Source organism: Flavicella marina (genome assembly GCF_009193215.1).
GTDB classification, from domain to species: Bacteria; Bacteroidota; Bacteroidia; order Flavobacteriales; family Flavobacteriaceae; genus Flavicella; species Flavicella marina.
Genome location: NZ_VYVA01000003.1, coordinates 1 through 230,686 on the forward strand (window position 1 = coordinate 1; position 230,686 = coordinate 230,686).

The following is a 230,686-nucleotide window of genomic DNA, read 5'->3' on the forward strand; positions in this document are numbered from 1 at the left end:
AATCCAGCGTGAGAAGCACAAATTTTTACGTTTTTATCTGAGTAGGCAACAGATTGACGAATTTGATCGTAAACTCTACCTGTAGAAAAGTTGGCAAAAGTACCCGTAAAAGGAATATTACCTCCGATGGTAAGTCCAGCCGCAATACCAATCATATTTGCTTCTGCAATACCAATTTGAAAAAAACGATTTGGATTTTCTTCAATAAACTTGTCCATTTTTAAAGAACCAATCAAATCGGCACAAAGTGCCACAACATTAGGGTTTGTTCTTCCTAATTCTGCTAAACCAGCTCCGAATCCAGAACGTGTATCTTTCGATTCTGTATATGTATATTTTTTCATCATCAAATTTTAATAGTCACCTATAGTTTCTGTGTTTTGAGAGAGTCCGATTGCCAATTGTTCGTCATTTGGTGCTTTTCCATGCCAAGCATGTGTATGCATCATAAAATCAACTCCATTTCCCATAACCGTATGTAATAATATACAAATAGGTTTTCCTTTACCTGTTCTAGATTTAGCTTCTTTCAAACCGTTGATAATTGCAGGAAGATCATTTCCTTTTTCAATAGAAATAACATCCCAACCAAAAGCGGTGAATTTTGCACCTAAGTCTCCCATGTTCAAAACATGATCTGTAGATCCATCAATTTGTTGACCGTTAAAATCTATGGTTGCGATTAAATTGTCTACATTTTTTGCTGCAGCGTACATAATTGCTTCCCAGTTTTGACCTTCTTGTAATTCTCCATCACCATGTAAAGTATACACAAGCTGTTTGTCGTTGTTCAGTTTTTTAGCTTGTGCAGCACCAATCCCAACAGACAAACCTTGTCCGAGTGAACCGGAAGCTATTCTTACACCAGGTAATTCTTCATGGGTAGTAGGATGACCTTGTAAGCGAGAGTTTAACAATCTAAAAGTGTTTAATTCAGCTACGGGGAAATAACCACGATGTGCTAAGACACTATAGAATACAGGAGAGATATGGCCGTTAGATAAGAAAAATAAATCTTCGTTCGCACCGTTCATATCAAAAGCACCCTCTTTCAATTCCATTATTTCGTTGTACAATGCAACTAGAAACTCGGTACATCCTAAAGATCCTCCTGGGTGACCAGAATTCACTTTATGTACCATTCGCAAAATATCTCTTCGCGTTTGAAATACTAAGTTATTTAATTCTTGAATCTCCATATTAGTTTCCTTTGGCGTAATCTTCCAAAAATTTAGCCAAGCCACTGTCTGTTAAAGGGTGTTTCAACAATCCTTCGATAGATGATAAAGGACCTGTCATAACATCAGCACCTACTTTTGCACAATTAATAACATGCATAGTATGTCTAACAGATGCTGCTAATATTTCAGTTTCAAATCCATAGTTGTCATAGATCAATCTGATTTCTTCAATTAAATTGATTCCGTCTGTTGAAATGTCGTCCAAACGTCCTAAAAATGGTGATACATATGTTGCACCAGCTTTTGCTGCCAATAATGCTTGTCCAGCAGAGAAAACCAATGTTACGTTTGTTCTAATTCCTTTAGAAGAAAAATATTTACATGCTTTTACTCCGTCTTTGATCATCGGTAATTTTACAACGATTTGAGGATGTAATGCAGCCAATGCTTCACCTTCTTTTACCATTCCTTCAAAATCTGTAGAAATAACTTCAGCAGAAACATCTCCGTCTACTGCTTCACAGATATCTAAATAATGTTGTAATTGGTTTTTTTCACCAGTAATACCTTCTTTGGCCATCAATGATGGATTTGTAGTTACTCCGTCTAAAACTCCTAAATCTTGTGCTTCTTTAATTTGTTCAAGATTTGCTGTATCGATAAAAAATTTCATTCTAATTTATAGTTTTGGTTTGTTTCCAAACCGATTTAATTTATTGTTTTTTGTCCCAAAGGTTCTCCATTTCTTCTAGAGTTTTACCTTTAGTTTCAGGTACATATTTCAAAATAAATAGTGCTGCTAAAATGCTCATAATTCCATATATCCAATAGGCAAACCCATGATTGAATTGCTCCGTTAAGTATGAATTGTCATTCATCATTGGGAAAGTTAGCGATACTAGGTAGTTAGAAATCCACTGCGCAGCAACGGCAACAGCCAAGGCTCTTCCTCTAATTTTGTTTGGAAAAATTTCAGCCAATAAAACCCAGGCAACTGGTCCCCAACTTACAGCGAAACTAGCTACATACAACATCATACAGAAAAGTGCGATATAACCTGAACCTTCTGCAAAGAATACAAATCCTAACGAAAGCATAGCTACAGCCATTCCAGCTGCACCGATAATCATTAAAGGCTTTCTACCATATTTGTCTACTGTTTTTACAGCAATAATGGTAAATAAGAAGTTTACAATTCCAACAATTATAGTCATCAGTAAAGCACTATCTGTTCCTGATGAAATGGTTTTAAATATCTCTGGAGCGTAATATAGAACCACATTGATACCAACAAATTGTTGAAATACTGAAATCAATACTCCAATGATAATAACCAACCAACCAAATGATAAAATATGTCCAGAAGTTTTTTCGTTCATCGAAGCTTTTATTTCTTCTAGAATTGAGTTTCCTTCTTTTTCTCCGTTTACTTTGATCAAAACATCTAACGCTTCTTTTGGTTTGTTTTGCAGCATTAAAGATCTTGGCGTGTCTGGAACTAAAAATAGTAGTCCAAGAAACAGTCCAGCAGGGATAACTTCTGATGCAAACATCCATCTCCAACCAATTGCATTTAGCCATTCATCAGAACCACCTGCTCTAGAAATAAAATAGTTTACAAAATAAACAACCATAAAACCACCTACGATAGCAAGCTGGTTAAATGACACTAATTTTCCTCTGCTATCAGCGGGTGCAATTTCTGCAATGTACAAGGGAGAAAGCATTGATGCTAGTCCTACACCAACTCCTCCAATGATTCTGTAAATGATAAAAACTGTAGATAAAGTATGGTCACCTTCTCCAATTGGAGAAATCAGCATTTCTGGCATTGCAGAACCTAATGCAGAAATTAAAAATAATACTGCAGCCAGTATCAATCCTTTTTTTCTTCCTAATTTTTTACTGATGATTCCACCAAAAACACCGCCAATTACACAACCGATCAATGCGCTTGATACGAGAAATCCTTTAAAGGCACTTGCGGCTGTTTCGCTTAATCCCTTTGGTATAACAAAAAAGTGATCTAGAGAACCTACGGTTCCTGAGATTACACCTGTGTCATACCCGAATAATAAGCCCCCTAATGTGGCTACTAAGGTTAGTTTTAAAAGGTAGCTAGAATTTGCTTTATCCATGTTTTTGACGTTTAAGTTAGTTAGTTTATTTCAAAACAACAGGGTGTATAATTGCTCATACACCCTGTTGTTTCTTGGTTATATATTTTCGTTTACAATATTTTCAAATAGTTCTTGTTTACCACTGATGTTTGGTAATTCACCATTTTCTTTTGCAATAGCATAAAGATCTTCGAAAGATAATTTTCCTTCTTCGAATTCTTTTCCTTTTCCAGAGTCAAAAGAGCTGTAACGATTTTCTCTCAATTCGTTGTATTTAGATTCTTTCATGATTTTATCTGCAATGATTAATCCTCTTGCAAAAGTATCAGCACCACCAATATGAGCTAAGAAAACATCTTCTAAGTCAGTTGAGTTTCTTCTGATTTTTGCATCAAAATTCACTCCTCCACCTTGCAATCCACCAGCTTTTAAAAACACCAACATTGCTTCAGCAGTTTCTTGAATATTGTTTGGAAATTGATCTGTATCCCATCCGTTTTGGTAATCTCCTCTGTTCGCATCAATACTACCTAACATACCTGCTTGCGCAGCAACATCCATTTCGTGTTGCATGGTATGGCTTGCTAAAGTAGCATGGTTTACTTCTAAGTTGATTTTGAAATCGTCTTGTAAGTTGTGCTTGTTTAAGAATCCAACCACGGTTGCTGCATCAAAATCATATTGGTGTTTTGTTGGTTCCATTGGTTTTGGCTCGATAAAGAAATTTCCTTTAAAACCTTTACCTCTAGCATAATCTTTTGCCAATCCTAAAAATTGTCCCATATGGTTTAATTCACGTCCCATATCTGTGTTTAATAAAGACATATAACCTTCACGTCCACCCCAGAATACGTAGTTTTCACCGCCTAATTCCATAGTAGCGTCTAAAGCTAGTTTTATTTGACCACCAGCTCTGGCAACTACGTCAAAGTTTGGATTTGTAGAGGCTCCATTCATGTATCTTGGATTAGAAAAACAGTTTGCAGTACCCCATAATAATTTCACACCAGAAGCTGCTTGTTTTTCTTTTAAGTAAGCAACAATTTCTTTTAAACGTGCTTCAGATTCTTCAAAAGTAGCCCCTTCTTGAATTAAATCAAAATCGTGGAAACAGTAGTAGTCAAATCCCATCTTCGTAATAAATTCAAAAGCTGCATCGGCTTTGTCTTTTGCGGCCTGAACAGGGTCAGTATTTTGGTCCCATTCAAAATTTTGTGTACCAGGTCCAAAAGGGTCAGAACCTTGTCCACAGAATGTATGCCAGTAAGCGATAGAAAACTTAAAATGTTCTCTCATCGTTTTTCCAGCAATCACTTGATCTGGGTTGTAATACTTATAAGCTAATGGGTTTTTTGAATCTTTCCCTTCAAACTTAATCTCTCCAATTCCTTTGAAGTACTCTTTACTTCCGATTGTTAACTTAGACATATGATATAATTTATTTTGTTATTTGATTAGATTTTCTAATGTGGCTTTCCATGCATTGTAGGCCTCTACATAAGGCGCTTTATTTTGCAAAGGCTTATAAGTCATTACATGGTCGTTTTGTGTGATGTTGTCTCCGAATTTTTTGAAGTCTCCATCTGTCAATCCTGCTGCTCTTGCCGCTCCAACAGACCCTGTTGTGTTGTATATTTCTATTTCATGACCAATTAGAGTGGCTACTGTATTTGAGAATATTTCAGAACGGAAAAGATTGTCGTTTCCTGCTCTAATTACATTGATAACAGCGTTATCATTTTTCAATATATCCATTCCATAAACGAACGAAAATGCAATACCTTCAAGCGCCGCACGATACATGTGTGCATCTGAATGTTTGTTGAAGTTTAAATTGCAGTATTGAGAACCTACATTTTTATTGTTTAAAATTCTTTCAGCTCCATTTCCGAATGGTATCACAATCAATCCCTCAGAGCCAACAGGTACTTCTCCTGCTTTATTGTTCATCTCTTCATACGAATCAGCTGCTAAATTGTCTTTCATCCAACGGTATTGTATTCCAGAACCATTGATGCACATTAGTTTTCCTAAAATTTGATTGTCTTTAGAGTAATTTACATGTGCGAAATTGTTTATTCTAGAAGATTCTTTTGACTTTTTCGAATTCGTTACTGCATAAATAACTCCAGAAGTACCTCCCGTTGCTGCGACTTCTCCATGATTGAATACATTTAAAGAAAGCGCGTTGTTGGGTTGATCCCCTGCACGATAATTTACGGTAGCACCAACAGGAATACCAGATTCCTCGGCTCCTTTTTGATTAACAGTTCCTTGATTGCTAAAATTTTCTACAATATCAGGTGTCAATGAAGGATCAATACCATAGTTTTCTAAAAGAAAATCAGCCACAGAATCCGCCTCGTAATCCCACAAAATTCCTTCGGATAATCCATTTTTAGTAGTGTTAAAAATACCTGTTAATTTGTAGGCGATATAATCACCTGGTAGCATGTACTTGTAGATTTTGTCATAGGTTTCTTTTTCGTTGTCAAGAACCCACTTTAACTTAGAAGCAGTAAAATTCCCTGGTGAGTTTAAAAGTTTTGCAGCGCAAACATCCTCTCCAATAGTTTCAAAAGCTTTATTTCCAATTTCTATAGCCCTACTATCACACCAAATGATTGAATCTCTTAAAGGAGTTCCGTTTTTGTCTACAACAACCAAACCATGCATTTGGTAAGAAATTCCGATACCTGTAATTTTTGTTGCATCAATTCTAGATTCCTTGATTGCTCTTTTAGAAGCAATGCAAGCATATTTCCACCAAGTATCGGGATTTTGTTCAGCCCAATCTGCATGAATAGCATTAATTTCCATTTCACTTTTTGGCTCATGAACTGCCGCTAGATTTTCTCCTGTACTTGCGTTTACAACGGCTACCTTAACGGAAGAACTTCCTATGTCAAATCCTATATAATACAATGCTGCTATTTTTTAAGTTAGTGAGTCAAAATTATAGGATACCATAGATTAAATCATGCAAGGAAGTATGATTTGTTTAGATTGATCGTTTTTAGATAGGGCAGTTTTTCTTCTTAAAGCTATACTTTTACTGGTGTTTTGTGTTTTAACCATGTCCACTTAAACGATTAAGTAAAATTTGTGTTCCTGTTTTTTAAGTTTGTAATGGGGGACTGTAATAATTGTCGATTAATTTGAATAGATTTGTTTTAGTAAGTATTGAGTTTTTATGATAACGATTAAGGAAATAGCCGAATTGGCTCAAGTATCTACGGGTACTGTAGATAGGGTGATTCATAACAGGTCTGGAGTGTCTGAAAAAACGGCGAAGAGAATCCGATTATTACTAGATCAACATAAGTTTAAACTCAACGATGTTGCTAGTAAGTTGGCAAATCGAAAAAAATATACATTAGCCACATTGCTTCCTGCTTTTGATAATCAAAATTCGTTTTGGAAATCTCCCTATTTAGGAGTTCTGAAAGCGAAGGAAGAGGTGGGTTTTTATGGAGTTCAAACCCTAAGTTTTGCATTCAATCAATTCGATGCTAGTACCTATCTTGCTCAATTTGATTTGATGATGAAGTCGAAGCCAGATGCTGTGGTTTTGGTGCCTACTTTTAAAGCAGAAACTAAAATAATAGTAGCAGCTTTAGACAAAGAAGAGATTCCGTATTTGTTTTTAAATACAGATATAGAAGGGTGTAAAAATTTGTCTTATGTAGGTCAAGATGCTTATAGGAGTGGAAAACTAGTCGGTAAATTGTTGCATGTTAGCATGTCAATTTCAGCGGAATTCTTGGTAGTGAATTATCGAGAAAATATAGACAATTATCGTGCTATCTCAGATAGAATGGAAGGTGTTGCATCTTATTTTGAAGATAAAAATATAGCGATAGATGTTCATAATCTTACGTTGAATACGCTAGATAATTTAAAAACAATACGTGACCAACTTAGAGGTTGTCTAGATAAAAATCCAACCATAAAGGGATTGTATGTTCCGTCTAGTCAGGTATCAAAAGTTGTTGCTGCATTAAGTAAGGATTGTCTGAAAGAGTTAGTTGTGATAGGGCATGATACAACTGATGAAAATTTAAAATTTTTAAAGAAGGATTTAATTACCTATCTGATATCTCAAAAGTCATTTGAGCAAGGGTATGATGCAATTCAGTGTATGTCAGATTATTTATTGCAAAATAAGCAGCCCGAACAAAGAATTTTGTCGCCCTTAGAAATTGTTACAGCTGAAAACTATTATTCTTAATGAATAGAGAAAAATAAAAAAGGTCAATAAATTAATGATTGACCTTTTTTGTTTTATAAAATTAACTTTTTTACACAGCTGTTTTTTCGAATTGAGTTTTAGCTCCCTCACATACATTACATACATAGTCATCTGGAAGTTCTTCGAATTCTGTATGGGGTGGTATGTTGGCTTTTTCATCACCATATGTGCTATCGTATATTGTCATACAATCTGAACATTGATATACTTCAACCTTTTCATTAACTTCTTTTTTTACCTTTTTGTCTTGTATTTCTTGTGGCGTATCTCCCAATTGATCGAAATACATTTTACTCAATTCCATGAGTAATCCCGGTAGTTCAATTTTATCAACATCTTGAGCATAGACAATATAATCTTGCGTGTTTGGGTCGAAATTCTTAGAGTACAAAACGTTAAATGTAGGTCTTACTTGAAAGTTTTTGACAATGTCTGGTGTTTTGTTTTTTTCAACCATAGCTGTCGTGAAATACGAATTGTTTTGACCGAAATTACTGATTCCAAAAGTCATTCCGTATGTGCTGATGTCATTTTGGTCAAAGCTTTTAACGATAAATTCTTTTAGGCTTAAGGCTTCTGGATCTGCAACAGGTATGTGCCAATTCATTTCTAGTGATGAATGTCTTACATTGATTCCTCTTTTTCCTAAGAATTTTTCTAAAGTAAGTTTGTCTTCTTGGTAAATACCTTTTACGATAAAAGATTTCCAAGATGTCAGACATATTTTACCAACTTTATGGTCTAAACAAAATTCTGAAAAGTCTTTTAGAAAGGTTAAATCGTATTTGTTGTTTCTCCAATACAAACCTAACCAATATCGATTGATTCCCATTTTGTTCATTCCTTCATAATAAGGAAAGGGTTCGAAAGGAATTACCAAGTCTTTTTCTATAGTGCGATTGTTTGTTTCTAAATTGGCATTCACTAAATCAAACAACTCTTCAACATCATCAGCATCAGTATATATTTCTTCGATCTCTTTTGAGATTTTATGAATGTCATAGCTAAAGATAAGTACTGGATAAAATACAGATTCTTCCCAGTGTGGGAGTTTTAAATTCAAATACCAATAGTCTTCATGTTCAGAGGCTATAAAATTTAATTCTCCACTAAATATTGGAACCAATTGTTGTTTTGGGTCAGTTATGTTGATTTTAAGCTTAGGAGAGTATCTGAAATTCTCGAGTATGTACAAATATTTTACACCATTTAACCAAGGTGTGTTTTTAAAGATGTCGGTAGAAACATAAGAACATACGATATTTTGAAAAGATGCTTCCGATACCGTGTCCATTGTTAAATCCGGAAATTGCTCTAGAATTTCTTTGTCTGATTCGTTAATTGGCAGATTGATATCTTGTCTTGATCCAAAAGAAATTTCTTTCAAACCCAAGGCTTCAGCTAATTCAATGACTCTTTTCAATTCACTAGGCGACAATACACCTCCTTTTATGAATATTCTTTGTAATTCGTTTGTCATATCGATGTCTTTTTATGGACTTACGCCAATTGTTTTTTTGTTTCTTCTAATAAAATATCTCTGACTTCAGGTTTGCAACTACCACAACCTAGACCAGCACCTGTAGATTTACATAATTCGGTAAATTCTGTACAGCCACTATTGATAGTTTCGATCAGGTTTCCTTCTCCTACTTGACTACAAGAACAGATTAATTTTCCGATTACAGGGGTTGCGTTGCTTTGTCCTCTCAGCAGCTCTTCTCGTTTGTCTGAAAGTTCTGTTTTATCTTCAATTAAGCTTTTAAATTCAGCGAATTCACTTTTATCACCCATCATAACAGCTCCAACCAAACGATCGTCTTTGACAATACATTTTTTGTAGAAACTCTTGCTTACATCCATTAACAAGATTTCTTGATAAGATGAATCGCTCTCTGGGTACTCAATGTTTCCAATACTACATAAATCAAGATCTTCAAACTTTAAAATATTCATTAGTACTGAACCTTTGTATGTACTATTTAAGTCACCTAGAATAAACTTTGCCGCGATATCTGCTTGTTGTTCTGCTGCAGAAGTAATACCGAAAAGGTTGTTGTTAAACTGGGCAATTTCACCCATGGCAAAAATTTCTGGATCACTAGTTTGCAAGTATTGATTTACAACAACACCACGTTGTGAGGAAAGTTTTGCAGATCGAGCCAATTCAATATTTGGGATTGTACCAATAGCATATACAATTGCATTAGCCGTAAGTGTTTTACCTGTTTTTAGGTTGATAGAAAGTGAGTTGATTTCGTCATCTTCAAACACAGTACTTACCTCATTGTCAAAATAGGTTTGAATCCCTCTTTCCTGAACATCTTGAGCTAAGAGTCTACTAGCAACTAAATCTAATTGACGCTCCATCAAACGAGATGCTCTCTGAACAATGGTGATGTTTATATTTCTTTTGTTTAAAGCAGCCGCTAATTCAAGCCCTAACAAACCACCACCAACAATTACCACGTGTTGTTCGTTTAATGGCAAGCCAGTTTGGTCAAGATAGTTCTTTAAACCATCGGCATCAGCTTTGTTTCTCATGGTGAATCTACCCGGAAGATCTAATTGTGCGTCTTTAGGTACAAAAGCACGACTTCCTGTTGCCATAATCAACAAATCATAAGAATGAATGTTACCGTGACTGTCTGTTATTTGTTTGTTTTCGCGATCAATATTGGTGATAGATGTACTCGCATGTAATTTTACATTTAGTTTGTCAAGTTCACCTTTTTTGATTTTTTGCAGTTCTTCCCAAGTCATCTCTTCACTTACATATTCGGGTAACAAAACTCGATTGTAAAAAGGTGTTGGTTCCATAGAAAAGACTTCCAAAGTATCACTTTGATTATTTTCTCTATACGTTTGAACAAATCTATAGGCGGCAGCACCACCTCCAATGATACAAATTTTCTGCTTTTCTTTTTCGTATTTCTCTACCTCTACTGCACAATATTTAAAGTCTGGTTCTTTGGAAATAGGATCAATAAGATTGTTGGTTAGGTTGTTTGCTCTACCGTGATCGCTGTTTAATATTTTTCCGAAGTGCATAGGCATAAATACCATACCAGAACGGATGTCGTAATTGATGGTAACGGTAACTCGAACAGTACCTCTTGGGTTGCTCACTACCACAATATCTCCTTCTTTAAGGTTTCTATTGTGTGCATCGACCCCATTCATTTCTAGGTAAGGTTTTTCTATATGTGTAAGCAAACGTTGAACTTTCCCAGTTTTTGTTCTTGTATGCCACTGATCTCTAATTCTACCTGTATTTAAGATTAACGGATATTGAGAGCTAGTTTTTTCAGATTGATTTTCTGTACTTGATGGTATATTGAACGAAGCTTTTTCATTGGCTGTGTCAAATTTAAAATCAGTGTACAGACGAGTGGTTCCTTTGTGTTTGTTGTTCGGTACAGGCCACTGCATGGTTCCTTCTTCTATCAATCTTGCGTGTGATAGGCCAGAAACGTCAATTTTTGTTCCCTTTGTAAGTAAACAGTGTTCGTCATATACTTCACTACTGTTTTTATAGTTGAAACCAGGGAAATCCATTTTTTGTGCAAATTTCCATAAGATTTCTGCATCGGGCAATGCTTCTCCTGGAGCATCGATTCCTTTTGGTAGGTAACTGACTCTTCGTTCAGAGTTCGTCATGGTTCCTTCTTTCTCTAACCAACCAGCGGCAGGTAATAATAAATCAGCAAACTCAGCAGTTTCTGAATTGTGAGAGATGTCCTGTACTACAACGAAATTTGCTTTTTTAAGAGCTCTTTCGATTTTGTTTGAGTCGGGAAGGCTTACCACAGGGTTTGTACAGATAACCCAAATAGCTTTCAGTTTTCCGCTATCTAATGCGTCGAACATTTCGGTCGCAGTCAAACCAGGTTTTTCTGATATAGGGTTTGAGCCCCAGAATTCTGCAACTTCTTTTCTGTCTTTTGGGTTTGCTAAATTTTTGTGTGCTGCTAATAAGTTTGCCATTCCACCAACTTCGCGACCTCCCATGGCATTTGGTTGTCCAGTTAATGAAAATGGTCCTGATCCAGGTTTTCCTATGTGTCCAGTTAGCAACGATATATTTAACAATGAAACGTTTTTATCTACTCCGATTACACTTTGATTTAATCCCATGGTCCACATAGAAATAAAACCTTTTGCGTTTCCGATATATTGAGCTGCAAGTTTGATATCTCCAACTGAGATACCACAAATTTTAGCTGCTTCGGTTAACGAAGTTTCAGATACAACTTGTTTTAAAGCTTCGTAATTGTTTGTATGTTCTTTAATAAACTTGCTGTCAACCCTTTTTTTGTCAATCAGTCTTTTTGCAATTGCATTGTTTAAAACTACATCTGTCCCTGGTAAGATTTGAATGTGTAAATCTGCTATGGCACAAGTTTGTGTTTTTCTAGGGTCAACAACTATGATTTTGGTGTTCGGATTGTCTTCTTTGTGTTTTTCAAGTCTTCTAAAAAGTATTGGGTGGCACCAAGCAGGATTTGCACCAGTAATTAGAAAAGTATCGGCGAGTTCTATATCTTCATAGGCAATGGGTACATTGTCATCTCCGATAGTTTTTTTGTATCCAACAACTGCAGAACTCATGCATAAACGTGAGTTTGTGTCGATGTTGTTGGTTCCTAAAAATCCTTTTGTTAATTTATTAACCAGGTAATATTCTTCCGTTAAACATTGACCAGAAACGTAAAAACCTACGCTATCTGGACCGTGTTTTTTAATGATGCTTTTGAATACAGCTGAAGCTCTATCTAAAGCGGTGTCCCAAGAAACTCTTTTCATAGGATGGTTTTTACTCCATCTCATTTCTGGATACAATATTCTGTCAGTGGTATCTTGAGCTACATAATGTAAGTTCATTCCTTTAGAACAAAGCATTCCTTTGTTTGTTGGATGATCTGGATCTCCTTTTACTTTTAAGGTACCATCATGGCTTTTATCTACGATGATTCCACACCCCACTCCGCAATAAGAACAAGTAGTTTTATAGGATTTTGCTAATGACATAAATATGTGTTTTTCTCAGTTTTATTTATACCTAAGTTTTTAGATATTTTCAGTTAAAAATTAACAGAGCTGATGTTTGTCTCAGTAATTCTTAGAACAAAGTTACGAAATTACGTAGTAATACGTAGCTTAATACGTAATTTTTATGTAAAAACTAAAATCTGACTATTTCCTTGTTATATTTATGATAAATAGCAGGTTTATTAAGAAAAGCCCAATTCTTTCGCTTTTGAAGATAGTTCGATTAGGTTTTTTACGTTCAATTTTTTCATCAAGTTGAAGCGGTGAGTTTCAATTGTACGCTTGCTTTTACCAAGACTTTCAGAGATCTCAGTATTGGTTCTACCCGATAGAATTAATTGTAAAATTTCAACTTCTTTTTTCGTCAATCCGTGAGTGTTGATTGGCGAAGTCGATTTTTTTGGTGCTGTGTTGGTACTTTGTAAAAAGTTTGAAACAATGACATTAGAAATGTCTCCGCTAAAGTATTTATCGCCTTTAGAGATTGTTTTGATTGCTTTGATAAACTCTGGCTTACCAGTGTCTTTTAATAGGTATCCAGATGCACCTGCTTTAATCGATTTTAAAATGTATTCTTCAGAATCATGCATTGAAAGCACGATAGCCTTTGTTTCCGGAGCGTATTTGTGTAGGTGTCCTACAGCTTCAATACCATCCATAATAGGCATACGAACATCAATAATAAGTAGATCGGGCTGAAGTTCTTTTGATAATTCAAGGGCTTCTTGACCGTTTGAAGCTTCTCCTATTACCTCAAGACAAGCCTCTTCTTCTAGAAGAGATTTTATCCCGTTTCTTACTAATAGGTGATCATCCGCTAAAAGGATTTTAATTGTTTGCTCCACTGTAAATACAATTTTTATTATGGAGCAAATATAAGTGAAGTTCTTAGTTATATAAAATTTTATACGTATAATTTTAAGTAGTCGAGGTGGTTTTAATAAATTATTAAGTTTTAAAACCTGTTGTTTTGTACGTATACAATACGATTTATGTTCCCTTTATTTATCAAATATTTTTCTAAGTTTCCATTAATCTTACTGTTAAGCAAAAATTAATGAGAGTGTTTCATGCTGTTTATTTGAAGCTACGTATTAATACGTAGTTTTAATTGAGGTATTTAGCTATCCATTCTTTTTCTGATAAGGCTGTGAACTTTTTTTGAGAACTAAACGGATCTTTTCCACCATTAAAATATGTTTTTAGTGTGCTTAGAGGAATGGTGTCTTTCATTTTATGTGGTACTTTGTATTCATGGTTCCCATGGAAGTCATGACACTGTAAACAAGTTACCCAAGCTTCATTTTTGATTAGTTCTGCGTGTGATGTATCTAAAGGGTCGTTTTTTACGGTAAGATCTTCATGACAATGCATACAATAGTCTGCTTTTTTTAATGTAACTCTTTTACCATGATGTTCTGAATGACAGGTGTTGCAATTAGCCGTGTTGATTTTTTCAACGGCTTTTCTGAATTTTGGCTCTAGAAATCTGTGGGTGGGATGACGATCGTTATCTCGTTCATGACAAGCCAAACATTTTTTAGTTTCTACATCAATGGTTCCGAACTCTACTGAATTCTCTCTCAATCCCATTCCATATTGTATGTTGGATTGTACTTGTTGCCACAAATTTCCTTCAGCATCTGAATGACAGGTGTTGCATGAAAAATCTTCATGTCCAGTATTCATGGTTCCGAGGCTTAAATATTCTTCGTTGCTTTCACTTGATAGTGTGAATAGCAAAATAGTACCTAGAACAATACCGAGTATGATTCCAATAAATTGTCTTTGTCTAAGTGGATTTATTTGAAATTTGAGCATTTGTTAACTAAGAATTTCGATGGTTACTTCTTCACTATCGGGATAAGCAACACAGGTTAGTATTTTTCCTTCTTTTACTTCGTTTTCAGGTAAAAGATGTCCTTTCATTAGTGTAATTTTTCCTGAAGAGCATTCGGCCTTACAAGAACTGCACATACCAGATCTACAAGAGTAGGGGAGTACAATGTTATCTAACATTGCTTGTTGTAATATGGTTTTGTTACCAGGAACCTTCAGCGAGTGTTCTTTACCTTTGTGTTTGATTGTAACTTGACTCACTAAATTTTTCCTGTCGATTTTTAATTTTGCTGGTTTGAAAGCTTCGACAGCAATTTTATTTAAGGGGATTCCTTTGTTTTTTAAAATTTCTTTCGTGTTTTTCATAAATCCAGCTGGGCCACAAATCATATAAGTGTGGTCTTCCACAAAATTTATTTCATTTTTCTCGAAAATCTTTTCAACAATACTATTGGTAATAAATCCAGAATAATAATTAGGATTCGTATTGTGACTTAAGATATGTACCAGTTGAAATCTGTCATTGTATTGTTTTTCTAAAGCTTTTAACTCCTCTAAGAAAATGATGTTATTTTGATCGTGATTGGCATAAACCATCACCACTTTTGAGTTGGGTTCTTCAGAAAGAACAGATTTTAAAATCGAAAATACGGGTGTGATTCCACTTCCAGCGGCGAATAAAACATATTGCTTTTTGTTTGCTTTATTTGGCTCTATAAAAAAACTACCCATCGGTTTTTCGATAGCTATTTTTTGACCTTTTTTAACTACGTTATTTACATAATTTGAAACCAAACCATTTTCAACCTTTTTTACCGTGATTTTTAAATCTTTATCGGTAAACGGATTCGAACTAAAAGAATATGCACGATTTTCTACACGACCATTGATGGGAATTTTTAAAGTTAAAAATTGTCCGGGTTTGTATTTTATTCTGTTGATGAAACGATTGTTTTTGAAGCAGAGGGTAACAGCTTGTTCTGTTTCTTGAATAATATTTGTTACAGTTAATTTCATGAGAATCGATTATTTATAATAAAACACTACACCTACGTGTAAGATGAGTAAAAGGGTAATACACATCGAAATAGATACATGCGTGATCATCCATCCCTTAAAAATCCAATCTTTTGATGATTTAATTACGTCTAAGTTTACAGTTCCTAGCAGTACGTTCGCCAAAAATAAATAGCTAAAAAGCGCTAAGTAGCCATAGCCTATTTGTGTACTGTGTATATAAAGAACAATCGGACTCAAGACACCAATCCACTTATGGATTTCATTTATAGTACCCGAATTTTTTCTGAATTTTGGGATGATCCTACTGAATGTCAATAGCCATTGCGCAAGAATTATCAAACCTAGTGCTAATCCACTCCATCTTTTGTAATTTTCTCTTTGTTGCAAGGTTTCTAGGGCTTCAAATTTTAGTTGAAACAATTCTTGCAATAGGTATAAAGAAAATAGCACTAGGCCTGTAATTGTAATTTGTTTGGTGTATTTCAAAAGAGTAATATATTATTTTAACAAAACGGTCATAGTTTCATATGAAGCCAATTCTCTAACACTGTCTAAGAATACTTCTGGACTTGGTAAATACAATCCACCAGCTGATGGCCACTTGTCTCCGATTTCAGGTTTTTTACTTGATTTAAAGGCAGCTATTTCATCAAGATAGTCTTTGTAGATTGCTTTTGTTCCGTTTCTATACGCTTTCAATACCGCTATTGTAGCATCGTAACTCAAAGAATCTGTCGGGTATTGCCAAGTTGTTGCACCCATTACGTCGCCTAATTTCCAATCGTCTTTTGTTGTTTGTTCGTGCTTGTTGTGGCATGATACACAGGCAGGAGCACCAGCAACATCTGCGAACATTGCAGTGTATACTTTTTGATCCTCATCGTAAAAGTGTTGCGGGATTCTGTCTTCTTTTATTTTTTTGAAAAGCTCACCTTGTTTTCCTTCAAATTTGTTGGCTTTGTTGATAGGGAAATCCGATCCCAAATACAATCCTAATGGAACATCACTTTTGCGAATGTCATTGGCAATACCTCTTAAAAATAATGCGGGTAGTGGACCGGCTTCTACATCTTCTTTTTGCCAATCTTCATCGAATTTCATTCCTTGTTTTTTTCCTGCTCCAACAATTGCTTTTGTGTACAAAGTTCTGGTAACGTCGTTTTCTTTAGAAACCATTTCTAAAACTTCGGCAACTGAAAATTCTAACTTTTCTTTTTTGGTGTCTTTTGATTTTTCTGGAACACCTCCACAAGAAATTAAGAATGTTGTCGAAAGTGTTGCTAATATGTAAGTGAATTTTTTCATGTTTGTGTTTTTTGAGTTGCTATTTTTATTCGTATGCTGCTTCTATCATAACAGTTGCCATTACTGTATAAACTTTGGTCCAAGCTTCTTTTACTTCTGCTGTAAATGCTTCTCCCAATCCAGCATCTAAAGTGTCTAATAATGCTGCACCCACAGTGTCGTAATGTGATTTTTCAACTTTGTATGCGACATGTCTTTTTCCTAAGTCTTGAAGTACCGGAACAAGTTTGTCTAGCGCTGATAATCCTGCAACTGCGCTTGCCAACATGGTCATTAATTTATTTCCTTGTTCTGCCATTGCACCTTTTTTCTTCGTAGGAAACAACGGTTTTAAATTTGGATCTAATTCAAATAATTTGGTATAGAAAATTTCCGCAGCAGCTGGTGCTATGGGTTTTACCAGTTCAAAAGAATCTTGAACTAATTTTACGGTTTTTGCATCGACAGGAGCTTCTTCTGTCATAGTGTCTTCTTTCTTTTTGAATAGTGTTTTGAAAATGTTTAACATGATATGAATTTTAGGTTATTTATTAATAGGTTGCTGATTTCATTGTCGTTGCAATGGTGTTGTAAAAGTTGCACCATGCCAATTCTACTTCTAAAGTAAATTCGTCTTGAAGTCCGTTTGCGATACTTGCGATGAGTGCCGTACCTACAACATCGTAATGTGTGGGTTTTACGTTGTAGTCAACGTGACGTTTTCCTAAATCGGTGAGTATCGGTTTTAGAATTTCAAACTGATGTAAGTTGGTTACAGCACTCGATAGCATTCTCATAAACTTATCTCCTTGTTGTGTCATTTTTTCTTTGTCATCAATAGGGAATAAGGACTTAAGATCTGGGTCGAATTCAAATAACTTCTTGTAAAAATAATCTGCCGTAGTCGATGCTACTGGAATTACCTTTTTAAAAGAATTTTGAACGATATGTATCATTTCTGTTTTCATTTCGAGTCTGTAATTACTGTGTTGTTTATGTAGTATTACGGATGTAAAAATAAATCGAATCAATGATGAATTTCATGAGAAGTAACAACAGAAAACACCTTTTTTATCAAGGTTATCTAGGTGGATTGAGGGTTAAAAAACTGATTTTTATCAGCTTTTACAACCCCTGTTTTTTGAGCAAAAAAAAACTGCCCAATTTGGGCAGTTTTTCTTAGTTTGATTTCTTAGTTTTTTATAAAAACTTAGGTTTGATAGTTAACATTAACCAAGCCCAGTTTTGTGTGCTTTTTGCAGGTGGATTTCCAACAGGATTTGGAAAATCATCGCTTTCAAAGAATTGAGAATACCCTCCTGCCAAAGAAAATTCTTTGAATTTTTTAGAGAATACCAAGTCAATTTCTTGTCCTAATGAGTTTTTAGTTTGAGACTGCTCAGAGAACATATGTCCTTTGATTTTTAATCCGTAAGTTTTGAAGATTTTTGTTGCAGCTGTTATATTTAAGTCTACTAAACCGTTTGCATTAGCATGGTTTCCTACGTAGAATCTATCCATCAAACCATTGAATTTGTGGTTCGTACCGTATAATGGGAAGAATCCAACAGAAGTATCTGTTTTACCAGAGATTACCTCAGCTCCAATTCCAAAAACTGTTTTTTCCGTTGCTTTAAAGTTTACATCCAAACTAGCTAAGTAAGCAGCTTCAACTGCAACTTCTCCAATTCTTTCTCCGTCTTGTATAAACGCGTTACCACTGAATGAAAGTGCTCCAGGTTTGTAGTCGAAGTGTATACCTCCTGTAAATAAACCAGATTTTGCATTTCCATATCCTTTACTAGCAGGATCTCCATCTTGGAAAACATTGTATAAAGCCAAAACACTCATATTTAAAGTATTGTACTTTTTATTAACTCTTAAGAAAGAGATAGATTTGTAAGAGAATAAAGCTGCAGTATTGTATACGTTATCAGTACCATCACCATTATATCCAGCTCCAAAATCTAAAGAATACCCGTTGTTAGCATATTTCACGATACCTACATCGTGCGTTCTTGCTTGCTGAGCCCAACCTAGACCACCTAAAATTCTTTGATCATCATACGAAAGAGGTTGTCTACCTAATTTAAATGAAGTTAATTTAGAGAATTTAATATCTGCCCATGCTTCTTGCATTCTGATCTTTCCGTTTCCAGTAGCAGAAATTTGAGGTCGATCACCAAAAGTAAATACTTCTTGTACTTTAATGTGTGCAGTGTATGTTTCAGCAGCATATGTAGCTCCTAATGCAACTCTGGCATCAGTGTGAATGTAAGCAGGAGTTCCTTCTCTACCTGCGGTGTTTACACTTCCTTTAGTTAGATCGGTAGCATCTTTAGGTTGGTATTTGTAGTTGAAACCGTCTCTGTATTCAGATCTAGGTCTAAATTCTCCACTAAAAGAAAATTGTGCCATAACTGAGCTGGTAGCCAACAACAATAAGGCGATAAGGGTAAATTTAATTTTCATTTTTTTCTAATTTTAATAGTTGATTAATATCGTTTTTGTTTCTTTGATTATATAGGCAAATCTATGAGATTGCTATTAGTTAAAATATGACTTTTTGCAGGTTTTTAACACTTTTTTAACTTCTCTAAGGTAGTAAAATCTTAGTGCTCTAAGAAGTCAATCATATGTTTTCTATACTTGTAATAATCGTCGTGCGCAAGTACTGCCTTTCTAGATCTAGGTCTTTCAAATTCTATAGGCAGTATGTCTCCAATTTTGGCTCTAGGACCACTTGTCATCATAACTACTCTGTCTGATAAGAAAATTGCCTCATCTACATCGTGTGTAATCATTACTGCTGTAATTTTTTCTTTGTTCCAGATTTCGATCAGTACATCTTGTAGTTCACCGCGGGTTAAAGAATCCAACATTCCGAAAGGTTCGTCTAACAATAAAACTTTTGGTTTGATTGCAAAGGCTCTTGCAATACCTACACGCTGTTGCATTCCTTGAGATAATTCTGATGCTCTTTTGTGAAAAGAACCATCCAAACCAACTTTACTCAAATAGTATTTACAGATGTCTTCTTTTTCCTTTTTGCTTCCATGTGGAAATACTTGCTTTACTCCAAGCATTACATTTTCCATGGCTGTCATCCATGGCATCAAGCTCGGTGCTTGAAAAATTACACCTCTGTCAGGTCCAGGTCCTTTTATTGAAGAACCCAAAACAGAAATTTTTCCACCAGATATTTCGTTCAATCCTGCTATCATTGATAGCATAGTTGTTTTTCCGCAACCTGAATGTCCAATAATTGTTATAAATTCTTCTTTTTTTACTTGAAGATTTAGGTCTTCTAATACAACATAATCGCCTTTAGGAGTTGGGTATACTTTTTTTAAATCTACTAAATCGAGCATTACATCTTTCGACGGAAATTTCTCTTTTAATATTGCTTTTGTTTCCATTGTCTTGTCTCTTTTAGTTTATTTTGAAGCTCTAAATTCCCATCTTAAATCTTTTGGTTCTAGGTCTGGTAACTCGTAGTTGAATTCTGAGTTGCTAGATCTTTCGCTTCCAATATCCATTAAGTACTCGATAATTGCGTTTCTTGTTTTCTTGTATTCTGGATTGTCGTTTAAGGCAGTTTTGTCTCTAGGTCTTTCAATGTCAATTTTAAATTCAGGTCCTAGTGTTGCATTGGGTCCTGGTCTTAAAGGAATAATTCTATCAGCCATATAAATTCCCTCGTCTACGTCGTTGGTAATTAATAGTGCGGTTCTTTTGTTTTTATTCCAGATGTTTAAAATTTCATCTTGAAGATTTCCTCTAGTTAAAGCATCTAAAGCTCCAAGTGGCTCATCCATGATAATCATTTCTGGATCCATTGATAGGGCTCTAGCTACAGAAACACGCTGACGCATACCACCTGACAATTCTTTTGGTCTTTTGTTGATGGCGTGACTTAAGCTTACCATTTCAACATATTCTTTGATGCGTTTGTCGATAAATCCTTTACTTTCTTTAGGGAAAGCTTCTTTAACTGCCATTTCAATATTTTGATAAACAGTTAACCAAGGCAGAAGTGAATAGTTTTGAAAAATTACTCCTCTTTCATGACTTGTGTCTTCAACGGGTTTTCCTTTGAATAATACTTCACCAGAAGTTGGTTTTTGAAGTCCGTTGATTAAATTTACTAGCGTAGTTTTTCCACTTCCAGTAAAACCAACGATGGCAACAAATTCTCCTTCTTCTATATGAAGATTGATATTGTCAAGTACCTCGGTAACATTATTTCCGCTACCGTAGGTTTTTGTTACATTGTTTAGTTCTAAATATGCCATTTTGAATGTGTTTTAATTGTGAATACTTATTCTTTTTGACGTATTTATATTCCTTCGTTTTTATCAAAAGAGATGAACTTTTGTATGGTCAACATGATTCTGTCTAATAAGAAACCGATGATACCTATAACAAACATGGCAACAATAATTTTTGAGTTAGAATCCATGGCTCCGTTTTGAAATTCTTCCCATACAAAAGAACCTAAACCAGGACTTTGAGCTAACAATTCGATAGCAATTAATACCATCCAAGCAACAGAAAGTGTGATTCTTAATCCCGTAAAAATTAAAGGAAGTGACGCTGGTAAAATTACTTTGAATATTTTTTGAAAAGTTCCTAGTTTCAATACTTTGGCAACATTCAAATAGTCTTTGTCTACTGTAGATACTCCCATGGCAGTATTTACTAAGGTAGCCCACATTGAACACAGTCCAACACTAATAAATGAAATTACAAAAGAGGTGTCTCCTGTAGAATCTTTCGTCAAGGTTTTCACAATCATAAAAACTAAAAGCAACCAAACTACAGGTGATACAGGTTTTAATATTTGTATCAACCAGTTGAAAGAAGTTCTTAGGGTATCGCTTAAACCAATGATGATTCCGATAGGTGTAGCAATTAACAAGGCTAACAAGAAACCAGCAAAAACGGTTTTGATACTTGTTTTTATTTGATCGACGAAAGAAGGTCTTCCGGTATAAACGATAGGTTCTTTTCCTTGAGCGATTCTCTTTTCATTTAAAGCAGCCGTTTTTTCTTTAAAGGCTTTTTTGTCTTCACTAATTTTTTGGTGGTCTTCTAATAGTAATTTGTAAGAATCCCAGACTTGAGAAGGTGAAGGTAGTGTGTTTGGTTGGCATGAAGCATCACCAGATTCAATACAAGCTTTTACTTTGTCTGCTTCCGCTTGTCCTTGATCTTTTAATGTTTTTTCAATTTTGTAATTAGCTTCGGTATTGTAAAGAGATTTAGATCCTGTATACCAAACTCCAATAAATAATAAAACAGATGCAATAGGTGCAATGATTCGTTTTAAGATTTCTATAGTGTTTTTTTTGGTGTCTTCTCCACTTGCCAATCGAACTACTGGTTCGAAAAAACCAAGTCCAATAAATCGTAGCGCTTTAATGATAGAATCTTTCATTTTGTTGTTGTTTAGAGTATTGAAAGGCTATTTTCAATAAGTGTTTGAAAAATTACCCTTGAGAAGTTATTCACTTCTCAAGGGTGAATATTTACAATAGTTTATTATTTGTCTTTGTTTCCAATTTTAAAGCTGTTGATGTAACCGATTGGGTCTTTAGCATCGTACACTTTTCCGTCGATAAAATCTTTAGTTGCTGGTTTGTATCCATCTGTACTTGGGATATCAGTAGCAGGAATCTTTCCTTCTTCAGCTAATAATTTTGCTGCTTTTAACCAGATATCAGGACGATAGATTTCTTTCGCTTTGTTTGCGTACCATTCAGCAGGTTTAGCAGTTGGGATTTGTCCCCATCTTCTCATTTGAGTTAAGAACCATACTGCATCAGAATAGAATGGGTACGTTGCATTGTAACGGTAGAATACGTTAAAGTCAGGCATTTCACGCTTGTCACCTTTTTCGAATTCAAATGTACCAGTCATAGAGTTTGCCAATACAGCTTCATCAGCTCCAACATATTGAGACATAGATAAGATTTTCACAGCCTCTTTTCTGTTTCCTGGAGTATCTAACCATTTACCTGCTCTGATCAATGCTTTCGTCACAGCTGTAGCAGTGTTAGGGTATTTTTCAACGAATTGCTTTGTCATAACAAATACTTTTTCTGGGTTGTTTTTCCAGATGTCGTAGTTTGTAGTTACCGGTACTCCGATACCTTTAAATACGGCTTGTTGATTCCATGGCTCTCCTACACAGTATCCATAGATAGTTCCTGCTTCTAAAGTAGCTGGCATTTGTGGCGGTGGCGTTACAGAAAGTAAAACTTCTGCGTCAATTTGTCCTTGAATGTTGCTAGCAGAATACATACCTGGGTGGATTCCAGCTGCAGCTAACCAATATCTGATTTCGTAGTTGTGAGTTGATACAGGGAATACCATACCCATTTTAAATGCCTTACCGTTGTTTTTGTATTCAGTAATTACTGGTTTTAATGCATCAGCACTAATCGGATGTACTGGTTTTCCATCAGCATCTTTTTTAACATGTGGTTTCATTCCTTCCCAAACGTTGTTAGAAACTGTAATACCATTTCCATTTAAATCCATTGAAAATGGAGTAACTAATTCAGCTTGACGACCAAAACCTGCTCCTGCAGCAATTGGTTGCCCTGCTAACATGTGTGAACCATCTAATTGACCGTCAATTACACGATCTAATATGTTCTTCCAGTTTGATTGAGCTTCAACTGAAACGAATAATCCTTCGTCTTCAAAAAATCCTTTTTCCTTTGCAATTGCCAAAGGAGCCATGTCAGTTAACTTGATAAAACCAAACGTCAATTGTGGTTTTTCGATTTCTAGTGTGCTTGTTTTTGCAGCTGGTTGTGTTGCTGCTTCAGTTTTCTTTTTACTGTCTTTACCTCCGCAAGAAATAGCAAGTAAGATTGTTGCTAGTGCAGTAATTTTGATTGCTGTTTTTTTCATGTTTTCTATTTAATAGTTGTGTTAATTTTCATGTTTGAATACATGACAAAGATAGATGCGTGTATTGATTCAAACGGTGCATATTCACAGAGACAAACAATCTTTTACACGTGTATAAACGAGTAGTAAAACAATAATAAAACTGCTATATAACAGTTTTTTGTTGCAAATGGTTGATGCTATAAAACAAAAAACTGCGCTATCTAAGTATGAGAAAGCGCAGTTTAATATGGGGTTAGAAGTGTTTTTTAAGTATACATGTTTAAGGTGTGTTTGGAGATTTCTTCTTTTAAGGCTTCGAAGTTTTTGATACCCAGTTTACGTCCTTTAGCATTGATAAGGTTTTGCTTTTTTAGTGTTGATAGAATGCGAATTACTTGTTCTTCTGTAGTTCCTGAATATTCAGCATAATCTTTTCTGCTAAGTGAAACGTTGAACAGTCCATCTGTAGAACCAAATTTTTTGTCAATGTATAGTAGCGAGTCAATTACTCTTTCTTTTACGGTCATTTGAGCAAGTTTTCTTACTCTAGTTTCACTTTCACTTAATTCGTCTGCGTAGAATAACATAAAATCAAATGTTAAACTCGGGATATTCAATAGTATGTTTTTTAAGTCTTCTTTTGAAAAATAGCACAAAGAAGAGTCTTCTAAGGCCTGAGCTGAAATAGAATAATATTTAGACGATCCGAATCCACCACGATGACCAATGATGTCTCCGTCTTTTGCAAAACGTACAATTTGTTCGCGCTCATCTGCACCAGTTTTAGCGACTTTTACTTTTCCTTTATAGGTAAAGAATAATCCATGAGCAGGAGTTCCTTCCATGATGAATTGTTGCGATTTTTTACATTTTATGGTATGCTTGTTTTTTAAAAAATCTTTTATTTTTTCGTCTAAACTATGTTTTTTAATCAAACAGTTTAGGTTTTCACATTCCGTACATTCAGCCATTTTACTAAAATTTTATGGTTTGGTTTTACAAAGTTATCGAGTTTGTTCGTTTTAAAAGATGTTGTTGGTCAGTGTATTCAATTCTTTTTTTACATAAGTGAAACTGTGTTTTCGTAGGTTATGGTTATCAATATAAAAAAAGTCCTTTGAAATGAATCAAAGGACTTTTTTAAAACCAATTTTATTTTTTATAACTATGCTGCCTTTGAAAGCGATTCTAGTCTGTTTTGTTCGTCTTTTGCTGCTTTTTCATCTTCTGCAGAGAATTTGATCAACAGTCCTAAGAAACCAACTGAAGATACGATAAATCCAAATGTGAAGAATGCGTCTTGAAGTGATGCTCCACTTCTCAATAAATATTGAGCATACAATACAGCACCAACATTACCACCTGCTCCAACAATACCCGATACTGCTCCTAGTGCTTTTCTGTTAATGAAAGGAACTACTGAGTAGGTTGCTCCTTCTGCCATTTGAACAAATAAAGAGAAGAATACCATACTTGCAATTGCGAAACCTAATGTGTTCATTTGTGAGAATAATAAAAGTGCAATACCTTCTGCAACTACCACATAAACTAATATTTTTACCCTTCCGTTTAATCCAGAGTTTTTACCAAATTTGTCTGCGATCCAACCTCCAGTCGATCTAGCGAATAAATTCATAGCTCCAAAGAATAGTACAACAAATCCTGCTGCTTCTTGACTTAAGCTAAATTTTTCTTGGTAGTATGTTGAAGCTTTTCCGGTAACAAATAATTCCATTCCAAAACAACCAGCGTACATAGCAAATAAAATCCATACTCTTCTATCAGATGCTGCAGTTAAGAACAAACCTTTTTCACCTTTTTTAGATTGTGGTCTTTCAGTAGGTAAATCTGTGTAGTTTCCTTTTGGACAATCTGTGGTGTATTTCCAATATAAAAATGCAACTACTAACATAATAGCTGCTGGTATGTACATTGCAATTCTCCATGACTCTGTAGCTTCTGCCAATCCGAAAGCAGCTACCCCAGATGCGATTAATGGCATCGTAGCGTTTGTTACACCTCCACCAAGGTTACCCCAACCTGCAGTTGTTGCATTTGCAATTCCAATAACATTTGGTGCAAACATAACAGATGTATGGTATTGTGTGATAACAAATGAAGCTCCAATAACTCCAATAGCCAAACGAGAAAGTAAATAGGTTTCCCAAGTGTATGCAAAAGCAGAACCTGCAACCGCAATGGCTCCAAAGACTAATAAGTATACATAACTTTTTCTAGGTCCGATTTTGTCACAAAGATTCCCTATTCCTAAACGAGCGAAAATAGTTACTCCTACAGATGCAATAAATGCAATCGTTGTTTGTGCACTCGTTAAGTTTAAATCTACTGCAATTGTTGATTTCATAAGAGGTGCATGTGAGAACCAACCGAAAAAACATAAAAAGAATGCAATCCAACTTAAATGGAATGTTCTCATTTGAACTGACTTAAAGTCAAGTAGGTTAATTTTAGTGGCTTTTTCGTTTTGTAATTGTACTGTTTTCATCTTCGTTAGTTTTGTGAAAAATATTTGACACAAAGATATTGTGGTTTCAAAGTTTGTTTTGTGGTGTACGACCATTATAAAACAAGTTTTTAAACCGTAAAACTAATGCAATAAAAAGGTAAAAAAACTGACATATAGCAGTTAATTTCTATAAAGTTCTGATTGTGTTGTTTTTATAGTTTTTTAGAATTCGGTTTTTTCTAAGGTCTTTTCAGAAGAACTAGTCAAAACAGCTTGTATTTTATTAATGTGTTCGCAGAAATAAAAATGAAAAAAGGAATGTTTATTTATTGAACTCCCATCCAAACCCACTAGAGAAAATATAATCATATTGATTTCCTTCGATGGCAGGTTCGTTATCGTAGTTGAGTGTAAAGGCTGTCTTTATATAAAAGTCATACGGTAAATCGTATTTGAGGGTAAGGTTGTAATCGGTTCTGATCCTTCCTAATGTTGAAATCGTCGGACTTATTTTCAAATCAGTAACTAAGCTTATATCCTTAAAATTATACATGTTAAGGCTTGCGTTTAAAAATGTCTCAGTCGATTGCTTATCTAGCGTTGGATCTACGTAGGTTTCGAAGTTGAATGCAATACCTGTTGATAAACCTAAATATAATTTTGGAGTGCTCACAAGTAATTTCCCAGCACCAATATTTGGAGTAAAACGACCGTTTAAGGCTTGTTCGGTATTTGACAGAAAAGTTAACTCACCTATCAAATACCAAGTTTTAGATATCAGTCTTCTCAAATCTGCTTTGGCATCTGTTCTTTTTATATCTGCGACACTATCTTGTTTAGAGTCTAAAAGGTTGATACTGGAGTTGGTGACCCATAATTCACCCACATAGGCAAATGTACCATTGACACTAGTTTGTCTTTTGTTCTGAGCTTTGGTAAAGTCGTAACCTAAGTCGATGCTACCAGAAAAACGTTTTCTTCTGTCTTCACTTACCTCTTGAAAAGCAACAATTTCTGATAATTTAAAAGTTTCAACTAAATCTTTATTTGTTTGGATTGTTACGATTCCTGGTTTTACAGTTTTTACCAATCCAAAGCGTCTTCTACTTTTGGTTAAGGTTACAATACATTTTTTATGAATGTATATTTCGGTGATTTTATCAAATTCGATTTGAAAATCTTTATCACTGTAGCTGGTACTAAAGACTAAAACGCCAACGTCGTAACTTTCTACACGACCTACTAAAAGATCGTTGTTTTTTAAACGTAGGGTATCTTTTTGACTAAAAGTCACCAATGAAAAAAGTAAAAAAAAGAAAGTAATACGCTTCATAAAATATTGATTAACGTCTTCTTCTTGCCGAAGGTTGCGGTCTTGTTGATCGGTAATTTTTGTAATTGTTGTTTCCTCTATTTCGATTGTTGTAGTGGTTTTCTAAGTTTTGTCGATTTTGAGGTGCAGGCTGTGTTTTATTCGGTCTTTGAGTATTGTTATTATTTCTTTTTTGTTGCCAGTTACCATTTTTATCACGTTGGTGTACATTACCATTTTTGTCGGAATACAGATTGTTTTTTCTGTTGTTCGTAGGTCTTGGTTTGCTTATTTGATTTGTACTTGGTCTTGTTCTTGAACTAATACCAGGACGATTTTTTCCTTGTTGTGTTCTGTAGATGTTGTTTGAATTACGTTTTCCGTGCGCATAACCGGCAGCATAACCTCTATGATATCCGTGACGATACCCATGACGGTAACCATATCGATAGCCACAAGGTCCCCAATAAGCGCGAGAATGAAATGAAACAGTCATCCATCCGTAGCTAACTCCAACCGAAAAGCCCCAACCGGTATAAGGATTGTAGTGAACACCAAAACCATAGGTTACGGGTCTCGGGTAGTAATACATTCCATACCAAGGGTAATAGTAATATCCAGAACCGTAAACAACCACTCCGCCATACACATAAGAATGATAGTAGCCTGGTGTATAACCTACATATACAACATCTGGAGTACTGTCGTAGATATATACATATTTCACGTTGTTGACTGGAGAACTAGGAGGTATGTCTTTTACTTCTTCTGGGCGCTCTGTAGCAACTGTCCAAGGTCCGTTTGCATTATTTGATTCGAACCAAACCCCATTGTCTACCACATAATATTTTTTCTGAATTAATAATACAGTACTTTCTGTGTTTACAGCATAAGACATGTTGGTATCTTCAATTTTCTCAAATTTCGGGTCACCATCATACGTTACATTGGTTGTTGCTTTTTTTCTGTCAACAACAGCTGTTTGAGGAATTTGTTGTTCGTATAAGGCATCTTTAGCTTCTTGAGTGCCAGGAATACTGATGCGCAAACCTGATACTTTTTCATTATCAGAAGGAATGTCTAAAAAAGTTTTAGGAAGATTTTTAGGTTCAACAAATTGCCATTCTTCTTTTTTGATGGCTTTTGTAGCATACCATCTTCCATTTAATAATAAATAGTGTGTTTGGCTTTCTATTTCTAGCAACAAATCACTTTCAGTATTTGTAACATATAGCAAAGTGGTGTTGTTGATTGGTTCGTAAGCTAAATCTCCTTTGGTTACAACGAGTTCTGAAGGTTCTGTGACTAAAATAAGGTTTGGTGGCGTATTTTCTCCCTCTTCAATATCAGGGTTTTGTTGCGATTCAAAATTTTTATCTGCTAGGTTTTCTATATCTGTAGGTACTGAACTGGTTACTTCCCAGTTGTTTGCAAATAAGTCTTTGGCTTTATACCAGAAATTCGCTCCCTTTAAATAAAACACATTTTTTCGTTTTACGATAAAAAAGGGTGTATTTACTACGTAGTCTATTTTTTCTCCTTCAACAGTTTTAAATTTTGGTTCGCCATCAATGGTTACTAAAACTGTCGATTCTTGTCTGAAGAATATTTTTGGGGGTTTGTTGTTGAGGTTTTCTGATAAAGCTTGTTCTTCTGCGACATTTTCTAAGCTTGCGATAAGCTTGTCAATTGAAATATCAATATTTATTTTTTTAAAGTCTTCAAGCAATACACTTTTTAAGACTTCAATATTTTCATCGTTTTGAATGTCTGGGAAGATAATTTTTTCAATCTGAATAGATTCAAGATTTGCAATTCTGGTTTCAAGGTCTGTTGCAAGTCTTGCTTCAAACCAAAGAGAACCAAAAATCATTTTATCTTCTTTGGTTTTGATAGATAATGCCAATCTACCTTTTAGATTATTTTCAATTAAAGTTTCGTACTGAGGCTGATAAAGTGTGATTAAGTAATTACCTGCTTCAATTTCTCTAGGCCAAATTAATTGTTCTTCTTGTGAAGTAGCTAAAAAAGAAATAAAAATAAAAAGTAGATTCGCTAATTTTTTCATAAGATCTAGTTTATACGGTATACAAGTCCACCACTAAATCCACCAATCAATGTTGTACTAGATCCTGAAAGACCTGCACCACCGGTTCCGATATAAACTCCTCCCCATTGAATAGGGAACATTAAATTTCCTTGAACGTTTAATCCCCAAGTATCGTTAAACATATAGTTTGCACCTGCTTTGATTGCTACTGCTAGGTAAAATTTAGTATCAATTTTTCCTACTTCTGGGTGTTCATTATTTGAGTTGAATATTCCCATACCGAATCCACCACCGAAGAAAGGGCGTAGTTTTTCCATTTCTAAATATTTAGAAGCTCCTACTAAAATCCAATCTGCATTTAGGTCAGTAACTTTTCGGTAATCTCCCGGCTCGCTTTGTATGATTTCGGTTGAATGATGTATGTACGTTACTTCAGTCATAGCTCCCTTAAACATATCTACCCCAATTGTGAAACTATATTGGTCGCTTTCGTTTAATTTGATGTAGCTGTTCAATCCATAATTTACCTTAGAACCGAATTGGTATCCATAACCAGCAGTTAATTCTACTGTTTGTGCTTGCGTGTTTGAACTTAAAAAACAGAAAGCTGCTATGGTAAGTACAAGTTTATAAATGTTCTTTTTTTTCATCGTTAGGTTTTTGAGTGTTAAAATTTAAAACAGTCTTTCTGGTATTGAAAGACTGTTTTAACTATGTTTTACTTTGAGTTTAAAAGCAGGTAATAATGCATAATATACTCAGTTGGTAAAAATAATGAAATCTTTAGAGTTATTGTAACCCTTGCCTAGATTCTAAAACTGTGTTTATTGTACTTTGTCAAGCTCTCCTATAAATGGAACGCTTTCGTATACTGCAACTTGAGAAAGACTTAAGAAATAATTTTCAACTTGTAAAAACTGAGCAGCCGCTTTTGCTCCACCTGCTTTTTTAAGTTTTTTAAAGTACTTCTCGATGTTCTTTGCATTCTTTTTCTTTTGTTTGATGCTTCTTTTGCAAAGATCTTCTAATTGGTCTTCAGTAAAGTTTCCGTAATCTTCAGCATATTCAGAAATGATTGTAATACGTGCTTCACGTAAATTTTTTCTGTCTACTTCATACGCTTTGTATATAGACCAAAAATCAGCTTCTTTCTCTGCATCAACAGTGATGAACTCTTTTACGATGGTAAGTTTTTCAACTCCGAATATTGACTTAAAGAAGTCTGCATCGTTGAAGTTGTTTTGCGCAAAGATTGCTAATGGACTTAACATGCATAAGATGATGAACGAATAAAATTTTTTCATTTTTTTTTATTTTAAATTTAATTATTAGGGTGTTTTTTTTTGTCGAAAAACAATTTGATTAGTGCTCCTTTTTCCATCGAGTCTTTAATGGCAATGATTACATTGTAACTCAATAATGAGAAAAATGAGGCTATTAAAATTAGCCAAAATTGGTTTGGATCTCGATGTTGTAAAATGTATCGTATAGCTTCGAGAAACACCTTGCCTTCTAAAAGGTTGTGAATTAGATTTTCTATAAACAATACAAAAGTTAAAACGAGTGTGTAGATGATAGATTTGAACAAAACATTTTTGTACAAAGCTTGTCTTAGGTAAATTTTTCCTAATGGGGTTTTGTCTAAGATAATTACCACTTTGCTCATTACTAATGCTCCGACTAGTGCAGCCGAAATACCATAAAATTGAACTTCAACTTGTGCCAAGCATAATTTTTTAATTAGGATTAATATGCCAAAACATATTAAAAAATAGGCGGTAACTAAAAGAACTTCTATGAGTTCTTTTTTTAGTTTTTGAATAAAACTCATTTCGTGTCACTGATTAATTCAAATGGGTAGACTACTTTCCAATCCTTTTTCATATCGGCGATGGTCCATTCATTTTTTATTGCTTGATCCATTCCTTTGTCTAGTTTAGAAAACGGATCTTTTCTACCATATAGGTATTCTCTTGTGTCATCAGTATGCGATACATATACTTGAAGGTTTCTCTTTTTGTTAGAAGCACTCCATTGTAGCATTTGCAAATCTCCATCTGAATTACCGAAAGCGGCTATGGGTTTTCTACCGATGTATCTGTGAATCGCTACAGGTTTTGCTGCTTTGTCGTCAAAGAAGTTTAATTCTGGTAATCTATTCAATACTGTTTTTTCATCAGAGTGTTCGAAAGAAACTTTGATACTACTACCAATGATTTGGTTTTTTGGTATACCATAGGTTTTTTCAGCCCAAGGACGCATGAAATCCATTCCACCACCAGAGACTATAAAAACTTTAAAGTCGTTTTCTTTAAGGTAATCGATTACTTCTAGCATGGGTTGATAAATCAATTCGTTGTATGATTTATTTTTTTCATGATGTTTTGCTGTTGCAATCCAGTTAGAAACAGTTTCGTCGAATTCATCTGTTGTCATCCCGCTATGAGATAACATCATGACTTTTGCAAGCCCTTCTTTTCCAAAATGAAGTAATTCATTTAAGTCGTTGTTCAATACTGCTTTTATTATTGGGTCGTTTTGCCACTCTGGATGCGTTTTCGAAAGTTCTTGAACTCTATCAAATGCAAATTGAATTTGTACAATTGGTTTTTCTGTCCAAAGTGTTCCATCATTATCAAAAGTGGCAACTCTATCTGCAGCAGCTACAAAATCAGCATGATTTTTATCAGTGACAGCAGTTACAAAATCAATAATTTGATGTTTCGATGTAGTCTCATTCCAAGAAGGAAGTGGGTCTACTTTGAGTGTTTTTTCTGAATGACAACTCGTAATTACAGTCAGTAAACAAATAGCAATGAATTGAAATGATTTCATAATAAGTTTTTATTATTTTTCTTCAATTTTTTCTAAAGAAATAGCTATCGCCTCGGCATAAGTCAAGATTAATTCTTGACCAATATGTACTTGTTTGAATATTGCTGCATCTTTTATTGGGATGCTTATGTAATTTCCAGCCGGCCCTCTAACAGTAGCCAACATAAAAGGTCTGTTTAGTACTTCTATCGTTACAACGGCTTTTGCCATTGCTCCAACAACACCTCCTGGTGCTACATCTTCCGGAGCTTTACCCGCTTCTGCAATGATTTGCAAAGGTTCTGCTCTTTCAGTAAGTGTAGGTTCTCTAAATTCAGCTTTGATATAAGTAATAAATTCAAATTTAATACGATCGTCTTTTTGTATCTCGTCAAAACGTTTCACGTTATCTCCAGCTTTAATGGTGTTGAGGTTTCCTTCGGGTCCCATCAAAGTGATTTCGCGAGTTTCTTTGTTGATTTCGGTTACAGTACCTTCACTAGATACCTTGTTCCAACGCTCTCTGCTTGGCATAGAATCTTGTATTACTTGAGCAAAAGAAAATTGCACAAATAATACAAGTAACAAGGCCAAGATGTTTGTCTTTTTCATATAATTGATTGTGTTACCATTCCCAGTAAATACCAAGACCGATATTTAAGTTAACAAGTTTATCGATGTTAAATGATTGGTTAGAATTTGTCGAATAATTGTAAGATACATAACTCGCAATTCCGAATGAGGAGTTCATTTCAAGTTGTAATCCTAGTTCTGGTTTTACTAAAAATCCCCAGTTAGAATCTTGGATTCCATAAATATTGAAATATGAAGTTTGCTCAGAATACATCGTACCCAATCCTAAACCAACATAAGGTTTTAGGTTTCTTTTTGCAAAAAAGTAGTAACCGTTGATAGCGATAGGCAAGTTGTAAACGTGTCTTACCATGTCTGTATAAATGGCACCGCTTCCGTCTTCTCTTTCGTACAATTGGCGTTCTACATAATCGTTAAAGGTGTTCCATCCTAAAGATACTCCAACTGCAAGATTGTCGCCATCGATAAAGTGCTTGTAATCAATTCGTCCTCCACTGTAACTAGTTTCGTCTAAAAAAGTACCGTTAAAAGGAATGCTCATTTCCCAATTCAAAACGAATTGGTCGTCGCTTGTTCTTGAATAGGTATAGATTTCTCTGTCTGGTTCTGGTGCATCAGAAGGCCAAGGTGAGGTTACGGTTGAAGTTGTTTGTGCTTGCATGAAGCTCCCCATACTAAGCAAACAAAGTAATAATAATTTTCTCATGTCAGTATGTTTTATTTTTGAATGTATGGAGATTGAATAAATGCTTGTTCGATTGCATCAACGGCTCTGTTGATATTTGTTGTTTCGTAAGTGCTTAACACACCAAAACTTACAGCATTCCAAATGGTGTTTATTCTCATTCCAGGAGCGCTGTTTTTAAAATCTCCAAATTCGATTAACAAATCACCTGTGTTGTAATTGTATGTTGAACAATATGGATAGTAGTATCCTCCTCCAGGGTACCAACCCCAAGGTGGGTAATATCCTGGGTAACCACCCCACCAACCCCAACAGTTAGTTCCTGTATTTTTGGCTTTGATAATGGTAGTTGCGATTGCGATATCAGCATCAGAAAGTGTTGGGTCTACAGTTCTTGTGTACCCTCGATTGTTCATGTTTGCTACTATTTCATTGATAATAGGGTCTGAAGCTGGTGGTACAATAATACTGTCATCTTTTATGGTATTTGAAAAAAGGAAAATAGTATCTGATAGGTAGTATTTATCATAATCTGTGAAGTCTGCTTCTAGATCTACATCTGTTGCGACAACAAAATCATATGAAAGTTGGCTAAGATCTGGTGACCTGTAGCATGAGTTTAGTATTGCCAAGGCAAAGACCAAACCTACTAATTGCATGGTTTTTTTCATTTGTGTTTATTTTGGGTATTCTATAATTTTAATTAAAACGGTAGTTCAAAGATACTAAAACAGATTTTCTGTCACCAATAAAACCTACTTCAGATCGTAACATCCAATTTTTGTTGTGTTGGTATTGCGCACCAATCAGTCCATTCCAAGCTTGTTTGACTTCTTTATCGATTCCATATTTTACGATTCCTTCTCCATCGGCTTCGTCGATAGCATCAATAATAGGGCCTATAGTCTTGTCTGCAATTATTTTTTGAGGCGGCGTTGCTTCGTTGTCGTACCAGTCTCTATAATTAGCTACAATTTCATCAGCTTTTTCCCAAGTTTCAGGCGGCAATGCTTCGTTTAATTTTAACTGTCCACTCGTTTCTGAGCTTAATTCAACACGCATGGCACCTACCCATAAACCAACATTTCTGTAAGGTTTAGATGAGTGTACAAAATTATGTCCGAATCTAAAACCAAGAGTCGACACCTTAACCGATTTGTCGAGTAATTCGGGTTTTGTCCATGATAAGTTTCCATCAACGGCAATCCAAACAGGTCCTACTCCTCCTGCAGCTGTAGCTCCAAAACCTGCTGTTTTTACACCTTGTTCTACCACCGATTTTAGACCTAAGGGCTTGTTTCCGATTTTGTCTAGATTTACTTCAGTAATAGAATTACCTACACCAAAAATACCGTATACATTTAAAAATGGGAAAACCCATAAATCGGGGCGTACCATTAGCGTTTGCGCTGTACTGTAGTTGTCTCCAAAACCTACAAAATCGATTTCAGTTAACGGGAAATCTTGATTGTCGTTTTGAAAACCAAGTTGCAAGTTGTCAATAATTAGTCCTTGTTTTACCCAGAAATAATTAGCCATTAGCCCTACAGGATAGGGGATGTCAAAACCTTCTGAATAGGCAGCTTGCCCCCAAATAGGAAAAACTTTCTTGTAATCTATCTGTTTGATACTATCTGTATATGCCTTATGAATTGGCATTATTTTTTTAGAAGAGTATTGTGCGTTGGTTTTCTGAATTGAAAATAAGAACGCGCAAATGAATAATAGAGGATAGGTTGCTTTAATTTTCATACTATTCTTGTTTTGATTTTGCTTCACGTTTCTTTTTTGCGTCACCTGCACCGATGGGTACATTTAGTTTTAAAAAGAGTGAATTGTTTTTTGTGCCAGGGCTGTTTTTATAAACGTCTACCATACCAATATAGTATTTGACACCTAGAGTCATTCCGTCGTTTTTCATTAAACGATAGCCTGTTCCTATGGTGATTCCAGCGTCAATTTTGTTTATTTGATCTTCGTTAAAGGTTTTTATTTTTATCGACTCATTATCGCTTTTGTAATTGAATTCTACATGCGCTTTGTGCATCCATCCAAGTTGTGGGCCACCTTCAAAGTAAATTCTGTTTTTTAGACTGTATTTTAAAAGGATAGGTACTATGAAATAGCTTAATTCTTGACTGTATGATCCGGCTTCTGGCTCGATAGGTATGTTTAAAAGGTTCAATTCGTCAGTAGATAAATTGTTAGTACCTAGCGTTGATTTTACCAATACTCCCGTGTCTAAATGTAGTCGTTCTTTTAAAGTGATGTCAAAATAAAAACCAAGATTGTAATTTCGAATACTACCGTCTCCAAAATCTGAGATGTTGGCCCAGTTTACTCCTCCTTCTAATCCGAACTCTAATCCAGGTGAATTTAGTTTGTCACCAAACAATAAACTTAATAATACTTGAGAATTTGCTGTAGAGCAAACAAAAACGAAGACGATTAAACTTACTAGTTTTTTCAAATTATTTCTCGATATCTAGCCAGTTTACAACAAGTGGCTCGGTTAATTGAAATGTGCCTTCGGTTCCTTTAGGGAAGTAGATTACTGTACCAGGTTGCAACATACCTACTGCTGCACCTACAGCAGCACCTTTACCGGCTCCTTCGCCACCATCAAATGCAGCACCGACCCCGGCACCGATTGCAGCTTTTCTTAGGGTGTTTCTTCCGTTTCCTTGAGTTTCAACTTGTTTTCCTTCTGTCTTACAAGTTTGTACAAAGTTGTCTATAATGAATCCTCCTACGGTTATGGCGAATTTGCTTCCTCTTCTTTTGGTGTGTTCTGATACCAACACTTCCATCTGGACGAGTGTTCCTTTTGGGATCAATACTTTGCCTTTTGAGGTTACATCTCTATCTAAGTCGACAAAAAAGTGATCACCGACTTTAAAGTTTTTTGCGTAGACATCTTTCGATACTTTTAAGAATAAGATGGTTCCGACTGGTAGCGTTGGGTAGTCTTTCGAAGCCTCTGTGTTATTTGCTTCTTGCGCGGTTGACACAGTTGATGTGAAAGTAAAACACAACGTTAAGAATAAAAATAAAAGAGATTTTTTCATTTTTTAAAAGATTTAATGATGAATTATTTTAAGCTTTTTGCAATTTTTTCTACATATTCTTCTGCAGCGGTATATACTGTTTCAGGGTCTTTTACAGCTGAAGTGACAACAGCGACAAGTTGTTCTGTTGATGAAAGATCTAAATTAAATATTACAGTTTCTAATACGTATGCAACTCTAACTTCTGTACTTGTTGTTGAAGGCACGTAACTTTCGTAGGTTGGGTGTGAATATGGGTGGTTGTAGTAGCCATAAAATCCTCCGTAGTATTGAGGGTATAAACTGCTGTAACTACCACCGGTGTAATAACCTCCATGTTGCGTGGTAACGGTTTTTTCAGAACGTCTTTTGACACTTGTTAAGATAATGGCGTGGTATCCCATCTCTTTAATATTGTTGACAAACTCAATTTTTTCTTCATCAGAAAGTTGTCTTTGGTCATTAAAGATGGGTATTTTCATATAGCTGGTACTAGCTTTCAAACCTTTCTTTTTTAAATGACTCACCATTTGTTCTTCGAAAGCTCCTCTTTTTTTGTTGTCTTCAGTTCTAGTGATTACTAATATGTTTTGATCCTTTAGGGTATCTATTTTATCAGATTTCCAAGCGTTAATTACTTCAACACTTGACACACAAGAAGTAAAAATTGTTGTAAAAATGATGAAAGCTAAGTATAGGGTGTTTTTTTTCATGTATAGGTTGTTGTAGGTGGTATTTTTTATGGCAAATGTAACCTTTAATAATATCTTTCTATTTCTAAATTAATGAGTTTTTTCGAGAAATGAAAAAAATGTGAGTACAATGTGTAGTTCTGACGTTGAATTTGAAGTAGTCTTACAGGTTTTAGGATATAAAAAGACCCCTTTTTAAATGTAGTATTTAAAAAGGGGTCGGTGTATTTGTGTTGCTTTTGTTTAACTATCTAGAAAATAATTATGTTCTGAGATTTCTTTTTTCAACAAGTCAACGTTTAATATTCCTAGTTTTTTTCCTTTAGAAACAAGCAGTTTCTCTTTTTTTAAGCTAGAAATGATACGAATTACTTGCTCTTCGGTTGTTCCTGCAAAATCTGCAAAATCTTTACGTGGCAATTGTATGTTGAAAAAACCATCTTCGCTTTGACCAAACTTTCGATTGATGTATAAGAAAGAATCGATTACTTTTTCACGAACTGTCATTTGAGCAAATTTTCTAACTTTAGTTTCAGATCTGTTGAGTTCTTCAGAATAAAAAAGCATCAAATCAAAAGTAAGATCTGGTATGTCGTGTAGCATTTTCATCATGATGTCATTTGTGAAATTACACAGATGTGTTTCTTTAATTGCCAATGCACCGATAGGGTAGTTTTTACCCGAACCAAAACCTCTATGCCCGATAATTTCTCCATCATGTGCAAATCGAACAATTTGCTCTCTTCCGTAAATCCCGGTTTTTACTACCTTAACTTGGCCTTTTCTTACAAAAAATAGTCCATGAGCAGGAGCTCCTTCCATAATAAATTGCTGAGATTTTTTGCATTTGATGTTGTGTTTTTCGTCTAAGTATTTTTCAATACTCGGATTCTTAATGTTTTTTTTAATCAAGCAGTCGGCGTTCTCACATGTAATACAATCAGACATAACATTCGTTTTAGTGGTATTGTGTTGACAAAATTACGTATTTTTTTTAACACTACGTATTAATACTTAAAAATAAACTATTTTTTTACATTCGAAAGTATGTTTTATACACGTAATATTATGTTAGTGACCGTGTTTGAGTATGATGAGTTGTTTTGGGTATACTGCGTTTTGAACAGTTGGTAAAATGATAAATCGCAGGTATTAAATACGAGTATTGTAATATTTAGGTATATATACTGTTGAATTATTAGAATACTGAGATTTTTTTAAGAAAGAGTTAATAATTCGTTTAAATACCTAAAAAACAAATCCGAAAGTACGTATGTTTACGTAAAATTACGTAGTTTTGCATTGTTAATAATAAACACAAAGAGTATGAAAACGATTTTAGTTATAGGAAACGGTATGGTAGGTTATAAATTTTGCGAGAAATTTGTAGCAAAAGCAAATCTTGCTGAGTTCAAACTAATAGTATTCGGTGAAGAGCCTAGACCAGCTTATGATAGAGTTCATTTGAGTGAGTATTTTGCAGATCAAAATGCAGAGCGTTTGAGTATGGCTCCAAGGTCTTGGTATGAGGAAAACGGAATAGAGTTAATTACAAATGAACGTGTAACAGATATTCATAGAGCGAATAAAACAATTACTACGATAAGTGATAAAGAATATTCGTATGATTATATCATATTAGCAACAGGTTCTTCTGCTTTTGTTCCACCAATTCCGGGTGTTGAAAAAGATGGAGTTTTTGTATACAGAACTATTGAAGATTTGGATGCAACGATGGCATATGTGGAAGAGATAAAAAAGCAAAAGCCTGATGGTAAAGCTGCTATTTTAGGGGGAGGTCTTTTAGGGTTAGAAGCCGGGAAAGCAATTATTGACATGGGACTTGATGTGTCTGTTGTTGAATTTGCACCGCGTTTGATGCCGAGACAGTTAGATAACGATGCCAGTAAAGTACTTCAAGGAAAATTAGAAGATTTAGGAATTGATATTCTTTTGAATAAAGGAACTCAAAACATTGAAGGAGAAGGAGCTATCACAGGAATGAAGTTCTCTAAAGATGAAACTTTACCTGTAGATATGTTGTTAGTTTCTGCTGGTATTCGTCCGAGAGATGAACTAGCAAAAACTTGTGGATTGGAAGTTGGAACAAGAGGAGGTATTCTTGTTACAAATGATATGAAAACTTCGGATGAGAACATTTATGCTATCGGAGAATGTGCTTTGTTAAACCAAATGATTTATGGTTTAGTTGCTCCAGGGTACGATATGGCAGCTGTTGCTGTTGATCAAATTTTAGGAGAATCAGAAGCTGCAATGCCAACTTCAATTGATATGTCAACAAAATTAAAGTTGAGCGGTATTGATGTAGCTAGTTTTGGTGATGCTTTGAATGAAAGTAAAGAAGGAGTTAGTATTGTTTATGAAAATAAATTTCAAGGAATTTATAAAACCATCAACGTTTCTAAAGACGGTAAGTCGTTATTAGGAGGTATTTTGGTTGGTGATGCAAGTGATTACAATATGTTGCATCAAATATTTTTAAATGGATTGCCAATTCCAGAAAACCCTGAAGATCTGATTTTAGGTTCTAGAGGAGGTGAAGGAGCAAGTATGGGGTCTGTTTTAGATTTACCAGATGAAGCAGTAGTATGTTCATGTGAGTCTGTTACAAAAGGAGCAATTTGTTGTAAAATTGAAGAAGGAGTTGATACCTTAAAAGGATTGGCTGCTGACACAAAAGTAACTACGGGTTGTGGTGGATGTAAACCAATGGTTCAAGATATTTTGGATGAAACTTTAAAAGCTTCAGGTAAAGCGGTGAAACAAAATATTTGCGAGCATTTTGATTATTCAAGACAAGAATTGTTTGATATCATTTCGACAAAGGGTATCAAATCATATGATGAGATTTTAGATTCTCATGGTAAAGGAAATGGTTGTGAAATATGTAAGCCTGCATTGGCTTCGTTGTTTGCGAGTATTTATAATGAAACAGCAAACGAACAAGAAACTATTCAAGATTCAAACGATAGGTTCTTGGCAAATATTCAAAGAAATGGTACTTATTCCGTTGTTCCTCGTGTAGCTGGTGGAGAAATTACACCACAACAGTTAATCGTATTAGGGGAAATTGCTAAGAAATATGACTTGTATACAAAAATTACAGGGGGGCAACGTATTGATATGTTTGGAGCTCGATTAGATGAGTTGCCAAAAATATGGAAAGACTTAATTGATGAAGGTTTTGAAAGTGGACATGCTTACGGTAAATCTTTAAGAACTGTAAAAAGTTGTGTGGGTTCTACTTGGTGTCGTTACGGAATGGACGAAAGTGTAAGTTTTGCTATTGAAGTAGAAAATAGATACAAAGGAATCCGTTCTCCGCATAAATTTAAAGGAGGAGTTTCGGGATGTATACGTGAATGTGCAGAAGCAAGATGTAAAGATTTTGGAATGATTGCTGTTGAAGGTGGATGGAACTTATATGTTGCCGGAAACGGAGGAGCAAATCCGAAACATGCTGAGTTATTGGCAGAAAAAATTGACAATGAAACGGTGGTAAAGTACATCGACAGATTCTTGATGTTTTATATAAAAACAGCATTGCCTTTACAAAGAACAGCAGCTTGGTTGGATAAATTAGAAGGTGGAATTGAGTATCTGAAAGATGTCGTAATTAACGATACATTGGGTATCTGTGAAGATCTAGATAAAGAAATGGCAGGATTGATTGATACTTATAAATGTGAGTGGAAACAGGCCATTGAAAATATTGAAATACAAAATAGGTATAGTCATTTTGTAAACTCAGATGCGATCGACGAAAATTTAAATTTCGTTCCGTTAAGAGAGCAAAAAATGCCTGAATTGTGGGAAGCATAAAGATAGTTTGATTTCTATGAAAAGAGGACCACGAAAATTCAAAGTCGATTCTTTGATAATTTAGGGTTGGTTTTGAATTGTGTTCCTCTGTAGAAATAATCATTAAAGAATTAAAAAAAAGAAGAGTATGTCAGCATTATTAGAAAAGTATTTTACAACTGATGTAGATGAGGTAAAGGTGTGGTATAAAGCAGCACCAGTATCAAAATTTCCAGAAAATGGAGGAGCTTGTGTGAAATACAACGACAAACAAATTGCGGTATTTAATTTTACGCGAGAAGGAAAATGGTATGCTTGTCAAAATTTATGTCCACATAAAATGGAGATGGTTTTGTCTAGAGGTATGATAGGTGATGATTGTGGTACTCCTAAAGTAGCATGCCCGTTGCATAAAAAAACATTCTCTTTAGAAAACGGAGAGAATTTGAATGGTGATTTAGATGCGATTGCCGTGTATCCAGTAAAAATTGAAGATGGTTTTGTGTATTTAGGATTTTCTGAATAAGATTCTAATAATACAACCAACAAGTACAACTCGTTTTGAGGTACTTATAAATTATTATACTTAGAAAAGATTCAATACTTTTGGTGTTGAATCTTTTCAATTTTATTAGGTATGGCAACAGAACAATTTCAACAGGCAATTCAGTTATTCGATCAGGCAAATGCATTAGATCCTAACAAAGAAATATTTGAAGAAAAAGAATTTCCGAAAGAGCTTTTGTATGGTCAACGTATGACAGAAATGTTAAGTTCGTTTGAGCCTGAAGCTTCAGAAGCGGTGCAGTTGGCAGCACGTTGTCAACATATTTGTCGTTGGGAGATTCCAAGAGATTCTTATGAAATGAACCGAACAGGATATTTATTGTGGAGAACCGAATTGAAAAAATTTCACGCTCAAAAAGCTGGAGAAATTTTGAGTTCTGTTGGGTACGATCAAGAAACTATCGAGAAGGTTTCATTTTTATTGCAAAAAAAACAATTGAAAAGAAACGAAGAAACTCAATTGGTTGAAGATGTTATTTGTTTGGTGTTTTTGCAATTCTATTACGATCCATTTATAGAAAAACATTCTGAAGAAAAAATTGTTGATATTGTTCAGAAGACTTGGAAAAAAATGTCTGAAAAGGGACACGATGCAGCCTTGCAATTGTCGTACTCAGAAAAAGGATTGGCTTTAGTAAAAAAAGCATTGGGCTTATAAGAGGCATTTTTTTACTGATAACAAGAGAAAAATAGATATCAAATTAGTTCTATAGTTTTTTATACTTTTGCAGAATGCAAGAGAATAAAGAATATACTAATATTCCTTTACTATTAAAAAGGTTGTTGATTCGATCTTTTTTGTTACTGGCTGGTTTGCCAGTGTTTTTATATATCCTATTGAATTTCTTTCAGGTAGACTTTTCCTTGTCGTTGCTTGCAGTGATTTTCTTTGTGTTTTTTATACTGATTTTTATCAAGCAGTATTTTAAAAAATTGATCAATGTATTGGTCAAATCAAACATATACAACAAAGCACAGATTGCCGAATTAAAAGAGCAATACGAGTTGAAAGAAATTGCTTATCAAGAATTAGAGAGTTTGAATTTTGTTGTGGACAATGCAGCGCTTTTTGCAAGTACTAAATTGGATGGTACACTCGTATACATGAGTAAAAAGTTTTCAAACTTGTTGGGATTGGATCAAAAAGACTTGCGAGGTTCGATAGAACAAATTTTAACGCAAAAAGAAGGGCAGCAACAAAAACTAAAGGATGTTTTTTTAACAACACGCCAAAATAGTTGGATTGGTGAGGTTGAGTTAACGACGCAGAAAGGAGAGAGTCTGTGGTTAGAGATATCTGTGATTCCAATGAACAAGGCTTATGGAAAGCAGAGTTTGTTTATTATCGGTAATAATATCACTGAACGAAAATTGAAGCAAGATGAAATTGATCGTATCAAACAAGAAGAATACGAATATAAAGTTCAGTTGCAAAAAGATCAAGCAAGTCAAATTGTAGAGGCTCAAGAAGGAGAGAGAAAACGTATTGCGAAAGATATTCATGATGGGATTGGTCAAATTCTCACAGCATTAAAGTTTAGTGTAGAATCTATCAATCTAGACAATCCAGACAAGGCCAAAGAAAAAATTAAAGATTTAAAAGAAGTATTCGGGCAGTTGATCAAAGATGTTCGAGCAGTTACTTTTAGTTTGACACCACCTGAATTGATTGATCATGGTATTTCGCCTGCTTTGAAAAAAATGACGGAAGAAATATCAAAACTTTCAGGTAAAAACATCCTATTTGATAACAAAACCAATTTTAACGAACGTTTTGATTCTTTGACTGAAACAAACCTGTATCGAGTTGCTCAAGAAGCGATTAACAATGCATTAAAATATGCAGAATCTACCTATGTTCTAGTTTCTGTTACACATACCAAGAATTTGTTGAGTATCATGATCGACGATAACGGAAATGGTTTTGATATCAACGAAATGAAAAGTTCAGAAAAAGGGTTAGGGATGGGGCTCTTTTTTATGCGTGAGCGCGTGAATTATGTCAATGGTCGTTTGTTTATAAATTCAGCTAAAGGGGAGGGAACACGAATCACAATTAATATTCCACTTGAAGAATAATTGTTATATTTACATTTAAATATTTGTATTTGGCAAAATACCATATATTATAGATAAATGAATACTTAAACCAAAATTGTAATGAAAAAAATTAGTGCTTATGGAGCAATGCTTGTTGTATTGCTAATGGGAATTTCATGTTCTGATTCCTCTGAACTTAAGGAGGTTGTTGAAACAATAGATCCAATAGTATTTAACAGTATTGAGGTTTCGAAAGAAATGGCTTATACGGATGAATTCATCGAATTAGAAATTGATGCAACCGGATACAAAGAGGTCGAATTAACTTCTACAAAACCAGATTTCTTTGAGTATACTAAGATTTCCAATGGAGTTTATCATATTACTTCTGAGAGAGCTGTTTCAGGAACAGTTTACGTTTCGCTAGTAGATGAAAAAGGAGACTATTCCAATAAAAAAGTTGTATTAAGTTTTTTTGTGCATGGTGTAATCAATAACAATATTGTAGATGGTATAGAAGTGGATGTTGATCGATTTGAAAAGCTTGAAGAATTGTTTGGGGAGCCTTTAAGAAAATCCTTTTCTAGTGATAATAACTTTTCATATTGGTCATACCCTGATAGAGGACTTTCATTTACTGTAAGTGAAGTGTCAAAAAAAATTGACAATGTAACAATTTATAGCTCAAATTATTATTTGATAACAGATAACGGAAATGTTACTTACACTGATTATCCATATACTCTTCCGAATGGATGGATTATGAATCGGACTACCATGACGACATTAATAAACCATTTAGGTGCTCCAAATGCAAAATATAGTTCTGAAGGATCCACCTTGAGATCATATCGTTTTGATAGTTTGCGTTCTTGGATAAGGTTTTATAGTGATTCAGAGGATGATTACTTCGGGAAAGTCATCAAATCTTGGACGATACATTGATTGAATGATAAAAAAGGACTATTTAATAGTCCTTTTTTTATTTGATTTTTTCTAATTCTTGTATTACCGAATTGCCTAATTTTGTTTTTCTTTTAATGTGATTTAAAATTTCTATAACGGTTCCGTTGCTTTTAAAATCACCACGAACACTAGCAAAATCTTTAGCACGCTCTTTTAGGTTTCCGTCGACTCCAAATCCTACTTGAGTAGAAAGAGAAAACTCTTTTTTGGCATCATCATAGAGCATATTATCCAATTCAACAACAGACTTTTTCCATTGCTCTACGATTGAGATAACTTCGCTTGGTGTAATTGATTCTAAGTTTATTTTATAGTGTTTTTCAAGTAAAGAACATGCCCAATTCCATTCGTATTCGTAATAGTTGTCATGAATTTCTTGCAATGACGATTGCACATTTTCTAAACTATTTATTTCTTTGGTTTCTATATTGCAAAGAAAATCATCCAATGATTCTATGGGGCAAATCAATCCGCTTACATCAATCCATTTTCCTTTTCCGATTTCAGAGTTTGGTTTTAAAACTGTTTGTAAATCATTAATGTTTGATATGTTTTTTTGGTGCATTCTACTGATGATTGAATTCCCTAAAAATTTATCAATTACCATTTTATAAATGTTAATTCCTTTTTTAAGAGAGCTCGCTTTAATTTTCATACCAGCATACGTGTATTCTTTGGCATGAGTTCCAGAAAGCCATTGTAGGTCTTTCAAGATTTTCAACCCTCCATTGATTTTATGAATCGTAAACGGACTTAATAAGTTGAAGTTAATGATATCGGTTCTATGATTAGTATTTCGTGTATCACGTTTGGGCCATTTTTGGGCATCTCTTACGGTACCAACACTTCTAAGATTGATACCAGGAATTAAAATACTATCATCTTTGGATTCAATCAAATAAGAAAAAGGTAAGCTAGAGGAATCAACATTTTTATAATGTCTACCTGAAACTAGCGTAAACGCTCCTACTTTTGACGGCCATAAGATATAAGAGTTACTAGTCGTTTTGGCTCCTCTTTCTAGGATTCCCTGATGAATAGGGCCTAGTTTGTACATATGGTTACTCTGATTTGATCCACTACCTGCATTCATAAAAGAAAACATACCTGCTATCAGTAAGGTTGATTTGTGGTGAGTAACGGTATAAGGACCGGCGAATATTGAACAAGCTTCTCCATTGAACCCTTGACTGTTGGCAAAAAATAAAGAATGTTCTGCAGAATAATGTTTGTCGAGTTGGCACCCTTGTCCAACAAAACAATTCGAAATAATACTTGCATTGTCTACTGTTGAATCACTAGAAATGATAAAGTTTTCGGCCATTACTTCTGAACCTACATAAACAGGTGCATCTTCATAAGAATTGATGCTTCCGTTTTTTAAACTGGCGACACCTTCAATTTTTGCATTCGATCCAATTTTCACATTTTTAATCGATTTACTATTCAGAATTTTTACATTATCTCCAATCGTACCCATGTTCGATTTTATAGATGCAGTGTATGCAGAAATCATTTCTTTCAAGTTGTCAATCAACAACTCTCTATGACGATACAAAGCCAAGATATAGGCAACTTGAGCAGAGAGGTTGTCGTAGATAGGAATTTCTCTACCTCCACCTTCGTTGATGGTTTCTACAATCGTACCATTACCAAAAGTAGATGTTCCATTTACTGCAATATGATCAACATTTTCTATAATTACATAATCACCAATATGGTAGTTGGCGATATAGTTCTCGATATTATATATAAAAGGGTTGTTTCCAATAGTACAGTTGTGAAGATGTACGCTAAATAGACCATTTTCTCTAACAACACCACCAAAAGAAGTGTTCTCACCTTCAATCTTTGCAAGTTTTACGGTTTCACTGAAAGTTACATTTTGAATTTTTGAAAGATCTGTTTCTTTGGTGATCCAAACTTTGTTCCAGTCGGTAGACTTACATCCTTGCGATTTTAGAACTTCAATTTCACTTTCGGTAATTAATATATGGTCTTGCTTTAGTGTCATGTTAGTTTGGTTGAGGTATAATACGCAAAGTAGTATACTTTATCATCCGACAAAACTACAATTTTATGATTAATAATTTTGAGATATTTAATCGTTGGATATATTCAGACAACCAATGCAGCAAATAATTCATTCTCAATTTTTGTTTTTCATAACTTAAATCAGGTCCGGTTTAAAAAATGAATTAAGTTTGTCTGATATTTGTCATGTTTCAAAAAACAGAACAAACCTAATTTTGCAGAATAAATTTTGTTATGAGTAACGACCTAATTAGAAAATACAATATTCCTGGACCCAGATATACGAGTTATCCTACAGTCCCTTTTTGGAATAAAGAAGGAATTGCATTGGAGGATTGGAAAAAAACGGCCAAGTTGTCGTTTCAAGAGTCGAATGATTCTGAAGGAATTAGTTTGTATGTTCATTTGCCGTTTTGTGAGAGTTTATGCACCTTTTGTGCGTGTCATAAACGTATTACCAAACGTCATGAGGTAGAGAATCCTTACATTGAAGCAGTCTTGAAAGAATGGCAGCTGTATGTCGATTTGTTTGGAGAAAAACCAGTGATAAGAGAATTGCATTTAGGAGGAGGGACTCCTACCTTTTTTAGTCCAGCAAATTTAAACAGACTTTTATCAGGTATTTTGGATAGTGCTACAAAACATGAAAATCATGAGTTTAGTTTTGAAGGGCATCCGAATAATACGTCAAAAGAACACCTGCAAACTTTGTATGATTTAGGTTTTACACGTGTGAGTTTTGGTGTGCAGGATTATAATAAGAAAGTGCAACAAGCCATTCATCGTCTACAGCCAGTTGAAAATGTAGAAAACGTGACAAAGTGGGCGAGAGAAATTGGCTATACTTCCATTAGTCATGATTTGGTCTTTGGCCTACCTTTTCAAACTCTAGAAGATGTGTTGTTAACTATCAATAAAACAAATGAATTTAGACCCGACAGAATTGCCTTTTATAGTTATGCACATGTGCCTTGGGTGAAAGGAGTAGGACAACGAGGGTTTGATGAAAACGATTTGCCTGACAACGAAGAAAAGCGATTGTTGTATGAGTCGGGTAAAAAGCTTTTAGAAGACTGTGGTTATATTGAAGTAGGAATGGATCATTTTGCATTAGCATCTGACTCTTTGTATCAATCAGTTGTCGATAAGAAATTGCACAGAAATTTTATGGGGTATTCTGCGAACAAGACACAATTGATGGTTGGTTTGGGGATGTCATCTATCGCTGATTCTTGGTACAGTTTTGCTCAAAATGTAAAAACAGTAAAAGAATATGAGGCCTTGGTGAATGCAGGTGAGTTTCCTGTTTTTAAAGGGCATTTATTATCAGATGAAGATTTGATAATCCGTAAGCATATTTTAAATATTATGTGTCATTTTGAAACTTCTTGGGAAGAAGACACTATGAAATTCTTAGAACTACCTGAGTCTATTGATAGACTGGCTGAAATGGAAAAAGACGATTTGGTACATGTCTTTAAAAATGGATTGCGTGTTCCTGAAAAAGCACGTCCTTTTGTTCGAAATATTTGTATGGCATTTGATTTACGACTTCAACGTAGCGGATCAAAGAAAAATTTATTTTCAAAAACGATTTAGAGTGATCCTTTATTTAGAATACGCTGTTTTAGAATAAAGCATATTCAAACTTTAGTTTGCGTATCTTTGCAACATGCAAGAATTACGATTGTCAAGTTGGTTGCCAACAACTAATAAGGAAGTTAAGTTAAGAGGATGGGAAGAATTAGATGTCATTCTTTTTAGTGGAGATGCCTATGTAGATCATCCTTCCTTTGGGCCTGCGGTAATTGGTCGTTTGTTAGAGAGTTATGGTCTAAAAGTAGCCATAGTCCCTCAGCCATCAGTTCATGATAACTTACAAGATTTTACAAAGTTAGGTGCACCCAAACTTTTTTTTGGCGTTACTTCTGGGGTTATGGACTCTATGGTGAGTAACTATACAGCAAGTAAAAGACAACGTGATAAAGACGCATATACACCTAATGGTGATAAAGGTTTTCGACCGGATTATGCCGCAACGGTGTATAGTAAAATATTAAAAGAGAAATTTCCTGAAGTTCCTGTATTGGTTGGTGGTATTGAAGCATCATTGCGACGCGTTACACATTATGATTATTGGACAGACCAACTAAAGCCATCAATGCTAGTAGAGTCTGGGGCAGATATGTTGGTTTATGGAATGGGAGAACAACCTTTGAAAGAAGTTGTTACCTTGATGCAAAAGGGAGTGCCTTTTGAGTCTTTAACTACGGTCAAGCAAACTTCTATTGTTCGCAAAAAAGGAGCTTTGCCAGTAAATAAAAATTGGAAAGACAAAATATTAAGTTCGCATGAAGCCTGTGTGAAAGATAAAAAGACATTTGCTGCGAATTTTAAAACGATAGAACAAGAGTCTAACAAAACCTTTGGTGCAAGAATTTTGCAAGATTATGGTGATAGTACCATCATTATCAATCCACCCTATCCAACGATGGTAGAAAAAGAAATTGATGCTTCTTTTGATTTGCCTTATACGCGTTTGCCTCATCCAAAATATAATAAGAGAGGTCCTATACCTGCGTTTGAAATGATCAAGTTTTCGATCAATACACATAGAGGTTGTTTTGGGGGTTGTAGCTTTTGTACCATTTCTGCGCATCAAGGAAAATTTATTGCCAGTAGAAGTAAAGAATCTATTCTAAAAGAAGTAGATCATGTAGCAAACATGCCTGACTTTAAAGGGTATTTATCTGATATTGGTGGTCCGTCTGCAAATATGTATCAGATGAAAGGTAAGGTACAAGAAATTTGTGACAAGTGTGTGGCTCCTTCTTGTATCAATCCTGTAATTTGTTCTAATTTAGATACTTCGCATGCTGCCATGACTGATTTGTATCAGTCTGTGGATAAGCATCCTAAAGTGAAAAAATCATTTATTGGTTCTGGAATTAGGTACGATATGTTAGTGCCTGAATTTAATAAAAATGCAGACCCGAAAGAATTAGAAGATTATACTGAAGAAGTGATTACAAACCATGTTTCTGGAAGGTTAAAAGTAGCACCAGAACATACATCTGATCCTGTATTAAAGTTGATGCGTAAGCCTTCATTTTCAAATTTTCACCAGTTTAAAAATATATTTGACAGAATCAATTTGCGTAAAAAATTGAATTTGCAGTTGATACCTTATTTTATTTCAAGTCATCCAGCAAGTGAGCTTGAAGATATGGCGAATTTAGCCGCCGAGACAAAAGATATGGGGTTCAAATTAGAGCAAGTACAAGGGTTTACTCCAACTCCAATGACAGTTGCTACTGTAATTTATTATAGTGGTTATCATCCTTATACCTTGGAGAAAATGAAAACTCCGAAAACCAAAAGAGAAAAAGACGAACAACACCGTTTTTTCTTTTGGTATAAAAAAGAAAATCAAGATTGGATTCGAAAAACGTTGTCAAAAGTAGGACGAAAAGATTTAGCGGATCGTTTGCTGCCGGATAATCCTAAATTTTATAAAAACAAAAAAGATTTCAAGGTTAAAAATACCTTCGATGATGCTGTAGATACTCCTAAAGGAAAAAGGCGTGGGAAAAAAGGCAAAAGAAATCAAGGGAAACAAGAATTTGTAAGTGTTTTAGATAAAGGCAAGAGGAAAAATAATTCTGATAAATCGAACTCGAAAAGAAGAAAGCCTAAGAGAAGGTAATAGAATAGTAAAAAGGTTGTTTATGAGAAAATTTGCAATATTATTTTTTGTTTTGAGCTTTACTTTGACTGCTCAACAAAAAGAAATTAAGGTTGATTTAAGTAGCCCTAGAGCAACGGTGTACTCACATCTCTATTTTTTACAAGAAGATAGTTATGATGCTGAAAAGGCGGCTCAAACTATTTACGGACTTTCAGGTGCTGATGCTAGAGAATGTGCTATCAAATTAAAACAGATTCTCGATGGTAAGGGCTTGCGAGTTAATATGAGTATTTTGCCTAGCAATGCCAATTACCTAGATACGATAAACGGTTTTGAATTGAAAAGTAGGTATGTACTTTTTCCCAATCAAATGCCTCAGGTTTATGTTGAGAAAATTAATGATAGTTGGTATTATAGTGTTGAAACGGTTTCGCATGTAGATGATTTGTACCGACAAGTGTATCCATTAGGTACCGAACTATTAAAACGTACGATTCCGAAAATTGGACACAAAAAATATTTTTCAATCGAGTTATGGCAGTATTTGGGAATTATTGTACTACTCGTTTTGTCAGTATTGTTTTTTTATGTGTTGAATAAAATCGTTTTTGGGGTTTTAAAATTACTTGAGAAATCTTTAATCCACTTTGCGCATAATTCTTTGAATGAATCCTTAGATGGTTTGTCTAGACCTATTGCTTTGTTGATTGTTTTTTATCTGTTAGAAACTTATGTGCCGATTTTACAATTTTCATTAGATGTCAATTTATTTGTGTTGAGAGGTGTTCACATTGCTCAAACAGTATTTTGGATTTATGTGTTTTTGCAGTTTATAAATCTGATAATGGATATTTATAGCTCTTATGCATTAAAAACGGAAAGTAAATTAGACGATCAGTTGTCACCGATTTTAAAAAGAATCTTAAGAGGGTTGACCATTTTTATTGGTGTGCTAAAAATGTTAACAATTTTTGGGGTTGATACCACAACGGTAATTGCAGGAGCTTCTATTGGTGGTTTGGCAGTTGCTTTGGCTTCTCAAGATACGGTAAAGAATTTGATTGGTACGTTTATGATTTTCTTAGACAAGCCTTTTCAAATTGGAGATTGGATTGAAGGTGGAGGGGTAGAAGGTACTGTGGAAGAGGTTGGCTTTAGATCGAGTAGGATTAGAGCAGCAGATACTTCTATTTTTACAATTCCAAATAGTAAACTTTCAGAGATTGTGATCAATAATAAAGGTTTGCGTTTGTATAGAAGGTACAATACAACTTTAGGAATACGTTACGACACACCACCCGATTTAATTCAGATTTTTGTTGATGGAGTTCGAAAAATTGTAGATGCGCATCCTGATACTCGTTCTGATTCTTATAATGTAGAATTTGTAGGTTTTGGAGATTCAGCATTGCAAATCATGTTGAATGTTTATTTCAAACATCCAGGTTGGGCTGTTGAGCAATCTTCGAAGCATAGATTGCATATGGCAATTGTAAAATTTGCGAACGAAATAGGTGTTGGTTTTGCCTTCCCTTCACAAACAGTGATGATTGAGGAATTCCCTGAGAAGAAATCACTTGATTTGCAATACAAGCCAGATGCTGAAAAGGCAGATCAAGTACTCGATACAATACTAAAAGAATTTCCGAAAGAGGAATCTTAATGTATAGGTAATTTTGAATATTGAAAACCTCATAAAACAAAGTTTTATGAGGTTTTTGACGTTTATGGAACTCATTTAGATTTTCGTGAAACCTTTAAAATAGGGTTTTGTCATAGTTTTGAGCTAATCAAACCCAATTGCCCAATGCAAAAATATTTGAAGCAACTTTTGTTGAGTGTTTTTTTATTTTCAATAAATAGTATTTCACAGGTTACAACAGCCACATCTCCCAATATCATATTTATTTTGATAGACGATTTGGGTTATATGGATACCGCATGTTATGGATCTACTTTTTATGAAACACCCAATATTGATCAACTGGCATCAGATGGAATTCGTTTTACCCATGGGTACGAAGCAGCTCCTAGATGCGCCGCTTCCAGAACTTCCATCATGACTGGAAAATTTGAGGCAAGACCTTCTGTTTCTTCGGGTATGTATTTACCAAGTGATAATCATGAAAAAGGCTACGCTGAAACAACTTGGGCACAAGCTTTGAAAGATCAAGGATATAAAACATTTTTTATTGGAAAATGGCATTTAGGTCATGATACGGATCATTACCCAGATAGTTTTGGCTTTGATATAAATATTGCGGGTTGCGACATGGGGTCGCCACCAAGTTATTGGTATCCCTATTCTGATGGTGATGATGTATTGCCCGATTTATCTACAGGAGGTGAGAATGGTGAATATTTAACAGATCGTATAACCAAAGAGGTCGAGGATTTTATTGATGACCATGTGTTAAATTCTCCTACAGTGCCTTTTGTAACAATGGTTTCGCACTATGCTGTGCATACTCCTTTGGAAGCGAAAGCTGCGGATGAGAGTTATTTTCAAACAAAGGCTGACAATCAAAATTATACGGGGCCAGAAACGGAAAATCAATTAACGGCTCAGGCAAAATTAAATCAAGACAATGCAGCGTACGGAGCTATGATAAAAAGTATGGATGAAAGTGTTGCGGCGATTAGACAAAACTTGATTGACAATGAAATTGAAGACAATACTATTATTGTTTTTACCTCAGATAATGGAGGCTTGTCTACCACAGAAATTGGTGGTTCAAGAGAACTTTCAACTTCTAGCAAACCTTTGCGAGGTGGTAAAACTTGGTTGTATGAAGGAGGAATTCGTTTGCCTTTGATAATTTATGGACCCGATTATCGTTCTGGAGTTGTAGAAGATACGCCTGTAGTTGGAACAGATTTTTATCCTACTTTTTTAGATATGGCTGGAGTACCTTTATTGCCAAGTCAACACTTAGATGGTGAGAGTTTTGAAGAATTATTACTGACAAACGCTAATGGAGGATATGCTAATTGGACCCGAAATAAATCCATAGTATGGAATTTTGACTATTCTAGTAAAGGAACTGCAAATGTTAGTATGGCTGCAGTGAGAAGTGGAAATTACAAATTAATTGAGCATAAATACAACAATGAATTTGAATTATTCGATGTAGTCAATGATATCGGCGAGAATACTGATTTGAGCGCCACAAATACAACAACGTTAAATGCTTTAAAGGATTCTTTGTTCAATTTTCGATCTGAATCTGGGATTACTCATAGAGTTACGAATGCCAATTTTAAAGAGACGAATACCTATTTGTATGAAAATATGAATTCAGAAACTGGTAGTAGTATCGTGGAAGATTTTGGGTGTGCTGCTCCTTCCGAATCCGACAAAATTATTTTTAATAAGGGGTTTGAGTGTTGGTATGATTTGGATTGGAGTTTGGTTGTTGATGCCTCACAAGCAGCGACATTTACAGATGCAGAATCGGCTTCAAAATCTGGAGATTCAGGAGCTCAAATTGATGTTACAACAGGAGGTTCTCTAGGGAAGGTAAAATTAACGAACACCCCAAATTACAATAATTTTAATGGAGCAACCGTAACAGTAGGAGCGTATATAAAATCTGCAGATGCGGCACGGTTTAAGTTTCAAATAAAAGTAAGTTATAGCGATAATACCACAGAAACATTTATCTCTTCAACTAAATATACTGGTACCGATGACTATGAGTTTTACTCTGATGATTTTGTGATGCCCTCAAAAGACACCGAATCTATAGAGGTTCGACTCCAGTGTGGGCAAACAGTTGGGGTAATTTTTGTTGATGATTGGTATAGCAAAGTAGATGGTGGAAGTTTAAGTACTCCCTTGATAGATGAAGAATTGATAGTTGTAAGTCCAAATCCTACCCGAAATTTTTTACACATTAAAGGTCCTTTGATTACGCAAAAGGTATTGTTACTTGATAGTACTGGGAAATTGTTGCTAAAGAAAAATGGAGACGTAGAGTCGATAAATATCGAAGAACTTTCTACAGGTATGTATTATTTAAAAATATTCTTTGAGAGTGGTTCACACGTAACCAAACGAATTATAAAAAATTAATCGTATTTATTTAGGTTTATTTAGTTTCGTAAGTGCCGGGGTGTTTTGCTTCGGCATTTATGTTTTATTTGATAAGTTTTTCTAAAATAAAATCAACACCTCGTTCTTCGTTGCTAAGTGTCTCGTAGTTGGCGATTTCTTTTACATTCGGATGTGCGTTTTTCATGGCATAGCTAAACGTTGCTTTTTCAAGCATTTTTAAATCATTGTTGTAGTCGCCAAAGGCCAAAGTTTCATCAGGGGTAATGCCAAGTTTTTCTTGAAGTTTGCTCAAAGCGATTCCTTTGTTGGCATCTTGGTTAGAAATATCAAGCCAGTTTTTGCCTGAAACCAGTACTTGCATATCGTCTGAAAGGTGTGCTACTTTTGGTAAGATGTATTTTTCTGAACATTCTGGGTGAAAAATTGCTGCTTTAAAAAATGTATCATTCTTAACTTCTGTGAAATTTTCTACAATTTTATAGCTCGAATAAAATTGAGTGATAGTGGCAACAAATTCAGGATTAGAATTTTCAATGTATGCATATTTCTTTCCGCAAAGAATAATGCCAATTCCTTCGATGTCTTTAACGTATTTCAAACAATTGATTAGTTTTTCTTTGGGCAAGTCAAATGAAAACAATTCGGTTTCATTTTGTTTGGCAAAGGCTCCGTTTTCAGAGATAATGGTAATGTCTTTTTTTAAGGGCAATAACTTGCTAATAATGCTGTGGTATTGTCTTCCGCTTGCTGCAGCAAAATGGATGTTTTTTTCTTTTAAGCTTTTGTGTATTTCGAAAAAACGGTCACTTACTTCGTGTTTTGAGTTCAATAAAGTACCGTCCATATCGGTAACTACAAGTTTTACTTTTGAAAAATCCATTCGAGTTGTTTTTGCAAAAGTACGTGTCTTTAATCATTTTAGTTGTGTGCTTTACGTTAATAAATCGCAAAAAATCAAGTAAACTAAATCTAGAAATCAGATTTGTTGTATATTTGCAGTCGATGGAATACAAAGAGTTAAATATCAAGATTGAAAGGACACGCACTATTGCGCGCTGTCGCATTGTGCGTATAGCATAATTAGCTTCAAGAAGAAGTTTTTAGGTGACTTTATACCTAGGTTTTTAATTATTTTTAGCTCATTTTATCAAATTCCAAATGCAATCACATTTACGTTTTTTTAACAACAAATTTCAGAGTATCTTTGCGCTGCTTTTAGCACGTTGTTATTCTTTAAATTTCCGACGCCCATTAGGGCGTTAAATTATTAGAAGATAGGTGAGTCCATCTTTAAGAAAGAGAGTAAAAGTGTTAAACAAATTTATAAGACAAGGAGTAAAGAGTGAAAATTGTAACAACAAATAGTTCCCATAACAAATATGCTGAGGTTATCTGCGATACGATTGCAGAGTCTGCTAAAGTAAGAGGTACTGGTATTGCCAAAAGATCACCAGAGTATATTGTTAAGAAAATTGAGAGCGGAAATGCAGTGATTGCCTTAGATGGTGATAAATTTGCTGGCTTTTGTTATATCGAAACTTGGAGTAATAAAACTTATGTAGTACACTCAGGTTTGATTGTACATCCAGATTTTAGAAATCTTGGTTTGGCGAAAAAAATCAAAAAGAAAGTGTTTGAGCATTCTAAGAAAATGTATCCAGATGCGAAGATTTTTGGAATCACTACAGGTTTAGCTGTGATGAAAATAAATGCTGAGTTGGGGTACAAACCTGTTACATTTTCTGAACTTACTGATGATGATGCTTTTTGGAATGGATGTAAAGCTTGTAGAAATTACGACATTTTAATGAGAAACGATCGTAAAATGTGTTTGTGTACAGGTATGTTACACGATCCAAAAGCTGAAAAAGAAGATAAAACATTCAATAAAAAAGTATTGTCTCGTTTGAAAAAAATCAAACAAGCTTTGTTTTTAAAAAAATAATAAGCGTTTTCAGTGAAAACTGAAACAAAAAGAATATATCATGGATAAAGTAGTATTAGCTTACAGTGGAGGATTAGATACATCATACTGTGTGAAGTATTTGATCAACGAATTGAATTTAGAGGTACACGGTATTTTAGTAAACACCGGAGGTTTTAGTGAAGAAGAGTTAGAGGTAGTTGAGAAAAAAGCCTACGATATGGGGGTAACTTCTCATACGAATAAAAATATTTTGGAAGATTATTACGCCAAAGCAATCAAATACATGGTGTATGGAAATGTTTTAAAAAATAATACTTATCCTTTATCAGTAAGTGCAGAACGTGTTTTTCAATCTATTGAGGTAGTGAAATATGCCAAAAGCATTGGTGCAAAATATATCGCTCATGGTAGTACAGGAGCAGGGAATGATCAAGTTCGTTTTGATATGATCTTTCAAACAATTGCGCCAGAAATCGAAATTTTAACTCCTATTCGTGATTTGAAATTATCTCGTCAAGTAGAAATTGATTACTTGGTGAAACACGGAGTGGATATGAACTGGGAGAAATCTAAATATTCTATCAATAAAGGTATTTGGGGTACTTCTGTAGGTGGAGTTGAAACTTTAAAATCTAAAGAAGCATTGCCAGAATCAGCATATCCAAGTCAACTGAAAAGAAATGATGAAGAGGCGGTTACTTTAACCTTTGAAAAAGGACAGTTTGTTGGATTTAATGGAGTAAAAGATACACCTGTAAATAATATTTTAAAATTAGAGGCTATCGCTTCTGAGTTTGCAATTGGTAGAGATACACACGTTGGAGATACCATTGTGGGTATTAAAGGACGTGTAGGTTTTGAAGCTGCAGCAGCTACTGTAATTATCAAAGCTCACCATTTGTTAGAGAAACATACCTTGTCTAAGGCACAACAGTTAACAAAAGAGCCTTTGGCAAATACGTATGGAACCTATTTTCATGATGGTCAATATTTAGAGCCGTTGATGCGTAATATTGAGAAATTCTTAGAAGATTCTCAAAAAACAGTTACTGGTGATGTGTTTGTAACATTACGTCCATACCATTTTATGGTAACAGGTATTGATTCTGAGTTTGATTTAATGTCTTCAGGATTTGCGGATTATGGTGAAGAAAATAATGCTTGGAGCTCTGATGATGCAAAAGGATTTATTAAAATTTACGGAATGCAAAACAAGATTTTCTATCACGTAAATAAAGATTTATTAGACGCATAAATTAAGAACCCTGAGCTTGTCGAAGGGTTTTTCTATAATTGTCAAAAACGAAAAAAATGATAAAAGCAGGAATAGTTGGAGGAGCTGGTTATACAGCTGGTGAGTTGATTAGATTGATAAATAATCACTCTAAAGTTACATTAGATTTTGTTTACAGTACTTCAAATGCTGGTAACAAATTGTATGCGGTACATGCTGATTTGCTAGGTGATACAGAGCAAAGCTTTACAGATACTATCAATGCTGATGTAGATGTGTTGTTTTTGTGTTTGGGACATGGTAACTCTACTGCTTTCTTGCAAAATAATACGTTTTCTGATGCAACAAGAATCATTGATTTATCTAATGATTTTCGTTTGAATGCAGATGCTAATTTTGAAGGAAAAGATTTTGTCTACGGTTTGCCTGAAGTAAGTAAGGAAGAAATTAAAAAAGCAAATTATATTGCGAATCCTGGTTGTTTTGCGACTTGTATTCAATTTGGTTTGTTGCCTTTAGCAGCAGCTAAAAAATTAGGAAATGATATTCATATCAATGCTACTACAGGAGCAACTGGAGCTGGAGTTTCTCCTTCTGCGACATCTCATTTTCCATGGAGAGATAATAATTTCTCAGTATACAAACCTTTTACACATCAGCATTTAGGTGAAATAGGTGAAACATTAGAGGCTTTGCAAGGAGCAAAAACTGGTGAGCTATTGTTTATTCCGAATCGTGGTAACTTTAGTCGTGGAATTTTTGCTTCTATTTATACAAAATTTGAGGGTACTTTGGAAGAAGCGAAAGCATTGTATTCTGAATTTTACAAGGATGCACCTTTTGTACATATAACGGATGCTCCCGTAAATATGAAGCAGGTGGTAAATACAAACAAATGTGCTATTTCTTTGATCAAGCATGGAGATAATTTGTTGATTTACTCTGCTATAGATAATTTATTGAAAGGTGCTTCTGGACAGGCAATTCAAAATATGAACTTGATTTTTGGATACGAAGAAACGGAAGGATTGAATTTAAAAGGAACAGCGTTTTAATAGTGTCAAGTACAAAGTATCGAGTATCAAGATTTTGAGATACCTGATACCAAATACCTGATATCAAATACTAAAAAAAATGAAATTATTTGATGTATACCCATTATACGATGTAACCCCTGTGAAAGCTGAAGGTTGTTATGTTTGGGATGATAAAAACGAAAAATATTTAGATTTATACGGAGGGCATGGTGTAATTTCTATTGGTCATACCAATCCTCATTATAAAGGAATGATCGAAAAGCAATTGAGCAATATTGCTTTTTATTCGAACGCCATTCAAAACCCATTGCAACAAGAATTATCCAATAAATTAGGAGAGTTGTCTGGTTGTGGTGAGGAGTATGAATTGTTTTTGTGTTCAACAGGAGCTGAAGCAAATGAGAATGCAATTAAAGTAGCATCGTTTTATAATAAAAAATCGAGAGTAATTGCTTTTAAAAATGGGTTCCATGGTAGAACTTCTGCTGCGGTATCTGTAACGGATAATAAAAAAATTATTGCTCCAGTAAATGCTCATAATCCCGTAACAATTTTGCCGTTAAATGATATTGAAGCGGTAAAGAATGAGATTGAAAAAGGAGATGTAACGGCTGTTATTGTAGAGCCTATTCAAGGAGTTGGTGGTTTAGATGAGCCAACAACAGCATTTTTAAAAGCGGTTAGAAAAGTAACAGAAGAAAATAATGTTTGCTTGATTTTAGATGAAGTTCAATCTGGTTACGGAAGATCAGGTAAATTTTTCGCACACCAATTACATGACGTAAAAGCAGATATTATTCCTATGGCAAAAGGAATGGGGAACGGTTTTCCTATTGGTGGAGTATTGATTGCAAAACATATCGAATCTTGGTATGGAATGCTAGGAACTACTTTTGGAGGTTCTCATTTAGCATGTGCAGCTGGGATTGCAGTTTTAGATGTGATTAAAAAAGACAACCTTATAGAGAATGTAAAAGAAATCAATGCATATTTCAAAGAACAAGTAAAATCATTAAAAGGCGTAAAGCAAGTCAAAGGTCAAGGATTGATGTTAGGTCTAGAATTTGATTTTGAAGTAGGTGAATTACGCAAAAAATTAATTTACGACGAAAACATATTTACAGGAGGTGCGATGAATAAAAATTTATTGAGAATATTACCTCCTTTAAATGTTACAAAGGAAGATATAGACGTGTTTATAAGCGCTCTCAAGAAACTTTTGTAGTTGGTGAAATTTACAAAAAAAAAGCCTCATTCATTTTTTGAATGGGGCTTTTTCGCTTTATATATGCGTAAGTACTCATTAGTATTACTCGATTGCACTTGATTTATAGAGTTATAAACTGAGTCGTATAAATCATGAACTGAGAGCAACAAAAATCTCTTTGAAAATGATGTTCTTCGTAGAGAACACAATTATTAAATAGAAACTAATGATACGTAAAAAACTTTTTTTGAAACGCATAGTATTGGCACTAACAGTCATAATTGGCTTTTCAATGCATGCCCAAAATTTAGAAAAAGAAGCCAAAGCTGAAATAAAAGCACTTGAGAAATTAATCAAAAAAGCAGAAAAAAAAGGTATTGATGTTCTTAAAGAAAAAACAACTATTCGAACAGCCGAGGTATTTTTAGAATTTGCCAATTGGGATGAAAAAAATGTAGCAATCAATGAAGAAGCATTTTCAAAAGTAGCTTCGTACAAAAAGGATGCTCATAAAATGAGTTTGGAATTGCCAGATTTTGAGAGGCAAGATGTAATATTGATGCTTAAAGAAGCTAATTCTTATTTAAAATTACTTTTAAAGAAAGAAGTGTTTAGAAAAGATAGTCCAAAAGTTGATTGGAAAAAAGCAAAAGTAGAAGAAGATCAAATAACCTATAATGGGAGACCTGTTTTTCTAGCGGATTATACATGGAAACCTAAAACTAAAAAATTAACCGAATATCATGGAGATCAAGATGGGTTTTTTCTTACACCCTCTTATGTGATTAACGAAAAAGGTGATTTTTCTCCTCGAAAAAAAACAGAATTAGAAAGCAAAGGAGAGGGATCTTTAGGATTTATTTTTATGAATCATAAAGGGGTGCCAAACTGGGCAGAACAAAAGTATGGACCAGGATTTTCGATGAGAGAAGATACCTATACTGCATATGATATTGATAATCCAGGTGCTCGAGAAATACAAGAAAAATTATTGGCAGCAGTGGTGCCTTATACAGCAGGAAAACAATATTCTGGACTGGGGTATATGTTGTGTAACGAACCTCATTTTTATACATACAATGATAAGAAAAAAGGAAAATTACCATGGGCTTCAGGTGGAGTATCTCATTATACAATCGAGAAGTTTAAGGTTTGGTTGAGCGAAAAACATACTTCAATCGAAGATCTAAATAAGGCTTGGGGAACGAGTTTTAAAAGTTTTGATTCAGTTCGAATCGAGATACCTATTGATATTAGTCTTAAAGGATCTGCTATGTGGTATGATTGGTCTGTGTTTAATATGAATAGAGTTACAGAGTGGTATAAGTTTTTGAAAGAAGAAATTCAAAAGTATGATGCGGAGGCAAAGGTGCATTTAAAAATAATGCCAAATTTATGGACTGAAAATCAAAGAGTTCATGGAATAGATTTAGAGGCTTTGACGGATTTAAGCGGAATTATAGGAAATGATTCAGGGGCAGAACACAAAAGAATATGGCAAAAGCAACCTTATGAATGGGAAGCACATTATAGCTTTGGTTGGAGAGAATTGTGTATGGGCTACGATTTTATGAAATCTGTAAGTCCAAATAAAATCAACTTTAATTCAGAATTGCATTATCTGTCTACGAATCGATCAAGAGATTTGTATCAAGACCCCAAATATGCAAGAGCTGCTTTTTGGTTGGCGCATAGTTATGGAATGACAGCGAGTCAGATTTGGTATTGGCCAAGAAAAGAAGATGGTTCTATTAATGCGAAAAAAGACTTGAAAGGGTATGCTGGGTCTAACAATCAACAGCCACGACTTACTAATGAAGTTGCAATGACATTGATTGATTTGAACGCATATGGAGAAGAGATAATGGCAATGCAACGTCAAAGAAAACCAATTCGTCTGTTCTATTCTAAAACATCCGCAATTAATAAAACACATCATATGGACGACTTATTTGAGTTGTATGAAACATTGCATTTTGAAGGAACTCCACTTGGATTTGTAACAGAGAATATTCTGAAAACTCAGAAAAAGTCAAATTGGGATATTGTGATGGTGTACGATACTGAATTTGTTACAAAAGATGAGTTGAGTGCATTGCAGAATTACTTAGATAATGGTGGTGTTGTTTATGTAGATTCTAAAAGTTTAAAAAAGGATGAGTATGGAAATTCCTTGCCAAAATTATCACAGAGCAAAGGACAGTTGTTGGTTTTAGAAACACCAGAAATTTACAGAAAAGAAGGACTGGAGTTGTTAGAGAGATTAGGTAGTTTATCGAAACTAGAATTGCGTGAAAAAAAATCATTAGGAACAAAAACTTGTATTTGGAAAGTTGTCGAAAATGCAAAAGGTAATCAAGTTTTATCTGTTGTAAATGTCGGAAAAGAAAATGCAACAATAAGTGTTGCAATGAAGGATGGTCAAGAAGTAGTATGTAAAGATTTATTGAAAGGCATTCAAGTGACTTCTAATCCTACTTTAAAACCAAACGAAGTGTATTTCGTTGAGGTATTGGTGAAAAAATAATTTGTTATGAAAAATATTGTTTTTTTATGTTTGAGTCTGTTCAGTTTTTGGCACAATTCACAAGCTCAAAATTTTGATAAAGATGTTCAAATTGTTTTGTTAGCTGGCCAATCTAATATGGCGGGAGGAGGAAATTACGAGAATCTTACCGATGAAGATTATCAAAGAATTGAAAATGTGCAAGACAGGGTTTCAGTGATTTTTAATGGTTCGAAACCTTATCCATTGTCTTATTACAAAAACAAACCAGGAAAGAAATACAATTTCACAAAACGATTCGGTCCAGAGTTGTTTATTGGCGTGACTCTAGCAGAAAAGTATCCGGATAAAAATTTTTTGTTGATCAAACGATCTCAGGGGGGTACAGCTTTGTATGGAGCTTGGAATCCGAATTGGAGTTCAGAGAAAGCAAAGGAAGTAGAAAAAGGAGATTACAAACAAAACTTGAAATTGTATGAACTGCATATTGCTGATATTCTTAAGGGAATTCAGCAGTTAGAACAAGAAAATAAAAGTTGTCAAATCATTGGTTTTGGTTGGATGCAAGGTGAAAACGATGCAGCCTATGAAGTTTCTGCCAAGAGTTATAGAAAAAATCTTAAAAATTTAAAGGCAAGTTACCAACGCGATTTAAATCTAAACGAATTGCCTGCTGTGTATGGTCAAATAAATTCGAGATATGGAGAATTCGACGGTGGACCAGATATGGTAAGAATGGCTATTGCGAAAACTGCAAACTCCGATTATAGTTCGTCTTATATTCCAACAACGAAAGACCTTTCTTGGTCTGATTACCCGAAACATAGTGATAATGTGCATTACAATGCAGAAGGACAAAAACGATTAGGAGTTGTATTTGCAGAGAAACTAATTCGTTTGAACGAGAAGCTTTATGGTGATTTTTTTAAAGATGTATCTCAGCTTATCCCAGGTGAAACGGTGAAATTTCGAGCAGAAGGTACAACGAATATGGTGTATCATGTTTATGTACCAAAAAAAGTGAAGCCCACTAAAAGAAAGGCGATGATTATTGCCTTTAGTCCTGCCGGTGATGGTGAAAGATTTCTTGAGTCTTTAAAAAAGGTTGCTGATGAAAATAAGGTGTTGTTGGTCGGATGTGATAAATTAAAAAATGGTATGATAGACCAAGAATTGGAACGCCTAATGGAAGATGAAGTTTTGGCAGCGATTTTCAAAAATATTCCTCACAAAGCATCGAAAGTTTATTTGGCTGGTTTTTCAGGAGGAGCTATGCGCTCTTATCAATTGACAACCCGAATTGATCAAAATATTGCAGGGATAATCGCCTATGGAGGTTGGCTTGGTGGGGATGCGTATCAAGATAAAACATACCAAAAAGACTTAAAAGTTGCAATGGTCAATGGAATTGATGATACAGGAGCGAACAAATGGAAAGATAAAGATGCCGAAACGTTGATAAAATTTAATGCAGAAATAAAAGAATTTAGTTTTTCTGGCGGTCATCAAGTGGCTCCAGAAGAAGTAAACGCAAAGGTTTTTAAATGGATATTAAAAAAATAATGATGAAAAAAAATGTATTCGTTGTTGCTTCGTTGTTTTTGCTTCTAACAAAAATACATGCACAAGACACCATACATGTTGTGTTGTTGGCAGGGCAGTCAAATATGGCGGGGCATGGAGATTACGACCAACTTGATGAAAAAACCAAAAAAAGATTTGAGACCATAAAAGGGAGAGTTGTTCTGAGTGTTTCTGAAAATCCGAAAATTAAAGCACAACCTATCGCACCAAAAAATGGCAAGCCATCAGAGAAGTATAATTTTACAAAGCATTTTGGTCCTGAAATATTTATTGCCTTGACATTAGCTGAGGCACATCCTACTCAAAAATATTTATTTATAAAAAAAGCAGTTGGAGGCACTTCTTTGTATGGTGCTTGGAGTGCTGATTATTCCAAAGAAAAAGCAGTGTTTTCCGAACGAGGAAAAGAAAGGCAAACGATGCAACTGTATGCTGCCCATCAAAATCAGATTCATCAAGAACTAAAGAAATTAGATGACAAAGGAATTCCCTATAAAATAATAGGAATGGCATGGATGCAAGGAGAAGCAGATACAAATAAACCAGAAACGGCAAATGCTTATCAAGAAAATTTGGAGTTGTTGATTCAAGGATATCGAAAAGAATTTAAAACCTTAGATATGCCTTTTGTGTTCGGGCAAGTAAATCCTTTGCCAAGAAAATTTAAAGAAGGACCAATGTTAGTTCGAAAAGCTATGGAAAAAGTTGCTCAAAATGACAGTCGATGCGAATTGGTAAAAACAAAACCTAAAGATCCCTGGTTAGATTATCCGAAACATTCAGATAACTTGCATTATAATCATATTGGTCAAGAGCGGCTAGGTACAGATTTAGGTGAAGTTTTGTTACGCTTACAGTAGAATTACTCTTCTTTAAGCACGGTAATAGGTACACCTTCTGTGCCAGCATATACCACAATAATTTCTGCCGCAATCGTACCATTGTTTATTCCGTAATGGTAAGCGTTCACCAGTTCTATCAAAGCATCACCGGCTTTCATTTCAAGGGTGTTTCCTAATTCATCATGAACAGTCAATTCACCCGTTAGTAGCACTCCTGCATTAATTACTAGATGTTTGTGTACATGTAATTTGGTTTTTGGTGGAATGGTGATTTTTAAAATCGTCACTTTAGGGGTGCCTTCAGCATAAGCAGGCAAAGCAGCTCCATTCCAACTTACGTTAGATTCTGCCAATTTTTCTACTTTTATCTCTGTGTCATAGCTTTTACCACAAGACAAACAAAACAATAGGGCACTAAAATAAAGAAGAGATTTCATGTCGATTTTTTTACAAATGTAAAAATACTTAATGGATTACTGATAGTGAAATTCATTTCTAAATTCCGTATTTTTGGGCCTTATAATAATTTAGAAGTCCATGAAACATTACATGTCTATTCACGATTTACCTAGTATCAAGGATACGGTAATAGAAGCAATCGAATTAAAGAAAAATCCTTTACAATTTCAAGATTTAGGTAAAAACAAAACAATTGGTTTGTTGTTCTTTAATAACAGTTTGCGTACCCGTTTGAGTACTCAAAAAGCTGCGCTGAATTTAGGGATGGAACCTATCGTAATGAATTTTGGTGCTGAAGGTTGGCAGTTGGAATACGAAGATGGTACTATAATGGATCAAGGGAAGTCTGAACATATCAAAGAAGCGGCTCAAGTGATTTCTCAATATTGTGATGTAATTGCGATCCGTGCTTTTGCAGGATTAGAAGACAAAGAAAAAGATGAAGCTGAAGAAGTGTTAGAAAGTTTTAAAAAATATGCTACTGTGCCTATTTTAAATATGGAGTCGTCTGTTGGACATCCTTTACAGGCGTTGGCAGATGCGATTACCATTGAGGAGCACAAGCCAGAAAAAAAGAAATTAAAAGTAGTGCTTTCTTGGGCACCACATCCTCGAGCTTTGCCACATGCCGTAGGTAATTCTTTTGCAGAAATGGCTTTGGCGCACGAAGATGATTTTGAGGTGGTAATTACGCATCCGAAAGGGTATGAGTTAAATCTTGAGAAAACGAAAGGAGCAACGATTGAATATGATCAGAAAAAAGCATTCGAAGGAGCCGATTTTATTTATACAAAAAACTGGTCATCATACAACGATTATGGAAAGGTAGCTTGTACAGATGTATCTTGGATGATATCTGCCGATAAAATGGAAGTTACAGACAATGCAAAATTTATGCACTGTTTACCCGTGAGAAGAAATGTAGTTGTAGCCGACGAGGTAATCGATTCAGAAAATTCTATCGTGATCAAGCAAGCGAATAATAGAACCTATTCTGCACAAATTGTTTTGAAAAAAATCTTAGAAAATCTTTAGATTATTGAATGTATGCGGATGTGAGCTTGTCAAAGTATCGTAATCCGGTTTACTCTAGAATGAAAACAAATGGAAAAATTAACAATAGTAAAAGTTGGTGGTAACGTTATAAACAACCCAGAAGCTTTAGAAAGTTTTTTAACAGATTTTTCAGCACTTGAAGGGAACAAAATCTTGGTACATGGTGGTGGAAAACGAGCTACGCAGTTGGCTGCTGATTTAGGTCTTGAAGCTACGATGATCAATGGTCGAAGAGTAACAGATAAAACAACCTTAGAAATAGTAACTATGGTCTATGCTGGTTTGCTCAATAAAAATATCGCTGCTACATTGCAAGCCAAAGGGTGTAACGCACTTGGTTTGTCTGGAGCAGATGGAAATTCAATTCAAGCGCATAAACGTAAAGTTGTTGATGTTGATTATGGTTTTGCAGGGGATGTTGATGGCATCAACGCAAAAAATATAGCTACATTTATCGAAGGAGGAATGACACCTGTTTTCTGTGCGATTACGCACGATGGGAATGGTCAATTGTTAAATACAAACGCAGATACTATCGCTAGTACGATTGCTGTTGGAATGTCTGAATTGTATGAGGTATCCTTAATTTATACCTTCGAAAAAAATGGGGTGTTGACTTCTGTTGATGATGATGATTCTGTAATTACGGCAATCGATTCTGAAAAATATGCTGAGCTAAAAGAGAACGGAATTATTGCAGACGGAATGTTGCCTAAAATGGAAAACTGTTTCAACGCCTTATCAAAAGGAGTAAAAGAAGTAGTTATAGGAAACCCTACGGTAGTAGTAAACAAAGAACAATTATTTACAACACTTACCTTGTAAACAAATTTGTACACGGAGCTTGTTGAAGTGAACGCAATAACATAGCATCTCATTTCTAGTGCCGAAATAGGCGCAGAAATATATTGCAATAATAGAAATATAATTATGCTAGAAAAATTACAAAACGAAGCCCTGGAGCTTTTGCAATTGTTAATTCAAACACAATCTTTTTCGAAAGAAGAGGATAGCACTGCTATCATTTTGTTAGATTGGCTTGAAGAAAGAGGTGTGGCTGTGAAGAGAGATTTAAATAATATATGGGCAGTCAACAAACATTTTGATGAATCAAAACCAACTGTTTTGTTGAACTCTCATCATGATACTGTAAAACCAAATGCTGCGTATACGAGAGATCCGTTTGAAGCAAAAATTGAAGATGGAAAACTATTTGGTTTGGGTTCTAATGATGCCGGTGGGTGTTTGGTAGGTTTGATTGCTGCATTTCTATATTTCTACGAAAAAGAAAATTTAAAATACAATTTCATTTTAGCGGCAACTGCTGAAGAAGAAATTTCAGGTGAAAACGGAATTGCATATATGCAACCACTTTTACCAAAAATTGATTTTGCGATTGTAGGTGAACCTACTTTATTAGATTTGGCGATTGCCGAGAAAGGACTGGTAGTTTTTGATGGAAAAGTTACAGGTACTCCTGGTCATGCAGCACATATTCCAAACGACCAAAATCCGATTTATAAAGCATTGAAAGATTTGAGTTGGTTCAATTCATTTGAATTTCCAAAAATATCTGAATCTTTAGGAAAGGTAAAGATGACGGTTTCTCAAATAAACTCAGGGAAACAACACAATGTGGTTCCATCAGAATTAAATTTTGTTGTGGATTGTAGAGTTACAGATGCGTATTCTAATCAAGAAATAGCTGAGATCATCAAAGAAAATACAGCATGTGAAGTGACTCCAAGATCGTTGCGATTAAATTCTTCTCGTATCGATCCGAACCACGAATTTGTAAAAGCGGGTATTGCCTTAGGGAAAAAAACATATGGTTCTCCAACGCTTTCAGATCAATGTAGGTTGACCTGCCAGTCGGTTAAATTAGGTCCTGGAGATTCTTTACGTTCACATTCTGCAGATGAGTTTATTTATGTGCAAGAGGTAAAGGATGGTGTGGCGTTTTATATCTCGATTTTGTCAGAAATCGTATGATGCACGTTCTTAATTGATAATTATTTTTTTGGTTTCATCGAAATCTGGACCGTTCACTTTCAAGATGTAAATTCCGGGTTCGATATTAGAAATGTCGATAGAGGTTTTATCAATTAATAAAGTGTTTTTTTGTAGAATCAATTGACCTGAAAGTTGATAGATTGAAATTTGAACTTTTTTTTTAACAGGGAGTGTTGTTGTTAAATAGAGTAGTTCTGAGCTTGGAATGGGCTCTACTGTAAATGTGTTGGTTAAATTCACTTCTTTAAAAAAGATACCTTGGCAGTCATTTTCAGTTTTTACCTCAAGTTTGTTTTTTCCTTGAACTAGCTCTAGGGTTATTTCATTAGTTGTGCTCTGTAGTTGTGTGTCGTTGAAATAGATATTGTACAAATCACTTCCCGAGAGTTCCAATTTGATAGATTTGTTGTCATTCAACATGATAGAGTTCACAATTAATGGACTACCACCTCCAATATTGATAATGAATTTTTGTTTAAAACCAATAGTTTCGGGTTGTGTAATGATTAGTTCATATACACCAGAATTCAAGTTTTCAATCAATAACGTTTCTGTAAAAGAAATTGTTTGTTCATAGGCTGTACCTAAGATACGAATATCAAAGTTTTGATTCGATTTTGAAGTAATACTAAGACGTCCATTCTGCTCTCCAGGGCAGCTAACGTCAATTGTTTTTATAGTGAAATTGTCATTTTTAACTGGCATGTTTTTGAATACCGCAATGCTGTAATCAGTAAATCGCCCCTCTGCAACTGAAGCCCAAATCTTGGTTGTTCCTTTGCTTATTTGTTTTACATTTCCATATTGATCTACAGTGGCAACACTTGGATTTTCGGAATGCCATGAAATGGTTTCATTCGTATATGCATCATTAATTATTTCTGCTCTGAGCTGAGTGTTACTAGTGATTTTTGTTTCGGATAGTTTTACGACTTGTATCTTTTTTCCATCATTTATAGTTCCCTTATAAAAACCTGTTCCAATAGTTCCAATCCAAATTTTACTTGCATCATGAATGTCAAATTTTAAGTCTTCAATATGTTGAGGAATCACAATATTTGTATTGCTTTTATTCCATGTTTTACCTCTATCTCGGCTGATATAAACACCAGGGTTTTTTGATAAATAGCGCAAGGTAATTGCGATCAAATTATGGTCAAAAGGTGAGATATCTATGTGTTCGACTCGAGGATACGAAAATACTTGTGTCCAATTTTCTCCAAAATCATCTGTATACCAAACGCCATTTCCTCCACCTCTAAATCCTGTAGTGATATACATTCGATTCGTTGGGTCGATTCTAATTTTACGTATTCCTTCAACCGAAGTAGGAGTATTTATTTTTTTCCAATGCAAACCTCTATCTTTAGAATGGTACAAACCTCCTTCGGTAAGTGGTGAGTGGTAGTTAAAACTATATTTTTCTGCAGCGGCGAATAATGACGCACGAGTAATGTCTCTAGGGTCAAATTGTATGTCTATAATTCTACAGGGGCTTGGCAAACCATCATTACTTTGATGAAATGTTTTTCCTCCATCTGTAGACCTAAAAAAACCTCCCTCATTAGCTCTTTCTTTTTTGCCAATCTGTGTAATTCCATGATACATATAATTGTTATCTATTGGGTCAATAGTTAATGCATTCGTGTAAAAATCATCAGCCCAAGTATCTGTACCTGGAGTTGCAACACCATGTTTGAACCAGTTTTCACCTGCATCATCACTTCTATAGATGTATTGTTTTTCGGCTTGTCTAGAAGAGGTAGTGTAAACGATGTTTTCGTTGTAAGGGTCAAAAGCTATTGTTGAAATCGTTTCTACCGAATTCATAATGTTTTTTATGGCTTGTCTTTCATCAAGGCTATCGTCAGTCGTTATCCAAAGGCGGTGTTCACCTGAGCCTAAATAGGTTTGTGGTAGTCTCTTGTCTTGTGCAATTACGTGCGCAGGTAAATCACTATTTCCTCTGCCTAAAAAGGCACCAGAGGGTGTGAAGTCTGAATCGGCTTGTTCCCATGTTTTACCATAATCTTTGCTAAGTGAAGTGGTATGCTCAGATAACATCATAACGCTTCCATCAACTCCTACATCTAATCCTCGCGTTCCTCGAAGTGCATAATTGTCCCCCCATTGTACATGGTGAGACTCTATTCCAATTTCCATGTTTTGTTTCCATGGGTTTCCTCTTTCTTCCCAATAATCTTTGTCAATTTCCCAAACATGCGTGTTCAATCTCGCTGTATTTGTCCAATTGATACCACCATCATTTGTCGTCCATAACCTACCAGGAATAATAGAGTTATTTGTGTGTGTTGAAGGGAGTCCTACATATAATGCACCTTCTCGAGTAGGATCGGATGCGAGTTGATCCATGGGCTGCAAAGCTTTTGTAGGCAGTTTAGGGTACGTGTTTTTTGCTTGTGCTTCAGTAATGCCAAACCATTTTGCGATATATCGGTAATAATAGTTGGGAACACTTCCTTTCAATCGATTCAAATCTAGGTATATATTTCCGTTGCTATTACTCCATGTAAGTCCTTCGTCTTTAGATTGAAATATTCCACCGGTACATTTGGTTGTTTGACCATCTGCTACGTATTGAACCTGATCGATAATGTATAAAATAAATGTTTCACTTGCAGAATCATAGTAATAATCTAAGTCCATGATAATATTGTTGTCTATTTTTCCTGAACTAATATTGATCCAATTATCACCTCCGTTTGTAGATTTGTATACACCATGTGTAGTTGCTGCGAAAACAATATTTGAATTCTTAGGATGTATTTTGATAGGACCTATTTGAGCTTCAGCATTTATGTCAGAACCGACATCTATCCAACTTTGACCTCCGTTTTTTGTTCTCCATAGTTTTCCTTTATTCCTCACGTTTGTTTCGAAAGGTTGGGTAAGTGTGGGATTTTTGAAGCATGAGAATGAAACATCTCCTCTTACAAATTTTCCTCCTCCCACAAACCAAATATTTTTATTGCTAGGGTCGATACCTAAACCACCGACTTTACTATGCCATGAGGATCTATCAAGACCATCAGCTTGTGGTTCATACCATGGACAGTTTTTTACTGGTTGCCATGATTTTCCGGTATCTTCAGATTTAAACATTAGTGACCCGCAGATGGATATTCCAAAATCTGGATCATCGGTGGCATAGACCAAATCACGTTGACGTTCAAAATTTCCATTACCATCGTGGTCGGTAATACTTGTCCATCTTTTTCCATTGTCTGTTGAAAGGTAAGAACACCACATGTCTCCCATAAACGTAACATGTCCTGGTATTGTTGGGTGGTAACGCAAAGTGTTCGACATTCCTCCATTTCCTGGAGAAACCATTTGCCAAATAATAGAGTCGTCAGACTCTACCCTTTCACTGTACAAATCATTGATGTTTATTTGTCCATGAGAATGGATCGTAAAAAAGATACATACTTGTAGGAAGAATAGTTTTGATAAGTTATAACTTTTAAACATGTGATTTTTTTTTTTGAAAAAATGATTGATAATTTATTCCGTATAAAATCTGCTTATTTTTTTTTAGAAAACAGCAGCCAGTCTATTTCTAAATCATTTTCTTTTTCAGATTTAAAGACGCAAACAATATTTACAACACCTTTAGGTTTGTGTTTTATTTTAGTTTGAATATTTTTCCATTTACCTCCGGTATTGTCAATTTTTACATTGGCAATTAGTTTGCCTTTTATAGTATTTTCCCATACTTCAATAGTTCCTGTGCGGCCAGAGTTTGCTATTTGAAGTTTGATAAATTTGATTTTTGTATCAAAGTTGACAGAATTGAATTGTACCCAACTGTCTGGTTTTGTTTTTGTCACTTTCCATTCAGGAACTCCAACCCCTTTAATAAAATCAACTTTCGCATCGTGGATTCTAGAATAGCGATCGATCTGAATCGTATCGGTTGCAGATAGCAAACCTACACCTCTTAATGTGGGTGTAACTTTTTGAATGGATCCGTCAGTATTGAAAAATAGACTGTCTACGCATACCGACCTTAGGTTACCAGCTTTTGAAATGTCATTATGATGGTAAAACATATACCATTGTTTTTTGTATTGAACGATGGAGTGATGATTGGTCCAACAATCTTTAAAACGATCCATTAGTGTTCCTTTGTATTCAAATGGTCCAAGGGGTGATTTAGAAATTGCATAACCGATTTCTTCAGTACTTTTTTTAGTATCAAGATTGTGCGGGAATGTTAGGTAATAGACTTCATTTCTTTTAAATACAAATGGTCCTTCTTTATATTCTTGAGGTAAGTCTTTGATACTAACAATTTCTCCTTGGATAGATTTCATGTCTGCTGAAAGCTTTACAACTTTCAAAGAGTTTCCTTTTCCTCCTCCCCAATACATGTAGGCTTGACCATCGTCATCTATAAATGGATTTGGGTCAATTCCTTTTAGTCCTTTTATATAATTAGGTTCAATTGAAAAAGGTCCTTCGGGTTGTGTGGCTGTGGCAAGACCTATTTGACGAAATCCACTTTTATCTTCAGGAGTATTAGGGAAATAATAATAATACATGCCGTTTTTATAGGTGATGCAGGGTGCCCACATTCCATAACCAACTTTATTTCCCCAAGGCACATCTTTTTGCGCAACGATAACTCCGTGATCTGTGAAATTCACAAGGTCGCTAGTTGAAAAAGCATGATAATCAGTCATTACATGACCATGCCCTTCTTTTACAGCTCCTAATTTTTCCCATTCTTTATCCCAAGGCACATCATGAGAAGGGTAAATGAATAGTTTTCCATTGTATACGCGGGCAGTTGGATCTGCAGTGTATATATGTTTGATAATAGGATTTTGGGATATTGCTTTAATTGATAGGCTTATGCATATTAAAATAATCAAGCTTGATTTTTTCATGATGAAAGTTTTTAATAAAATTAGTAGGATAGTTTGATAGCAGCAGCAACAAATGTTTTTTTTAGGATAACAGACATTTGAAATAAATTTAACTTTCGGATTGGTATTTATAAAAATAATCATGTGTTGTACCGATGCCTCCATCACCATTTCCAAGCCACTCACAAAAACCTCTTTCCATTGGTCTATATGGATAATTTACCCTAAGGCGCCATTTTCCAAATAGAGCAGTATGATACCCTACTTTCTTAAAAATATCAGCAATGGTAGTCTCAGATTTTCTTAAGTAATTTCCTCGTCAGAGGTACGCCATACACCTACATGATGGGGATATTTTCCGGTCATGAGTGCAGAACGAGTTGGTGCACAAGTCGGATCTACATGAAAATCAGTAAATCGAACAGATTCAGTATGTAGTTTGTCAATATTGGTAGTTTGAATATAAGGGTTTCCATGACAGCTTATATCTCCATAACCGTGTTCATTGTAAGTGTTAAAATCACGTTCGACTTTGTTTTATTTTGAGATGTTGCATCAAAGAAAGAAACGATCGTCAAAACCATTAGGAATAGTTTTGATGATCGTTTTATGAAAATATGAAATATGAGATTTAGATAAAACATCGCATTATTTAGTGATTTTAAATACCCAAGCACTAGGTAGTTCAATGCCTTTTGGCAATATAATGGTTGTTCCGTCTTCTGATTGTTCGAATGTAATATTTACATCAGAACCTAATAGTTGAATTGTTTTTATTTTGATTTTCGAGTCGGTAAGATATTTTATTTGAATGTCTTCTGTAGGTGTTTTTAGCACGGTTGCATACAAAGCATTGTTATTTGTTGTAAATCGAATATCTTTTTGAGTAAAGCCTTTGTTTTTGCCTTCAGATAGGTGACCTGTTTCTGTTTTTGTAGGACCTTCTCCGTAAATATCATAGTATTTAGAACCATAAACAGCCTCTGCATTGATTTTTAGCCAAGCACCAATATCTAATAAAGTTTTCTTTTGATCATCAGGAATGATTCCATCTTTTCTAGGTCCAATGTTTAATAGTAAACATCCGTTTTTACTAACGATGTCTACTAAATCGGCAACAATACTTTCAGCAGATTTAGGTTGCCAATCTTTTACGTAATACCAAGAGTTTTTTCCAATAGAAGTGTCTGTTTGCCAGTAAGAAGGTCTCAAAGAATCCATTTTACTACGCTCTAGATCTAGCATATGAGTTCCGGGTTTGTACGATTCGTAACCTAGGTTTTTCGTTTGCAATACCACGTTTTTATTTCGTTTTAGCCCTGAGTTATAATAATAAGCAGCTAATTTTTTATGATAAGGAGCGAACTCCGGTCTGTCTAAATAAAAATCAAACCAAAATACATCTGGTTGGTATTGGTCAATAATTTCTTTGGTTCTTGGCCACCAAGTATTAGCCAACCATTCCTTACTTGCAGGTGTGTATGCTTCATGTTGAGGAGCGTAAAGAGCGGCATATTTTGAATCTCCTGTGTCAAAGTAGTCTTGCTGATTGTAGAAATTCCAATTAAATGCCAAATGTGAACTTGCTCCAAAAATCAATCCTTGTTTTTTTATTTCCAAAGCGAGTTCTTTAAATACATCACGTTTTGGTCCCATGTCAACAGCGTTGTAGGGTGTGATTGACGACTCATAAATAGCATAACCATCATGGTGCTCTGCAACAGGGATTACATATTGGGCACCTGCCTCTTTAAATAAGCTTACCCATTCTTGAGGGTTGAAATTTTCCATAGTCCACATTGGAATAATATCCTTATATCCAACTTTATTGTGGTCTCCAAATTTTTTAATGTGATGTGTAAATGCTGGATGCGGATCAGAACCAACAACCTTGCCTGTGATATGATCTATTTGACCTTTGTCCTGGTACATCCATCTAGCGTACCAATCAGAATGCAACTCGGCAACCGAATGTGGTCCCCAGTGAATAAAAATTCCAAATTTTGCATCTTTCATCCATTGCGGGATTTCATAATGCTGTAGACTTTTCCAGTTTTCTTGGTATTCAAAATCGTCTTTCTGTTTTTCTTCTTTTTTTGTATTACAGGATACTAGGGTTGCTATAAAAAGGATTGTAAATAACCTTGTAATGTTTTTTGTTGTTTCTTGTATATTATGCATGATAGAAAAATTCTTATTTTCAGGATGTTTTTTATGGTTGTCTTTGTAATTAGATGGAAAACAGGTCTTTCCATTTTTCTTGAATAGAACTATTGGGATCTGTTTTCTGAAATTTAGCTACATATTTTTGCCATTCTTCTTCTCTAGGAAGACTTTGCCATTTGGGACCTATTTCATCTAAATTAAAATCAGGTTTGGTGTCCATGATCAAAATAGCTCTGTTTTGATGCAGGTATATTTCCATATCTTTTACCCCAATAGATTTCATGTTAGCGGTAATTTCTGGCCATGCCATACCAATGGAGTGAACTCTTTTGTATTCTTCAATTAATGAAGGTTCCAGTAAAAGTGTCCACACAAAACGTTTGAATGGAAGAACTGTTTCTTTTAATTGTCCCTCACAAGGAGAAAATAGGTCTTTTTGATCTAATTCATAGATTCTTTCTAAAGCCTCATCAGGATTTGGGAAAACATTGTCAACCTCATGAAATCCCTCTGTTTTGCAAATAATATTGAAAATATTTTTAGAGTTGAAATCAACAGGAGCATCAATGATTAAAAAGTAATTGCTTTCTATTTGGAAGCTTTGAAACTCAAGATTGTTGTTGTCCTTTTTCAAATTTTGAAAAAAAGGAATCAGTCCGGAGTTTTTGGCTGTGAAATAGTAAGTAAACCTTTTATTTTTTTTTTGTTCCATAAAGCAATAATTATTTAAAGTTACCCGCTTTTATTGGGATTTGTACATTCCATGAATGCAAAACACCTTTAGTGTCTGTTGTGTCTGCGGCGCAAAATAGAGCGACGGGCTTGCCATTTTCAGAATATATTTGTGGTCGTTCTAAGTGCTTTAATTTTAGTAGACTTCCATCTTTCCATTGAATTTCTAATTTAGAAACCAATGGGTTTTTAGATAAATTCCAATCAAATCCATCGTGGGATTCAAACAAAACCAAAGCTTGACCTGCATCTGTAAAAGCGCCATGCATATCTTTAACAATGGCTCTGTATTTTCCATCCTGATACCAAATGTAGGGGTCTTCTGCAGGGAAATCTGTTCCTTTGGCTTGAAAAACTTGAATATTATGTTTTTTAAATGGACCCGTTGGACTGTCGGATGTAGCAACACAATGCACAACAGGACCTCCATATATTTTCTTTACTTTTTTTCCAACAGCCTTATAAACCATTAAATAGCCACCATCAGGTCTTTTGGTGATAGAAGGATTGTTAGCCAACATCGCATCAAGTGCATCTTCATCCTCACTTGCATCAATCAATGGAGTATCTAAACGCTTCCAAGGACCATTGGGATCATCAGCAACTGCAACTCCAATTCTTTGATTGTTTCTATGTGTCCAATTGTATTTAATTTTTCCAGGTACGCATGGATTTACACCATCTCCAGTGTTTCCCATATAGTATAAGTAATATTTACCATCAAATTTATGTACTGTTGGATTGTGCGTACATAACCCATCCCAATAATGAGCACCACGAACTGGAAAAACCACATTTTTGTAGGTAAAAGGACCAAAAGGAGAATTCGAAACAGCATGCGCAATTTCAGAATGTGTTACCCAGGCCCAACCTAAATCTTTTTTCCAACGTGAATAAAACATGTGATAGAGTCCATCTTCACCTTTTATTGCAGAACCTCCCCAAACCGTGATGTCATCCTTGTCTGTGAATATTGATTGTTCTGAAACTTGACCTAGTATAATTTTAAAATTTTCAACCGCTTTGTTTTGTTTTTTGGGAGCACAAGAATTTAGAATTATCAAAAAGCCTACAAGGGGTAGCTGTATGAATCGAGTTGATTGAATTTTCATATAATTAAGCTTTAATAGTAACTCTATGACCTTTAATTGCAAAAAATAGAAGGTATACATAGCAGATTAATGGAATGATAAAAGAGAATTTAATTCCGACTTCATCAGAAATATATCCCATTAAAGGAGGGATGATTGCACCACCAACAATTCCTAATAAGAATACCGAAGATCCTGTTTTAGTATATTCTTTTAAGTCTTTCATGCTCAAACTAAATATAATCGGGTAAACGATAGAAGTAAAAAGACCGACTAATGACAAACATGCTAACGAGAAATAACCATTACTTCCAATAGCGATAGAGACCATGACAAATGCGCCGATGCTACAGAAAGCTAAAACATGCTGCGGTTTAAATCTGTTTAAAATATATACTCCAACCAATCTTCCTAGCAAAACAAGTCCCATAAAGGCAGTTATGAATTGTGCAGACTTTTGTTCTGTTAGTTCAGGTATTTCAAACCATTTAGCATATCTTATAATGAAACTTACAATTCCAACTTCAGCTCCCACATAAAAAAATTCAGCTCCTACACCGTATAAGGTATGTTTGAATTTTAAAATATCAAGTAGGCGTTTTTTATCACCGCCCTCTTCTTCTTTAATTTTTGGAAGTTTTATAAAAACAACTACCAATGCGATGACCACTAATATTCCAGAAAGAATTAAATAAGGAGATTTAACCAATGCAGCTTCATCTGTTAAAAAAACTTCTAGTTCACTAGGAGAAAACGCATCAATTGTTTCTTGTGGAATGTCTACTTCATGTAAAAAAAGCACAGATGCTAGTACCGGAGCAATGGTTGCACCAACAGAGCCAATTGCAGCTGCCATACTTAATCGACTTGAGGCTCCTTCTGGGTTTCCGAGTTTCGTAATATATGGAGAGGCAGTAACTTCTAGTACGGCAAAACCGGCTGCCATAATGAACAATGCGAGCAAGAAAAATGAATAAATTCTTGTTTCAGCAGCGGGAAAAAATAAAAACGCCCCAATGGCCGATATCAATAAACCGGCAATCATTCCTTTTCTATATCCTTGTTTTTGTATGTACCAACCAGCTGGTAAAGCCATTACAAAATATGCACCAAAAAATGCTGACTGAACTAAAGAAGATTGAAAATCTGTTAATTGACATGCTCTTTTTAAATGAGGTATTAATACGTCATTAATATTTCGGCTTAGATTCCAAAAAAACATCAATGTCATTACAATGATTAAAGGAACTATAAACTGTGCGTTGTTATTTTTTGTTGTGCTCATAAAGGGGGTTATAATTCAATAATGGCTTTTATTAAGTTTTTTTTATCGTATAATTTTACAAATTCAGTGGTCACAGTATCAAAACTCATTCTATGAGTGATAAAAGAAGAAGCGTCAATTTTACCAGCTTCTATCAGTCGAATAATTCTTCCAAAATCAGAACCCATAGCTGCCCTACTAGCTTTAAGCGTCAATTCTTTTTTATGAAATGCAGGGTCGTTAAAAGTTACATCCCCCATAAAAAGACCAATAAATACAATCGTTCCTCCAGCTGCTGCATATTTGAATGTATTCATCATAGAGGTTGGGTTGCCTGTAGCATCCAAAATAACAGTTGGCAAATCACCATTTAGTAGCGTGCTTAATTCTTTTTCTACATCTCCTAAGGCATTAATAGTATCTTTTACCTTAGTGATTTTTTTACATTGTTCTAGTTTTGAATCATCAATATCCATTGCAATTACTCTAGCTCCTTTCAATTGTGTAAATTGAATGGTTCCAAGTCCAATAGGACCTGCGCCGATAACTAACACGATATCGTTTTCATTTATATCAGCTCTATCCACTGCATGACAACCAATAGCAAGCGGTTCTATCATGGCTAATTGATCGTCACTTAACGAGTTTGTTGGATGTAGAAATTTTTCAGGATACACAAAATATTCTTGCATCCCGCCGTCAACATGCACACCTAAAACTTGTAAATTTTCACCACAATTGGTTTTACCTCTTTTTACTGCTTGTCCGATGATATCATTATAATAGGGTTCAACAGAACATCTATCGCCTACTTTTACTTTGGTAACATCAGATGCGATTGCAACAACTTCTACGGCTAATTCGTGACCTAAAATTCTAGGGTAATTAAAAAAAGGCTGTTGTCCTTTATAGGCATGTAAATCTGTTCCACAGACTCCAATTTTATTTACTTTTAACAATACCTGACCATTTTCCAATTGAGAATTAGGTTGTTCTTTTTCTAGCATATGCCATTCACCAGGCTTCTTTAAACTAATTGCTTTCATGGACTTTGCTTTTTATATGATGGCGTTTGTTATTCTGTCAAAAATTTCTTCGCTCAATTTTCCTTGCTTCCAATCGGCTATAGTTGCCTTTATTTGAGCAGGCGTTCTAGCTCCCATCACAACACGGTCCGCCTCTTTTATTGAAAAAAGATAACGTTGCGCTAAGGTAGCCAAAGGCATGTTTATTTCTGTTGCAATGTTGTTCACAGCAGTTGCGTTTTTTACATCATTTTCTGTAATCCATTCTCCATCGACACCTTCATCTAGGTATTTTTGAAATCGATTTCCTAACAACGAAAAATGCAAAGCAGATGCCGCATAATAGGCTATCCCTTCTTTAGAAAATTGTTGAATATCTCCGTTAAAGACACTTAAATTGCAAGCGTTCATTTTTAGAAAACCAGAAACGACATCAAAATTTTCTTTGGTTATATAGGGTTTGAAATCTTCGGATGGATTTCCGCCTACTCCAATTCGATCAATCAAACCTTGTGCTTTAAAACTTTTTAAAGTATTTAAGACTTCATCAATTTTATCTAAAGGTACCAATTGTGGTTCGTGTAAAAACAGAAGATCAATTTTAGAAATATTTAGAGTGTTTAAACTATTCTCTAAACTCCTTTGCATTCCATCAGGACTGTAATCAAGTTTGGTGTCAAAAGCATCTGCACCTTTCAAGCGCCCTATTTTAGTGCTTACAAAAGGTTTCGCTCCAGTCCATTGATTTAAAGCTTTGCCAAGATAATTTTCCGCTTCCCCGTAAGATGGAGCAGTGTCAAATACGCTGATCCCATTTTCTAAAGCATAGAGTAAAGCTTCAATAGAATCTGATTCTTTTACAGCTCCCCATACGCCTCCTAGTCCTGAGGTTCCGTAAACCAATCGACTTTTATTATTAAAATAAGGACTGATGCTTGAATCCCCTTGGATATAGGTTGGTTTTGTATCGATTTTCATTGTCAAATAATTCTTTGTTAGAAATTTACGGTTGCTCCTCCATCAACAGGTAGTATTACTCCGGTGATGTACTTGGCTGCTTCCGAACTTAAAAAAACTGCTGCATTACCAATGTCTTCTGTAGTTCCAAAATGATCCATTGCGATACGATTGGTGATTTGTAATTTTCTCTCAGGGTCTTTGTTTACTGCGTTTAAGAACATGTTAGAGGTGATCCATCCAGGTGCAATTGCGTTTACGCGCACATTGCTTTTTGCATACTCAGTAGTCAAGCTATTTACCAATCCTGTTAGTGCCGTTTTAGACACACTGTATGCTATAACTCTGTCGATACCAAATAAACCGGCCATCGATCCAATCATAATAATGGCTCCTTTTTTTCTTTCCAACATCCCTTTGGCACATTCTCTTGTTAAAGAAAAAACACTCAATAAGTTGGTTTGGATAACTCTTTCAAAATCGGCATCAGAAGTGTCTTGGGCCCATGCTTTATGATGAATTCCTGCATTGTTTACCAAAATATCAATAGCCCCTTCTTTAGATTCAATGTCAGTAACTAAAGCCGAGATATTTGATTTATCTGTGATATCGTTAACACGATAAGATGCTTGGTCACCAAGTGTGGCAACGGCTTCTTTTAACACCTCTTTTCGACGTCCAGTAATAACAACTTTTGCGCCGGCCTCCACCAAGGCTTTTGATATTCCTAGACCAATTCCGGTTCCACCACCAGTAACAAGAGCTAGTTGCCCTTTCAAAGAAAATACTTGTAAACTCATTAAAATTTAATTTCTGTTAATGCTTCGTCAATAAAACTGAATCCCCATCCTGGTTTATTATGTGGTTTTGCAAAACCATCTTGAATGACCATTGGATTGTCAATCAACGGATCAACCCAATCAAAAGATTCAGCACCTACACCATTTGGTATGGTACATAATAAAGGTACATCATAATCTTTGTAATAATGTGGGAGTACAGGTAAATTAAAACTATTCGCTAAGGCTGCGCTCTCTCTCCATTTTTCTACACCACCGATTCTTAAAATATCAGGTTGCCAAATGTCTAAAGCATTTCTAGAAACCAATTCTCTTAATGGAAGCGTGTCGTATTCTCTTTCTCCCATGGCCAATGATATTCCGGCTTGGTTTTTTAAGATTTCAAAAGCTTGGAAATTTTGATGATTTACAGGCTCTTCAAACCAATTGATATTGATTTCTTTTGCAGCTCTTGATAATTTCATTGCAGAAGGCAAATCCATTCCTTGGTTTGCATCCATCATGATGTCTACTTTATCTCCAACGGCTTCACGCACTAATTTCAAACGTTCTATATCAGTGCTAACCTTTGGAGATCCAACTTTAATTTTCACTGCTTTAAAGCCGCGGTCAGCATATCCTGTAACTTCTTCTATCAATTCATCAATAGAATAAGAAATCCATCCACCGCTACCATAAATAGAAACTTTTTCATGACAAACACCTAAGATTTCGTGTACCGGTTTGTTTAAAGTTTTTCCCCAGGCATCCCACATGGCTATGTTTACAGCAGCTTGTGCCCATCTGTTGATTCCTTGGTTTCCAAAATATTCACCTAAATGATCAAGCTTGTCATATACGATACCCATTTCGTTTACTTTATGACCTTTGATATGGTCAATAGCATCTTTTAATGCGCCAGCAATAGCATTCGGAGAATACTGGAATGATAATAAATATGATTCTCCAATAACACCATTTTCTAGTTGAATTCTCAAGACTAAAAAAGAGATTTCTGTTAGTGTATGAGTAGCATCTGAAATTGGTTTTTTTAACGGAGCAACAGCTTTGAATACTTTTGCATTTCTAATTTGGATGTCTTTAGACATAATGTGAATTTTATATTGTAAATAAAAAGTTATTTAGTTTGCTACAAAAATAGCTATCGATCGGTTGCGATATAAACACGATTGTATTACATTTATACACTATATTGGTTTTATTAATATTTAACCTATGTGAATATCCACGGAATAAAGTATTTTTGATGCAATGAAAGCTAGAATCCATAACATACCTACTTCACCAGGAAGTTCATTTAGAGCAACGCTGTTTGAAGATAAAGAATTTCCAGCAGCTTGGCATTTTCATGAAGAATATGAACTTACTTATATTATTAAAAGTACAGGGGTGCGATATGTAGGGAATCATATGGACACTTTTGATAATGATGACTTGGTAATGGTAGGAGCAAATTTGCCGCATTGTTGGAAGACCATTGGGGAGCAGACTGAAGATGTGGAATGTGTTGTGATTCAATGGCGAGAGGAAGTTTTAAGTGATTGGTTAAATAAAGAGGAGTTACAGCATATTAAAGATTTATTAAAACGAGCGCAAAGGGGATTGAAATTTCATAAAGAGATTTCTGAAGAGGTGAAGCCTATGTTGCTCAGTTTGCTAAAGAAAGAATCTTTTGATCGATTGATTGTTTTTTTACAGGTGCTTCAAAAGTTGGCATTGAGTGATGGATTTGATTTTTTAGCAGGTCCAAATTTTTCCAGTAGTTTGTCTTTTAATGAAAGTAATCGAATTAAGTTTATTTATGATTATTTAAAAGAAAACCATTTGGGGAAAGTGGCTTTGCAAGACGTGGCTAGTGAAATGAATATGAGTGCAGATACTTTTTCTCGATTCTTTAGAAAAACCTTTAATGCATCTTTTTTTTCATTTTTGAATGAATATAAAATAAGTATAGGATGTAAGTTGCTAATTGATACGGATCTTTCAGTTTCGGAGATAGGGTATAAAACGGGCTATAATAACTTGACTTTTTTTCATCGTCAGTTTCAAAAACATATAGGAATGTCTCCTTCAAAGTACCGCAAAGCTTATCAAAGAATATCTTTGGTGAAAGAAACGTCGTAATTTTTTTATAAATAGTTACTTATTTGAATCTCTATTTTTCTCTTTCTTATTGAAACAGTATCTTTGCCGCTATACAAAAAGTAGATATATGAAACTTTGGGATAAAGGATACGCTACAGATAAAAAAATTGACATTTTTACTGTAGGAAACGATAGAGAATTGGATTTGCAATTAGCGAAGTACGATGTTTTAGGAAATATTGCACAAACTAGGATGTTAAACTCAATTGGTACTATTACTGATGAAGAGTTAGAAGGTTTGGTTGCAGAACTAAATGCTATTATGAAAACTGTGGAAGATGGAACTTTTACCATTGAAGATTCTTTTGAAGATGTACATTCTAAAGTGGAGTGGTTACTTACTGAAAAACTAGGAGATGCTGGAAAGAAAATTCATACAGCAAGATCTAGAAATGACCAAGTTTTATTGGATGTTCATTTGTATTCTAAAGAGGCAATATTAGAATTAAAAGAATGGGCGAAAAAATTATTTGATTTGTTGATCGAATTGGCTGAAAAATATAAAAATCATTTATTACCGGGGTATACGCATTTGCAAGTAGCAATGCCGTCTTCTTTCGGAATGTGGTTTTCTGCCTATGCAGAGAGTTTGATAGATGATGTTCATTTTTTAGATGCTGCTTATAAAGTAGCTGATCAAAACCCATTGGGTTCTGCTGCTGGATATGGATCTTCATTTCCTATTGATAGAGAAATGACAACAAAAGAATTAGGTTTTGAAGCTTTAAAAGTGAATTCTGTCGCTGCTCAAATGGGTCGTGGGAAATTAGAAAAATCTATTTCTTTTGCAATAGCTAGTATTTCTGCTACGTTGTCTAAAATGAGTATGGATATTTGCTTGTATATGAGTCAGAATTTTGGTTTTGTAACTTTTCCTGATGAATTAACAACGGGTTCTAGCATCATGCCCCATAAAAAAAATCCAGATGTTTTTGAATTGATTCGTGGTAAGTGTAATAAGTTACAAGCATTACCATATGAATTAACTTTGATTACAAATAACTTGCCAAGTGGATACCACAGAGATTTACAATTGGTAAAAGAAGGGTTGATTCCTTCTGTATCTACCCTGAAATCATGTTTGGATATGATGGTGTTTTCTTTAGAAAATATCATTATCACAGAAAATATTGTTGCCGATGATAAATACAAATACATCTTTAGCGTTGAAGAAGTAAATGCTTTGGTTCAAGCAGGTACTCCGTTTAGAGATGCCTATAAAATTGTTGGTGAGAAAATTCAAAAAGGAGAATTTAAGCCAGATCTAAATGTAAATCATACCCATATAGGTAGTGTCGGAAATTTAAGATTAGACTTGATACAAGAAAAAATGGAAGCCCTTTATTAGAGAAAAAATGGCCTGAGCTTGACGAAGGTTGACTTAAGCAATAGTATCAGTATAAAAAAAGCACCCTGAGCTTGTCTAAGGGTGCTTTTTATTTTATCCGTTGTGCGAACCATCGCAATAGGGTTTGTTTTGGCTTTTTCCACATCCGCAAAGAGCGCTTTCTCCAGATTTTTCTGCTTTAAATCTTAGTGGAGGTCCTCCTCCATTTTCTTTGTGTGTACCATCGCAAAACGGCATAGTTTCCGATTGACCACAGGTACAGTAAGAATAATTTCTTCCCTCTTTCAATTCTACTACAGGCATAAATAAGTGTTTTAGTTTGCCTAAAAATAGCTAAAAAAGGTTTTAGAGAGTTTCTAAATTAGTGAGATCCGTCGCAGTATGGTTTGTTCTGACTATGTCCACAAGTACATAAAAAAGTTTTTGTGTTTTCGGGGACTTTAAAAAGTAATGGTTTTTTGTCTGTTCCTTTATGACTTCCATCACAATGAGGGTACTCACTTGATTTTTCGCAAGTGCAATACGCATACGCTTTGTCTTTAATAAGGTAAGCGGCAATGGGAGTAGGGATGGGTTTTTTCATATTGAAATTATAATCTATAACTTAAATTTAGACCAATGTTTATACTGGATAAGTTCATTCGATTTTCTCTATCTAAATTAATTTTTTCAGTTGTCTGACCGTCACTTACAGTTAATTTAGAGATGCTTCCTGTGAATATTCCTGCATTAATTCCGATAGCAAATTGTTCGTCTATCACTCTTTCATATCCTGTATAAAAATCAAAGCCAAGGTTGCCAGACGTTACAGTAAAAATTGTTTCAATGCCTGAAACTTCTTTGTAAGTAAAGTAGCCAACAGAGCCATCCAAAGTAAATCTATTCTTTTTGTTTCCAAATGGATATTCGTCATAAAATTTGAGGGCATAATAGTTTACCTGTGTCTCGATATTAAAAACTCCAAATTCGGTTGGTTTGTTGGGGTCGTTAAATTCAATTAATACATCGTTAACGTTGCCACCCCTATAAGTATAACTGTACTTCAGCCCAATCGCTTCTGTATTATTAATTTTGTACAAACCGTTGAATGAAAACTGAGTTCCAACTTTTAATATATCATGGATGGCTCTTGTGAACTCGCTACTATTGTCTTTTTTACCAATTGCGAAAGAAGGACCAATATTAAAGCTAAACAAAAAAGGGTGTGTTATTTCTTCTTTTAAGTTGTCAAAAGTGTTGTCTTGAATTGTGTCTGTTTTTGAATTGATACTAAGTGAATTATTCTGTTTAGAATGCTGTCTTAAAATATCTCCTTCAAATTGATGACACGATGAGCCAAATAATGAAGGCTTTCTGTGTTTTTTTAAACCGATGATATTTCCACCATTGATTCGTGCACTATCCTTAATTATTTGTAGCATTTTATCATAAGAACAATTTGTTGTAAACCCGCCATCATAGACGGATACAGAACCGATGAGTTCATCATGATTATTTTCTCGTTTCGCGTATGTCTCAGGTTTGTAAATTTTTATTTTTTCTGATTGAGATAAGCTGGGATATCTTTTAGTGAAGTTACTTTTGATTTTTGGACTACAAGAAACAAGTAGAACTGTTACACTTAGTGTAAGACAAATTTTTGAGAGCATTTTTTTTGTTTGCGAAAATAAAAAAGGTCTATGAATATCATAGACCTTTTTTAATATTTGTTGTAATTAATTATACATGCAATGCTCTGTCGTCTGTTGCAGCCAAACAAGCTTCCTTAATTGCTTCTGTATAAGTAGGATGTGCATGTGACATTCTAGATACATCTTCAGCTGATGCTCTAAATTCCATGGCAACCACTGCTTCAGCAATCATATCTGCTGCTCTAGCTCCAATCATATGCACTCCTAAGATTTCATCGGTTGTAGCATCGGCCAATACTTTTACTTGTCCGTCAATGTCCATACTTGCTCTAGCTCTACCTAAAGCACGCATCGGGAAACTACCCACTTTGTATGTTACACCTGCTTCTTTTAATTGCTCCTCTGTTTTACCTACAGCGGCAACTTCTGGCCAAGTATATACGACACCGGGAATTAAGTTGTAATTGATGTGTGGTTTTTCTCCAGCAATCAATTCAGCTACCATGGTCCCTTCCTCTTCTGCTTTATGAGCTAACATCGCACCTTTTACAACATCACCGATCGCGTAAATATTTGGAATGTTTGTTTGTAAATGTTCATTCGTTTCAATTTGACCTCTTTCAGTGGTTACAATACCGACATTGTTCAATCCTAATCCATCAGTATAAGGTCTACGTCCAACAGAGATCAATGAATAATCTCCTTTAAATTCTACAGGATTTCCTTTTTTGTCATCTGCAGTTACCACAACTTCGTCACCTGTGTTAGTTACAGAAGTTACTTTGTGACCTACAAAGAATTTGATTCCTTGTTTTTTTAATGACTTTTGCAATTCTTTAGAAAGCATTCCGTCCATTCCAGGAATAATTTTTGGCATAAACTCAATTACAGAAACTTCCGCTCCTAATCGTGCATATACTTGTCCTAATTCCAATCCGATTACACCACCACCAATAACGATAAGGTGTTTAGGTACTTCTTTTAATTTTAATGCCTCTGTAGAAGTAATTACACGTTTTTTATCCAAAGAAATAAACGGTAATGTAGATGGCTTAGAACCTGTTGCAATAATTGTTTTTGCAGATTCTATTTTTTCTACCGATCCATCAGGTTTCGCAATGTTTATATGTGTAGTATCGAAGAAAGATCCAACACCTTCATAGCGATCAATATTATTTTTACTCATCAAATAATCAATCCCTCCAGTAGTTTGGTCAACAACTTCTCCTTTACGAGCGATCATTTGTTCGAAATCTAAACTTAAGCCTTCGACACCAATACCATGTTTTTCGAAATGTTTTTTTGCATCGTGGTAATGATGAGAAGAATCTAATAAAGCTTTAGAAGGAATACATCCAACATTCAAACAAGTACCTCCTAAAGTAGAGTACTTTTCAATAATTGCAGTTTTCAATCCTAATTGAGCGCAACGAATTGCAGCTACATATCCACCAGGTCCAGCACCAATAACGGTTACATCGTATTTAGTCATAATGTCTTGTCTTAAATTTACCCGACAAATTTAAATAAAACGTTTTAAGGGACTTGTGTAAAAATTGTAATAATTGTATATAAATTATACAAATCTGTTAGAAATAAAACTCGGTTTTATGGGATATACAAATCAATCTTGATAATTTTTAGAAGTACAGAGTACTTGTTTTTGTAGTTTTGTCTACTTTTAGTATTTTAAAGATTCAAATGATAGCACTATATGAGACAGAAATTTTCAACCGTATGTTTACTGACTTTTCTTATTGTTTTTTGTGGTTTCGCTCAGAACTCTTATGATTTTGAAAAGTTAGATGCTGAGAATGGAATTTCGCAAAGTATCATATACAACTTGCAACAAGATAAAACCGGAAATATTTGGATGGCAACCGAAGAAGGTGTTGTAAAATACAATTCGGTATTTTCAGATTCATATACGAGACGTAAGGGATTGCCCAAAGAAGTTGGAAATCGAGTGAATACGTTATTTATTGATTCTGAAGACAGAATTTGGCTCGGTATTGATAAAGGTATTTGTTTGTATGACGCACAATTTGACACGTTCAAATATATAGTTGCAAATAGTGCTAAAAAGCCATTAGGGGTAAGAAGTATCTGTGAAGACATTAACGGGAAAATTTGGATTGGTGCTTACAACGGTTTGTGGTCGTATGAACCTGAATCGACAGAGTTTGTTAACAAAACAGAACAAAGTAAAGATAAAGTAAGCATACAAACACTGTTTTCGAGTATCAATGAAACGTTGCTACTTGGAACTTCGAACGGATTGTATGTCTATGAAATTCAAAAAGAGGTTTTGCGTAAAGTAACAGAGAAACCATTAAACATATTGTCGATAATCCGCAACAAGAGTGATTATTTATTAGGGACGAAAGGTAGTGGTTTGTTTAAAATCGACAATCGATTTAATCAATTAAATAAAGTACAAAACATACAAGCAAACCATCCGATTCGTGTAATTAGCAAAGATGTTTCTGGAGAATTTCTAGTAGGTACAGATGGTGCAGGTGTTTTTGCGTTGAATAGTGATTACCAATTAGTGAAGCATTATTCACATGACGAAGATAGAGTGAATTCATTATCTAGTGATGGGGTTTATGATATCATTGTTGATAGACAAGGTATATTATGGGTAGCAACTTATGGCGGAGGGGTGAATTATATCGATAAGTCGAAGGCGATATTCAAAAAAATAAAACATGAGCCTAATGAGCTGAACAGTATTAAAAATAGTTTTACACGATCTATTGAAGAAGACATCTATGGAAGGTTGTGGTTCGGAACTAAAAAAGGAGTGAGCATTCTGAATCCAAAGACCAATAATTGGATTCATATAGAAAATCTTAATGACATCGTTTTAACAATCGAAAGCGATGGAAAGACCATGTGGTTAGGAACGTTTAACAATGGCGTGTTTAAAATTCATGTAGATACCTTAAAGATTTCTTCGGTAGATTTAGAACTTCGAAAAGTATATGTGATATACAAAGATTCTGAAGAAAATATGTGGATCGGTGGTATAGAAGGCGATTTGATAAAACTAGATAAAAATGGTGAAGTAGTTAGTTTTCCGATTAGAGATGTACGATCTGTATTAGAATTTAAAAAATCGATTATCATTGCAGGTAGGGTTGGTGTTACTGTGATAAAAGAAGATAAAATTGTGAATCAGAACATCATTAAAAAAATTAGTGATGATTTAAGTCTTGCTACAATAAACGCAATCGTTCCTCATTCTAAAAACGAAGTGTTAATTGCCACAAATGGAGGCGGATTGTTGATTTACAATAATGACAAAAAATCTTTCCATCGGTTGGCCAGAGAAGCAGGTATGCCATCAGATATTATTCAAGGCGTGATATCGTACAAGGATAATGAAATATGGGCAAGTACAACAAAAGGTTTGGCTCGAATCAGAACGTTTGAAAAAGATACTGTGGTACATGTGTTTGACAAAAATGATGGATTGTCGAGTACAGAATTTAACTACGGAAGTTATAAAGAAGTCCATGGTGGGTTATTGGCTTTTGGTGGAATTGACGGCGTTACAATTTTTGATCCGAGTAAAATAAAAAGAAAAGAGGCCAGTCTGCCAAATATAGTTTTCGACGAGTTTAGTGTGTTCAACAAGGTAATAGCTCCAACGGACTCAATTTTAAAAGGACATATCAACACTGTAAAACAAATCGATCTTAAATACCGTCAAAACTCAATTACATTAAAATACTTAGGGGTGTCAAATATGGGGGCTTCCAAAATTAAATATTCATGGAAACTCGATGGGTTTTCAGAAGAATGGTCTGCTCCGGAAACCAACCGACAAGTAAATTTTACCAATTTGAGTTTTGGAGATTATATTTTTCGAGTGAAAGCTTCAAATGGTTTTGGTGAATGGGGTCTTGAACGCAATATTCGTATCAAAGTAAAACGACCATGGTGGGCAACTACTACCGCATATTTCATCTATTTCTTTTTGGTGATAGTGATTTTTGTAGTGACTATTTATTTTACTCAATTTATAGTTAGCAAGCGCAACGCTGATGAACAAATAGAATTTTTTAACAATCTTACCCATGAAATAAGAACCCCGTTAACAATTCTTTTATCATCACTAGATTCAGTATCAGATAATACAGAGCAAGAAGCCAATAATCAAGTGAAAAAAACCATTACTCGTTTGAATGCATTATTTGAGCAAATGTTGAATTTTAGAAAATCTACTTCTGTCAACCCTATTAAAAATGTCGCTAAAATCCCACTTGAAAAGCATATCAAAGAATTAGTATTAAATTTTAAACCACTATTAGAAGAATACAATATTGAATTAAAAATCAATAACAAATGGAAGAAAGATATCTTTTATTTTGATAAAGAAACCTTAAACAAAATAGTTTTTAATTTAATTTCAAATGCAGTAAAGTATTCAAAAAAAGGAGGTTCGATAGATGTTTTGGTAAAGCCAACTGGAACCAAACAACTGCTTATTCAAGTTAAGGATACGGGTATTGGGATTCCAAAAGACCAACAAAAATTTATTTTAAAACGTTTTTACCGAGCGAGAAATGTTGTGAATAGCCAAAAACCAGGTACAGGTTTAGGTTTGATGATGGTAAAAAATTTAGTTGAGAAATTAAATGGAAGTATTTCATTTGATAGTGAAGAAAATGTAGGAACTACTTTTAAGGTTGTTATTCCGAATCTTGAGAATTTGTATCAAGATTCTGCAGTTTTACCCGAAAGTTTTCAAAAAGAATTCACGATTAACGAGCAAACAGATATTGAAGAATTTAGTGATCGAACTATATTAATTGTTGAAGATAACAATGAACTAAGATCTTTGTTGGCAAAAAGTTTGGGTACGTATTTTCAAGTGCATGAAGCTTCAAATGGTAAAGAAGGACTCGAGTTGGCAGGTCAAGTATTTCCTGATATTATTTTGACAGATTTAATCATGCCAGAGATGGATGGTATGCAAATGGCTAAAGAATTGCTCAATGATATCAATCTAAATCATATTCCTGTTTTTATGATGACCGTGTTGAATAATTCTGAATTGAAGATCGAAAGTATTGAAAGCGGAATTTCGGAGTACATAGAAAAGCCATTAGACATCAACTTATTACTTGCAAAAATTACAAATACCCTTAGTTGGCAAAATAAATTGCGTAAAAAATATGTACACCAATCAGAAAAAGATACGGCAACCCAATATAGAAATTCTAAAGATGAAAGTTTCATAACTAATTTAGAGAGTATTTTATTGACAAATATTTCTGATACAACTTTTTCTGTACATGAATTATGTGACCGAGTAGGAATGAGTAGAACTTCTCTTTACATGAAGTTGAAGAACTTAATTGATCTTTCGCCACAAGACTTTATCATTCATACCAAACTGAAATATGGAAAGAGTTTATTGATCAGAGGAGGAATGAGTGTAAAAGAAATTGCGTACCAATCTGGTTTTTCAAACCCCAAGTACTTTAGTACTTCATTTAAGAAGTTTTATGGCGAATCACCCACTTCTTTTTTGAGTAGATTGAAGGATGAAGATTCTTAAAGAATCCTTTTTTTTCAAATTTTTCAGTTATATTTAGTAGGTTAATCCTACGTAAAATAAGGGTTTGACGATTAGTATACCTATTCAGATGTTTAGCGTACCTCGTTGCTGTCTTTGTAGTGTACTTTAGTAAACTAAACCAAATCAATATTTTGACAATGAAAAATTTTACAAGTGTTTTTCTCGTGTTTTTTCTTTCAATTTCGATGTATGCTCAAGTGAATGTGCATGGTGTTGTAAAAGACAATAACGGGGAACCTTTGCCAGGAGCAACTGTTTTAGAAAAAGGGGCGCCAAATGGAACTACTACCGATTTTGACGGAAATTTTGAAATAACCACTCGAAATGAAACTGCAAAATTATTAATCAGTTTTGTTGGGTTCGAAACAAAGGAAATTTCGGTAACTACAAAAGAAACTATCGAAATACAGTTAGCGTTGAGTTCAGAATCGTTAGAAGAGGTTGTGGTAATTGGGTATGGTACATCTACAAAATCTGATGTAACTGCTTCAATAACTACTGTAAAACCAATAACAGATGACAAAGCTGGAGTTGCAGCTGTAGAATCTTTACTTCGAGGAACTTCTGGAATGAATGTAGTATCGAATGGTGAACCAGGAGCTGCTGTTTCTATTAATATTAGAGGGGTTTCAAGTTTAACCGGTTCCAATCAACCTTTGTATGTGATTGATGGAATTGTAATGGATAGCTCACAAGAATTTTTAACAGATCCTACCAACTTTCAAGGTGCTAGTAAAAGTGGTATTGGAGGTGTTGCTCCAGAAGATATCGAGTCTATTCAAATTTTGAAAGATGCATCAGCTACTGCGATTTATGGTTCTTTAGGTGCGAATGGGGTAATATTAATTTCTACCAAGCAAGGAAAACTTGGAGCACCAAAATTCAATTTTTCTACGAGTACTACAGTAGGACAACCAATTCTACCGTATAAAATTTTAGATACAGAGCAGTTTGTAGCACATGCAAATGATAAATATCGTTTGAACCCAGATTCAAACGCTGGGCCTGAGTACCAATATCCAGATGGAAGATTCCCTTTTGAGATTAGAGAAGATGGATTGTACAATTTTATCGCGAATAGAGATGACGATAATGATGGAGAGTTAGATTTGATTGGTATTTATGAACCAATGGATTGGACGAGTTTGTACAGAACAACGTATTCTACGAATACTAGATTTACAGCATCTGGAGGTACTGAGAATACGAAGTACTATAGTTCTGTGGGATACTTGTCTCAAGAAGGAGTGTTGGCAAATGCATATTTGAATAAATTAGATTTGAATATCAATGGAACACATAGAATAAACAAAAACCTGAAATTAGGGGCGAAAGTAGCCTACAGTCACACGGTCAATTCACTGCCTGGAGGAAGTGGGTCGAACGCTGGTGAAATAAATTCAGTTTACCGTCATATCAATGATAATTTTCCACTAGAATTAAGAGAAGACTTAGCACCATTGGGTGATGAAAGATTTCGATTGACTCCTAGAGGTTGGGTCGAAGACTATGACAATATCTCAACAGAAAACCGTGTAATTGGAAATTTTTCAGTTGACTATAAGTTGAGAAACGACTTGGTGTACAATTTTAAGTTTGGTGGAGATTATAGAGATGCTGTTGGACATATTTGGCAAGGAATTTCAACAAATGCAGGGAATAATAGAGACGGTAGATATGCAATTTCTAAGTTGAATAGATTTTCATACAATATTGATCAAACCTTGACTTATAGACCTAAGGCCATTGGAAATCACCGCTATTCGATTTTAGGAGGTATTGTTTACAATCATACCAATTCAGAAAAAAATTATACACGAGCATCTAATTATTCCCCAGAAGGGCAAGCGAATAGAGGGAGAGATTTTTTTGGAGCTTCAATTATTGAAGATACAGTATACAATTTTGGACCCGAAAGAATGTTGTCTTTTTTAGGAAGAGCAACGTATGGATATAAAAACAGGTATAAACTTTCTGCATCACTTAGATACGATGGTTCTAGTAAATTTATAGGAAAGAATAGATACGGTTTATTCCCTGCAATTAGTGCGGCTTGGGAAATCCATAAAGAATCGTTTATCAGTAACTCAGATACACCAATTAATGAGTTGAAGTTGAGAGTAGGTTATGGTGAAACCGGAAATCAAAGAGTAGGAAATAATTTGACTTTTGTAAACTATAGAATCTCTCCTGAAGGTTATGCTGCTGCTAATAAAGATTTAGAATTAGCGTACGAAAAAACAAATATTGCAAGTAAAGACCTTACTTGGGAAACGCAAAAACAATTCAACACAGGTTTAGATTTAGGAATGTTTAATGGACGATTGAATGTTACAGTAGATGCATATGATAAAACTTCGGATGACTTGTTAAATACCTTAAGTATCGGTGGAAGTGCTGGTGATGATGCCATCGTAATTAACCAAGGAGGATTGAACAATAGAGGGGTTGAAGTTGCTATTAACGGAGACGTACTTAGAACAGAAGATTTTACATGGAATCTTTTTGGTACATATTCTATCAACAAAATTGAAATTCAAAACTTAGGTTTAGAGAAAGCTCATTTTGGTTCTGCAGGTGAATTTGTTGGGTACTATGGAAGACCAATCCAAGTGTCGAACACCAATACAGTACCAATGAACCTTTATTTAGAAGGTGAGGCTCCAGGTTTGTTATTTGGATTTGAAACAGACGGTGTAGTAACTGCTGATGATATCGCTGCAGGAACTCCTACCATCTTTGGTAATCCTGCGGAAGAGGGATTCTATAAGATAGCCGATAAAAATGGCGATGGTAATATTACCAACGAAGATAAAGTGATTATAGGTGATCCGAATCCAGATTTTATTTATTCTTTCGGAACTAATATTAATTTTAAAAGATGGTCATTGAGTGCGAATTTCTACGGAGTAGTAGGGAATGATATTTACAATGCCAATTATCTGACTGAAAATTACAGTGCAGAAAATAGGTGGAACAATACACGTCTGGACTATGAACTAAATCGATATAGTAGTTCTAATACTTCAGGAACGTTGCCAGATGTTAATTTGCAAAAAGCAACATTGGATCAGGCGGGTGTATTAGATGTCGCTGTTTCCGATGGTAGTTATTTACGATTGCAAAATTTGAATGTAGGGTATACTTTCCCAATGAATAGAAGTGGAATTACGAGTATCAAAGTTTTTGGATCTATGAGTAATGTGTTTACCATTACCAATTACAATGGTGTAGAACCAGAAATTTCATCGTTACGATTTACTCCAGGAGTAGCAGGGGTTGATATCGCAACACCTCCAAATCAAAGATCAGTAACAATTGGTGGAGCATTAACATTTTAAAAATTGAAAATTATGAAGTATTTATATATAATAGTATTCGTATGTACACAGTTTCTAGTTTCATGTGATGAAATTTTAGATGTAAGTGACGATCTAGCTGAATTGGGAGCTTTAAACAAAGAGTTGTTGTATTCTTCAGAAGAAAATATTGAATCTGTAGTAAACGGAGTATATGCAAAATATGCCTCTGAATTTTACAACGGTGGAAATTTCTATCAAATGACAAGCGCGCACACACCTTATTTTTCAAGTTCGGGTGCAAAAGGTTTGGAATATGGAAAATTTGATATTTCCTCTTCATCAAAATCTTTAAATGATACTTGGGTAGAAATTTATAGTTGTGTCGATCATACAAATCACTTGATTGAAAATTTAAATCTGTTGGCACCGAATTTTTCTACAACACCTAGAAATTTAGGGCAAGCATATTTTATTAGAGCAATTACCTATTTCGACTTGGTTAGAGTATGGGGAGAGGTTCCTTTAAGAACGGTTCCAGCGGAGCAAGCTACTTTGTTTTTACCAAAATCATCAAAACAAGAGATTTACGACCAAATCATAGCAGATTTAACAAAGGCAACAGAATTGTTACCTGAACAAGAATATATTGTAGGTAGGCCACTTTCGTATGCGGCTTATGGTTATTTAGCAAAAGTATATATGCAAATGGCAACTGAAACGACGTTGTCAGGAACTGCTGAGCAATATTGGGATTTGGCATATCAAAACGCAAAAGAAGTATTTGATAATGGGCCTTATAGTCTTGTTCCTTCTTATGAAGATTTGTTTGCCGAAGGAAACGAAAACACATCGGAAAGTATTTTTGAAATTCAATATACTGCTACGGGAACTTCAACAAAAAGTGGACAACATTCTACAACTACAGCTCCTGCAAAGTCAATTTATAACAGAAGAGCAAATGGAGGTAATTTAAGAGTGAATAGGTTGGCATTGCACGATCATTATTTAGATTATAATATTGGTATCACAGATACACATCCCGATCCAAGAAGAACAGTTTCTTACGTTTCTGAAGAATATACTGAGATCATTGCTCCTTTCAAAAAAAGAAAAATTTATCCAGTTCAATTTTCGGGAGGTTTTGCTGTGAACTGGTTGAAAAAATACCAAGAGGTAGAAAATACGAATATCAATTCGAGTAGAAATCGAATGATCTTTAGGTATGCAGATTTATTATTGATGTTGGCAGAAATTGAAAACGAACGTGGAAATTACCAACCTGCAAAAGATTATGTAAAACTTGTGTTAGACAGAGCAAATACAACTTTGTATGATTTGTCTGGTATTCAAAGTTTGGTAGGTGGTGATGATTTACGTCAAAGAATTTTAGTGGAAAGAGTATATGAGCTATTGGGAGAAGGACACGAATGGTTCGATATGAGAAGGCAAACTGTAGGAGGTGTTTCTTTACTTGAAAATAGAATTTTAAGAAGACAAGCTTTGATGACAGGTGACGATTTGTTCGATACTAAAAACAAAACAAATTTTCACGAAACATGGAATCCTGATTTGTCACACGTGACTGGAGATAACCTGATTAAAAATATGAGGTTTCCGATTCCAGATAATGAGATTGTCGGAAACAATGCACTTACCAATAGTGATCAAAACGAAGGGTATTAATAATTGACCGATATAGGGTTAGATACTGTCATTACTCATAAAGTTGACGATTTCTATACCAATTCAGATACTCTGTGCACCTCAAAACAAGTACAAGAAAGTAATTTAGTGGTCTAGACCAAATAAATATTTTAATCGAGTAGTATTTATCGAATATTTAGAAGTCTGAAAAAATAGAGAGAAGATTTTATCACAGAAAAAACACGAAAGAATGAAAATTATAGGAAAAACTATTCAGATTATGTTACTGATGGCTGTAGTCGTTTTTACGTCTTGCAATACAGAAAACAAGAAAGCAAATTTAGACTATACATCTACAGAATTAAGTGCTGAAGAAAGAGTGAAGGATTTGATGTCGAGAATGACATTGGAAGAAAAAGTAGCTCAAATGTGTCAGTATGTAGGTTTAGAGCATATCAAAGCTGCACAGCATGATTTGTCTGAAGAAGATTTAGATGTAAATGACGCTAGAGGTTTTTACCCTGATTTAAGTATCAATGATTTGGTTGAAATGACCAAAGCAGGTAAAATCGGATCGTATTTACATATTGTAACTGTAGAAGAGGCAAACTATTTGCAATCTTTGGCAATGCAATCTAAATTTAAAATTCCATTGTTGATTGGTATTGATGCTATTCATGGAGACGGTTTGTTCTCTGGAGCAACAATATATCCTTCTCCAATAACACAAGCTGCTACTTGGGATGACGAATTGTTGTACAAAGTTAGTGCTCAAACAGCAAAAGAAATGAGAGCCACAGGTACTCACTGGGCTTTTACACCAAATATTGATGTGTTGAGAGATCCAAGATGGGGTCGAACAGGTGAGACTTTTGGAGAAGATCCGTACTTAGTTGGAAATATGGGAGTAGCTACAATTAAAGGATTGCAATCAGATAATTTTTCTGGATCTGAAAATGTAATTGCATGTGCAAAACATTTAGTTGCAGGTAGTCAGTCTTTAAATGGATTGAATGCCTCGCCTACAGATGTGTCTTATAGAACTTTGATGGGAATCTTTTTACCTCCTTTTAAAAGAGCGGTACAAGAGGCAAATTTATTTTCTATCATGACAGCACATAACGAGGTTAATGGTATCCCGGCTCATATGGATAAGCATATGATGACAGATTTAATGCGTGATCGTTGGGGGTTTGATGGTTTTTATGTGAGTGATTGGAATGATGTTTCGAGAATTCATACTTGGCATCATGTTGCTGATAGCTTCAAGCAAGCAACAGAATTTTCTGTTGGAGCTGGTTTAGATATGCATATGCACGGACCTCATTTTGCTGAATATGTAATTGAATTGGTAAATGAAGGGAAGCTACCTGAATCAAGAGTAGATCTAGCATGTTCAAAAATTTTAGAAGTAAAATTTAGATTAGGGTTGTTTGAAAATCCATTTATCGAAGAAGGATCGTATAAAGAAGTATTGTTCAATAAAGAGCATCAAGAATCTTCTTTAGAACAAGCAAGAAAAGGTATTGTGTTGCAAAAAAATTCTGGGATATTGCCTTTGAAATCTTCAACTAAAAAAACAATTTTTGTAACAGGGCCAAATGCCAACAATCAAACTACATTAGGAGATTGGGTTTCTCCTCAACCAGAGGAAAACATCATTACGATGTATGAAGGAATCAAAAAGTTAGGAGAAGAGAAAGGTTATAAAGTAAGTTATTTTGACTCAGGGGATAGATCTCGAAAAATGAAAGATGCTGATATCAATAAAGCAGCTGCCTTGGCAAAAAAAGCAGATATCACGGTGTTGGTTTTGGGTGAAAATTCATTCCGTCATGATTGGCCGAATAAAACAACTGGAGAAAATATTGATAGAGCGACCTTAAAACTATCTGGAAGACAAATGGAGCTTGCAAATAAAGTTTTGGCAAATGGGAAACCCGTAATCGTTGTTTATGTGAGTGGAAGTCCGATTGCAGAGCCTACACTTGAAAAAAGAGCAAAAGCTGTTATCAATACTTGGGAGCCAGGTGCATTTGGTGGTCAAGCCACTGCAGAAATTATATTTGGAGAAGTGAACCCAAGTGCTAAGTTGCCATTGACAATTCCTAGATCTGTAGGACAGTTGCAAATGGTATACAACCATAAGCCTACGATGTATATCCATAAATACAATACAGAGAAAAAGACACCTTTACACCCATTTGGTTTTGGATTGAGTTATACCCAATTTGATATTTCTACACCGGTGGTGTCGTCTAACGTAGTGAGTAAAGATGCTCCAATCGAAGTTTCTGTTGAGGTGAAAAATACAGGTAAAATGGCTGGTGAAGAAGTGGTGCAATTGTACATTAGAGATAATGTAAGTTCAGTAACTCGACCAGTGAAAGAATTGAAAAAATATCAAAGAGTAGCTTTGGAACCAGGTGAATCAAAAACAGTAACCATGACCTTAGATGCTGAGAGTTTGGCGTTTTATGATATCAATATGGAATACTGCGTAGAACCTGGAAGTTTTAAGGTGATGGTTGGAAATTCATCTGCTGATAAAGATCTAAAAGAAACTTCAATTGAAGTGAAAGAAAGAATTATTTTAAAAGATTAATTATGAAAAATCTTAAGAGAATTGTATCGTCAAGTTTGTTTGTCGTAGCTACTGCATTGCTATTCGTAGCATGTGGAACTTCGAAAACAGAGAAAAAAGAAAAGAAGCCGAATGTGATTTACATCATGGCCGATGATTTAACAACACAGGCAATTAGTGCATATAGTGGAATTTACAAAGATATTGCGCCTACCCCAAATATTGATAGAATCGCTACTCAAGGTATGCTGTTTCAAGATGTATTGTGTACCAATGCGATTTGTGGACCTAGTAGATCGGCTATTTTAACTGGAGATTACAGCAATGTAAACGGTTATTATAAAAATGAAAGTGGAGGCCGTTTCGATGCTAACAAATGGACTTTTCCACAAGAGTTTCAGACGAATGGTTACAATACTAGTTTATTCGGTAAATGGCACTTAGGTTCTGAGCCAAAAGGTTTTAATTCATATAAATACCATGCTGCTGCTGGGCAACAAGGACATTATTGGGATCCTGTTTATAATGAAAATGGGAAAGAAGTGAAAGAAAAAGGGTATGCGACTAACATCAGTACAGAATTCGCATTGGAGTGGTTAGAAGAAAATAAAACTTCAGAGAAACCTTTTATGATGCTTTTACAATACAAGGCACCGCACAGGCCTTGGGAACCAGATCATAAATACGAAACTTTATGGGACGATATTGATATGCCTTACCCCGTAACCTACAACGATACCTATGAAGGAAGAGAATTAACAGCTGGTGATTCTGAAATGACAATGGAGTATTTCAGTAGAAGAGATATGAAGTTAAAAAGACCGGAAGGCTTGAAAGGTAAAGAAAAGGTGAAATGGGATTTTTATGGGGCAAAACCTGGAGAAATTGTAACACCCGAAGGAATGTCTTTTGAAGAAGGTAGAAATTGGAGATATCAAACGTATATCAAAGACTATTTAGCTTGTGTAAAGTCAGTTGATGATAATATTGGTAGAGTTTTAGATTATTTGAAAGCGAATAACTTAGAAGAAAATACCATTATCGTATTGACTTCGGATCAAGGGTTTTATTTAGGTGACCACGGTTTCTTCGACAAACGTTTCATTTATGAAGAATCATTAAGAATGCCATTCATGGTACGATACCCGAAAAAGGTAAAAGCAGGTAGTGTGAATGAAGATATTATTACGAATGTTGATTTTGCTCCAACACTATTGGAGTTAGCAGGAATTAAAAACGAGCAAAAAATGCATGGGAAAAGTTTTGCGACTGCGTTAGAAGGGAAAACTCCCAAAGATTGGAAAGATGCGATGTATTACCACTACTATGAGTTCCCGTTTTGGCACCATGTACAACCACATTATGGTATTAGAACACAGAAATATACTTTGGCGCATTTTTACTATAGCATAGATGTGTGGGAACTGTATGATTTAGAAAAAGATCCGAACCAGATGAACAATATCATCAACGATCCAGCATATCAAGATGTGATAGTTTCTTTAAAAGAAAAATTAAAATCGTTAATGGCAGAAGTTGACAATGACAAAACTTTGCCTGAATTTAGAAAAATAACAGACACTGATTTCGGAAGTATCATTGATCATAATGGTGAAGAATCAGTACAAGATTTATTAACTAAAAAATAAAAAAATGAAAATAAGAAACCTGTTTTTATTTGTTGGGGCATTGTTTTTTGCTTCATGTACAGCTCAAAAAAAGAACCATACTACGGCAAGCAACCAGAAAAATATATTGTTCATTGCTGTAGATGATTTGAAACCTTTGATTTCTGCTTATGGAGAAAAACAAATGCACACACCAAACTTTGATCGTTTGGCTAAAATGGGTGTTATTTTCAAAAATGCGAATGTACAACAAGCTGTTTGCGGACCGTCTCGTGCAAGTATAATGACTGCGATGTATCCAGACAATACTAAAGTTTGGGATTTACATACAAACTTTAGAGAATCTAGTCCGAGTTTGATTTCTATGCCTGAATATTTGATTTCTCAGGGATACGAAACAACTGCTGTAGGTAAGATTTATCATAAAGGTTCATCTTCGAAAGGACATGATGGGAAAAGTTGGTCGATACCTCATACATTGCCTGAAAACTATCCTAAAGAATTTGGAAAACCGATGTATGCATTTTATCAGAATCCTGAAACTAAAAAAGAAATGCTGGTTTTAAAAGAAAAGGCTTTGGCTAAGGGATTGAAAAAATATGGCAAACAGAGCAAGTTTGTTTTCAAAACATTAAAGCCTAGTTCAGAATGTATCGAAGGACCGGATGAAATGTATCAAGATGGTTTGTATACCCTAGACGCAATTCATAAGTTATCAAATTTAGTGAAGGGTGAAAAGCCATTTTTCTTAGGCGTAGGTTATCAAAAACCTCACTTGCCGTTTGTCGCACCTAAAAAATATTGGGATTTATACAATCGAGATGAAATTCAATTAGAGCCATTTCAAGAATTAGCAGAAGGTACTCCAAAAATAGCATATCATTCGTTTGGAGAGTTAAGAGCTTTTTCTGATATCGATAGTAAATTGAACATAGGAGATAAAATTCCTGAAGAAAAACAAAGAGAGTTGGTTCATGGTTATATGGCCTGTATCTCATATATAGATGCACAGATAGGAAAATTACTAGATGCACTCGAGGCACAAAATATTTTAGAGAATACAGTTATCGTTCTTTGGGGTGATCATGGGTATCATTTGGGTGATCATACCGAATGGTGTAAACACTCAAATTTTGAACAGGCAACGAGAATTCCATTGATGTTTGCGGGGCCAGGAGTATCTAAAAATAAAGAAGTAGATACACCTGTAGAATTAGTCGATGTATTTCCAACTTTGTTTGAGCTTTCTGGAGTGAAAGCAACAGATGTTGATGGAAAATCATTGGTACCCTTGTTAGATGAAGATGCTAGTACTACCATTGCTGTAGATTATGCGGTAAGTCAATACCCTAGAGGAAAAGATAAAATGGGATATTCGATTCGTTCAGAAAGATATCGCTATACAGAATGGCATAAAGGAGCATATAAAAGCTATAAAAAATATAGTGATTCGAATATAGTAGGAAGAGAGTTGTACGACTATAAAAAAGATCCAAAAGAAACGAAGAATTGGGTCAAAGAAAAAGAATATAAAGAAGTTGTTGCTGATTTAAAAGCAAAATTAAAAGCACATTTAACGTCTATTGAGAAGCGATGAAAAAGTTTAGTTATTTTTTGATACTTAGTGTTTTTGTCTTACAAACTATTGTAGCGCAAGACAAACCTAATATTGTAATGATAATTGTTGATGATTTTGGTTACCATGATATTGGATACCACGGATCTAAAATCCATCAAACACCTGCCATAGATAATTTGGCCAAAACCGGGGTTGTTTTTCAAAATGGATACAGTAGTTATCCAAGATGTACACCTTCTCGATATGGAATGTTTACAGGTACCTATCCGGTGAATGAAAGTAAAGGTTATTTAGGTGGAATTCCATCTGAAAAGAATTTTATTCATCAGTTCAATGCGGCAGGGTATAAAACTTCTTACACAGGTAAATGGCACATAGGAGGGGAAGAAAGTAGTCCAACAGGATTCGGATTTCACCAGTCTTACGCTGCAGGTCATGCCGGAGGTGTAGATACACGTCACTATCCTTTTAATACAAAAACTTTAGAAAAAGCAAAAGCTAATGAAGGGAAGAAGAAAAAAGGTCACGGTGAAAAATATCCTGTATTGAATGTTACAGAAGATGGAAAAAAAGGAGATTATTTGTCTGATGTATTGACTGATGCTACCATTGGATTTATAGAAAATAGAGATAAAAAGAAACCATTTTTTACGGTTCTGGCTTATTATGCAGTGCATACGCCTATTGAAGCAAAGAAAGAAGATGAAAAAAGAAATCAAAAAGAAATTGATGCTTTTGATTATGGCGATGGTCCAGAATATATAAAAGAAGGTGCAGGAAGAAGAAAAATGCGTCAAGACAATGCTGCCTACGCAGGGATGGTTGAAAATGTTGACGAAAATATTGCAAGGGTTGTTGCAACTTTAAAAAAAGAAGGTTTGGATAAAAATACCATCATCGTGGTGACTTCTGATCATGGAGGTTTGTCAAATGGAGGTCATAAAGGGCAACGACTGTTAGCTACTACAAATTTACCTTTCAAAGCAGGAAAAGGTTGGTTGTATGAAGGTGGAATTAGAGTTCCTTATATCGTAAACTGGCCAGAAAAAATAGAACCAAGATTTGATACTGAATCGATCGTTTTAGGAATGGATATTATTCCGACTTTGTTGGATTTGTCTATAAATAAAAAAGTAGATGGCATTGACGGGAAAAGTTTTAAATCAGTGCTAGAGGGTACGGAAAAATGGAACGATAGAACGGTTTATTGGAGATCTGTTAAAGCAAGACCCCATAGTACAGGAGACGGAAAAACTGAGGTCGTTAGATCTGGTGATTATAAATTGCTTTATTTTAAAGATACCGATAAAGTTGAATTGTATAATGTGGTAAAAGATGAAGGAGAATTGAATGATCTAGCAGCTTCTGAACCAAAAAAGAAAAAGGAATTGTTAGAATTGTTAAAAGGATGGAAAAAAGAATATTTAATTCCATCAAAAGTAAAGATTTTTCCACCTAAAAAATAAGTAATGTATCGACTCATAAAAGTATTTGGTGTTGCAGTTTTTCTAGCTTTAGTTGCTTGTAAAGGGACTCAAAAAGTAGTTTCAGAAAAAAAGAATCTAACTCAAAAAGTGTTTTTCTTTGCAGGTCAATCAAATATGGAAGGAAGAGCCGATGCAGATAAAATTTCATCAGAAGATTTTCAAAGGTTGGAAGCTGTAAAAAATAGAATACAGTTTTACTACAATGATCAGAAGGTAAGTCCATTAAAAATTACCTTAGGAAATAGTTACGTTCAAAAAAAATTTAAGGTAACCCATGTTTTTGGACCAGAAATATTTTTTGGAATTGAGCTTGCTGAGGCTTATCCTGAAGAAGAATTTATTTTTATAAAAAGATCACAAGGAGGGACTTCTTTGTATGGAGCATGGAATCCTTATTGGACCGAAGAAAAAGCTGCACTAACCAACGAATTAAAGACACCGAAACTATATAGTGAGTTTATTTCTTTAGCGCACTTAGTTCTAGATCCTTTGAAGAAATCTGATTACCAGATATGTGGTATGCTATGGGTGCAAGGAGAAGCGGATAGCAATACGAAAAGAGGAATGCAACCAAGCGAAAGTTATGGCCAAAATTTATCAAATTTAATTCATTCAGTTCGCGATGAATTTGGAGTGCCTGAAATGCCATTTATGATGTTTCAAGTTGGGAATGGTAAAGTGGTTGAAGGAATGAAAAAAGTTTCTAAGGAGGATGTTCTAGTGGGTTTAATTCCGCAATCAAATAATAAAAATTCTAAAGACTTTTATCCAAAAAATCCTCCACCGATTGGCCATTACGTAACCAAATCGATGAAAAGAATTGGTGCGGAGTTTTACAAGCTGTATCAAGCAGAATTTGCCAAAGAATATTTTGTAAAAGAATAATGATGTTCTTAAAACCTACTTTTATTTATTTGACTTTTGTTCTCTTTTTTGGGGTTTCTTGTACGTCACAAAATAGAGTTGAGTTAGAAAATGTGACAGACAATGAGATTGGGTCAGATTTATTGGTTGGAGCAACTTTGAATTATCATGAGTTAGGTACGCAAAAAGAAGTTTTATTTTCTAAACATTTTACCTACTTAACTCCGGCTAATGCAGCTAAACAGTCAGCAGTGTTATCAACACCGGATAATTGGAAATGGACAAAAATTGATACTTTCTTAGCCTTAGCTAAAGCAAATAATTTACAAGTTAGAATTCATGGTCCGATCAGTCCGCAAGCTTCCAAATGGGCAAAAGATGATACTAGAACACCGCAAGAATTACTAGAAAACATGATACAGTTTATGACTGCATCAGCAAAAAAATACAACGAAATTCCAGAAGTAAAGTGGATGGATGTGGTAAATGAAACTATTTTAAAAGATGGTTCTTGGTTTGGCCCAAAAGCGGGCGTTGACAAGTGGGAAAATCCTTGGCTTCACATCGGTCTAGACGATGCCGGTTTTCCAATTTATATTTTAAAAGCTTTTGAACTAGCAACTGAACATGCTCCAAATGTGAAATTGGTATACAATCAAAATTCAGGAATGGAAGAGGTGATGTGGGATAAAGTAAAAGAAACCATCTTATACATTCGTTCGAAGGGGTATCGGGTAGATGGAATTGGTTGGCAAGCTCATTTATTGTTAGGTGCCAAAAGAGAAGACTTTGTTGATAACACAGCAGCAACCATGAAAAAGTTGGCCGATTTGATCGACTGGGCACATGCCAATGATTTAGCCTTTCATGTAACAGAGTTGGATTATTTGATCAAAGAAGGAGAAGATAAAACTGCAGAAAGATTAATTCAAAAAAGGGTATACCAAGCTTTAGTAACTGTTCTACTTGAAAAAAGTAAAAACGGAGAAGTAACTTTAAATCTATGGGATTTAGGAGAGCGCTATAAATCGGGAACAGGACATTTTCAATCTATTTATGATGAGAATTTTGAGCCTACTCCGGCATACGATGTAATTATGCCATTGGTCTCGAAAGAAAGAGAAAAAGACGTTAAGTAGACCTTTTTTGATATTTATGAATACCTATTTATTATAGGTATTGTTAACTTGTCATCAATAAAAACCAAATTAGATGATGAAACAGATTGCTCTATTCGTTTTATGCTGCTCAGTTTTTTTGACAAGTTGTTTTAGTAAAAAGAAGGATGTAAGAATAGCACAAAAAGCACCAAATATTATAGTTATTCATGTCGATGACTTAGGATATCATGATTTGAGTACACATGGGTCTGAAATATATCAAACTCCTCATATAGATAATTTAGCTAAAGAATCATTTGAGTTTACCAATGCCTATGCAAATTATCCGAGATGTGTACCTTCAAGGTTTGCCATGATGACGGGTAAATATCCGATTCAAAATGGTGATGTTCCAGATGATGGTTTTGAAATGACCGACGTCTCAGCTGATGAAAATTTTATCAATCAATTTAATACAGCAGGTTACCAAACTGCTTATTTTGGTAAATGGCAATTAGGACATGATACTCATAGTCCAAAAGGTTTTGGCTATAATTATTCCTTTGCTGCAGGAGCGGCAGGTTCTCCTATTAGTTTTTTATACCCTTTTAATACACCAAAAGGACATAATAGAAATGTAAAAAAGAAACCCATTGTTGACATAGAAGAGCTCAGTAAAGAAGGTGATTACTTGACAGATAATTTAACAACTGAATTTATTTCCTATCTAAAAAATGCCGACAAAAACAAACCTGTAATGGCAGTGTTGGCTTATTATGCCGTGCACCAACCTTTAGAGGCGAAAGACGCAGATGTGAAACGGAATCGAAAAGAAATCTCTCAATTTGATTTTGGAGAAGGACTAGAATATATTTCGGAAGGAACAGGACGAACAAAAATGAGACAAGACAATGCAACCTATGCAGCAATGGTCGAAAATTTGGATGTGAATATTGGTCGAATTATGACTACCTTAAAGCAATTAGGTATGGATGAAAATACAATTGTTGTGTTTTCATCAGACCATGGTGGACTGTCTAATGATGGTTATAACAAACGTGGCTTGGCTACGAGTAATGCTCCCTTACGTGCAGGAAAAGGGTGGTTGTATGAAGGAGGAATAAAAGTTCCTTTATTTGTTCGATGGAAAAATCATATTCAACCTCAAAAAGAAACTACTTCAATAGCTATGTTGATGGACGTATTTCCTACCTTGTTAGATTACGGAACAGGTAAAATTGTTTCAACCGTAGATGGAAAGAGTTTGAAACCCATTATAGAAACTAAAAAATCAAACAAAAATCGTGTTGTTTATTGGCATTCGTCAAAAGCAAGACCGAAAAATACAGGTGATGCAAAGTCTTCAGCTATTCGTGAAGGAAACATGAAGTTGATCCATTTTTATGAAACCAATACCGTTGAATTATATGATTTGTCTTCAGATCTTTCTGAAGAATACAATATCGCAACACAACAACCGGAAGTAGCAGATAAATTATTGAAAAAACTAAACCAATGGAAAGAAAATTTTTAAGAAAGATATGTTTGATGGCTCTTTTTGTGATGGTGGGTAGCAGTATAACTGTATGCGCACAAGAAATCTTGAAAAAAGGAAAGGATATCACAAACACTAAAAATTTAAAATATACCCGAACGAATAAGGAATACGGAGAGGTCACATTTATAAAAAAAATGGAAGATTTCGAAGATGTATTGGCAATAGAAACTAAAGTGCGTCCAAAGTTTATTTACAAAGCTTCAACTTCGATTCCTGTAAAAAAAACGGAGTTAGAAAAAGGACAGAAAGTTTTGGTGTCCTTCAAAGCAAAAACGGTTTTTTCTGGATTAGAGACGGGGGAAGCTAGATTTTTATGGGTGCTAAATCAAACCGGAAATTATAAAGGAAATATCAATTCTACTATAAGTTTAGCAAAAGAATGGAAGCAGTATTATATTCCATTTGAGGTCAATCAAAAAGTAAAAAAAGACGACTTAAGGATGGCCGTTCAGTTTGGGTATCAACCTCAAAAAGCTTTGTTTGCGGACATTCATGTATTGGTTTTCGATAGATCTGTTCCCTTGGAAGCATTGCCAAAGACCAAAATTAAGTATGTCGGTATGGAAGACGATGCTGTTTGGAGAAAAAAAGCATTCGAACGAATAGAGAAAATTAGAAAAGGAGATGTGCTATTGAGTTTTAGCAAATCAGGAGAACCATTGAAAAATAAAAAAATTGAAATCAAGCAAATTGAACATGAATTTTCATGGGGAGCAACTGTGAATGCGGCAGATATTTTGAATGATCAGAATCAATTAAAGTATTTGTCAAGAGATTTCAATGAGATTGTTTTTGCCAATGATTTAAAAATTAAAAGTTGGCATCGTGAAAAAAATAGAGCTAGAACTTTAGCTGCTATAGAAAAGGTTTCTGAAACCGATTTAAACATAAAAGGACATGTTTTGATTTGGCCAGGTTTTCAGTATCAGAACAAAGAGGTTCGAGAAATGGAAGATCAACCTGAAGCCTTGAGACAACTAATAAGAGATCATGTGGTGAATATTACTGAGACTACAAAAGGGAAAATCTCACATTGGGATGTGGTGAATGAGGCTTATACGAATAAAGATTTTCAAAGAATAACTGGTTCAGAAGAAGTGTTATATGATGGCTTTCGGATTTTAAAAGAATTGCAGCCAAATGTTGGGAGGTTTACCAATGAATACGGAATTATCAGCAAAGGAGGAATCGATTTTGAAAAACAACAATGGTATTATAATTACATCAAACGCATAGATAAATATACCGGTGGATTAGTGGATGGTATTGGAATCCAATGTCATATTGGGTCTGATTTAACTCCTCCAGAAAAGGTGGTTTCTATCCTTAACTATTATGGTACACTCAATAAAAAAATCAGTATTTCTGAGTTTACTATGGAAATTAACGATGCAGAGATACGGAAACAATACACCTCTGATTTTATCATAGCAGCCTTTAGTCAGCCAAATGTAAGTGAGTTTTTATTTTGGGGTTTTCATTCAGAAGGAAATCCAAAGGCAATTTTATATAACAAAGATTGGTCTTTCGCCCCAATGGGAGAGGCTTTTTACGAATTGGTACACCAAAAATGGCAAACAAACATTGCAAGTAAAACTTCAAAAACAGGAGAATTACTCGTAAATGGTTTTTATGGAACTTATGAGTATTCATACAAAGAAAACGGAAAAGTGAAAAAGGGAACGTTTGTTTTGAAAAAGGGAGGTGCGACAGAAATAAATATTGAATTGTAATGAAAAAATTGATTTTAATAATAGTTGCGTGTATTAGTATCGCATCACATGCTCAGGTACAACAACCAAATATCCTATGGATTGTATGTGAAGATATCAGTCCAACGCTATCTATGTACGGCGATGCTGCGGCCAAAACGCCTCATTTAGATGCTTTTGCTAAAGAAGCCATGGTTTTTGATAATGCTTTTGCAACAGTTGGAGTTTGTGCTCCTTCTCGCTCATCCATTATCACAGGTATGTATGCCACGAGTATTGGAACCATGCATATGAGAACTGGGATGGATATTCAATCTTGGGGGAAAAGAACCTATAAAACAGGGATACCAATTACAGATATTAACGGTGATTCTATCATTCAGTATGCTGCAGTAGTTCCGGCTGAGGTTAAATGTTTTCCAGAGTATTTGAGAGCAGCGGGTTATTTTTGTACGAATAATCAGAAAACTGATTATCAATTTGCAGCTCCGGTAACTGCTTGGGATCAAAATAATAATAAAGCACATTGGAGAAATGCTCCAAAAGGCAAACCATTTTTCTCGGTTTTCAATATAGATCTCACCCATGAGAGTAAGTTGTGGAAACACGATAAGTTACCTTTAACCGTAGATCCAGCACAGGTAAAAGTTCCGCCTTATCTTCAGGATACCGAAACTTCTAGAAAAACCATTGCTAGAAATTATAGTAATATTGAGTTAATGGATAAAAAGTTCGGTGCTATCGTTGCGGAGCTTAAAAAAGATGGACTGTATGACAATACCATTATTTTCTTTTATAGTGATCATGGAGGACCCTTACCTCGACAAAAAAGAGAAATTTTAGATTCTGGTTTGAAAGTTCCTTTTATGGTCAAAAGCCTCAATTCAGAAATAAGTGGTAGAACAGATCAAATGATTTCTTTCGTGGATTTAGCCCCAACTATTTTGAGTTTGGCGCATCTAAAAAGCCCTAAATACATGGATGGTCAAGCCTTTTTAGGAGCATATAATGCTAAAGAGAGAGTGTATGTTTACGGAAGTTCAGATAGATTTGACGAGTTTACAGATAGGATTCGTTCTGTTAGAGATAAGCAGTATTTGTATTTGAAAAACTATTATCCTGACTTGAAAAAGTACAAGGATGTTGGCTATCGAAAACAAGTACCGTTGATGGTTGATTTGCTGTCACTAGCTTCTAAAGATGAGTTGAATAATTTACAGATGATTTGGTTTGGTGATAAAACAACCGAAGAGCTTTATGATTGTAAAGAAGATCCCTTTAACTTAAATAATCTAGCGGAAGATCCTGCTTATACGACTCAATTAAAAAGGATGCGCAAAGCACTGAAAGCTCAAAAAAACAAAGATTATGCAGATATTTCAGAGTCAGAAATGATTGCAGAAATGTGGCCTGGCAATAAGCAACCTCAGACCAGTGCTGTCACCGTGAAGCAGAAAAAGAAAACGATACAACTTTGCACAGAGACCAAAGGAGCATCGATTGTTTATTATATAGCCAAAAAGAATAATTTAAAATTAGATTTTAATAGTGGGTGGCAATTATATTCGAAACCTTTAACATTAGAAAAGGGTGTTTATCTATATACAATGGCAGAAAGAATAGGGTTTAAGGAAAGTGAAATTTTAATAACTAAAATCAATTAATCATGAGGTTTATCAGAATTGTAATTATTGTATCGTTAGTTTTTATGTCTTTTCAGTTTGTTCAAGGTCAAGATAAAAAGCCAAATATATTGATGATTTGCGTAGATGATCTTAGGAATAATATTGGCGTCTATGGAGATGAACAAGCAATAACTCCGAATATTGATCGGTTAGCCAAACGAGGGGTGGTTTTTAGAAATCATCAAGTTCAATATGCCGTATGTGGTCCTTCAAGAGCAGCGTTAACAACAAGTTTAATGCCTGAAGAAACTGGAGTGATTGGTTTTAAACCAATCCGAACTAAATTAAACAATGTGATTTTTTTACCTCAATATTTTAAAGAGAACGGATATATTACTGCGGCAGCCGGAAAAATTCATGATCCGAGAACAGTAGGTGTTAAAGGACAAAAATCAAAAGATGGCGATGATATTGCTTCCTGGTCTATCCCGTATTATGCCCCTAAAAACGGACATCATCCAAAAAACGTGGCCATAGATGCAGCGGATTTACCTGATGAGAAGTATACCGATGCGATGATTCGGATTGAAGGATTGAAATTGTTAGAAAAAGTTGCCAAAAAAGACGATCCATTCTTTTTAGCAATCGGATTTAAAAAACCACATGAACCCTTTATTGCTCCAAAAAAATATTGGGATTTGTATGACAACACAAAATTCAAAATAGCAGTCAATCAAGCGGCTCCAATTGGAAGAGAAGATTTAAAAAAATATGCGCCTCATGGTAAAGATGTCCAAAACAATATGGATAAGAAAACCGGTTTGGTCAATGAAAAATTTCAGTTAGAGTTGAAAAAAGGCTACTATGCCTGCACTTCGTTTGTAGATGCTCAAATTGGATTGGTGTTAGATGAGCTGGAAAAATTAGGGCTTTCAGAGAATACCATCATCGTGCTTTGGGGGGATCATGGTTTGTTTTTAGGAGAACATGGTCGTTGGAATAAACACTCAAATTTAGAGGTGGCTTCATCATCTCCATTGATTATTGTAGATCCTAGAAATTCTGAAGCTAGAGGGGAGACTTTTTCTGCAGTTTCAACCGTTGATTTGTATCCTACTTTATGCGAGTTATCTGGGTTGAAAACTCCGGAACAGCCTAAAAATAATTCCAAATCAACAGGAAGAGCTTTAAAGGGTAGAAGTTTAGTGCCGATTTTGAATGATAGAAATGCACAAGTAAAAATAGGTGCAGTTACCGTGTATAGAGGACAACGTGGAATAGGATACGGGTACCGAGTAAAGGGAAAATATCGTTATATCGAATGGGTGAAAAAAGGAAAAGAAAATTTCTATGAATTGTATGATTATCAACTGGACCCTAATGAAACGATGAATTTAGCCGTGGTTTCTAAAGATACCTACGAACCGTTGCTTCATAAATTTTCAAGAGATATTAGAGCGCATCGAGAAGGCGCTGGTTGTATGGCTTTATTGAAAACGGCACCGTATAAGATTTCTGCCAAAAACGAAAAAAATATTTTAGTTAGAGATGCTGATAATGATGGAACTCCAGATGATGAGGAAGAAACCATAGACAGCAACAACAACGGAATTATGGATTATTTAGATAGTGCTGTGCATTAATTAAACTGACTTTAATGAAAAAAATGTTTTTTTTAGGGCTGCTGATTTTTACTGCCTGTAATACTCCTGTTTCTGAAAACACCTTTTCCAAAGAAAATTTAATTCCATGGTCGATTGTTGGTTTTGATGTAAACGAACGGACTCCTGAAGAGCGAATTGAAATGATTCAGAATTTAGGATATAAACAATACGGCTACGGTCATAGAGTTAGACATATACCAACCATGGCGGAAGAATGGAAACTTGCTCAAGAAAAAGGAGTTGAAATCCATAATGTTTGGTTGTATATAAATTTATCAAAAGATATTCCAGATGCGCTAAGAGCACAGAGCGAAGCAGTATTTGAAAATTTAGAAAAAACAGGTTTGCACACTCAGGTTTGGGTGGGTATGGATCCAAATTTTTTCACGAATGTCTCGGATAAAGTTGCATTTGAAAAAGCGAAAGCTATGATCGTTTATCTTTCTAAAAGAGCTAAATCTTTAGGGTGTAAAATAGCATTATACAATCATGGTGGATGGTATGGGAATCCTAAAAATCAGCTTGAAATTATTTCTCAATTTCCAAAAGGTGAAATAGGAATTATTTATAATTTCCATCATGCTCACGAAGATTTAGAAAATTTCAAAGAAAACATTCAGTTGATGTTTCCTTATTTGTGGTGTGTGAATTTGAATGGAATGAAAAAAGAAGGACCTAAAATAATTACAATTGGTGAAGGGGATTTAGAAAAAAACATGATACAAGAATTGATAGATCTTGGCTATAAAGGGCCTTGGGGTATTTTAGGGCATGTAAAAGGTGGGGACCCAGAAATTATTTTGGAAAAAAATTATAAAGGTCTTCAAAAAATGTTTTTGAATTAAAACTTATAAAATAAAGCTATAACTGCTTTGTTTGCTTTTATGGCTTCGTTTTTTGTTAAGTCTTGAATATATTTTGCATTCATGAAAAAGTGTTTTCCCAACGGAATTCCGGCATCTATACCAATTCCGGAAACAGAAGATTTGTCGTTGAAAATAGGTTCTGAGTTCACGTATTCTGGACTGATATTCGCATTGTAGTATCCAAGTAATCCTAAGGTTTTTCCTTTGGTGAAATGTCTAGAGAAATTTGCTTCTACAATAAATGCATCGCCAAACTCTTTTTCGCTAGTTCCTTTTTTGTGTCTGTATTCATAAATAATTCCTCCGTTTAAAGAATACTTGTTTTCATTAAAATATCTGGTTGCTTTTAAAGAAAACAAATGTCCATTCAGAGGTAGATCTTGTCCATACATAAATGAATAACTTCCTTGGAGTTTTAAGTTGTCTAGATCCCATGACAACTGAATTGGGGTAAAAGCGGTAACAGGTAAAAAATTCGATGAAAAGTTGTCATTGAAAATTACAGGTTGTGCAATTCCTACTGTATATTTCCCTCCAAGCACTGAATATCCGGTGTTCCAAGAAAGGGCTGTAACTGTAGGATTGATTTTGCTAGAAAATAGAGCGATCGCACCAACACTAACACCATCTCCTGAATAGGTTGCCGCATTGGCATTGGTTGCTCCTCCAAGTCCTGGAAGTGTTAAGGATCCAAACATTTGAGCATTGGTAGTTTGAATTCCGAATAATAAGATTGCTAGATAGATTAGTTTTTTCATGGTATAGATTTAAAATAGGTTCTCTATTTATAGTAGCTTAATAGTTTGTGAAAAACCCTAATTTTTAATTGAAAAAAGTCCGTATAAAATATATGGACTTTTTTTTTAGTTAATTATGCATTATTCTCTCGTGATTGGTTGGTAACTACATCTCAATCCACCACCAAAGTAATTTGCTTTTTTGTAAGGGATTTCATGTACTTCAATTCCCATTTCTCTTACTTTTTTTGCGATATGCGGAAAAGCATCTGACATAAGAATGGTTTTATTGTTTACCACAATTCCATTGGTAGCCATAATTTGAGCTTCTTCAGGTTTTGCTATTACCCATTCTCTGTTTTTCAATTTTGCAGGCAATGCATCAAAGTCGATAAAATCTTCTTTACAGATAATTCCTTGGTTTTCGTTGATCAACATCATCGCACAGTCTAAATGTAAAACGTTTTTATGCAAAGCGATTGTGTGTACTCTATAACTATTTCCTAAAGTTTCTTGCAACCATGCAATACCTTTTTCGTTAGAAGCATTTCCACTTATTCCAACATAAATATCTTTTCCGTCTACAAAAACATCTCCACCTTCGATATATATATTGTCTTCATGGTAGCCTAATTTGTTTGCAGGCATGCTAATCACTTCACCTTGGTAGTTTTTTGCAAGATCTAAAGCAATTCTTCTATAGTTTGCAGATTCTTGTCTTCTTTGTTCTGTATACATATTGGTAATGATAAATTTATTTCCAATGGTGATAATAGGGTCTCTAGAGTATACTTGAGCAGTTCCTGTTTCTTGAAACTCCATTTCGTCTGGTCGTCTAACCTTAACTCCTAGTTCCTCCAATTTTTTAACAAGATTCTCGGTTTCGATATGGTACTCTTGATCATCTTCTGGATAGACGTCAGCAAGTGATTGTTCTTGAGATTTTTCCATGTATTTAAATGCAGCATCCGTTATATAAGGAAAATGAGCTCTTACATCGTTGCTAATTTTAGGAGTGTTAAAAGTATTAGCTTCCCATCTACCAACAACAACTTCTTTAAGTTGATTCCATTCTGTATTGTTTTGTATCAATTTGCTAGATTTCTTTTCGTTTAATGGGCTGTTAAATGCCGTTAGTACTCCTGCTCCGATTACGGTTGCGATTGCAATATTTTTTAGCGTTTTCATAATGTATAGTTTTTAATTAATTATTGTCTTCATAAATAATAGCGTGAGAAGCAGTAAAAAACCCTAAAAATATTTGTGTTTTTTTTAGTTTTCATCCGTAATACCTCTGTTTTTGTGTTTGTTAGATGTTTTCTGAACTTATTTTGACAAATATGAAACCTTGATTTTAAGCATGTTTTGCAACTTTGTATCAACCAAACCAACCAATATGTTTTTTAGTTTTTGCAGCCATAAAAAAAGAATTATCCTACCTCTATATATATGTGTTTGCTCATTATTAGGTTGTTCTAATGTTAGTGCACTAGAAGAAACATATCCTACCCCAAAAAAACATATTGGTTTTAATATGCGTTGGGGAGATACTCCCGTAATCACAGAAAAGTTGGTGTCAACTATCTCTAAAATGGAGCCCACTATGTTGCGATATCCTGGGGGAACTATGGCGCATAATTTTAATTGGGAAACCGGATTGCCAAGTGAGCCTACCGTTAAAGATATTGAACATAAAATTGAAGATGTGAAGTTGTTGGCAGATGGTACGAATACCCAAATTATTTTTGTGGTTGATATTGTAAAAAGTACCATGGAAAATCAATTGAAAATGTTGGAAGCTGCTAAGGTTCCTGTCAGGTTTGTGGAGATTGGAAATGAATTGTATTTCGATCATTATGAGGATGTTTTTCCTAGTGGAAAAGCTTATGCTGATACGATTAATAAGTGGGTACCGCGAATCAGAAAAAAGTTTCCCTTAGCAAAGTTTGGAGTTTCTATGATAGGAAGGCAGGCAGGGAATGAAAGAAAACAAAATTGGAATCAAGATGTGTATTCCAATATCAAAGTAGCTATTGATGCACTTGTTTATCATTTGTATGTGCATGCAGATGAAACTGTACAGCATAGAATAGACCGATTTTTACCCCATTATATAAAGGATGAGAATAAAGAATTGTGGGTGACCGAATATGGAGCTCAAAGTCACTCGATTGAACAAACTGAGGAATTAGCGGATTATGTGGAGTCTATTGCAACTATTTCATTAAGTCATGTTTTGATTTCACGTTCCGGGAGGTACAGCAAAATCGATGATGAATCTGAATTGACAGAAGAAGGAGCCTTTTTTGTGAAAAGGCGAAATAAAAACAACCAATATTAATTTTAAACCATAATCATTATGAAATCAATTAAAACAATTTTAGTAATCGCAGTAATTCTATTATCATTAACGAATGTAACTGCACAGAAGAAGACGTTAGAAGATAAAGCAAATGAAAAAATAGTTCAAATAGATAAATTTATTATTTCTGAAAATGAGAACTTGGGCTTAGAGGAAGAACAAAAGGAAAAAATGCTTGCCTATCAAGTAGGGATGCTTAAGGAAGTGAAAGAAATTAAGTCACAAGGACTGTCAGAAGAAGAGACAAAAGTTAAATTGAAAGCTTTATATAAAAAAGCATACAAAGAAATGATTGTTGGAGTTTTAAGTAAAGAACAACAAATAGCTTTAAAAACGGCCAAAAAGAAAAGTAAAAACTCTTAAATGCCCCTAGTAGATTTTATGAAAAGCGTTTCGCAAACTATTGCAAAACGCTTTTTTTTTTGAAATTAATTTTTTAACTTAAGTGTCGGTATAGTAGAATGTTAATTGAATAATGGCTTATGAAAAAAATTACCTTTTTTATTGTTTTGTTGGTTTCCTTTGGCGTAGCAGCGCAAGGTACTTATACATTTGATTTTGAGAATTCTGATCCCCCAAATGATGTATGGACTGTAAACTCAGGATTGACAACTACGATAAGTGGTGGAGATCTAAATTTGGCTTTGACAGAAGCTGCTTCGAATCCCGTTTTTGGGACTACCACGGCAAATATCAATGCTGAGTTGTATCGATATGTAGCTATTTCTTTGAAGAACCCTTCTGCTGCCGGACCCACTTATTTACGAATGTCTTTTCCGAAAGAAGGTGGAGGTAGAAAATACATTAGTTTCGATATTCCCAATTTCCACTCAGATTACAAAACACATGTTTTTGATTTGAGTAGCGAATCGGATTGGGAGTATACGATGAATGATATCAAATTTCATTTTAAAAGCGCTGGAAATACAGATTATAATGCGGGTGCAGGAGTAGAAATAAATGTCAGTGAAATTGTATTTCATGAAGTAAGTTATAGCGGATATGTACAAAACCCTGCCTTTGAAAATGAGTTAACGTCTTGGAGTTTAGATACGGCAACAGCAACTGAATTCTATATTGCAGAAGGAGAAGGTGTTGGCGGAAGTAAGGCTGCTGAAATTGCTTTTGATGGAATACTTTCAAGTGGTGATATCAAATTAGAAAATAACTTTACCTATGAATTCGAAACCGATATTCCTGAAACATATACATTAGCCTTAGATTACAATCATAAAGCAACGGGTACAGCTGCAGAGGTACAAGTTTGCTTTAAGTTAAATTATAGCGACGGTATAGGAGGAACAAAAACCTTTTATCAAGGATGGGTTAGTCCAGGTGCTACTTACGCAGTTTCATCTTCTAACAGATTACTTGATGATGGCGATATAGCAGATAATACCTATAAAAGTGTTACCGTGTTTTTTAGGGCAAAGGGTGGAGATAATACTACCATAGCGTATTTAGATGATATTGTTACAAATATTAAAGATGAAAATGGCGATGAAATTCTATCGATTCCTTTTAAGATTATAGAAAAACCTGAGGTAACCCTATATCCGAATCCGGTAAACAACGTTTTGAATTTTACAGAAAACATTGAGAAAGTAGAATTGTATAATGTGTTAGGACAAAAGGTAATTTCAAAAACAAATACGAATTCTATTGATGTGTCTTACATAGAAAAAGGAGCATATATTGTGAGGATTATTGATCAAAATGGTGCAAGTATTTCACAAAGAATACTAAAAAAATAAAAAAAACATACAAATAATACCCGCTTTTTACCTATGTAGAAAGCGGGTATTTTACGTTTTGACAATTTTTAGACTTTATTAGATGCTCTCTAAACCTTCTTAACAGACCTGTATCCTAATTTTGTAATAGATAACAAAATAACTAACCATTAATACATATCATTATGAAAAAAATTACTTTAATATTTACGTTAATATCAGCTTTGGGTTTTGCCCAAGTTACGAACGGAACATTTGATTCTGATATTTCAGGATGGACTACACAAGGTAGCCCAACATCACTAGTACATGAATCAGCTGAAGGAGACGGTCTTCCATTAGGAGCAATGAAGCTTATAGCTTCAGGAACTTCGTCTGGAGCAAAAACATCGCCAAATACTGCTCCAGGAAATACAGGAGTTTATATATTGAAATTTAGAGTAAAAGGTGAAATAGGTACAAAAATTCAAGGAGCTGTCTATCAAGGTTCGTTGATCTCTGGAGAAAATTATACTTTGGAAACAGCCGATTGGGAAGACTATTCATATACATTTCATAATATAGATGGTGCAACCAATCTTAATGTAAGAATTATTGGTAAAACAGATACAAAAACATTTTACATAGATAATGTAACCTTTGAAGAAGCAACTCTTTATGATAACTATGTTTTAAATGGTGATTTTGAAACAGGTGGAGGTAGCACAACAAACTGGACACACACGAATGACTCTCAATCTTCTATGGGTACAATAACTGGTACTGATGGAGCAGGTGCTGATACAGGAACTGCAGCTGCCCTTACTTTTAGTGCAGACCAAACAGGTACTTCTGACGCAACATATTTTGACAATGATATTTATGATCTTGGAGAAGATAGAACTACAGAGTTGTTTACAATTACATTTGATGCCAAAACAACAGGTGCAGGTGCTGAATACCAGGCCGTATTCAAATTATACGATGCTGCAGATGGAGTTATTGGTTCGTTGTCTACTGGTATTACAACTATTGCTGCAGATGGAGCGTGGCATCCGATTGAGTTTAATAAAGCGAATAATTTAGGGGCGTTTAGAAAGATTCAAGTGAGAATAAAAATTAGAGATGGAGCAAACAGTTCAGAGGTAGTGGCAATTGATAATGTGGTTTCTAGTTTTGTAGATCCTGTAGCTGGTATTTTTAACAAACCGAAACAAGATTTACAAGTAAGTGTATATCCAAACCCAGTTAATGATGTATTGCGTATTTCAAAAGATGTTGCTACCGTTGAGGTGTTTAATATATTAGGGCAAAGAATTATTTCTGTGTCAAATGTAAATTCGATTGATACTTCATCTTTAGAGAATGGATCTTACATCGTTAAGTTGACTTCTGATGAAGGATTGACAGCTTCAAAAAGGATATTTAAGAAGTAAGCACATAAAAAATAGTTGAAAAAACACTGTCATTATTGACGGTGTTTTTTTGTTTTGACAAATATCAAACCTTATATGACAATCGTTAGACTAGCAAGGTTTAAGTTGTTGGTAAATTTGAATACAACATAAACCAATACATATTTAATCAAAATGAAAAAAATCACACTTTGTTTATTGCTACTGTTCTCTTTTGTAACAATGGCACAAATTAAATTTCCAACCATCGTACCAGAAGTGGTAGCGTATAAAAAAATAGATACCATTGGATTGAACCTTTATATATACAAGCCACAAAACTTTGATAAAAAAAAGACCTATAACTGCATGGTGTTTTTTCATGGAGGAGGATGGAACGGTGGGAATTACAAAGCCTTTAAAAGACAAGCGTCTTATTTGGCCTCAAGAGGAATGATTGCAATATCCGTAGAATATAGAATTTTTAATGTACATAAAACATCTCCATTTGAAGCTGTAGAAGACGCAAAATCTGCGATTCGTTATGTTAGGTCACATGCAAAGGAATTACATGTCAATCCAGATATGATTGCAGCTGGAGGAGGGTCTGCCGGTGGTCATTTGGCGGCCGTTTGTGGAAATATACCTGGTTTAGAAGGAAAGAATGAAGATCTATCGATAAGCTCGAAACCAAAAGTTTTGGTGTTGTTTAATCCAGTTTATGACAATAGTAAAAACGGATACGGTTATGGTAAAATGCAGGGAAGATACCTTGAAATTTCACCACTGCATAACATTTCTAAAGGAGCGCCCCCAACTATTGTGTTTTTCGGTACTAAAGATAAAACAACCCCTGTTAGTTCTTCATTGGAGTATGAAAAGAAAATGAAAGCAGTAGGTAGTAGATGTGATTTAATCTTGTACGAAGGGCAACCTCATTCGTTTTTTAACAAAAGTCCGTTCCTGGAAAAAACAGTCTTAGCAATGGATGATTTTTTAGTTTCTGAAGGATTTTTAGAAAAAAAATAACTCCAATTTTTACCAAATCAACCAACCAAACCACGATTCATTTTTATGAAATTATATATATACATAGCAACATTATTTCTCTCTTTGTTTTTTAGTGAAACGATAGCAGCAAGTTCTATAGCAGATTTAATTCCTGATGGTACAGAAACTCACAAAGCAGTCAACGATGGCTCATGGTTTACTCCAGCAACATGGAATACAAATACGGTACCGAGTGCAGGAGCAATTGTGTTGATACCGGCAGATAAAGAAATAACATATGAAGGAAGTTCAGAAGCACATATTTTTGCGATAAAAGTAATAGGGAAACTTACCTTTACGCAAACCAATAGTGCAAGTATCACGAAGTTGATTGTTGATACTTTTGTAGGAACGATGTCTTCAAAAATTTACTTTCATGCTTCTGATGCGAGTGATGGTAAGATAGATGTGATTTTCAAGCCTTTTGATATTGAGCAGCATAAAGATGCAGGAACTAGAATTTATCCATTGGTCTGGAATAGTGCTGCGGAAACTCATTTTAAGGATGGTATCAATCATTATAAAGTAACCTATAAATTAACAACGACTGACGATAAAGAACGATTTGATACGGCAGCTGAAGGAAATGCCAATACAACGCTTACAGAATATTCTAATGAATTGATTGATGACGGTCCGGGAGTGTATGGAAGATCTTCTTGGGATGCAGAGCAACTTTCTTTAGGTTTGGCAACCATGGGGCAAATACAGGTATTAGGAAAAGTGAAAACGACCAAACTGAAATTGAGTGCTGATGCTGCAAAAGGGCAGAAGACACTTCAATTGGTAGAAGCTCCTTCCGGTTGGTTAGCAGGTGATGAACTGGTCATCAACAGTGGTGGAAATATTGATACGAACTCAAGAGGAGTTGACGAAAGAGAAATAGGTTCTGTTTCAGGGACGTCAGTTCAAGTTACCTCGAATTTAAGTTTCAATCATGAAGGAAAGGGAGCAGAAAGTTTGCATTGTTATGTGGGTAATTTATCAAGAAATATTACATTTTCTTCAGCAGACATTTCAATGACCTCACGAAGAGGACATATAATGGCGATGCACAATCCTATGGATGTCCAATTCAGATATGCACGATTTAAAAACTTAGGGAGAACAGATAAAAGCAGAGTTGCTGATGATTTTATTTACGATCAGTGGATTGAACCTGTTGTTTTTACATCAAAACTATCTGCTTTAGGTTTAGAGTGTATGCAGTTAAAAAAAGCAGATGCAACCAAAATAACAAACTCCAGAGGTCGTTATTCAATTCATTTGCATAGAACGGGTGCAGCGAATGGTACACAGGCGGCGTATGTCGAAGGAAATGTTGTATGGGGAAATCCGGGTTGGGGAATTACACACCACGATTCACATGCCGAAATAACGAACAATATCGTATACGAAGTAGCTGGTGCAGGTATCGTGTCTGAGGCAGGAAATGAAACAGGCTTCTGGGATGATAATTTTTTGGTGAAAATAACAAAAGCGAGATCTGGTATAGGGGATGCTTTTACTCCTGTTGAAGGTGAAAATTATTTCGATCCAGATTTTTATCATTCTGCATTATTTTACGACGATTATTTGTTTCGAGGAGAAGCATTGGCGTTGAGAGGTAGAGCTGTAGTATGTAGGAATAATATTATTTCAGATTCTAATTTTGGCGTAGGAGTAACCAATATTAATCCGGTAAAAACGAATTTGCTAAGAGTCGATCCAGAGGCTTTAAAAGCTCTACGACCTACACATCAGGTAGACCATTTTCCTTTAGATGTTGAAGGGTATAGCAAGGAAGGTGATGGCGTGATGCCGATTGAAGTGGCGTTGATTGTTGAAAATACAGTTGTTGTAAATAGTTATAATGCGTTAAACTCTATTGAAAGAGATATGGGATTAAATCACGAGTCTAGGTCTGTTTTTGATGGGTTTAAGTCTTGGGGCTGTAACATAGGTTTGCAGCTTACATATCAAGCAGATTATTCGTTTAAGGATGTCTATATTTCTGGGAAAAACTCGAATTCTAGAGGAATGGATATGTGGAAACACTCATCTAATCATAGTTTTGAAAATATAAAAATTGAAGACTGTGCTACTGCAATACGCGTGTCAAAAGTGGTAGGTTTGGGTACTGATTATACCCAGTTAAAGACGAGAAATAATGGTTTTACCCAATGGTCATTTATAAACTATTCCGAATCAAATGTAACAGAACATTACGAATTAGAGCTAGATACAGATGGAGCAACTTATTCTTATGATGAACATACAGATAACATTGTCTATTTGTCAACCGCTGATGTGATGGATGATAGAGACATAGCATTTACCTTAACAGATGAAGCAGATTTAGAGGTTGATGTTGCAGCCAATGATTTTAGATTTGAAGTTGATGGGTATATTTCAGATTGCATTGGGTCTTATAACTATGGAGTAAAATCAGCTTGGGCCCAAGGAAACCTGCGTTTTGATTATCCGCAAAGAATTTATGAATTTGCTTCAAAAGCCAAATTCGAAGCGTATTTGGTAGAGAATAACGTTTATAAAGATGCAGCAAATGGTAATCAGTTGTATTTTATTGTGAACGAATCAGTACCTGATCGTTTGTCTTTTGAATACAAATCATTTCCGATAAGAATAAATATATTGAATGCACCTGCTACTGCTCCCTATTCAAATGCAATTTATGAAACTGAAATGGAGTTGGCTCCAAAAGCTCAGTTAGTAAGTTTGAAAGGTGTAGCAACACAAAGTACTACTTCAACTGCTGAATCTTATAAGGGATTAACGATAGAAACTCCTGCTTCTAGGGCAATCGATGGGAATACAAATGGTAGATTGCATGCTCAGTATTTTCAAAAAGGATTGGTTCCTGTGGGATCATCATCTTACACGGAAGAAGAATCTGAGCCATGGTGGGATCTAGATTTAGGTAAAGACTATAATATTGAGTCTATAGAGGTTTGGGGTACACAAAACTTAAATGGTAGTGCCATTGCAACGGTAGATTCAAAATTTAAAAATTTTTATGTCTTGATCGACGATGAGCCATTTGGAGATGTAGATTTGGCAACCGCAAAAACGAATGCATTGGTATATTTTTATCGAGGAGAGACAGGTTCTAGATTGTATTCAAAAACAGGAATTACTGCTAAAGGGAGGTATGTTCGGATTCAGGCAGAAGGAACTACACAATTGGCTTTGGCAGAAGTGAGTGTTTTAGGACGTGAAGATGGAAAAAGATATTGTGATTTTATTGAAGAAAACGGTACGGTAATCAATGGAGATTTTGAATGTGGACATAATACAAATTGGGAGTTTGTTACTGGGGGGAATGCAGTAGCAAGTTTTACTGATGGTACAACAGAGTCATTTGATGGAAGTGTATCGGCAAAGATTGACGTAACTACTGGAGATGCCTATAATAAGGCAGTTTTAAAAAATAAAGTTTATGGTGGAAATTTAAAAGATAAAGATGTAAAGTTTACTGTACAAGCGAAATCTCCTGATGCTGGTACTTCTTTTCGATTTCAGATTCAAGTGATGAATGGAGAAGGTGTTACCACAAATTTAACGTCACCAGTAATGAATTTGACAGCTAACTATCAAGAATTTGAATATCCAGTTTCATTTGCAGAAGATACGCAACAGGTTGTTGTAAAAATCAATGCAGGAAAAACGGTTGGGACATATTATTTCGACGATGTTTCAGGGATTATAGAAGATAGTCTTTCGGTGGATGAGGTGCATAACGAACCTTTTGTCTTTTATCCAAATCCTTCTAATGGGATGATTACACTTAAGAATTATAAAAGTATTTCCCAAATTACCGTAGTCTCTGTCTCCGGACAACTTTTGAAAAGAATTTCCGTGAACTCTGAAAAAATCGATCTAACCGATCTTCAATCTGGGATGTATGTACTTATGGTTACAAACATTGAGGGTCACCAATCTACAAGTAAAATTATCATTAACAATTAACTAGAAAAAGCCTCCGTATTTGGAGGCTTTTTTTTATTTTCCTTTAATATTTGTGGTGAAATTATTGTGGAGTAATTTACTGAGTTCACGAATTGTTTTTTTGTGTTTTGGATCGTTGCTTATGTTTGTATTTTCATCTGCATCAGAATGATGATCGAAAAGTGTTGAAGTGATTGTGTTTCCTGTTGTTGGATTGATGTATTCTGTATAACTGTATTTTTCTGTTTTGATTGTAAAACCGTTCCCTTTTTTGGTGAAAACATATTCTTTAAAAGGCTTTCTAGGGTTTTTGAAAAGTTGTACAAAACTCTTTCCCTCGAGTTGGTTTTTGGGTACGTCCAGATGACATAATTCAGCTAGGGTAGGGTAAATGTCAACGAGTTCGACTAAAGAATGGCTTTGGCTATCATTTACTTCAATTAGCGGAGATGAAATAATCAATGGAACTTGCGAAGTGAGTTTATGATTCGTGAATTTTGCCCATTCGGCATGTTCTTCCAAAAGATATCCATGGTCTGCCACCAATATTACAATTGTGTTTTTCTCGAGGTCTAATTCTTTTAGGGTTTGGCTTATTTTTCCAATAAGGGCATCGACGTAACTTACGGTAGCATAGTATCCTTGGATTAACTTTTTACTCGTGTATGAGTCCAAGCTACCTTTATTTGGAATGTTATCATAAGCTCTTAATTCGTAATAGCGGCCAATTGCAATTTTTGGAATGTTTGTTTGAGGGTAATTATTGTATGGATGTTGAATAGAAGACTCAGGGTATAGATTCCAGTATTTTGTAGGAGCATTAAAAGGCAAGTGATTCGAGATAAATCCGGCAGTAAGAAAGAACGGTTTGTCTGATTTTTTTAATTTTTTTAAATCTCGGATTACTTTTTGTGTCATCAATCCATCTATATACGTAGTGTCGTTTACATTCGAATGTTCGTAAGCTGGTCCGTTGCCAGTGTTGAGATATGTTTTTTTGTTTTTTGGATCGTGGTAATCTTTCCATATAGATTGCCAGTAATCTGTAGGAGTAAGATTTTTATTGTTTTTATTAAATGCATAGGGTCTATAAATCTCATCCCAATCATCTGTATTGTCGTCAAGGTGGTGGTAAACTTTTCCATTAGAAATGGTAGTGTAACCGTTATTTTTAAAGAGCTTGGGTAAGCTAATTGCAGTAGGAACTTCTTTAGAAGCAAAAGTGTTGTAATTGATGAATCTTTCTTTTGTAGGATACATTCCTGTAAGCATACTTGCTCTTGAAGCTCCACAAACAGGAACATTACAATAGGCATTGTTAAATTGAATTCCGCTTTTGGCAAGATGATCTATATTAGGTGAATGAATATAGTTTTTTCCATAGCAGTTTAACTCTGGTCGTAAGTCATCCATATATAAAAGTAGAACATTTGGCTTTTTGTCTGATTGACAGAAGACTTGTTGAGATGAAATCGAAAAAAGAATTAGGAGCAAAGAATAATAGCGCATATCAAAAATTTAATGTATCTCAAATGTACTTCTCAAAAATGAATTTGAAGTTTCATAATTGTCTTTACTTGTCAAAATTTTGTCTAATTTATGGAACAGGAAAGCCTAAGAGCTCTCCAAAACCAACAGTGTATAACCAGCATCCATAGATCGCATGTTCGATTGAAACCAAAAGTAAAGATTTTGTGTTTGTATAGGTATACGCAAAAACCCAACCACCCACAAAAGTAATCCCAAGTACTAGAGGAGACATGAAGAAAATATGACCTAAAGAAAATACAATAGCATTCATAAAAAGCAACAAGTGCTTGTTGTTTATAAGTTTTTGGTAGCGGTTGAAATAAAAACTTCGATAAATGAGTTCTTGTGGAATGACAGAAAGAAACGTATATACTCCAATAAATGTAATCCACATTTTTGGTTTTTTTCGGACAACATTGAATAAAGAATCGGGATCAGTACTATAGAGATATAGCAAACTTACAATGCCCAAAACGATAAAATTAAATAAGAATTGCAATCCAACTCTATTTGTATAGTGTGTAAAACATTTTTTGAAAAAAGAATACTTGTTTTGCCATAACACCCGAATGATATATAGAAACCCCAATATTCCAACTGCTAACTTTAGAAATATAGGGTATGAAAAAGTAAATGAAATGGGGCTAACTACGAAAATGAGGAGAAACTCAAGTAATAATTTCGATTTTTGAGAGATTTTCATGCTTTTTTCTTTCTTTAAATGTAAGAATTTTGATTGATTATGTAGCAGAATCTATCTGTTGAATGTCAATACTGTGTTTTGATAGTTTTAAACATATTAAAACCAATAAAAATGTTTGATATTACCTCAATAATTATATGTTTTTATAGTTAATGTTAATATAGAACATTTTTATGGCAAAACGCATGATTTAGTTTTTTATGGATGCTTGTATCTTTGAAGTGTAATTAAAATTCATATCATTATGAAAACAGCAATGAAAAGAACAATCAGAATGTGCATCTTATTAGTGGGACTAATGACATATGCCGAGAATGGAGATCCGAAACCAGCAATGGAAGTAACATCAGTGAATGAAGATAGTTTTTTACTGGTTATGAGTCAAGTTGAGAAAGAAATGTCACTTGTGATAAAAGATCAATATGGTTTTGTACTGTACTTAGATCAAATAGAGGCAGGTGGTAAATATAAAAAGACATATAATATTTCAAGTTTGCCTGATGGGACTTATTATATTCAAGTGTTAGATGATGATTTTTCTACAACGTATGCTATGGCGAAAGAAGCTGATAGTATGGTAATTAAAGTAGATTTCTCTACACCTCTTATAGAAGAAACGATGTTGGCAATATTAATGAATTAAAAATACGTTTAGTTTAAGTTTAGTTTAGTTTGGAAAATTGGGAAACCTTCTACGGTTTCCCTTTTTTGTTTGTCCTTTTTCGTAATTATTCGGTTGTAATTTCGACTTTGATTAAAACAGTCGAATCAAATGAAATTTACAGGAACAACAAATGAGTATCTCCATCTCGAAGAGATTACTTCAAATAATTGCAAGATTTTAAAGGAGGTTGTTGAAAGTAGTTTGACAGTTTTGTGGTTTCAATCTAATCAAAATGAGTTGAAAATTGATGGAATCAAATATTCTTTTGACAAAAATCAAATTCTATATTTAACCGAGTTTCATAAAATCGAAGTATTGTCTATTGGTGAAATTCGTTTTCTCAGATTTAACCGTCCTTTTTATTGTATCCTAGATCATGATGTAGAAGTAAGTTGTAAAGGCGCTTTGTTTTTTGGTGCCTCAAGATTGCCTTTAATTACTTTAGATACGAAAGAACTTGAAAAATTTGAAACTTTATGGAGGATGTTTGAAATTGAAATGGATGCAAATGATAGCTTGCAGATTGATATGTTACAAATGATGTTAAAGCGATATTTAATTCTGGGGACTCGAATTTATAAGCAGCAAGAAAAATATCCAAAAGATGAAAGCCTGTCTGATTTGGTTAGAGAATTTAATTTTTTGGTTGAGGCACATTTCAAAGAAAAACACACCGTTGCAGAATATGCAGAGTTATTGCATAAATCTCCGAAAACGCTAGCGAATATTTTTTCTAAAATGGGAGCGAAGTCCCCCTTGCGATTTATTCATGATAGAAAGTTGTTAGAAGCTAGAAGATTGTTAATCTATACCGATTATTCTATTAAAGAGATAACTTTCGAATTGGGGTTTTCTGATATTCAATCATTTAGTCGTTTTTTTAAAAAATACGAAACGGTTTCACCTTCAGAATTCAAAGAAAAACATCTATTGGGAAAAATTGCCAACTCCTAAGGAATTCTTACCAACTTGAAACACATTTCATCGTCGCATCTTTGCAGTGTAACAAATTAATAACAATTTAAAACACGAATATTATGTCACAATTTAATGTACCAACAAGAGAAGAAGTATCAGATAACAATCAAGAGATTTTTGATTCCCTAAAAAGTAAATTAGGTTTTGTACCAAATCTTTATGCTTACTACGCAAAAAGTGAAACAGCTTTGGCAGATTATTTAGCTTTACAAAACAGGAAATCCTCATTGAAAGCGAAAGAGAGAGAGGTGGTAAACTTAGTGGTGAGTCAGATTAATAATTGTAAATATTGTTTATCTGCACATACTGTAATTGGAAAAATGAATGGATTTTCTGAAGCTCAAATTTTAGAAATAAGAAGAGGCACAGCTTCATTCGATTCTAAATTAGATGTTTTAGCAAAAACAACAAAGGCAATTGCAGAGAATAAAGGAAAAATTGAAGCAGCAAAAAAACAAGCATTTTTTGATGCAGGTTATTCAGAAGAAAATTTAATTGATTTAGTAATTGTAATTGGTGATAAAACAATCAGTAATTACATCCATAATTTGGCAGATTTCGCAATAGATTTCCCTCAAGCGCAAGAATTGGCAACAGAAGAATTGGTTTAAATAGTAATAAATTATAAAAAAGAAACATCATGAAAAAAGTAATTATTTTAAGTATCATCACAGTTATAGCCTTGTTTTCAGTAAGTACGAATGCGCAAAGTGCGAAAACAATTAAATTAGAACAAACCACAGGTGATTTTTCTGTTCATGGGTTGGTGCTCTCAGAAGGAGATTATGTTTTCGAAATTGCCAACAACGGAGTTGATCATGAGGTTGGTTTTGTGATTGCACCGAAAGGTCATACAGATCAAGCACATCATATCAAAGAAGGCTATGTAAAAGAAGTGGTAAAAGATGGAAAATCATCTTTGACCAATGTGGTGAAATTGAAAAAAGGAACCTATGTTTATTTCTGTCCTTTAAATCCAACACCTCAATATGAGATAGTTGTGCAGTAACAGGTTTAAATTATTTGATATAAAAAAACTCTTCACAGCTATGTGAAGAGTTTTTTTGTACTCGAGATGGGACTTGAACCCATACGGACCTTACAGTCCACTGGATTTTAAGTCCAGCGTGTCTACCAATTCCACCACTCGAGCGAAAGAATGATATTCGGCTGCAAATATACTATAAATACCAAGTAATATTGAGTTTTTATAAAATATTTTCATTTGATTCTATTTGTGTAATTTTGTGATTCTCAATGATAGGTTATGAAAACATTTCTTAAGAAAAACATTTGTCTGATTGCGTTGGTTTTGTTCGCCAATTTATCTTTTGCATATCCAAGTCCAAAATTGATGTTCAAGGATGAAAAACCCAATACTTTGGTGTTAAAAGTTACTGCTTTGGAAAATGCAATACAGGTTGTAATGCAAAATGAAAAGGGAGATCTTTTGTTTACAGAAACCTTGAGCAAAGGCTACGTGTATAAAAAAACATACGATATTGCCGATTTAGAAAATGGTGTTTATTATACCAAAGTCGTTGAAGGAAGTAATGTGATGTTTTTTAAAGTTGAAAAAGGAGAAAAAAATACGATTGTAGAGGTTGAAAAACTACCTTTTGAATAAATTGCGTTAGGCTGTCATATCTAGCAGCTCAACACTTTTTCTTTTTGCTCTGTTGTTTTTCCAATCAATCCATTTTTTACCGGCCGTTTTTCTCATCAAGTTTTCAATAGGAATCATTACAACCAAGTTGTAAACGGCTTGCGCTAGGTGTTTTGGTGTTTTCGGAATACTTCTTAAACTCATAGAAAACCCAGGAGTAATGTATTTCATATAGTGCCAATAGCCTTCAGGGATATAAAGCATATCTCCGTGTTCTAAATTGGCTATAAATCCTTTAGCGTGCTTCAGAGCGGGCCATTTTTCAAAATCAGGATTAGAAAAATCGATATCTCGATGAGCAATTAAAGAATTTGGAATTTTATACAAGTATTTAGATTGTTGTTGATCGAATAGCATGCATTGTTTTTTTCCTTCAAAATGAAAATGGAAGATGTTAGCCAAATCTAAGTCATAGTGCATAAAAGTAAAAGAATCAAACCCTCCAAAAAAGAGTGTTGGTAAGCTTTTCAAAAACTTAATTCCCATATCAGGATATTTGAAATCCTTTTGAAGTTTTGGAACTTCTTTTAAAATATTCCAAAGAAAAATACGGTATTTGGTAGGCTCTTTTTTAATAAGATCGACATATTCTGTCATCTTCATATGCGCATGTGGACTGTTGAAATTATCTTTGTGAGTGATAGGTCTATCGTCATATAAAGGAACCTGTTTGTCTCCGACTACCTCTTTCATATAGTCAAAATTCCATTTCTCATATGCAGGCCATTGTTTAGAGATACTCTTTACAACAACAGGGATTTGAGGTTTTAAGTAGTTTTTGATAAACGCTTCTTTGGTGATATCCTCAACAACATCTACATGTTTCAATTGAAATTTCATAGTCGTCAACTTTGCGCACGAAAATTAATATAAAATTAGTCAAAAACTGTGTTTTCACAACTTTTTTTATCCACATAAAAAAAGTCTGCTAACTTTAAGTTAACAGACTTTGTACTCGAGATGGGACTTGAACCCATACGGACCTTACAGTCCACTGGATTTTAAGTCCAGCGTGTCTACCAATTCCACCACTCGAGCGTGGTATTGAGCGAAAGACGGGATTTGAACCCGCGACCCTCACCTTGGCAAGGTGATGCTCTACCCCTGAGCTACTTTCGCGTTTTTTTATTGCGAGTGCAAATATAAAACTTATTTAAAATAAATAAATAAATTTTATGTCATTTTTTTTGAAAAAAAATAATTCAGTTAGACGGGTACTATTTTGAAAACTACAAAACAATTAACATAAAAAAACCTCTCAACATTGCTGTTAAGAGGTTTAGTACTCGAGATGGGACTTGAACCCATACGGACCTTACAGTCCACTGGATTTTAAGTCCAGCGTGTCTACCAATTCCACCACTCGAGCGTGGTATTTTGATTGCTCAAATTCGGATGCAAATATAGCTTATATTTATAGAAAACAATGAGATTTTTTGTGTTTTTTTTAAAGTGCTGTTTTGTAGTTGATTAGTGTTGTTTTTTTCTTTATTGCTACTGAATGTAATCCTTAGATTGTACTTGATTTTTAAAATAATGGATCAAGTACATCAATTTTATAAATAATGATTGTCAATACGTAAGAAAGAAATATCTTTGCCAAAAATTAAAAGTATACATGAGCACTGTAGTTGATGAGGTAGATAACGGTAGAAAAACATCTACATGGATTAGTGATTTTAAGCAGCTTACCAAAATAGGCTTGTCTATGAGTGTGGTTTTCTCTTCTGTTGCTGGGTATTTATTGGCAGTTGAACCAGAAGCAATTTCTATCTATACTATTTTTTTGTTGGCAATTGGAGGATACTTTATGGTGGGAGCATCAAATGCTTTCAATCAAATTGTTGAAAGGAATACAGATGCTTTAATGAAAAGAACTAAAAACAGACCAATTCCTGCTGGTCGTATGTCCGTGCGTACGGCGATGGCGATTGCAGTAGCGTTTACGGTTTTTGGTATCTTTATTCTGTATTCTATTAATCCGAAGAGTGCTTTTTTCGGAGCAATATCTATTTTTTTGTATACGAGTGTTTATACACCACTAAAGCCAGTAACACCACTTTGTGTTTTTGTAGGGGCATTTCCAGGTGCCATACCTTTTATGTTAGGGTGGGTCGCTGCAACTAATAATTTTGGGATGGAAGCTGGTTTCTTATTTTTGATTCAGTTTTTTTGGCAATTCCCACATTTTTGGGCGATTGGATGGTTGCAAGATGAAGAATACAAAAAGGCGGGTTTTAACATGCTACCTATGGGTAAGAAAGATAACGGAGCTGTGCGACAGATTATTTTATATACCATTCTAATGATATTGGTTTCTGTTTCGCCAGTGCTAAAACTAACGGGGTCTTTTTGTATTCATCCAGTTACTGCTGTGTTGATACTATTTCTTGGGTTGAGTATGTTGTATTACGCAGTAAAAATGCTAAAAGACCATAGTCGAGAAATGGCGAGAAAGTTGATGCTGTCTAGTGTATTGTATATTACAGTAGTTCAGGTCATATATGTTATAGATAAATTTTTACATTAAATAATCAAAGAAGATACATGGAAAATTCTTTAGATCTAGAGTTAAAAACGGCAAGAAGAAAAGGAGCGAAACCAATGATGTGGGTAGCTATGGTAAGTATGACAATGATGTTTGCAGGTTTGACCAGCGCTTATGTTATCAGTAGCAATCGCGAAGACTGGGTAAGTTTTGATTTGCCAGTTGCATTCGGTTTTAGCACTTTGAGTATTGTGCTAAGTAGTATTACTTTTTTCATCGCAAAGTTGACTGCTAAAAAAGGGAATAAAACAATGACAACAGTCATGTTGTTGCTTACTTTGGCGCTTGGATTAGGCTTTGTGTATGGTCAATTTCAAGGTTTTCATGAGTTTCAAGACATGGGATTGTACTTTACGGGTCCAGAAAGTAAGGTGTCTTCGTCGATGTTAATGGTGATTGTTTTTGCACATGTTTTACATGTTGTGGCAGGGTTAATTTCTTTGTTAGTAGTGTGTTATAAGCAAATTGCTGGACTGTACCCTAAAGACGATGTTTTAGGTTTAGAGCTGGGTGAAATCTTCTGGCACTTTCTAGATTTATTATGGATTGGCTTATTTTGCTTTTTCTATTTTAATACTTAAAAAAATTGGTTATTTTTGCCAACTAATTAGAATATTACATTAATTAAACAAAATTTATGGGAGCAAATATTGCTGATCAATCTGAAGGTAAAGCATGGGACGGAGGTTCTGCACAACCTATGGGAGCTAGTTATGGAAAAATGATGATGTGGTTTTTCATCGTTTCTGATGCATTGACATTTTCTGGTTTTCTTGCCGCTTACGGTTTAACTAGATTTAAATTTATAGATGTTTGGCCAATTGCTGACGAAGTGTTTACTCACTTTCCGTTCATGCATGGTGCGCATGCTCCAATGTATTATGTTGCATTGATGACATTTATTTTGATTTTCTCTTCTGTTACAATGGTGTTGGCAGTAGATGCAGGTCATAACATGAATAAGAAAAAAGTAACATTTTACATGTTCTTAACGATTATCGGTGGTATTATTTTCGTTGGTTCTCAAGCTTGGGAATGGAAAAACTTTATCCAAGGTTCTTACGGAGCTGTTCAATTAAAAGATGGTAAGATTGTTCAATTTGCAGAAAATGGTCATCAAATAGCCTTGGCAGATTTCGTTCAAGCACAACCTAAAGAAGAGGTTACACATACAAGACACAATGGTCTGTGGTTTGAGTCTGGTGATGAAGTACCTTCATTTACAGTTGAAGAAGTTGTAGCTTCTTTCAAAGCAAATCCACATGTAGATTTAAGAATCGAAAAAATAGATCCTGTAACAAAAAAGAAAATTATTGTTTCTAGAGAAGAAGGGTTGAAATTTTTAGAGCAAGCAGCTAGAGTTGTAGAAGGTGCGAATTTAGAAGTAAATGAATATGGAAGCAGTCAATTTGCAGATTTCTTTTTCTTCATTACTGGTTTTCATGGTTTCCACGTATTCTCAGGTATTGTGTTAAATATCATTATCTTCTTTAATGTGATTATTGGTACTTACGAGAAAAGAGGACACTACGAAATGGTTGAGAAAGTTGGTCTTTACTGGCACTTTGTCGATCTAGTATGGGTGTTTGTATTTACATTCTTCTACTTAGTATAATTATTAAATAACATTGTAAGATTTCTATTTCGAAATCGAAAAAATATATAAAATGGGACACGCAGCAAATCATAAAGCATTAATTTGGAAAGTATTCGGAATTCTTTCTGTAATTACAATTGTAGAAGTAGCATTGGGAATCGTAAAACCTGATTTCTTATTTACAACTCAGTTTTTAGGAACTTCATTATTGAACCTATTGTTCTTAATTTTAACAATCGTAAAAGCATATTACATCGTTTGGTATTTTATGCATATTGCGGATGAAAAGAAAAATTTCAAATACTCAATTGTAATTCCTTTGTTGATTTTGATTCCTTATTTAGCAACATTGCTAATTATCGAAGGAGGATATGTTCACGAAGTTTTAGCGCCATACATTAACTGGAACTATTAATTCGATTGAAATATAAAAAATAATTAAGGTGGTTTATCCACCTTTTTTTGGATTCAAAAACTAATGAAAATGGATAAAAACCCGAATCAAATAAAAAAGATTGTTATTCTTTTTTGCACCTTTATCGTACCGTTGTTGTTCTTTTTGTTTCTTGCTTCAGGTAAGGTGAACTTTAATAAATTACCTGTAATAACAGAAAATGTTTCTAACCTTAAAGGAGCAATTCCTTTTCGTAATAAGGTAACGGTTCTTTCGATTTTAGGGACTGAGGCAAATGTTAGAACGCATCAAAATATTTTAAATCTTTACCAAGTCATTTATAAAAGTACGGAGAAGTATAAAAATTTTCAAGTAGTGACGATTGCACCAGATGATTCTAATTCGAATACGATACAGGAGTTGCAAGCTGAATTGGTAAAAGTTGGAGGTGTTGATTTGCCAAAATGGAAATTTATTTCACTTTCAGAAGAAAGTATTCAAGAGTTGGTTACTAGTTTCGGTATTCCTGCAGTGCAGTATGATATTAAAAATGGAATCGATAAGGTATTTATTATCGATGAAGAGATGTGTCTAAGAGGAAGAACAGATGATGAAGATTCGAAATCTGGAATTCTGTATAACTACGACACAAACTCAGTGTCTGTGTTGAAAAACAAATTAAAAGAAGACTTGCAAGTTGTCTTCTACGAGTCTAAATTTGCAGTAAAAGAACCTAAATTAAATTAAGTGAAAAATAATTATTCATACGCAGGGATTGCTTTCATAATCTTGATTTTTGGAATTTGGGGAGTGAACGAGTTAGATACCAGAACTGAAAAGAAGCAATTAGTTACGTTTGAAAAAGTTCCTGATTTTAATTTTATAAATCAGTTTGGTAAAGAGGTTTCAAATAATGATTATGCAGGTAAAGTGTATGTAGTAGAATTCTTTTTTACTACTTGTCCTACCATATGTCCTATAATGACTCAGAATACTGTATTGCTTCAGAATAAATATTATGGAAATCCTCATTTTGGAATCGCTTCAATAAGCATCAACCCAAAACACGATACTCCAGAAGTAATGAAATCTTATGCTGATGAAAAAGGAGCTACAATGGAGAGTTGGAACTTTCTAACCGGTGATGAAGCTGCAATTTTTAAATTTTCGAACGAAGGATTTAAATTATATGCAGGTAAAAATGAAAATGTAGAAGGAGGATTTGAGCATTCAGGCTTGTTTGCTTTGGTTGATAAAAACGGATTTATTCGTTCTAGAACTGTGACTACAGGTGGAAGTGAGAATCCAATTAAATTTTACGATGGACTAGATGTAAAGGCGATTGAAATGTTAAAAGAAGATATCCAAATATTATTAGAAGAATAGAAATATGAGTTCAGAAAAAAAATACAATAAATTAATCGTTGTTTTATCTGTGGCAATTCCTGTTGCAGTTGCAGTACTTTTTAGAGTGAAAATTGATGTTCAATTGCCTGTTTTTTTACCTCCAATTTATGCGAGTATCAATGCAGTAACTGCGATATTGTTAGTTTTCGCTGTGGCAGCTGTGAAAAAAGGGAATCTTAAGTCACACGAAAAATTAATGAAGGCTGCAATCGTTTGCTCTGTAGTGTTTTTGGTTTTATATGTATTGTATCATATGACATCTGATTCTACTGCTTATTTAGGTGAAGGAGCAATTCGTTATGTGTATTATTTTGTATTAATCAGTCATATAGTTTTGTCGATAGCAGTAATTCCGTTTGTGTTGATTACATATGTACGAGGAATAACAAATCAGGTTGCTTTGCATAAGAAAATTGCAAAATATACATTTCCTTTATGGTTGTATGTTGCAGTTACTGGGGTGATTGTGTATGTTATGATTTCGCCATATTATACTGCGGTGCTTCCTTAAAATTATATTATGAAAATATTCATCAGCTTATTTCTATTTATGTTTACACTAGTTGGATACAGTCAATGTGCCATGTGTAAGGCCGTGGTCGAAAGTGGTGATGTAGGTATGGCTGAGGGAGTCAATGATGGAATCATGTATTTGATGATTTTTCCATACATATTAGTAGGTCTTTTGGCGTATGCATTGTTTAGGTTTAGAAAAAAGCAACGAAATAATTCGGGTTCATGAGTGAAATAGGAATTGGTATGGCGGCTCTTGGTCGACCAGAGTATATCAACATTAGACAAGATAAAAATATAGATAAGTCAGAAACAGCCTTTAAAGAAAATGCGTTAAAGGTTTTGGATCTTGCATATGCGCGAGGGATCCGCTTTTTTGATACAGCACCTTCATACGGTAAAGGCGAAGCGTTTTTAAAAGACTGGGACTATCTAAGGAATCACTCAGATGCTGTTTTGTCAACGAAATGGGGATATACTTATGTTGCAAATTGGCAACTTGGGTATAATGGTTCTCATGAGATTAAAGAACACTCAATCGAGAAATTGCTTGAGCAGTGGGAGGTCTCAAAAGTGTTAATTTCTAAATTAAAAGTTTATCAAATTCATTCTGCAACACTTGAAAGTGGGGTTTTAGAGAACGATGATGTTTTGAATGCTTTGGCTAAAATAAAAAAGGATACCGGTGTAAAAATTGGTTTGACTGTTAGTGGTGCGAATCAATCTAGTATCATAGAAAGGGCAATCAATTGTGAGGTTGAAGGTGTTCATTTGTTTGATAGTTTTCAAGTTACATTTAATGTTTTCGAACAAAGCACTTTCGAACTATTAGTTGCTTTAAAAAAGATGGGTAAATTTGTTATTATCAAAGAAGGATTGGCAAACGGACGTGTGTTTTTGTCTGAGAGTAATGTTTTGAAAATGCTTTCTGAAAAGTACAATGTAGGTGTTGATGCGATTGCTTTGCGTTTTTGTATGGACGCTGTTTTACCTGATGTTGTTTTAAGTGGTGCTGCAAATGAAGCGCAACTAGAGCAGAACTTAAAAGTCAATACGTTTCAGTTGGCAATTGATGAAATTGATGCTCTTAAGGCTTTGAAAGTTTCTTCAAGTGATTATTGGAGTGAGCGAAGTGAATTGAATTGGGATTGATGTTTTTCTCTTTCTGATTTTTAGAAAAATATATTGAAAAAATAAAGCCGTACCTAATTGGTACGGCTTATTGTTTTATAGAAGCCCTGCTCTTTTTAGCAAAGCATCAGAATTTGGTTTTTTACCTCTGAACGCTATGTATAAGTCCATTGGTTTTAGTGTGCCACCTTGAGACAAAACAGTATTCTTAAATTTTTCTCCAATTTCTTTGTTGAAAATCCCATTTTCTTTGAAGTATTCGAAGGCATCGGCATCCAAGACTTCTGCCCATTTGTACGAATAGTATCCCGCAGAATATCCTCCTTGAAAAATATGAGAAAAAGAGGTGCTCATACAGTTTTCTTGAACTTCTGGGTATAGTTGGGTATCAGAAAAAGCGTCTGATTCAAATTTTTTAACATCTAGTTGCTCAAAATTAATTTCGCTTTGCGAATGCCAAGACATATCTAATAAACCAAAACTCAATTGGCGAAGTGTTTGCATTCCCTCTAAGAAACTAGAGGCTTCTTTTATTTTTTGAATTAATTCCATCGGAATTACTTCATTAGTTTGATAATGTTTTGCGAATAATTTCAATACATCTTCCTCATAACACCAGTTTTCGAATATTTGACTTGGCAATTCGACAAAATCCCATGATACACTTGTTCCAGATAGGCTAGCGTAAGTTGTGTTTGCAAGCATTCCGTGTAGCCCATGACCAAATTCATGAAACAAGGTGGTTACCTCGTTAAATGTTAGTAAAGAAGGTTTGGTTTCTGTGGGTTTTGTAAAATTACAAACATTCGAAATGTGAGGTCTGCTATTTATTCCATCTTCTATATATTGCCCTTTGTATGAAGTCATCCAAGCTCCGTTTCTCTTTCCTGCTCTCGGAAAAAAGTCAGCATAAAAAATGGCGATATAATTATCGTTTGCATCTGTGACTTTGTAGGTGCTTACATCTTCGTGGTAGGTGTCAATGTCAAAAATTTCTTCAAATTGCAAGCCGAACAGTTTAGTTGCTACGGTAAATGCTCCGTTCAATACATTTTCTAATTTGAAATATGGTTTTATGGCTTCCTCGTCAAAATCAAATAATTCTTTTTTGAGTTTTTCAGAATAGTAAGCACCATCCCATTTTTGCAATTGATCGATTCCGTCTTTTTTTGCAAAAATAGAAAGTTTGTCAAATTCTTTTTGTGCTGCTGGTTTGGCTTTTTTCAATAGTTCGTTTGAAAAATTCAATACCGTTTCTGGGGTTTCAGCCATGCGTTCTTCAAGTACAAAATGAGCGTGCGTATCATAACCTAATAATTCAGCTCTTTGTTGTCTGAGTTTTACAATTTCAAGTACGATGTTTTGGTTGTCAAATTCGTTTCCTTGAAATGCTTTCTTGCCAAATGCAATGGCCATTTCTTTTCGTAACTCTCGATTTTCGAGATACGTCATAAAAGGTATGTAGCTCGGGTAATCAAGTGTGAATAGCCATCCATCTTTTTCTTTTAACTTGGCGGTTTGTTTGGCAGCTTCCAGTGCACCCTCAGGTAATCCTTTTAATGTCTCTGCGTCAGTAATATGCAATTCATATGCATTGGTTTCGGCAAGTGCGTTTTCTCCAAATTGCAATGAAAGTTTAGAGAGTTGCATGTCTATTGTTCTCAAAGTATCGCGGTCAGCACCTTTTAAATTTGCTCCGTTTCTCGAAAAACCTTTGTATTGTTTTTCTAATAACATCAATTGCTCGTTGGTGAGTGTCAACGCATCTCTTTGTTCGTATACCGATTTTACTCTCTTGAACAAATCTTCATTCAAACGGATGTCGTTTGAGAATTCTGACAATAAAGGAGAGACTTCTTGGGCGATTTTTTGAATTTCGTCGTTTGTTTCAGCCGAGTTTAAATTGAAAAAAATACTTGAAATACGGTCAAGTAATCTGCCTGATTTTTCAAGCGCTTCAGTTGTGTTGCTGAATGAAGGTTTCTCTTTAGAGTCAACAATCGATGAAATTTCTTCTTTGGCAATTTCAATCGCTTTTTCAAAAGCAGGTTTGTAATGTTCGTTCTTTATCTTTGAAAAAGGGGCTGTATCGTAAGGGGTGTTGAATGCTTCTAATAATGGATTCATATGCGGTAATTCTTATTTTTGTTGTTCTTTTTTCCAGGCGTCAATTCCACCATGTAAGCTTTTTATATTTTTGTCTGGGTAGGCTTCTGCAATTATTTTAGCCGCAAGTAAACTTCGTTGTCCGACTTGGCAATACAATACGATGTTGTCTTTATGCTCTAACGCTGTTAATTTTTGTTGGATTTGATGTAGGGGTATATGTTCGCCTCCTATATTAAAATGTTCACGCTCCATAAGTTTTCTAACATCGATAAGTGTAATGTTGTCTGATTGTATCATACGAGCGAGTTGTTTGCTGTCGATTTCTAATGGGTTTTCTTTCTCGATACCACAGAAGATATCGTAGTCTATCAATTCGCTGATTTGAATATCGTTGTTCTTTTGAAACTTTAAGATGTTTTGTTGTAAAGTCAGGGCGTTCATAGAAAGTAATTTCCCGGTCAAGGGTTCTCCTATCTCACAAATAATTTTTAAAGTTTCGTTAGCTTGTAAACATCCTATGATTCCTGGCAATACTCCAAGAACTCCAACATCAGAACAATTGGGTATACTGTTTGCGCTCGGTGGTGTTGGAAATAAGCAGCGATAGGTTGGTCCGTTTTTATAATTGAATACACTTACTTGTCCTTCGAATTTAAAAATAGCACCAAAAACTAACGGTTTATTCGTTAAAACAGCAGCGTCGTTTGTTAGATAACGCGTCTGAAAATTATCTGATCCGTCTACAATTATGTCGTATTCAGGAAAAATGTCTAACGCGTTTTCAGAAAATAGAAATGCAACATAGGTTTTGAATTCAATGAAAGGATTTAATTTTGAAAGTCTTTTTGCAGCGCAAAGAGCTTTGGGTTTTCCTATATCTTCGGTAGTAAAGAGTATTTGTCTTTGTAGGTTGCTTTGGTCAACAGTATCGTTGTCAATTATACCAATAGTTCCAACTCCAGCAGCTGTAAGATACTGTAAAATTGGACAGCCAAGTCCACCTGCACCAATAACTAAGACTTTGCTTTTTTTAAGTTTTTTCTGGCCTTCTAGTCCAATAGAATCCAGTATGAAATGTCTATTGTATTGCTTTTTTTCTTCGTTTGAAAACATAAATTGTAATAAGAGTACTTGGTATAGCTTTCAAAAGTAGTTTTTTGTGAGCAAATACTTTATCAACAACAGTTAATATTTTTCTAATATTTTTCTATTTCATTGTAGAATTTTTCGTAAATTGCGAGTGTAAAAAACTGGTTAAGAAGCTTGTGCAAAATAACAAGTGTTGTTTTGCTTCTGGATTAATTAACCAAGGCCACTACCCCGTGTAAGATTTAGATGAATACCTAAATAAAGACCAACTTAATTACGACTACCATGGGGACAGAAAATCATTCAATTAATTCAGACAAACATGTAGTTTCTCATTCCGGGATTCTTACAAGTATTCAAGAGTATTTTCAAGACAAAGCAGAAGGCTTGAATCTTTTTGAAAAAGTAATGCTAATACTCTATAGTTCTATGACATTATTCTTTTTGTTTGCTGCCTTGTATTTGGTGCTTACAAAAGGTTTTAAATTTTAATAAATATTAGTTTCAATTTTTGTAAATTGATATGTAAAAGTCTAAGTTATGATTGTCATAGCTTAGACTTTTCTGTTGAATGTTAAGAAAAGATATATTTACTAATATCAAAAGGTATTGTGTTTTGTATATCCGATTATTGTTGTTATATTTGCACCGTAAAAATCAGGATTATTGCAAATGAAGGGGACTTACAAGTCCCCTCTTTTTATACTAAAGCATGAATAAAGAGCTTATAAAAGAATTGGTACATGAAGCGTTAGAGGAATCACCTCTTTTGTTTTTGATTGATTTAGAGTTCTTAGCGGATAGTAAAATATCAATAATAATTGATGGTGATGAGGGGGTTCCCTTGAATGAATGTATTAGAATCAGTAGAGCTGTCGAGTCTAAATTAGATAGAGAGGAAGAAGATTTTAGTTTAGAGGTAAGTTCACCAGATATCACCAAGCCATTACTTGTTTTTCGTCAGTATAAGAAAAACATTGGCAGAACATTAGCAGTGAAAACCGCTGATGAAAAATTTGAAGGAAAATTGGTTGAGGTTTTAGACGATCAAATCGTTTTAACATGGTCTGCAAGGGAACCGAAACCTATTGGAAAAGGAAAAGTAACAGTGCAAAAATCGGTTACAATACCTCATAATAATATAGTAGAAGCAAAAGTGAAGCTAATTTTTTAAGTAGTAAGACGAAATGGAAAATATAGATTTAATAAATTCATTTTCAGAGTTTAAAGACGATAAAAGTATCGATAGGGTAACCTTGATGTCTATCCTTGAAGAGGTGTTTAGAGCTGCCTTAAAACGTAAGTTTGGTTCTGATGAAAATTTTGATATTATTATCAATCCAGATAAAGGAGATTTAGAGATTTGGAGAAATAGAATTGTTGTTGCAGACGGTATGTCTGAAGACGACAATGAAGAAATTGAATTATCTGAAGCAAGAAAAATTGAGCCGGATTTCGAAATTGGTGAAGATGTTTCAGAAGAAGTAAAATTATTTCAATTAGGTAGAAGAGCTATATTAGCCTTGCGTCAAAACTTAATATCAAAAATTTACGAGCACGATAGTACAAATATCTTCAAGCAGTTTAAAGAGTTAGAAGGAGATTTGTATTCGGCAGAAGTTCACCATATCAAACACAATGCAGTTATTTTATTGGATGATGAGGGGAATGAATTGGTGCTTCCGAAAAGTGAACAAATTCGTTCAGATTTCTTTAGAAAAGGAGAGTCTGTAAGAGGAATCATAAAAAGTGTTGAATTAAGAGGTAATAAACCTGTTATTATTTTATCTAGAACAGCACCTGGTTTCTTATCGAAATTGTTCGAACAAGAAATTCCAGAAGTTTTCGATGGTTTGATTACGATTGAAGGTGTTGCTAGAATCCCAGGAGAGAAAGCGAAAGTAGCAGTAGATTCTTATGATGATAGAATTGATCCAGTAGGTGCTTGTGTTGGGATGAAAGGATCTAGAATTCACGGAATTGTTCGTGAATTGGGTAATGAAAATATTGATGTGATTAATTTCACTAAAAATACAGAACTATTTATTGCAAGAGCTTTGAGTCCTGCTAAGATTGTTTCAATGAATATTGTTGAGCAACCTGAAGAAGGAAAAAAAGGACGTGTGGATGTGTTTTTACGTCCAGAAGAAGTTTCAAGAGCAATTGGTAGAGGAGGTGTGAATATTCGTTTGGCAAGTGAGTTAACTGGATATGAGATTGATGTACAAAGAGAAGGTGTTGAAGACGAAGATGTAGAATTAACAGAATTCTCTGATGAAATCGAAGCATGGATTATCGACGAATTTAAGAAAATCGGTTTAGATACTGCTAGAAGCGTACTAGACAAAGATGTTGACGAATTGGTACAAAGAACAGATTTAGAAGAGGAAACAATTCTAGATGTTCAGAGAGTCCTTAGAGAAGAATTTGAAGCATAGATCACCTAGAATACCGAGTTTCGTGAGAAACGCAATTTAAAAGAAGAATAAAATTCTGAATATACGGCTGGTTTATGAGCCAAATAAGTAAACCAAACCGATTCAACAATTAAAAAGTTATGGCTGAAAATAAAACAATACGACTCAATAAAGTTTTAAGAGAACTTAATATTTCATTGGATAGAGCGGTTGAGCACCTTGCGAGCAAAGGAGTTGAGGTAGAGGCACGTCCTACTACAAAAATCACTAATGAAGTGTATGAAGTGCTGTTGGAAGGTTTTCAGACTGACAAAAATAAGAAGGCAGCTTCTAAAGAAGTAGGAGAAGAAAAGAAGAAGGAAAAAGAAGAACTGCGTTTGGCTCAAGAAGCAGAACTAGAAAAGAAACGCCAAATTGAAGAATCTCGTAGAGCTGTTGTAAAGGCAAAAGCTGAAAAGTTAGAGGTAAAAACGGTTGGTAAGATTGATGTTCCTGGTGCTGTGATAGAAGAAAAACCTGTCGAAGAAAAACAGGTGGAAGAAGCTCCTGTAGCTGAAGCTGTTAAGGAAGTTGTTGAAGAAAAAGAAGTTGCTCAAACTGTTGAGGTTGATGAGAAAAAAGTTGAAGAGACACCAAAAGCAACTCCTAAAAAGCCAATTGCGCCTAAGGCTATCGATAAAGCTCAAGAATTTATAGAGGCAAAACCAACGCCTTCTAAAAAACAAGAGCCAAAAGAAGAGGTGAATCCAGAAGATGCGGAGAAATTGACTACTCAGTATAAAAAGTTAGACGGACCTAAATTAACGGGTACGGTAATTGACTTAAAACAGTTTGAAAGACCTAAGAAGAAAAAAGAGGAGCCGAAAGCTGGAGCTGGTAATGCTGATAAAAAGAAAAGAAAAAGAATTGTAAAACCTGCAAACCCAAATCAACGTCAAGGCGGTGGTCAAGGTGGTAATCAAAGAGGTGGGTTTAAAGGAAGAGGTAGAAATCAAAGACCGAATCCTGCAGTTAAGAAAGAAGAACCTACTGAAGCTGAAGTTCAAAAGCAAGTAAGAGAGACTCTAGAGAGATTACAAGGGAAATCTAGTAAGAATAAAGGAGCAAAATACCGTAGAGAAAAAAGAGATTTACACCGTCAACAATCTGATATTGATCAAGAGTTGGCTGCTGCAGAAAATAAAGTATTGAAAGTAACTGAATTTGTTACTGTTGGGGAGGTTGCAACCATGATGGATGTTTCTCCGACACAAATTATCTCTGCATGTATGACTCTTGGAATGATGGTGACAATGAACCAACGTTTGGATGCTGAGACATTGACAATTGTTGCTGAAGAATTTAACTATACTGTTGAATTTATCGGAGCAGAGGTAGAAGAATCAATATTAGAAGAAGAAGATAGAGAAGAAGACTTAGCGACAAGAGCACCAATTATTACGGTAATGGGGCATGTAGATCACGGTAAAACTTCACTTTTAGATTATATCCGTAAAGCAAATGTAATTGCTGGTGAGTCTGGAGGTATCACACAACATATTGGAGCTTATTCAGTTGAATTATCGGGTGGTCAGAGAATAGCATTCTTAGATACTCCAGGTCACGAGGCCTTTACAGCGATGAGAGCACGTGGAGCACAGGTTACCGATTTAGTAATTATTGTAATTGCAGCAGATGATGATGTAATGCCACAGACGAAAGAGGCTATTAGTCATGCGCAAGCTGCTGGAGTACCTATCGTTTTCGCAATCAATAAAATTGACCGTCCTGCGGCAAATCCGGATAATGTGAAACAGCAATTGGCTTCGATGGATTTACTTGTAGAAGACTGGGGAGGTAAAATTCAATCGCATGATATTTCTGCAAAAACTGGACAAGGAGTTGATGAATTGCTTGAAAAAGTGTTGTTAGAAGCTGAAATCTTAGATTTAAAAGCAAATGCTGATAAAAGAGCAACCGGAACTGTAGTAGAAGCCTTGTTAGATAAAGGACGTGGATATGTATCTACGATTATGGTACAAGCTGGTACGTTAAAAATCGGTGATTATGTATTGGCAGGTAGACATAGTGGTAAGGTAAAAGCGATGTTCGATGAAAGAGGACATAACTTGCAAGAGGCTGGACCTTCTACTCCTGTATCAATGCTTGGTTTGGATGGAGCGCCACAAGCTGGTGATAAGTTCAATGTATTTGAAGATGAAAGAGAAGCAAAACAAATTGCTACAAAACGTTCTCAATTACAAAGAGAGCAGTCTGTTAGAACTCAGAAACACATCACGCTTGATGAGATCGGAAGAAGAATTGCATTGGGTGACTTTAAAGAGTTGAATATTATATTAAAAGGAGATGTTGATGGTTCTGTAGAGGCATTAACTGATTCTTTCCAGAAATTGTCTACTGAAGAAATTCAAGTGAACATTATTCATAAAGGAGTAGGAGCAATTACAGAATCTGATATTCTATTGGCTTCTGCATCTGATGCGATTGTAATTGGATTTAATGTGCGTCCTTCTGGAAATGCTAGAACGCTTGCAGATACAGAAGAAGTTGATATCAGAATGTACTCAATTATTTACGATGCAATCAATGACTTGAAAGATGCCATGGAAGGAATGTTGTCTCCAGATATGAAGGAAGAGATTACAGGTACTGCTGAAATTAGAGAAGTATACAAAATATCTAAGGTTGGTAATGTAGCTGGTTCAATGGTGTTGACTGGTAAGGTATTTAGAGATTCTAAAGTTCGTATTATTAGAGATAGTATTGTAGTCTTTACTGGTGAGTTTGCTACCTTAAAACGTTTCAAAGATGATGCTAAAGAAGTGGCAAAAGGTTACGATTGTGGTATGCAAATAAAAGGATATAACGATATCAAAATCGGAGATATTGTTGAGGCATTCCAAGAAGTAGAAGTGAAAAAGAAATTGAAGTAATTCAATTTAAACTATAGAAATAAAAAAGCCTCCTAAATTTAGGAGGCTTTTTTATTTCTATAGATCTTATTTTACAAGTAGCCAACTTCTAACCCAGTCGTAAGATGTTGTGCGCTCTTCTTTACTTCCATTCATTCCTCCGTTTGCTGGAACAGGATTCCAATCATACGTTTCTACAACCATTCTCAATTGCATTTCGATGTCAAAATCAGCAGGTGGTGTTACTTTTTCTACAAGTTCTCCATCCAAGTAAAACCAAACTTCATTTTTGTTTTTCCACCAAGCACCATATATGTGATAATCTTCGTACACTTTTCCAGAAGCTAATTTTTTGTTAGCTCCTTTAGTTGCTTTTTTGTAATCACATCCTTCTGGTATGTTTCTGCTGTGTGTGTTCGAGTGCATTGAGCTATCAAAGTATGCGGCCCAAGCACCATCATTGTATATTTCACCCACACATTCTTGTATGTCTAACTCCACAGTTCTTTTGTCACAACCCGTCAGGTTTCTCTTTTCGTTAATCAACCAGAATGTTGAGGACATAAAAGTTTTGTTGGCTTTCATTCGGCATTCATAATAACCATATTTGTTGGCATTTTTAGAAGCTACATAACCACCACCGTGTGTAAAGTCTTTACCATTTTTTGTGATAGTCTCATCTAGTTTATATGCTGTAATATTTAGTGATCCATTTTCGATATGTATATTGTCTTGCATGAATAATCCAGGAGGCCTACCAATCCATCCTCCAGATGTAACCCATTTTTTTGTGTCTATTTTTTTCTTGTTGAATTCATCCGACATGTTTTTTATTAATTTCCATTTGAGTTCCTTAGGTTTCGGATCTGAATTTTTTGTGAATGTTGGAGTTTTTTGACTGTAAACATTGCTAATTGATACCATAATTACAGTGAGTACGAATCTTTTGATTGTAGTTGTTTTGTTCATGATTTTGTTTTTGTTAAAACTACCAAGAAATTAAAATTAGAAGGAGAACGAATGGTTGTTTCACTAAAACGGATGATTTTTAAAAGGTTAAATACGAGAGTAAATAAGTGAATTTTGTTGTAATATCTTTAGTTCTAATTTTATAGCTTTGTTAAGTAAGTGTTTTATTCTCACAATAAATTGAAATGATGAAAAGAAAATTATTAGATACGAAAATTATAATGGTTGGTTCGTTCATGTTTTTTGCGTCGCTATTTGCTGCTAATGCACAAACAGATATCGCAAAAGGGAAGAAAATTTTTAATTCTAATTGTGCTGCTTGTCATAAATTAGATAAAAAACTTATTGGGCCTGCCCTTGGTAAAATTTCTGAGAGAAGAGAGTTAGAATGGACTATTTCATTTATTAAAGATAGCAAGGCTTTGATGGCGAAAGGAGATAAGGATGCTATTGAAGTATATAATAAATTCAATAAAATACCAATGATGTCTTATTCGTATTTGAGTGATAAAGAGATTTTAAATGTTATTTATTATTTAGATCATGCGAAATAAAAAAAGACCATTCAACTGAATGGTCTTTTTTTTATAATACTCTTGCTCCAGGGTATTCTTCTTTTATTTTGTTTAAAATTCTGTCTGCTTCAATCCGAGTTTTAAAAGAAGTGGTTTGAACTTTCCACTCGGGAACTTTATAAATCCGCTTAATTTCGATTTCAGGAAATAGTTCGCTGAATTTTTGCATTCTATCAATAGCAGATTTTTCATTTCCATTATATAGCTGAATGCAGAACCCTTTTTTAGCCACTTTGCTGTACTCTCTTTTTTTGTCGATCAGTGTTTTTAGACTGTTATCTGTGCTGGTTTGAGCAAAAATTGAAACTGAGCAAAAGATAAGTATAGTCGTAAGAATAGATAGTTTTGTTTTCATAAGAATTAATTCTGCTGCAAAAATAAACAATGTTCAATAGCTCTAATTATTTTTTTTGTTAATAATTATGATTTGATAGGTTTTCATTTAACGAAGTACCACTGTTTTGTCACTTTTTTATTGATAAAAATCATTCTTCGTTTTGTTGTGTTCTAATCACTAAATTCTCTCCATTTGTTTTGTGTTCGTTGTGTTTTATTTTGTGTGTAATTTCTGCTATATTGTGTGATCACGACCCCCTTAAAACATAGAACTCTAACGATTTCGAAGAAATTATTAAAAACTGAGCTCTCGGTTAATGAACATCTGTTATTTAGAACAAATATAAATTAGTTAAGAGCGCGCTTTTTTAATTCACATTTTTAGTAATTAATAGTACTTTTGCTCAAAATTTTGAGGGAAATAATACTGTTCATTAAACGATTATTTTGTCTCAATTTAAGATAGAAAATTTATATTTTTAAGTATGAAAAGTGTGAAAAAACACAGTCAAATCAAAAGATTAGTATTCTCTAGTCTTACTTTTTTATTCCTTTTTACCTTTAGTTTGTCTGCACAAGGAGATGCAAAAGCTGGAAAAGGTTTGTTTAATGCTAATTGTGCCGCTTGTCATAAGTTGGATAAAAAATTAGTGGGTCCTGCGCTAGGAAAAATCTCTGACAGAAGAGAATTGGATTGGTTGAAAGCATGGATTAAGGATAACAATGCATTAAGAGCTTCTGGTGATGCGGATGCAATTGCGATTTACGAAGAGTACAAAGGGTCACCTATGACTGCTTTTCCTCAGTTGTCTGATGCAGATATCGTGAATATCGTTGCTTATTTAGATGCAGATCCTGTGAAAAAAGCGGGTGCTGCACCAGTAGCTGCTGCGGCAGTTGATGTAAAGGAAGAAGGTTCGTCTAATTGGATTTCTTATGTTGTTTTCTTGGTTTTAGCTGGGTTAGTGGTTTATGTGTATTTCAAAAGTGATAACGGTTTCTTGAAAATTGTTGCTACGATTATCTTGTTATTTAACTTGGCGTATTTTGGATTCACTGCTCTTATGTCAGTTGGTGTAGATCAAGGATATCAGCCAGTTCAACCAATTGCTTTTTCTCATAGAATTCATGCAGGTGATAATAAAATTGATTGTCAGTATTGTCACTCAGCAGCTAAGAATAGTAAAACTTCAGGGATACCATCAGTTAATGTTTGTATGAACTGTCATAAAAACATTGGTGAGGTTGCTGAAGAAACTGCAACAGCTGAACATTCAAAAGCTTTTTACGATGGAGAAATTCAAAAGTTATACAAAGCAGCTGGATGGGATTCAGAAAATTTAGAATATACTGGTGAGACAGAGCCAATAGTTTGGACTCGTATCCATAACTTACCAGACTTTGCTTATTACAACCACTCTCAGCACGTTACTGCTGGTGGGATCAAATGTCAGAAATGTCATGGACCTGTTGAAGAGATGGAAGAAGTATATCAGTATTCTCCGTTAACTATGGGATGGTGTATCGATTGCCATAAAGAAACTCAAGTTAAAATGGAAGGAAACGGATACTACAAAAACATACATGAAGAGTTATCTAAAAAGTATGGTGTAGAAAAAGTGACTGTCGCTCAAATGGGAGGGAAAGAATGTGGAAAATGTCACTACTAATCAATTATTAAGTTTATAAAATACCTATATATAACATGGCATCTAACAAAAAATACTGGAAAAGTGTTGAAGAACTAAACGAAAATAGTTCGATTGTTGCTAAGCTTGAAGAAAAGGAGTTTGTATCTGAATTAGCTACAGATGAATTTTTAGGAGATAAAGAGAGTTTAGAAGAGTCTTCTACTTCTCGTCGTGACTTTTTAAAATATGTTGGATTTTCAACAGCAGCTGCTTCATTGGCTGCATGTGAAGGTCCAGTTAGAAAATCAATTCCTTATGTTGTAAAACCAGAAGAAATTACTCCTGGTATTCCTAACTATTATGCAAGTACAATTGCTGACGGTTATGATTTTGCAAACGTATTGGTGAAAACTAGAGAAGGAAGACCAATTTTAATCAAGCCGAATAAATTAGCAAACGGTACTACCAATGCAAGAGTGCAAGCTTCTGTATTATCATTGTACGATAGTTTGCGTTTGAAAGGGCCAAAGGTAAACGGAAACGATGTTTCTTGGTCTGATGCAAATGCGCAAATAAAATCTAAGTTGGCTGAGTTAAAAGCTGCTGGTGAAAAGGTGGTTTTATTAACAGGTACTTTGGCTAGTCCATCTACTGAAAAGTTAATTGCTGATTTTATTTCAGCTAACGGAAATGTAGAACATGTTCAATATGATGCTTTATCAGAATCTGCTTCTTTAGATGCTTTTGAAGAAGTTTATGGAGAAAGAGCATTACCTAATTACGATTTTTCTGATGCAAAAACTATAGTTTCTATCGGTGCAGATTTCTTAGGAGATTGGCAAGGTGGTGGTTTTGAAAAAAGCTACACTGCAGGTAGAAATGTAGAAGCAGGAAAAATGTCTCGTCATATTCAGGTAGAATCTAATATGTCGTTAACTGGTTCAAATGCGGATAAAAGAATTGTAGTAAAACCATCTGAGCAAATTTATGCTTTGATCAATTTATACAATGCTGTAACTGGAGAAAGTTTGCCTTCAAAAGCAACTCCTAAAGACGGAGCAATTTTAAAAGCGGCTAAGCAGTTGAAGAATGCTGGTAAACACGGTGTTGTTCTTACAGGAATTCAAAACAAAAATGCACAATTGTTAGCCTTGGCTTTAAATGCATATTTAGAGAGTAATGTTATCGATACGGCTGCTGTAAAATATACAAGACAAGGCTCTGATGTGGCAGTTGATTTGTTGATTGCAGAAATGAATGCTGGTAAAGTTGGTGCTGTAATTACTTTCAATACGAATCCTGTTTATACTTTAGCGCAAAGTGAAGCTTTTGTACAAGGATTAGATAAAGTAAAATTATCAGTTGCTTTTGCGTCTAGTGAAGATGAAACAGCAAGTGCTTCTCAATATGCATTACCTGTTCCTCATTATTTAGAGGCTTGGGGAGACGTGAAAATTCAAGAAGGTTCTTACAGTTTAACACAACCAACTGTAAATCCTTTGTTTGATACAAAACAATTTCAAGACTGTTTGTTAGCATGGTCTGGAAGTGAAGAATCTTACTATGATTACTTAAAGAATTTCTGGTCTAAAGAAGTTCTTGGTGGTACTGCATGGAATCAAGCATTACATGATGGTATTTATACTTCAGAAGCGAAAGCTTTAAAAGGAAAATCTATCGATGCTTTAAAAGCTGCTAAAGCGTTAAAGTCATCTGTTAAAACAGGAGCTTTTGAATTGACATTATACGCATCTACTGCAATTGGAAATGGTCAACAAGCGAATAACCCTTGGTTACAAGAGTTGCCAGATCCATTAACTAGAGCTTCTTGGGATAACTATTTGTTAATTTCACAAGCAGATGCAAATGAGCAAGGTTTTTCTAATCCAGTTAGAGATAATGGAGCCATCGATGGTCAATATGCTAATATTACTGTAAATGGTGTCGTTTTAGAAAATGTACCGGTATTAATTCAACCAGGTCAAGCTAAAGGATCTTTAGGATTGGCTGTTGGATACGGGAAAACAAAAGCAATGAAGTCTGAAATGCAAGTAGGTGTAAATGCTTACACGTTAGCAGCAGACTTTAAAAATGTGCAAGTTGCTACGATTGAAAATATTGGAGGTGCTCATAAATTTGCATGTGAGCAATTACAACATACAATTGCTGGTAGATACGAAATCTTGAAAGAAGTATCTTTCAAAGATTACAGCAACACAGATTTAGATCCAAAAGAATCTTGGAATCAAGTTTCTAAGGTGTCATTGAAACATGAAGAGGTAGATGTAAATGCAGTTGATTTATGGGATGATCAAGATAGAAGTATCGGACATCACTTTAATTTGTCAATTGACTTGTCATCTTGTACAGGATGTGGTGCATGTGTTGTAGCTTGTCATGCAGAAAATAATGTTCCTGTAGTTGGTAAGCATGAAGTGAGAGTGGGTAGAGATATGCACTGGTTGCGTATTGACAGATACTATTCTTCTGAATTAGATGAAAACAACGAAGAAAGAGCGATCAACAAAAACTCTTCTTCAGATGAGGTTGATACATACTATGCTCTAGAGCAACCAGCTGAGAATCCTCAGGTATCATTCCAACCGGTAATGTGTCAACACTGTAATCACGCACCATGTGAAACGGTTTGTCCTGTTGCTGCAACTTCTCACGGACGTCAAGGTCAAAATCAAATGGCTTATAACAGATGTGTTGGTACAAGATATTGTGCAAACAACTGTCCTTATAGAGTACGTCGTTTTAACTGGTTCAAATACAACGAAAATTCTGAATTCGATTTCAATATGAATGATGAGTATGGAAAAATGGTATTGAATCCTGATGTTACTGTTCGTTCAAGAGGAGTAATGGAAAAATGTTCTTTCTGTATTCAATCTACACAAGCGGTAATCTTAAACGCTAAAAAAGAAGGTAGAAAAGTTGCTCCAGGTGAGTTTAATAATGCAGTAGCTTGTTCTTCTGCATGTACTACGGGATCTCTTGTTTTTGGTGATGTAAATGAATCTGATGATGAAATTATCGCTAAGAAAGAAGATAAAAGAGCATATCGTTTGCTAGAGGCTATCGGAACAGATAACAATGTCCTTTACCAAGTGAAAGTTAGAAATACAGAAGAAGCATAAACTAAATTAATTAAGAAACAATATATAAATTATGTCGTCTCATTACGAAGCACCTATTAGAGAACCATTAGTATTAGGGGAAAAATCTTACCATGATATTACGGTTGACATTGCAAAACCTATCGAGGGTAAAGCAAATAAAAATTGGTATATAGCATTTACAATTTCATTAATTGCCTTTTTATGGGGTATAGGGTGTATTACCTATACGATCGGAACTGGTATTGGAGTTTGGGGATTGAACAAGAACATTGGATGGGCTTGGGATATTACAAACTTTGTATGGTGGGTAGGTATCGGTCATGCCGGTACATTGATCTCAGCAGTATTGTTATTATTCCGTCAAAGATGGAGAATGGCAATCAACCGTTCTGCAGAAGCAATGACAATTTTTGCCGTTTTCCAGGCGGGTTTATTTCCATTAATTCACATGGGGCGTCCTTGGAACGGATACTGGGTATTACCTATCCCTAACCAATTTGGTTCGTTATGGGTAAACTTTAACTCACCTTTATTATGGGACGTATTTGCAATCTCAACATATTTATCTGTATCATTGGTTTTCTGGTGGACAGGTTTGTTACCTGATTTTGCAATGCTACGTGATAGAGCGGTAAAACCATTCCAAAAGAAAATTTATGCTTTGTTAAGTTTCGGATGGTCAGGTAGAGCTAAAGATTGGCAACGTTTTGAAGAAGTATCTTTGGTATTAGCAGGTTTGGCTACGCCATTAGTACTTTCAGTACATACAATTGTATCGATGGATTTTGCTACTTCTATCAACCCAGGTTGGCACTCGACAATTTTCCCTCCTTATTTCGTGGCCGGAGCAATTTTCTCTGGATTCGCAATGGTACAAACGTTGTTAGGAATCATGAGAAAAGTAACAAATCTTGAGAACTATATTACACGTTTGCATGTTGAATACATGAATATGGTAATTATGTTAACAGGTGGTATTGTTGCTGTGGCTTATGCTTCAGAATTCTTTATCGCATGGTACACAGGTTCTCCTTATGAAAACTTTACCTACATGTCGGTTGGAGCTGCGACAGGAGCATACGGATGGGCATTTTGGTCATTGATTTTGTTTAATATTTTGATCCCTCAATTGTTATGGGTTAGAAAGTTTAGAAGAAGTTTCATTGCTTCATTCTTAATTTCTATCGCAATTAATATTGGTATGTGGTTCGAACGTTTCGACATTATCGCAATTGTATTGAGTAAAGGACATTTACCATCTACATGGACTCGTTTCGAGCCTACATTTGTAGATATAGGTATTTTCATTGGAACTATTGGGTTCTTTGGAGTATTGTTTTTATTGTACGCTAGAACGTTCCCGGTGATCGCTCAAGCAGAGGTAAAATCAATCTTAAAAGTATCAGGAGAAAATTATAAAAAATTAAGAGACGGAAATCATGAGTAATAAAGTAGTACACGCCTTATATAATGATGATGACATCCTGATGGATGCCGTTAAAAAAGTAAAAGAAAAACACATTCATATAGAGGATGTCTTTACTCCATTTCCAGTTCATGGTTTGGATAAAGCAATGGGATTGCCTCATACAAAATTAGCAATCACGGCATTCTTATACGGTCTTACAGGTTTGTCTTTCGCAATCTGGATGACTAACTATATGATGATTCAAGATTGGCCTCAAGATATTGGAGGAAAACCTAACTTTAGTTGGTTTTTGAACATGCCAGCATTTGTGCCAATTATGTTTGAATTGACAGTGTTTTTTGCTGCCCACTTAATGGTAATTACGTTTTACATGAGAAGTAGAATTTGGCCATTTAAAGCAGCTGAAAATCCAGATGTAAGAACTACCGATGACCATTTCTTAATGGAAATCGCGATTCACGATAATGAAGAAGAATTAAAATCTTTATTGAGTGAAACAGGAGCAGTTGAAATTAACGTAATTGAAAAGCACTAAAGGAATGAGAAATACGATCACTAAAATAGCAGCAATATTATTTGTAGCAATCGCGTTTACTTCATGTAATGATAAAACGAAGCCACAAGTACAATACATGCCTGACATGTATACATCTGTAGCTTATGAGCCTTATGGTGTGAATACAGCATTTGCTAACGGAATGGATTCTCAGTTACCTGTTGAAGGTACGATTGCAAGAGGACAAGTTCCTTACGATTATCCTAATTCTAATGACGGATATGAAGCCGCGAAAAAAGAATTGAAATCTCCGTTAACTGTGTATACAAAAGACAGTGAAAAAGGAAAAGCTTTGTACGGAATCTACTGTGCAGTTTGTCATGGTAAAAAAGGAGACGGACAAGGAGACTTGGTTAAAAGAGAGAAGTTTTTAGGAATACCTAATTACAAAGATAGAGATTTAACAGAAGGAAGTATTTACCATGTAATTATGTATGGTAGAAACCTTATGGGATCTCATGCATCTCAATTGACAGGAGAAGAACGTTGGCAAGTTGTAGAGCACGTTCAAAAATTAAGAAACGATTTATTAAAATAATCTTTAATAAAGATTGAATTCGAAATATATGTATCAGTTTTCAGGAAAATTAAAAACAATTGCATTGGCATTAATGGTGTTAGGAGCTGTGGGAATTATCTCTGGTTTTTTATCAACACCAAGTTCAGTGGAAGAAGTGAAAGAACAATTACACCATGCACAGAATGCACATGGTGGTCATGGTGAAGCAAAAGTGGAGCACCATGAAGCAACAGATGCTCATGCTGATCACCATACAGAAGCATCACATGATACTCATGGTCATGATGCACATGGTCATGCAGATGAAGCACATCACGAAGCTGCTCCGTCACACGGTGAAGAAGCTCATGGTGATAGCCATGCAGAGCATGTTTTTCATCAATTGAAGAATAGACCTTGGGCGGCATTATATGTTGCTTGTATGTTTTTCTTTGGTGTAACTTTATTGGTATTGGCATTTAATGCTATCCAAAGAGTTGCCCAAGCGGGTTGGTCGATTGTACTTTTTAGAGTGATGGAAGGAATTACAGGAAACTTATTGCCTGTAACGATTATTTTATTGGTTCTTTTATTGTTAGGATCAGCTCATGTACATCATTTGTTTGTGTGGATGGCTCCTGGAACTGTAGATCCTACTGCAGCAAATTATGATGCGATTATCGATGGTAAAAGTTGGTGGTTGAATGTGCCGGGTTGGACGATTAGAGCAATTGTTTACATAGCTGGTTGGAATATCTACCGTCACTTATCTAGAAAAGCGTCTTTAGCACAAGACAATGCAACTGATTTGGTAAACTACACGAAAAACTTTAAAATGTCTGTGGCATTTTTAGCGTTCTTTTTGTTTACAGAGTCTATGATGTCTTGGGATTGGATTATGTCATTAGATCCACACTGGTTTAGTACATTGTTTGGATGGTATGTTTTGGCTACGTTCTTAGTTTCTGCTGTTACAGTTATCGCTATGGTAACGGTTTACTTACAGTCTAAAGGACACTTAGAATATGTAAATGATAGTCACATTCACGATTTAGCTAAGTTCATGTTTGGATTTAGTGTTTTCTGGACGTATTTATGGTTCTCTCAATTTATGTTGATCTGGTATGCTGATATGCCTGAAGAGACTACGTATTTTGTGCAGAGATTTGAAGAGTATAAGTTACCATTCTTGTTAATGATTCCTATGAACTTTATTTTCCCAATCTTGGTATTGATCAATAGTGATTACAAAAGAATACCAAATTTTGTTATTGGAGCTGGTGTAGTGGTATTATTAGGACACTATACAGATGTATTTATTATGATTATGCCTGCAACTGTAGGTGGAGAATGGTTCTTTGGACTTCCAGAAATTGGAGCAATCTTGTTCTTTTTAGGATTGTTTATCTACAGTGTATTTACATCAATCTCTAAAGCACCATTATTAGCGAAAGGAAATCCATTTTTACATGAAAGTGAAACTTTCCACTACTAATAATATTAAACTAATTAATTAAAAATAAATAGAACATATGCTAGCTTTATTTTACATCTTTTTAGCTGTTGCAGTATCCTTAGGAATTTGGCAAGTCAATAGATTGACTAGTTACGGGAAAGTAATTTTGAAAAACGACAAAAACGAAGAGGTTTCTGCTATTGCGAAGTTAGAGGAGAATCCAATCGCTACAGAAAAAGACAATGATATTCACGGAAAATTGTTTTTAGCTTTCTTGGTAGGATTTTATATATTAATGGGGTATTGCTTATTCTTTTTGAATGACATTATGTTACCTGAATCTGCTTCTATTGAAGGAGAAAACGATGACAACTTATTCTTGATTTCATTTGTGTTGATTGGAATAGTTCAATTCGCCACACAAGGATTGTTATTCTTCTTTTCTTACAAGTACAGAGGTATTAACAACAGAAAAGCATTATTTTATGCAGATAGTCATAAGTTAGAATTGATTTGGACAGCAATTCCTACGATTGTTTTGACAGTATTAATTGGATATGGATTGTATACTTGGAATACGGTTATGGATTTATCAGAAGTTGAAAATCCTATTGTAGTAGAAGTTTACGCACAGCAATTTAACTGGCAAGCTCGCTATGCTGGTGCTGATAATACTTTGGGACGTGGAAATGTAAGAAACATCGAAGGTGTAAATACGATGGGTGTTGATTTAACAGATGTGAATGCCGCAGATGATATTCCTGTAAGAGAGTTGCATTTACCTAAAGGACGTAAAGTTGTTTTTAAATTTCGTTCTCAAGATGTGTTGCACTCAGCTTATATGCCTCATTTTAGAGCGCAAATGAATTGTGTTCCTGGTATGGTAACTGAATTTGGTTTTACTCCTAAATTTACTACTGAGGAAATGAGAGTGCAAGAAGAGACAGTGCGTAAAGTTGCAGGAATCAACAAAATCAGAAAAGAAAAAGGTGAAGACCCTTACGAGTTTGATTATGTATTATTATGTAATAAAATTTGTGGTGCATCTCACTACAACATGCAAATGAAAATTATTGTTGAAGATGAAGCTGATTTTAACAATTGGTTGAAGCAACAAAAAACATTAGCTGAAGTCGTAAAATAAGAAGATTTATATACCTAATATCTTACCCTAAGGTTTAAAAGGGTATGAAAAATAAAATAAAATTATGTCAGATCATCATCATAAAGAAACTTTTGTAACTAAATATATTTTTAGTCAAGATCACAAAATGATTTCTAAGCAATTCTTGATTACCGGAATTATTATGGGGGTAATTGGAGTGTTAATGTCAATGTTATTTCGTTTGCAAATTGCATGGCCAGACCATTCGTTTTCAATTGTTGAGGCTTTCTTAGGAAGTCATCAAACAGATGGAATAATGGATCCGGATATGTATTTAGCATTGGTTACTATTCATGGTACTATAATGGTATTTTTCGTATTAACAGCTGGATTGAGTGGTACTTTTAGTAACCTTTTAATTCCATTGCAAATTGGAGCTCGTGATATGGCATCAGGATTCATGAATATGATTTCTTACTGGATGTTCTTTATCTCTAGTGTTATCATGGTAATTTCGTTGTTTGTTGAGGCGGGACCTGCATCTGCTGGTTGGACAATTTATCCTCCATTATCTGCATTACCACAAGCAATTCCTGGTTCTGGTATGGGAATGACTTTATGGTTGGTTTCTATGGCGATATTTGTGGCTTCTTCTTTAATCGGATCTTTGAATTATATTGTTACAATTTTAAATTTGAGAACGAAAGGAATGAAAATGACAAGATTGCCTTTAACAATGTGGGCATTCTTTATCACGGCAATCATTGGTGTGGTTTCTTTCCCTGTATTATTATCTGCAGCTTTATTGTTAATTTTTGATAGAAGTTTCGGAACTTCATTCTATTTGTCTGATATTTTTATCAGTGGTGAAGTTTTACACTACCAAGGAGGATCTCCGGTATTATTCGAGCACTTATTTTGGTTCTTGGGTCACCCTGAGGTATATATTGTATTATTACCTGCTTTGGGAATTACATCAGAAATTATCGCTACAAATTCACGTAAGCCAATTTTCGGATACCGTGCAATGATTGGGTCAATTATGGCGATTGCCTTCTTATCTACAATTGTATGGGGTCACCATATGTTTATCTCAGGTATGAATCCTTTCTTAGGTTCTGTATTTACATTTACAACTTTGTTGATTGCAATACCTTCTGCGGTGAAAGCTTTTAACTATATTACTACGCTATGGAAAGGTAACCTTCAAATGAATCCAGCAATGTTGTTTTCTATTGGTTTGGTATCTACTTTCATTACAGGTGGTTTAACAGGTATTGTTTTAGGTGATAGTGCTTTAGATATTAATGTACATGATACTTATTTCGTAGTGGCGCATTTCCACTTGGTAATGGGTGTATCTGCAATTTATGGTATGTATGCTGGTATTTATCACTGGTTCCCTAAGATGTATGGTAGAATGATGGATAAGACCTTAGGATACTGGCACTTTTGGATTACTGCGGTAGCAGCTTATGGAGTATTCTTCCCAATGCATTTTATTGGATTGGCAGGTTTACCACGTAGATATTATACAAATACTGCTTTCCCATTGTTTGATGATTTATCGGATGTGAATGTAGTGATTACAATTTTTGCTTTGATCGGTGGTATTGCACAAATTATTTTCTTAGTGAACTTCTTTATGAGTATTTACAAAGGGAAGAAAGCTGAACAAAACCCATGGAAATCTACTACGTTGGAGTGGACTACTCCTGTAGAGGGAATTCATGGAAACTGGCCAGGTAAAATTCCATCTGTAGAGCGTTGGGCTTATGACTATAGTAAGCCAGGTCATGATGTTGATTTTGTACCTCAAAACGTTCCTTTAAAAGACGGTGAAGAAGAATCTTAATTGATTTCTATAAATATAGAAAGCCCTTTCAAAATGAAAGGGCTTTTTTTTGGATTTAATCCAATTTATAAGGTTATCGTTTTGATTATTTTGTGTAAAATAATGAAATTGAAAAATAGTCATTATTGGTAATTTTCTAATTAATTGTAGATAAATTTTTCAATATGGGTAAATAGTTAGTGTAAAAAAAAATGAAATTTTTTAATATCTACGTATCCCTTTAAGAGTAAGACTTTGCTTGTGAAAGCCTTGTTTTACAAGGTGTTTTGAGTCTTGTGTGATTTTATTTAAAACCACTTTTTACGTATATTCACAAAAAATAAATTTAATAATTATGATCAATTCTACCCCACACTTTGATTTTAGCTCAAACCTTCCTCAAAGGCTCTTTTTTCAACTTCTAAGAAAATTTCTTATTTAACATATCTAGCTTTATTTTCTGATTGATCATCTTGTATGATTCAATCTTTTGCATTGGTCTTTTCATTGATTTGAAAAATTGACCCTTGTTCTGTATTGTTTAATAGTTACCTACCCCTAACTTTTCTACTATGGCCTACCCCTGCCTTAGAAGTAAATGGCATTTGACCATTTTATACTTCCTTGTACCGCTATTCGTATTTTCGAATGGATACAATAGTTATCTTGAAAGTGGATTTGATTCTATCAAAAAAAATAGTATTTCAAATTCAACTTATAACAAATCTGTCTATCCTAAATGGATGAAGAGTGCTGCATTCGCGTCTTCTACCCCTTATTTACATGCTGTTGAATTTGATGGTGTCAATGATTACTTAGTGGCAAATACTAATTCAGATACGAACAACCCGTTAAGAAGAAGTTTTATGAGTACGGCTTCTGCTGGTTCCGGTAAAACGGCCAATGGTGGTCAACCCTGGGCTACTAGTATAGTGTTCAGACATACTACTAGCGGTGGTGAAGTTGGATTATGGTCACAAACTGCTGGTGTAGATCATGATCATGAGGGGAGATTGATGTTGTGTGTATTAAATAATAGGCTTACTTTTTATTTAGGAAAACATACGCCTTCTTGGTGGCGATGGATTGATCGTGATTATATTGTTTGGACTGCAAATACTGATTTGGTTTCTGGAAAGTGGTATGCCGTGTATGTTGATTACAATGGTGTTCGAACAGATGACCTTGGTAAAACTCCATTTAGAATTCGTGTTGTTGACATTAGTACGGGTGCTGTCTCAATTCCAACTGGAACTTGGGATATTGATGATGGATATACTGCAAGTGTCGAAGGTGATTTTTTTGTAGGAGCAAGAGCGGCCAATCAATCTCCAAACAATGGAATGATTGCATCAGTTGTAGCAACTACATTGAATCAAAATACATCCTTACCTTCTGATGCAGAAATTCAACTCATGACCCTAGATCCATTGAAGTGGCTCGATGATTATAAGGTTGGTAATAGCTGGCGTGTGCCAAATAGTGGATCAACAACCTCGAATTTTCAAATCCATCCGAATGATGCAAGTTTGGGTGCTTTTGGTACGAAAGTTTGGTTGATGGGTGATGGTATTGGTGATGATGATGGAAATATAGAAAATCAAGTTGCTTCAGACGTAGCATCGCAAGATTTATTGACTCGCAATATGAGTAGTCCGATTATTTCGTTACTACCTGATATCACTTCAAGTTCTGCAGTTTCTGTTCCTGAGAATATTGCAACGACTGTTTATACTGCAGATGCGGTAAAAATATCTGCACTTTCGTATAGCTTAGGATCAGGAAATGATGAATCGTTGTTTTCAATAAATTCTTCAACAGGTGAAATTACATTTTTAACGCCTCCTGATTTTGAAAATCCTACTGATGCGAACAATGACAATGTCTATAGAGTAAATTTTATTGTTACGAATATTTTTGGAGATTCGGAAAATCAGAATGTGGATATTTCTGTTACCAACGTAGCAGAATTAGTAATGACCTTTGATGATGTTACTAAAACCTATGGTGATGCTAATTTTAATTTGGCCGCTACTTCAAATTCTGGTGGAGGAATGACATACAGTATTGTTGGGGTAAATACTACAGGCACCTCTCTAAGTGGTATTGGAAATAGTGAAGTGTCTCTTGGTAATGTAGGTACAGTAACTATCCGAGCAACTGTTGCTGCTAATGGAAGTATTGAAGGAGGAACGAAAGATATGACATTGACAATTGCTAAAAAAAACATCAATGTTTTAGCGACGAATAGTACAAAGGTTTACGGAGATGCTGATCCAACATTCGCTTTTACTTCCGGATTTGTAAATGGAGATTTACCTTCAGATGTGTTCGCAGGAAGTTTGGCGAGAACTCCAGGGGAAAATGTAGGTTCGTATCCTATTAATATTGGAAGTTTGGCTTTGAAGTCCAGTGGTGCAGGACTTAATTATACTTTCGGTTTTACCAGTGCTGATTTTACCATAACAGCAAAGGATATTACGATCACCCCACTTGTAGGTCAATCGAAAGTGTATGGTGAATTAGACCCAATTTTTTCTTACGATGTTTCTCCAAACTTAGTGTCTGGAGATGTATTATCTGGGAGTTTACAACGAGTGGCAGGTGAAGATGTTGGCGTCTATGAAATAACACAAGGAGATATCAACGCAGGATCGAACTATACTTTGACTTTTATCACGGGGAATACATTTAGTATAACTCAAAAAAATATAACCGTTTCACCTACGCTGAATCAGTCGAAAAATTATGGTGAAGTAGATCCGGTTTTGAGTTATTCTGTTTCTCCTTCTTTAGAAGTTGGAGATGTGTTTTCCGGGAATTTGACTAGAATTTCAGGGGAAAATGTAGGGATGTACGAGATCACACAAGGAGATTTAAGTGCAGGGACAAATTATAATATCAATTTCGTATCTGGAGTGAATTTCAGCATTATGACTAAAGATATATTGATTACTCCAGTTTTTGGTCAGTCGAAAATATTTGGAGAAACAGATCCTGTATTAGGATATACTGTTTTTCCTTTTCTTGAAGTTGGTGATGCTTTTTCGGGAAGTTTGACAAGACAACCAGGTGAAGATATAGGAAATTATGAGATTGCACTAGGTAGTTTAACTGCAGGTGCAAACTACAATTTGACTTTTGCCTCTGGGATAGTTTTCAATATCGGAGTTAAAAATATAACAATTACACCGAATACGAATCAATCAAAAATTTACGGCTCAGTAGATCCTGTTTTAACATATCAGGCCACTCCTTCTTTAGAATTTGGAGATGACTTTACAGGTAGCCTATCTCGAGTTTCGGGGGAAAATATTGGAAATTATACAATAACCCAAGGGAGTTTGAATGCTAGTTCAAATTACAATATCATTTTTGATACAAGTGTGAATTTTGAAATTATTCCAAAAGAAATCACGATAACACCAAATGTGGGACAATCAAAAATATTTGGTTCTATAGACCCTTTGTTGACTTTTGGTGTTTCTCCAGAACTAGAAACGGGAGATGTTTTTTTAGGAAGTTTGGCAAGAGTACCTGGTGAGAATATTGGGGAATATGCTATTTCGCAAGGTAGTTTAACCACAAGCAGTAATTATACTGTGATATTTAATCCAGGGGTGAGTTTTGAAATTGCTCCAAAAGATATTACAATCACCCCACTTGTGGGTCAATCAAAAATATATGGAGAAATCAATCCAATATATACGTACACCCATGCCCCATCTTTAGAAATTGGAGATGTGTTTTCTGGAAGTTTGTCGAGAGTCGCTGGCGAGAATGTTGGAGAGTATGCACTTACTTTGGGAGATTTAAATGCTGGAACGAATTACAATTTGATTTTTGAAAATGGAGAGAAATTTAATATCACACCTAAAAACATCACAGTTACACCAGCCGCAGGACAATCGAAATATTTTGGAGAGGCCGACCCGGTTTTGACGTATAGCTATTTCCCGTTTCTAGAAATAGGAGATGTTTTTATAGGAGGATTGTCTAGAGTACCAGGTGAAAGTATTGGTGATTATGAAGTGACACAAGGAAATTTAGATTTAGGTTATAATTATAACTTGATTTTTACGACAGGTGTTCAATTTAAGATCAATCCAAAAACGGTAACGGTAACTCCTCGAGCTGGCCAAACCAAAGTTTATGGAGAAATAGATCCAGTATTAGAGTTTGATGTATTTCCGGCACTAGAAAGTGGAGATATGTTTTCAGGAAGCTTGACAAGAACAACTGGAGAAAATGTTGGTGATTATGCTATTGGGTTGGGAAGCCTCTCTGCAAGTGCAAATTATGATGTGGTCTTTGATGCTAGTGTTCGTTTTAAAATTACTCCCAAAGATGTAACCATCACTCCAATGACCAACCAATCTAAAATTTATGGAGATTCAGATCCAATTTTGAATTACACTGTTTCTCCAGCATTAGAAATTGGTGATTTCTTAAGTGGTAATCTAGAAAGAACGGTTGGAGAAAATATAGGGCAATATCCCATCGGCTTAGGAACATTATCGGCGAATTCTAACTACACCATTTTATTCACCTCTGGTAGAGATTTCGTTATTTCTCCAAAAGCAATAAATATCGTTCCAACAATAGGACAAACTAAAGTTTTTGGAGATATAGATCCCGTTTTTACCTATACGAGTGTACCGGCGTTAATTTTGGGAGATTCGTTTGTCGGAAACTTAGCTAGAGTTCCAGGAGAAAATGTAGGTACTTATGAAATTACACAGGGAGATTTAACTATTGGGGCTAATTATGAAGTGACTTTTACTGAAGGTATTTTGTTTGATATAGCACCTAAAACCATAGTGGTTACTCCAACCGCAGGACAGTCAAAAATATTTGGTGAAGCAGATCCTATTTTATCATATACGATTTTTCCTTTTCTGTCTTTTGGGGATGCCATTACAGGAAACCTTAGAAGAGAGTCAGGAAATAATGTGGGTGCTTATGAAATTGCAATAGGAGATATTTCTGCGAGTGATAATTACACAATAGTCTTTACTCCTGGAATAGATTTTAACATCCTTCCCAAAAAAATAGTGGTAACACCGGTTTCTGGACAATCGAAAGAGTTTGGTGATGACGATCCAGAGTTGTTGTTTAATGTTTTTCCTACTTTGGAATTTGGAGATGTTTTTTCAGGAAGTTTAATGCGCTTGCCAGGTGAAGTTATAGGAAATTATCCAATAGAAAAAGGAACCCTGTCTGCAGGGATAAATTACGATTTAGAAGTGACTCCTGGTATCGATTTTAGTATTACTCCAGGTGCACCTACTATAACATTCTCAGATATAGAAAAGATATATGGTGACGATGATTTTAGTTTGAATGCAACCTCAAATTCAGGAGGAACCATAAGCTATGCTATCGTCGGTGCTTCAAATGGAACTGTTTTGTCAGGTGTGCATAACGAAGTTGTTTCTATTGGGAATGCAGGTACCGTTGTAATCAGAGCAACGGTTGCTGCAACAGCAGAATATAAATCAGCTTCAAAAGATATTGTTTTAACCATTCATAAAGCGATATTGTGGGCAAAAGCTGATAATCTTACTAGAGTGTACAGAACCGAAAATCCAACTTTCACCATAAGTTATACTGGGTTTGTAAATGGGGATACACTTGCTGATATTGATATGAAACCGATTGCGAAAACAATTGCAACGATTGATTCGAATGTTGGTGAATACTATATTGTACTATATGGCGGTTGGGATGATAATTACATCATTGATACAGGATTGTCGAGTTTGGGTATATTGACTATAATTCAACAAACTCCAGTTATTAGTTTTTCAAATATTGTTAAAACCTACGGAGATCCAGATTTCAGTTTAGATGCCACAACAAATTCCGTTGGCCAAATTCAGTATAGTTTTGTTGGAAATGACAATGGAAATACACTGTCAGGTGTGAACAATAAAGTTGTTTCAATTGGAAATTCAGGTACAGTGATAGTTCGTGCTACTGTGGTTGGAACAACAAATTATGAGTCAGTGACTAAAGATGTAAGCTTGACAATTCATAAAGCGACATTGACAGCGAGAGCGGCAGACATTACCAGACCCTATGGTGTTGAAAATCCAGAACTGAAAATAAATTATGAAGGATTTGTATATGACGATACTGAAGCAGATCTTGATGAAGAGCCTTTTGCTATAACCATCGCGGATATTTATTCGAATGTAGGTAAGTATTATATTTTACTTTATGGTGGGTCAGATAATAACTACAACATCATAACAGGAGTTTTATTTCCGGGGATTTTGGAGGTTGTTCAGCAAACAGCAGAAATTGATTTTTCAGATGTTATTAAAATTTATGGTGATCCAGACTTCACTTTAAACGCAAATACGGAGTCCGATAAACAAATAGAATATAGTATCGTTGGAGAAGCAAACGGTACAATGCTATCCGGAGTACACAATGAAATTGTTAGTCTTGGTAACGCCGGAACCGTTGTTCTTCGAGCGACTGTGGTAGCAACAACTAATTATAAGTCTAGTTTTGTAGATGCTTTGCTTACTATAGAAAAAGCAAAAGTATCTATAGATATAGATTCAGAAACCAAGCCATATGGAGCTGATGATCCAGAGTTTACATATGCTGTTTCTTCAGGAGTTTTAAAAAGTGGAGAATCACTTATTTTGACGAGAGACAAAGGTGAAAATGTTGGTGTATATACTATTTATCCTAGCATTGCGAATTATAATTACGACATTACATATACAGATGCAAGCTTGTCCATTTCGAAAGCGGCTGTGACCATAAAGGCTGAATCTCAAACGAAATTTTATGGTGACCTAGATCCTGTTTTGAGCTATTCATTTGTTTCTGGAGCATTGGCTAGTTGGGATTCATTAGAGTTAAGTCGAGAATTAGGAGAAGATGTAGGTACCTATCCTATTTATTCTACATTGGATGATTCAAATTATGATGTTACATTCATAGGTGCTGATTTGGTGATAAAAAAATCAATTATTACAATAGCAGCAGACCAACAAATCAAAGCTTATGGAGAAGAGGATCCAATACTTACTTACCAAATTACATCAGGGAATTTTGTTGAGGGTGATGTATTTGAAGGAAGTTTGATTCGTGAGGAAGGTGAAGAACTTGGAGTGTATGGTATATATTCTACACTAGAGAATTCAAATTATCAGATTACTTACATCGCATCCGATCTTACCATTACCATAGCTGAGTTAACCATAACAATTGATGACTTAGTCAAAAATTTTGGAAGTCTTGACCCTGAATTGACCTATAAAATTACTTCTAAAAATGCTATAGATACAAGTAGTATAGATTTGATTTTAGTGAGAGAACCCGGGGAAGCTGTTGGTGTTTATAAAATAAGCTCATCATTTTCGAATTCGAATTACGTTGTTACGATAGTAGATGGTTTACTTCAAATTGTAGCTACGGTTCCTATTGTTGTTACTTCTGACGCTATCAATATTACAGGTTCTTCTGCAGACATTGCAGGGAAACTTTTATCTGAAGGAGGTGTTTCAATTTATGAAAAAGGGTTTATCATTTCTACCTCTGATAACAGTTTGTTAAAAGGGGACGCTTCTATTATTCAGAAAATTGAATTAAACCCAGTAGATGTTTTTATAGCATCTGAAGAGAATTTAAATAGTGAAACAACCTATTACTTTAGAGCTTATGCAGAGAATTCAGAAGGTGTTGGCTATGGTAAAATAAAAATGATAAAAACACTGGATACGACACCACCAGACGCTCCAACAATCCTAAGAGCTGCAGATTTGACATGTCCGAATAATACTGAGGTTACGTCGGACAATCAATTTGTAATCAATGGTCTTGCAGAAGCTGAAAGTGTTGTTCAAGTATTTGTTAATGGAGCTTCGGTTGGGTTTTCGAATGCCGATGAAAATGGTGATTGGGAATTAGATTTAAGCGATGTTGAACAAGAAGATGGAACCTATGACGTTACTGCAATAGCAACAGACTTGTCTTACAATACAAGTGAAGTTTCTAGTGTGTATAGAATAGAAATACGAACTGAGAACAGTGACTTAGATAGAATTCCAGATTTCTGTGATGACGATATAGAAAATGATGGATACCTCGATGCTACCCAAACCGAGGAAAAAATAGGATATGGAATTTCTCCGAATGGAGATGGTATCAACGAATACTTTGTATTTAGAAACATAGAAGATTACCCGAACAATCAGCTTTCAATTTATAGCAGATCTGGTGCTTTGGTTTACAAAGCCAATGCGTACAGAAACACTTGGGATGGTACAAATATGTTTACTAGCGGAAAGAGAAAATTACCGGAAGGGTCATATTTCTTCGTACTAGATTTAAAAATACCTGGTAAAAAAATAGTACAAGGATGGATCTACATAAAATATTAAGCATGATGATAGAAAGAAAAGAAAATTTAATATACCGACGAAACTGTCTTTTTAGTTTGTTTTTGTTGCTCAGTTCTATTGTTTGTTTAGCACAGCAAGAACCAAATTTCACGATGTATAATTTCAATTTAAATATTATCAATCCTGCCTATGTTTCGGTACATAAATATTCAGAGGCAAATTTGTCATATCGAAGCCAATGGACAGGTGTACCTTATGCACCTAACACCGCATTTATGTCTTATACTGCACCTATGAATGATAGATTAGGATTCGGATTGTCTGTAGTTCATGACGAAATATTTATTTTAAATAAAACAGATGCTTCATTTGATTTTGCGGCAGAAGTTCAGTTTTCAGATGACTATTATGTGCATTTTGGTTTGAAAGCTAGTGCGAGTTTTGTGAATATAGATCTTACAAAAGCAGGTGCTCCAGATCGAGATATGTTGTTTAGTAAAAACGAGAGTTATGTTGTACCAACGTTGGGAGCAGGAGTGTACTTGTCACACCCTAAATATTATGTAAGTGTTTCTACACCTAATGCATCTCGAGTAGAAAAGTATTCATTAGGCCAAGATTTACCAGCGATGGTTGTAAATTATTTTCATCTGTACGTCGGTGGAGGATACATTGCTAGGATCAATAAAGATTTAAAAATTACTCCAGCAATTATGTCTCGATTCATAGCAGGGACAACTCCGACCTATGATATTTCTGCGACAATGAATTATATGAATAATATTGTAGGAGGTTTGAACTATCGATGGAAGGAAACAGTATCTCTTTACTCCTTGTTTTCTTCAAAAAGTAACTTCAAATTTGGTTTTTCGTACGATATGAATGTTGCTGATATAGCAAAAGTAAATTCACATGGTTCCTTTGAACTGTTGTTGAGATATAGATGGAATTAAAAATAGTAAATAGTTAATTTATGAAGTTGATACATACCGATTTAATTACAGAAGTGACAGCGAGCCATAATTCTCCTGTAGCAAAAAAAGTGTTTTTAGATGATAAAGTTATCCCGAAAATCATGCAGTTTGGCGCAGCGACTTTTAAACCAGGGCAGAAGGTGGAGAGGCATAAACACGACACAATGTATGAGGTGTTTTACATTCAATCAGGTAAAATTGATTTTGAAGTAGGTGGGGCATCTTTCACATTAATTGCGGGGGATTGCATTACCATAGAACCAGGTGAAATACATGCACAAAACAATTCTTATGGTCAGGATGTGATATGGTTGTATTTCGGGATTGCAACTGATTGATATTGCATTCAAGCATTGCGTACTGTAAGTTGTTTTTATAGGAGCAAAATTCATATCTTCGTATGACCTAAGAAGCAGTACATGAATGAAAATTTAAATCCTGAAAATTCGAATTTTTCTAGTGAAGAAATGGATGTTGAAAAAAGATTACGTCCATTGTCTTTTGACGATTTTACAGGTCAAGATCAGGCACTAGAAAATTTGAAAGTCTTTGTTGAAGCTGCCAATAGAAGAGGAGAAGCTTTGGATCATACATTATTTCATGGACCTCCGGGACTTGGGAAAACTACACTTGCGAATATCCTAGCAAATGAATTGAATGTAGGAATCAAAGTAACATCAGGCCCTGTTTTAGATAAGCCAGGAGATTTGGCAGGTTTGCTTACTGGGTTAGATGAACGAGATGTTTTGTTTATCGATGAAATCCACAGATTGAGTCCGGTTGTAGAAGAGTATTTGTATTCTGCAATGGAAGATTATAAAATTGATATTATGATTGAATCTGGTCCAAATGCAAGGACAGTTCAATTAAACTTAGAGCCATTTACTTTGATTGGAGCTACTACAAGATCTGGTATGCTAACTGCTCCAATGCGTGCTCGATTTGGAATAAGTAGTCGACTTGAATACTATAAAACAGATTTATTGACAACAATTGTACAGCGAAGTGCGGCAATTTTAAAAACACCAATTTCAATGGAAGCGGCTATTGAAATTGCGGGTAGAAGCAGAGGAACACCGCGAATCGCAAATGCTTTGCTGCGCAGGGTTAGGGATTTTGCCGAAATAAAAGGAAACGGATCGATTACTATTGAAATTGCAAAATTTGGTTTGCAAGCACTAAATGTGGATGCGCATGGGTTGGATGATATGGATAATAAAATTTTAACTACTATTATTGATAAGTTCAAAGGAGGGCCTGTTGGTTTGACCACATTGGCAACAGCAGTTAGTGAAAATGCAGAGACGATAGAAGAAGTTTACGAACCGTTTTTAATTCAACAAGGGTTTGTAATGCGTACACCAAGAGGAAGAGAGGTAACAGAATTAGCCTATAAACATTTAGGCAGAACAAAAGGGAGAGCTCAAGGAGAATTGTTTTGATACATGAAGAAATACTTTCCAATATTACAATGGATATCTAAGTACAATAGTAGCTTATTAAAAAGTGATGCTATTGCTGGGATAACTGTGGGAGTTGTTTTAATTCCACAAGGAATTGCTTATGCTTTAATTGCAGGATTACCACCTATTTATGGATTGTATACAGCTTTGATTCCACAATTAGTTTATGCGGTTTTAGGGACTTCACCAAGAGTCGCCGTTGGACCCGTAGCCATGGATTCATTATTGGTGGCAGCAGGTATTGCTTCATTGGTAACTTTTGGAACTGAAAATGTTGTCTCAATTGCCATATTGTTGGCTTTTTCGGTAGGTGTAATACAGTTTTTGTTAGGAGTATTGCGATTGGGTTTTGTGGTGAATTTTTTATCACGTCCAGTAATAAGTGGTTTTACTTCAGCAGCTGCCATTATTATTGGTGTGAATCAATTTAGAAATTTATTAGGGATTCCAATACCGAGGAGTAATCAGATACATGAAATCACCATTCATTTTGTCAAAAATGTATTAGATACAAATTTGCAAACTTTTGCTATCGGTGCAGGGGCTATATTGATTATTTTTGTTTTAAAACGAATCAATAACAAAATTCCTAGTCCATTAGTCGTTGTAGTGATAGGGATTCTAGTATTGAAATTCTTTAGCGGTACATTTGATCAAGTAGCTATAATTAAAGAAATTCCTTCTGGATTACCCTCTTTTTCAGTGCCTGATATAAGTCTAGAAAAAATAATGCAAATGCTTCCGATTGCATTGACAATTGCTATGATTGGTTTTTTAGAAACTGTTTCCATTGGGAAGTCATTAGAGAAAAACGACGATGTAATTCACGTAAAACCTAACCAAGAATTGATTGCCATAGGTTTGGGGAATATGTTAGGATCTTTTTTTAAATCCTATCCGGCAACAGCAAGCTTCTCTAGATCTGCAGTAAATCAAGATTCTGGAGCTAAAACGGGATTTGCTGCGTTTTTTTCTGTTGCAATTGTTGCAGCAGTCTTATTGTTTTTAACACCAGTTTTCTATTATTTGCCAAAAGCAGTATTGGCAGCAATTATTATTGTGTCTGTCTTAAAACTTATTGACTATCGAGAAGCCATGCGATTGTGGAAAGTAAATAAAATTGATTTTTGGATGCTCTTGGTTACATTTATTGGAACCTTGTTTTTTGGAATTAAAGAAGGAATCGGAGTAGGGGTTGGATTGTCTTTACTCATGGTGATTTTTCGAACATCGAAACCACATATAGCCGTTTTGGGGAGAATACCAAATACTGGTTTTTTTAGAAATATAAACCGATTTGACGATGTTGAGGTCAACCCCAAAGTGCTCATATTACGATTTGATTCTCATTTGTATTTTGCCAATACTGATTATTTTAGAGAGCAACTAGATCGACTTACCAAAGAAAAAGGAAAAAGTCTAGAGTTGATTGTTATTGATTGCGAATGCATCAACGGTTTAGATAGTACCGGTGCTGCGATGTGGAACGATCGAATAGATTTTTATGCAGCTCAAGGAATAAAGATATATTTTGCAAATGTAAAAGGCCCTGTGAGAGATGCGATGACAAAATCCGGGATCATTGAAAAAATTGGAATTGAAAATTGCTTTATGAGCAATCAAGGTGCAATGACATATTTTGAAACAGGAAATAGAGAAGTACAAAAAAATCTGTCTTCTTACATCCAACAAGTAAATAAGTAGAATTAACAAAATATTATTTCCTTGCTTGTGTAAGGAACACTAATTTTGCTAGACTCAAAATTCACTATATTTAATTCTACTTATGAAAAAATCATTTTTTACTTTGCTAATTGTAGCTACTGCTACATTATTTTCTAACAATTTAACAGCACAAAAGTTTAGCTCATTAGATAAAAGCCCGCTAGATGTTGCTACTTATCCTAGCAGTCATAGAGAGGCGAATAAAGTTGTGAAGGTTATCTATAGCAGGCCATACTTAAAGGGAAGGTCTGTGAGTTCTTTAGCACCAGCAGGAAAAGTATGGCGAACAGGAGCCAATGAAGCTGTTGAAATTCGTTTTTATAAAGATGTAGTTATCGAAGGGACAGAAATTGAAGAAGGAGTTTATTCATTGTTTACTATACCAGGGGAAAAAGAATGGACTTTTATCATAAGTAAAGACGTAGATGTTTGGGGAGCCTATAGTTATAACAGAAAAAATGATGTTTTACGTGTGAAAGGAAAGGTGTCTACTGGTTCAAAGAAATTAGAGAATTTTTCAATAGCATTTGATAATGATATGACTCTTTGTTTAGGTTGGGGTACAACAGTAGTAAAGTTACCAATAGCATTAGATGAAGATTAAATTCTTGAAATTTAAAAAAAGCAGCAATTTATTGCTGCTTTTTTTATGCTCTAAACTTTCAAGTTCTATATTTTTAACTCTCGCTTAAGAACTGTATTTTTGCAACTTAACTCAAAAAATACAGAGGCTTTATGCCTTTTAGATAGAATGGATTACAATTTTAACGAGATAGAAGCGAAATGGCAAAAGTATTGGTCAGAAAATCAAACTTTTAAGGCTAGTGAAACAACAGATAAACCAAAGTATTATGTGTTAGATATGTTTCCTTATCCATCTGGGGCAGGATTACATGTTGGGCATCCATTGGGTTATATCGCTTCAGATATTTATGCTCGTTACAAACGTCATCAAGGGTTCAATGTTTTACACCCCCAAGGATACGATTCATTTGGTTTGCCTGCTGAACAATACGCAATACAAACAGGTCAGCATCCAGCAATAACGACAGAAACAAATATTGCTACTTACAGAAGACAATTAGATAAAATTGGTTTTTCTTTTGATTGGTCACGTGAAGTGCGTACTTCTAATCCTGATTATTATAAATGGACACAATGGATTTTTATTCAGTTGTTTGATTCATGGTATGATTTAGAAAGCAATAAAGCAGAGGCAATTAGTACGTTAATTTCGATTTTTGAAAAAAGCGGAAACAGCAATGTAAAAGCAGTTTCTGATGAGGGGATTGCAGTGTTTTCTTCTGAGGATTGGAACAACTATTCTAAAGTAGAGAAAGAGGCTGTTTTGTTACAGTATAGAATGACTTATTTGTCTGAGACAGAAGTAAACTGGTGTCCTTTTTTGGGTACAGTTTTGGCCAATGATGAAATCGTCAATGGGGTTTCAGAAAGAGGAGGGCATCCTGTCGTTAGAAAAAAAATGAAGCAATGGAGCATGCGAATTTCAGCGTATGCACAACGTATGCTCGATGGATTAGAAAAGATAGATTGGCCACAGCCTTTAAAAGATTCTCAAACAAACTGGATTGGGAGATCCCAAGGTGCTAGTGTGTTTTTTGATGTAGAAAATTCAGAGGAAAAAATAGAGGTGTTTACGACACGCCCTGATACGATATTTGGAGTTACGTTTATGACCTTAGCTCCCGAACATGATTTAGTTTCGCAAATTGTAACTAAAGATCAAAAAGAAGAAGTTGAAGCTTATATAGAGGCAACAGCAAAACGTTCTGAAAGAGATCGTATGGCTGATGTAAAAACCATTTCAGGAGCTTTCACTGGAGCTTATGCAATTCATCCATTTACAGGTGAAAAAATTGCGATTTGGATTGGAGATTATGTTTTGGCAAGTTATGGAACGGGTGCGGTAATGGCAGTTCCGTGTGGAGATCAACGTGATTGGGATTTTGCAAAACATTTTGAAATTGAAATAAAAAACATTTTTGAAGGTGTTTCTGTTGCTGAAGGAGCTTGTGAAGATAAGACTGCTAAAATTGCAAATTCAGATATGTTATCTGGTTTGAATGTAAAAAAAGCGACCAAGCTGGCTATTTATGAAATGGAAAAAAGAGGTTTCGGAAAAGGGAAAATCAATTACCGTTTGCGAGATGCAGTATTTAGTCGTCAGAGGTACTGGGGAGAACCATTTCCAGTGTATTATAAAGATGGAATGCCACAGATGATAAACCCGAAACATTTGCCAATTGTTTTACCAGAAGTCGAAAAGTATTTGCCAACAGAAGATGGTAAACCGCCTTTAGGAAATGCAGATGTGTGGGCTTGGGACACTGTTAATAATAAAGTTGTCGATAACAGTGAGATAAATAATAGCACTGTTTGGCCTTTAGAGTTGAACACAATGCCAGGTTGGGCAGGTAGTTCTTGGTATTTTAACCGTTATATGGATCCTTCAAATACTGAAGCTTTTGTAAGCAAAGCAGCAGCAGATTATTGGCAAGATGTAGATTTATATATTGGTGGTTCTGAACATGCAACAGGCCATTTGTTATATGCACGTTTTTGGCAAAAGTTTTTGTTCGATAGAGGTCATTTACCAACAGATGAATTTGCGAAAAAATTGATCAATCAAGGAATGATTCTAGGTACCAGTGCTTTTGTTCTTGAAGCTTTATTTGATGGAAAGAGCTTAAATGCATTTGTTTCAGCAGAGTTATTTGATAAAGATGATTATATAACTTCAGTTCATAGAAGATGGGATGAGTTCGTTGGTTTTTTTAAAAATATTGGCTTGAGTGAAAGTGATGTTTCTGACTTAAAGTTTAGATGGATTCATGCAGATGTTTCATTGGTGAATAGTTCTGATGAATTGGATGTTGAGGCATTTAGAAACCATCCACTAAATAAAGATTTTAAAGATGCTAATTTTTTACATTCAGAAGATGGAGCGTTTAGAACAAAACGTGAAGTTGAAAAAATGTCTAAGTCTAAATACAATGTTGTGAATCCTGATGTTATCTGCGAAGAATACGGGGCAGATAGTTTGCGATTGTTTGAAATGTTTTTAGGACCCTTAGAGCAAGCAAAACCATGGAAGACTTCAGGTATATCTGGTGTGCACTCTTTCTTGAAGAAATTATGGAAATTGTATCATCAGGGAGCATCATTTTCTGTTGTAGATGCAACGCCTACGAAAGATGAATTAAAGACGCTACATAAAACCATCAAAAAAGTACAAGAAGATATCGAGAATTTTTCTTTCAATACTTCAGTTAGTACTTTTATGATTGCTGTAAATGAATTGTCTGCCTTGAAGTGCAATAAAAGAGAAATTTTAGAGCCTTTGTTGGTATTGGTTTCTCCATATGCACCTCATATTGCTGAAGAATTATGGTCTAAATTAGGGCACGAAACTTCGATTGCAACAGCTAGTTTTCCGGTTTTTGATGAAAGTCACTTGGTAGAAAGCACCAAAGTATATCCGGTTTCATTCAACGGTAAAATGCGTTTTACGTTGGAATTATCATTGACACTTTCTAAAGATGAAATTGAAGAGATTGTGATGAAACACGAAAAAACACAAGCTCAGTTGCAAGGAAGAACTCCTAAGAAAGTTATTATTGTACCAGGTAAAATTGTAAATATTGTTGGATAAAAATTAGTTATGAAAAAAATTAAAAACCTAAGCCTAGTTCTTGTTGCTATTTTTGTTGTTTCCTGTGCTTCAGAAGATGAAAAAATGACTCGTTATTTAGTTGGAAATTGGGAAACAGTATACGTGAAATTAGAAATGCCTACTTTTAAAAGAAAGGATACTTTGATTGAGTACGATATTGATTTTGCTAACCCTCATGATCCTAGAGCCAAACAGCAAGGAAAATCCTTTACAACTTATAATGTAGACGGAACTTTCGAAAGTTGGACTAAAAAAAACGGATATCCTGCGGGTCAGAAAACACAAGGGAATTGGAAAGCAACGAAAGATTCGTTGTTTTATGAGTTTTCACAAGGACCGGGAAAAAAACCGTTTACAGTTGCTTTTGAACTAGAGAAAATAGAAGATGGTTTTTCTATTAAAGGTTTGCAAGACCGTGATAATGATGGAGAACAAGACGATACTTTTTATTTAGAAACAGTTCGTTTACCAGATACCGAAAAATAAGATGCAAAACATACCGATAGAAATTGAAGTAATTGGTTTGTTGGCTGCGTGTTTGACCACAGCGTCATTTGTGCCTCAGGTATATAAAATTTGGAAAACTAAATCAGCTGAAAGTGTTTCTTTAACAATGTTTTCGATGTTTTTTATCGGAGTACTATTGTGGTTGGTGTATGGTATATATATCAAGAGTGTTTCGATGACCATTGCCAATGTTATTACGGCTTCGCTGGCGAGTATTATTATTTATTATAAGTTGAAACTGAAGGAGTAACTAATTTGTCTGTAATATGAAAAGTGTTTTGTTCAAGGTTTCATTTTTAATATACCTTTTTGTAAACGGTATGTTTGTTTACAAGTATGGAGCAAGGCAAAGTTATGTGAACTCTATTTCTCTCGTTATTGGGTATGTCTTTTTCGTAACAGCTTTTGTGGTTTTAGTTAGTAAGAGAAAGTTTAACTTTTTAAGCAGGAATGTATTTTTTAACAAGTTGCTGATTGCTGTCGTTTTATGTTTTGTTTTAGTGTTTTCTTTAGTTGTATTTAAGGTAGATAGTAGTACTTTAACTGCCGATAGATGGGCTGCGTTAGAAATAACAATTCAAGGAATTATAGATGGAGTATATCCATATAATAGAATAGATTATGTAGGTAATGTGAGTTCGAATTTTCCTGCCTTGGGTTATTTGGGACTTCCCTTTTACTTAATTGGTGATGTTGGATATTTGCAGGTTTTTACCTTTGGGTTGTTTTCTTTTTATGTTTTTAAAGAAGTTAGAAATGTAAAATATCGATACTTACTTGTTTTTTTGTACTTAATGTCACCTGCTATTTGGTGGGAGTTTATAGCGAAGAGTGATATGTTGAGTAATTTATTACTATTTGCATTGATGGTTGAGGTTAGTATAAAAAAAAGGCGCGAAAATTTTTTCGATAAGCCTTTCAAAATTAGTCTTATGATAGCTTTTTTTTTACTGACTCGTGGAGTTTTAGTAATTCCTATAATTATTTTCTTTTTTCGAGATTTTTATGGTTCTAAAACCTCATCGAAGTTGCAATCTATCGCTATAGGAATTTTATCAACGGTATTAATTTGTTTGCCGGTTTTACTTTCTGCGGAGAATATTGAAATGTTAATCAATCATAACCCTCTGACCTTACAAACTAATAAGGCACCTGTATTTTCATATATTTTGTTAATGCTGCCGTTTTTTATTTCGTTTCGAACTCAGAACTATGAAACATCTTTTTTTTACAGCGGTCTGATTATTTTTGCTATCCCATTTATCAGTATGATAAGTATTATTTTTTCTGAAGGTTGGTTTTTCGCTATTTTTGATCATAGGTTTGATATTTCATACTTGTCTATGATGCTACCTTTTGCATTCGTATTGTTTAAATACGAGTTCAATAAACTTAATTATTGAGTACATTTAATCTGAATCAAAAAAGAAGGGGATGATTTTTAAAAAACTGTCTTTACGAATACGCATATTTTTATCGATGATATTATTGATATTGTTGACCTACGTGTTAATTGCGTTTATGACAGTTTATCAATACAATGAACAGACTGCTAATTACAACAAACGTAGGTTTGCTAGAAAAGAGAATGCAACTCGATTGAGTATCAAATACGAACTAGACAATACAAAACATCCATTAGAAACGAGTGAACTTTTTGATTATTTTAAAGAACCGATTTTAGAAATTGTTAAAGTTCATAAAGTGAATATTAACTTTTACGACCTGAATGGGAAATTGTTGTTAGATTCTAGAGCTATAGCAAATAACGATAGTATTTATGATTCTTCTGAGTATTTAAAACCTTATGAATTAAATAAGTTTAAAACTGAAAAAAGATTTGTCGAAGGTAGGGACCTTGATGAAGGTAGAAGACTTCAATCATCCTATAGCTACTTGTATAATAAAGCTGGTGTGTTGATTGGTTTTTTGAAGATGCACTACGTGCAAGATAATACAGTTCAAGATAAAAATTTAAATGAGTTTTTAACAAGGTTGGCTTATGTGTATCTGTTAATGTTTGTGATAGCGATTAGCTTTGCCTATTTTCTATCAAGTTATATTACACGTTCGTTAAAAACAATACTCGAAAAAATTGAAAGGATCGGTAAAACTGGATTGCACAGCGAAAATGAAAAAATTTACATGGGTTCTACGTCAAAAGAAATAAAAAAATTGATTACAGCCTATAACAATATGATTGATCAATTAGAAGAAGCTGCACGCAAATTGGCTTCTTCTGAAAGAGAACAAGCATGGAGAGAAATGGCAAAACAAGTAGCGCATGAAATAAAAAATCCATTAACTCCAATGCGTTTAACAGTGCAAAGTTTTGAAAGAAAATTTGATCCTACCGATCCTGAAATTAAAGATAAATTAAAGGAGTATAGCGAGAGTTTGATTCAACAAATAGATGTAATGAGCTCTATTGCTACGGCTTTTTCTGATTTTGCAAAAATGCCAAAACAGCATAAGAAAAAAGAAGAAGTAATCTCTGTCATAAAAGTGGCTCTTGATATTTTTGAAAATGAAAATATCGAGTTTTCAAGCAATTCAGAAGAGGTCTATTTGTTGATAGATAAAGGACAGCTTATTCGTGTAGTTACGAATTTGGTGAAAAACGCCATACACGCTGTTGAAGATGTCAAACATCCAGTCATTGAGGTGCTATTGCATGATTCTGAGGGTTATTTTGAAATCAAAGTGAATGACAACGGTAAAGGGATTGCTGAAGAGTTAAAATCTTTGATTTTTGAACCACGATTTACAACAAAGTCAAGTGGAATGGGATTAGGATTGGCAATGTCAAAGAAAATTATTGAAATGTACAACGGAACGATTGATTTTGATTCTCAAGTAGACAATGGAACCAAGTTTACGATAAGAATCCCAAAAGAATAGTTTCGAAACCTAAAACTTCTGGTTATATTTATGGAACTATTTTAAAAACTGTTCCTATGGAGTTTCATAATATTTCTATTCAAGATTTAGGTGGATATGTATCACTCGTGACTATCGAAAGGCCTAAAAAATTAAATGCTTTAAATAAAGAAACGATTGCAGAGCTTCATCAGGTATTTGTTTCTTTAGAAAATGACGACCAGGTTAGGGTTATTTTGCTTATTGGTTCAGGTGAAAAGGCATTTGTAGCTGGAGCAGATATCGCTGAGTTTGCTTCTTTCACTATAGAGCAAGGAAAAGATTTGGCTGAGAAAGGACAAAAAACTTTGTTTGATTTGATAGAGAATTTTTCGAAACCGGTTATTGCCGCGATTAACGGATTTGCACTTGGTGGAGGTCTTGAGTTGGCCATGGCTTGTCATATTCGATATGCTTCAGAGAATGCAAAAATGGGGTTGCCCGAAGTGTCATTGGGGTTGATTCCTGGTTACGGAGGGACACAGAGATTGCCGCAGTTGGTTGGGAAAGGAAGAGCAATGGAAATGATACTTACCGGTGGCATGATTTCATCAACTCAGGCACTTGAATATGGTCTGGTAAATCGTGTAGTTCCACAAGAAGAACTGTTGATCAGCTGTTTGGAAATTGCGAAAAAAATAGTTCAAAATGCACCGAGTTCAGCAAGTGCAGCTATAAAGGCAATCAACTCAGGTTTTGCTGGCAATGATGGGTATTCAAAAGAAATTACTTTGTTCGGGAGTTGTTTTGGTACTTCAGATTTTATCGAAGGTACTACAGCGTTTCTGAATAAAAGGAAGCCAGAATTTTAAATTTTTCCTTCCCATTCAGCATAAAATTGTTGCAAATAATCTTCCATAAATTGATGTCTTTGTTGCGCGATTTTTTTACCGGTATTGGTATGCATTTTATCTTTTAAGAGCAGTAATTTTTCATAAAAATGATTGATGCTTGGAGCAGTAGATTTTTTATAAGTTTCTTTGTCCATTTTTAAATCAGGTGGAATGTTAGGGTTGTAGATTTCTCGGTTTTTAAATCCACCATAATTGAAACATCTTGCAATTCCTATTGCACCAATGGCATCTAATCTATCTGCATCTTGAACAATATTAAATTCTATTGAGTTCAATTGCGTTTCAAAATTTCCACCTTTAAAAGAAATATTTTCAATTATTTCTACGATGTGATTGATCATTTCATGCTCTAAGGAAAGTGTTTGAAGGAAGTTTCTAGCTGTTTTTGGCCCAATAGATTCGTCACCATTATGAAATTTTGAGTCTGCAATATCATGCAATAATGCGGCAAGTTGCACAACTGTTTGGTCAGCCGTTTCTGATTTGGAAATCAAGATGCTGTTTTTGTAAACACGTTCTATGTGAAACCAATCGTGTCCACCTTCAGCATTTTTTAATGTTTCTTTTACAAAAAGAATAGTTTGGTTTATTATTTCGTTTGAATTCATATTGTAAAATAAAGGAATTCTAACGAAACAGGTGAACTGCCAATATACTATATTTGCAATCTGAAAGAAAAGTACAATATGTCGTATATCTTAAATTTTGATACAGCAACGAAAAACTGCTCAGTAAGTATTGGTAGAAATGGAGAGATGGTGGCTTTCGAAGAAGTGAACACAGAAAATTATTCGCATAGCGAAAAATTGCATTTGTTTGTTGAAAACGTTTTGCAAAAAGCACAAATTGAATTCTCTGATTTAGCTGCCGTTTGTGTGGGTAAAGGTCCAGGTTCGTATACAGGTTTGAGGATAGGTGTGTCGGCCGCAAAAGGTATTTGTTTTGCTTTAGATATTCCTTTAATTTCGTTAGAAAGCTTAGAGATTTTGGCAAATTCAATAACAATAAATGAAGGCGTGGTCATTCCAATGTTAGACGCTAGAAGGTTGGAGGTTTTTAGTGCTGTTTTTGACAAAAACGGACTGCAAATTAGAGGTACGAAGGCTGAGGTTCTCGATGAAAATTCATATGATGATTATTTAAGTAGTGATAAAGTATATTTTGTTGGTGATGCAGTCAAAAAGACAAAAGATATCATTATTCATAAAAACGCCATTTTTATTGAAAGTAAATTTCCTTCAGCTCTAGATATGGTTACTCTATCAGAAAAAAAATATAAGAATGCTGTTTTTGAAGACGTTGCGTATTTTGAGCCTTACTACTTGAAAGATTTTGTTGGTGTTAAACCCAAAAAACGCATTTAGCACTCTTCTTTTTGTTGTTGTTTATTTGTGCATAACATATGTTAACTTTGGCTAGGTTTGTTCGGGTTAATTTATGTATTTTTAGCGTTTTAAAAATAAACAATATTTGCTTCAATAAAACGTTTAGAAGTAGTAACCAAACTTATCTTATGAAATATTGGATTTATTCAGTGCTAATAGCCTTTACATTGGTAGTCAGCCAGTCTACATATGCTCAAGAGTTGTCTTCAGCTAAAATGGAGAAAATGGATGTTGATAATTTGTCTGACGAGCAAATAAAAGCTTATTGGGAACAAGCGCAAGCACAAGGGTATACAATGTCTCAGTTAGAAGTGTTGGCGCAAGCAAAAGGTATGTCCTCTGTAGAAATTGCAAAATTAAAAGAACGTATCAGAGAAGTAAGTTTGTTGTCAGATGTTCCTGATACTGAAAATCAAACTTCTGAAGATTTTATGTTGGATCAAAATGTAGATCCTTTTGGTTTGATAGGTTTGGAAAATGAGGCTTTAAAAGAAAAGAGCTTGTTGTTCGGGTATGATTTTTTTAACAATCCAAATATTTCTTTCGAACCCAATTTAAATTTGGCTACTCCTGAAACCTATCAGGTGGGGCCTGGAGATGAATTGTTGATTGATATTTGGGGAGCAGCTGAAAATTCTTACCGAAAAAAAGTTGATAAAAGAGGAGCGATAAATATAGAGAGCATTGGTCCGGTTTATGTAAATGGCTTGGAAATTCAAAAAGCAAAATCCAAGATTGTTTCTTATTTGAAAAAGATCTACAGTGGTATTAGTGCTGCGCCAACGAGTTACAATAAAGTTTATGCTGAGGTGTCTTTGGTTGGTATTCGTACGATTCAAGTAAATATTATCGGTGAAATCAAAGTTCCAGGTACTTATTCTTTAAACGCCATGTCTTCGGTTTTAAATGCCTTATATGCCGCAGGAGGCCCTACAGAAAACGGAACGTTTAGAACTGTACAGTTGTTTAGAAAAGGAAAGTTGCATTCAGAATTAGATATTTACCAATACCTGACTAAAGGTTCTCAGAAAGGAAATGAGTTTTTAAAAGATAAAGACGTCATCATTGTAAAGCCTTATTTGAGTAAGGTATCGGTTACCGGTTTTGTAAAAAGACCGGGGATCTACGAATTAAAGCCAAAAGAATCGATAAACGAATTGGTAGATTATTTTAGTGGATTTTCTGCTGAAGCTTACAAAGAAAGATTGCTTGTTGAGCGTGTGAATGGGAGTCAGCGAGAAGTGCTTGAAATTGATATGAAAAGTCAAGAAAAATTTCTTTTACAAGATGGTGATAGCATAGATGTTAAAAGAATTACCGACAGGTATATCAATCGCGTAAGTATCAATGGTGCCGTATATAGAGAAGGTAATTATCAATTAACTGATAGTTTACGCTTGTCTGAATTGATAGAAAAAGCAGATGGAGTAAAAGAAGCTGTGTTTTTAGATAGAGGTTTGATTTATAGAACTATCGATGATGTAGATGAAGAAGTTATCCCATTTTCTATCAAAGATGTGTTGAACAAAACGCAAGATGTTGTTTTGAAGCGAGAAGATAGTATTCATATTTTTGATAAATATTCATTAAAAGAGGAGTATACAGTGGCGATTAACGGTGCTGTAAATGAGCCCTTGACTACTGAGTTTCGTCATAAAATGAATATTGAAGATTTGATATTAATGGCTGGAGGATATAAAGAAGGAGCTGATCCGAGTGTGATTGATGTTTCAAGAAGAGTAATTGATACTAGTTTTTCTACATTAAGTGAGAATATCAAGAGATCAAGTACTATTTCTTTGAGTTTAGATAGTGTAGAGACTTTTTATTTGGAGCCTTTTGATGAGGTTTCGGTTCGTTATTTAAAAGGATATAGTAAAAAAATTGATGCATCAGTTGAAGGTGAAGTTGTATATCCTGGACGTTATGCAATTACTGATAAGGATGAGCGAATATCTGATTTGATTGAAAAATCAGGTGGATTTACGCCATATGCCTATGTCGAGGGAGCTACTTTGATACGAAGAACGACAAAAGCAACAGATAAAGAGCAGTTAGAGTTGTTACAAAGTTTGATTGTAAAAGATTCTTTGGGAATTGATGTTACTGAGAAGACCGAGTATATGATTGGAATTGACTTGAAGAAGATACTTGAAGACAAAGGGAAAAAATCCAAATACGATTTAATTTTAAGAGAAGGTGATGTTTTGGTAGTCCCGTCACAAAAGCAGACGGTTGCGGTTCAAGGTGAAGTTTTGCGTCCTTCATTGATTCGATTCGATAAGTCAAAATCTTTGAAAGAATACATAAATAATTCGGGTGGGTTTTCTGAAAATGCAAAAAAGAGCAAGACCTATGTCGTATACGCAAATGGAGATGTGAAAAGTACCAAACGTTTTTTATGGATTAAAAATTACCCGGATTTAGAACCTGGAGCAATTGTATTGGTTCCGAAACGAGAACCAAGAAAGAAAATGACGGCAGGTGAAATTATTGGTATTAGTTCTGCACTGTTGAGTTTGGCATTGTTAGTTCAACAAATTAGTAAGTAGGTTATGAGTCAAGATGTAAAAAATACAATAAGAGAACAAGACGAAATTGACTTGATGTCCTTGGTGAAAACAATTTGGAGTGGACGTAAAACTATTATAAAAACTACCCTCATATTTATGTTGTTGGGTTTGTTTATTGCTATTTTTTCTGAGAAGGAATATACAGCATCGACTACTTTTGTTACCCAAGATGCAGAATCAAAAATAGGAGGTAGTATCGGAGGCTTGGCTGCAATGGCTGGAATAAATTTAGGTGGTATGGGGTCTAATTCTGAGATATCCCCAATTCACTATCCTAAAATCATGGAAAATATTGGTTTTCAGTTGGATGTTCTAAAAGCTCCGTTGTCATTTGTGGAAGAAAAGAATGATGTTAGTTTCGAAAATTATTATCAACATATATACAAACCCAGTTTACTAGGGGTAATCTATAAATATACGATTGGTTTGCCTAGATTGTTAATCAGCTATCTAAAAGGTGGAAAAGAAAAGGTTGAGGATTTAAATAAATTAACTATTGATGAATTGATCGAAGTGTCAGAAGAACAAAATCTTTTGTTGAAAAGGCTCTCAAAGCAATTGTTGTTGCAGGTAAATGAAAATGATGGTTATATTACAATTGAAGCCAATATGCCGCAAGCAAAACCAGCTGCACAATTGGTGAAACATGCTCAAGAATTGTTACAGAACTTTATCATTGAATCTAAAATAAAGAAAGCCACAGAGCAACTAGATTATATTAAAGAGAGATATGAAATAGTTGAGCAAAAATTTATTGAAGTCCAATTAAAATTAGCAAAATTTGAGGATAAAAATAAGTATGTAAACACAGCAATGAGTAAAATAGAATTACAAACGATACAAGATGAGTATAATTTGGTGTATTCAGTCTATACTGAGTTAGCAAAGCAATTAGAAGCACAATACTTGCAAATTACAAAAGATACTCCTGTTTTTACAATTTTAAAACCTGTAACGGTGCCTGTTGAAAGGTCTAAACCTAAGAGAGGTTTGATTTTAGTTAGTTGGGTTTTATTGGGGGTGATAGTAGGTGTAATTCTAGTGATAACAGAAAGAATAATCAAAAAAAACATTAAAGAATAATGGGATGTTAGATTTAAATGGAAAATCAATTTTAATAACAGGAGGAACTGGGTCATTTGGGAAAATGTTTACTAAATTAATTTTGGAAAGGAATCCAGGTGTGAAGCGTTTGGTTATTTTATCTAGAGATGAACAAAAGCATTTTCAAATGTCTCAGGAGTTTCCTGAGGATGTATTTCCAGCGATTCGATATTTTATTGGAGATGTAAGAGATAAGTCTAGGCTTGTTCGTGCATTTGAAGGAATCGATATCGTAATTCATGCAGCTGCTATGAAGCATGTTCATTTGGCGGAATACAATCCAATGGAATGTGTGAAGACCAATATTAACGGAGCTGAAAATGTAATTGAAGCTGCGTTGGAATGTGGAGTTAAAGATGTCGTAGCTTTATCAACTGATAAAGCCGCAGCACCAATTAATTTATATGGTGCTACCAAGCTAGCTTCGGATAAATTGTTCATTGCCGCTAATAACATAAAAGGAACTCGGAAAATTAAATTTTCTGTTGTTCGGTATGGTAATGTGATGGGTTCCAACGGTTCTGTAATGCCATTTTTTCTTAAAAAGAAGAAAAACTGTGAGGAGTTTCTTCCAATAACAGATGAAAAAATGACAAGATTCAATATATCCCTTGAAGATGGTTGTGCGATGGTCTTTTATGCTATAGAAAAAGCATGGGGAGGCGAGGTGTTCGTCCCTAAAATTCCTTCATATAGAATTCCAGATGTTGCAAAAGCCATTGCACCTGAAATGAAGCAGAAGGTAATAGGTATTAGACCTGGAGAGAAGTTACATGAAGAAATGATCACTGCATCCGACTCTTATAATACTGTTGATTTAGGTAAATACTATGCAATTTTACCTCAAAAGTCACCATATTCTCAATATACAAAAGAGGATTATAAAAGGGAGTTTAAGGGTGTTGATGTCCCTGAGGGATTTTCATATGATTCTGGAAATAACACTGATTGGGAATCGGTTGAATCCCTCAGACAATTAGTTATTGATCATGTAGATGCCAATTTTAAAGTGTAGCTTATGTCTAAAATTGCAATTATACCTGCTAGGGGTGGCAGCAAACGTATTCCTAGGAAAAATATTAAGTCTTTTCTGGGAAAGCCAATTATTGCTTATTCGATAGAAAGTGCTATTAAGTGTGGATTATTTGATGAAGTTATGGTGTCTACCGACGATAAAGAGATTGCTAGGGTTGCTCGTGAATATGGCGCCGTAGTTCCGTTTTTTAGAACGGTAAAAAATTCAAATGATTTTGCCACAACAGTTGATGTTATTGCTGAAGTTATAACTGAATATAAAAACATAGGAAAAGAGTTTTGTTATGCATGTTGTATTTATCCGTGTGCCCCATTTGTAACTGATATAAGGTTACAAGAAAGTTTTTCTAAATTAGAAAAACACAATTATGACTGTGTATTCCCAATAGTACGTTTCAGTTTTCCTATTCAAAGAGCTGTGAAGATTAATACTAACGGAATGATTGAAATGTTCGAACCAAGATATATGCAAACTCGCTCGCAGGACTTGGAATCTTCGTTTCATGATGTTGGCCAGTTTTATTTTTTTAAAGTAGATAAAATTATTGAAGCGGAAAAGTTATGGACAAATAACACTAGTTTTATTGAGTTGACACAATTAGAATCTCAAGATATTGACCATATTTCTGATTGGGAATTAGCAGAAATGAAGTATAAAATATTACAAGAAAAATGAGAATTTTGGTTACTGGTGCCTCAGGTATGCTCGGTGCTACTTTAGTTAAGTCGTTATCTAAGAAATTCGATGTTTATGGAACAGGAAATTCCGAATATAAAGATTGTCCTGTAGCATATATGCAATTTGATTTATCTTCGGATTCTTTTGAAGAGCTTATTTCATGGAGTAAACCGAAAGTAATTATTCATTCAGCAGCTTTAACTAATGGGAACTATTGTAATGATAATCCATTGGAAGCTTATAATATTAATGCTGTGTCTATTAGGAAACTTATGAACGCGACCGATGGTGATGTAGAGATAATCTATATATCAACGGATGCAGTTTTTCCTTCTAAATTGAATTTAGCTAAAGAGAAAGACATTGTTTGTCCTGAAAATGTTTATGGTAAATCTAAGGAGTTGGGAGAGTTTTTTTTGTTAAACTCGGAGCGAAAGTTTAGCATTATTCGGACTACGATTGTAGGATTAAATGAAAATACATCCAAATCAGGTTTTGTTGAATGGATTGTTAATTCATCAATAAAAAATGAAACTATTGGGTTGTTTGATGATGTAATATTTACTCCCATTTCTATTTGGGATTTAGCTATGGAACTCGAATTCTTAATAGAAAACAACTTAGTTGATTCTAAGGTGTTGCATATCGCAGGTCAGCAATGTTGTACTAAATATGAATTTGGAATTAATTTGTTAGAGTCTCTTAATATTTCTACAAATTATGTGAAAAAAGCAACAATTTCTTCTTTTACAGAAAGAGCAAAGCGCTGTGCAGATCAAAGTTTGAATGTTAGTAATTACGAAAAATTATTTGGTAGAGCATTACCAACTTTAGAAAAAACAATTCAATCTATAAAAGATAATTATTATGAATAGTATAGAACTCGGAAGTAGAATAATTGATGATAACTCTTTATATTTTATCGCAGATATAGGAGCTAATCATAACGGATCATTAGAGAAGGCTATAGAGTTAATTAAATTAGCCAAAGAGTCGGGAGCAGATGCAGCAAAGTTTCAGAACTTTCAAGCTAATAAAATTGTGAGTAAAATTGGTTTTGATAAACTCAAAGGGAAGTTGTCTCATCAGTCTGATTGGAAGAAATCTGTTTTTGAGGTTTATGAAGATGCTAGCATTTCTAAAGATTGGACAGGGATATTGAAAGATGAGTGTAATAAGGTTGGTATCGATTATTTTACAAGCGCATATGATTTTGAATCTGTTGATTTAGTGGATCCGTTTGTAGACATGTATAAGATTGGATCGGGTGATATTTCATGGTTGGAAATTATTGAGTATACACTAAGTAAAAATAAACCCGTTTTGTTGGCTACTGGTGCTTGTTCAGATGAAGATGTTAAAAGAGTAATGGAAATGGCGATGGATAAAACCGATAAACTTGTTTTAATGCAATGTAATACAAATTATACGGGGTCAGATGATAATTATAAATATTGTAATCTAAATGTATTGAAAAAGTATGCAGCTGATTATCCAAATGTTGTTTTAGGTTTATCCGATCATACATCTGGCCATGCCACAACTTTAGGCGCAATTACTTTGGGAGCAAGAGTAATTGAGAAGCATTTCACGGATAATAATGATCAAGTAGGACCTGATCATGGATTTGCAATGAATCCGAATTCATGGAGAGATATGGTTGATAGATCATATGAATTACTTAGCGCCCTTGGAGATGGTGTTAAAAGAATAGAAAAAAATGAAGTTCAATCTCAACTAGTCCAAAGAAGGTGTTTAAGGGTGAAAAATGATTTAAAAAAAGGACATGTATTAAAGGAAGAAGATTTTATTGTACTAAGACCTATATCTGATGGGGGTGTACATCCGTACGAAAAGAAATTTTTTTTAGGAAAAGAATTGCTCGAGGATATTGACGCTGGTGAACATTTAACAAAAAAAATGATATAAATTTGTTATGATAAAAGGAAATATAGTAGGTTTAAGAGCTGTTGAAAAAGAAGATCTCTCTTTGTTTAGAGATTGGCGTAATTTAGAAAGTTTTAGAAAACACTTTAGAGAAGTTAGGGAATTGTCTCTTGCAGATCAAGAAGCTTGGTTTGATAGTTTACAAAAAACAAGACATATAAACTTTATGTTCACAATTGTTGACCTAGAAACTAATAAACCAATTGGAGCAGCGGGAATTTTGTACGTGAATTGGATAAATAGGTCTGGTGATTTTTCTTTTTATATTGGTGAAAATGAGGTTTATGTTGATGATAAAGATTTGTCAAAGGAAGCAGCTTCTTTATTGATTGATTATGGATTTAATAATTTAAATTTGAATAAAATTTGGATGGAGTTATATGAATTCGATTCAAAAAAAATTCAATTTTTTAAAGAGTTAAACTTTCAAGTAGATGGAAAGCTTAGAGCGAATTGTTTTGAAGATGGTAAATATTGGGATTCTATTATTATTTCTTTGTTGAAAGATGATTGTACCTGAGTTTTTTATTTACATTGTTTATAGAAAAAATAGCTGTGTTTTTCACATTAGTTGAGCTGTCTTTTTTGTGTAAACAGTTAAAGATGTTTAAACTGAGAAAATAAATAGATTTTTTTAATGGGTATATTTAAACAAATATTAAACTCTCAAATAACGCATTTTATTGGGGTGAAATATTTAACATTCGGTATTCAATTTGTGAATTCATTGTTGATAGCAAAATATTTAGGAGTTTTTTATTTTGGGATTTATAGTTTCTTAATATTGTTGAATCAGTATTTAACTTATTTAGGTATGATACCTTCTTATTCTTTAAATGCTATTTTGTCAACAAAGAAAAAATCCTTGTACTACTCAAAAAGATTATGGCATAATACCCTATTGTTAACATTAATTCTATGTTTTTTAGTCTCTATGATTGGTGTTCTTTTAGTTTCAATTTATCCAACTATTTTTGCTAAATATCAATTCTATGATTATTTTGCATTTGTTTTTCTTATTTTTTCAGTTTCAGCATTTAACAATGTTTTTACTAATCTATACAGAACTTATGGAGAGTTAAATAAGATTAATTTTAATCAATTTATTGTTCCTTTTTTTCAACTGGTGGTTTTAATATTATTTAATACTCAAAGTTTAATATATTTTTTGTTGTTGGCTATGGTGATAGGTAATATATGTTCATTGATATTGTTTTTAAATAACTCACCGATCTCACTTGGATTTGGTTTCAAAGGATCAATAATGAAAGAAATATTAACTAGGGGTGGGCATTTGTTGATGTATAATGTTAGTTTTTACCTTTTGTTATTGTCTTCGAGAACAATTGTGTCAATTGAGTTTTCACCTGAGAAACTAGGTTTTTATTCTTTAGCAGTAAGTTTGTCTAGCGCAGTATTTATGGTTGTTGGGTCGGTTTCATTTTTGGTATACCCTAAATTATTGAATAAGTTTTATGCGAATGATTCAAGTGATACAAAAAAAGTGTTGGTAAAAATTAGAGAGTTATATATTGCAAGTTGTTTTTTATTGACATATATGGGCTTCTTATTGGTACCGATATTAATTGTATTTATACCGAAATATTCAATGGCAATGACTCCTTTTAAAATACTTCTTTTTACTCAGTTAATATTTAATAATAGTTTTGGTTATAGTGTTTTACTAGTTGCAAAGAAAAAAGAAAAGATAATGACTAAGATTTGTCTTTATTCGGTTGTTATAATAGTAGGGCTATCGATTTTGTTTGCTAAATTGGGTTTTTCGATTAATTTAATAGCGGTTTCAGTATTGGTTGGTTTTACATATTATGTGTTTAAGTTAACAAAAGTTGGTATGAAAGAATTTAATTATAAAGTTACATATCATGATGTTTACAAAGAGTTATTCCCACGAAACTTTTTAATTCCCCTGGTGTTTATTTTAATTAGTTTAATAATTGAGAATGATTTTATTTTCATAGTTCTTAGTTTTTTGTTTTTTATTTTTTTAAACAAAAAACGTATCATTCAAATTATTATTCACCTTCAAGAGCTTGTTTCAAACAATAATAGTTTAAAATTTTAAGGTATTGATGGAAGTTAAGAGTAAGTCTGCATATATTATCTCAAAGCCTTTGCAATATATTAATGCAACGAATATCATTGATGATTGCTACAAAGATTGCTATATAATTGATTCTTTTTCCGATTCATTTTCTTTTTATAATCATATAAAATCAAAATCTAGCATATGGTCAAATGTATTATTTAGGAAGAATAGATATTTTGCATTGTTTACGGTTATAAAGAGACAGAAAAGTTACGTGAAACTTTTTTTAGACTCGGATTTTGGTATTCTATACTATATAATGTTTTGGTTTTTAACTAAGAGAATTAAGATATATACTTATGAAGAGGGTTACGGATCGTATAGGTACATTAATGACCGATCTTCAATAGTTTCCGAAATTAAATATTTTATTTATTCAAAATTAGGTTGTGAAAATTGGATCGGAGGAAATTATTTTACCCAAGGAGCGTATTTATATTATCCTAGTCTTTTTAAAGAGTTAATTGATGTGCCTGAAAATTACCAGGTTTTAACGTTTAGACAGACTTTTCAGAGACATATGCAAGAATTAACCGATATCAAGTTTTTGATGAGTTTTAATAATTTCGATTTTTCTCAAGAGCGAGTGTTATTATATCTTACATCTCATAAGATAAACAATAAAATTAATGAGGTCATCAAACAATATCCTAAATATATTAAGATAATAAAGCCTCATCCACATATAGATGAACAAGATAATATGTTTGATGTTTTTGATATTAAAATAAAAAGTTGTATTCCGGCTGAAATTGTTATTAACGAGTTGTTAAATAATGGGAAGAAACTTTTAATTATTCATGAAAATAGTTCCTCTTTATTGTCTTTTACATCAACGGACATTCAGGAAATAAATATTGCAAATCCTATATCAAATGTATACGAATCCTTGATTGGTTTAATTAGAAAATCTTATAAATGAAAATAACTTTTGGTTTCATTTTAGGGTTGTTAACATTTGGTTTATCCTTGTATGCAATTCTTTTAGATGTTAAGATATATAACTGGTATATAGCGGTTCATTTAATTATTATTGGAGTAAGTTCATTTTCACTTTTTGCCTATGATAATCGACCTTTCTCTCTTTTCAAAATGTATCATATTTTTAATTTATTTTTTATTGGTATTGCACCTGTTTTACAATATTTGGAACATTCCAGGTTTGTTGGCGAACCGGAAATACCATATAGATATAAACTTATCACTTCTATTGTTTTTTTGATAAGTACGTTAATTTATAATTCTCTTTACTATTATGTAGATAATAGATTTTCAATTAGATATATATCATTTATTAACCGTAGGTTTAAGACTACAAATTTCGTTAACAATTATTTTTCGATTTTTACGCAAATAACGATGTTTTTGCTCTCAGTTCTATGTTTTTATATGATTTTTATGGTTAATAAATTCAATTTGTTTAGCATGTTGTTTAGGGGTGGTGTATTTACGGATAAAATTGAAGTTGCAAAATCATTATCTCTTTTAATAGATAAATTTTTTAGACCATTATCATTAGTTCTTTTTGTTATTTCTTGTATGTATAATCGAAAGTCCTGGGTTTTTAATGTTGTTCTTTTTATACTTTTTTTTGTTACTGCTTTTCCTTTGGGGTTAGGAAGGAATGCTGCGGCAGGTTTTTATTTACCCTTACTTCTCTTATTTGTACCGATATTTAAAAGGAAGCATTTTTTCGCTGCAATGATGATTTTTGGTTTACTTGTTGTTTTTCCATTTTTAGATTCTTTTAGAAATTTTGGAAATAATACAGAGGTTGAGTTAGGTTTGAATTTTGAGATGTTTACGGATCTACATTTCGATGCTTATATAACTTTGTCAAGAGTTATTTATCACGATATAATAACTTATGGTTACCAATTACTTGGAGTTTTTCTTTTTTTCGTGCCGAGATCTATTTGGCCATCGAAACCTTTAAGTAGTGGCCAGTTTCATGCGCAAGAATTAGGATTAACCTATGATAATTTGGCGTGTACCTATTTGGCTGAAGGTTATATTAATTTTGGGTATTTTGGTGTATTATTTTTTATTCTTTTTTTAGGGTATTTTACTGCAGTAATTGATAAGTTTTATTGGATTCATGAATCCGAAAAATCTTATTTCAATGTGTTGTATATGTTGGTTTTAGGTATGTTTTTGTTTGTTTTAAGAGGAGATTTAATGAATGGATATGCTTATACTTTTGGATTGATTTTCACAAGTATCTTTGCTTATAAATTAGTAGTTTTTGTGTCTAAAATTAAAGTCCAATAATTTTTAATGAAAATATTACAAATAAATACGTTTATTAACTCAAGATCTACAGGAAAGATAGCAGAAGATATAGGAAAACTTGTTTTGAGTAAGGGATGGGAAAGTTTTTATGCTTTCGGAAGAGATCCAAGACCTAGTGTTTCGAAAGCTATAAAAATTGGAAATATTATTGATGTTTTTTACCACGGAATTCAATCTTTCCTATTTGATAAACATGGCTTTGGTTCTAAATCTGCCACCAAAAGATTTATTAAAAAAGTTAAAAAAATTGATCCTGATATTATACATATACATAATATTCATGGTTATTATTTGAATATTGAATTGTTTTTTAATTATTTGAAAGCTTCTAATAAGCCAGTAGTCTGGACCTTACATGATTGTTGGTCTTATACTGGACACTGTGCTTACTATAGCTATATAAATTGTAAAAAATGGGAAACTGAATGTAACAATTGCCCGCAATTAGATAATTACCCTAGAAGTTTTTTTAAAGATAACTCGAAAGATAATTTTTATAAAAAAAACGAATTATTCAATTCATTGGAAAATCTGACAATTGTACCAGTATCAAAATGGTTGAAGAAAGAATTGCAATATTCGTATCTGAAAAACCACATTATAAAAATGATTCACAACGGAATTGACTTAAAGTCTTTTTATATAAGAAATGAATGTAAAGTGTTCGATAGGTTCAAGATTTCTTCTAAGTTTGTAATATTAGGTGTTGCAAATGTTTGGGAGAAAAGAAAAGGACTCGAAGATTTTATTGAATTATCAAAGAAATTACTCGAGGATGAAGTTATATTTTTAGTTGGATTAAATGATAAACAATTAAAAAAAATACCAAATAATATAATAGGAATCTCTAATACCAAAAACATTGATGAATTATCCGAAATATACAGTAATGCGGATGTATTGTTCAATCCTACTTGGGAGGATAATTTTCCAACCATAAATCTTGAGGCTCTGGCAAGTGGTACACCTGTTGTTACATATAGAACCGGTGGGAGTGTCGAGTCGATAGATGATAAAACAGGATTTGTGATAGAACAAGGTGATATTTTAGCCGCAGTTGATAAGATTAGACACATAAAACAAGTGTCAAAATCGGAATATACTCATCATTGTAGGGTAAAGGCAGAAAAATATTATAATAAAGACATCGTTTTCAAGGAGTACATCAGAATTTATGAAGATTTGGTTAAAATAAAACAATGAAAATATCTGTTATTACAATAGTTTACAATAATCGTGACTGTATTTCAAGTTGTATTGAATCAGTGTTGAATCAATCTTATTCAAATGTAGAACACATTGTCATAGATGGTGGGTCAACCGATGGAACTCAAAAAATAATTGAGCCATACATAGCTAAATTAGGATATTACAAATCAGAGAAAGACAACGGTTTGTACAATGCTTTGAATAAAGGGATCAAGCTAGCAACAGGTGATGTGATTGGTATTTTACATTCAGATGATTTTTATTTTGATGAAGACGTACTTGAAAATGTTGTTCATTCTTTCAAAAACACCTCTGCTGATTTGATTTATGGCAACGGAATGTATGTTGCTGAAAACGATGTAAATAATGTAAAGCGAGTTTATAAAGCAAAACCTTTTAAAAAACGATACCTTGGTTTTGGTTGGATTCCTTTACATACAACCATATATGTCAAAAAGAATGTTTTTCAAGAATATGGATTTTATAATGAAGATTATTCCATCGCGAGTGATTATGATATTTCTTTGCGTTGGTTTACAAATATGAAGATAGAAAAAGTATTTTTAAACAAATACTTGGTTAAAATGAGGTTGGGGGGAAAGAGTACCACCGCAAATCTTCAGAAGCTAAAATCTTCAGAAGACTTTGCGATAATAAATGAATTTAAGTTGTTCGGTTGGTTTACACTTTTTTTCAAAATATTTAGAAAAATCCCTCAATATATAATTCCTCGAATTCGTAACTATGAAGCAGAGTGATTGTTTTCAGTTCAAACCAATAGATTACCTATATATTTTGGTACTTTTGTAAGCTCAAATGTAAGCTCAAATGAATAATTAATGAAAGTAACAAAAACAAAAATTCCAGATGTGCTGGTATTTGAACCAAAAGTATTCGGTGATGATAGAGGCTATTTTATGGAAACGTTTCGTTTAGACGAAATAAAAAAACACATTGGTGATGTAAACTTTGTACAAGATAATGAGTCTTTTTCAGAGTATGGAGTTTTACGAGGGTTGCACTTTCAAAGACCTCCTTTTACACAAAGCAAATTGGTTCGAGTAATGCAAGGTGAGGTGTTAGATGTAGCAGTAGATATTAGAATAGGTTCACCTACTTATGGTGAGCATGTAGCGGTTTTGCTAACAGGTGAGAACAAGAAGCAATTATGGGTGCCACAAGGATTTGCACATGGTTTTTCTGTGTTGAGTGAAACAGCTCAGTTTGCCTACAAATGTGATAATTATTACAGTCCAACGCACGATGGTGGAATTAGTTGGGATGATCCGAAATTGAATATCGATTGGAAACTCCCTTCCGATGCAGTTCGATTGTCAGAGAAAGATAAAAGTCAAGCAGCTCTGGAAGAAATCACTACCTTTACTTTTGAAGCGTTTAAACAAGAAAAAGTGTATTAAATGAATATATTAGTAACCGGAGCTAGTGGGCAGTTGGGAAATGAACTTAGAGAGAGAAGTAATCTTTATAAAACGTGGAACTTTTATTTTACCGATACCGCTGAGTTAGATATTAAAGATCTCTCAAAAGTGGAAGAGTTTGTTGCTGCGAATAGCATTGAAACTATTATCAATTGCGCGGCATATACCGCGGTTGATTTGGCGGAGACCAATAAAGATCTTTGTTATGCTGTAAATGTTACTGGTGCAAAAAATTTAGCCATTGTAGCAGCAAATAAAAAAATACAATTGATTCATACATCGACAGATTTTGTTTTTAATGGTGTTCATCACCTACCTTATAAAGAAGAAGACGTTGCAAACCCATTGAGTGTTTACGGAAGTACAAAACTTGCAGGTGAGAATGAAGTATTGGCTATTTGTCCTAATAGTATTATTGTTAGAACGGCTTGGTTGTATAGCGCATATGGAGCAAATTTTGTAAAAACCATGCAGCGTTTGGGTAGAGATCGAGATGCATTAAATGTAATTTTTGATCAAGTAGGTACTCCAACTTGGGCAGGTGATTTAGCCAATGCAATATTGCAAATTGTTGCAACGAAAAAAACGGGTTCCGAGCAGAGAGGGATTTATCATTATTCGAATGAAGGTGTAGCTTCTTGGTATGACTTTGCTGTTGAGATTATGCAATTGTCAGAAATTGATTGTAAGGTGTATCCAATAGAAACAAAAGAGTATCCTACTCCCGCTCCAAGACCAGCGTATAGCGTGTTGAATAAGGCGAAAATAAAAAGCGATTTTAAGCTAGATATTCCACATTGGAAAGAGAGTTTGAAAAAATGTATTTTAGCAATCCAAAACGAACAATAGGTTCGCAATAATAGAAGAAGAAATGAAAACAATTGCAATCACAGGAGGTGCCGGTTTTATTGGGTCTCATGTAGTAAGATTATTTGTAAATAAATATCCAGATTATAAAATCGTTAATATTGATGCATTGACTTATGCAGGTAATTTAGCAAATCTTAAAGATTTGGAAGGTGCTGCGAATTACGAATTTGTAAAAGCAGATATCGTTAACGCAGAAGAAATGTTTCAGGTTTTTGATAAATATCAATTTGATGGTGTCATTCATTTAGCCGCTGAATCACATGTAGATCGTTCTATTAGCAATCCTACCGAATTTGTATTGACCAATGTAATTGGTACGGTGAACTTATTAAATGCAGCAAAGAAAATATGGGCAGATAATTTTGAGAATAAATTATTCTATCATGTTTCTACAGACGAAGTATATGGCTCGCTAGGAGAAGAAGGAATGTTTACAGAAGAAACAAAATACGATCCGCACAGTCCATATTCTGCTTCAAAAGCAAGTTCTGATCATTTTGTGCGTGCTTATTTTGATACCTACGGATTGCCTACGTTGATTTCGAATTGTTCAAACAATTACGGCTCGTATCAATTTCCAGAAAAACTAATTCCACTGTTTATCAATAATATCAAAAAGAATTTACCCTTGCCTGTTTATGGTAAAGGAGAAAATATTCGTGATTGGTTGTGGGTAGAAGACCATGCAAGAGCAATTGATGAAATCTTTCATAAAGGAGCTCTTGGGAGTACTTATAATATTGGAGGTCATAATGAATGGACAAACATTGACTTGATAAAAGTGATGTGTAAAATTCTAGATGAAAAGTTGAACCGAAAGACAGGAACATCAGAGAAGTTAATCACTTATGTGAAAGATAGAGCTGGGCACGATTTACGCTATGCTATTGATGCTACAAAACTGCAAAACGAATTGGATTGGGTGCCAAGTTTGCAGTTTGAAGAGGGTCTAGAAAAAACGATCGATTGGTATTTAGAAAATGAAGCTTGGTTAGAAAATATCATCAGTGGTGATTACCAAGAATATTACGAAAAACAATACGAACAACGCTAAATAAATTAGAATGAAAGGAATTGTATTAGCAGGTGGTTCGGGTACACGTTTGTATCCAATTACAAAGGGAATATCAAAACAGCTATTGCCGATTTTTGATAAGCCAATGATTTATTATCCTATCAGTACATTAATGTTGGCTGGTATCAAGGATATTTTAATCATTTCAACACCTCAAGATACACCCTTGTTTGAAAATTTATTAGGAGATGGCTCTCAATGGGGCATTCAATTGTCTTACAAGGTACAGCCTTCACCAGATGGATTGGCGCAGGCATTCATTATTGGTGAAGAATTTATTGGTGATGATGATGTTTGTTTGGTGTTAGGAGATAATATTTTTTATGGTCAAGGTTTTTCTGCTCAGTTAGGAGATGCAGTTGCAACTGTAGAAACAGAAAAAAAAGCTTGTATTTTTGGTTATTATGTAACGGATGCAGAACGATATGGCGTGGCAGAGTTTGATACTGACGGCAATGTAGTCAGTATTGAAGAGAAACCTGAAAATCCAAAGTCAGATTACGCAGTAGTAGGACTTTATTTTTATCCAAACTCTGTGGTTGAGATAGCAAAAAACACCAAGCCAAGTGCAAGAGGTGAGTTAGAAATAACTTCTGTAAATCAAACCTATCTAGATCAAGAAGAATTAAAAATGAGTTTGTTGGGTAGAGGTTTTTCGTGGTTAGATACCGGTACGCATCAGTCACTATTAGAAGCTTCAAACTATATTGAAACTATTCAAAACAGACAAGGGTTGATGGTTTCTTGTTTAGAAGAAATTGCTTGGCGTAAAGGATGGATTTCTGATGAAACATTGAATAAGATAGGTGTATCACTCGAAAAAAATCATTATGGAAAGTATTTGCTTAGATTGCTAAAATAACCATCACAACAAACAGAATAAAAGACACAAAATTATTTTTTGTGTCTTTTTTTTTTACTTTTGTCAGAACGCATGAATATTGCTCATTTGCAGTAATTTTTCTGTTAAAAATCAAATATGCTACAAGGAAAATCTAAATATGTACCGATATTATCTGCAACTGTAGATACGCTTTTGATGATTTTGGCTTTTGTGGTTGCGAAACAGTATGTTTTTGAAGGTGTGGTTCCTGAGAAAAATTTTTACAGGATAGCCGGAGTAGGTTGTATACTTCTCTGGATAATTATAGCCGTGAAAATGGAGTTATACGAGTTGCCGAGAATTTTATTTATTCATAAAATTCTATCGAAAAATGTTCTGGCAGTAGTAATCTATACTTTTTTAAGTGGCGGTTTGATATTCTTTATTACAGACTATAAATATTCTAGAACCTTTTTTGGAGCAACGATCATAACATTCTTGGTGTTTGTTTTGGTTTGGAGAATTATTTCGATTTTCTTTTTGAAGAGGTACCGAAGAAGTGGGTATAATTATCGAAAAATATTACTGGTAGGTTATAATGCGAATGTCAGAAGCTTGATTGATGGTGTGTATCTAAATCCAAACTATGGATATAAAATAGAGGGTTTATTCACCAACGTTCCCAAAGAGAAAGCTATAGAAGCTTATTATCTTGGAAACTTAACGCAAATTTTCCCCTATTTAGAGGCAAATTATATTGATGAAGTTATGATTTCTATAGATCACGAAGATCGTGAGCTGATCAATGAGTTGTTAGAATATGCAGATAATAACATGATCCGCGTTAAAATTATTCCAGAATTTTCAGAATATTTATTCCAAAGCTTTTCTATAGAATATACCGAGAATGTGCCAATACTTCAAATGAGAAGAGAGCCTTTGCAGAGTTTGACTAATAGAATTTTTAAACGCGCTTTCGATGTTGTTTTTGCTGTTGCAAGTATTCTTTTTGTTTTTTCTTGGTTGTTTCCTATCCTAGCATTAATCATTAAGTCAACAAGTAAAGGTCCTGTGTTTTTTGTGCAAGAACGAACAGGTAAAGAAGGAAAGTCTTTTAAGTGTTTCAAGTTTAGGTCGATGGTGGTAAATGAAAAATCAGACGATGTACAAGCGACTCGTAACGATGCTAGAGTTACTCCTTTCGGTCAATTTATGCGTAAAACTAGCATTGATGAATTACCTCAGATATTTAATGTTTTATTGAATCAGATGTCGCTCGTTGGTCCTAGGCCTCATATGTTGAAGCATACAGATGAATACCGACTTTTGGTAGATAAGTTTATGGTACGTCATTTTGCAAAGCCTGGAGTGACAGGTTGGGCCCAAATCAATGGTTTTCGAGGAGAAACGAAAACTGTAAAAGATATGGAAGATAGAGCTAAAGCAGATATTTGGTATATAGAAAATTGGAGCTTTTTGCTAGATGTAAAGATTGTATTCACAACAATGCTGCACATGTTTTATAAAAAGGATAAAAATGCTTTTTAAGTAGCTTTGGAGCTTTTTTTAATGAAAATCTTATTGAGTTTTTTTGTTCTTTTTGGTGTAAAAAATGTACTTTTAACAACCTAAAGAAGAATACAAATTTCTCTAATTTTTAGGATATGAGTAAGAATTTTGCGCTGATGGGTGCGGCAGGTTATATAGCACCTAGACATCTAAAAGCTATTCAAGATGTTGGTGGAGACTTGATGGCTGCATTAGATAAAAACGATAGTGTTGGAATATTAGATAGTTATTTCCCAAACACCTCTTTTTTCGTGGAATTTGAGCGTTTTGATCGCCATATAGAAAAGCAGAAGAGAGAGCATAACAAACAGCTTGATTATGTAAGTATTTGTACACCGAATTATTTACATGATGCACATATCAGAATGGCGCTTCGAGCAGGGGCAAATGCCATTTGTGAAAAACCATTGGTGTTAAATCCTTGGAATTTAGATGCTTTGTTAGCTATTGAAAAAGAAACAGGAAAAAAGGTGTATACCATTTTGCAACTACGTTTGCACCAGAGTATCATTGATCTCAAACAAAAGATAGCTTCAGGTCCAAAAGACAAAATCTATGATGTAGATTTAACTTATCTAACGTCACGTGGAAACTGGTATTTCACTTCTTGGAAAGGAGATGTGGAAAAATCTGGTGGAATCGCTTCAAACATCGGAGTCCATTTTTACGATATGTTATCATGGGTTTTTGGTAAGGTAAAAACGAACAAGGTACATGTACATACACATGATAGAGCTGCAGGGTATTTAGAGTTTGAACAGGCAAGAGTCAAATGGTTTTTGTCAATCGACTACGATGCGCTCCCTGAAGAAATTAAAGAGAAAGGACAAAGAACGTACCGTTCAATTACGGTAGAAGGACGAGAGATTGAGTTCAGTGGAGGTTTTACAGAACTACACACTACAAGCTATCAAGATATTTTAAATGGTAATGGATTCGGTTTAGAAGATGCACGTCAGTCAATTGATATTGTACAAACTATTAGAAATGCTGAATTGAGTGTATTAGAAGATGGTAAATTTCATCCTTTTGCCAAGTTGCCAAAGACAAAACATCCTTTTAAGAGAGTCTAATGAAATTAACAATTGTTGCAGGAGCAAGACCGAATTTTGTAAAAATAGCCCCTATCATTGCGGCAATTGAAGCAGAAAAATTAACAGGAAAAGATATCATGTATCGTTTGGTTCATACAGGACAACATTATGATGCAAAAATGAGTGCCTCTTTTTTTGAACAATTGAATATTCCGAATCCAGATGTGAATTTAGGTTGTACAGGCGCGACACAATCAGAACAAGTAGCCTCCATATTGATTGCATTTGAAAAAGAATTGCTAGAGCATCCTACAGATTTAGTTTTGGTAGTAGGCGATGTGAATTCTACGATGGCGTGTACTATAGTTGCTAAAAAGTTGCAAATTAAGGTGGCGCATGTTGAAGCAGGAATTCGTTCTTATGATTGGTCGATGCCTGAAGAAATCAATAGAGTAATTACGGATAGGATTGCCGACTATTTTTTTACAACCACTCCATTGGCTTCTGAAAACTTGATGAAAGAAGGAGTTGCTAATGAAAAAGTTTTTTTTGTTGGGAATGTCATGGTTGATACCTTGCTACAAAATAAAAAAAGGTTTTTACAACCAGAAGTGTTTGCGCAAAAAAAATTAGAGCAAAAAAAATATATGGTATTGACTTTGCACCGACCTGCGAATGTTGATGAAGAGAACAATATCAAAAATATTCTTGAAGAAATAGCGACTAACAGCAATGGATTGCCGATTGTTTTTCCTGTACATCCTCGGACTAAAAAACAGTTAGACAAACTTGGGGACTTTCCAGAGCATTTAATTATGATTCCTCCATTGAGTTATCTCGAGTTCAATTATTTGGTTGAGAATTCGTTTGCGGTGGTTACAGATTCTGGTGGAATCACAGAAGAGACTACCATGATGGGTATTCCTTGTATCACTTTGAGAGACAATACAGAAAGGCCAGAAACAATTACCTTAGGGACGAATGAGCTCATCGGAACGGCCCCTGAAAACATTCAACCCACCTTTCAGAAGTTGTTTGCTGGAAATTGGAAAAAAGGAACGGTTCCAGAATTGTGGGATGGTAAAACATCAGAGAGAATCGTAAACATTATATCTGAGCAATTTCAAGAGAAGAGAACGTTGTATTAACATATGCTAAAATAAAATAATGTATTTTTGCAATCCTAAAACTTAACTTGTTCAAAATATGAAAATTGGAATAACTTTTAGTGCATTTGACTTGTTGCATGCGGGTCATATAACAATGTTAGAAGATGCAAAAAGACAATGCGATTACCTAATTTGTGGTATTCAAACTGATCCAACCTTAGATCGACCAGAAAAAAACAAACCGGTACAATCTGTAGTGGAGCGTTATATTCAGTTGAAAGGCTGCAAATTTGTTGATGAAATTGTTCCTTATGCGACAGAACAAGATTTAGAAGATGTACTACGTGCTTTTAAAATTGATGTGCGTATCATCGGTGAAGAATATGCGAACAAAAAATTTACAGGTAGAGAGTACTGCGAAGAAAAAGGCATTCAATTGTATTTTAATAAAAGAGAACACCGTTTTTCAAGCAGTGGTTTACGTAAAGAAGTGCATGACAAAGAAAAATTGAAAGAGATAAATAAATAATATGAATATTACTGTTGTAGGCTCTGGTTATGTTGGCTTGGTTTCAGGAACCTGTTTTTCAGAAATGGGAAATCGAGTGACCTGTGTAGATATAGATCAGAAAAAAATTGAAAAATTAGAAAAAGGAATGCTTCCTATATACGAGCCAGGGTTAGAACCGATGGTTTTGAAAAATGTGGCGAATGGAAACCTTCAGTTTACAACGAGTTTATCGGATGCCATAAAAAACACTGCAATAGTGTTTATTGCTGTGGGTACTCCGATGGGAGATGATGGTTCTGCAGATTTACAATACGTTTTAGCGGTTGCAAAATCTATAGGTCAGACCATGCAAAAAAGATTGGTCGTAGTTGATAAATCTACGGTGCCAATCGGAACTGCAGACAAGGTAAAAGCAACAATTCAAACTGAATTGGATGCAAGAGGAGTTACCATAGATTTCGATGTTGTGTCGAATCCAGAGTTTTTGAAAGAGGGGGCTGCTATTGCAGATTTTATGAAACCTGATCGTGTTGTGATTGGTTCAGATAGTGAGTATGCCTTAAAAATAATGAAAGAATTGTACCATCCATTCTGCATGTCGAGAGATCGATTTATTGGAATGGATATTCGCTCTGCAGAAATGACAAAATATGCTGCGAATGCGATGCTGGCAACGAAAATTTCATTTATGAATGAAATAGCAAATATCTGTGAAAAAGTGGGTGCCGATGCCAATCAAGTTCGAATCGGGATAGGTTCTGATGCTCGTATCGGGTATAGTTTTATTTACCCAGGTGCAGGTTATGGAGGATCTTGTTTTCCGAAAGATGTAAAAGCATTAAAGAAAATCGCTGAAGAGCATGGTCATGAAGCGCAATTGATTGCTTCAGTTGAAAAAGTCAATAATGCACAAAAATTGGTCATTGCGAATAAGATAATTGATCGTTTTGGAGAAGATTTGTCAGGTAAAACATTTGGCTTATGGGGATTGGCTTTCAAACCTGGTACAGACGATATGCGTGAAGCACCTGCGATTTATATTGTTAAAGAATTGGTGAAACGTGGTGCCAAAATTCAAGCCTACGATCCGAAAGCGATAGAAGAAGCGCAAGAATGTTATTTGAAAGGTATTGAAAACATAAGTTATGTTTCTACTAAATATGATGTGTTGAAGAATGCTGATGCGTTAATTTTATTAACGGAATGGAAAGAGTTTCGTTCTCCTGATTTTGAAGAAATCAAAAGTCAACTAAATGCACCTATTATTTTCGATGGTAGAAATCAATACAATGTTTTTGATTTGAAGACCAAAGGTTTTGAATATTATCAAATAGGTAAAAAGTAGATGAAAATATTAGTTACAGGTGCAGCTGGTTTTATCGGTTTTCATTTGACGAAATCATTGTTGAGAAAAGGTCATAAGGTAGTTGGCTTAGATAATATCAACGATTATTACGATGTCGAATTAAAATACGAAAGGTTAACTCAGCTTGGAGTTGAAAGATCACAAGCTTTCGATTTTTTGCATACCTGTGATAGTGTATTAGATGAGAATTTTCGATTTATTCGAATGAATTTAGAAGATGGACAGGCACTGCCTGAACTTTTTAAAGAGCATTCATTTGATGTAGTTGTAAATTTAGCGGCTCAAGCCGGGGTGCGATATAGTATTGAGAACCCGAATGCCTATATTGATAGTAATATTTTGGGTTATATGAATGTGCTGGAATGTTGTCGTCAGTTCAAAATCAAGCATTTATTATATGCTAGTAGCTCTAGTGTGTATGGAGAAAATAAAAAAGTGCCTTTTCAAGTTGATGATAATGTAGATCATCCAATAAGTTTGTATGCTGCGACAAAAAAAAGCAACGAATTGATGGCACATACCTACAGTCATTTGTTTGGAATACCAACAACAGGATTACGTTTCTTTACAGTTTATGGCCCTTGGGGTAGGCCTGATATGGCAATTTATTTATTTGTTGATGCTATTTCAAACAACAAGCCTATCAAGGTCTTTAACAATGGAAATATGAGCCGAGATTTCACTTATATCGATGATATTGTCAAGGGTGTTGAATTGTTAATGGATAACCCTCCGAATAAAATTAAGGAGAAAGCTGCTTATAGAATATCAAATATAGGAAACGGAAAACCACAGTCATTGAGTTCTTTTATCGAAGCGATTGAGACTAGTTTTGGTAAAGAAGCAATGAAAGAATTTTTACCGATGCAAGCAGGTGATGTATCGCAAACTTGGGCTGATGTCTCTGAATTAGAGAAGCTGGGGTATTCTTCCAAAACGTCAATAAAAGAAGGAGTTGCAAATTTTGTAACTTGGTATAAAGATTATTACACAAAATAAATGTTTTCTGAAATCGAGTTATCAAATAAAAGGGTTGTTGTAACAGGCGGAGCTGGGTTTATCGGTTCAAACCTAATAGAGGTGTTGTTGTCTAAAAAGAATAAAGTTGTCTGTTTGGATAATTTTTCCACTGGGAAAAGAGAAAATCTGCTATCTTTTGAAACTAACACTGATTTTTTATTGATAGAAGGAGATATTCGAAACATAGAAGATTGTAAAAAGGCTTTAAAAGGTGCAGATTTTGTGTTGCATCAAGCCGCATTGGGTTCGGTTCCTCGATCTATCAAAGATCCTATAACTACGAATGATGTGAATGTTGGAGGTTTTTTAAATATGTTGATAGCTTCTAGAGATGCAGGAGTGAAGCGTTTTGTGTATGCAGCCAGTTCTTCTACTTATGGTGATTCCAAATCATTGCCAAAAGTTGAAGAAGTGATAGGGAAGCCTTTATCTCCTTATGCAATCACAAAATATGTAAATGAATTGTATGCCGATGTGTTTTTTAGAACCTATGGTTTTGAAACTATTGGACTAAGATATTTCAATGTGTTCGGTAGAAAACAAGATCCTAACGGTGCTTATGCAGCTGTGATCCCAAAATTTGTGGGGCAATTGATCAAACATGAGTCACCAGTAATAAATGGAGATGGTGAATATTCTAGAGATTTTACGTATATAGACAATGTAATTCAGATGAATTTATTGGCGTTGACTACTGAAAATGAAAATGCTGTGAATCAAGTGTACAATACTGCGTTTGGTGAAAGAGCCACTTTAAATGATTTAGTGAATTCGTTGAAAGTGAATTTAGGGGTATACGATTCAAAAATAAAAACAGTTGAGATCAAACATGGACCTAATAGAATTGGTGATATTCCACATTCGTTGGCGAGTATTGACAAAGCCAAAAGGCTATTGAATTACAATCCGAAATTTTCTTTACAAGATGGGTTAAAAGTGGCTGTAAAGTGGTATTGGGAAAATTTGAAATAAAAAATGGTGATAGAAATCTAGCTTTTATATTAAAAACTCTGAGGTTTACACCTTATTGGAAAACTGAGCTTGTCGAAGTCTCAAGAATATACAAGTTTAAGTACACTTCGACAGGTTCAGTGTACAGGAAAATATAATAGTTCACATACTCTGAGTGGATAGTGAGTTTGTTGAAGTTTTTGTACACTGAATGGAAAGTGAATTTGTCGAACTGCTTTTCGAAGCCTCCGCACACTGAGCTTGTCGAAGTGTAAGTAAATAATAAAAAGGTGTTTTGGCATCAAAGAGAAATAAGAAAAAAATGAAAATAGGAATCATTGGTTTAGGATATGTAGGGTTGCCATTAGCAAGGCTGTTTGCGACTAAATATCCGGTAGTGGGTTTTGATATCAATGAAGATCGAGTTGCCGAATTGATGTCTGGGAACGATTCTACACTTGAAGTAGATGATGCCACTTTACAAGCGGTTTTAAAAAATGAAGATTCTAGTGAATACGGATTGTATTGTTCGAATCAATTAGAGGCTATAAAAGAATGTAATGTGTTTATCGTGACGGTACCTACCCCAGTAGATAAAAATAATAGACCTGTGTTGACTCCTTTGATCAAAGCAAGTGAAACGGTTGGGGTAGTATTGAAAAAAGAAGATATCGTAGTGTACGAGTCAACGGTTTATCCAGGTGCTACAGAAGAAGAATGTATACCCGTTTTAGAGCGAGTATCTGGCTTGAAATTCAATGAAGATTTTTTTGCAGGCTATTCTCCAGAGAGGATCAATCCCGGAGATAAAGAACATACTGTTGAGAAAATTCTTAAAGTCACTTCGGGTTCAACACCTGAAATAGGTAAGAAAATAGATGACTTGTATAGATCAGTGATTACTGCAGGTACGCATATGGCACCGACCATAAAAGTGGCTGAAGCGGCAAAAGTAATAGAGAATTCCCAAAGAGATATCAATATCGCTTTCGTAAACGAATTGGCGAAAATATTTAATTTAATGGAAATCAATACCAGTGATGTGTTGGAAGCTGCAGGTACTAAATGGAATTTTTTACCCTTTAAGCCTGGTTTGGTAGGTGGGCACTGTATTGGTGTAGATCCTTATTATTTAGCGCAAAAAGCACAAGAATTTGGGTATCATCCAGAAATTATCTTGGCAGGTAGGCGCATGAATGATAGTATGGGAGAGTATGTTGCCTCTGAGGTAATCAAAACGATGATAGCTAAAAACATCAAAATAAATGGAGCCAAGATTTTAGTTTTGGGAATTACGTTTAAGGAGAATTGTCCGGATGTTAGAAACACCAAAGTGGTTGATGTTATTTCAGGTTTGAAAGAATACTCAACTGAGGTTACCGTGTATGATCCATGGGCAAATCCAACTGAGGTGAAAAGAGAATACGGTATTGACTCTTTACAAGTTGTGCCTCAAGATACGTTTGATGCGATTGTACTCTCAGTCGGGCATTCAGAATTCTTAACCGTAGATTTGAATGCTTTGAGAGTTGAAAATAGTATAGTTTACGATGTTAAAGGAGTTTTACAAACAGGAGTAGATAGAAGGCTATAATAGGCTAGTGAAGTTTAAATGATTTGGGAAGTAAATATTCGTTGAAAAAGCCTATTTTAGCCGAAAATTTGCCCCTACAGAAATACAAGATTCTAAGAATTAGAAGGATATGTTGAATTATGAATAAGAATAAAAAAATTTATGTAGCCGGGCATAGAGGAATGGTCGGAAGTGCAATTTGTCGTGTACTCGAAACCAAAGGGTATACGAATATTGTAAAGAAAACAAGTAAAGAGTTAGATTTACGAGATGCAACAGCGGTAAAAAACTTTTTTGAACTAGAAAATCCAGATGTTGTAATTGATGCTGCAGCAAGAGTTGGTGGGATATTGGCAAATAACAATTACCCTTACCAGTTTTTGATGGAAAACATGCAGATTCAAAATAACCTAATCGATAGTGCTTTGGCAATAGATGTCGAGAAATTCATTTTCTTAGGAAGTTCTTGTATCTATCCGAAATTTGCACCACAGCCGTTAAAAGAAGAATACCTGTTAACCGATTCATTAGAGCCGACAAACGAATGGTATGCCTTGGCGAAAATAAGCGGAGTAAAAGCCTGTGAAGCTATTCGCAAGCAGTTTGGTAAAGATTATGTTTCGTTGATGCCTACCAATTTATATGGTACACATGATAATTTTGATTTGAAAACATCACACGTTTTACCTGCTATGATTCGAAAATTTCACGAAGCCAAACTGAACAATGCGCCTGTCGAACTATGGGGTAGTGGTACACCAATGCGTGAGTTTTTATTTGTAGATGATATGGCAAAATCTGTTGTTTTTGCCTTAGAAAATGTGTTGCCAGATTATTTGTATAATGTAGGTACAGGTACGGATGTAACCATCAAAGAACTAGCAGAAACGATTCAACGAATCGTTGGGCATACAGGTGAGATTGTATGGGACAGTTCTAAGCCAGATGGTACACCAAGAAAATTGATGGATATTTCTAAAATGCATGACTTAGGTTGGAAACACCAAATAGCCTTGGAAGAAGGAATCCAAAAAACATACAATTGGTTTATAGAAAATCAAGAGGTGTTTAAAGAAGTGAAGCTATAAATTATCTAAGGCTGAGCGGGTCGAAAAAGTAGAATAGATACGTACACTGAGCCTGTCGAAGTGTACATGAAAATAAGATAGGAAACGTACACTGAGTGGACAGTGAGTTTGTCGAACTGTTTGTCGAACTGCCTGTCGAAAGATAAAAAGATAGAATATAATGTACACTGAGCTTGTCGAAGTGTAAGGGGAATTAATATAGGCTGAGCAATAGGAAGTTGCACGAACTAAGAGTGAGGCCATCGAGAATAGAAATAAGTACACTTCGACAAGCTCAGTGTACGACGGTATAATAAATGAATACTGAGCAGTAGGGGGTAAAACCAACTACAAGTCGAAGTCTAAAGTAATAATAAAAGAAAATGGAAAAACGTAAAGTTGCATTAATAACGGGTATCACGGGGCAAGATGGTTCTTATTTAGCAGAATTGTTGTTAGAAAAAGGATACATGGTACATGGTATCAAAAGAAGATCTTCATTATTCAATACGGATAGAATCGATCATTTGTACCAAGATCCTCACGATCCAGATCAAAGACTGAAATTGCATTATGGAGATCTAACTGATTCAATGAACCTAACACGTATCATCCAAGAATCACAACCGGATGAAATTTACAATTTAGGAGCCATGTCACATGTAAAAGTGTCTTTTGATTCTCCTGAATATGTTGGAAATGTAGATGGTTTGGGAACGTTGAGAATTTTAGAAGCAGTTCGTATTTTAGGTTTGGAAAAGAAAACAAGAATTTATCAGGCTTCTACTTCTGAATTGTATGGTGGTATGCCAGAGAATAAAAACGAAAGAGGTTTTTATGATGAAAATTCTCCTTTCTACCCGCGTTCACCTTATGGTGTAGCAAAAATATACGGTTTTTGGATTACAAAAAACTACCGTGAGGCATACGATATGTATGCGTGTAACGGAATACTATTCAATCATGAATCTCCGAGAAGAGGAGAAACTTTCGTGACACGTAAAATTACACGTGCTGTTGCAAAAATCGCCATGGGACTGCAAGAAAAAGTTTTTCTAGGGAACTTAGAAGCGAAACGTGACTGGGGACATGCCAAAGATTATGTACGTATGATGTGGATGATTTTACAGGCAGATAAACCAGAAGACTGGGTCATTGCTACGGGTGTTACTACTACAGTTCGTGATTTTGTACGTATGGCTTTTCAAGAGGTAGGGATTGAACTAGAATTCAAAGGAACCGGTGTGGACGAAAAAGCATTTGTAACCGCTTGTAACAGTAAAGATTTTCAAGTAGAAATCGGTAAAGAAGTTTTGTCTATTGACCCTTCTTATTTCCGTCCGACTGAAGTAGATTTGTTAATAGGAGATCCTACAAAAGCCAAAGAAAAATTGGGTTGGGTGCCGGAATACGATTTAAAAGCCTTGGTACAAGATATGATGCAAGGGGATGTAGCTTTGATGAAAAAGGATGTGGATTTGCTAAAAGCAGGGCACGAGATATTAAAACAGGCGGAGTAACGATTATTACGTAGTTGAAAGATTTTTTATAACAATTTTAATATGTGAATTATGAGAGTTGCGTGTTTTATACCTATTAAAGCTTTTAGTGAACGAGTAAAAGGTAAGAATTTTCGAAAAATAGGAGGAAAACCCTTGTTTGAAATTATTATTGATAAGGCTTTAGAGGCAGGTTGCTTTGATGATGTTTTTGTAGATACTAATAGTGATGAGATATCAGATTATGCGATTTCAAATGGAGCTTCTGTAATACCTAGAAAAGAAGAATTGGCATTAAATTCTGCAAATGGAAATGATTTATTACTTCATCACAGGTATTTAAAACCAAATTATGATTACTATTTTCAATTATTTGCCACAGCTCCATTAATGAAAGTTGATACGATTAAAAAGTGTGTTAACAGTCTTATTTCTACGAGTACACATGATTCAGTTTTTACAGCATTGAAGCATAACGGATTTTTTTGGTGGAACAGCCAGCCAGTAAATTATCAACCTGTAGTGTTGCCTCGAAGTCAAGATTTGGTTCCTGTTGTTGAAGAAACAACGGCTATTTATGGTATAAAAAAAGACACTTTGACTAGGTATCACTCAAGAATAGGAGCAACTCCTTTGATCATTGAAGTTGCTAAAGCAGAGGCGATTGATCTTAATGTTGAAGAAGATTTTGATTATGCGAATTGGTTAGTAGAACGAGGGATAGCTAAAATATAGATTTATGTTTAAAGAGAATCTAGTTGTTTTCGTTAAAAAACAAACTGATAGAATAGAGATTGATTCTATAATAAATGCTTTTGATATAAATAGAGTATTTGTGTTTTTTAGTGAGACTTCAGATAGAATTAGTTTAGAGGATATTAAGAAGTGGGATATTGTAAAAGATGAAACTGATATTTTTTCGATAAATCTATCAAGTATTAGTTTAGCAGAGTTTGTCAAAACAATTAAAAATTTAAACTCTAAATATATTGCATTGCCCATAGGACACCATAAGCTTTTCTATTGGACGTTTTTATTTTTAAATAAGAGGAGATATTTAAGAATTCAAATCTCAGATGGGTTTATTGATGCATATCCCTTATTTGAGTCGATACTGGGTGCTAGATTTCGAAATTTTTTTGGTTTACTGAAATCGTTTATCATGTTTCCTGTTTTGTATTTCGCGAAAGCAGATTTGTGTTTTTTTCAATTATACCCTTTAAAAAGTTGTTATTCAAAATCAACATTACCAATAATTGATGTTGTAAATAAAATGAATTTGAACGTTGAAGAATCCATTAGTAATTTGATCATACCTTCTTCAAGTATTTCTATTAATAAAATAATTGAAGTTTTTGGTGAAATGGATTATATTTCTACTAGTAAACATAAAGAAATAAATATATCGGGAAAAGTTAATTCTTTAGACACTTTTATTACTGCGGAAGATGTTATAAATAACTATCAAGGCTTAGAAAAAATTATAAGTACACTTTCAACAGTAGTTATTTATTCTGCTATTAAACGACCAGATTTAGAAGTTGTTTGTTGTTTAGATGGGACAATGAATAAAATTTACGGAAAAACATACGAATACTCATTCCAGAAATTATGTAAGACAATTAATGTAAAGGTTATTAGGTTAAACTAGAATGTAGGTTTAATTCAAGTTAATCTGATTTGAGATAGTTATTGAAAGTGTTTATTTTAGTTAATGAGAGAAAAAAATTTTAAGAAGAATTTGTTTTTAGGTTTTGTTTGGACGGCATTTCAAACTGTTGGGACAAAAATAATATCATTGGTAGCTCAGGTGTTTTTAGCTTGGTTATTGGTGCCTGAAGACTTTGGTAAAATTTCTATAGCTACTTCTATTACTGGGATTATTTTTATGATTCAAAATTTTGGTTTATCAGATGTTTTGGTTAGTAGGGGTAAAATGTTTGATAAGATATATGATTTGACTAAATCTATTTCTGCTCTGACAGCGATAGTTTGTTTTCTTATTTTTTGTATCGTAGGGTTTGTTGCAGGAGCTGTATATGATGACTCTGTGATAAAGAATTTGATATTGTTATTTTCCATTGTTATCCCCTTTAATACCATGTCAGTTGTTTCTGACGCCAAGTTAAGAATAGATTTAAGATTTAAAGAATTATCAATTGTCCGTGTATGTGAATTTTTTCTTTCACAAATAACTATCATATTATTTGTATTACTAGACTTCGGTGTTTATAGTTTTGTTTTAGGCCCTATATTGAGTTCAATCATAAGATATTTTTGGTTGGTTAAATTAGCTCATATTTCCCACAGCTTTAAACCAACATTTCATCATTGGACATATTTGTTTTCAAATAGTTTTTATGGTTTCGTACATAGTGTCTGTCAAACAATAATTCGGCAGTCAGATTACTTGATTTTGGCATTGTTTGTGTCACAAACTGAAGTAGGTATTTATTTTATGGCTTATAGTTTAAGTGTTCAGGTAATTGGGGTTTTAGTGGGGTCTTTATCACCTGTGTTATTCCCTACCTTGATGAAAATTCCGTTGCAAGAAAAGGATAGGATTAAATCAGTATTATTGAAGATTACGGGTGTGTTTGCGATGTTGGGTATGCCTTTTGCGTTTTGGCAGGCAAGTGTCGTAAAACCATTAATATTAATTTTTTTCGAAGAAAAATGGTATGATACCATTTTACTTGTTCAAATTTTATCTATCGGAATAGGTTTTAATGTGGTTTCTGCTTTATGGGCTCCAGCATTAAGAATCCAATCTTTATTTAAGGTTCAAATGAAATTTTCAATTATATCGATGATAGTATTTATAGTTCTAATAACTCCTTTAAGTTATTGGTTCTCAAGTATAGGTTTAGCAATTGCTGTTTCTGTTTATTATATGATTTTAAGCCCGGTTTTATTATATTTTTCTTTTAGAAAATTTGATGTAAGTTTGATACAGGTATATACTTCGGTTTTAAAATATTTTGTAATGGGTGCTATGGTTTTTGGAACCCTATATTATTTAAATGAGATTTTTAATTCTACCTTAATGGTGCAATTAATTGTTCTCGGATTTGCAGCTCCGAGTCTGTATTTTTTCTTTCTCTGGAGATTTGACAAAAATTTTGATAATGTCTTAAAAGAATTAACTTTACTAAGACCAAAGAATGAAAAATAGAATTATAATATCAACAGGGCAAGGGAGATTGCATTTAATTGAAAGTGCGAAAGCAATTAAAAATGCTGGTTTTGAGGTAAAAGTAATAACTGGGTGGATACCTGCAAAAATAGTACCAGATAGTATTATTAATTTCCTAGGGGAAATTTCAGGTAATAAAAACTTATTATATGGTTTGCGTAAAAGAGAACCAAAAGAACTAAATAGAAAAAGTTTATATAGTCATTCTTTTTCTGAATTTGTATACCAGTTACTATTGATTTCTGCTAGATTTGGTTTGTTAAGTAAAGATTGGGCTGTAAAAGTAGGTTGGCAGATTTTTGGAATAAGTTCAAAAAAAGATATAAAAGAAGCAGAGGTGTTTCATGTACGGAGTGGTGCTGGTAATTCTGGAGCAATTTCTAGAGCAAAAGAGCATGGAATGTTTGTAGTTGTAGATCATAGTGCAGCTCATCCGAAAGAAATTCATAAACAATTATCAAAAATATATAGATCTGAAGAAATTCCAATTCATCCGGATATGGGCTTGTGGAAATTGGTGATGGATGATTGTAAAGAAGCAGATGTATTGTTAGTAAATTCTGATTATGTAAAATCTACTTTTCTAAAACACGGATTTTGCGATGAAAAAATATCGGTTGTTCCTTTAGGTATTAGAAGAGATTTTTTGTACCTAAAAAAGAATTATACTATTGATGGTAAATTAAAACTACTATACACAGGTAGTGTTAGAAAATGGAAAGGAGTCCATTTACTAATCGAAGTAGCAAAACAATTATTTTCTAATGGGATTCTGTTTGAATTTAATTTTGTTGGTAGTATTTCTAATGAGATCGAAATACCTGAAGAGTTACAAAATTTAAATCTTTTAAGGTTTCATGGCCACGTGGCTCAGGATGCATTGAAGAGTTATTTAAAAGATGCTGATATTTATGTGTTTCCTTCTTATTGCGAAGGTGCTGCTCAATCTCTTAAAGAAGCAATGTCTGCAGGCTTGCCTGTCATTGCTACAAACGAAAGTGGAGCTCCTATAAAAAATGGAGAAAATGGAATAATCGTAAAAGATAATTGCGTTAAATCAATATATGACGCCGTAATTAGTCTTTCTCATGATGAATCTTTTCGAAGAGAAATTGGTAAAAATGCAGCAGAAACAATAAAGAAAGGACATTCATGGGATAATTATGGAGAATCTGTCGTGTCTCTTTATCGAAAATATTTAGGTTATGAAGTCTAAACGTAATAATAAAGACATTTTTTTAATGTTTTTATCAGGTTTAACAAGTCAAGTTTACATAAACTTGATAGGTAGATTGATGTTATCTGAGTTGTTGGCTGTGTTTTTTTTTCCTTTGTTTAATTTATCAACACTGCTAAAATCATATCCAACTCTTCGAAAGGTTTTAAAAGGGTTAATGTTCTTGCTGTTAGTCCAGATATTAAGTGATGTTTATAATGAAACGGAATTGTCAAATGCCTTACGTGGTTGTTTCGTAATAGTTTTTTCTATGATTTCAGTGGTTTTTTTTGTTAAGTGTTTTGGTAACGAAAAATCAGTAATTACATACTTGTTTAGTTTGTTTGTAATACAATTGTTATTTGGAAAAGTTAATTTAGATGTTTCTGTTTTAGAGGAGAATTCTAATTTCTTTAAAACAAGATTTGTAGGGTTTATTAATATGTTTTTAATGATTGTGAGTTATTACTTATATAAAAAAAGGCTAAAAAGAATAGTACCATTAATTTTTATTATTTATTCAATAATTTGTTTGGTATTAGATGCAAGGTCTAATGGGCTTATATTTTTTATATCGACATTGTTTTTGGTGATAAAAAACAGGAGAATAAAATTCAATGGGATGAAATATATAGTGTTGTTTATAATATCATCTGTTGTATTTTATTTGTCATATATTAGCTATGTAAATAAAGTTTTAAGTAATAGTATTGGAGGTAGCAATGCATCAATTCAAATGAATGCGATGAACAATCCATACAATCCTTTTGAGCTCTTGTATATGGGAAGAAAAGAAGCTTTTATTGCTTTTCAAGCAATATTAGATAAACCAGTTATGGGACATGGTTCGTGGGCTGAAGATAAAGAAGGAAGGTATAGTAATATGATAAATTCTATAGCAGGTAGAAATCACGTCGTTGAGTCTGAATATATTCCTAATCATTCTGTTTTGCTTGGGGCATGGTTGTTTTCAGGGATTTTAGGTTTCTTTGCAATTGTGTATATATTTTCAAGTTTATTTAAAGTGTATTTTAAGATATTTAAAAGATATTATGAATACCCCGTTTTCCCTATAATCACTTTTACTACTGCTAATATGATGTGGGCTGTTATGTTTTCTCCTTTCGGGTTGTTAAGAACAACATTCCCTTTATTTGCATCACTGTTAATAGTGTATAATGAAAAATATAAATTATCCAAAGAGTATGAATAATAAACCCTTATTTTCAATAGTTATTGCGAATTATAATCACGGTAGCTTTATTGAGCAAGCAATACAGTCGGTATTATGTCAATCGTATAAAAATTATGAGTTAATTGTGGTCGATGGTAATAGTTCAGATAGTAGTGTTGAAATTATAAAAAAATATGATGATAATATTTCATGGTGGGTTTCTGAGCCTGATTCTGGACAAAGTGAAGCTTTTAATAAAGGCTTTAAGATGGCAAAAGGGAAATATTTTTTTTGGTTAAATGCTGATGATGTATTAATTAATGGAGCTTTACAAAGTGCAGCAAATTATTTAAAGACTCGTCCTAAAGTTGAGTGGATATCTGCAAATACAGTTTTTTTTGATGTAACGGGAAAGATTACTAAATGCACAAATGGTCCAAGCTGGTCAGATTTTTTATTTAAAAATGCACCGTTACTTATTTATGGTCCAACATCTATATTCAGTAGAGAAATATTTATTGAAACAGGTGGTTTTGATGAAAGTTTGCATTTCGGAATGGATACAGATTTATGGTTGCGGTTTAAATGTAAGGGATACAGATTTGAAAAAATAAAAAAATATTTTTGGGGATTTAGAATACATCAGGATTCTAAAACATCTCACTCTTTTTCAGAAGTTCCTTCTGAGGAGTATAGGTCAGAAAGACAGGTTGTTATGCTTAAAAACTCATTGAGTTATTCAGATGTAAAATTAATCTTTCAAAAAATACATAAGTTGACTAGTGGGTTATATTTAAAATCTTTTTTTGCTACTAAAAAATACAGTGGGAAAAATATTAAAAATGTTCAGTTTTGAAAATATCCAATATAGTTTCAAGTATTGACCTAGAGTCAGGTGGCCCTTCAAGAAGTGTTACTCACTTGATTAAGTATCTCTTAGCGAATAAAGATTGTTTTGTAGAGCTACATACTTTAGAGTCGGACAACCCGGTAATTAGAAGTTTTGAAGAAGTGAATGCTAGACTTTCTTTTTACCCTAGTTCATTATTAGGGGTTTCAAAAAAATTAAAAGATAAGTTGATAAATTTAGATGTTGATATATTTCATGGTCACGGTTTATGGGAAATGCCAGTAAATCAGATGTCTAATATTGCACGGAAAAGAGGAATACCATATATAATAACACCAAGAGGTATGCTTGAATCATGGTCTCTAAGTCAGGGTAAAATAAAGAAGCAATTAGCTTTAAGTCTATTTCAATATAATGATTTGAAAAATGCTGTATGTCTCCACGCAACAGCTCCTATGGAGGTTGAAAGTATCCGTCAACTAGGCTTGAAGAACCCTATTGCAATGATTCCAAATGGTATTCAGCTAGAAGAATTTTCTGTGATTCCTCCTCAAAAATCAATAGTAAAGAAAAAAATACTGTTTTTATCAAGAATTCATGTAAAAAAAGGAATAGAAAATTTAATTGATGCTTGGTTGTTAATTGATGATGAATTGAGAAAGGATTGGTGTATTGATATAATTGGAAATGGAGAGGTGCAGTATATTGAATCTTTAAGATTAAAAATCAAAAAAGGTGAATTAGATGACCAAATTTTTATAAAATCTCCAGTTTTTGATAAAGATAAAATAGATGTATTTCGAGAGGCTAATTTGTTTGTATTACCTACCTACAGCGAAAATTTTGGAATTGTTATAGCAGAAGCCTTAGCAAGTTATACACCTGTAATAACAACAAAAGGAGCTCCTTGGGAAGATTTAAATAAAAATAATTGCGGATGGTGGATAGATCTTGGAGTTGAACCATTAAAACAAGCACTTGTAAATGCTTTGGAAACGGATCAAAAAAAGTTAAATGAAATGGGGGTAAATGGTAGAAGTTTGATAGAAAAAAAGTATAGCATGCAATCTATTGCCAAACAAATGGTAGAACTCTATAATTGGGTTTTGAAAACTGGCCCAAAACCTAAATTTGTCGAGTATTATGACTAAGGTTGACTTGTCCACATATAAGAATGAATTTGGAAGACTCAATCAGATGAAACGTATGGTTTGGAGTATGGTGTGGCTGTTATTGGCTAGACCTTTGCCTAGAAGTTTGGGGAATCGATGGAAATTGTTTTTATTGCGTATGTTTGGAGCTAAAGTAAATAGAACATCGGTGGTGTATTCATCGGTAAAAATATATGCACCTTGGAACCTAGAAATGCATGAGTATGCTTGCCTAGCACCAGAAGTAGATTGTTACAATGTAGATAAAGTAATTGTTGGTGCCCATGTAACCGTTTCTCAAAAATCATACTTATGTACTGCTTCACATGATATTACCAAGAGTTATAATCCATTAGTAACAGCTCCAATTAAGATTCAACAACAGGCTTGGGTTGGTGCCGCTGCTTATATTGGTATGGGTGTCACAATTGGTGAAGGTGCAGTAGTGGGGGCTCGAGCTTCTGTTTTCAAAGATGTTGAACCGTGGACAATTGTTGGAGGAAATCCCGCAAGGTTTATAAAAAATCGAGTGATTAATGAATGAAAAAATATCATTAACAGCTATAATTTTAACATATAATGAGGAAATTCATTTGCAACGCTGTTTAGATTCTTTGAAATATATTTGCGAAAAAATTATTGTTGTAGATTCGTTTTCAAATGATGAAACTAAAAACATAGCAGTAAGGAATAAAGTTGAGTTTTATCAAAACCCTTGGAAAAATCATGCAGTACAATTCAATTGGGCTTTAGATAATTGTAACATTTCAACTGATTGGGTGATTCGAGTTGATGCGGACGAATACTTGTTACCAAACTTAATTAAAGAATTAGAACTAAAATTAATTAGTTTAGATAACGATGTCAATGGTGTTGAAGTCTATTTGAAACGTGTGTTTATGGGGAAACATATGAAACACGGTTTAGGTAGCATAAAGATGATGCGTATTTTTCGTTTTGGAAAAGCACGAATTGAAAATCGATGGATGGATGAACACGCCGTTTTAACAGAGGGAGATTCCATCGTGTTTAATGGTGAGTTTGCTGATGATAACTTGAATACGATTTCCTGGTGGACAACGAAACACAATTCATATTCAATTCGTGAGGCGATTGAGTTGTTAGACATTGAATTCGATTTGTTGGGGGGTGATAAGAAAACAAATCTTACGGTTCAAGCTCAGAGAAAAAGAGATCTAAAACTGAAATATGTTAAAAGCCCTTTGTTCATTAGAAGTTTTTTCTATTTTATTTATCGCTATATAATTAGGATGGGATTCAGAGACGGAAAAGAAGGTTTTTTATGGCATTTTTTACAAGGTTGGTGGTATAGAACGTTGGTAGATGCAAAAATATTTGAAATCAAGAAAGCTTGTGGTTCTGATGTTAGTTTGATGAAGGATTATATAAAAAAGAATTATAAAATTGAATTGGACTAAACCCATGAAAATCTCAATTATCACAGTTTGTTACAACAGTGAAAAAACGATAGAAAAAACGTTTTTATCTGTAAAAAATCAGTCGTACAAACATATTGAATATATTGTAGTAGACGGAGGTTCAACAGATGGTACTCTTGATCTGATTAAAAAATACAAGGATACAGTAACAAACTGGGTGTCAGAAGCTGATAATGGTTTGTATGATGCCATGAACAAAGGAATTCAGATGGCGACAGGAGATCTGGTAGGTATTGTAAATTCTGATGATACTTTTTTCAATAATCAAGTACTTGAAAATATTGCTACTTTTCATTTGCAAAACGATATAGATGCATCGGTTGGCAATATTGTACAACACAACGAATTTGGTAAAATAGTTCGAAAATACAGTGCAAAGCAATGGTTCCCTGAAAAACTAAAAATAGGATTTATGCCTGCGCACCCGGCAATATTTTTTAAAAGAGAACTTTTTGCAAAATATGGGGTGTACCAGTTAGATTTTAAAATCGGTGCAGATTATGAGTTAATCACTCGTTTTTTTCTGAAAGAAAAAATTATTTGGAAATATTCTGGTATTACAACACATGCCATGCTAATAGGTGGAGTAAGTAGTTCAGGATTCTCTAGTTATAAATTAATTACCAAAGAAATAGCCAAAGCATTGAATAGGAACAATATTGAATTTTCCTATACAAAGGTGTTTTTGCGCGGTTTTTGGAAGCTGATAGGTTTTTTGAAGCGCTAATACATCATCCTAAAATCATTTCACAATCTTTTAGAACAATCATCTCAATCGTAAATGCACAGCACTAAATCTGGAATGACTAACTCTTCCGTCATAAAACTTGCAATCGAGGGTCAGATTTTTGAAGAAGGTTCAAAAAGAAATACTGTTTAAGTGAAACGAGTTCTTTTCTTTTAACCTTCAAAAAAGAATCAGACCGATGAAAGTTTAAGACTAGCTTTTTTGTTTCTTTTTCAGCAATGGAAAAAGAAAATAGATAAACTAATTTTATAAAGCTAACACGAATTCATTTCAGTGCCTTTTCATTGGAATTACAGCTACTCCATCAAGTTTAGTATGTGGAATCGTAAAAGCATAATTCCACATAGAACAGTAGGCTGAGCCAGCCGAAGTCTACAGTAATGGTCATTCCACCATCATTCATTCCAGGGTCTGTTAGAATTGAAACCTCAATCTTAAAGATTCTGAACCAAATTGGGGATGACTAACTCTTCTGTCATAAAACTTGCAATCGAGCGTCAGATTTTTGAAGAAGGCTCAAAAAGAAATGCTGTTTGAGTGAAACGAGTTCTTTTCTTTTGGCCTTCAAAAAAGAATCAGACCGATGAAAGTTTAAGACTAGCTTTTTTGTTTCTTTTTCAGCAATGGAAAAAGAAAATAGATAAAACGAATTTAATCATACTGACTCGAATTCATTTCAGAATCTTTTCATTGGAATCACAGCTACTCAATCAGGTTCAGCATAACGATGTGTCAGCCTAATTTTACATATGTCCGTAGACTGAGCTAGTCGAAGTCTACGATATGTTGGAAATCACTTTCAAATAGTATTTCCAAAAACACAGCTACTAAATCAAGTTCAGCATAACGATGTGTCAGCCTAATTTTACATATCCCTGTAGACTGAGCCTGTCGAAGTCTAAGGTGTATTGTAAATCTCTGTAATATATTTGATAATAAAAAAAGCTTCTGAATCTAGATTAACATGACCTTGTTTTATCTCGTGTATAAAAACGTATCTTTGGCAAAAATTATCAATGAAAAATATTGCAATCACAGGTGTTACTGGTTTTGTAGGGCAAAACCTTTCCAACTATTTAAGCGATTTTTTGATTCATGGAATTTCAAGAAAGAAAACCGAACAGTGTATTTCTTATGAAGAATTATCAACGGAAAACCTCAATGAATTTGATGTCTTTGTTCATCTTGCCGGGAAAGCACACGATTTAAAAAAAACGAGTCAAGACCAAGATTATTTTGAGGTAAATACAGAACTAACCAAAAGGCTCTTCAATCAGTTTCTAGAAAGTTCATGTAAAACTTTTATTTATATGAGTTCTGTGAAAGCTGCTGCTGATGAGGTACAAGGTTTTCTAGATGAAAATTGCATTCCAAATCCAGTTACAGTATATGGTAAATCTAAATTAGATGCTGAAACATATATTTTAGGCAAAAAAATGCCTAAAGACAAAAGAGTGTATATACTCCGACCATGTATGATTCATGGTCCTGGTAACAAAGGAAATTTAAATGTTTTGTACAGTTTTGTGGAAAAAGGAATTCCGTATCCATTTGGGAAATATGTGAATCAACGTTCATTTTTATCAGTTGAAAATTTATGTTTTGTCATAAAAGAGCTCATTGAAAATAAAAATATTCCATCTGGAGTGTACCATGTAGCTGATGACGAAACTGTTTCGACCAATGAGTTGGTGCAAATTATTGGAAAGACGATTCGAAAATCAGCAAAAATAATAAACCTTCCGAAATTTTTGGTAAATGTTCTTGCTGCTGTTGGAGATATTATACCACTACCGATCAATTCAGAAAGAGTGCAAAAACTAACTGAGAATTATTGTGTTTCCAATACCAAAATTAAAAAAGCCATTGGGAAAGAATTTCCCCTTTCTGCAAAAGAAGGAATTGAGCGGACTATTAAATCATTTATACAACCTAAGTAAGTTAAAAGCAATATTACCCTAAATTCAACCTGTCATCGTGAAGATATTTCAGGAGGCTTTTCATTGGAATCACAGCTACTCAATCAAGTTTAGCATAACGAAGTGTCAGGCTAATATTACAAATGTCCGTAGGCTGAGCCAGTCGAAGTCTACGATATGTTCGAAATCACAGTCAAATAGTATTTCCAAAAACAGAGCTACTCAATCAAGTCTAGCATGACGTTGTTTCAATTCATTTCATCACCTTGAACTTGTTTCAGAGTCTGTTAGAACAATTAACTCAATCTTAAAGTTTCCGAACTAAATCCGGAATGAGAATTTCTTCTGTCATAAAACTTGCAATCGAGTGTCGGAATTTTGCAGAAGTCAAAAAAAGAAAAGCTGTTAGAGTGAAACGAGTTCTTTTCTTTTGGCTTCAAAAAAGAATCAGACCGATGAAAGTTTAAGACTAGCTTTTTTGTTTCTTTTTCAGCAATGGAAAAAGAAAAGAAATATAACTTGTCGAAATGTAGTTTAGTTCATATCAAAGTTACAATCAGACTCTATTGTAGTCATGACTTACGTCTATCTAGGCAGTAGCAAAATCAACACGATAGCGACAAAAACAATCATTGTAAACAGCCTAGCTATTACATATTCTTAAACGAAAATTATTTAGGTTCAATGCAAATGATTATTTTTGCTTGTTTACTTAAATAAATAACAAATAATGTGGGAATTACCAATAGTATCACTAAGTTTAATCATACTGTCAATAGGGTATTTAAAGCTTGCTGATCACTTTAATATTATTGACAAACCCAACCAACGGAGTTCTCATACAGTGCCAACAATACGAGGTGGTGGAATCCTTTTTTTATTTGCATTGTGGCTGTTTTTCATAAAAGATTTTAGTTATCCTTATATGATTTTAGGTGCTACAATTATTGCAATTGTAAGTTTTGTTGATGATATAAAAACGTTGAGTTCAAATTTTCGTTTGCCATTTCAATTTTTAGCTATGGCGCTGGTGTTGGTCGAATTGCAATTTGATGCTTTTCTTTGGGTGTTGCCTCTTTTAATAGCAATGGTCGCATTTATGAACATTTATAACTTTATGGATGGTATCAATGGGATTACCGTAAGTTATAGTTTGGCGATCATATTAAGTGTTTTATGCATTAATAATCGGGAACAATTGATTCGTCAAGATTTGTTGTATTACCTGTTGATCTCACTCATAGTTTTTGGGTTTTATAACTTTAGAAAAAAGGCACGTTTTTTTGCAGGGGATATTGGTAGTATCACCATCGCTGTAGTGATTTCGTTTTTGATTCTTACTTATATGGTTGGTTTTTCTACACCAATTTTCTTATTGTGGTTTGCCGTGTATGGTGTTGATGGTTGCTTGACTGTTTTTTATAGAAAGCTAATTGGTGAGAAAATTACGGAACCGCATAGAAAACACATCTATCAAAAATTGGTAGATGTATACAAAACACCTCATTTAACGATTTCGTTGATTTATGGTGTAGGTCAGTTGCTCATTGGCGGTATTGTGTTTCTTGTGTATCGAGAATCTATTACTTTGCAAATAGCTGTTTTGGTTGGTGTATTGTTGGTTCTTGTGGCTTGTTATGTTATTCTTTTTAAAAGAATTGAATCCGCAAAAAAAACGCGTATAGATGCATAGATATAAAGTGCCATTAACTGTTGCTGAAATTCAAGGTGATGAATTAAAAAACATCCAAATTGCAATGGAACAAGGCATGTTTGCTACTTCCGGGGATTACATCAATAAGTTTGAAGATCTCGTTGCATCGTATTTAAGGAACGATTCTTGTGTAGCAGCTTTGAATTCGGGAACTTCATGTTTGCATATGGCACTGGTAATGGCGGGAATTGAAAAGGGAGATGAGGTATTGTGTCAATCATTTACGTTTTCAGCTTCTGTAAACCCAATTATATATCAAGGGGCAATCCCTGTTTTTGTTGATAGTGAAAGAGATACGTGGAATCTCTGTCCTGTTTTGTTAGAGACAGCAATTAAAGACAGAATAGCAAATGGCAAAAAACCAAAGGTCATGGTTGTGGTACATGCATATGGAAGACCCGCAAAAATGAAAGAAATTTTGCGAATTGTAGAAAAATACAATATCTTACTTGTCGAAGATGCAGCTGCTGCCTTAGGGTCAAAGTATTTTGATAAAACTTGCGGAACCTTGGGCGATTTTGGAGTTGTTTCCTTCAATGGAAATAAAATTATAACGACTTCAGCAGGAGGCGTTTTGATAACAAAAGATAAAAAAATAAAAAAACACGCGGTTTCCTTAGCAACACAGGCTAGAGAATTGAAGCCGCATTATGAATATAATGAAGTAGGGTACAATTATAGAATGACAAACATTGCTGCAGCGATAGGGGTATCACAGATGCAGTTACTTGATGAAAGGCTAAAAGAAAGAAAACGAATTTATGAAACTTATAAAAGTGAATTAGGGCGGGTAGCTGGTATTTCTTTTGTGAATGAAATCGAGGAGGTGTCTTCTAATCATTGGATGAGCTGTGTGCTTTGTAGTTCCAAAGAACATAGAGAATACATCAGACGATTTTTAGAAGAACGAGGTATTGAATCACGTCCTGTATGGAAACCTTTGCATGAACAGAAAGTTTATGCTGAATATCCGTCCTATGTAAATGGAAACGCAAAATGGCTTTTCGAAAGAGGTTTGATGCTGCCTATTGGACCAAATTTAACAGTAGATGATCAAATGTTTGTGATTGATGCTATTAAGAATACCAGACCTTGTTCAGTTTAGTACGAATAAGTGAATGAAATACAATAACCAATTAAAAAAACACAAAGGAAAATTTTCTATGTTTTCAAACATAGGGTCTCTATTTTCAATAAAGTCAATTGACATGTTATTGGGAATTTGGGTAATTCCGTTTTTGATAAAGAAAATAGGATGGGAGCAATATGGAGTGTTTGCAATGTCGCTCGCTTTGTCAATGTTCTTTGTGAATTTGTTGAATTACGGATTTAACCTATCTGCAGTGAGGGCTGTTGCGAAATCGAAAACAGACCTGAAACAAATCAATACCATTTTCAATAAAGTCTTCTCTGTAAAGTTGTTTTTACTGTTAGTACTTACTATGTTTTATTTCCTTTTGATTTACGCATTCCCTCAATTTGGCGAGCACTTAAAACTATACAAATATGGTTTTTTACTCGTAGTTGGAGATTTTTTTTCACTTCGATGGTTTTTTATGGGGCAAGAACGAATGAAGTTTATGGCACTGATTCATTTAGCCGGAGCAATTATCTATGCTTTTCTTGTGTATCTCAATATTGAAACCCCTGAAGATTATTATAAAATTCCATTGTATATAGCTGTGGGAATGTTTTTTACGTCTTTTGTGTCGTTTATCTGGGTAATAAAGAGTTATAAAATAGCAATTCGATTGTTGTCTTTGAATAAGGTGTTGTTTTACCTAAAATACAATTTTAGTTCATTTGTTAATTTACTGCTACCTTCAACCTATGGAACCGTCTTGGTGCTTATCGTTGGATGGCTAGGAACTCCAGTACAAGTAAGTTTGATTCATGTTGGGGTAAAATATACAGCGGCATTTTCTACATTGAACAATATCTTAACGAATGTGTTTTATCCTATTGCTAGCAGAACTCAAAAGAAGATAAAGGCAATCAGAAAATCTTTGATAATTTCAGGGGTAATTATGAGTTTGTTAATGTTTCTGTCGGCAAACTTTCTAGTTGAATTTTGGCTGAAATCTGAAAAAGGAATTGAATTACAACAAATAATCATTCAATTGGAATACTTAAGTGTCGTTCCTGTATTGATGGCAGTCATTTCAAGCTATGGAGTCAATGGTCTTCATGTAAATTATAGGGATACAACTTATGGAAAAATCACATTGGTGGCTTCCGTAATCATGGTTCTTTTTGCTTTTTGGTTGGTTCCGACTACTGATTTTATGGGAGGAGCGTTTGCGTTTATTATTGGTCGAATTATTGCTGCTCGGTTGTGTTATGTGTATCACTTGAAATATAATTTAGGTGGATAAGTTACTTAGAGTTTTTTTAGGAATGTCGGTTTTTTTGTCGATGATTACCTATACTTACAACGCTGATTCTTCCAACGTGTTTTTGGCACGAATGACCCTTTCAGATATTTTCGGTGGAATGTCGATTGTTTTATTTTTTCTTGGGAAATGGAATAAGGGGTTTGACTTGAGGCGCATTCCGAAAGAATATTATATAACATTTGGAATGTTGATTTTTATCAGTTCGTCGATAATCACATCTCTCTCAAAGAAAGAAACGGTCAAAGAAATGCTTATTCTCTTCTACCTAGTAATCTATTCCTATGTTTTATTTGATGTCTATAAAAAAAGAATATTTGAGCTCTTTAGAATAATTGCGCTTACTTGTCTTTGTTTTTCTATGGTAGCAATCTACGATTTGATAGCTGTGAATCTAAATTGGTTTACAGTTTTTCCAAACCCTAGTAAAATTGTAGGTGGGTCAAGTTTTAGGTATTTTGGTCAGGCTGCAAATTATGCTTTTACGATGTTGTGTGTTTTGATTCCCTATTATCTGTCTGAGATTGCTAAATATGGATCTGCCGAAGATAAAAGAATTTATACAGGTGCCATTGTTGCAACACTATTATTGATGTTCTCTACGGGAAGAATATCCGTGTTAATTTCGTTTTTTATTTCTGTATTGTTTTATGTGGTTTTGTTTTTCAGGGATCATAAGAAAGAAATTTTTACGTTTTTTGGAGTTGTAGTAGTGTTTTTAGTACTCGTTTTTCTTTTTTTTCCTGATATAATTGAAAATACGATACTTCGATTTCAACTTAGAATATCAAATCGAATTGAGGGTCATTTGGGGTCAGAATTTTTTGTTGATAATATAAAAGGTGCGTTACAGGCTTTTATGGATAATCCTATTTTGGGAAGTGGTTTGGGAGCTTTTGTTGGAGTTTATTCGATATATGAAATTCATGGAACTTATTTTAAAATTGTCGGTGAAACAGGGTTGGTTGGCGTTGTAGGATATCTGTTTTTTTTAGGAATGTTTTTGAAGTTGTGTTTGAAAATTAAGACACTATTCTTTAAGTATTTTTTTCCTTTTTTATTTGGGAGTATTATGTGTTGGGGGTACAATTATCATTTGAGAAAGAAAGAGTTTTGGTTGTTTTTTACAGTGGTATTGATTTTAAATTATTTGCAAAAGAATGAAAAGGAAACAAAAATCTAAACGCTTATTATTTGTTGTGAATGTCGATTGGATTTTTGTGTCACATCGATTGTCGATTGCTGAAGCTGCATTAGAAGCTGGATATGAAGTCTTCGTGGCTTCAAAAGATACGGGCAAGGCAAATGAAATACGGAATAGAGGAGTTAAATTTATAGAGTTGTCAATTTCAAGATCTGGGACAAATCCGCTAAAAGAATTGTATTTGTGTTATGAACTCTTAAGGATGTATAAAAATTTGAAGCCCGATATTGTACATCATACAACCTTAAAACCTGTTATTTATGGGTCTATACTAACTCGATTGTTAAAAATTAAAACCATCAATGCAATCAGTGGTTTGGGCTATAGTTTTACAGATGGGAGACGTGGTAGAGTCCAAGAAACAATGATCACATTAATGCGTTTTGGTTTTCGAAACCCAATGGCACATTTTATTTTTCAGAATCAAGAAGATTTTGAGGAGTTGTTGAGCTTAAACATCGTTTCGAATACTACAAAAAAAACTTTTATCAAAGGGGTTGGAGTGAATTTAGAAAGGTACGCCAACCTACCAGTAAATAAATCTAATGTAGTAAAAGTTGTCCTTCCTTCAAGGATGTTGTGGGATAAGGGTGTCAAGGAATTTGTTGAAGCAGCAAAAAATTTATATCCAGAATTTGTGTCAAAAGTAAGGTTTGTGTTATATGGTAAATCCGATAAAGACAATCCTAAAGGAGTTCCTGAAACTTATTTAAAATCAAATCAAATTCATGAATACCTTATATGGGAAGGATATCAAGAAGATAATATAAATATGTATGCTGGTGTGGATATTGTAGTATTGCCTTCTTATAGAGAGGGAATGCCAAAAGTATTGTTGGAGGCTTGTGCTGCGGCAATCCCTATTGTAACAACAGACGCCATTGGATGTCGCGATTGTGTAGAAGAGGGTAAGAATGGTTTGAAAGTTGCCGTGAAATCTATTGATGAATTGGCATTAGCAATCAAGACGTTGATAGAGTCTAAGAGTATGAGACAAAGAATGGGAATCAAAGGAAGAGAAAAAGCTTTGATTGAGTTTGATATAAATGAGGTGATTTCAAAACATCTAGAACTGTACAAGCAATTGTTGCATAAATAGTAGAAATGCCTATATTTACCCTTGGTTATTGACCGTACTTTATGAAAAAAATATTGAACTCTTACACAAAAAGACATGTCTCAAGATGGCTCGTGCTATCTATAGATGTTTTTTTAATTATTCAGCTGTTTTTAGCGGCTTATTTTATACGTTTTAACTTCACCCTGTCTTTTGATTTAGTGCAGACAATCTATGAGATTCCGCTGATTGGGATATTGGCAGTACTTAGTTTTATGTTGGCTGGTTCATACAAGGGAATTATCCGTCATACAGGTATCAAAGATGCTTTGAACGTCTATGTTGGGGTGAGTTTGTTATGCGGGTTTTTGGTGTTTTCTGTGCTTTTAAACAGGGTGTTCGATTTTAGCAGTACTTTTACGATTCCTATTTCGATTATTGTAATACATTATTTATTAAATATTATTGTATTGATTAGTAGTCGTTTCGTATATAAATACATGTACAGAACTTTAGTGTCCTCGGTAAAACAACCTTCTGCGACATTGATTTATGGAGCGGGTGAAATGGGGGCAATAGCCTATAACACCTTACAGAAAGGTGCAAGAGAACTCTACAAGGTTGTTGGGTTTGTTGATGATAACATAAGTAGAGCTGGGCAAATGATCAATCGAATGCCGATCTATCATGGTTCAGAGATTACGGATGAATTTGTAAGAAAATACCAAGTAAAAGAGGTGGTGGTTGCCATACAAAAAATAAAACCAAGGCGTCTGTTAGAGATTGTGGATGATATGAAGAGTCTTGGAGTTGAGGTGAAAATTGCGCCACCCATTTCTAGATGGGTTGGGGGGCATCTGGATGTAGGACAAATCAAACCAGTTCGTATTGAAGATTTATTGAACAGAGCTCCTATAAATTTGTCGAATCAAGAGGTTAGAGATGAGTTGACTGGTAAGGTTGTTTTTGTTACCGGTGCTGCAGGTTCCATAGGGGGAGAGATTTCGCAACAAATCACGAGTTATGATTGTGAAAAAGTGGTATTGATTGACCAATCAGAATCTGCTTTGTATGATTTAGAACAAGAGCTAAAAAGAGGGAAGGGTGTTAATTTCGAAGTGCAGGTAGCTGATATTAGAGACTCGGTGGTAATGGATCATCTGTTTCAAACGAAAAAACCTGATTTTGTGTTTCATGCCGCAGCATACAAACATGTACCCTTGATGGAAGAAAATCCTTACCAAGCGGTTCGAACAAATGTACAAGGTACTGCCAATATTATTGATCTTTCTGTAAAATATGAAGTGTCTAAATTTGTAATGGTTTCTACAGACAAAGCAGTAAATCCTACCAATGTAATGGGTGCTACCAAACGAATCGCAGAAATGTATGCTTCTAGCATGAATGAAATTGCAAAAGGGAAAACTAAATTTATTACCACTCGCTTTGGAAATGTGTTAGGATCGAATGGGTCGGTAATTCCATTGTTTAAAAAGCAAATAGAAAATGGAGGGCCATTGACTTTAACCCATAGAGATATTACGCGTTATTTTATGACGATACCTGAGGCATGTCAGTTGGTTATTGAAGCGGGTTGTATGGGAAAAGGTGGTGAGATTTTTATTTTTGATATGGGGAAATCAGTGAAGATTTTCGATTTGGCCAAAAGAATGATTCAGTTGTCAGGATTACGTTACCCTGAAGATATCGATATCAAAATTACCGGATTAAGGCCGGGAGAAAAGTTGTATGAAGAACTGTTAAATGATAAAGAAGCAACGTTGCCAACCCATCATGAGAAAATAATGATTGGTAAGGTAAGAGCCTTGAATAGTGAAGAAACGATATTCGCTATTCGTACTCTTTGTGAAGAAA

At 34.4% G+C, this 230,686-nt stretch carries 188 protein-coding genes, 4 tRNA genes and 1 pseudogene (1 of these 193 cut by a window edge); 125 read left to right on the top strand and 68 right to left on the bottom strand.

What is annotated here, in order from left to right; genetic code table 11:
- The 6 genes and pseudogenes from F6P99_RS07015 to F6P99_RS07040 form a co-directional block, all read right to left on the bottom strand.
- A pseudogene (locus F6P99_RS07015) lies at nt 1-344 on the bottom strand (transketolase family protein); the annotation flags it as partial.
- Nucleotides 345-353: 9 nt separating this feature from the next.
- Nucleotides 354-1,199: a transketolase gene (locus F6P99_RS07020; protein ID WP_152286762.1), complete on the bottom strand. Its 846-nt coding sequence runs from the start codon at nt 1,197-1,199 to the stop codon at nt 354-356.
- A 1-nt stretch (nt 1,200) separates the two neighbouring features.
- On the bottom strand, nt 1,201-1,854 hold the full coding sequence (gene fsa, locus F6P99_RS07025; RefSeq protein WP_152286763.1) for a fructose-6-phosphate aldolase: 654 nt from the start codon (nt 1,852-1,854) through the stop codon (nt 1,201-1,203).
- A gap of 40 nt (nt 1,855-1,894) precedes the next feature.
- Nucleotides 1,895-3,319, bottom strand: coding sequence for a D-xylose transporter XylE (xylE, locus tag F6P99_RS07030; protein ID WP_152286764.1), 1,425 nt, complete (start codon nt 3,317-3,319; stop codon nt 1,895-1,897).
- Nucleotides 3,320-3,397: 78 nt separating this feature from the next.
- The gene (gene xylA / locus F6P99_RS07035; RefSeq protein WP_152286765.1) at nt 3,398-4,729 is read right to left on the bottom strand and encodes a xylose isomerase; all 1,332 of its coding nucleotides are present in this window, start codon (nt 4,727-4,729) and stop codon (nt 3,398-3,400) included.
- An 18-nt stretch (nt 4,730-4,747) separates the two neighbouring features.
- Nucleotides 4,748-6,226 carry a xylulokinase gene (locus F6P99_RS07040; protein WP_152286766.1) on the bottom strand — a complete coding sequence of 493 codons (1,479 nt, stop codon included), beginning with the start codon at nt 6,224-6,226 and terminating at the stop codon, nt 4,748-4,750.
- Nucleotides 6,227-6,494: 268 nt separating this feature from the next.
- Here F6P99_RS07040 and F6P99_RS07045 point away from each other — a divergent pair, with 268 nt between their 5' ends.
- Nucleotides 6,495-7,532 (top strand): substrate-binding domain-containing protein, encoded by a 1,038-nt coding sequence (locus F6P99_RS07045; RefSeq protein ID WP_152286767.1) that lies wholly within the window; start codon nt 6,495-6,497, stop codon nt 7,530-7,532.
- Nucleotides 7,533-7,602: 70 nt separating this feature from the next.
- On the opposite strand, the gene F6P99_RS07050 is transcribed toward F6P99_RS07045, so the two are convergent.
- The 30 genes from F6P99_RS07050 to F6P99_RS07195 all read right to left on the bottom strand — a co-directional run bounded on the left by F6P99_RS07050 (nt 7,603) and on the right by F6P99_RS07195 (nt 38,263).
- Nucleotides 7,603-9,033, bottom strand: coding sequence for a rubredoxin (locus F6P99_RS07050; RefSeq protein WP_152286768.1), 1,431 nt, complete (start codon nt 9,031-9,033; stop codon nt 7,603-7,605).
- Nucleotides 9,034-9,053: 20 nt separating this feature from the next.
- Complete coding sequence (locus F6P99_RS07055; RefSeq protein ID WP_152286769.1) at nt 9,054-12,584, bottom strand: nitrate reductase; 3,531 nt, start codon at nt 12,582-12,584, stop codon at nt 9,054-9,056.
- A 203-nt stretch (nt 12,585-12,787) separates the two neighbouring features.
- A complete protein-coding gene (locus F6P99_RS07060) occupies nt 12,788-13,450 on the bottom strand; it encodes a response regulator (RefSeq protein WP_152286770.1) in 663 nt (220 codons plus the stop codon).
- A 262-nt stretch (nt 13,451-13,712) separates the two neighbouring features.
- Nucleotides 13,713-14,426 carry a multiheme c-type cytochrome gene (locus tag F6P99_RS07065; protein WP_152286771.1) on the bottom strand — a complete coding sequence of 238 codons (714 nt, stop codon included), beginning with the start codon at nt 14,424-14,426 and terminating at the stop codon, nt 13,713-13,715.
- Between the two features lie 3 nt (nt 14,427-14,429).
- The gene (locus F6P99_RS07070; RefSeq protein WP_152286772.1) at nt 14,430-15,461 is read right to left on the bottom strand and encodes a ferredoxin--NADP reductase; all 1,032 of its coding nucleotides are present in this window, start codon (nt 15,459-15,461) and stop codon (nt 14,430-14,432) included.
- Nucleotides 15,462-15,470: 9 nt separating this feature from the next.
- Nucleotides 15,471-15,950, bottom strand: coding sequence for a hypothetical protein (locus F6P99_RS07075; RefSeq protein WP_152286773.1), 480 nt, complete (start codon nt 15,948-15,950; stop codon nt 15,471-15,473).
- Between the two features lie 12 nt (nt 15,951-15,962).
- Nucleotides 15,963-16,769: a c-type heme family protein gene (locus tag F6P99_RS07080; protein ID WP_152286774.1), complete on the bottom strand. Its 807-nt coding sequence runs from the start codon at nt 16,767-16,769 to the stop codon at nt 15,963-15,965.
- Nucleotides 16,770-16,794: 25 nt separating this feature from the next.
- Nucleotides 16,795-17,277 carry a globin family protein gene (locus tag F6P99_RS07085; protein WP_226913041.1) on the bottom strand — a complete coding sequence of 161 codons (483 nt, stop codon included), beginning with the start codon at nt 17,275-17,277 and terminating at the stop codon, nt 16,795-16,797.
- A gap of 22 nt (nt 17,278-17,299) precedes the next feature.
- Entirely contained in the window at nt 17,300-17,716 is a 417-nt protein-coding gene (locus F6P99_RS07090) for a globin family protein (RefSeq protein WP_152286775.1), read from the bottom strand.
- A gap of 232 nt (nt 17,717-17,948) precedes the next feature.
- The gene (locus F6P99_RS07095) at nt 17,949-19,220 is read right to left on the bottom strand and encodes an alginate export family protein (RefSeq protein ID WP_152286776.1); all 1,272 of its coding nucleotides are present in this window, start codon (nt 19,218-19,220) and stop codon (nt 17,949-17,951) included.
- Between the two features lie 140 nt (nt 19,221-19,360).
- Nucleotides 19,361-20,167 carry an ABC transporter ATP-binding protein gene (locus F6P99_RS07100; protein WP_152286777.1) on the bottom strand — a complete coding sequence of 269 codons (807 nt, stop codon included), beginning with the start codon at nt 20,165-20,167 and terminating at the stop codon, nt 19,361-19,363.
- An 18-nt stretch (nt 20,168-20,185) separates the two neighbouring features.
- On the bottom strand, nt 20,186-21,043 hold the full coding sequence (locus tag F6P99_RS07105) for an ABC transporter ATP-binding protein (protein WP_152286778.1): 858 nt from the start codon (nt 21,041-21,043) through the stop codon (nt 20,186-20,188).
- A gap of 44 nt (nt 21,044-21,087) precedes the next feature.
- Nucleotides 21,088-22,188: an ABC transporter permease gene (locus tag F6P99_RS07110; RefSeq protein ID WP_152286779.1), complete on the bottom strand. Its 1,101-nt coding sequence runs from the start codon at nt 22,186-22,188 to the stop codon at nt 21,088-21,090.
- 104 nt (nt 22,189-22,292) lie between these two features.
- Entirely contained in the window at nt 22,293-23,672 is a 1,380-nt protein-coding gene (locus tag F6P99_RS07115) for a CmpA/NrtA family ABC transporter substrate-binding protein (protein ID WP_152286780.1), read from the bottom strand.
- Between the two features lie 248 nt (nt 23,673-23,920).
- Nucleotides 23,921-24,625, bottom strand: a complete 705-nt coding sequence (locus F6P99_RS07120; protein WP_152286781.1) for a Crp/Fnr family transcriptional regulator — start codon at nt 24,623-24,625, stop codon at nt 23,921-23,923.
- 194 nt (nt 24,626-24,819) lie between these two features.
- On the bottom strand, nt 24,820-26,160 hold the full coding sequence (locus F6P99_RS07125) for an MFS transporter (protein ID WP_152286782.1): 1,341 nt from the start codon (nt 26,158-26,160) through the stop codon (nt 24,820-24,822).
- A gap of 283 nt (nt 26,161-26,443) precedes the next feature.
- The gene (locus F6P99_RS07130; protein WP_152286783.1) at nt 26,444-27,454 is read right to left on the bottom strand and encodes a DUF481 domain-containing protein; all 1,011 of its coding nucleotides are present in this window, start codon (nt 27,452-27,454) and stop codon (nt 26,444-26,446) included.
- 10 nt (nt 27,455-27,464) lie between these two features.
- Entirely contained in the window at nt 27,465-29,501 is a 2,037-nt protein-coding gene (locus F6P99_RS07135; protein WP_152286784.1) for a hypothetical protein, read from the bottom strand.
- 5 nt (nt 29,502-29,506) lie between these two features.
- Nucleotides 29,507-30,133, bottom strand: coding sequence for a hypothetical protein (locus F6P99_RS07140; protein WP_152286785.1), 627 nt, complete (start codon nt 30,131-30,133; stop codon nt 29,507-29,509).
- A 174-nt stretch (nt 30,134-30,307) separates the two neighbouring features.
- Nucleotides 30,308-30,787 carry a hypothetical protein gene (locus F6P99_RS07145; RefSeq protein WP_152286786.1) on the bottom strand — a complete coding sequence of 160 codons (480 nt, stop codon included), beginning with the start codon at nt 30,785-30,787 and terminating at the stop codon, nt 30,308-30,310.
- 17 nt (nt 30,788-30,804) lie between these two features.
- Nucleotides 30,805-31,209, bottom strand: a complete 405-nt coding sequence (locus F6P99_RS07150) for a hypothetical protein (protein ID WP_152286787.1) — start codon at nt 31,207-31,209, stop codon at nt 30,805-30,807.
- Nucleotides 31,210-31,310: 101 nt separating this feature from the next.
- Nucleotides 31,311-32,318 (bottom strand): HAD family hydrolase, encoded by a 1,008-nt coding sequence (locus F6P99_RS07155; RefSeq protein ID WP_152286788.1) that lies wholly within the window; start codon nt 32,316-32,318, stop codon nt 31,311-31,313.
- A 12-nt stretch (nt 32,319-32,330) separates the two neighbouring features.
- Nucleotides 32,331-32,909 (bottom strand): hypothetical protein, encoded by a 579-nt coding sequence (locus F6P99_RS07160; protein ID WP_152286789.1) that lies wholly within the window; start codon nt 32,907-32,909, stop codon nt 32,331-32,333.
- A 13-nt stretch (nt 32,910-32,922) separates the two neighbouring features.
- The gene (locus F6P99_RS07165; RefSeq protein ID WP_152286790.1) at nt 32,923-33,597 is read right to left on the bottom strand and encodes an outer membrane beta-barrel protein; all 675 of its coding nucleotides are present in this window, start codon (nt 33,595-33,597) and stop codon (nt 32,923-32,925) included.
- An 11-nt stretch (nt 33,598-33,608) separates the two neighbouring features.
- On the bottom strand, nt 33,609-34,247 hold the full coding sequence (locus F6P99_RS07170; protein WP_152286791.1) for a DUF4136 domain-containing protein: 639 nt from the start codon (nt 34,245-34,247) through the stop codon (nt 33,609-33,611).
- Between the two features lie 28 nt (nt 34,248-34,275).
- Nucleotides 34,276-35,328: a hypothetical protein gene (locus F6P99_RS07175; RefSeq protein WP_152286792.1), complete on the bottom strand. Its 1,053-nt coding sequence runs from the start codon at nt 35,326-35,328 to the stop codon at nt 34,276-34,278.
- Between the two features lies 1 nt (nt 35,329).
- Nucleotides 35,330-36,046, bottom strand: coding sequence for a porin family protein (locus F6P99_RS07180; protein ID WP_152286793.1), 717 nt, complete (start codon nt 36,044-36,046; stop codon nt 35,330-35,332).
- Between the two features lies 1 nt (nt 36,047).
- Nucleotides 36,048-36,644 (bottom strand): hypothetical protein, encoded by a 597-nt coding sequence (locus tag F6P99_RS07185; RefSeq protein ID WP_152286794.1) that lies wholly within the window; start codon nt 36,642-36,644, stop codon nt 36,048-36,050.
- A gap of 23 nt (nt 36,645-36,667) precedes the next feature.
- The gene (locus F6P99_RS07190) at nt 36,668-37,336 is read right to left on the bottom strand and encodes a hypothetical protein (protein ID WP_152286795.1); all 669 of its coding nucleotides are present in this window, start codon (nt 37,334-37,336) and stop codon (nt 36,668-36,670) included.
- A 222-nt stretch (nt 37,337-37,558) separates the two neighbouring features.
- Nucleotides 37,559-38,263, bottom strand: a complete 705-nt coding sequence (locus F6P99_RS07195) for a Crp/Fnr family transcriptional regulator (RefSeq protein ID WP_152286796.1) — start codon at nt 38,261-38,263, stop codon at nt 37,559-37,561.
- Nucleotides 38,264-38,641: 378 nt separating this feature from the next.
- On the opposite strand from F6P99_RS07195, the gene nirB reads away from it, so the two are divergent.
- The 5 genes from nirB (at nt 38,642) to F6P99_RS07220 (ending at nt 44,689) form a co-directional block, all read left to right on the top strand.
- Complete coding sequence (nirB, locus tag F6P99_RS07200; RefSeq protein ID WP_152286797.1) at nt 38,642-41,158, top strand: nitrite reductase large subunit NirB; 2,517 nt, start codon at nt 38,642-38,644, stop codon at nt 41,156-41,158.
- Between the two features lie 127 nt (nt 41,159-41,285).
- Nucleotides 41,286-41,663, top strand: a complete 378-nt coding sequence (nirD, locus tag F6P99_RS07205) for a nitrite reductase small subunit NirD (RefSeq protein ID WP_152286798.1) — start codon at nt 41,286-41,288, stop codon at nt 41,661-41,663.
- 111 nt (nt 41,664-41,774) lie between these two features.
- On the top strand, nt 41,775-42,362 hold the full coding sequence (locus F6P99_RS07210) for a DUF4202 domain-containing protein (protein ID WP_152286799.1): 588 nt from the start codon (nt 41,775-41,777) through the stop codon (nt 42,360-42,362).
- Between the two features lie 74 nt (nt 42,363-42,436).
- Nucleotides 42,437-43,783 (top strand): PAS domain-containing sensor histidine kinase, encoded by a 1,347-nt coding sequence (locus F6P99_RS07215; RefSeq protein WP_152286800.1) that lies wholly within the window; start codon nt 42,437-42,439, stop codon nt 43,781-43,783.
- 81 nt (nt 43,784-43,864) lie between these two features.
- The gene (locus tag F6P99_RS07220) at nt 43,865-44,689 is read left to right on the top strand and encodes a hypothetical protein (protein ID WP_152286801.1); all 825 of its coding nucleotides are present in this window, start codon (nt 43,865-43,867) and stop codon (nt 44,687-44,689) included.
- A gap of 37 nt (nt 44,690-44,726) precedes the next feature.
- On the opposite strand, the gene F6P99_RS07225 is transcribed toward F6P99_RS07220, so the two are convergent.
- A complete protein-coding gene (locus F6P99_RS07225) occupies nt 44,727-46,724 on the bottom strand; it encodes a DUF4954 family protein (protein ID WP_152286802.1) in 1,998 nt (665 codons plus the stop codon).
- A gap of 254 nt (nt 46,725-46,978) precedes the next feature.
- Between F6P99_RS07225 and hemN the strand changes: the two genes are divergently transcribed.
- The 4 genes from hemN (at nt 46,979) to F6P99_RS07245 (ending at nt 54,507) form a co-directional block, all read left to right on the top strand.
- Nucleotides 46,979-48,343 (top strand): oxygen-independent coproporphyrinogen III oxidase, encoded by a 1,365-nt coding sequence (hemN, locus tag F6P99_RS07230; protein WP_152286803.1) that lies wholly within the window; start codon nt 46,979-46,981, stop codon nt 48,341-48,343.
- A gap of 73 nt (nt 48,344-48,416) precedes the next feature.
- The gene (locus F6P99_RS07235) at nt 48,417-50,450 is read left to right on the top strand and encodes a YgiQ family radical SAM protein (protein WP_152286804.1); all 2,034 of its coding nucleotides are present in this window, start codon (nt 48,417-48,419) and stop codon (nt 50,448-50,450) included.
- 22 nt (nt 50,451-50,472) lie between these two features.
- A complete protein-coding gene (locus F6P99_RS07240; RefSeq protein ID WP_152286805.1) occupies nt 50,473-52,095 on the top strand; it encodes a mechanosensitive ion channel family protein in 1,623 nt (540 codons plus the stop codon).
- Between the two features lie 144 nt (nt 52,096-52,239).
- Nucleotides 52,240-54,507 carry a sulfatase-like hydrolase/transferase gene (locus F6P99_RS07245; RefSeq protein WP_152286806.1) on the top strand — a complete coding sequence of 756 codons (2,268 nt, stop codon included), beginning with the start codon at nt 52,240-52,242 and terminating at the stop codon, nt 54,505-54,507.
- A gap of 64 nt (nt 54,508-54,571) precedes the next feature.
- Here F6P99_RS07245 and F6P99_RS07250 read toward each other — a convergent pair whose 3' ends face one another.
- Nucleotides 54,572-55,369: an HAD family hydrolase gene (locus F6P99_RS07250; protein WP_152286807.1), complete on the bottom strand. Its 798-nt coding sequence runs from the start codon at nt 55,367-55,369 to the stop codon at nt 54,572-54,574.
- A gap of 462 nt (nt 55,370-55,831) precedes the next feature.
- Between F6P99_RS07250 and F6P99_RS07255 the strand changes: the two genes are divergently transcribed.
- The 7 genes from F6P99_RS07255 (at nt 55,832) to F6P99_RS07285 (ending at nt 64,844) form a co-directional block, all read left to right on the top strand.
- A complete protein-coding gene (locus tag F6P99_RS07255) occupies nt 55,832-56,434 on the top strand; it encodes a GNAT family N-acetyltransferase (protein ID WP_152286808.1) in 603 nt (200 codons plus the stop codon).
- A gap of 40 nt (nt 56,435-56,474) precedes the next feature.
- Entirely contained in the window at nt 56,475-57,671 is a 1,197-nt protein-coding gene (locus tag F6P99_RS07260; protein WP_152286809.1) for an argininosuccinate synthase, read from the top strand.
- 56 nt (nt 57,672-57,727) lie between these two features.
- Nucleotides 57,728-58,705: an N-acetyl-gamma-glutamyl-phosphate reductase gene (argC, locus tag F6P99_RS07265; protein ID WP_152286810.1), complete on the top strand. Its 978-nt coding sequence runs from the start codon at nt 57,728-57,730 to the stop codon at nt 58,703-58,705.
- 79 nt (nt 58,706-58,784) lie between these two features.
- Complete coding sequence (locus tag F6P99_RS07270; RefSeq protein WP_152286811.1) at nt 58,785-59,912, top strand: aspartate aminotransferase family protein; 1,128 nt, start codon at nt 58,785-58,787, stop codon at nt 59,910-59,912.
- Between the two features lie 229 nt (nt 59,913-60,141).
- Nucleotides 60,142-62,421 (top strand): beta-galactosidase, encoded by a 2,280-nt coding sequence (locus F6P99_RS07275; RefSeq protein WP_193316022.1) that lies wholly within the window; start codon nt 60,142-60,144, stop codon nt 62,419-62,421.
- Nucleotides 62,422-62,427: 6 nt separating this feature from the next.
- A complete protein-coding gene (locus F6P99_RS07280) occupies nt 62,428-63,963 on the top strand; it encodes a sialate O-acetylesterase (RefSeq protein WP_152286813.1) in 1,536 nt (511 codons plus the stop codon).
- Nucleotides 63,963-64,844, top strand: a complete 882-nt coding sequence (locus tag F6P99_RS07285; RefSeq protein ID WP_193316023.1) for a sialate O-acetylesterase — start codon at nt 63,963-63,965, stop codon at nt 64,842-64,844. Before F6P99_RS07280 ends, F6P99_RS07285 begins: the two co-directional genes overlap by 1 nt.
- A 2-nt stretch (nt 64,845-64,846) precedes the next feature.
- Here F6P99_RS07285 and F6P99_RS07290 read toward each other — a convergent pair whose 3' ends face one another.
- Complete coding sequence (locus F6P99_RS07290) at nt 64,847-65,263, bottom strand: cupin domain-containing protein (RefSeq protein ID WP_152286815.1); 417 nt, start codon at nt 65,261-65,263, stop codon at nt 64,847-64,849.
- A gap of 100 nt (nt 65,264-65,363) precedes the next feature.
- On the opposite strand from F6P99_RS07290, the gene F6P99_RS07295 reads away from it, so the two are divergent.
- The 3 genes from F6P99_RS07295 to F6P99_RS07305 all read left to right on the top strand — a co-directional run bounded on the left by F6P99_RS07295 (nt 65,364) and on the right by F6P99_RS07305 (nt 68,333).
- Nucleotides 65,364-66,320: an N-acetylornithine carbamoyltransferase gene (locus tag F6P99_RS07295; RefSeq protein WP_152286816.1), complete on the top strand. Its 957-nt coding sequence runs from the start codon at nt 65,364-65,366 to the stop codon at nt 66,318-66,320.
- A gap of 69 nt (nt 66,321-66,389) precedes the next feature.
- Entirely contained in the window at nt 66,390-67,166 is a 777-nt protein-coding gene (gene argB, locus F6P99_RS07300; RefSeq protein WP_152286817.1) for an acetylglutamate kinase, read from the top strand.
- A gap of 105 nt (nt 67,167-67,271) precedes the next feature.
- Nucleotides 67,272-68,333: a M20 family metallo-hydrolase gene (locus F6P99_RS07305; RefSeq protein WP_193316024.1), complete on the top strand. Its 1,062-nt coding sequence runs from the start codon at nt 67,272-67,274 to the stop codon at nt 68,331-68,333.
- A 9-nt stretch (nt 68,334-68,342) separates the two neighbouring features.
- Here the strand turns inward: F6P99_RS07305 and F6P99_RS07310 are convergent, their stop codons facing one another.
- From F6P99_RS07310 to F6P99_RS07360, 11 genes are all read right to left on the bottom strand, one after another.
- Complete coding sequence (locus F6P99_RS07310) at nt 68,343-71,846, bottom strand: VPS10 domain-containing protein (RefSeq protein WP_152286819.1); 3,504 nt, start codon at nt 71,844-71,846, stop codon at nt 68,343-68,345.
- Between the two features lie 53 nt (nt 71,847-71,899).
- Nucleotides 71,900-73,267 carry a family 43 glycosylhydrolase gene (locus tag F6P99_RS07315; RefSeq protein WP_152286820.1) on the bottom strand — a complete coding sequence of 456 codons (1,368 nt, stop codon included), beginning with the start codon at nt 73,265-73,267 and terminating at the stop codon, nt 71,900-71,902.
- A 282-nt stretch (nt 73,268-73,549) separates the two neighbouring features.
- Nucleotides 73,550-73,732 (bottom strand): sulfatase-like hydrolase/transferase, encoded by a 183-nt coding sequence (locus F6P99_RS13510; RefSeq protein WP_317162577.1) that lies wholly within the window; start codon nt 73,730-73,732, stop codon nt 73,550-73,552.
- A 162-nt stretch (nt 73,733-73,894) separates the two neighbouring features.
- Nucleotides 73,895-75,427 (bottom strand): alpha-L-fucosidase, encoded by a 1,533-nt coding sequence (locus F6P99_RS07325; protein WP_152286821.1) that lies wholly within the window; start codon nt 75,425-75,427, stop codon nt 73,895-73,897.
- Between the two features lie 49 nt (nt 75,428-75,476).
- Nucleotides 75,477-76,124, bottom strand: a complete 648-nt coding sequence (locus F6P99_RS07330) for an L-rhamnose mutarotase (RefSeq protein ID WP_152286822.1) — start codon at nt 76,122-76,124, stop codon at nt 75,477-75,479.
- 10 nt (nt 76,125-76,134) lie between these two features.
- Complete coding sequence (locus F6P99_RS07335) at nt 76,135-77,256, bottom strand: glycoside hydrolase family protein (RefSeq protein WP_152286823.1); 1,122 nt, start codon at nt 77,254-77,256, stop codon at nt 76,135-76,137.
- 4 nt (nt 77,257-77,260) lie between these two features.
- Nucleotides 77,261-78,520 carry an L-fucose:H+ symporter permease gene (gene fucP / locus F6P99_RS07340; protein WP_152286824.1) on the bottom strand — a complete coding sequence of 420 codons (1,260 nt, stop codon included), beginning with the start codon at nt 78,518-78,520 and terminating at the stop codon, nt 77,261-77,263.
- Nucleotides 78,521-78,528: 8 nt separating this feature from the next.
- Entirely contained in the window at nt 78,529-79,545 is a 1,017-nt protein-coding gene (locus F6P99_RS07345) for a zinc-binding alcohol dehydrogenase family protein (RefSeq protein ID WP_152286825.1), read from the bottom strand.
- Nucleotides 79,546-79,557: 12 nt separating this feature from the next.
- Nucleotides 79,558-80,502 carry an aldo/keto reductase gene (locus tag F6P99_RS07350; protein WP_152286826.1) on the bottom strand — a complete coding sequence of 315 codons (945 nt, stop codon included), beginning with the start codon at nt 80,500-80,502 and terminating at the stop codon, nt 79,558-79,560.
- Nucleotides 80,503-80,519: 17 nt separating this feature from the next.
- Nucleotides 80,520-81,281 (bottom strand): SDR family NAD(P)-dependent oxidoreductase, encoded by a 762-nt coding sequence (locus tag F6P99_RS07355; RefSeq protein ID WP_152286827.1) that lies wholly within the window; start codon nt 81,279-81,281, stop codon nt 80,520-80,522.
- Nucleotides 81,281-82,369, bottom strand: coding sequence for a mandelate racemase/muconate lactonizing enzyme family protein (locus tag F6P99_RS07360; protein ID WP_152286828.1), 1,089 nt, complete (start codon nt 82,367-82,369; stop codon nt 81,281-81,283). The genes F6P99_RS07355 and F6P99_RS07360 overlap by 1 nt, the downstream gene beginning before the upstream one ends.
- A gap of 163 nt (nt 82,370-82,532) precedes the next feature.
- On the opposite strand from F6P99_RS07360, the gene F6P99_RS07365 reads away from it, so the two are divergent.
- Entirely contained in the window at nt 82,533-83,405 is an 873-nt protein-coding gene (locus F6P99_RS07365) for an AraC family transcriptional regulator (protein WP_152286829.1), read from the top strand.
- A gap of 88 nt (nt 83,406-83,493) precedes the next feature.
- On the top strand, nt 83,494-84,774 hold the full coding sequence (argH, locus tag F6P99_RS07370) for an argininosuccinate lyase (protein ID WP_152286830.1): 1,281 nt from the start codon (nt 83,494-83,496) through the stop codon (nt 84,772-84,774).
- 93 nt (nt 84,775-84,867) lie between these two features.
- Here the strand turns inward: argH and F6P99_RS07375 are convergent, their stop codons facing one another.
- The 4 genes from F6P99_RS07375 to lpdA form a co-directional block, all read right to left on the bottom strand.
- Nucleotides 84,868-85,077, bottom strand: a complete 210-nt coding sequence (locus tag F6P99_RS07375) for a CDGSH iron-sulfur domain-containing protein (RefSeq protein ID WP_152286831.1) — start codon at nt 85,075-85,077, stop codon at nt 84,868-84,870.
- Nucleotides 85,078-85,135: 58 nt separating this feature from the next.
- Nucleotides 85,136-85,357 (bottom strand): CDGSH iron-sulfur domain-containing protein, encoded by a 222-nt coding sequence (locus tag F6P99_RS07380; RefSeq protein WP_152286832.1) that lies wholly within the window; start codon nt 85,355-85,357, stop codon nt 85,136-85,138.
- A gap of 7 nt (nt 85,358-85,364) precedes the next feature.
- Nucleotides 85,365-86,423, bottom strand: coding sequence for a hypothetical protein (locus F6P99_RS07385; protein ID WP_152286833.1), 1,059 nt, complete (start codon nt 86,421-86,423; stop codon nt 85,365-85,367).
- Nucleotides 86,424-86,493: 70 nt separating this feature from the next.
- Nucleotides 86,494-87,897, bottom strand: a complete 1,404-nt coding sequence (gene lpdA, locus F6P99_RS07390) for a dihydrolipoyl dehydrogenase (RefSeq protein WP_152286834.1) — start codon at nt 87,895-87,897, stop codon at nt 86,494-86,496.
- A gap of 222 nt (nt 87,898-88,119) precedes the next feature.
- On the opposite strand from lpdA, the gene F6P99_RS07395 reads away from it, so the two are divergent.
- The 14 genes from F6P99_RS07395 to F6P99_RS07460 all read left to right on the top strand — a co-directional run bounded on the left by F6P99_RS07395 (nt 88,120) and on the right by F6P99_RS07460 (nt 113,590).
- Entirely contained in the window at nt 88,120-91,977 is a 3,858-nt protein-coding gene (locus tag F6P99_RS07395) for a hybrid sensor histidine kinase/response regulator transcription factor (RefSeq protein ID WP_152286835.1), read from the top strand.
- 158 nt (nt 91,978-92,135) lie between these two features.
- The gene (locus tag F6P99_RS07400) at nt 92,136-95,339 is read left to right on the top strand and encodes a SusC/RagA family TonB-linked outer membrane protein (RefSeq protein ID WP_152286836.1); all 3,204 of its coding nucleotides are present in this window, start codon (nt 92,136-92,138) and stop codon (nt 95,337-95,339) included.
- Between the two features lie 12 nt (nt 95,340-95,351).
- Complete coding sequence (locus F6P99_RS07405) at nt 95,352-96,983, top strand: RagB/SusD family nutrient uptake outer membrane protein (RefSeq protein ID WP_152286837.1); 1,632 nt, start codon at nt 95,352-95,354, stop codon at nt 96,981-96,983.
- Nucleotides 96,984-97,194: 211 nt separating this feature from the next.
- A complete protein-coding gene (locus F6P99_RS07410; protein ID WP_152286838.1) occupies nt 97,195-99,549 on the top strand; it encodes a glycoside hydrolase family 3 N-terminal domain-containing protein in 2,355 nt (784 codons plus the stop codon).
- 2 nt (nt 99,550-99,551) lie between these two features.
- Nucleotides 99,552-101,177 (top strand): sulfatase family protein, encoded by a 1,626-nt coding sequence (locus tag F6P99_RS07415; RefSeq protein ID WP_152286839.1) that lies wholly within the window; start codon nt 99,552-99,554, stop codon nt 101,175-101,177.
- A gap of 4 nt (nt 101,178-101,181) precedes the next feature.
- Complete coding sequence (locus F6P99_RS07420; RefSeq protein WP_152286840.1) at nt 101,182-102,753, top strand: sulfatase; 1,572 nt, start codon at nt 101,182-101,184, stop codon at nt 102,751-102,753.
- Entirely contained in the window at nt 102,750-104,201 is a 1,452-nt protein-coding gene (locus tag F6P99_RS07425; RefSeq protein ID WP_152286841.1) for a sulfatase-like hydrolase/transferase, read from the top strand. The genes F6P99_RS07420 and F6P99_RS07425 overlap by 4 nt, the downstream gene beginning before the upstream one ends.
- Before the next feature lie 3 nt (nt 104,202-104,204).
- Nucleotides 104,205-105,107 carry a sialate O-acetylesterase gene (locus F6P99_RS07430; RefSeq protein WP_152286842.1) on the top strand — a complete coding sequence of 301 codons (903 nt, stop codon included), beginning with the start codon at nt 104,205-104,207 and terminating at the stop codon, nt 105,105-105,107.
- Nucleotides 105,107-106,225, top strand: coding sequence for an endo-1,4-beta-xylanase (locus F6P99_RS07435; protein WP_152286843.1), 1,119 nt, complete (start codon nt 105,107-105,109; stop codon nt 106,223-106,225). Before F6P99_RS07430 ends, F6P99_RS07435 begins: the two co-directional genes overlap by 1 nt.
- Before the next feature lie 73 nt (nt 106,226-106,298).
- On the top strand, nt 106,299-107,720 hold the full coding sequence (locus F6P99_RS07440) for a sulfatase (protein WP_152286844.1): 1,422 nt from the start codon (nt 106,299-106,301) through the stop codon (nt 107,718-107,720).
- Nucleotides 107,702-109,477, top strand: a complete 1,776-nt coding sequence (locus F6P99_RS07445; protein ID WP_152286845.1) for an endo-1,4-beta-xylanase — start codon at nt 107,702-107,704, stop codon at nt 109,475-109,477. The genes F6P99_RS07440 and F6P99_RS07445 overlap by 19 nt, the downstream gene beginning before the upstream one ends.
- Nucleotides 109,477-111,120: a sulfatase family protein gene (locus tag F6P99_RS07450; protein WP_152286846.1), complete on the top strand. Its 1,644-nt coding sequence runs from the start codon at nt 109,477-109,479 to the stop codon at nt 111,118-111,120. The genes F6P99_RS07445 and F6P99_RS07450 overlap by 1 nt, the downstream gene beginning before the upstream one ends.
- A gap of 2 nt (nt 111,121-111,122) precedes the next feature.
- Nucleotides 111,123-112,724, top strand: a complete 1,602-nt coding sequence (locus F6P99_RS07455) for a sulfatase (RefSeq protein WP_152286847.1) — start codon at nt 111,123-111,125, stop codon at nt 112,722-112,724.
- Between the two features lie 14 nt (nt 112,725-112,738).
- Nucleotides 112,739-113,590 carry a sugar phosphate isomerase/epimerase family protein gene (locus tag F6P99_RS07460; RefSeq protein ID WP_152286848.1) on the top strand — a complete coding sequence of 284 codons (852 nt, stop codon included), beginning with the start codon at nt 112,739-112,741 and terminating at the stop codon, nt 113,588-113,590.
- Here F6P99_RS07460 and F6P99_RS07465 read toward each other — a convergent pair.
- Together F6P99_RS07465 and F6P99_RS07470 are read right to left on the bottom strand one after the other, a co-directional pair.
- Complete coding sequence (locus tag F6P99_RS07465) at nt 113,587-114,369, bottom strand: transporter (RefSeq protein ID WP_152286849.1); 783 nt, start codon at nt 114,367-114,369, stop codon at nt 113,587-113,589. The two genes, F6P99_RS07460 and F6P99_RS07465, sit on opposite strands and share 4 nt — an antisense overlap.
- Nucleotides 114,370-114,489: 120 nt before the next feature.
- Entirely contained in the window at nt 114,490-115,536 is a 1,047-nt protein-coding gene (locus F6P99_RS07470) for a dimethylarginine dimethylaminohydrolase family protein (protein ID WP_152286850.1), read from the bottom strand.
- A 208-nt stretch (nt 115,537-115,744) separates the two neighbouring features.
- Here F6P99_RS07470 and F6P99_RS07475 point away from each other — a divergent pair, with 208 nt between their 5' ends.
- The 6 genes from F6P99_RS07475 (at nt 115,745) to F6P99_RS07500 (ending at nt 124,835) form a co-directional block, all read left to right on the top strand.
- Entirely contained in the window at nt 115,745-116,689 is a 945-nt protein-coding gene (locus F6P99_RS07475) for a glycosyl hydrolase (protein WP_193316025.1), read from the top strand.
- 18 nt (nt 116,690-116,707) lie between these two features.
- A complete protein-coding gene (locus tag F6P99_RS07480) occupies nt 116,708-117,073 on the top strand; it encodes a hypothetical protein (RefSeq protein WP_152286852.1) in 366 nt (121 codons plus the stop codon).
- A gap of 119 nt (nt 117,074-117,192) precedes the next feature.
- Nucleotides 117,193-118,464: a T9SS type A sorting domain-containing protein gene (locus tag F6P99_RS07485; protein WP_152286853.1), complete on the top strand. Its 1,272-nt coding sequence runs from the start codon at nt 117,193-117,195 to the stop codon at nt 118,462-118,464.
- A gap of 164 nt (nt 118,465-118,628) precedes the next feature.
- Nucleotides 118,629-119,858: a T9SS type A sorting domain-containing protein gene (locus F6P99_RS07490; protein WP_152286854.1), complete on the top strand. Its 1,230-nt coding sequence runs from the start codon at nt 118,629-118,631 to the stop codon at nt 119,856-119,858.
- Between the two features lie 201 nt (nt 119,859-120,059).
- Nucleotides 120,060-120,845: an alpha/beta hydrolase gene (locus F6P99_RS07495; protein WP_193316026.1), complete on the top strand. Its 786-nt coding sequence runs from the start codon at nt 120,060-120,062 to the stop codon at nt 120,843-120,845.
- Between the two features lie 45 nt (nt 120,846-120,890).
- Nucleotides 120,891-124,835 (top strand): T9SS type A sorting domain-containing protein, encoded by a 3,945-nt coding sequence (locus tag F6P99_RS07500; protein WP_152286856.1) that lies wholly within the window; start codon nt 120,891-120,893, stop codon nt 124,833-124,835.
- Between the two features lie 33 nt (nt 124,836-124,868).
- On the opposite strand, the gene F6P99_RS07505 is transcribed toward F6P99_RS07500, so the two are convergent.
- Both F6P99_RS07505 and F6P99_RS13400 read right to left on the bottom strand, forming a co-directional pair.
- The gene (locus F6P99_RS07505; RefSeq protein WP_152286857.1) at nt 124,869-126,323 is read right to left on the bottom strand and encodes a sulfatase; all 1,455 of its coding nucleotides are present in this window, start codon (nt 126,321-126,323) and stop codon (nt 124,869-124,871) included.
- Between the two features lie 88 nt (nt 126,324-126,411).
- On the bottom strand, nt 126,412-126,738 hold the full coding sequence (locus F6P99_RS13400) for a CPBP family intramembrane glutamic endopeptidase (RefSeq protein ID WP_193316028.1): 327 nt from the start codon (nt 126,736-126,738) through the stop codon (nt 126,412-126,414).
- Nucleotides 126,739-127,291: 553 nt separating this feature from the next.
- On the opposite strand from F6P99_RS13400, the gene F6P99_RS07515 reads away from it, so the two are divergent.
- The 4 genes from F6P99_RS07515 (at nt 127,292) to F6P99_RS07530 (ending at nt 129,698) form a co-directional block, all read left to right on the top strand.
- Nucleotides 127,292-127,690, top strand: a complete 399-nt coding sequence (locus tag F6P99_RS07515; protein WP_152286859.1) for a hypothetical protein — start codon at nt 127,292-127,294, stop codon at nt 127,688-127,690.
- Nucleotides 127,691-127,819: 129 nt separating this feature from the next.
- Nucleotides 127,820-128,665: a helix-turn-helix domain-containing protein gene (locus tag F6P99_RS07520; protein WP_152286860.1), complete on the top strand. Its 846-nt coding sequence runs from the start codon at nt 127,820-127,822 to the stop codon at nt 128,663-128,665.
- A gap of 83 nt (nt 128,666-128,748) precedes the next feature.
- A complete protein-coding gene (locus F6P99_RS07525; RefSeq protein ID WP_152286861.1) occupies nt 128,749-129,300 on the top strand; it encodes a carboxymuconolactone decarboxylase family protein in 552 nt (183 codons plus the stop codon).
- 29 nt (nt 129,301-129,329) lie between these two features.
- The gene (locus F6P99_RS07530) at nt 129,330-129,698 is read left to right on the top strand and encodes a cupredoxin domain-containing protein (RefSeq protein ID WP_152286862.1); all 369 of its coding nucleotides are present in this window, start codon (nt 129,330-129,332) and stop codon (nt 129,696-129,698) included.
- A 58-nt stretch (nt 129,699-129,756) separates the two neighbouring features.
- Here F6P99_RS07530 and F6P99_RS07535 read toward each other — a convergent pair.
- Nucleotides 129,757-129,842 (bottom strand) — tRNA-Leu (locus F6P99_RS07535).
- Nucleotides 129,843-129,956: 114 nt separating this feature from the next.
- Here F6P99_RS07535 and F6P99_RS07540 point away from each other — a divergent pair.
- The gene (locus tag F6P99_RS07540; RefSeq protein ID WP_152286863.1) at nt 129,957-130,316 is read left to right on the top strand and encodes a hypothetical protein; all 360 of its coding nucleotides are present in this window, start codon (nt 129,957-129,959) and stop codon (nt 130,314-130,316) included.
- Between the two features lie 6 nt (nt 130,317-130,322).
- Here F6P99_RS07540 and F6P99_RS07545 read toward each other — a convergent pair whose 3' ends face one another.
- The 4 genes from F6P99_RS07545 to F6P99_RS07560 all read right to left on the bottom strand — a co-directional run bounded on the left by F6P99_RS07545 (nt 130,323) and on the right by F6P99_RS07560 (nt 131,724).
- Nucleotides 130,323-131,195 (bottom strand): cupin-like domain-containing protein, encoded by an 873-nt coding sequence (locus F6P99_RS07545; RefSeq protein WP_152286864.1) that lies wholly within the window; start codon nt 131,193-131,195, stop codon nt 130,323-130,325.
- Nucleotides 131,196-131,307: 112 nt separating this feature from the next.
- Nucleotides 131,308-131,393 (bottom strand) — tRNA-Leu (locus tag F6P99_RS07550).
- Nucleotides 131,394-131,402: 9 nt separating this feature from the next.
- Nucleotides 131,403-131,474 (bottom strand) — tRNA-Gly (locus F6P99_RS07555).
- 164 nt (nt 131,475-131,638) lie between these two features.
- A tRNA-Leu gene (locus tag F6P99_RS07560) sits at nt 131,639-131,724 on the bottom strand.
- Nucleotides 131,725-131,973: 249 nt separating this feature from the next.
- On the opposite strand from F6P99_RS07560, the gene cyoE reads away from it, so the two are divergent.
- From cyoE to F6P99_RS07605, 9 genes are all read left to right on the top strand, one after another.
- Nucleotides 131,974-132,885 carry a heme o synthase gene (gene cyoE / locus F6P99_RS07565; RefSeq protein ID WP_152286865.1) on the top strand — a complete coding sequence of 304 codons (912 nt, stop codon included), beginning with the start codon at nt 131,974-131,976 and terminating at the stop codon, nt 132,883-132,885.
- Nucleotides 132,886-132,902: 17 nt separating this feature from the next.
- Nucleotides 132,903-133,484, top strand: coding sequence for a cytochrome c oxidase subunit 3 (locus F6P99_RS07570; RefSeq protein ID WP_152286866.1), 582 nt, complete (start codon nt 132,903-132,905; stop codon nt 133,482-133,484).
- A 56-nt stretch (nt 133,485-133,540) separates the two neighbouring features.
- Complete coding sequence (locus tag F6P99_RS07575) at nt 133,541-134,518, top strand: cytochrome c oxidase subunit 3 (RefSeq protein WP_152286867.1); 978 nt, start codon at nt 133,541-133,543, stop codon at nt 134,516-134,518.
- Between the two features lie 52 nt (nt 134,519-134,570).
- Nucleotides 134,571-134,915 carry a cytochrome C oxidase subunit IV family protein gene (locus F6P99_RS07580; RefSeq protein ID WP_152286868.1) on the top strand — a complete coding sequence of 115 codons (345 nt, stop codon included), beginning with the start codon at nt 134,571-134,573 and terminating at the stop codon, nt 134,913-134,915.
- Nucleotides 134,916-134,984: 69 nt separating this feature from the next.
- A complete protein-coding gene (locus tag F6P99_RS07585; protein WP_152286869.1) occupies nt 134,985-135,641 on the top strand; it encodes a hypothetical protein in 657 nt (218 codons plus the stop codon).
- Nucleotides 135,642-136,280: an SCO family protein gene (locus tag F6P99_RS07590; RefSeq protein ID WP_152286870.1), complete on the top strand. Its 639-nt coding sequence runs from the start codon at nt 135,642-135,644 to the stop codon at nt 136,278-136,280.
- 4 nt (nt 136,281-136,284) lie between these two features.
- A complete protein-coding gene (locus F6P99_RS07595) occupies nt 136,285-136,812 on the top strand; it encodes a DUF420 domain-containing protein (RefSeq protein WP_152286871.1) in 528 nt (175 codons plus the stop codon).
- Nucleotides 136,813-136,821: 9 nt separating this feature from the next.
- Nucleotides 136,822-137,043 (top strand): hypothetical protein, encoded by a 222-nt coding sequence (locus F6P99_RS07600; protein ID WP_152286872.1) that lies wholly within the window; start codon nt 136,822-136,824, stop codon nt 137,041-137,043.
- On the top strand, nt 137,040-137,966 hold the full coding sequence (locus tag F6P99_RS07605) for an aldo/keto reductase (protein WP_152286873.1): 927 nt from the start codon (nt 137,040-137,042) through the stop codon (nt 137,964-137,966). The genes F6P99_RS07600 and F6P99_RS07605 overlap by 4 nt, the downstream gene beginning before the upstream one ends.
- Before the next feature lie 75 nt (nt 137,967-138,041).
- Here the strand turns inward: F6P99_RS07605 and F6P99_RS07610 are convergent, their stop codons facing one another.
- Entirely contained in the window at nt 138,042-140,072 is a 2,031-nt protein-coding gene (locus F6P99_RS07610; RefSeq protein ID WP_152286874.1) for a M3 family metallopeptidase, read from the bottom strand.
- Between the two features lie 12 nt (nt 140,073-140,084).
- Nucleotides 140,085-141,167: a molybdopterin-synthase adenylyltransferase MoeB gene (gene moeB / locus F6P99_RS07615; RefSeq protein ID WP_152286875.1), complete on the bottom strand. Its 1,083-nt coding sequence runs from the start codon at nt 141,165-141,167 to the stop codon at nt 140,085-140,087.
- A gap of 261 nt (nt 141,168-141,428) precedes the next feature.
- On the opposite strand from moeB, the gene F6P99_RS07620 reads away from it, so the two are divergent.
- The 4 genes from F6P99_RS07620 (at nt 141,429) to infB (ending at nt 146,493) form a co-directional block, all read left to right on the top strand.
- Complete coding sequence (locus tag F6P99_RS07620; protein ID WP_152286876.1) at nt 141,429-141,635, top strand: hypothetical protein; 207 nt, start codon at nt 141,429-141,431, stop codon at nt 141,633-141,635.
- Between the two features lie 220 nt (nt 141,636-141,855).
- On the top strand, nt 141,856-142,317 hold the full coding sequence (gene rimP / locus F6P99_RS07625; protein WP_152286877.1) for a ribosome assembly cofactor RimP: 462 nt from the start codon (nt 141,856-141,858) through the stop codon (nt 142,315-142,317).
- 13 nt (nt 142,318-142,330) lie between these two features.
- On the top strand, nt 142,331-143,581 hold the full coding sequence (gene nusA, locus F6P99_RS07630) for a transcription termination factor NusA (protein ID WP_152286878.1): 1,251 nt from the start codon (nt 142,331-142,333) through the stop codon (nt 143,579-143,581).
- Between the two features lie 119 nt (nt 143,582-143,700).
- Nucleotides 143,701-146,493 carry a translation initiation factor IF-2 gene (infB, locus tag F6P99_RS07635; RefSeq protein WP_152286879.1) on the top strand — a complete coding sequence of 931 codons (2,793 nt, stop codon included), beginning with the start codon at nt 143,701-143,703 and terminating at the stop codon, nt 146,491-146,493.
- A gap of 66 nt (nt 146,494-146,559) precedes the next feature.
- Here infB and F6P99_RS07640 read toward each other — a convergent pair whose 3' ends face one another.
- On the bottom strand, nt 146,560-147,441 hold the full coding sequence (locus F6P99_RS07640; protein WP_226913042.1) for a family 16 glycosylhydrolase: 882 nt from the start codon (nt 147,439-147,441) through the stop codon (nt 146,560-146,562).
- A 185-nt stretch (nt 147,442-147,626) separates the two neighbouring features.
- On the opposite strand from F6P99_RS07640, the gene F6P99_RS07645 reads away from it, so the two are divergent.
- Nucleotides 147,627-147,995 (top strand): cytochrome c, encoded by a 369-nt coding sequence (locus F6P99_RS07645; protein WP_152286880.1) that lies wholly within the window; start codon nt 147,627-147,629, stop codon nt 147,993-147,995.
- Between the two features lie 31 nt (nt 147,996-148,026).
- Here the strand turns inward: F6P99_RS07645 and F6P99_RS07650 are convergent, their stop codons facing one another.
- Nucleotides 148,027-148,371, bottom strand: coding sequence for an SPOR domain-containing protein (locus F6P99_RS07650; RefSeq protein WP_152286881.1), 345 nt, complete (start codon nt 148,369-148,371; stop codon nt 148,027-148,029).
- Between the two features lie 466 nt (nt 148,372-148,837).
- Here F6P99_RS07650 and F6P99_RS07655 point away from each other — a divergent pair, with 466 nt between their 5' ends.
- The 20 genes from F6P99_RS07655 to F6P99_RS07750 all read left to right on the top strand — a co-directional run bounded on the left by F6P99_RS07655 (nt 148,838) and on the right by F6P99_RS07750 (nt 180,447).
- Nucleotides 148,838-150,022 (top strand): c-type cytochrome, encoded by a 1,185-nt coding sequence (locus F6P99_RS07655; protein WP_152286882.1) that lies wholly within the window; start codon nt 148,838-148,840, stop codon nt 150,020-150,022.
- 35 nt (nt 150,023-150,057) lie between these two features.
- Nucleotides 150,058-153,126 (top strand): TAT-variant-translocated molybdopterin oxidoreductase, encoded by a 3,069-nt coding sequence (locus F6P99_RS07660; protein ID WP_152286883.1) that lies wholly within the window; start codon nt 150,058-150,060, stop codon nt 153,124-153,126.
- Between the two features lie 31 nt (nt 153,127-153,157).
- Nucleotides 153,158-154,555: an NrfD/PsrC family molybdoenzyme membrane anchor subunit gene (nrfD, locus tag F6P99_RS07665; RefSeq protein WP_152286884.1), complete on the top strand. Its 1,398-nt coding sequence runs from the start codon at nt 153,158-153,160 to the stop codon at nt 154,553-154,555.
- The gene (locus F6P99_RS07670) at nt 154,548-155,072 is read left to right on the top strand and encodes a DUF3341 domain-containing protein (RefSeq protein WP_152286885.1); all 525 of its coding nucleotides are present in this window, start codon (nt 154,548-154,550) and stop codon (nt 155,070-155,072) included. Before nrfD ends, F6P99_RS07670 begins: the two co-directional genes overlap by 8 nt.
- Nucleotides 155,073-155,076: 4 nt before the next feature.
- Nucleotides 155,077-155,631 carry a c-type cytochrome gene (locus F6P99_RS07675; RefSeq protein ID WP_152286886.1) on the top strand — a complete coding sequence of 185 codons (555 nt, stop codon included), beginning with the start codon at nt 155,077-155,079 and terminating at the stop codon, nt 155,629-155,631.
- Between the two features lie 28 nt (nt 155,632-155,659).
- Nucleotides 155,660-157,087: a quinol:cytochrome C oxidoreductase gene (locus tag F6P99_RS07680; RefSeq protein ID WP_152286887.1), complete on the top strand. Its 1,428-nt coding sequence runs from the start codon at nt 155,660-155,662 to the stop codon at nt 157,085-157,087.
- Nucleotides 157,088-157,124: 37 nt separating this feature from the next.
- Nucleotides 157,125-158,192, top strand: coding sequence for a cytochrome c oxidase subunit II (locus F6P99_RS07685; protein ID WP_152286888.1), 1,068 nt, complete (start codon nt 157,125-157,127; stop codon nt 158,190-158,192).
- 64 nt (nt 158,193-158,256) lie between these two features.
- Nucleotides 158,257-160,008 (top strand): cytochrome c oxidase subunit I, encoded by a 1,752-nt coding sequence (locus F6P99_RS07690; RefSeq protein ID WP_152286889.1) that lies wholly within the window; start codon nt 158,257-158,259, stop codon nt 160,006-160,008.
- 551 nt (nt 160,009-160,559) lie between these two features.
- Entirely contained in the window at nt 160,560-168,392 is a 7,833-nt protein-coding gene (locus tag F6P99_RS07695; protein ID WP_152286890.1) for an MBG domain-containing protein, read from the top strand.
- Nucleotides 168,393-168,394: 2 nt separating this feature from the next.
- Nucleotides 168,395-169,306, top strand: coding sequence for a PorP/SprF family type IX secretion system membrane protein (locus F6P99_RS07700; RefSeq protein ID WP_193316029.1), 912 nt, complete (start codon nt 168,395-168,397; stop codon nt 169,304-169,306).
- Nucleotides 169,307-169,326: 20 nt separating this feature from the next.
- Nucleotides 169,327-169,665, top strand: coding sequence for a cupin domain-containing protein (locus tag F6P99_RS07705; RefSeq protein WP_152286892.1), 339 nt, complete (start codon nt 169,327-169,329; stop codon nt 169,663-169,665).
- 81 nt (nt 169,666-169,746) lie between these two features.
- A complete protein-coding gene (ruvB, locus tag F6P99_RS07710; protein WP_152286893.1) occupies nt 169,747-170,769 on the top strand; it encodes a Holliday junction branch migration DNA helicase RuvB in 1,023 nt (340 codons plus the stop codon).
- A 3-nt stretch (nt 170,770-170,772) separates the two neighbouring features.
- Nucleotides 170,773-172,494, top strand: coding sequence for a SulP family inorganic anion transporter (locus F6P99_RS07715; RefSeq protein ID WP_152286894.1), 1,722 nt, complete (start codon nt 170,773-170,775; stop codon nt 172,492-172,494).
- 82 nt (nt 172,495-172,576) lie between these two features.
- The gene (locus F6P99_RS07720; RefSeq protein WP_152286895.1) at nt 172,577-173,119 is read left to right on the top strand and encodes a DUF2911 domain-containing protein; all 543 of its coding nucleotides are present in this window, start codon (nt 172,577-172,579) and stop codon (nt 173,117-173,119) included.
- 147 nt (nt 173,120-173,266) lie between these two features.
- On the top strand, nt 173,267-176,188 hold the full coding sequence (locus F6P99_RS07725) for a leucine--tRNA ligase (RefSeq protein WP_152287153.1): 2,922 nt from the start codon (nt 173,267-173,269) through the stop codon (nt 176,186-176,188).
- A gap of 9 nt (nt 176,189-176,197) precedes the next feature.
- Entirely contained in the window at nt 176,198-176,695 is a 498-nt protein-coding gene (locus F6P99_RS07730) for a hypothetical protein (protein WP_152286896.1), read from the top strand.
- A gap of 1 nt (nt 176,696) precedes the next feature.
- A complete protein-coding gene (locus F6P99_RS07735; RefSeq protein WP_152286897.1) occupies nt 176,697-176,966 on the top strand; it encodes a SemiSWEET family sugar transporter in 270 nt (89 codons plus the stop codon).
- Nucleotides 176,967-176,982: 16 nt separating this feature from the next.
- Nucleotides 176,983-178,119: a hypothetical protein gene (locus F6P99_RS07740; protein ID WP_152286898.1), complete on the top strand. Its 1,137-nt coding sequence runs from the start codon at nt 176,983-176,985 to the stop codon at nt 178,117-178,119.
- 31 nt (nt 178,120-178,150) lie between these two features.
- Entirely contained in the window at nt 178,151-179,617 is a 1,467-nt protein-coding gene (locus tag F6P99_RS07745; RefSeq protein ID WP_226913043.1) for a sensor histidine kinase, read from the top strand.
- 56 nt (nt 179,618-179,673) lie between these two features.
- A complete protein-coding gene (locus tag F6P99_RS07750; RefSeq protein ID WP_152286899.1) occupies nt 179,674-180,447 on the top strand; it encodes an enoyl-CoA hydratase/isomerase family protein in 774 nt (257 codons plus the stop codon).
- Here F6P99_RS07750 and F6P99_RS07755 read toward each other — a convergent pair.
- Nucleotides 180,444-181,097, bottom strand: coding sequence for an HD domain-containing protein (locus F6P99_RS07755; protein ID WP_152286900.1), 654 nt, complete (start codon nt 181,095-181,097; stop codon nt 180,444-180,446). The two genes, F6P99_RS07750 and F6P99_RS07755, sit on opposite strands and share 4 nt — an antisense overlap.
- Nucleotides 181,098-181,175: 78 nt before the next feature.
- Here F6P99_RS07755 and tsaB point away from each other — a divergent pair, with 78 nt between their 5' ends.
- The 44 genes from tsaB to F6P99_RS07975 form a co-directional block, all read left to right on the top strand.
- The gene (tsaB, locus tag F6P99_RS07760; RefSeq protein WP_152286901.1) at nt 181,176-181,853 is read left to right on the top strand and encodes a tRNA (adenosine(37)-N6)-threonylcarbamoyltransferase complex dimerization subunit type 1 TsaB; all 678 of its coding nucleotides are present in this window, start codon (nt 181,176-181,178) and stop codon (nt 181,851-181,853) included.
- 149 nt (nt 181,854-182,002) lie between these two features.
- On the top strand, nt 182,003-184,426 hold the full coding sequence (locus tag F6P99_RS07765; protein WP_193316030.1) for an SLBB domain-containing protein: 2,424 nt from the start codon (nt 182,003-182,005) through the stop codon (nt 184,424-184,426).
- A 3-nt stretch (nt 184,427-184,429) separates the two neighbouring features.
- Nucleotides 184,430-185,530 (top strand): Wzz/FepE/Etk N-terminal domain-containing protein, encoded by a 1,101-nt coding sequence (locus tag F6P99_RS07770; RefSeq protein WP_152286903.1) that lies wholly within the window; start codon nt 184,430-184,432, stop codon nt 185,528-185,530.
- 4 nt (nt 185,531-185,534) lie between these two features.
- On the top strand, nt 185,535-186,566 hold the full coding sequence (gene pseB, locus F6P99_RS07775; RefSeq protein WP_152286904.1) for a UDP-N-acetylglucosamine 4,6-dehydratase (inverting): 1,032 nt from the start codon (nt 185,535-185,537) through the stop codon (nt 186,564-186,566).
- A gap of 3 nt (nt 186,567-186,569) precedes the next feature.
- Entirely contained in the window at nt 186,570-187,262 is a 693-nt protein-coding gene (pseF, locus tag F6P99_RS07780; RefSeq protein ID WP_152286905.1) for a pseudaminic acid cytidylyltransferase, read from the top strand.
- The gene (locus F6P99_RS07785; RefSeq protein WP_152286906.1) at nt 187,259-188,140 is read left to right on the top strand and encodes an SDR family oxidoreductase; all 882 of its coding nucleotides are present in this window, start codon (nt 187,259-187,261) and stop codon (nt 188,138-188,140) included. Before pseF ends, F6P99_RS07785 begins: the two co-directional genes overlap by 4 nt.
- Nucleotides 188,133-189,194 carry an N-acetylneuraminate synthase family protein gene (locus F6P99_RS07790; protein WP_152286907.1) on the top strand — a complete coding sequence of 354 codons (1,062 nt, stop codon included), beginning with the start codon at nt 188,133-188,135 and terminating at the stop codon, nt 189,192-189,194. The genes F6P99_RS07785 and F6P99_RS07790 overlap by 8 nt, the downstream gene beginning before the upstream one ends.
- Nucleotides 189,195-189,201: 7 nt before the next feature.
- The gene (locus tag F6P99_RS07795; RefSeq protein ID WP_152286908.1) at nt 189,202-189,732 is read left to right on the top strand and encodes a GNAT family N-acetyltransferase; all 531 of its coding nucleotides are present in this window, start codon (nt 189,202-189,204) and stop codon (nt 189,730-189,732) included.
- A 117-nt stretch (nt 189,733-189,849) separates the two neighbouring features.
- Nucleotides 189,850-191,298 carry a lipopolysaccharide biosynthesis protein gene (locus F6P99_RS07800; protein ID WP_152286909.1) on the top strand — a complete coding sequence of 483 codons (1,449 nt, stop codon included), beginning with the start codon at nt 189,850-189,852 and terminating at the stop codon, nt 191,296-191,298.
- 7 nt (nt 191,299-191,305) lie between these two features.
- Nucleotides 191,306-192,244 (top strand): hypothetical protein, encoded by a 939-nt coding sequence (locus tag F6P99_RS07805; protein WP_152286910.1) that lies wholly within the window; start codon nt 191,306-191,308, stop codon nt 192,242-192,244.
- Nucleotides 192,245-192,747: 503 nt separating this feature from the next.
- A complete protein-coding gene (locus tag F6P99_RS07810) occupies nt 192,748-193,593 on the top strand; it encodes a hypothetical protein (RefSeq protein WP_193316031.1) in 846 nt (281 codons plus the stop codon).
- A gap of 6 nt (nt 193,594-193,599) precedes the next feature.
- Nucleotides 193,600-194,817, top strand: a complete 1,218-nt coding sequence (locus tag F6P99_RS07815) for a glycosyltransferase (RefSeq protein WP_152286912.1) — start codon at nt 193,600-193,602, stop codon at nt 194,815-194,817.
- Entirely contained in the window at nt 194,814-195,581 is a 768-nt protein-coding gene (locus tag F6P99_RS07820; protein WP_152286913.1) for a glycosyltransferase family 2 protein, read from the top strand. Before F6P99_RS07815 ends, F6P99_RS07820 begins: the two co-directional genes overlap by 4 nt.
- 81 nt (nt 195,582-195,662) lie before the next feature.
- Nucleotides 195,663-196,241 carry a dTDP-4-dehydrorhamnose 3,5-epimerase gene (gene rfbC / locus F6P99_RS07825; protein ID WP_152286914.1) on the top strand — a complete coding sequence of 193 codons (579 nt, stop codon included), beginning with the start codon at nt 195,663-195,665 and terminating at the stop codon, nt 196,239-196,241.
- Nucleotides 196,242-197,111, top strand: coding sequence for a dTDP-4-dehydrorhamnose reductase (rfbD, locus tag F6P99_RS07830; RefSeq protein ID WP_152286915.1), 870 nt, complete (start codon nt 196,242-196,244; stop codon nt 197,109-197,111).
- A 22-nt stretch (nt 197,112-197,133) separates the two neighbouring features.
- A complete protein-coding gene (rfbB, locus tag F6P99_RS07835) occupies nt 197,134-198,186 on the top strand; it encodes a dTDP-glucose 4,6-dehydratase (protein ID WP_152286916.1) in 1,053 nt (350 codons plus the stop codon).
- A gap of 10 nt (nt 198,187-198,196) precedes the next feature.
- A complete protein-coding gene (rfbA, locus tag F6P99_RS07840; RefSeq protein ID WP_152286917.1) occupies nt 198,197-199,069 on the top strand; it encodes a glucose-1-phosphate thymidylyltransferase RfbA in 873 nt (290 codons plus the stop codon).
- 117 nt (nt 199,070-199,186) lie between these two features.
- Nucleotides 199,187-200,578: an undecaprenyl-phosphate glucose phosphotransferase gene (locus F6P99_RS07845; protein WP_152286918.1), complete on the top strand. Its 1,392-nt coding sequence runs from the start codon at nt 199,187-199,189 to the stop codon at nt 200,576-200,578.
- Nucleotides 200,579-200,694: 116 nt separating this feature from the next.
- Nucleotides 200,695-201,672, top strand: a complete 978-nt coding sequence (locus F6P99_RS07850; RefSeq protein WP_152286919.1) for a Gfo/Idh/MocA family protein — start codon at nt 200,695-200,697, stop codon at nt 201,670-201,672.
- Nucleotides 201,672-202,781 carry a non-hydrolyzing UDP-N-acetylglucosamine 2-epimerase gene (gene wecB / locus F6P99_RS07855; protein WP_152286920.1) on the top strand — a complete coding sequence of 370 codons (1,110 nt, stop codon included), beginning with the start codon at nt 201,672-201,674 and terminating at the stop codon, nt 202,779-202,781. The genes F6P99_RS07850 and wecB overlap by 1 nt, the downstream gene beginning before the upstream one ends.
- 58 nt (nt 202,782-202,839) lie before the next feature.
- The gene (locus tag F6P99_RS07860) at nt 202,840-203,271 is read left to right on the top strand and encodes an adenylyltransferase/cytidyltransferase family protein (RefSeq protein WP_152286921.1); all 432 of its coding nucleotides are present in this window, start codon (nt 202,840-202,842) and stop codon (nt 203,269-203,271) included.
- A gap of 1 nt (nt 203,272) precedes the next feature.
- A complete protein-coding gene (locus F6P99_RS07865) occupies nt 203,273-204,598 on the top strand; it encodes a UDP-glucose dehydrogenase family protein (protein WP_152286922.1) in 1,326 nt (441 codons plus the stop codon).
- Entirely contained in the window at nt 204,599-205,618 is a 1,020-nt protein-coding gene (locus F6P99_RS07870) for an NAD-dependent epimerase (protein WP_152286923.1), read from the top strand.
- Complete coding sequence (locus tag F6P99_RS07875) at nt 205,619-206,611, top strand: SDR family oxidoreductase (protein ID WP_152286924.1); 993 nt, start codon at nt 205,619-205,621, stop codon at nt 206,609-206,611.
- 301 nt (nt 206,612-206,912) lie between these two features.
- On the top strand, nt 206,913-208,184 hold the full coding sequence (locus tag F6P99_RS07880) for a nucleotide sugar dehydrogenase (RefSeq protein ID WP_152286925.1): 1,272 nt from the start codon (nt 206,913-206,915) through the stop codon (nt 208,182-208,184).
- 119 nt (nt 208,185-208,303) lie between these two features.
- Complete coding sequence (locus F6P99_RS07885) at nt 208,304-209,251, top strand: GDP-L-fucose synthase family protein (RefSeq protein ID WP_152286926.1); 948 nt, start codon at nt 208,304-208,306, stop codon at nt 209,249-209,251.
- Between the two features lie 362 nt (nt 209,252-209,613).
- Entirely contained in the window at nt 209,614-210,750 is a 1,137-nt protein-coding gene (gene gmd / locus F6P99_RS07890; protein ID WP_152286927.1) for a GDP-mannose 4,6-dehydratase, read from the top strand.
- A gap of 51 nt (nt 210,751-210,801) precedes the next feature.
- On the top strand, nt 210,802-211,464 hold the full coding sequence (locus F6P99_RS07895; protein WP_152286928.1) for an acylneuraminate cytidylyltransferase family protein: 663 nt from the start codon (nt 210,802-210,804) through the stop codon (nt 211,462-211,464).
- Nucleotides 211,465-211,468: 4 nt separating this feature from the next.
- Nucleotides 211,469-212,380 (top strand): hypothetical protein, encoded by a 912-nt coding sequence (locus F6P99_RS07900; RefSeq protein ID WP_152286929.1) that lies wholly within the window; start codon nt 211,469-211,471, stop codon nt 212,378-212,380.
- A 90-nt stretch (nt 212,381-212,470) separates the two neighbouring features.
- A complete protein-coding gene (locus F6P99_RS07905; RefSeq protein WP_193316032.1) occupies nt 212,471-213,904 on the top strand; it encodes an oligosaccharide flippase family protein in 1,434 nt (477 codons plus the stop codon).
- The gene (locus F6P99_RS07910; RefSeq protein WP_152286931.1) at nt 213,894-215,141 is read left to right on the top strand and encodes a glycosyltransferase family 4 protein; all 1,248 of its coding nucleotides are present in this window, start codon (nt 213,894-213,896) and stop codon (nt 215,139-215,141) included. The genes F6P99_RS07905 and F6P99_RS07910 overlap by 11 nt, the downstream gene beginning before the upstream one ends.
- The gene (locus F6P99_RS07915) at nt 215,131-216,354 is read left to right on the top strand and encodes a hypothetical protein (protein ID WP_152286932.1); all 1,224 of its coding nucleotides are present in this window, start codon (nt 215,131-215,133) and stop codon (nt 216,352-216,354) included. The genes F6P99_RS07910 and F6P99_RS07915 overlap by 11 nt, the downstream gene beginning before the upstream one ends.
- Entirely contained in the window at nt 216,320-217,171 is an 852-nt protein-coding gene (locus tag F6P99_RS07920; protein WP_152286933.1) for a glycosyltransferase family 2 protein, read from the top strand. The genes F6P99_RS07915 and F6P99_RS07920 overlap by 35 nt, the downstream gene beginning before the upstream one ends.
- Entirely contained in the window at nt 217,168-218,316 is a 1,149-nt protein-coding gene (locus F6P99_RS07925) for a glycosyltransferase (RefSeq protein ID WP_152286934.1), read from the top strand. The genes F6P99_RS07920 and F6P99_RS07925 overlap by 4 nt, the downstream gene beginning before the upstream one ends.
- Complete coding sequence (locus F6P99_RS07930; protein WP_152286935.1) at nt 218,309-218,860, top strand: LbetaH domain-containing protein; 552 nt, start codon at nt 218,309-218,311, stop codon at nt 218,858-218,860. The genes F6P99_RS07925 and F6P99_RS07930 overlap by 8 nt, the downstream gene beginning before the upstream one ends.
- Nucleotides 218,853-219,755, top strand: a complete 903-nt coding sequence (locus F6P99_RS07935; RefSeq protein WP_152286936.1) for a glycosyltransferase family 2 protein — start codon at nt 218,853-218,855, stop codon at nt 219,753-219,755. Before F6P99_RS07930 ends, F6P99_RS07935 begins: the two co-directional genes overlap by 8 nt.
- Before the next feature lie 4 nt (nt 219,756-219,759).
- A complete protein-coding gene (locus F6P99_RS07940; RefSeq protein ID WP_152286937.1) occupies nt 219,760-220,503 on the top strand; it encodes a glycosyltransferase family 2 protein in 744 nt (247 codons plus the stop codon).
- Between the two features lie 1,037 nt (nt 220,504-221,540).
- Complete coding sequence (locus F6P99_RS07945) at nt 221,541-222,464, top strand: NAD-dependent epimerase/dehydratase family protein (RefSeq protein WP_152286938.1); 924 nt, start codon at nt 221,541-221,543, stop codon at nt 222,462-222,464.
- Between the two features lie 709 nt (nt 222,465-223,173).
- The gene (locus F6P99_RS07950; RefSeq protein WP_152286939.1) at nt 223,174-224,136 is read left to right on the top strand and encodes an MraY family glycosyltransferase; all 963 of its coding nucleotides are present in this window, start codon (nt 223,174-223,176) and stop codon (nt 224,134-224,136) included.
- On the top strand, nt 224,129-225,262 hold the full coding sequence (locus F6P99_RS07955; protein WP_152286940.1) for a DegT/DnrJ/EryC1/StrS family aminotransferase: 1,134 nt from the start codon (nt 224,129-224,131) through the stop codon (nt 225,260-225,262). The genes F6P99_RS07950 and F6P99_RS07955 overlap by 8 nt, the downstream gene beginning before the upstream one ends.
- Nucleotides 225,263-225,320: 58 nt before the next feature.
- On the top strand, nt 225,321-226,532 hold the full coding sequence (locus F6P99_RS07960; RefSeq protein WP_226913052.1) for an oligosaccharide flippase family protein: 1,212 nt from the start codon (nt 225,321-225,323) through the stop codon (nt 226,530-226,532).
- Nucleotides 226,525-227,733: an O-antigen ligase family protein gene (locus F6P99_RS07965; RefSeq protein ID WP_152286942.1), complete on the top strand. Its 1,209-nt coding sequence runs from the start codon at nt 226,525-226,527 to the stop codon at nt 227,731-227,733. The genes F6P99_RS07960 and F6P99_RS07965 overlap by 8 nt, the downstream gene beginning before the upstream one ends.
- On the top strand, nt 227,711-228,853 hold the full coding sequence (locus F6P99_RS07970; RefSeq protein ID WP_152286943.1) for a glycosyltransferase family 4 protein: 1,143 nt from the start codon (nt 227,711-227,713) through the stop codon (nt 228,851-228,853). Before F6P99_RS07965 ends, F6P99_RS07970 begins: the two co-directional genes overlap by 23 nt.
- A 41-nt stretch (nt 228,854-228,894) precedes the next feature.
- On the top strand, nt 228,895-230,686 hold the 5' portion of the coding sequence (locus F6P99_RS07975) for a polysaccharide biosynthesis protein (protein WP_152286944.1). The gene runs 116 nt beyond the window's last position; 1,792 of the gene's 1,908 nt are visible here — the first part of the coding sequence; its start codon is at nt 228,895-228,897; the stop codon falls past the right edge of the window.

Coding starts and splice junctions, on each gene's coding strand:
- F6P99_RS07330 (WP_152286822.1), bottom strand. CDS start 76,124: ATGGAACAAAAAAAAAATAAAAGGTTTACTTACTATTTCACAGCCAAA.
- F6P99_RS07610 (WP_152286874.1), bottom strand. CDS start 140,072: ATGAATCCATTATTAGAAGCATTCAACACCCCTTACGATACAGCCCCT.
- F6P99_RS07845 (WP_152286918.1), top strand. CDS start 199,187: ATGCTACAAGGAAAATCTAAATATGTACCGATATTATCTGCAACTGTA.
- F6P99_RS07445 (WP_152286845.1), top strand. CDS start 107,702: ATGGAAAGAAAATTTTTAAGAAAGATATGTTTGATGGCTCTTTTTGTG.
- F6P99_RS07545 (WP_152286864.1), bottom strand. CDS start 131,195: ATGAAATTTCAATTGAAACATGTAGATGTTGTTGAGGATATCACCAAA.
- F6P99_RS07515 (WP_152286859.1), top strand. CDS start 127,292: ATGAAAACAGCAATGAAAAGAACAATCAGAATGTGCATCTTATTAGTG.
- F6P99_RS07240 (WP_152286805.1), top strand. CDS start 50,473: ATGAGAAAATTTGCAATATTATTTTTTGTTTTGAGCTTTACTTTGACT.
- F6P99_RS07020 (WP_152286762.1), bottom strand. CDS start 1,199: ATGGAGATTCAAGAATTAAATAACTTAGTATTTCAAACGCGAAGAGAT.
- xylE (WP_152286764.1), bottom strand. CDS start 3,319: ATGGATAAAGCAAATTCTAGCTACCTTTTAAAACTAACCTTAGTAGCC.
- F6P99_RS07970 (WP_152286943.1), top strand. CDS start 227,711: ATGAAAAGGAAACAAAAATCTAAACGCTTATTATTTGTTGTGAATGTC.
- F6P99_RS07690 (WP_152286889.1), top strand. CDS start 158,257: ATGTCAGATCATCATCATAAAGAAACTTTTGTAACTAAATATATTTTT.
- tsaB (WP_152286901.1), top strand. CDS start 181,176: ATGTCGTATATCTTAAATTTTGATACAGCAACGAAAAACTGCTCAGTA.
- F6P99_RS07225 (WP_152286802.1), bottom strand. CDS start 46,724: ATGACACTAAAGCAAGACCATATATTAATTACCGAAAGTGAAATTGAA.
- argC (WP_152286810.1), top strand. CDS start 57,728: ATGATAAAAGCAGGAATAGTTGGAGGAGCTGGTTATACAGCTGGTGAG.
- F6P99_RS07155 (WP_152286788.1), bottom strand. CDS start 32,318: ATGAAATCATTTCAATTCATTGCTATTTGTTTACTGACTGTAATTACG.
- F6P99_RS07130 (WP_152286783.1), bottom strand. CDS start 27,454: ATGAAGCGTATTACTTTCTTTTTTTTACTTTTTTCATTGGTGACTTTT.
- F6P99_RS07160 (WP_152286789.1), bottom strand. CDS start 32,909: ATGAAAAAGACAAACATCTTGGCCTTGTTACTTGTATTATTTGTGCAA.
- F6P99_RS07420 (WP_152286840.1), top strand. CDS start 101,182: ATGAAAATAAGAAACCTGTTTTTATTTGTTGGGGCATTGTTTTTTGCT.
- F6P99_RS07670 (WP_152286885.1), top strand. CDS start 154,548: ATGAGTAATAAAGTAGTACACGCCTTATATAATGATGATGACATCCTG.
- F6P99_RS07245 (WP_152286806.1), top strand. CDS start 52,240: ATGCAAAAATATTTGAAGCAACTTTTGTTGAGTGTTTTTTTATTTTCA.
- F6P99_RS07860 (WP_152286921.1), top strand. CDS start 202,840: ATGAAAATTGGAATAACTTTTAGTGCATTTGACTTGTTGCATGCGGGT.
- infB (WP_152286879.1), top strand. CDS start 143,701: ATGGCTGAAAATAAAACAATACGACTCAATAAAGTTTTAAGAGAACTT.
- F6P99_RS07400 (WP_152286836.1), top strand. CDS start 92,136: ATGAAAAATTTTACAAGTGTTTTTCTCGTGTTTTTTCTTTCAATTTCG.
- F6P99_RS07605 (WP_152286873.1), top strand. CDS start 137,040: ATGAGTGAAATAGGAATTGGTATGGCGGCTCTTGGTCGACCAGAGTAT.
- F6P99_RS07470 (WP_152286850.1), bottom strand. CDS start 115,536: ATGAAAACGCTAAAAAATATTGCAATCGCAACCGTAATCGGAGCAGGA.
- F6P99_RS07045 (WP_152286767.1), top strand. CDS start 6,495: ATGATAACGATTAAGGAAATAGCCGAATTGGCTCAAGTATCTACGGGT.
- F6P99_RS07285 (WP_193316023.1), top strand. CDS start 63,963: ATGATGAAAAAAAATGTATTCGTTGTTGCTTCGTTGTTTTTGCTTCTA.
- F6P99_RS07460 (WP_152286848.1), top strand. CDS start 112,739: ATGAAAAAAATGTTTTTTTTAGGGCTGCTGATTTTTACTGCCTGTAAT.
- F6P99_RS07935 (WP_152286936.1), top strand. CDS start 218,853: ATGAATGAAAAAATATCATTAACAGCTATAATTTTAACATATAATGAG.
- F6P99_RS07485 (WP_152286853.1), top strand. CDS start 117,193: ATGAAAAAAATTACCTTTTTTATTGTTTTGTTGGTTTCCTTTGGCGTA.
- F6P99_RS07640 (WP_226913042.1), bottom strand. CDS start 147,441: ATGAACAAAACAACTACAATCAAAAGATTCGTACTCACTGTAATTATG.
- F6P99_RS07110 (WP_152286779.1), bottom strand. CDS start 22,188: ATGAAAGATTCTATCATTAAAGCGCTACGATTTATTGGACTTGGTTTT.
- F6P99_RS07575 (WP_152286867.1), top strand. CDS start 133,541: ATGGGAGCAAATATTGCTGATCAATCTGAAGGTAAAGCATGGGACGGA.
- F6P99_RS07350 (WP_152286826.1), bottom strand. CDS start 80,502: ATGAAAATCGATACAAAACCAACCTATATCCAAGGGGATTCAAGCATC.
- F6P99_RS07945 (WP_152286938.1), top strand. CDS start 221,541: ATGAAAAATATTGCAATCACAGGTGTTACTGGTTTTGTAGGGCAAAAC.
- F6P99_RS07465 (WP_152286849.1), bottom strand. CDS start 114,369: ATGAAAAAACTAATCTATCTAGCAATCTTATTATTCGGAATTCAAACT.
- wecB (WP_152286920.1), top strand. CDS start 201,672: ATGAAATTAACAATTGTTGCAGGAGCAAGACCGAATTTTGTAAAAATA.
- F6P99_RS07645 (WP_152286880.1), top strand. CDS start 147,627: ATGATGAAAAGAAAATTATTAGATACGAAAATTATAATGGTTGGTTCG.
- nirD (WP_152286798.1), top strand. CDS start 41,286: ATGTCAGCATTATTAGAAAAGTATTTTACAACTGATGTAGATGAGGTA.
- F6P99_RS07680 (WP_152286887.1), top strand. CDS start 155,660: ATGTATCAGTTTTCAGGAAAATTAAAAACAATTGCATTGGCATTAATG.
- F6P99_RS07785 (WP_152286906.1), top strand. CDS start 187,259: ATGAGAATTTTGGTTACTGGTGCCTCAGGTATGCTCGGTGCTACTTTA.
- F6P99_RS07865 (WP_152286922.1), top strand. CDS start 203,273: ATGAATATTACTGTTGTAGGCTCTGGTTATGTTGGCTTGGTTTCAGGA.
- F6P99_RS07260 (WP_152286809.1), top strand. CDS start 56,475: ATGGATAAAGTAGTATTAGCTTACAGTGGAGGATTAGATACATCATAC.
- F6P99_RS07930 (WP_152286935.1), top strand. CDS start 218,309: ATGACTAAGGTTGACTTGTCCACATATAAGAATGAATTTGGAAGACTC.
- F6P99_RS07085 (WP_226913041.1), bottom strand. CDS start 17,277: ATGTTAAACATTTTCAAAACACTATTCAAAAAGAAAGAAGACACTATG.
- F6P99_RS07195 (WP_152286796.1), bottom strand. CDS start 38,263: ATGTCTGATTGTATTACATGTGAGAACGCCGACTGCTTGATTAAAAAA.
- F6P99_RS07435 (WP_152286843.1), top strand. CDS start 105,107: ATGATGTTCTTAAAACCTACTTTTATTTATTTGACTTTTGTTCTCTTT.
- F6P99_RS07500 (WP_152286856.1), top strand. CDS start 120,891: ATGAAATTATATATATACATAGCAACATTATTTCTCTCTTTGTTTTTT.
- F6P99_RS07115 (WP_152286780.1), bottom strand. CDS start 23,672: ATGAAAAAAACAGCAATCAAAATTACTGCACTAGCAACAATCTTACTT.
- F6P99_RS07885 (WP_152286926.1), top strand. CDS start 208,304: ATGAATAAGAATAAAAAAATTTATGTAGCCGGGCATAGAGGAATGGTC.
- F6P99_RS07940 (WP_152286937.1), top strand. CDS start 219,760: ATGAAAATCTCAATTATCACAGTTTGTTACAACAGTGAAAAAACGATA.
- rfbC (WP_152286914.1), top strand. CDS start 195,663: ATGAAAGTAACAAAAACAAAAATTCCAGATGTGCTGGTATTTGAACCA.
- F6P99_RS07425 (WP_152286841.1), top strand. CDS start 102,750: ATGAAAAAGTTTAGTTATTTTTTGATACTTAGTGTTTTTGTCTTACAA.
- F6P99_RS07175 (WP_152286792.1), bottom strand. CDS start 35,328: ATGAAAATTAAAGCAACCTATCCTCTATTATTCATTTGCGCGTTCTTA.
- F6P99_RS07475 (WP_193316025.1), top strand. CDS start 115,745: ATGTTTTTTAGTTTTTGCAGCCATAAAAAAAGAATTATCCTACCTCTA.
- F6P99_RS07165 (WP_152286790.1), bottom strand. CDS start 33,597: ATGAGAAAATTATTATTACTTTGTTTGCTTAGTATGGGGAGCTTCATG.
- F6P99_RS07795 (WP_152286908.1), top strand. CDS start 189,202: ATGATAAAAGGAAATATAGTAGGTTTAAGAGCTGTTGAAAAAGAAGAT.
- F6P99_RS07910 (WP_152286931.1), top strand. CDS start 213,894: ATGAAAAATAGAATTATAATATCAACAGGGCAAGGGAGATTGCATTTA.
- F6P99_RS07080 (WP_152286774.1), bottom strand. CDS start 16,769: ATGAAAAAATTCACTTACATATTAGCAACACTTTCGACAACATTCTTA.
- F6P99_RS07810 (WP_193316031.1), top strand. CDS start 192,748: ATGTTGTTTAGGGGTGGTGTATTTACGGATAAAATTGAAGTTGCAAAA.
- F6P99_RS07280 (WP_152286813.1), top strand. CDS start 62,428: ATGAAAAATATTGTTTTTTTATGTTTGAGTCTGTTCAGTTTTTGGCAC.
- F6P99_RS07190 (WP_152286795.1), bottom strand. CDS start 37,336: ATGAAAAAAAACACCCTATACTTAGCTTTCATCATTTTTACAACAATT.
- F6P99_RS07395 (WP_152286835.1), top strand. CDS start 88,120: ATGAGACAGAAATTTTCAACCGTATGTTTACTGACTTTTCTTATTGTT.
- F6P99_RS07100 (WP_152286777.1), bottom strand. CDS start 20,167: ATGGAAACAAAAGCAATATTAAAAGAGAAATTTCCGTCGAAAGATGTA.
- F6P99_RS07880 (WP_152286925.1), top strand. CDS start 206,913: ATGAAAATAGGAATCATTGGTTTAGGATATGTAGGGTTGCCATTAGCA.
- F6P99_RS07480 (WP_152286852.1), top strand. CDS start 116,708: ATGAAATCAATTAAAACAATTTTAGTAATCGCAGTAATTCTATTATCA.
- F6P99_RS07895 (WP_152286928.1), top strand. CDS start 210,802: ATGAGAGTTGCGTGTTTTATACCTATTAAAGCTTTTAGTGAACGAGTA.
- ruvB (WP_152286893.1), top strand. CDS start 169,747: ATGAATGAAAATTTAAATCCTGAAAATTCGAATTTTTCTAGTGAAGAA.
- rfbA (WP_152286917.1), top strand. CDS start 198,197: ATGAAAGGAATTGTATTAGCAGGTGGTTCGGGTACACGTTTGTATCCA.
- F6P99_RS07405 (WP_152286837.1), top strand. CDS start 95,352: ATGAAGTATTTATATATAATAGTATTCGTATGTACACAGTTTCTAGTT.
- F6P99_RS07385 (WP_152286833.1), bottom strand. CDS start 86,423: ATGCTCTCAAAAATTTGTCTTACACTAAGTGTAACAGTTCTACTTGTT.
- F6P99_RS07685 (WP_152286888.1), top strand. CDS start 157,125: ATGCTAGCTTTATTTTACATCTTTTTAGCTGTTGCAGTATCCTTAGGA.
- F6P99_RS07365 (WP_152286829.1), top strand. CDS start 82,533: ATGAAAGCTAGAATCCATAACATACCTACTTCACCAGGAAGTTCATTT.
- lpdA (WP_152286834.1), bottom strand. CDS start 87,897: ATGACTAAATACGATGTAACCGTTATTGGTGCTGGACCTGGTGGATAT.
- F6P99_RS07730 (WP_152286896.1), top strand. CDS start 176,198: ATGAAAAAAATTAAAAACCTAAGCCTAGTTCTTGTTGCTATTTTTGTT.
- F6P99_RS07595 (WP_152286871.1), top strand. CDS start 136,285: ATGAGTTCAGAAAAAAAATACAATAAATTAATCGTTGTTTTATCTGTG.
- F6P99_RS07295 (WP_152286816.1), top strand. CDS start 65,364: ATGAAACATTACATGTCTATTCACGATTTACCTAGTATCAAGGATACG.
- F6P99_RS07495 (WP_193316026.1), top strand. CDS start 120,060: ATGGCACAAATTAAATTTCCAACCATCGTACCAGAAGTGGTAGCGTAT.
- F6P99_RS07310 (WP_152286819.1), bottom strand. CDS start 71,846: ATGTTTAAAAGTTATAACTTATCAAAACTATTCTTCCTACAAGTATGT.
- F6P99_RS07960 (WP_226913052.1), top strand. CDS start 225,321: ATGTTTTCAAACATAGGGTCTCTATTTTCAATAAAGTCAATTGACATG.
- F6P99_RS07070 (WP_152286772.1), bottom strand. CDS start 15,461: ATGAAATTAACTGTAACAAATATTATTCAAGAAACAGAACAAGCTGTT.
- F6P99_RS07090 (WP_152286775.1), bottom strand. CDS start 17,716: ATGAAAACAGAAATGATACATATCGTTCAAAATTCTTTTAAAAAGGTA.
- F6P99_RS07135 (WP_152286784.1), bottom strand. CDS start 29,501: ATGAAAAAATTAGCGAATCTACTTTTTATTTTTATTTCTTTTTTAGCT.
- F6P99_RS07740 (WP_152286898.1), top strand. CDS start 176,983: ATGAAAAGTGTTTTGTTCAAGGTTTCATTTTTAATATACCTTTTTGTA.
- F6P99_RS07055 (WP_152286769.1), bottom strand. CDS start 12,584: ATGTCATTAGCAAAATCCTATAAAACTACTTGTTCTTATTGCGGAGTG.
- F6P99_RS07105 (WP_152286778.1), bottom strand. CDS start 21,043: ATGGCATATTTAGAACTAAACAATGTAACAAAAACCTACGGTAGCGGA.
- pseB (WP_152286904.1), top strand. CDS start 185,535: ATGTTAGATTTAAATGGAAAATCAATTTTAATAACAGGAGGAACTGGG.
- nrfD (WP_152286884.1), top strand. CDS start 153,158: ATGTCGTCTCATTACGAAGCACCTATTAGAGAACCATTAGTATTAGGG.
- F6P99_RS07765 (WP_193316030.1), top strand. CDS start 182,003: ATGAAATATTGGATTTATTCAGTGCTAATAGCCTTTACATTGGTAGTC.
- F6P99_RS07290 (WP_152286815.1), bottom strand. CDS start 65,263: ATGAAATCTCTTCTTTATTTTAGTGCCCTATTGTTTTGTTTGTCTTGT.
- F6P99_RS07920 (WP_152286933.1), top strand. CDS start 216,320: ATGAAAAATATAAATTATCCAAAGAGTATGAATAATAAACCCTTATTT.
- F6P99_RS07095 (WP_152286776.1), bottom strand. CDS start 19,220: ATGAAAATTAAATTTACCCTTATCGCCTTATTGTTGTTGGCTACCAGC.
- F6P99_RS07215 (WP_152286800.1), top strand. CDS start 42,437: ATGCAAGAGAATAAAGAATATACTAATATTCCTTTACTATTAAAAAGG.
- F6P99_RS07375 (WP_152286831.1), bottom strand. CDS start 85,077: ATGCCTGTAGTAGAATTGAAAGAGGGAAGAAATTATTCTTACTGTACC.
- F6P99_RS07520 (WP_152286860.1), top strand. CDS start 127,820: ATGAAATTTACAGGAACAACAAATGAGTATCTCCATCTCGAAGAGATT.
- F6P99_RS07660 (WP_152286883.1), top strand. CDS start 150,058: ATGGCATCTAACAAAAAATACTGGAAAAGTGTTGAAGAACTAAACGAA.
- F6P99_RS07770 (WP_152286903.1), top strand. CDS start 184,430: ATGAGTCAAGATGTAAAAAATACAATAAGAGAACAAGACGAAATTGAC.
- F6P99_RS07360 (WP_152286828.1), bottom strand. CDS start 82,369: ATGTCTAAAGACATCCAAATTAGAAATGCAAAAGTATTCAAAGCTGTT.
- F6P99_RS07305 (WP_193316024.1), top strand. CDS start 67,272: ATGCTAGAAAAATTACAAAACGAAGCCCTGGAGCTTTTGCAATTGTTA.
- F6P99_RS07600 (WP_152286872.1), top strand. CDS start 136,822: ATGAAAATATTCATCAGCTTATTTCTATTTATGTTTACACTAGTTGGA.
- F6P99_RS07790 (WP_152286907.1), top strand. CDS start 188,133: ATGAATAGTATAGAACTCGGAAGTAGAATAATTGATGATAACTCTTTA.
- nirB (WP_152286797.1), top strand. CDS start 38,642: ATGAAAACGATTTTAGTTATAGGAAACGGTATGGTAGGTTATAAATTT.
- F6P99_RS07440 (WP_152286844.1), top strand. CDS start 106,299: ATGATGAAACAGATTGCTCTATTCGTTTTATGCTGCTCAGTTTTTTTG.
- F6P99_RS07170 (WP_152286791.1), bottom strand. CDS start 34,247: ATGAAAAAAACCATGCAATTAGTAGGTTTGGTCTTTGCCTTGGCAATA.
- F6P99_RS07900 (WP_152286929.1), top strand. CDS start 211,469: ATGTTTAAAGAGAATCTAGTTGTTTTCGTTAAAAAACAAACTGATAGA.
- F6P99_RS07450 (WP_152286846.1), top strand. CDS start 109,477: ATGAAAAAATTGATTTTAATAATAGTTGCGTGTATTAGTATCGCATCA.
- F6P99_RS07820 (WP_152286913.1), top strand. CDS start 194,814: ATGAAAATATCTGTTATTACAATAGTTTACAATAATCGTGACTGTATT.
- F6P99_RS07530 (WP_152286862.1), top strand. CDS start 129,330: ATGAAAAAAGTAATTATTTTAAGTATCATCACAGTTATAGCCTTGTTT.
- moeB (WP_152286875.1), bottom strand. CDS start 141,167: ATGTTTTCAAACGAAGAAAAAAAGCAATACAATAGACATTTCATACTG.
- F6P99_RS07620 (WP_152286876.1), top strand. CDS start 141,429: ATGGGGACAGAAAATCATTCAATTAATTCAGACAAACATGTAGTTTCT.
- F6P99_RS07800 (WP_152286909.1), top strand. CDS start 189,850: ATGGGTATATTTAAACAAATATTAAACTCTCAAATAACGCATTTTATT.
- F6P99_RS07315 (WP_152286820.1), bottom strand. CDS start 73,267: ATGAAAAAATCAAGCTTGATTATTTTAATATGCATAAGCCTATCAATT.
- F6P99_RS07455 (WP_152286847.1), top strand. CDS start 111,123: ATGAGGTTTATCAGAATTGTAATTATTGTATCGTTAGTTTTTATGTCT.
- F6P99_RS07125 (WP_152286782.1), bottom strand. CDS start 26,160: ATGAAAACAGTACAATTACAAAACGAAAAAGCCACTAAAATTAACCTA.
- F6P99_RS07850 (WP_152286919.1), top strand. CDS start 200,695: ATGAGTAAGAATTTTGCGCTGATGGGTGCGGCAGGTTATATAGCACCT.
- F6P99_RS07525 (WP_152286861.1), top strand. CDS start 128,749: ATGTCACAATTTAATGTACCAACAAGAGAAGAAGTATCAGATAACAAT.
- F6P99_RS07955 (WP_152286940.1), top strand. CDS start 224,129: ATGCATAGATATAAAGTGCCATTAACTGTTGCTGAAATTCAAGGTGAT.
- F6P99_RS07505 (WP_152286857.1), bottom strand. CDS start 126,323: ATGCGCTATTATTCTTTGCTCCTAATTCTTTTTTCGATTTCATCTCAA.
- F6P99_RS07490 (WP_152286854.1), top strand. CDS start 118,629: ATGAAAAAAATTACTTTAATATTTACGTTAATATCAGCTTTGGGTTTT.
- F6P99_RS13400 (WP_193316028.1), bottom strand. CDS start 126,738: ATGTGGATTACATTTATTGGAGTATATACGTTTCTTTCTGTCATTCCA.
- F6P99_RS07805 (WP_152286910.1), top strand. CDS start 191,306: ATGGAAGTTAAGAGTAAGTCTGCATATATTATCTCAAAGCCTTTGCAA.
- F6P99_RS07540 (WP_152286863.1), top strand. CDS start 129,957: ATGAAAACATTTCTTAAGAAAAACATTTGTCTGATTGCGTTGGTTTTG.
- F6P99_RS07345 (WP_152286825.1), bottom strand. CDS start 79,545: ATGAAAGCAATTAGTTTAAAGAAGCCTGGTGAATGGCATATGCTAGAA.
- F6P99_RS07705 (WP_152286892.1), top strand. CDS start 169,327: ATGAAGTTGATACATACCGATTTAATTACAGAAGTGACAGCGAGCCAT.
- F6P99_RS07750 (WP_152286899.1), top strand. CDS start 179,674: ATGGAGTTTCATAATATTTCTATTCAAGATTTAGGTGGATATGTATCA.
- hemN (WP_152286803.1), top strand. CDS start 46,979: ATGAGTAACGACCTAATTAGAAAATACAATATTCCTGGACCCAGATAT.
- rfbB (WP_152286916.1), top strand. CDS start 197,134: ATGAAAACAATTGCAATCACAGGAGGTGCCGGTTTTATTGGGTCTCAT.
- nusA (WP_152286878.1), top strand. CDS start 142,331: ATGGAAAATATAGATTTAATAAATTCATTTTCAGAGTTTAAAGACGAT.
- cyoE (WP_152286865.1), top strand. CDS start 131,974: ATGAGCACTGTAGTTGATGAGGTAGATAACGGTAGAAAAACATCTACA.
- F6P99_RS07140 (WP_152286785.1), bottom strand. CDS start 30,133: ATGAAAAAAAAGAACATTTATAAACTTGTACTTACCATAGCAGCTTTC.
- fucP (WP_152286824.1), bottom strand. CDS start 78,520: ATGAGCACAACAAAAAATAACAACGCACAGTTTATAGTTCCTTTAATC.
- F6P99_RS07210 (WP_152286799.1), top strand. CDS start 41,775: ATGGCAACAGAACAATTTCAACAGGCAATTCAGTTATTCGATCAGGCA.
- F6P99_RS07145 (WP_152286786.1), bottom strand. CDS start 30,787: ATGAAAAAATTTTATTCGTTCATCATCTTATGCATGTTAAGTCCATTA.
- xylA (WP_152286765.1), bottom strand. CDS start 4,729: ATGTCTAAGTTAACAATCGGAAGTAAAGAGTACTTCAAAGGAATTGGA.
- F6P99_RS07675 (WP_152286886.1), top strand. CDS start 155,077: ATGAGAAATACGATCACTAAAATAGCAGCAATATTATTTGTAGCAATC.
- F6P99_RS07915 (WP_152286932.1), top strand. CDS start 215,131: ATGAAGTCTAAACGTAATAATAAAGACATTTTTTTAATGTTTTTATCA.
- gmd (WP_152286927.1), top strand. CDS start 209,614: ATGGAAAAACGTAAAGTTGCATTAATAACGGGTATCACGGGGCAAGAT.
- F6P99_RS07270 (WP_152286811.1), top strand. CDS start 58,785: ATGAAATTATTTGATGTATACCCATTATACGATGTAACCCCTGTGAAA.
- F6P99_RS07185 (WP_152286794.1), bottom strand. CDS start 36,644: ATGAAAAAATCTCTTTTATTTTTATTCTTAACGTTGTGTTTTACTTTC.
- F6P99_RS07410 (WP_152286838.1), top strand. CDS start 97,195: ATGAAAATTATAGGAAAAACTATTCAGATTATGTTACTGATGGCTGTA.
- F6P99_RS07335 (WP_152286823.1), bottom strand. CDS start 77,256: ATGAAAATTCAATCAACTCGATTCATACAGCTACCCCTTGTAGGCTTT.
- rfbD (WP_152286915.1), top strand. CDS start 196,242: ATGAATATATTAGTAACCGGAGCTAGTGGGCAGTTGGGAAATGAACTT.
- F6P99_RS07235 (WP_152286804.1), top strand. CDS start 48,417: ATGCAAGAATTACGATTGTCAAGTTGGTTGCCAACAACTAATAAGGAA.
- F6P99_RS07815 (WP_152286912.1), top strand. CDS start 193,600: ATGAAAATATTACAAATAAATACGTTTATTAACTCAAGATCTACAGGA.
- rimP (WP_152286877.1), top strand. CDS start 141,856: ATGAATAAAGAGCTTATAAAAGAATTGGTACATGAAGCGTTAGAGGAA.
- F6P99_RS07585 (WP_152286869.1), top strand. CDS start 134,985: ATGGATAAAAACCCGAATCAAATAAAAAAGATTGTTATTCTTTTTTGC.
- F6P99_RS07570 (WP_152286866.1), top strand. CDS start 132,903: ATGGAAAATTCTTTAGATCTAGAGTTAAAAACGGCAAGAAGAAAAGGA.
- F6P99_RS07735 (WP_152286897.1), top strand. CDS start 176,697: ATGCAAAACATACCGATAGAAATTGAAGTAATTGGTTTGTTGGCTGCG.
- F6P99_RS07580 (WP_152286868.1), top strand. CDS start 134,571: ATGGGACACGCAGCAAATCATAAAGCATTAATTTGGAAAGTATTCGGA.
- pseF (WP_152286905.1), top strand. CDS start 186,570: ATGTCTAAAATTGCAATTATACCTGCTAGGGGTGGCAGCAAACGTATT.
- F6P99_RS07325 (WP_152286821.1), bottom strand. CDS start 75,427: ATGCATAATATACAAGAAACAACAAAAAACATTACAAGGTTATTTACA.
- F6P99_RS07430 (WP_152286842.1), top strand. CDS start 104,205: ATGTATCGACTCATAAAAGTATTTGGTGTTGCAGTTTTTCTAGCTTTA.
- F6P99_RS07700 (WP_193316029.1), top strand. CDS start 168,395: ATGATGATAGAAAGAAAAGAAAATTTAATATACCGACGAAACTGTCTT.
- F6P99_RS07695 (WP_152286890.1), top strand. CDS start 160,560: ATGGCCTACCCCTGCCTTAGAAGTAAATGGCATTTGACCATTTTATAC.
- F6P99_RS07650 (WP_152286881.1), bottom strand. CDS start 148,371: ATGAAAACAAAACTATCTATTCTTACGACTATACTTATCTTTTGCTCA.
- F6P99_RS07120 (WP_152286781.1), bottom strand. CDS start 24,625: ATGGCTGAATGTACGGAATGTGAAAACCTAAACTGTTTGATTAAAAAA.
- F6P99_RS07250 (WP_152286807.1), bottom strand. CDS start 55,369: ATGGATTTTTCAAAAGTAAAACTTGTAGTTACCGATATGGACGGTACT.
- fsa (WP_152286763.1), bottom strand. CDS start 1,854: ATGAAATTTTTTATCGATACAGCAAATCTTGAACAAATTAAAGAAGCA.
- F6P99_RS07715 (WP_152286894.1), top strand. CDS start 170,773: ATGAAGAAATACTTTCCAATATTACAATGGATATCTAAGTACAATAGT.
- F6P99_RS07220 (WP_152286801.1), top strand. CDS start 43,865: ATGAAAAAAATTAGTGCTTATGGAGCAATGCTTGTTGTATTGCTAATG.
- F6P99_RS07725 (WP_152287153.1), top strand. CDS start 173,267: ATGGATTACAATTTTAACGAGATAGAAGCGAAATGGCAAAAGTATTGG.
- F6P99_RS07755 (WP_152286900.1), bottom strand. CDS start 181,097: ATGAATTCAAACGAAATAATAAACCAAACTATTCTTTTTGTAAAAGAA.
- F6P99_RS07655 (WP_152286882.1), top strand. CDS start 148,838: ATGAAAAGTGTGAAAAAACACAGTCAAATCAAAAGATTAGTATTCTCT.
- argB (WP_152286817.1), top strand. CDS start 66,390: ATGGAAAAATTAACAATAGTAAAAGTTGGTGGTAACGTTATAAACAAC.
- F6P99_RS07355 (WP_152286827.1), bottom strand. CDS start 81,281: ATGAGTTTACAAGTATTTTCTTTGAAAGGGCAACTAGCTCTTGTTACT.
- F6P99_RS07745 (WP_226913043.1), top strand. CDS start 178,151: ATGATTTTTAAAAAACTGTCTTTACGAATACGCATATTTTTATCGATG.
- F6P99_RS07720 (WP_152286895.1), top strand. CDS start 172,577: ATGAAAAAATCATTTTTTACTTTGCTAATTGTAGCTACTGCTACATTA.
- F6P99_RS07870 (WP_152286923.1), top strand. CDS start 204,599: ATGAAAATATTAGTTACAGGTGCAGCTGGTTTTATCGGTTTTCATTTG.
- F6P99_RS07415 (WP_152286839.1), top strand. CDS start 99,552: ATGAAAAATCTTAAGAGAATTGTATCGTCAAGTTTGTTTGTCGTAGCT.
- F6P99_RS07065 (WP_152286771.1), bottom strand. CDS start 14,426: ATGCTCAAATTTCAAATAAATCCACTTAGACAAAGACAATTTATTGGA.
- F6P99_RS07380 (WP_152286832.1), bottom strand. CDS start 85,357: ATGAAAAAACCCATCCCTACTCCCATTGCCGCTTACCTTATTAAAGAC.
- argH (WP_152286830.1), top strand. CDS start 83,494: ATGAAACTTTGGGATAAAGGATACGCTACAGATAAAAAAATTGACATT.
- F6P99_RS07950 (WP_152286939.1), top strand. CDS start 223,174: ATGTGGGAATTACCAATAGTATCACTAAGTTTAATCATACTGTCAATA.
- F6P99_RS07050 (WP_152286768.1), bottom strand. CDS start 9,033: ATGACAAACGAATTACAAAGAATATTCATAAAAGGAGGTGTATTGTCG.
- F6P99_RS07875 (WP_152286924.1), top strand. CDS start 205,619: ATGTTTTCTGAAATCGAGTTATCAAATAAAAGGGTTGTTGTAACAGGC.